Origin of the sequence: Streptomyces sp. NPDC050161 (assembly GCF_044460025.1) — a bacterium.
Classification (GTDB): Bacteria; Actinomycetota; Actinomycetes; order Streptomycetales; family Streptomycetaceae; genus Streptomyces.
Genome location: NZ_JBITJM010000002.1, coordinates 225,187 through 455,872, shown reverse-complemented (window position 1 = coordinate 455,872; position 230,686 = coordinate 225,187). Strand labels below are relative to the sequence as shown.

The 230,686-nt window shown below is 71.7% G+C and carries 176 protein-coding genes, 3 tRNA genes and 1 pseudogene (2 of these 180 running past the window's edge); 81 read left to right on the top strand and 99 right to left on the bottom strand.

Going from position 1 to position 230,686, the window contains the following annotated elements; genetic code table 11:
• The 3 genes from ACIBK8_RS05155 to proB form a co-directional block, all read right to left on the bottom strand.
• Window positions 1–171, bottom strand: the 5' end (the start) of a protein-coding gene (locus ACIBK8_RS05155; protein WP_399040162.1) for a glutamate-5-semialdehyde dehydrogenase. Its footprint begins 1,098 nt before the window's first position; the window shows 171 of its 1,269 coding nt (coding positions 1–171); its start codon is at window positions 169–171; its stop codon lies beyond the left edge, outside the window.
• A 236-nt stretch (window positions 172–407) separates the two neighbouring features.
• A complete protein-coding gene (locus tag ACIBK8_RS05150; protein WP_399040161.1) occupies window positions 408–905 on the bottom strand; it encodes a hypothetical protein in 498 nt (165 codons plus the stop codon).
• A 235-nt stretch (window positions 906–1,140) separates the two neighbouring features.
• Window positions 1,141–2,220: a glutamate 5-kinase gene (proB, locus tag ACIBK8_RS05145; protein ID WP_399040295.1), complete on the bottom strand. Its 1,080-nt coding sequence runs from the start codon at window positions 2,218–2,220 to the stop codon at window positions 1,141–1,143.
• Window positions 2,221–2,722: 502 nt separating this feature from the next.
• Here proB and ACIBK8_RS05140 point away from each other — a divergent pair.
• From ACIBK8_RS05140 to ACIBK8_RS05120, 5 genes are all read left to right on the top strand, one after another.
• Complete coding sequence (locus ACIBK8_RS05140; RefSeq protein WP_399040160.1) at window positions 2,723–4,795, top strand: hypothetical protein; 2,073 nt, start codon at window positions 2,723–2,725, stop codon at window positions 4,793–4,795.
• A 201-nt stretch (window positions 4,796–4,996) separates the two neighbouring features.
• Complete coding sequence (locus ACIBK8_RS05135) at window positions 4,997–5,737, top strand: FadR/GntR family transcriptional regulator (RefSeq protein WP_399040159.1); 741 nt, start codon at window positions 4,997–4,999, stop codon at window positions 5,735–5,737.
• 184 nt (window positions 5,738–5,921) lie between these two features.
• The gene (locus ACIBK8_RS05130) at window positions 5,922–6,689 is read left to right on the top strand and encodes a (Fe-S)-binding protein (protein ID WP_399040158.1); all 768 of its coding nucleotides are present in this window, start codon (window positions 5,922–5,924) and stop codon (window positions 6,687–6,689) included.
• Entirely contained in the window at window positions 6,686–8,239 is a 1,554-nt protein-coding gene (locus ACIBK8_RS05125) for a lactate utilization protein B (RefSeq protein WP_399040157.1), read from the top strand. The genes ACIBK8_RS05130 and ACIBK8_RS05125 overlap by 4 nt, the downstream gene beginning before the upstream one ends.
• Complete coding sequence (locus ACIBK8_RS05120; protein WP_399040155.1) at window positions 8,236–8,877, top strand: lactate utilization protein C; 642 nt, start codon at window positions 8,236–8,238, stop codon at window positions 8,875–8,877. The genes ACIBK8_RS05125 and ACIBK8_RS05120 overlap by 4 nt, the downstream gene beginning before the upstream one ends.
• A gap of 69 nt (window positions 8,878–8,946) precedes the next feature.
• On the opposite strand, the gene obgE is transcribed toward ACIBK8_RS05120, so the two are convergent.
• The 9 genes from obgE to ACIBK8_RS05075 form a co-directional block, all read right to left on the bottom strand.
• A complete protein-coding gene (obgE, locus tag ACIBK8_RS05115) occupies window positions 8,947–10,383 on the bottom strand; it encodes a GTPase ObgE (RefSeq protein WP_399040154.1) in 1,437 nt (478 codons plus the stop codon).
• 135 nt (window positions 10,384–10,518) lie between these two features.
• Window positions 10,519–10,776 carry a 50S ribosomal protein L27 gene (gene rpmA, locus ACIBK8_RS05110; protein ID WP_227044930.1) on the bottom strand — a complete coding sequence of 86 codons (258 nt, stop codon included), beginning with the start codon at window positions 10,774–10,776 and terminating at the stop codon, window positions 10,519–10,521.
• A gap of 14 nt (window positions 10,777–10,790) precedes the next feature.
• The gene (gene rplU, locus ACIBK8_RS05105) at window positions 10,791–11,111 is read right to left on the bottom strand and encodes a 50S ribosomal protein L21 (protein WP_393680275.1); all 321 of its coding nucleotides are present in this window, start codon (window positions 11,109–11,111) and stop codon (window positions 10,791–10,793) included.
• Between the two features lie 236 nt (window positions 11,112–11,347).
• Complete coding sequence (locus ACIBK8_RS05100) at window positions 11,348–15,115, bottom strand: ribonuclease E/G (protein ID WP_399040153.1); 3,768 nt, start codon at window positions 15,113–15,115, stop codon at window positions 11,348–11,350.
• A 219-nt stretch (window positions 15,116–15,334) separates the two neighbouring features.
• A complete protein-coding gene (locus ACIBK8_RS05095; protein WP_399040152.1) occupies window positions 15,335–16,138 on the bottom strand; it encodes a TIGR03936 family radical SAM-associated protein in 804 nt (267 codons plus the stop codon).
• A 249-nt stretch (window positions 16,139–16,387) separates the two neighbouring features.
• On the bottom strand, window positions 16,388–17,155 hold the full coding sequence (locus tag ACIBK8_RS05090; protein WP_399040151.1) for a hypothetical protein: 768 nt from the start codon (window positions 17,153–17,155) through the stop codon (window positions 16,388–16,390).
• A 42-nt stretch (window positions 17,156–17,197) separates the two neighbouring features.
• Window positions 17,198–17,761 (bottom strand): GNAT family N-acetyltransferase, encoded by a 564-nt coding sequence (locus tag ACIBK8_RS05085; protein ID WP_399040150.1) that lies wholly within the window; start codon window positions 17,759–17,761, stop codon window positions 17,198–17,200.
• A 100-nt stretch (window positions 17,762–17,861) separates the two neighbouring features.
• Window positions 17,862–19,784, bottom strand: coding sequence for a TIGR03960 family B12-binding radical SAM protein (locus tag ACIBK8_RS05080; protein ID WP_399040147.1), 1,923 nt, complete (start codon window positions 19,782–19,784; stop codon window positions 17,862–17,864).
• 119 nt (window positions 19,785–19,903) lie between these two features.
• Window positions 19,904–21,451: a CHAD domain-containing protein gene (locus tag ACIBK8_RS05075; protein WP_399040146.1), complete on the bottom strand. Its 1,548-nt coding sequence runs from the start codon at window positions 21,449–21,451 to the stop codon at window positions 19,904–19,906.
• A gap of 199 nt (window positions 21,452–21,650) precedes the next feature.
• Between ACIBK8_RS05075 and ACIBK8_RS05070 the strand changes: the two genes are divergently transcribed.
• On the top strand, window positions 21,651–22,115 hold the full coding sequence (locus ACIBK8_RS05070) for an ATP-binding protein (protein WP_399040145.1): 465 nt from the start codon (window positions 21,651–21,653) through the stop codon (window positions 22,113–22,115).
• Window positions 22,116–22,168: 53 nt separating this feature from the next.
• On the opposite strand, the gene rodA is transcribed toward ACIBK8_RS05070, so the two are convergent.
• The 9 genes from rodA to ACIBK8_RS05025 form a co-directional block, all read right to left on the bottom strand.
• Entirely contained in the window at window positions 22,169–23,350 is a 1,182-nt protein-coding gene (rodA, locus tag ACIBK8_RS05065; protein WP_399040294.1) for a rod shape-determining protein RodA, read from the bottom strand.
• Window positions 23,351–23,379: 29 nt separating this feature from the next.
• Window positions 23,380–25,521, bottom strand: coding sequence for a penicillin-binding protein 2 (mrdA, locus tag ACIBK8_RS05060; protein ID WP_399040144.1), 2,142 nt, complete (start codon window positions 25,519–25,521; stop codon window positions 23,380–23,382).
• A 40-nt stretch (window positions 25,522–25,561) separates the two neighbouring features.
• Complete coding sequence (gene mreD / locus ACIBK8_RS05055) at window positions 25,562–26,284, bottom strand: rod shape-determining protein MreD (protein ID WP_399040143.1); 723 nt, start codon at window positions 26,282–26,284, stop codon at window positions 25,562–25,564.
• 3 nt (window positions 26,285–26,287) lie between these two features.
• Complete coding sequence (gene mreC, locus ACIBK8_RS05050; RefSeq protein ID WP_399040142.1) at window positions 26,288–27,220, bottom strand: rod shape-determining protein MreC; 933 nt, start codon at window positions 27,218–27,220, stop codon at window positions 26,288–26,290.
• A 239-nt stretch (window positions 27,221–27,459) separates the two neighbouring features.
• Window positions 27,460–28,479, bottom strand: a complete 1,020-nt coding sequence (locus ACIBK8_RS05045) for a rod shape-determining protein (RefSeq protein ID WP_227045210.1) — start codon at window positions 28,477–28,479, stop codon at window positions 27,460–27,462.
• Between the two features lie 293 nt (window positions 28,480–28,772).
• The gene (gene ndk / locus ACIBK8_RS05040) at window positions 28,773–29,186 is read right to left on the bottom strand and encodes a nucleoside-diphosphate kinase (protein ID WP_399040140.1); all 414 of its coding nucleotides are present in this window, start codon (window positions 29,184–29,186) and stop codon (window positions 28,773–28,775) included.
• A 128-nt stretch (window positions 29,187–29,314) separates the two neighbouring features.
• Window positions 29,315–29,662 carry a DUF4233 domain-containing protein gene (locus tag ACIBK8_RS05035; protein ID WP_393689547.1) on the bottom strand — a complete coding sequence of 116 codons (348 nt, stop codon included), beginning with the start codon at window positions 29,660–29,662 and terminating at the stop codon, window positions 29,315–29,317.
• Window positions 29,663–29,664: 2 nt separating this feature from the next.
• Window positions 29,665–31,179: a bifunctional folylpolyglutamate synthase/dihydrofolate synthase gene (locus ACIBK8_RS05030; protein ID WP_399040138.1), complete on the bottom strand. Its 1,515-nt coding sequence runs from the start codon at window positions 31,177–31,179 to the stop codon at window positions 29,665–29,667.
• Window positions 31,180–31,303: 124 nt separating this feature from the next.
• Window positions 31,304–32,752 carry a peptidoglycan D,D-transpeptidase FtsI family protein gene (locus ACIBK8_RS05025; protein WP_399040136.1) on the bottom strand — a complete coding sequence of 483 codons (1,449 nt, stop codon included), beginning with the start codon at window positions 32,750–32,752 and terminating at the stop codon, window positions 31,304–31,306.
• Between the two features lie 226 nt (window positions 32,753–32,978).
• On the opposite strand from ACIBK8_RS05025, the gene ACIBK8_RS05020 reads away from it, so the two are divergent.
• Window positions 32,979–34,181 carry a hypothetical protein gene (locus ACIBK8_RS05020; protein ID WP_399040293.1) on the top strand — a complete coding sequence of 401 codons (1,203 nt, stop codon included), beginning with the start codon at window positions 32,979–32,981 and terminating at the stop codon, window positions 34,179–34,181.
• On the opposite strand, the gene ACIBK8_RS05015 is transcribed toward ACIBK8_RS05020, so the two are convergent.
• A complete protein-coding gene (locus ACIBK8_RS05015; RefSeq protein ID WP_399040135.1) occupies window positions 34,147–36,765 on the bottom strand; it encodes a valine--tRNA ligase in 2,619 nt (872 codons plus the stop codon). The genes ACIBK8_RS05020 and ACIBK8_RS05015 overlap by 35 nt on opposite strands.
• Window positions 36,766–36,904: 139 nt before the next feature.
• Between ACIBK8_RS05015 and ACIBK8_RS05010 the strand changes: the two genes are divergently transcribed.
• Window positions 36,905–37,858: a hypothetical protein gene (locus ACIBK8_RS05010; protein WP_399040134.1), complete on the top strand. Its 954-nt coding sequence runs from the start codon at window positions 36,905–36,907 to the stop codon at window positions 37,856–37,858.
• Between the two features lie 76 nt (window positions 37,859–37,934).
• Here ACIBK8_RS05010 and clpX read toward each other — a convergent pair whose 3' ends face one another.
• The 5 genes from clpX to ACIBK8_RS04985 form a co-directional block, all read right to left on the bottom strand.
• Window positions 37,935–39,218 carry an ATP-dependent Clp protease ATP-binding subunit ClpX gene (gene clpX / locus ACIBK8_RS05005; protein WP_227044897.1) on the bottom strand — a complete coding sequence of 428 codons (1,284 nt, stop codon included), beginning with the start codon at window positions 39,216–39,218 and terminating at the stop codon, window positions 37,935–37,937.
• Window positions 39,219–39,378: 160 nt separating this feature from the next.
• Window positions 39,379–40,056 carry an ATP-dependent Clp protease proteolytic subunit gene (locus tag ACIBK8_RS05000; protein WP_399040292.1) on the bottom strand — a complete coding sequence of 226 codons (678 nt, stop codon included), beginning with the start codon at window positions 40,054–40,056 and terminating at the stop codon, window positions 39,379–39,381.
• A gap of 63 nt (window positions 40,057–40,119) precedes the next feature.
• Window positions 40,120–40,722, bottom strand: coding sequence for an ATP-dependent Clp protease proteolytic subunit (locus ACIBK8_RS04995; protein ID WP_227045204.1), 603 nt, complete (start codon window positions 40,720–40,722; stop codon window positions 40,120–40,122).
• Window positions 40,723–41,005: 283 nt separating this feature from the next.
• On the bottom strand, window positions 41,006–42,394 hold the full coding sequence (gene tig / locus ACIBK8_RS04990) for a trigger factor (RefSeq protein ID WP_393689557.1): 1,389 nt from the start codon (window positions 42,392–42,394) through the stop codon (window positions 41,006–41,008).
• Between the two features lie 218 nt (window positions 42,395–42,612).
• A tRNA-Pro gene (locus ACIBK8_RS04985) sits at window positions 42,613–42,689 on the bottom strand.
• A gap of 137 nt (window positions 42,690–42,826) precedes the next feature.
• Here ACIBK8_RS04985 and ACIBK8_RS04980 point away from each other — a divergent pair.
• Window positions 42,827–42,897: transfer RNA gene (locus ACIBK8_RS04980), tRNA-Gly, on the top strand.
• A gap of 165 nt (window positions 42,898–43,062) precedes the next feature.
• Window positions 43,063–43,449: an arsenate reductase family protein gene (locus ACIBK8_RS04975; protein ID WP_399040133.1), complete on the top strand. Its 387-nt coding sequence runs from the start codon at window positions 43,063–43,065 to the stop codon at window positions 43,447–43,449.
• A gap of 70 nt (window positions 43,450–43,519) precedes the next feature.
• On the opposite strand, the gene ACIBK8_RS04970 is transcribed toward ACIBK8_RS04975, so the two are convergent.
• Window positions 43,520–43,714 (bottom strand): hypothetical protein, encoded by a 195-nt coding sequence (locus tag ACIBK8_RS04970; protein WP_030283919.1) that lies wholly within the window; start codon window positions 43,712–43,714, stop codon window positions 43,520–43,522.
• Window positions 43,715–44,401: 687 nt separating this feature from the next.
• Here ACIBK8_RS04970 and ACIBK8_RS04965 point away from each other — a divergent pair.
• Both ACIBK8_RS04965 and ACIBK8_RS04960 read left to right on the top strand, forming a co-directional pair.
• Window positions 44,402–45,571, top strand: coding sequence for an acyltransferase family protein (locus ACIBK8_RS04965; protein ID WP_399040132.1), 1,170 nt, complete (start codon window positions 44,402–44,404; stop codon window positions 45,569–45,571).
• A 54-nt stretch (window positions 45,572–45,625) separates the two neighbouring features.
• Complete coding sequence (locus tag ACIBK8_RS04960; RefSeq protein ID WP_399040131.1) at window positions 45,626–46,165, top strand: AAA family ATPase; 540 nt, start codon at window positions 45,626–45,628, stop codon at window positions 46,163–46,165.
• Window positions 46,166–46,255: 90 nt separating this feature from the next.
• Here the strand turns inward: ACIBK8_RS04960 and ACIBK8_RS04955 are convergent, their stop codons facing one another.
• On the bottom strand, window positions 46,256–47,401 hold the full coding sequence (locus ACIBK8_RS04955) for a PP2C family protein-serine/threonine phosphatase (protein WP_399040130.1): 1,146 nt from the start codon (window positions 47,399–47,401) through the stop codon (window positions 46,256–46,258).
• Between the two features lie 127 nt (window positions 47,402–47,528).
• On the opposite strand from ACIBK8_RS04955, the gene ACIBK8_RS04950 reads away from it, so the two are divergent.
• Window positions 47,529–48,758 (top strand): GNAT family N-acetyltransferase, encoded by a 1,230-nt coding sequence (locus ACIBK8_RS04950; protein WP_399040129.1) that lies wholly within the window; start codon window positions 47,529–47,531, stop codon window positions 48,756–48,758.
• A gap of 93 nt (window positions 48,759–48,851) precedes the next feature.
• On the opposite strand, the gene ACIBK8_RS04945 is transcribed toward ACIBK8_RS04950, so the two are convergent.
• A complete protein-coding gene (locus ACIBK8_RS04945; RefSeq protein ID WP_399040127.1) occupies window positions 48,852–49,676 on the bottom strand; it encodes an Fpg/Nei family DNA glycosylase in 825 nt (274 codons plus the stop codon).
• 73 nt (window positions 49,677–49,749) lie between these two features.
• Window positions 49,750–50,235 (bottom strand): ribose-5-phosphate isomerase, encoded by a 486-nt coding sequence (locus ACIBK8_RS04940; protein ID WP_393689573.1) that lies wholly within the window; start codon window positions 50,233–50,235, stop codon window positions 49,750–49,752.
• A gap of 190 nt (window positions 50,236–50,425) precedes the next feature.
• Here ACIBK8_RS04940 and ACIBK8_RS04935 point away from each other — a divergent pair, with 190 nt between their 5' ends.
• Window positions 50,426–51,904 (top strand): amino acid permease, encoded by a 1,479-nt coding sequence (locus ACIBK8_RS04935; protein WP_399040124.1) that lies wholly within the window; start codon window positions 50,426–50,428, stop codon window positions 51,902–51,904.
• A gap of 121 nt (window positions 51,905–52,025) precedes the next feature.
• On the opposite strand, the gene ACIBK8_RS04930 is transcribed toward ACIBK8_RS04935, so the two are convergent.
• The gene (locus ACIBK8_RS04930) at window positions 52,026–52,622 is read right to left on the bottom strand and encodes a biotin transporter BioY (protein ID WP_393689576.1); all 597 of its coding nucleotides are present in this window, start codon (window positions 52,620–52,622) and stop codon (window positions 52,026–52,028) included.
• A 323-nt stretch (window positions 52,623–52,945) separates the two neighbouring features.
• Here ACIBK8_RS04930 and ACIBK8_RS04925 point away from each other — a divergent pair, with 323 nt between their 5' ends.
• The 3 genes from ACIBK8_RS04925 to ACIBK8_RS04915 all read left to right on the top strand — a co-directional run bounded on the left by ACIBK8_RS04925 (window position 52,946) and on the right by ACIBK8_RS04915 (window position 56,938).
• On the top strand, window positions 52,946–54,355 hold the full coding sequence (locus tag ACIBK8_RS04925; protein ID WP_399040123.1) for an amino acid permease: 1,410 nt from the start codon (window positions 52,946–52,948) through the stop codon (window positions 54,353–54,355).
• 287 nt (window positions 54,356–54,642) lie between these two features.
• Window positions 54,643–56,091, top strand: a complete 1,449-nt coding sequence (locus ACIBK8_RS04920) for an amino acid permease (RefSeq protein WP_399040121.1) — start codon at window positions 54,643–54,645, stop codon at window positions 56,089–56,091.
• 205 nt (window positions 56,092–56,296) lie between these two features.
• Window positions 56,297–56,938 carry a superoxide dismutase gene (locus ACIBK8_RS04915; RefSeq protein WP_393689581.1) on the top strand — a complete coding sequence of 214 codons (642 nt, stop codon included), beginning with the start codon at window positions 56,297–56,299 and terminating at the stop codon, window positions 56,936–56,938.
• 122 nt (window positions 56,939–57,060) lie between these two features.
• On the opposite strand, the gene ACIBK8_RS04910 is transcribed toward ACIBK8_RS04915, so the two are convergent.
• Window positions 57,061–57,705: a DsbA family protein gene (locus ACIBK8_RS04910; protein ID WP_399040119.1), complete on the bottom strand. Its 645-nt coding sequence runs from the start codon at window positions 57,703–57,705 to the stop codon at window positions 57,061–57,063.
• Window positions 57,706–57,824: 119 nt separating this feature from the next.
• On the opposite strand from ACIBK8_RS04910, the gene pepN (ACIBK8_RS04905) reads away from it, so the two are divergent.
• Together pepN (ACIBK8_RS04905) and ACIBK8_RS04900 are read left to right on the top strand one after the other, a co-directional pair.
• On the top strand, window positions 57,825–60,404 hold the full coding sequence (gene pepN, locus ACIBK8_RS04905) for an aminopeptidase N (protein WP_399040117.1): 2,580 nt from the start codon (window positions 57,825–57,827) through the stop codon (window positions 60,402–60,404).
• Window positions 60,405–60,527: 123 nt separating this feature from the next.
• Window positions 60,528–61,541 carry a hypothetical protein gene (locus ACIBK8_RS04900; protein WP_399040116.1) on the top strand — a complete coding sequence of 338 codons (1,014 nt, stop codon included), beginning with the start codon at window positions 60,528–60,530 and terminating at the stop codon, window positions 61,539–61,541.
• A gap of 6 nt (window positions 61,542–61,547) precedes the next feature.
• Here ACIBK8_RS04900 and ACIBK8_RS04895 read toward each other — a convergent pair whose 3' ends face one another.
• From ACIBK8_RS04895 to ACIBK8_RS04885, 3 genes are all read right to left on the bottom strand, one after another.
• Entirely contained in the window at window positions 61,548–62,075 is a 528-nt protein-coding gene (locus ACIBK8_RS04895) for a GNAT family N-acetyltransferase (RefSeq protein ID WP_399040115.1), read from the bottom strand.
• A gap of 76 nt (window positions 62,076–62,151) precedes the next feature.
• Complete coding sequence (locus ACIBK8_RS04890; RefSeq protein ID WP_399040114.1) at window positions 62,152–63,891, bottom strand: TIGR03767 family metallophosphoesterase; 1,740 nt, start codon at window positions 63,889–63,891, stop codon at window positions 62,152–62,154.
• Between the two features lie 256 nt (window positions 63,892–64,147).
• Window positions 64,148–65,068 carry a pyridoxamine 5'-phosphate oxidase family protein gene (locus ACIBK8_RS04885; protein WP_399040112.1) on the bottom strand — a complete coding sequence of 307 codons (921 nt, stop codon included), beginning with the start codon at window positions 65,066–65,068 and terminating at the stop codon, window positions 64,148–64,150.
• Between the two features lie 246 nt (window positions 65,069–65,314).
• Between ACIBK8_RS04885 and ACIBK8_RS04880 the strand changes: the two genes are divergently transcribed.
• Together ACIBK8_RS04880 and pepN (ACIBK8_RS04875) are read left to right on the top strand one after the other, a co-directional pair.
• Entirely contained in the window at window positions 65,315–66,346 is a 1,032-nt protein-coding gene (locus ACIBK8_RS04880; RefSeq protein WP_399040111.1) for an aspartate-semialdehyde dehydrogenase, read from the top strand.
• A 212-nt stretch (window positions 66,347–66,558) separates the two neighbouring features.
• Window positions 66,559–69,129 (top strand): aminopeptidase N, encoded by a 2,571-nt coding sequence (pepN, locus tag ACIBK8_RS04875; RefSeq protein ID WP_399040110.1) that lies wholly within the window; start codon window positions 66,559–66,561, stop codon window positions 69,127–69,129.
• Window positions 69,130–69,254: 125 nt separating this feature from the next.
• Here the strand turns inward: pepN (ACIBK8_RS04875) and alc are convergent, their stop codons facing one another.
• From alc to ACIBK8_RS04840, 7 genes are all read right to left on the bottom strand, one after another.
• Window positions 69,255–70,394, bottom strand: a complete 1,140-nt coding sequence (alc, locus tag ACIBK8_RS04870; protein ID WP_399040108.1) for an allantoicase — start codon at window positions 70,392–70,394, stop codon at window positions 69,255–69,257.
• 91 nt (window positions 70,395–70,485) lie between these two features.
• Window positions 70,486–71,430, bottom strand: a complete 945-nt coding sequence (locus tag ACIBK8_RS04865) for a LysR family transcriptional regulator (protein ID WP_399040107.1) — start codon at window positions 71,428–71,430, stop codon at window positions 70,486–70,488.
• Window positions 71,431–71,476: 46 nt separating this feature from the next.
• Window positions 71,477–72,451: an acyl-ACP desaturase gene (locus tag ACIBK8_RS04860; RefSeq protein WP_399040106.1), complete on the bottom strand. Its 975-nt coding sequence runs from the start codon at window positions 72,449–72,451 to the stop codon at window positions 71,477–71,479.
• Between the two features lie 210 nt (window positions 72,452–72,661).
• On the bottom strand, window positions 72,662–72,910 hold the full coding sequence (locus ACIBK8_RS04855) for a hypothetical protein (protein ID WP_393685266.1): 249 nt from the start codon (window positions 72,908–72,910) through the stop codon (window positions 72,662–72,664).
• Window positions 72,911–72,957: 47 nt separating this feature from the next.
• Window positions 72,958–74,760, bottom strand: coding sequence for an alpha-L-fucosidase (locus ACIBK8_RS04850; RefSeq protein ID WP_399040105.1), 1,803 nt, complete (start codon window positions 74,758–74,760; stop codon window positions 72,958–72,960).
• A 243-nt stretch (window positions 74,761–75,003) separates the two neighbouring features.
• Entirely contained in the window at window positions 75,004–75,276 is a 273-nt protein-coding gene (locus ACIBK8_RS04845) for a hypothetical protein (RefSeq protein ID WP_393685269.1), read from the bottom strand.
• A gap of 367 nt (window positions 75,277–75,643) precedes the next feature.
• A complete protein-coding gene (locus ACIBK8_RS04840; RefSeq protein ID WP_227044839.1) occupies window positions 75,644–76,180 on the bottom strand; it encodes an HNH endonuclease in 537 nt (178 codons plus the stop codon).
• A 299-nt stretch (window positions 76,181–76,479) separates the two neighbouring features.
• Between ACIBK8_RS04840 and ACIBK8_RS04835 the strand changes: the two genes are divergently transcribed.
• From ACIBK8_RS04835 to ACIBK8_RS04790, 10 genes are all read left to right on the top strand, one after another.
• On the top strand, window positions 76,480–77,565 hold the full coding sequence (locus ACIBK8_RS04835) for a mechanosensitive ion channel family protein (RefSeq protein WP_399040104.1): 1,086 nt from the start codon (window positions 76,480–76,482) through the stop codon (window positions 77,563–77,565).
• 167 nt (window positions 77,566–77,732) lie between these two features.
• On the top strand, window positions 77,733–78,563 hold the full coding sequence (locus ACIBK8_RS04830) for a helix-turn-helix domain-containing protein (RefSeq protein WP_399040102.1): 831 nt from the start codon (window positions 77,733–77,735) through the stop codon (window positions 78,561–78,563).
• A complete protein-coding gene (locus tag ACIBK8_RS04825; protein WP_399040101.1) occupies window positions 78,560–78,847 on the top strand; it encodes a DUF397 domain-containing protein in 288 nt (95 codons plus the stop codon). The genes ACIBK8_RS04830 and ACIBK8_RS04825 overlap by 4 nt, the downstream gene beginning before the upstream one ends.
• A gap of 169 nt (window positions 78,848–79,016) precedes the next feature.
• Entirely contained in the window at window positions 79,017–80,165 is a 1,149-nt protein-coding gene (locus ACIBK8_RS04820; protein WP_399040291.1) for an IS30 family transposase, read from the top strand.
• A 228-nt stretch (window positions 80,166–80,393) separates the two neighbouring features.
• On the top strand, window positions 80,394–81,560 hold the full coding sequence (locus ACIBK8_RS04815) for an ROK family protein (RefSeq protein ID WP_399040100.1): 1,167 nt from the start codon (window positions 80,394–80,396) through the stop codon (window positions 81,558–81,560).
• A gap of 107 nt (window positions 81,561–81,667) precedes the next feature.
• Window positions 81,668–83,008 (top strand): ABC transporter substrate-binding protein, encoded by a 1,341-nt coding sequence (locus tag ACIBK8_RS04810; protein ID WP_399040099.1) that lies wholly within the window; start codon window positions 81,668–81,670, stop codon window positions 83,006–83,008.
• A gap of 12 nt (window positions 83,009–83,020) precedes the next feature.
• Entirely contained in the window at window positions 83,021–83,971 is a 951-nt protein-coding gene (locus ACIBK8_RS04805; protein WP_399040098.1) for a carbohydrate ABC transporter permease, read from the top strand.
• 5 nt (window positions 83,972–83,976) lie between these two features.
• Window positions 83,977–84,882, top strand: a complete 906-nt coding sequence (locus ACIBK8_RS04800; RefSeq protein WP_399040096.1) for a carbohydrate ABC transporter permease — start codon at window positions 83,977–83,979, stop codon at window positions 84,880–84,882.
• Window positions 84,883–84,888: 6 nt separating this feature from the next.
• A complete protein-coding gene (locus ACIBK8_RS04795; RefSeq protein WP_399040095.1) occupies window positions 84,889–86,142 on the top strand; it encodes a 6-phospho-beta-glucosidase in 1,254 nt (417 codons plus the stop codon).
• Window positions 86,133–87,116: an N-acetylglucosamine kinase gene (locus ACIBK8_RS04790; RefSeq protein WP_399040094.1), complete on the top strand. Its 984-nt coding sequence runs from the start codon at window positions 86,133–86,135 to the stop codon at window positions 87,114–87,116. Before ACIBK8_RS04795 ends, ACIBK8_RS04790 begins: the two co-directional genes overlap by 10 nt.
• A gap of 63 nt (window positions 87,117–87,179) precedes the next feature.
• Here the strand turns inward: ACIBK8_RS04790 and ACIBK8_RS04785 are convergent, their stop codons facing one another.
• Window positions 87,180–87,917 carry a FadR/GntR family transcriptional regulator gene (locus ACIBK8_RS04785; protein ID WP_399040092.1) on the bottom strand — a complete coding sequence of 246 codons (738 nt, stop codon included), beginning with the start codon at window positions 87,915–87,917 and terminating at the stop codon, window positions 87,180–87,182.
• A 78-nt stretch (window positions 87,918–87,995) separates the two neighbouring features.
• On the opposite strand from ACIBK8_RS04785, the gene ACIBK8_RS04780 reads away from it, so the two are divergent.
• From ACIBK8_RS04780 to ACIBK8_RS04750, 7 genes are all read left to right on the top strand, one after another.
• The gene (locus ACIBK8_RS04780; protein ID WP_399040091.1) at window positions 87,996–89,465 is read left to right on the top strand and encodes a hypothetical protein; all 1,470 of its coding nucleotides are present in this window, start codon (window positions 87,996–87,998) and stop codon (window positions 89,463–89,465) included.
• A gap of 20 nt (window positions 89,466–89,485) precedes the next feature.
• Window positions 89,486–90,490 (top strand): glutamate ABC transporter substrate-binding protein, encoded by a 1,005-nt coding sequence (locus ACIBK8_RS04775; protein ID WP_399040090.1) that lies wholly within the window; start codon window positions 89,486–89,488, stop codon window positions 90,488–90,490.
• A 118-nt stretch (window positions 90,491–90,608) separates the two neighbouring features.
• Window positions 90,609–91,910, top strand: a complete 1,302-nt coding sequence (locus tag ACIBK8_RS04770; protein WP_399040089.1) for a hypothetical protein — start codon at window positions 90,609–90,611, stop codon at window positions 91,908–91,910.
• Window positions 91,911–91,912: 2 nt separating this feature from the next.
• Window positions 91,913–94,399, top strand: coding sequence for a tetratricopeptide repeat protein (locus tag ACIBK8_RS04765; protein ID WP_399040289.1), 2,487 nt, complete (start codon window positions 91,913–91,915; stop codon window positions 94,397–94,399).
• 1 nt (window position 94,400) lies between these two features.
• The gene (locus ACIBK8_RS04760; protein WP_399040087.1) at window positions 94,401–95,753 is read left to right on the top strand and encodes a PP2C family protein-serine/threonine phosphatase; all 1,353 of its coding nucleotides are present in this window, start codon (window positions 94,401–94,403) and stop codon (window positions 95,751–95,753) included.
• A 43-nt stretch (window positions 95,754–95,796) separates the two neighbouring features.
• Entirely contained in the window at window positions 95,797–96,195 is a 399-nt protein-coding gene (locus tag ACIBK8_RS04755; protein WP_399040086.1) for a hypothetical protein, read from the top strand.
• Window positions 96,081–97,712, top strand: coding sequence for an FHA domain-containing protein (locus ACIBK8_RS04750; RefSeq protein WP_399040085.1), 1,632 nt, complete (start codon window positions 96,081–96,083; stop codon window positions 97,710–97,712). The genes ACIBK8_RS04755 and ACIBK8_RS04750 overlap by 115 nt, the downstream gene beginning before the upstream one ends.
• Window positions 97,713–97,762: 50 nt before the next feature.
• On the opposite strand, the gene ACIBK8_RS04745 is transcribed toward ACIBK8_RS04750, so the two are convergent.
• On the bottom strand, window positions 97,763–98,785 hold the full coding sequence (locus ACIBK8_RS04745) for a methyltransferase domain-containing protein (RefSeq protein WP_399040084.1): 1,023 nt from the start codon (window positions 98,783–98,785) through the stop codon (window positions 97,763–97,765).
• A gap of 98 nt (window positions 98,786–98,883) precedes the next feature.
• Here ACIBK8_RS04745 and ACIBK8_RS04740 point away from each other — a divergent pair, with 98 nt between their 5' ends.
• The 4 genes from ACIBK8_RS04740 (at window position 98,884) to ACIBK8_RS04725 (ending at window position 106,675) form a co-directional block, all read left to right on the top strand.
• The gene (locus ACIBK8_RS04740; RefSeq protein ID WP_399040082.1) at window positions 98,884–99,288 is read left to right on the top strand and encodes a globin; all 405 of its coding nucleotides are present in this window, start codon (window positions 98,884–98,886) and stop codon (window positions 99,286–99,288) included.
• A 154-nt stretch (window positions 99,289–99,442) separates the two neighbouring features.
• Window positions 99,443–102,805 (top strand): FtsX-like permease family protein, encoded by a 3,363-nt coding sequence (locus ACIBK8_RS04735; RefSeq protein WP_399040081.1) that lies wholly within the window; start codon window positions 99,443–99,445, stop codon window positions 102,803–102,805.
• A 1-nt stretch (window position 102,806) separates the two neighbouring features.
• The gene (locus ACIBK8_RS04730) at window positions 102,807–105,596 is read left to right on the top strand and encodes an FtsX-like permease family protein (RefSeq protein WP_399040080.1); all 2,790 of its coding nucleotides are present in this window, start codon (window positions 102,807–102,809) and stop codon (window positions 105,594–105,596) included.
• Window positions 105,593–106,675 carry an ABC transporter ATP-binding protein gene (locus tag ACIBK8_RS04725; RefSeq protein ID WP_399040079.1) on the top strand — a complete coding sequence of 361 codons (1,083 nt, stop codon included), beginning with the start codon at window positions 105,593–105,595 and terminating at the stop codon, window positions 106,673–106,675. The genes ACIBK8_RS04730 and ACIBK8_RS04725 overlap by 4 nt, the downstream gene beginning before the upstream one ends.
• A gap of 70 nt (window positions 106,676–106,745) precedes the next feature.
• On the opposite strand, the gene ACIBK8_RS04720 is transcribed toward ACIBK8_RS04725, so the two are convergent.
• The 7 genes from ACIBK8_RS04720 to ACIBK8_RS04690 form a co-directional block, all read right to left on the bottom strand.
• The gene (locus tag ACIBK8_RS04720; protein ID WP_399040078.1) at window positions 106,746–107,468 is read right to left on the bottom strand and encodes a hypothetical protein; all 723 of its coding nucleotides are present in this window, start codon (window positions 107,466–107,468) and stop codon (window positions 106,746–106,748) included.
• The gene (locus ACIBK8_RS04715) at window positions 107,465–107,899 is read right to left on the bottom strand and encodes an acyl-CoA thioesterase (protein ID WP_399040077.1); all 435 of its coding nucleotides are present in this window, start codon (window positions 107,897–107,899) and stop codon (window positions 107,465–107,467) included. Before ACIBK8_RS04715 ends, ACIBK8_RS04720 begins: the two co-directional genes overlap by 4 nt.
• 5 nt (window positions 107,900–107,904) lie before the next feature.
• Window positions 107,905–109,569: an energy-dependent translational throttle protein EttA gene (ettA, locus tag ACIBK8_RS04710; protein ID WP_399040075.1), complete on the bottom strand. Its 1,665-nt coding sequence runs from the start codon at window positions 109,567–109,569 to the stop codon at window positions 107,905–107,907.
• Window positions 109,570–109,933: 364 nt separating this feature from the next.
• Window positions 109,934–111,328, bottom strand: a complete 1,395-nt coding sequence (locus ACIBK8_RS04705; protein WP_399040074.1) for an LAETG motif-containing sortase-dependent surface protein — start codon at window positions 111,326–111,328, stop codon at window positions 109,934–109,936.
• A gap of 378 nt (window positions 111,329–111,706) precedes the next feature.
• Window positions 111,707–112,288 carry a single-stranded DNA-binding protein gene (locus tag ACIBK8_RS04700; protein WP_399040073.1) on the bottom strand — a complete coding sequence of 194 codons (582 nt, stop codon included), beginning with the start codon at window positions 112,286–112,288 and terminating at the stop codon, window positions 111,707–111,709.
• 296 nt (window positions 112,289–112,584) lie between these two features.
• Complete coding sequence (locus tag ACIBK8_RS04695; protein WP_399040072.1) at window positions 112,585–114,684, bottom strand: GTPase; 2,100 nt, start codon at window positions 114,682–114,684, stop codon at window positions 112,585–112,587.
• 737 nt (window positions 114,685–115,421) lie between these two features.
• Entirely contained in the window at window positions 115,422–117,242 is a 1,821-nt protein-coding gene (locus tag ACIBK8_RS04690) for an ATP-binding protein (RefSeq protein WP_399040071.1), read from the bottom strand.
• A gap of 302 nt (window positions 117,243–117,544) precedes the next feature.
• Here ACIBK8_RS04690 and ACIBK8_RS04685 point away from each other — a divergent pair.
• Window positions 117,545–117,617 (top strand) — tRNA-Arg (locus tag ACIBK8_RS04685).
• Window positions 117,618–117,752: 135 nt separating this feature from the next.
• Window positions 117,753–118,118 (top strand): hypothetical protein, encoded by a 366-nt coding sequence (locus ACIBK8_RS04680; protein ID WP_399040070.1) that lies wholly within the window; start codon window positions 117,753–117,755, stop codon window positions 118,116–118,118.
• Window positions 118,119–120,300: 2,182 nt separating this feature from the next.
• Here the strand turns inward: ACIBK8_RS04680 and ACIBK8_RS04675 are convergent.
• The 4 genes from ACIBK8_RS04675 to ACIBK8_RS04660 form a co-directional block, all read right to left on the bottom strand.
• Window positions 120,301–120,630, bottom strand: a complete 330-nt coding sequence (locus tag ACIBK8_RS04675) for a hypothetical protein (protein WP_399040069.1) — start codon at window positions 120,628–120,630, stop codon at window positions 120,301–120,303.
• Between the two features lie 162 nt (window positions 120,631–120,792).
• Complete coding sequence (locus ACIBK8_RS04670) at window positions 120,793–122,016, bottom strand: alpha/beta fold hydrolase (RefSeq protein ID WP_399040068.1); 1,224 nt, start codon at window positions 122,014–122,016, stop codon at window positions 120,793–120,795.
• A gap of 209 nt (window positions 122,017–122,225) precedes the next feature.
• Entirely contained in the window at window positions 122,226–123,245 is a 1,020-nt protein-coding gene (locus ACIBK8_RS04665; protein ID WP_399040067.1) for an alpha/beta hydrolase, read from the bottom strand.
• On the bottom strand, window positions 123,238–123,495 hold the full coding sequence (locus ACIBK8_RS04660; RefSeq protein ID WP_399040066.1) for a hypothetical protein: 258 nt from the start codon (window positions 123,493–123,495) through the stop codon (window positions 123,238–123,240). The genes ACIBK8_RS04665 and ACIBK8_RS04660 overlap by 8 nt, the downstream gene beginning before the upstream one ends.
• A gap of 78 nt (window positions 123,496–123,573) precedes the next feature.
• On the opposite strand from ACIBK8_RS04660, the gene ACIBK8_RS04655 reads away from it, so the two are divergent.
• Window positions 123,574–124,176, top strand: coding sequence for a TetR/AcrR family transcriptional regulator (locus tag ACIBK8_RS04655; protein WP_399040065.1), 603 nt, complete (start codon window positions 123,574–123,576; stop codon window positions 124,174–124,176).
• Window positions 124,177–124,327: 151 nt separating this feature from the next.
• Here ACIBK8_RS04655 and ACIBK8_RS04650 read toward each other — a convergent pair whose 3' ends face one another.
• The 5 genes from ACIBK8_RS04650 to ACIBK8_RS04630 all read right to left on the bottom strand — a co-directional run bounded on the left by ACIBK8_RS04650 (window position 124,328) and on the right by ACIBK8_RS04630 (window position 130,692).
• Window positions 124,328–124,672, bottom strand: coding sequence for a hypothetical protein (locus tag ACIBK8_RS04650; RefSeq protein ID WP_399040064.1), 345 nt, complete (start codon window positions 124,670–124,672; stop codon window positions 124,328–124,330).
• Window positions 124,673–124,917: 245 nt separating this feature from the next.
• Window positions 124,918–126,591: an ABC transporter family substrate-binding protein gene (locus tag ACIBK8_RS04645; RefSeq protein ID WP_399040063.1), complete on the bottom strand. Its 1,674-nt coding sequence runs from the start codon at window positions 126,589–126,591 to the stop codon at window positions 124,918–124,920.
• A 78-nt stretch (window positions 126,592–126,669) separates the two neighbouring features.
• Window positions 126,670–128,757 carry a dipeptide ABC transporter ATP-binding protein gene (locus tag ACIBK8_RS04640; RefSeq protein WP_399040062.1) on the bottom strand — a complete coding sequence of 696 codons (2,088 nt, stop codon included), beginning with the start codon at window positions 128,755–128,757 and terminating at the stop codon, window positions 126,670–126,672.
• Window positions 128,754–129,656, bottom strand: coding sequence for an ABC transporter permease (locus ACIBK8_RS04635; RefSeq protein ID WP_399040288.1), 903 nt, complete (start codon window positions 129,654–129,656; stop codon window positions 128,754–128,756). Before ACIBK8_RS04635 ends, ACIBK8_RS04640 begins: the two co-directional genes overlap by 4 nt.
• Window positions 129,657–129,708: 52 nt before the next feature.
• Window positions 129,709–130,692: an ABC transporter permease gene (locus ACIBK8_RS04630; RefSeq protein ID WP_399040061.1), complete on the bottom strand. Its 984-nt coding sequence runs from the start codon at window positions 130,690–130,692 to the stop codon at window positions 129,709–129,711.
• 419 nt (window positions 130,693–131,111) lie between these two features.
• Between ACIBK8_RS04630 and ACIBK8_RS04625 the strand changes: the two genes are divergently transcribed.
• From ACIBK8_RS04625 to ACIBK8_RS04605, 5 genes are all read left to right on the top strand, one after another.
• Entirely contained in the window at window positions 131,112–131,792 is a 681-nt protein-coding gene (locus tag ACIBK8_RS04625; RefSeq protein ID WP_399040060.1) for a Crp/Fnr family transcriptional regulator, read from the top strand.
• Window positions 131,793–131,965: 173 nt separating this feature from the next.
• Entirely contained in the window at window positions 131,966–132,874 is a 909-nt protein-coding gene (locus ACIBK8_RS04620; RefSeq protein ID WP_399040059.1) for a hypothetical protein, read from the top strand.
• Entirely contained in the window at window positions 132,871–134,907 is a 2,037-nt protein-coding gene (locus ACIBK8_RS04615) for a hypothetical protein (protein ID WP_399040058.1), read from the top strand. The genes ACIBK8_RS04620 and ACIBK8_RS04615 overlap by 4 nt, the downstream gene beginning before the upstream one ends.
• Window positions 134,904–135,800: a hypothetical protein gene (locus ACIBK8_RS04610; RefSeq protein WP_399040057.1), complete on the top strand. Its 897-nt coding sequence runs from the start codon at window positions 134,904–134,906 to the stop codon at window positions 135,798–135,800. Before ACIBK8_RS04615 ends, ACIBK8_RS04610 begins: the two co-directional genes overlap by 4 nt.
• The gene (locus ACIBK8_RS04605; protein ID WP_399040056.1) at window positions 135,800–136,321 is read left to right on the top strand and encodes a Pycsar system effector family protein; all 522 of its coding nucleotides are present in this window, start codon (window positions 135,800–135,802) and stop codon (window positions 136,319–136,321) included. Before ACIBK8_RS04610 ends, ACIBK8_RS04605 begins: the two co-directional genes overlap by 1 nt.
• An 85-nt stretch (window positions 136,322–136,406) precedes the next feature.
• On the opposite strand, the gene ACIBK8_RS04600 is transcribed toward ACIBK8_RS04605, so the two are convergent.
• Both ACIBK8_RS04600 and ACIBK8_RS04595 read right to left on the bottom strand, forming a co-directional pair.
• Window positions 136,407–138,011 (bottom strand): MFS transporter, encoded by a 1,605-nt coding sequence (locus tag ACIBK8_RS04600; RefSeq protein ID WP_399040055.1) that lies wholly within the window; start codon window positions 138,009–138,011, stop codon window positions 136,407–136,409.
• Window positions 138,012–138,113: 102 nt separating this feature from the next.
• Window positions 138,114–138,551, bottom strand: coding sequence for a cupin domain-containing protein (locus ACIBK8_RS04595; RefSeq protein ID WP_393685336.1), 438 nt, complete (start codon window positions 138,549–138,551; stop codon window positions 138,114–138,116).
• Between the two features lie 775 nt (window positions 138,552–139,326).
• On the opposite strand from ACIBK8_RS04595, the gene ACIBK8_RS04590 reads away from it, so the two are divergent.
• Together ACIBK8_RS04590 and ACIBK8_RS04585 are read left to right on the top strand one after the other, a co-directional pair.
• Entirely contained in the window at window positions 139,327–140,250 is a 924-nt protein-coding gene (locus tag ACIBK8_RS04590) for a LysR substrate-binding domain-containing protein (RefSeq protein WP_399040054.1), read from the top strand.
• 463 nt (window positions 140,251–140,713) lie between these two features.
• Complete coding sequence (locus ACIBK8_RS04585; RefSeq protein WP_399040053.1) at window positions 140,714–141,085, top strand: response regulator transcription factor; 372 nt, start codon at window positions 140,714–140,716, stop codon at window positions 141,083–141,085.
• Between the two features lie 247 nt (window positions 141,086–141,332).
• Here the strand turns inward: ACIBK8_RS04585 and ACIBK8_RS04580 are convergent, their stop codons facing one another.
• The 4 genes from ACIBK8_RS04580 to ACIBK8_RS04565 all read right to left on the bottom strand — a co-directional run bounded on the left by ACIBK8_RS04580 (window position 141,333) and on the right by ACIBK8_RS04565 (window position 143,840).
• Window positions 141,333–141,560, bottom strand: a complete 228-nt coding sequence (locus ACIBK8_RS04580; RefSeq protein WP_399040287.1) for a response regulator transcription factor — start codon at window positions 141,558–141,560, stop codon at window positions 141,333–141,335.
• Window positions 141,561–142,132: 572 nt separating this feature from the next.
• Window positions 142,133–142,804 carry a transferase hexapeptide repeat family protein gene (locus ACIBK8_RS04575; protein WP_399040052.1) on the bottom strand — a complete coding sequence of 224 codons (672 nt, stop codon included), beginning with the start codon at window positions 142,802–142,804 and terminating at the stop codon, window positions 142,133–142,135.
• A 30-nt stretch (window positions 142,805–142,834) separates the two neighbouring features.
• Window positions 142,835–143,137, bottom strand: a complete 303-nt coding sequence (locus ACIBK8_RS04570) for a chorismate mutase (protein ID WP_399040050.1) — start codon at window positions 143,135–143,137, stop codon at window positions 142,835–142,837.
• Window positions 143,130–143,840: an AfsA-related hotdog domain-containing protein gene (locus ACIBK8_RS04565; RefSeq protein ID WP_399040049.1), complete on the bottom strand. Its 711-nt coding sequence runs from the start codon at window positions 143,838–143,840 to the stop codon at window positions 143,130–143,132. The genes ACIBK8_RS04570 and ACIBK8_RS04565 overlap by 8 nt, the downstream gene beginning before the upstream one ends.
• Before the next feature lie 461 nt (window positions 143,841–144,301).
• Here ACIBK8_RS04565 and ACIBK8_RS04560 point away from each other — a divergent pair, with 461 nt between their 5' ends.
• The 6 genes from ACIBK8_RS04560 (at window position 144,302) to ACIBK8_RS04535 (ending at window position 153,387) form a co-directional block, all read left to right on the top strand.
• The gene (locus tag ACIBK8_RS04560) at window positions 144,302–145,306 is read left to right on the top strand and encodes a prephenate dehydratase (protein ID WP_399040048.1); all 1,005 of its coding nucleotides are present in this window, start codon (window positions 144,302–144,304) and stop codon (window positions 145,304–145,306) included.
• A gap of 19 nt (window positions 145,307–145,325) precedes the next feature.
• A complete protein-coding gene (locus ACIBK8_RS04555; RefSeq protein WP_399040046.1) occupies window positions 145,326–146,717 on the top strand; it encodes a class II 3-deoxy-7-phosphoheptulonate synthase in 1,392 nt (463 codons plus the stop codon).
• A gap of 258 nt (window positions 146,718–146,975) precedes the next feature.
• Window positions 146,976–148,088: a selina-4(15),7(11)-diene synthase gene (locus ACIBK8_RS04550; RefSeq protein ID WP_399040045.1), complete on the top strand. Its 1,113-nt coding sequence runs from the start codon at window positions 146,976–146,978 to the stop codon at window positions 148,086–148,088.
• 120 nt (window positions 148,089–148,208) lie between these two features.
• On the top strand, window positions 148,209–149,894 hold the full coding sequence (locus ACIBK8_RS04545; RefSeq protein ID WP_399040044.1) for an SPFH domain-containing protein: 1,686 nt from the start codon (window positions 148,209–148,211) through the stop codon (window positions 149,892–149,894).
• Entirely contained in the window at window positions 149,891–151,195 is a 1,305-nt protein-coding gene (locus ACIBK8_RS04540; RefSeq protein WP_399040043.1) for an SPFH domain-containing protein, read from the top strand. Before ACIBK8_RS04545 ends, ACIBK8_RS04540 begins: the two co-directional genes overlap by 4 nt.
• 257 nt (window positions 151,196–151,452) lie before the next feature.
• Window positions 151,453–153,387: a hypothetical protein gene (locus ACIBK8_RS04535; RefSeq protein WP_399040042.1), complete on the top strand. Its 1,935-nt coding sequence runs from the start codon at window positions 151,453–151,455 to the stop codon at window positions 153,385–153,387.
• Between the two features lie 64 nt (window positions 153,388–153,451).
• On the opposite strand, the gene ACIBK8_RS04530 is transcribed toward ACIBK8_RS04535, so the two are convergent.
• The 6 genes from ACIBK8_RS04530 to ACIBK8_RS04505 all read right to left on the bottom strand — a co-directional run bounded on the left by ACIBK8_RS04530 (window position 153,452) and on the right by ACIBK8_RS04505 (window position 160,546).
• On the bottom strand, window positions 153,452–155,692 hold the full coding sequence (locus tag ACIBK8_RS04530; protein ID WP_399040041.1) for a tetratricopeptide repeat protein: 2,241 nt from the start codon (window positions 155,690–155,692) through the stop codon (window positions 153,452–153,454).
• A gap of 253 nt (window positions 155,693–155,945) precedes the next feature.
• Entirely contained in the window at window positions 155,946–156,569 is a 624-nt protein-coding gene (locus tag ACIBK8_RS04525; RefSeq protein WP_399040040.1) for a GTP-binding protein, read from the bottom strand.
• Window positions 156,550–156,912 carry a DUF742 domain-containing protein gene (locus ACIBK8_RS04520; protein ID WP_399040039.1) on the bottom strand — a complete coding sequence of 121 codons (363 nt, stop codon included), beginning with the start codon at window positions 156,910–156,912 and terminating at the stop codon, window positions 156,550–156,552. The genes ACIBK8_RS04525 and ACIBK8_RS04520 overlap by 20 nt, the downstream gene beginning before the upstream one ends.
• Before the next feature lie 58 nt (window positions 156,913–156,970).
• Complete coding sequence (locus ACIBK8_RS04515) at window positions 156,971–157,378, bottom strand: roadblock/LC7 domain-containing protein (protein ID WP_227046548.1); 408 nt, start codon at window positions 157,376–157,378, stop codon at window positions 156,971–156,973.
• A 2-nt stretch (window positions 157,379–157,380) separates the two neighbouring features.
• Window positions 157,381–159,036, bottom strand: a complete 1,656-nt coding sequence (locus ACIBK8_RS04510) for a sensor histidine kinase (RefSeq protein ID WP_399040286.1) — start codon at window positions 159,034–159,036, stop codon at window positions 157,381–157,383.
• A 211-nt stretch (window positions 159,037–159,247) separates the two neighbouring features.
• The gene (locus ACIBK8_RS04505) at window positions 159,248–160,546 is read right to left on the bottom strand and encodes an FAD-dependent oxidoreductase (RefSeq protein WP_399040285.1); all 1,299 of its coding nucleotides are present in this window, start codon (window positions 160,544–160,546) and stop codon (window positions 159,248–159,250) included.
• 169 nt (window positions 160,547–160,715) lie between these two features.
• On the opposite strand from ACIBK8_RS04505, the gene ACIBK8_RS04500 reads away from it, so the two are divergent.
• Window positions 160,716–161,612, top strand: coding sequence for a TetR/AcrR family transcriptional regulator (locus tag ACIBK8_RS04500; protein ID WP_399040038.1), 897 nt, complete (start codon window positions 160,716–160,718; stop codon window positions 161,610–161,612).
• A 29-nt stretch (window positions 161,613–161,641) separates the two neighbouring features.
• On the opposite strand, the gene ACIBK8_RS04495 is transcribed toward ACIBK8_RS04500, so the two are convergent.
• Entirely contained in the window at window positions 161,642–162,721 is a 1,080-nt protein-coding gene (locus ACIBK8_RS04495; protein ID WP_393685367.1) for a rod shape-determining protein, read from the bottom strand.
• Window positions 162,722–162,947: 226 nt separating this feature from the next.
• Window positions 162,948–165,062 carry an FUSC family protein gene (locus ACIBK8_RS04490; RefSeq protein WP_399040037.1) on the bottom strand — a complete coding sequence of 705 codons (2,115 nt, stop codon included), beginning with the start codon at window positions 165,060–165,062 and terminating at the stop codon, window positions 162,948–162,950.
• 371 nt (window positions 165,063–165,433) lie between these two features.
• On the opposite strand from ACIBK8_RS04490, the gene ACIBK8_RS04485 reads away from it, so the two are divergent.
• Both ACIBK8_RS04485 and ACIBK8_RS04480 read left to right on the top strand, forming a co-directional pair.
• Entirely contained in the window at window positions 165,434–166,465 is a 1,032-nt protein-coding gene (locus ACIBK8_RS04485) for an alpha/beta hydrolase (RefSeq protein WP_399040036.1), read from the top strand.
• 37 nt (window positions 166,466–166,502) lie between these two features.
• Entirely contained in the window at window positions 166,503–167,318 is an 816-nt protein-coding gene (locus tag ACIBK8_RS04480; protein WP_399040035.1) for a methyltransferase domain-containing protein, read from the top strand.
• Between the two features lie 37 nt (window positions 167,319–167,355).
• Here the strand turns inward: ACIBK8_RS04480 and ACIBK8_RS04475 are convergent, their stop codons facing one another.
• The 9 genes from ACIBK8_RS04475 to iolC form a co-directional block, all read right to left on the bottom strand.
• Complete coding sequence (locus ACIBK8_RS04475) at window positions 167,356–168,270, bottom strand: ABC transporter permease (protein WP_399040034.1); 915 nt, start codon at window positions 168,268–168,270, stop codon at window positions 167,356–167,358.
• A complete protein-coding gene (locus ACIBK8_RS04470) occupies window positions 168,267–170,972 on the bottom strand; it encodes an alpha/beta fold hydrolase (protein WP_399040033.1) in 2,706 nt (901 codons plus the stop codon). Before ACIBK8_RS04470 ends, ACIBK8_RS04475 begins: the two co-directional genes overlap by 4 nt.
• Before the next feature lie 172 nt (window positions 170,973–171,144).
• On the bottom strand, window positions 171,145–171,711 hold the full coding sequence (locus tag ACIBK8_RS04465) for a GNAT family N-acetyltransferase (RefSeq protein WP_399040032.1): 567 nt from the start codon (window positions 171,709–171,711) through the stop codon (window positions 171,145–171,147).
• A gap of 181 nt (window positions 171,712–171,892) precedes the next feature.
• Complete coding sequence (locus ACIBK8_RS04460) at window positions 171,893–173,071, bottom strand: hypothetical protein (RefSeq protein WP_399040030.1); 1,179 nt, start codon at window positions 173,069–173,071, stop codon at window positions 171,893–171,895.
• A 177-nt stretch (window positions 173,072–173,248) separates the two neighbouring features.
• Complete coding sequence (locus ACIBK8_RS04455; protein ID WP_399040029.1) at window positions 173,249–174,742, bottom strand: CoA-acylating methylmalonate-semialdehyde dehydrogenase; 1,494 nt, start codon at window positions 174,740–174,742, stop codon at window positions 173,249–173,251.
• Between the two features lie 40 nt (window positions 174,743–174,782).
• Window positions 174,783–176,657: a 3D-(3,5/4)-trihydroxycyclohexane-1,2-dione acylhydrolase (decyclizing) gene (iolD, locus tag ACIBK8_RS04450; RefSeq protein ID WP_399040028.1), complete on the bottom strand. Its 1,875-nt coding sequence runs from the start codon at window positions 176,655–176,657 to the stop codon at window positions 174,783–174,785.
• Entirely contained in the window at window positions 176,654–177,541 is an 888-nt protein-coding gene (iolB, locus tag ACIBK8_RS04445; protein WP_399040284.1) for a 5-deoxy-glucuronate isomerase, read from the bottom strand. The genes iolD and iolB overlap by 4 nt, the downstream gene beginning before the upstream one ends.
• A gap of 81 nt (window positions 177,542–177,622) precedes the next feature.
• The gene (locus ACIBK8_RS04440) at window positions 177,623–178,510 is read right to left on the bottom strand and encodes a deoxyribose-phosphate aldolase (protein WP_399040027.1); all 888 of its coding nucleotides are present in this window, start codon (window positions 178,508–178,510) and stop codon (window positions 177,623–177,625) included.
• A 69-nt stretch (window positions 178,511–178,579) separates the two neighbouring features.
• Window positions 178,580–179,572: a 5-dehydro-2-deoxygluconokinase gene (gene iolC / locus ACIBK8_RS04435; RefSeq protein ID WP_399040025.1), complete on the bottom strand. Its 993-nt coding sequence runs from the start codon at window positions 179,570–179,572 to the stop codon at window positions 178,580–178,582.
• 298 nt (window positions 179,573–179,870) lie between these two features.
• On the opposite strand from iolC, the gene ACIBK8_RS04430 reads away from it, so the two are divergent.
• The 6 genes from ACIBK8_RS04430 to ACIBK8_RS04405 all read left to right on the top strand — a co-directional run bounded on the left by ACIBK8_RS04430 (window position 179,871) and on the right by ACIBK8_RS04405 (window position 185,571).
• Complete coding sequence (locus ACIBK8_RS04430) at window positions 179,871–180,791, top strand: sugar phosphate isomerase/epimerase family protein (protein ID WP_399040023.1); 921 nt, start codon at window positions 179,871–179,873, stop codon at window positions 180,789–180,791.
• Between the two features lie 66 nt (window positions 180,792–180,857).
• The gene (locus ACIBK8_RS04425; protein ID WP_399040022.1) at window positions 180,858–181,877 is read left to right on the top strand and encodes a Gfo/Idh/MocA family protein; all 1,020 of its coding nucleotides are present in this window, start codon (window positions 180,858–180,860) and stop codon (window positions 181,875–181,877) included.
• Between the two features lie 155 nt (window positions 181,878–182,032).
• Window positions 182,033–183,445, top strand: a complete 1,413-nt coding sequence (locus ACIBK8_RS04420; protein WP_399040020.1) for a sugar porter family MFS transporter — start codon at window positions 182,033–182,035, stop codon at window positions 183,443–183,445.
• A 153-nt stretch (window positions 183,446–183,598) separates the two neighbouring features.
• Window positions 183,599–183,979 (top strand): peptidoglycan-binding protein, encoded by a 381-nt coding sequence (locus ACIBK8_RS04415; protein ID WP_399040019.1) that lies wholly within the window; start codon window positions 183,599–183,601, stop codon window positions 183,977–183,979.
• A gap of 310 nt (window positions 183,980–184,289) precedes the next feature.
• Entirely contained in the window at window positions 184,290–184,484 is a 195-nt protein-coding gene (locus ACIBK8_RS04410) for a helix-turn-helix transcriptional regulator (protein ID WP_399040018.1), read from the top strand.
• A 163-nt stretch (window positions 184,485–184,647) separates the two neighbouring features.
• Window positions 184,648–185,571, top strand: a complete 924-nt coding sequence (locus ACIBK8_RS04405; protein WP_399040017.1) for a 2-dehydropantoate 2-reductase — start codon at window positions 184,648–184,650, stop codon at window positions 185,569–185,571.
• 66 nt (window positions 185,572–185,637) lie between these two features.
• Here the strand turns inward: ACIBK8_RS04405 and ACIBK8_RS04400 are convergent, their stop codons facing one another.
• Complete coding sequence (locus ACIBK8_RS04400; protein WP_399040016.1) at window positions 185,638–186,675, bottom strand: LacI family DNA-binding transcriptional regulator; 1,038 nt, start codon at window positions 186,673–186,675, stop codon at window positions 185,638–185,640.
• Window positions 186,676–186,825: 150 nt separating this feature from the next.
• Here ACIBK8_RS04400 and ACIBK8_RS04395 point away from each other — a divergent pair, with 150 nt between their 5' ends.
• Window positions 186,826–187,842 (top strand): Gfo/Idh/MocA family oxidoreductase, encoded by a 1,017-nt coding sequence (locus tag ACIBK8_RS04395; protein WP_399040014.1) that lies wholly within the window; start codon window positions 186,826–186,828, stop codon window positions 187,840–187,842.
• A 513-nt stretch (window positions 187,843–188,355) separates the two neighbouring features.
• On the opposite strand, the gene ACIBK8_RS04390 is transcribed toward ACIBK8_RS04395, so the two are convergent.
• Complete coding sequence (locus tag ACIBK8_RS04390) at window positions 188,356–189,345, bottom strand: DedA family protein (protein WP_399040013.1); 990 nt, start codon at window positions 189,343–189,345, stop codon at window positions 188,356–188,358.
• Window positions 189,346–189,564: 219 nt separating this feature from the next.
• Here ACIBK8_RS04390 and ACIBK8_RS04385 point away from each other — a divergent pair, with 219 nt between their 5' ends.
• Window positions 189,565–189,858: a heavy-metal-associated domain-containing protein gene (locus ACIBK8_RS04385; protein ID WP_399040012.1), complete on the top strand. Its 294-nt coding sequence runs from the start codon at window positions 189,565–189,567 to the stop codon at window positions 189,856–189,858.
• 632 nt (window positions 189,859–190,490) lie between these two features.
• On the opposite strand, the gene ACIBK8_RS04380 is transcribed toward ACIBK8_RS04385, so the two are convergent.
• From ACIBK8_RS04380 to ACIBK8_RS04370, 3 genes are all read right to left on the bottom strand, one after another.
• Window positions 190,491–191,780, bottom strand: a complete 1,290-nt coding sequence (locus ACIBK8_RS04380; RefSeq protein WP_393685405.1) for a citrate synthase — start codon at window positions 191,778–191,780, stop codon at window positions 190,491–190,493.
• A 179-nt stretch (window positions 191,781–191,959) separates the two neighbouring features.
• A complete protein-coding gene (locus ACIBK8_RS04375) occupies window positions 191,960–194,179 on the bottom strand; it encodes an ATP-dependent RecD-like DNA helicase (protein ID WP_399040010.1) in 2,220 nt (739 codons plus the stop codon).
• Window positions 194,180–194,234: 55 nt separating this feature from the next.
• On the bottom strand, window positions 194,235–195,386 hold the full coding sequence (locus ACIBK8_RS04370; protein WP_399040009.1) for a Gfo/Idh/MocA family protein: 1,152 nt from the start codon (window positions 195,384–195,386) through the stop codon (window positions 194,235–194,237).
• A gap of 208 nt (window positions 195,387–195,594) precedes the next feature.
• Between ACIBK8_RS04370 and ACIBK8_RS04365 the strand changes: the two genes are divergently transcribed.
• Both ACIBK8_RS04365 and ACIBK8_RS04360 read left to right on the top strand, forming a co-directional pair.
• Window positions 195,595–196,470: a sugar phosphate isomerase/epimerase family protein gene (locus ACIBK8_RS04365; RefSeq protein WP_399040008.1), complete on the top strand. Its 876-nt coding sequence runs from the start codon at window positions 195,595–195,597 to the stop codon at window positions 196,468–196,470.
• A gap of 281 nt (window positions 196,471–196,751) precedes the next feature.
• Complete coding sequence (locus ACIBK8_RS04360; protein ID WP_399040007.1) at window positions 196,752–198,593, top strand: glycoside hydrolase family 3 protein; 1,842 nt, start codon at window positions 196,752–196,754, stop codon at window positions 198,591–198,593.
• 59 nt (window positions 198,594–198,652) lie between these two features.
• Here ACIBK8_RS04360 and ACIBK8_RS04355 read toward each other — a convergent pair whose 3' ends face one another.
• Together ACIBK8_RS04355 and ACIBK8_RS04350 are read right to left on the bottom strand one after the other, a co-directional pair.
• Entirely contained in the window at window positions 198,653–200,104 is a 1,452-nt protein-coding gene (locus ACIBK8_RS04355; protein WP_399040006.1) for a S28 family serine protease, read from the bottom strand.
• Between the two features lie 131 nt (window positions 200,105–200,235).
• Window positions 200,236–201,063, bottom strand: coding sequence for a helix-turn-helix domain-containing protein (locus ACIBK8_RS04350; protein ID WP_399040005.1), 828 nt, complete (start codon window positions 201,061–201,063; stop codon window positions 200,236–200,238).
• Between the two features lie 227 nt (window positions 201,064–201,290).
• Here ACIBK8_RS04350 and ACIBK8_RS04345 point away from each other — a divergent pair, with 227 nt between their 5' ends.
• Both ACIBK8_RS04345 and ACIBK8_RS04340 read left to right on the top strand, forming a co-directional pair.
• A complete protein-coding gene (locus ACIBK8_RS04345) occupies window positions 201,291–201,506 on the top strand; it encodes a hypothetical protein (RefSeq protein ID WP_399040004.1) in 216 nt (71 codons plus the stop codon).
• Window positions 201,503–201,718 carry a hypothetical protein gene (locus ACIBK8_RS04340; RefSeq protein WP_399040003.1) on the top strand — a complete coding sequence of 72 codons (216 nt, stop codon included), beginning with the start codon at window positions 201,503–201,505 and terminating at the stop codon, window positions 201,716–201,718. The genes ACIBK8_RS04345 and ACIBK8_RS04340 overlap by 4 nt, the downstream gene beginning before the upstream one ends.
• Window positions 201,719–201,728: 10 nt before the next feature.
• On the opposite strand, the gene ACIBK8_RS04335 is transcribed toward ACIBK8_RS04340, so the two are convergent.
• On the bottom strand, window positions 201,729–205,727 hold the full coding sequence (locus ACIBK8_RS04335) for an ABC transporter ATP-binding protein (protein ID WP_399040001.1): 3,999 nt from the start codon (window positions 205,725–205,727) through the stop codon (window positions 201,729–201,731).
• Window positions 205,728–206,288: 561 nt separating this feature from the next.
• The gene (locus tag ACIBK8_RS04330; protein WP_399040000.1) at window positions 206,289–209,105 is read right to left on the bottom strand and encodes a discoidin domain-containing protein; all 2,817 of its coding nucleotides are present in this window, start codon (window positions 209,103–209,105) and stop codon (window positions 206,289–206,291) included.
• Between the two features lie 210 nt (window positions 209,106–209,315).
• On the opposite strand from ACIBK8_RS04330, the gene ACIBK8_RS04325 reads away from it, so the two are divergent.
• From ACIBK8_RS04325 to ACIBK8_RS04315, 3 genes and pseudogenes are all read left to right on the top strand, one after another.
• Window positions 209,316–210,128 carry an ATP-binding cassette domain-containing protein gene (locus ACIBK8_RS04325; RefSeq protein WP_399039999.1) on the top strand — a complete coding sequence of 271 codons (813 nt, stop codon included), beginning with the start codon at window positions 209,316–209,318 and terminating at the stop codon, window positions 210,126–210,128.
• Window positions 210,100–212,385: a YhgE/Pip family protein gene (locus tag ACIBK8_RS04320; protein ID WP_399039998.1), complete on the top strand. Its 2,286-nt coding sequence runs from the start codon at window positions 210,100–210,102 to the stop codon at window positions 212,383–212,385. Before ACIBK8_RS04325 ends, ACIBK8_RS04320 begins: the two co-directional genes overlap by 29 nt.
• Window positions 212,382–213,092 (top strand): annotated as a pseudogene (locus tag ACIBK8_RS04315) (TetR/AcrR family transcriptional regulator); the annotation flags it as partial. The gene ACIBK8_RS04320 and the pseudogene ACIBK8_RS04315, both read left to right, overlap by 4 nt.
• 82 nt (window positions 213,093–213,174) lie before the next feature.
• Here the strand turns inward: ACIBK8_RS04315 and ACIBK8_RS04310 are convergent.
• Together ACIBK8_RS04310 and ACIBK8_RS04305 are read right to left on the bottom strand one after the other, a co-directional pair.
• A complete protein-coding gene (locus tag ACIBK8_RS04310) occupies window positions 213,175–214,917 on the bottom strand; it encodes a thiamine pyrophosphate-binding protein (protein ID WP_399039997.1) in 1,743 nt (580 codons plus the stop codon).
• A 56-nt stretch (window positions 214,918–214,973) separates the two neighbouring features.
• Window positions 214,974–216,566: a sodium:solute symporter gene (locus tag ACIBK8_RS04305; protein ID WP_399039996.1), complete on the bottom strand. Its 1,593-nt coding sequence runs from the start codon at window positions 216,564–216,566 to the stop codon at window positions 214,974–214,976.
• Between the two features lie 358 nt (window positions 216,567–216,924).
• Here ACIBK8_RS04305 and ACIBK8_RS04300 point away from each other — a divergent pair, with 358 nt between their 5' ends.
• The 4 genes from ACIBK8_RS04300 to ACIBK8_RS04285 all read left to right on the top strand — a co-directional run bounded on the left by ACIBK8_RS04300 (window position 216,925) and on the right by ACIBK8_RS04285 (window position 226,350).
• Window positions 216,925–218,679, top strand: a complete 1,755-nt coding sequence (locus ACIBK8_RS04300) for a helix-turn-helix domain-containing protein (protein ID WP_399039995.1) — start codon at window positions 216,925–216,927, stop codon at window positions 218,677–218,679.
• Between the two features lie 181 nt (window positions 218,680–218,860).
• The gene (locus ACIBK8_RS04295; protein WP_399039994.1) at window positions 218,861–219,157 is read left to right on the top strand and encodes a hypothetical protein; all 297 of its coding nucleotides are present in this window, start codon (window positions 218,861–218,863) and stop codon (window positions 219,155–219,157) included.
• A gap of 248 nt (window positions 219,158–219,405) precedes the next feature.
• Window positions 219,406–224,037, top strand: a complete 4,632-nt coding sequence (locus ACIBK8_RS04290; protein WP_399039993.1) for a toxin glutamine deamidase domain-containing protein — start codon at window positions 219,406–219,408, stop codon at window positions 224,035–224,037.
• A 456-nt stretch (window positions 224,038–224,493) separates the two neighbouring features.
• Entirely contained in the window at window positions 224,494–226,350 is a 1,857-nt protein-coding gene (locus ACIBK8_RS04285; protein ID WP_399039991.1) for an SUKH-4 family immunity protein, read from the top strand.
• Window positions 226,351–226,414: 64 nt separating this feature from the next.
• Here the strand turns inward: ACIBK8_RS04285 and speB are convergent, their stop codons facing one another.
• Entirely contained in the window at window positions 226,415–227,395 is a 981-nt protein-coding gene (gene speB, locus ACIBK8_RS04280; RefSeq protein WP_399039990.1) for an agmatinase, read from the bottom strand.
• Between the two features lie 187 nt (window positions 227,396–227,582).
• Here speB and ACIBK8_RS04275 point away from each other — a divergent pair, with 187 nt between their 5' ends.
• Window positions 227,583–228,377, top strand: coding sequence for a phosphatase (locus ACIBK8_RS04275; RefSeq protein ID WP_399039988.1), 795 nt, complete (start codon window positions 227,583–227,585; stop codon window positions 228,375–228,377).
• A gap of 62 nt (window positions 228,378–228,439) precedes the next feature.
• Here the strand turns inward: ACIBK8_RS04275 and ACIBK8_RS04270 are convergent, their stop codons facing one another.
• From ACIBK8_RS04270 to ACIBK8_RS04260, 3 genes are all read right to left on the bottom strand, one after another.
• Window positions 228,440–229,465, bottom strand: a complete 1,026-nt coding sequence (locus tag ACIBK8_RS04270) for a cation diffusion facilitator family transporter (RefSeq protein ID WP_399039987.1) — start codon at window positions 229,463–229,465, stop codon at window positions 228,440–228,442.
• Between the two features lie 143 nt (window positions 229,466–229,608).
• Entirely contained in the window at window positions 229,609–230,520 is a 912-nt protein-coding gene (locus tag ACIBK8_RS04265) for an acyl-CoA thioesterase (RefSeq protein ID WP_399039985.1), read from the bottom strand.
• Between the two features lie 34 nt (window positions 230,521–230,554).
• Window positions 230,555–230,686, bottom strand: partial view of an acyl-CoA dehydrogenase family protein gene (locus ACIBK8_RS04260; RefSeq protein WP_399039984.1) — the end only. The gene runs 1,026 nt beyond the window's last position; the window shows 132 of its 1,158 coding nt (coding positions 1,027–1,158); the start codon falls outside the window, past its right edge; the stop codon is at window positions 230,555–230,557.

The following is a 230,686-nucleotide window of genomic DNA, read 5'->3' as shown; positions in this document are numbered from 1 at the left end:
ATCGGCGTTGGCGTCGACGATCGTCTGCGTACGGGCGACGAGGGCGTCGGCGATGGCGAGCAGCGCGCCGTCACGGGCGGTACGCGGCAGCGGCGCCAGGACGGCGGCTGCCTCCTTGGCGCGGGTTGCGGTCTCGATGACGGGCGAGGTGGGTGATGCGCTGCTGGTCATGGGCGGCAGCCTAGCGAAACGACGGCCGGTGGCCGGGGGCGGTTCACGGAACGGGACGGCTGCGGGACGTACTCGGGACGGGTGCGGGACGGCGGGGACGGCGCAGGGGCGGGCCACAGCGCGCCGGGGAAGGCCGGCGGGACGCCCGTGGAACGGCCGCGGGAGGTCTACGGGACGCCATCGGGAGGCCCGTGGGACGCCCGTGGGCTGCCGCCCGACGAGGCGTCCCCGCCGGCTCAGTACGGATGGACCCCGACCGGTGAAGCGGGCGGCGGGCCGTAGCCCTCGGCGATGCGCTGGTGGTAGGTCTCGCGGTCGATGACCTCCAGGCCGACGATCTCCCACGGCGGCAGCTTGGCCGTGGAGCGGTGTTCGCCCCACAGCCGCAGTGCGACCGCGGCGGCGTCGTGCAGGTCCCGGGCCTCCTCCCAGTACCGGATCTCGGCGTGGTCATTGGCATAGCGGCTGGTCAGCAGGAAGGGGTGGTCGTGGGCGAGCTGTTCGAGCGCCCGCCGCACGTCCGTCAAGGGGGCCTCGGCCCCGGAGACGCTGAGCGTGATGTGCCACAACCGGGACACCTCCTGGCGCTCCGGACGCGCTGCCTCCTGTGGTGTGCCGTGCCATTGCGCGCCGGCGTCGTCCTCCGGCCGGGCGGCGGTGCTGCCCGGCCCGACGCTGGTCAGTGCGCGCTCCGCCGTCCCGCGGAGCTGTGCCCCTGGGCGCCCTCGTACCACCGGCGGCCTCCTGTGATGCGAATCGCTCCGCGCTCGGGGTGCGGAGCCGATCGGTGCGGTCGTTCCTCGGCGTGCTGCGGGCGCCGCTCATCTGCGGCGCCCCCGCAACAAAGTTGACCAGCCCGCGGGCTCTCGCGGGGGCGTTTTTACGAAGGTCCCCGCGGAAAGGCGGACCGACGGGCTCCGGCGGGCCGCCCAACCCTGTTGCCCGCAAAGCCCGTTGGGGCGTCCGGGATCAGTGGTGCAGGAGGACCAGGTCGTCCCGGTGCACGACCTCGCGCTCGTAGGCGGGGCCCAGTTCGCGGGCGAGGTCGCGGGTCGAGCGCCCTATCAAACGGGGGATTTCCCTGGCGTCGAAGTTGACGAGACCCCGGGCGACGGCCCGGCCGGTGCCGTCCCGCAGCTCGACCGGGTCGCCGGCCGAGAACTCCCCGTCGACGGAGGCGATTCCGGCGGGCAGCAGCGAGGAGTGGCGTTCGACGACGGCCTGGACCGCGCCGTCGTCGAGCACCAGCGCGCCGCGCGGGGTGGAGGCGTGCGCGAGCCAGAGCAGCCGGTCGGCGGAGCGCCGTCCGGTGCGCAGGAAGTGGGTGCCGGTCGGGCCGCCGGCCAGGGCGTCGGCGGCGTGCACGGCGGAGGTGAGGACGACGGGGACGCCGGCAGCCGCCGCGATCCTGGCGGCCTCCACCTTGGTGACCATGCCGCCGGTGCCCACACCGGCACGCCCGGCGCTGCCGATGACGATGCCTTCGAGGTCCTTGGGCCCGCTGACCTGAGGTATCCGGGAGGTGCCGGGGGTGGAGGGGTCGCCGTCGTAGAGGCCGTCGACGTCGGAGAGGAGGACGAGCAGGTCGGCGCGGACGAGGTGGGCGACGAGCGCGGCCAGCCGGTCGTTGTCGCCGAACCTGATCTCGTCGGTGGCGACGGTGTCGTTCTCGTTGACGATCGGCACGGCGCCCATGGCCAGCAGTTGGTCGAGGGTGCGGCAGGCGTTGCGGTAGTGGGCGCGGCGGCTGGTGTCGTCGCTGGTCAGCAGGACCTGGCCGACCCGGCGGCCGTAGCGCGCGAAGGAGGCGGTGTAGCGGGCGACGAGCAGGCCCTGCCCGACGCTGGCGGCGGCCTGCTGGCGGGCGAGGTCGCGGGGCCGCTTGTCGAACCCGAGGGGGGCGAGACCGGCCGCGATGGCGCCGGACGAGACCAGCACGATCTCCTTGTCCTGGTACTTGGCCAGGACGTCCACCAGGGCGTCCACCCGGTCCGCGTCCAGCCCGCCGGACGCCGTGGTCAGCGAGGAGGAGCCGACCTTCACCACGATCCGGCGGGCCTCCGCGACACCCTCCCGTCGCCCGTGCCCCTCGTCGGCCGAGGCCCCACGTGCCGCCCCTGCGTCCTGACTTGCGCCTGCCACCTGCTACCCCTGTGCTCGCCATCGTCCGCCGTACGGGCCGTCCCGTACCGCGTCCCTCTCCGCAAATCTACGGCAGGGCGCCGGCGGGCCGCGCGGGGATATCGGTCGGCGGACGGCTGCTCGCACCGGGCGACGGCCGGTGCCCTGCGGCACCGCACTTCACGTGCGCACCGTCACGTATGTCGCGTCGCGGTGATTTCCCATAAGACGGAAGTAACGCCCCGGAGGTTGCGTTCGATTGGTCCGCTTTCGCGGTGATGAGAGCCACAGCAGATTGTCACCGGAGCCAACAAGGTCATACGGTCGGGTGTCCATCGGTCCCGTTTCGCCGCCCGGCGGCGTCGCAGCGCGGGACTCGGCCGCCCCCTCGGCCTTCCCTGACCTTCTTGCTGCCAGGAGCCCTCCCCTCGTGCCTTCCCCCGGAATCGCCCCCCGCCGAGCCATGCAGCTCGTGGCGCTGCTCGCGATGATGGTCGCGTTCATCGCCCAGCTCCTCGGCGCGTTGCTGCCCGTCATTCCGCTGTTCATCGCCGCGTCCGTGGTCAACCTGGCTCTCGATCTGATCCTCCAGCACAAGCAACCGGGACTGCTCGCCGTGCTCGGCCGGATCCGGTTCGACGTCACGGTCCGCCAACTGCTGCGCGACATGCTGATACTGGTCGGCCTGCTGCACATCGACGGCATCAACCCGCTCGTCGAGCAGGCGCCGCTGACCATCGCCCTGCTGGTCTTCTACGGCACGCACTTCGTGTGCCAGGCGATCGCCGTGCTGGTCCGCAGGAGCCGCGCGCTGCCGTTCGTGACCCGGAACATCGACGCGAGCGCGCTGGGCCTGTCCGACGCGCCCCCGCGTCTCCTCTCCCGCCAGACCGGCCGGCGCCTGCTGCGCTTCTCGGTCCCCACCACCATCGGCATGATGGTGACCGCTCTCACCACGGACGCGTTCTGGGGCGGCATCGGCCTCACCGTCTCGCTGGTCCTCTCCCTCGGCGGCGGCCTCTACCTCAGCACCTGGCTGCTCCCCAAGAAGCGGGTGATCAACGAGGCGCGCGCCCTGGAGTGGCTGGACAACTGGCTGGCCGCATACCGGCCGACGGTCGGCATGTACTTCTCCGGCGGCGCCTCGTCCGCCTACCAGGCCAACATGTGGCTCTCCACCCTCGCCGACCTGGACGGCAACCCGATCATCGTGCTCCGCGAGCGCTTCATGGTGCAGAAGATCGAGGCGACGGACATCCCGATCGTCTGCATCCCCAAGGTCGCCAACCTGATGCGCCTGGAGCACACCACGCTCCAGCTCCTGCTGCACCCGGCGAACTCCGGCAAGACCTCGCAGATCCTGCGCATCCCCTCCATCAAGCACGCCTTCACCAACCACGGCGAGAGCGACAAGCTGTCCTCCTGCAACCCGTACGCGAAGGCGTACGACGAGGTGTGGGTGGCGGGACCTGCGGCCCGCGACCGCTACCAGCTCGCCGACATCGGTGTGGAGGACAAGGACGTCGTCGAGGTGGGCCGCCCGCAGCTGGCCCCGATCCGGCCGTACGAGGGCGCGCCCGCCGGCCGTATGACGACCGTGCTGTACGCCCCGACCTGGGAGGGCTGGGACGGGAACCCGGGCAACACCTCGGTGATCCTGGCCGGTGAGAACATCGTCCGCGAGCTGCTGGCCGACCCCTCGGTGCGGCTGCTGTACAAGCCGCACCCGATGACCGGTTCCGTGGACCCGCGTGCGGGCGCCGCCAACTCCCGTATCCGGGCGATGATCGCCGAGGCGAACACCAAGCGGGACGGCGCGCGCCCCGGCCCGGAGGCCGCGGCCGAACTGGTCCGCCGCCGCGACGCCCTGACCGCGCTCACCACCTCCGCGTTCCGCCCCAGCTCCGACGAACTGGAGCGGATGCGGCTCCAGGGCACGCCCCCGCAGGGCCGCGCCGCCGCGGTGGCGGATGCGGCCTCCGCCTGGGAAGAGGCGTACTGGGCGTCCTTCCCCGAGTGGGAGCACCTCGTCATCACCACCGCGCGGCCCGGCATCTTCGGCTGCTTCAACCAGGCCGACGTGCTGATCACCGACGTCTCCAGCGTGGTCTCCGACTACCTCTCCAGCGAGAAGCCGTACGCGGTCGCCAACACCTCGGGGATGACCGAGGACGACTTCCGTTCGCAGTTCCCGACGGTGCGCGCGGCGACGATCCTCACGCCGGCTGCCGAGGGGGTCGCCGACCTGCTCGACACGGTCCGCAACCCGGAGAAGGACACCCTCGCGGGCGAGCGCGCGGCCCTCAAGGAGCATCTGCTCGGCCCCTCGGACCCGCCCTCGCCGGTCCGCTTCAACCAGGCGGCGCTCGACCTCTGCGCGAAGGCCGAAGCCCGCCGGGTCCGGATGGAACACCGGCTGGCCGGGATTCCCGCCCAGCGTTCCCTGGAGGAGGCGGAGGCGGCCGAGCCGAACGGCGCCCCGGACGCTCCCGCGGCCGTCTGACCGGAGTTTTCGCACGACAGCGGGGCCCGTTCCGACGGGCCCCGCTCGCGTTTCCGACGGGCCCCGCTCGCGTTTCCGGCGGCGGCGCGGGCCCTGCACCGGCCGGGCCGCGCCCCTACGGTCGGACCATAGAATGTGAGGGACACGGCCGGGCCCCGGTGGGCGCCGGCCCGATCCGTAGAGCGAGCCAAGAGGTGTGGGATGGCGGCCGAGTGGCGCCCCGTGCGGCAGTCCCGTACGCACGAGCTGGTGCTGGAGAGCATCGAGGCGCAGGTGCTCGCCGGTGAGCTGAAGGCGGGCGACCGGCTGCCGCCCGAACGTGAACTGGCGCCCGCGCTCGGCGTCAGCAGGTCCGCGCTGCGCGAGGCGCTGCGGGTGCTGGAGACGATCGGGGTGCTGGTCGCGCACGCCGGCCGGGGCGCCGATGCCGGGGCCCGGATCGTGCGCCATCCCGATGACGCCCTCGGGCGGCTGCTGCGGCTGCACTTCGCGCTCGGCAGCTACAGCCTGGAGAACGTCCTGGAGGCCCGGGTCACCCTGGAACGCTCCAGCTTCGAGGCGGCGGCCCGCCGCGCGACGGACAAGGACCTGGCCGAGGCCGACGAGATCCTCGCCCGGCTGCGCGAACCCGGCCTGGCCGCCGCCGAGTTCAACGACCTGGACACCCGCTTCCACGTCCAGATGGCGCGCGGCTCGGGCAACGACCTGACCTCCACCCTCACCGCCGCCGTCCGCGAGTCGGTGCGCCCGCTGATCCTGCGCGCCCTGGAGGCGGCCGATGACTGGCCGGCCACCGCGGCGGCGCTCAACGACGACCACACCGAGCTGCTGCGGCTGGTGCGGGCCGGCGAGGGCACGGCCGCTGCCGACCTCGTCGAGCGGCACATCCGCGGCATCCACGGCACGCTGGTCGACGAGGCGGCGGGCGACGGGGCCGCCTGACCCCGCCCGCCCCCGCCTGATCTGTCCGGCCCGGACGGCCCGGCCCCCTCTACGGGTGCCGGGCCGTCCGCCGTTGCGCACCCCACCCCACACATCCGGGTACACCCGGCAAGAGCCGCTCTCTCGAAACCGAAAGGACCGAGAGTAGAATGGTCGGACCGTAAATTGATGGGGAGGCACTCCCATGCGTATCGGACTCTTCGCCACCTGCCTGGGGGACACCCTCTTCCCCGACGCGGTGAAGGCCACCGCCGTCCTGCTGGCCCGCCTGGGCCACGAAGTGGTGTTCCCGCCGGAGCAGACCTGCTGCGGCCAGATGCACGTCAACACCGGCTACCAACGCGAACCCGTCCCCTTGGTGCGCGGCTTCGCCGAGCAGTTCGGGGACGCGGCGATCGACGCCGTGGTCATGCCGTCCGGCTCGTGCGCCGGCTCCGTGCGCCACCAGCACGAGATCGTCGCCGAGCGGTACGGGGACCGGGCGCTGCGCGTCGCCGTCACCACCGTCAAGGCCAAGACCTACGAACTCTCCGAGTTCCTCGTCGACGTCCTGGACGTCACCGATGTCGGCGCCCACTTCCCGCACCGCGTCACCTACCACCCCACCTGCCACTCGCTGCGGATGCTGCGGGTCGGCGACAAGCCGCTGCGGCTGCTGCGCGCCGTCGACGGCATCGACCTGGTGGAACTGCCCGAAGCCGACTCCTGCTGCGGCTTCGGCGGCACCTTCGCCGTCAAGAACGCCGCGACCTCGTCGGCGATGCTGCACGACAAGATCGGCCACATCACCCATACCGGCGCCGACGTCTGCACCGCTGGCGACTCGTCCTGCCTGATGCACATCGGCGGCGGTCTGAGCCGCATCAAGGCCGGTACCCGCACCCTGCACCTCGCGCAGATCCTCGCCGCCACCCGCACCGCGCCCCACGTCCTGACGGAGGCCGTCCGATGAGCACCTTCCTCGGCATGCCCGCCACCCCGCCCCGCGCCCCGTACGGCGAGGGCAATCTGCGCGGCGACGCCGCCTTCCCCAAGGCCGCCGACGGCGAGCTGCGCAACGAGCAGCTGCGCCGCAACCTCGGCCGGGCCACCCACACCATCCGCGCCAAGCGGCTGGCCGTCACCGGTGAACTGCCGGACTGGGAGCAGCTGCGCGACGCCGGGTCGGCGATCAAGGCCGACACCATGAACCGGCTGCCCGACCTGCTGGAGGAGCTGGAACGCAAGGTCACCGAGCGCGGCGGCACCGTCCACTGGGCCCGCGACGGTGTCGAGGCCAACGCGATCGTCACCCGGCTGATCGAGGCGACAGGCAGCGACGAGGTCATCAAGGTCAAGTCGATGGCCACCCAGGAGATCGGCCTCAACGAGCACCTCGAAAGCCGCGGCATCACCCCGTACGAGACGGACCTCGCCGAGCTGATCGTGCAGCTCGCGCACGACAAGCCGTCGCACATCCTGGTCCCCGCCATCCACCGCAACCGCGACGAGATCCGGCAGATCTTCCTCAAGGAGATCCCCGGCGTCGACCCGTCGCTGGACGCGGTGCCCGCCCACCTCGCCGCCGCCGCGCGCGCCTACCTGCGCGAGAAGTTCATGACGACGAAGGTCGCCGTCTCCGGCGCCAACTTCGGCGTCGCCGAGACCGGCACCCTCGCGGTCGTCGAGTCCGAGGGCAACGGCCGGATGTGCCTGACCATGCCCGAGACGCTGATCACCGTCATGGGCATCGAGAAGGTCATCCCCCGCTACCAGGACCTGGAGGTCTTCCTCCAGCTCCTCCCCCGCTCCTCCACCGGCGAGCGGATGAACCCGTACACCTCGATGTGGACCGGCGTCACACCGGGCGACGGGCCGCAGGAGTTCCACCTGGTGCTGCTCGACAACGGCCGCACCGCCGCGCTCGCCGACAGCGTCGGCCGCGCGGCGCTGCACTGCATCCGCTGCTCGGCCTGCCTCAACGTCTGCCCGGTGTACGAACGGGCCGGCGGCCACGCCTACGGATCGACGTACCCGGGCCCGATCGGCGCGGTGCTCACCCCGCAGCTCGCCGGGATGCACGCCGCCAAGGACGACCCCAACAGCTCGCTGCCGTACGCCTCCAGCCTCTGCGGCGCCTGCTTCGACGCCTGCCCGGTGAAGATCGACATCCCGTCGCTGCTGGTCGAACTGCGCCACCAGAAGACCGAGCAGTCCGGCACCACGCCGGAGAAGCTGGCGATGAAGGCCGCGGCCGGCGTGATGAAGCGCCCGAAGCTCTACACCGCCGCGCAGAAGGCCGCGGGCCTCGGCCGGGTGCTCGGCGGCCGGGACGGCACGATCTCGCACCTGCCGCCGCCCTTCAGCGGCTGGAGCGACAGCCGGGACACCCCCGCACCGCCCCGGCAGAGCTTCCGCGCCTGGCTCGCGTCCGACGAGGGCGCCGCCACCCTGCAAGGCGCGGCGGACGAAGGGGCCCGGCAGCGGGCCGCGGCACACGACGACTCCGAGGAGCAGCGATGAGCGCATCGGCGACCGCACGAGAGACGGTGCTCGGACGCGTCCGGGACGCCCTCGCCCTGGCCCCCGCCCAGGAGGTGACCGTCCCGCGCGCCTACCGCACCGGCCGCACCCTGCCCGACGACCAGCGGCTCGCCCTGCTGACCGACCGGCTGGTCGACTACAAGGCGCACGTCCACACCTGCACCGCCGACGGCACCGCCGCCACCGTCGCCGCGGTCCTGCACGACCGCGCCGCCCGCCGGATCGGCGTCCCCCCGGGGCTCGACCCCGCCTGGCTCGCCGCGTACGAAGGCGAGGTCCAGGAGGACGCGGCGGACGTCCCCGCGCCCCGCCTCGACGCGCTGGACGGCGTGGTCACCGCCTCCGCCGTCAGCTGCGCCGAGACCGGCACGATCTTCCTCGACGGCTCGCCCGGCCAGGGCAGGCGCGCCCTCTCCCTCGTCCCCGACCTGCACGTCTGCGTCGTCGACCTGTCGACGGTCGTGGTCGGCGTCCCGGAGGCCGTCGCCCGGCTCGCTCCCGGCCGCCCGACGACGCTGATCAGCGGCCCGTCGGCGACCTCCGACATCGAGCTGGAGCGGGTCGAGGGTGTGCACGGCCCGCGCACCCTGGACGTGGTGATCCGCACCGACGCCTGACCTGCGCCCGCCGCACAACGGGACGGCCCCCGGGAGGAGTTCACCTCCCGGGGGCCGTCCCGTGCCACATCAGAACGGGCGGAAGCCGTCGTACTCCTCGTCGGCCTCGTCGCGCGCCGCGTCCCGGTCCCTGCGGCGCTGGGCGGCGGGCCGCGGCGCCTCCATGCGGTGGTCCTCGCCGCGCCGGCCGAGCATCTCCGCGCCGGCCGCCATCGTCGGCTCCCAGTCGAAGACCACGGCGTTGTCCTCGGGGCCGATCGCCACGCCGTCGCCGGTCCGCGCGCCGGCCTTGAGCAGCGCGTCCTCGATGCCGAGGCGGTTGAGCCGGTCGGCGAGGTAGCCGACGGCCTCGTCGTTGCTGAAGTCGGTCTGCCGCACCCAGCGCTCCGGCTTCTCGCCGCGCACGCGGTAGAGGCCCTCGGCCTCCTCGGTGACCGTGAAGCCGGTGTCGTCCACGGCCTGCGGGCGGATCACGATGCGGGTGGCCTCCTGCACCGGCTTGGCGGCACGGGCCGCGGCCACGATCTCGGCCAGCGCGAAGGACAGCTCCTTCAGGCCCATGCGTGCGACGGCCGAGACCTCGAAGACGCGGTAGCCGCGCTCCTCCAGGTCACCGCGGATCATGTCGGCGAGGTCCTTGCCGTCGGGGATGTCGACCTTGTTCAGGACGACCACCCGCGGCCGGTTCTCCAGGCCGCCGTACTGCGCCAGCTCGGCCTCGATGGTGTCGAGGTCGGAGAGCGGGTCGCGCTCGGACTCCAGCGTCGCGGTGTCCAGCACGTGCACCAGCACCTCGCAGCGCTCGACGTGCCGCAGGAACTCCAGGCCCAGGCCCTTGCCCTGGCTGGCACCCGGGATCAGGCCCGGCACGTCGGCGATGGTGTAGACGGTCGAACCCGCCGTCACCACGCCGAGGTTGGGCACCAGGGTCGTGAACGGGTAGTCGGCGATCTTCGGCTTGGCCGCGGAGAGCACCGAGATCAGCGACGACTTGCCCGCGCTCGGGTAGCCGACCAGCGCGACGTCCGCGACGGTCTTCAGCTCCAGGACGATGTCCCTGGCCTCGCCGGGCTCACCGAGCAGCGCGAAACCGGGCGCCTTGCGGCGGGCGGAGGCCAGCGCGGCGTTGCCGAGCCCGCCCCGGCCGCCCTGCCCCGCGATGAAGGTGGTGCCCTGGCCGACGAGGTCGGCGAGCACATTGCCCTGACGGTCCAGGATGACGGTGCCGTCGGGAACCGGCAGGACCAGGTCCTGGCCGTTCTTGCCCGAACGGTGGTCACCCGCGCCCGGCTGGCCGTTGGTGGCCTTGCGGTGCGGGTGGTGGTGGTAGTCGAGAAGTGTGGTGACGTCCTGGTCGACGACGAGGATCACATCGCCGCCGCGTCCGCCGTTGCCGCCGTCGGGTCCGCCGAGCGGCTTGAACTTCTCCCGCATCACGGAGGCCACGCCGTGGCCTCCGTTACCCGCGGCGACGTGCAGCTCGACGCGGTCCACGAAGGTGGTCATGGTGGGGTCCTCCAGATAACTACGGGAATGTCTCTGTATTAACACGCCGAGGGCGGACCGGCCTTCCCGCTCTCACGGGAAAAGGCGGTCCGCCCTCGGAGTGGTGCTACTGCTGAGCTGTCGCCCGGTAGCTGATTACTCGCCGGCCGGAACGATGTTCACGACCTTGCGACCACGGTGGGTGCCGAACTGCACCGCGCCCGCAGCCAGGGCGAACAGGGTGTCGTCGCCGCCGCGGCCGACACCGGTGCCCGGGTGGAAGTGGGTGCCGCGCTGGCGGACCAGGATCTCACCGGCGTTGACGGCCTGACCGCCGAAGCGCTTCACGCCGAGCCGCTGAGCATTGGAATCGCGACCGTTCCGAGTGGACGATGCGCCCTTCTTGTGTGCCATGTCTCCTCAGTCCCTTACTTCGCCGGAGCGTCGATGCCGGTGATCTTCAGCGCCGTGTGGAGCTGGCGGTGGCCGATCCGCTTCTTGTAACCGGTCTTGTTCTTGTACTTCTGGATCCGGATCTTGTTGCCCTTGTGGTGGTCCACAACCTCGGTCTGGACCTTCACGCCGGCCAGGACCCAGGGGTCGCTGGTGACCGAGTCGCCGTCGACGACGAGCAGCGTCGAGAGCTCGACGGTGTCGCCGACCTTGCTGGTCGAAAGGCGGTCAACTTCGATGACGTCGCCGACAGCAACCTTCTGCTGACGGCCGCCGGTGCGCACGATCGCGTACACGCGGAACTCTCTCTCGCTAGGTTTCGATCCTCTGATGCCAGCCGCTCACACGGGCTAGGGAAAGGCCCGTGGAATCCGAGTGGACGAGCGGCCTCCCTCGGCGAACCGAGAGGTGTTTGCTCAGGGGTTTGGTGTCACAGACACCGACGGTCAAGGTTACGGGGCCTTGACCAGGGGGTCAAACCGGCCCCGGGTCACCCGACCCGGGGCGCGGTTTGCCCGGCACCCTGAGGTGCTCAGTCCTCCGCGGCGGCGGAAACCGACGGCAGCGCGGGCTGCTCGGCGGCAGCGGTCTTCTTGGCCGCCGCCTTCGTCGTCTTCTTGGCCGTGGTCTTCTTGGCCGTCGTCGTCTTCTTCGCGGCGGTCTTCTTGGCGGTGGTGGTCTTCTTCGCCGCCGTCTTCTTGGCCGTCGCCGTCTTCGCCGCGGTCTTCTTCGCCGCGGTCTTGGTGGCGGCGCTCTTGGCTGCCGTCTTGCGGACCGCCTTCTTCGCCGTCTTCTTCGCGGGCTGTGCCGCCTCATCGGAGGCGGCCTCGGCGCCCTCTGCGGGCACCTCGGCAGCCGGCTCAGGCGCGGGCTCAGCGGCCTGCTCCGGGGCGCTCACCACGACCGTCCCCGCGTCGGCGACCTGCGGCGAGCCCGCGGGAGCGGTCGCCTTACGGGTCGCACGGCGACGCGGACGGGCCGGTGCGGGCTCCGCCGCTGCGGGCACCTCGACGGGCTCAGGCTCCGGCTCCGGGGCCTGCTCGGCCACCGGCTCGGCGGCCGGCACCACGATCGCCGCGGCCTCGGCCGCCTTCGGCGCGCCCGCGGGAGCGGACGCCTTCCGGCTCGCACGGCGACGGCCACGGACCCGTCCGGCGGCTGCCTCGGCCTCCGCCGGGCTGCCGAACCACTCGTCGGCGTCGGCCACCGCGGGCTGCAGCTCCGCCTCGGTCACCGGCGCGGGCTCCAGCTCCTGCGCCTCCTCGGCGGCCGGCTCGGCCACCGGCTGCTCGACGGCCGGCTCGTGGTGCTCGTGCCGCTCGCCGTTGCCGCCCTTGCCCTTCTTCTTGCGCTTGCCGCCGCCACCGACGGAGGTCGGCTGGTCCATGTGGACGATGACGCCACGGCCGTTGCAGTGCACGCAGGGCTCGGAGAACGACTCCAGCAGGCCCTGGCCGACCCGCTTACGGGTCATCTGCACCAGACCCAGCGAGGTCACCTCGGCCACCTGGTGCTTCGTACGGTCCCGGCCCAGGCACTCCAGCATCCGCCGCAGCACGAGGTCCCGGTTGGACTCCAGCACCATGTCGATGAAGTCGATGACGACGATGCCGCCGAGGTCCCGCAGCCGCAGCTGCCGCACGATCTCCTCGGCCGCCTCCAGGTTGTTCCTGGTGACGGTCTCCTCAAGATTGCCGCCCTGACCGGTGAACTTCCCGGTGTTGACGTCGATCACGACCATCGCTTCGGTCTTGTCGATCACCAGCGAACCGCCGCTGGGCAGCCAGACCTTGCGGTCGAGCGCCTTCATCAGCTGCTCGTCGATGCGGTACGTCGCGAAGACGTCGACGTCCGAAGTCCACTTCTGCAGACGGTCGGTGAGGTCGGGCGCGACGTGCGCGACATAGCCGTGGATGGTCTCCCAGGCGTCATCGCCGCTGACGATGACCTTGGAGAAGTCCTCGTTGAAGATGTCGCGGACGACCCGGACGGTCATGTCCGGCTCGCCGTAGAGCAGCGTCGGCGCGCTGGAGCTGCCGCTCTTGGCCTTCTTCTGGATCTCTTCCCACTGCGCCTGGAGCCGCTGGACGTCGCGCGCCAGCTCGTCCTCGCTCGCGCCCTCGGCCGCGGTGCGCACGATGACACCCGCGTCCTCGGGGACGATCTTCTTGAGGATCTGCTTCAGCCGGGCCCGCTCGGTGTCCGGGAGCTTGCGGCTGATGCCCGTCATCGAGCCCTCGGGCACGTAGACGAGGTAGCGGCCGGGCAGCGAGACCTGGCTGGTGAGCCGGGCGCCCTTGTGGCCGATCGGGTCCTTGGTGACCTGCACCAGCACCGACTGGCCCGACTTCAGCGCGGTCTCGATGCGGCGCGGCCCGTTGGCCATGCCCAGCGCCTCGAAGTTGACCTCACCCGCGTACAGGACGGCGTTGCGGCCCTTGCCGATGTCGACGAAGGCGGCCTCCATCGACGGCAGGACGTTCTGCACCTTGCCGAGGTAGACGTTGCCGACGTACGACGTCGACTGCTCCTTGTTGACGAAGTGCTCGACGAGGACGTCGTCCTCCAGCACGCCGATCTGGGTGCGCTCGCCGCTCTGGCGGACCACCATGACCCGCTCGACGGCCTCGCGGCGCGCCAGGAACTCCGCCTCGGTGATGATCGGCACCCGGCGGCGGCCCTGCTCGCGCCCCTCACGGCGGCGCTGCTTCTTGGCCTCCAGACGCGTCGAGCCCTTGATCGACTGCACCTCGTCGGCGCTGGTCGACTCGTCCTTCTTGCGCGGCTCGCGGACCTTGACGACGGTGCGCTCGGGGTCGTCACCGTTCGCGGCGCCCTCGGCCTCACCGGCGTCACCGCTGCGACGACGGCGGCGACGGCGACGGCGACTGCTGCTGGACCCGCCACCGGTGTGGTCGTCGTCCTCACCGCCCTGCTCATCGGCGGCGGCCTCTTCCTCGGCCTCGGCCTCGGCCTCCGCGGTCTCCCGCGGCTCGGCGGTACGGCCGTCGGCGGCCTGCTCGTCCGCGTCGGCGGACTCACCGCGGCGACGGCGGCGGCCACCACGGCGGCGGCGGCGCGAGGGACGGTCGCCCGACTCCTCGTCGGGGCCGTTCTCGCGCTGCTCGACCTCCTCCTCGGGCTCCTCTTCCTCGACGACGGCCACGGCCTCCGGCTCGGCCGGCGCCGGGGCGGCGGCCACCGGCTCGGGCTCGGGGCGCTCGCCACGGCGGCGGCGCTTGCGGGATACGGCCTGCGGCTGCTCCTCGCGGGGCTGCTCGGACTCGGCCGCCTCCGCCTCCTGACGCGCCGCGGCGGCGGCAGCGGCAGCGCTCTCCGGGGTCTGGAACATCGGCTCGGTGAACACCGGCGCCTGGAAGACGGCTGTCGGCGGACGCTGCGCGCGGCGGCGGCCACGGGCGGGCGCCTCCTTCACGGGCTGCTCCTCGGCGGCCGGTGCCTCAGCGACGGGCTCGGCGGCCCGCTCGCCACGGCGGCGCGCACGCCGCTTGGGTGCCTCGGGCTCCTCCTGCGCGGCGGCCGGCGCCTGCGCGCTCTCCTCCGCCTCCTGCGGCGCACCGGCCGGAGCGGTCACCTTGCGGGTCGCGCGACGGCGACCGCGTACGGGCTTGGCCTCTTCGGCGGGCGCCGGGCTCTCCTCGGCCTCCTGCCGGGGCGCGGGCTCGTCCGCGGGCACGACGGCCACGGCCTCGTCGGCGGCACCACGCGGCGCACCGGCCGGAGCGGTGGCCTTACGGGTGGCACGGCGACGGGGTCGGGCGGGCGCCTCATCGGCGACGGCGGGCTCCGCCGCGGGCGCCTCGACGGCCTCCGCCTCGGGCTCCGCGGCCGGAGCCTCGACGGCGGCCGGGGTCTCGGCGGCGGTCTGCGGCGCACCGGCGGGCGCGGTGGCCTTACGGGTCGCACGGCGGCGGGTACGGGCGCGCGGCGCCTCGTCATCGGCCGGTGCGGCGTCCGCGGCCGGGGCCTGCTCCGCGGCGCTCTGCGGGGGGCCGGCCGGTGCCGACACCTTGCGGGTGGCGCGGCGGCGCGGACGGGCCGGAGCCGCGTCGTCGCCTGAGCTGACGGCTGCCGCGGTGGCCGCCTCCTGCGGTGCTGCGGCCTCGGCATCGGCGCTCACGGCCGTGACCGTACCGGCGTTGCCGGTCGGCGGGCCCGCGGGCCGGGATGCCGCACGGCGCCTGCGGCGCGGCGGCAGGGTGTCGCTGGGGGAATTGTTGTCGTCGGCACCACGGTCCGCGGACTGCGTGGATTCGGTGGGCTCAATGGGCTCGAGCATGCGGGCGGTTCTCCCGTCACGCTCCCGGGCGCCGGGCCTGATTCCGGCCGCGGACCGCGTAATGTGCGCGGTTCCGCAGTCCGGGGCGCGGGCGCCGCACGGGAGCTGTCGTCTCGCTCGCCGGGCCCGTAGGTCGGGGACCGGCGAAAGTCTCCTGGTCAGTGCGTCTGCCGCACCGGGGTGGCTCCCTGGTTGATCGGCGACGCGACGACGGCGCTCCTACGCAGTACCTTCCCCGGAATTCGCCGGGGAGGCCCCACTCGGCGCCTTCGCGGCACTCTGCCCGGCGGCCGTGGGTGGGGCGGCCGTGGCAGCGTCGCGGTCGGGCGCTAGCGGGTCAGTCACCGCGCCGGTCTCCTCATCGAGCAGCCCCTGCGCCAGCCTGGTCACCGCTGCGGGGACCGGCGGCGCCAGGTCGGCCGTAGCTCGGAGGCCGGACAGGACGTCGTCGGGTCGAACGGCAGGTGTCAAATGCCGAACAACCAGCCGCAGTATCGCACAGGCTTTGCCGTCGGGCCTATCGCACTCATCTGCGGAAGCTTCCAGACGGGCCACCGCGGCACGCGCGTCGAAGGCCCGCATGCCGTTCTTCGTACGGCGCTCGACCTGCACCTCACCCGCGGCGAGGAACGCCTCGACGGCCTGTTCCGCCGCCGCCGGGTCGACGCCTTCGAGCCGCATCTCCCACACCGAGGCCTGCAACCGGTCGGCCAGCCCGCTGGTCCGCGCCTCGACGGCGTCGGTCACATCGAGCCCGGCCGGAAGCGAAGCGTCCAGCAGTTCGCGCACCTTCTGCGGATCGCGGTGCTGGGCGAGCTGGATCTCCAGGTATTCGGCCTCGCTGCCGGTACCCGTCGGGGCGGCGTTGGCGTACGACACCTTGGGGTGCGGCGAGAAGCCCGCCGAATAGGCCATGGGGATCTCGGCGCGGCGCAGCGCCCGCTCGAAAGCGCGCTGGAAGTCGCGGTGGCTGGTGAACCGGAGGCGGCCGCGCTTGGTGTAGCGCAGACGAATGCGCTGCACCGCCGGTGCGGGCGGCGGGCCTTCGGGCTGTCGCTTGCCCAGTGCTACTTCTCCTTGTATCAAGCGGCCGGTGTGGCCACCCCCGCGGTGCGGGGAACGTTCGGACCGGCGCTTTCACCGCGCCGTCCGGCCCGGGTCACCGCCGCCTCGGCGGAGACGGTTCACAACCGGACCGTCTCCCAGAGTACGCGTCCTGTGGCACTGCGGTTCCCGCCGGTCCCACCACCCCGGCGGTACCCGCGGCAGGACCTACGCCCCGAAGAGCGCCCTGCCGACCTCCCGGGCCGCATCGCGGGCCGCCCGCAGGGGCGGGCCGCACACCGCCCGGATCGCGTGGCCCACCGGAGTGCACACCCAGCGGTAGGTCCAGCGCAGCGGCGCGACGACCAGCCACCGCCACAGCGTCGCCAGGATGCGGCCGACCGCCCGCGCCACCCGCCCGGCGATCCGCCAGCAGGACGCGAGCACCGATCCGACGGCGCGCAGGACCGGCCACAGCACGTACTCCCACAGCGCGACGGCCGGGATCACCACGAGCCAGCGGAACAGCGCGGCCAGCGCGTGCCCGAGGGGCGTCAGGATCCACCGGTAGGCCCACTGCGCGGGCACCACGAGCAGATAGCGCACGAGGAACGCGACCGGCACGACGACGAGGTGGTGCACCAGCCAGGCGATCGCCCTGCCCACCGGGGTGAGGATCCACCGGTGGATCCAGAGCGCCGGCACCACCAGCAGGTACCGCACCAGGAACGCCACCGGCACCACGATCAGGTAGTGCGCCAGCCAGGCGATCGCCCGTCCCACGGGTGCCAGGATCCACCGGTGGATCCAGCGCGCCACCGGCGCGATCACGGCCCGGCCGATCCAGCACAGCGCTTCCCACAGCAGGCGCAGCGGCACCAGCACGATCAGCAACGGAATCTTGATCAGCTGGGCGAGGCAGCAGCCGTCCCCGCCCGCCGGCGGCCCCTGACGGCCCGCCACCGGCCCTCGCGTGTGGTCGCCCCCGTATGCCATGCGCTGCTCCCCCGGCCCTTCACTTCTTGACGATCACGTTTCTCACCTGCGCGGACGCTCCTCCGGGCGGCCCGTGGGCACCCAGTAGCGGAGCTTGGCCCCGCGGCGGTCGTCGAACACGCCGCCGCACGACTCGATGACCTTACGGGAGGGCACGTTGTCCGCATCGCAGGTGACCAGCACCTGGTCGAGGCCGCGCGCGCGGGCCGGCGGCAGTGCGGCGGCGAGCATCGCGGTGGCGTGCCCGCGGCGGCGGGCGGTGGGGCGTACGTCGTAGCCGATGTGGCCGCCGTACTCGAACAGGAAGTCGTTGAGCCGGTGGCGCAGGCCGAGGCGTCCCAGGTAGGTGTCGCCTTCGACGTACCAGAAGGTGTCGCAGGGGACGTACCCGAGCGCCACGGCGGTCTTCTCCTCGGTCATGGAGCGCAGCCAGGCGGTGTATTCGGCGAAGACGGCGGGGTCGTGCCACCGGTCGGCGTACGCCCGGATCTCCCTGGCCACCGCCGAGCCGTCGTCGTCCCCGCCTCTGCCCTCGGCGCGGAACTCCGCCATGGCCTGGAGGAAGGACGCCTGTACGCGGACCGTGGGTGCGATGAGCTGCGGCATCGCACCAGTGTGTCCGCACAGACGTCGGCCCGGCCACCGCATTGACGGTGGCCGGGCCGAACTGCCGTTACCCAAGGGCTACTTGGCCCTCACGAGGGGATCACTTCACCGACAGCGGCAGCAGCTTCTTGCCGGTCGGGCCGATCTGGATCTCGGTGTCCATCTGCGGGCACACGCCGCAGTCGAAGCACGGGGTCCAGCGGCAGTCCTCGACCTCGGTCTCGTCGAGTGCGTCCTGCCAGTCCTCCCAGAGCCAGTCCTTGTCGAGACCGGAGTCGAGGTGGTCCCAGGGCAGGACCTCCTCGTACGTGCGCTCGCGGGTGGTGTACCAGGCGACGTCGACGCCGAAGCCGGGCAGTGTCTCCTCGGCCGCCTTCATCCAGCGGTCGTAGGAGAAGTGCTCGCGCCAGCCGTCGAAACGGCCGCCGCCCTCGTAGACGGCGCGGATGACCGAGCCGACGCGGCGGTCACCGCGGGAGAGCAGGCCCTCGACGATGCCGGGCTTGCCGTCGTGGTAGCGGAAGCCGATGGAGCGGCCGTACTTCTTGTCGCCGCGGATCTTGTCGCGCAGCTTGGTCAGCCGGGCGTCGGTCTCCTCGGCGGAGAGCTGCGGGGCCCACTGGAACGGCGTGTGCGGCTTGGGGACGAAGCCGCCGATGGAGACCGTGCAGCGGATGTCGTTCTGCCCGGACGCCTTGCGGCCCTCGGCGATGACGTTGACCGCCATGTCGCCGATCTGGAGGACGTCTTCGTCGGTCTCGGTGGGCAGGCCGCACATGAAGTACAGCTTCACCTGCCGCCAGCCGTTGCCGTAGGCGGTGGAGACGGTCCTGATCAGGTCCTCTTCCGAGACCATCTTGTTGATGACCTTGCGGATGCGCTCCGAGCCGCCCTCGGGGGCGAAGGTCAGTCCCGAGCGACGGCCGTTGCGCGTCAGCTCGTTGGCAAGATCGATGTTGAAGGCGTCGACGCGGGTCGACGGCAGCGACAGACCGATCTTGTCCTCTTCGTACCGGTCGGCGAGGCCCTTCGCCACCTCGCCGATCTCGGTGTGGTCCGCGGAGGACAGCGACAACAGGCCGACCTCCTCGAATCCCGTGGCCTTCAGCCCCTTGTCCACCATCTCGCCGATGCCGGTGATGCTTCGCTCCCGTACGGGACGCGTGATCATGCCTGCCTGGCAGAAACGGCAGCCGCGGGTGCAGCCACGGAAGATTTCGACCGACATCCGTTCGTGGACGGTCTCGGCCAGGGGGACGAGCGGCTGCTTGGGGTAGGGCCACTCGTCCAGGTCCATGACGGTGTGCTTGGACACCCGCCACGGGACGCCGGAGCGGTTCGGCACGACGCGCGAGATCCGCCCGTCGGCGAGGTACTCCACGTCGTAGAACTTGGGGACGTAGACGCTGCCGGTCTTCGCGAGGCGGAACAGCAGCTCGTCACGGCCGCCGGGACGGCCCTCGGCCTTCCAGGCGCGGATGATGTCGGTGATCTCCAGCACCGCCTGCTCGCCGTCACCGACGACCGCGCAGTCCAGGAAGTCCGCGATCGGCTCCGGATTGAAGGCCGCGTGGCCGCCCGCGAGGATCAGCGGGTGATCCTCCGTACGGTCCTTGGCCTCGATCGGGATGCCGGACAGGTCGAGGGCGGTGAGGAGGTTGGTGTACCCCAGCTCGGTGGAGAAGGAGACGCCGAGCACGTCGAAGGCGCTGACCGGGCGGTGCGCGTCGACGGTGAACTGCGGCACGTCGTGCTCGCGCATCAGCGCTTCGAGGTCGGGCCACACGCTGTACGTGCGCTCGGCGAGCACGCCTTCACGCTCGTTGAGGACCTCGTAAAGGATCATGACGCCCTGGTTGGGGAGACCGACCTCGTACGCGTCCGGGTACATGAGCGACCAGCGGACATCGCAGTCGTCCCACTCCTTGACCGTGGAGTTCAGCTCGCCGCCGACGTATTGAATCGGCTTCTGGACATGCGGGAGGAGGGCCTCCAGGCGAGGGAAGACCGACTCGACAGGCATCGCGGGATCTTTCGTCGACGGGCAGGGGTGACCCTCAAGCCTAACGTGCCCGCGGGGGCGTCCCTGACGTGTGCCCGGGGTGATCGGCGGTGCGCTCCGGGTCACCGCGGACGGCGCCGTCAGCCCGTCAGGCCCAGGCGGCGGGCGGCCCGCGCGGCCTTCGCCCACCGGGCGGGCAGCTCCCGCTCGCGGTCCGCGGCCACCGCCTCCTCGCGGCCGTGGAGCACCCCGAACGTGAATCCGCTCTCCCCCGCTTCCTGCGCCGCCGCGGCCAGTTCACGCAGCGCCTCGCGGGCCATCACGCTGTCGTGGTGGTCGCCCAGCAGCTGCTGCAGGGTGGCGATCCGGCGGGCGAAGCGCCCGGCACGTCCGCCCAGGGCCGGGCGTGCCGCCTCCGCCGCGTACCGCGCCCGCTTGGCGGCCTTGCGCGCCGCGTGCAGCGCCAGATCCCGCTGCTCCCCGGCCGGCGCGGCGGGCGAGGCGGCCATCCGGCGGGCCAGCCGCCCGAAGTCCTTGCGGACGGCCTTCGTCAGCACCTTGCGCGGTGCCTTGCCGGCCGCCTTGCGCAGCGGCGGGTCGGCGAGCAGCCCGTCCAGGGTGTCCAGGAGCGCCAGGTAGCGCTGCCCGTCGAGTACCGCGACGACCCGCCGCCGCGCGCCGCTCCGGCGGGCACGCGACCACGCGTCGACCCGGTCGCGCACCGGCCCGGCGCACGGCGGTCCGCCCGGCGCCGCCAGCCCGTCCCGGATCCGCGCGGCGAGCACCTCGCGGTCCCGGTCGGCACCCAACTCCCCTGCCAGCCACCGCAGTTCGACGCCGACCGGTTCGGTCACCGTCCGGTCGAGCACCGCACGGTAGGAGCGGAACGTGCTGCGCAGGCGGCGCGTCGCGACCCGCATCCGGTGCACCGCGTCGGGCAGTTCGCGCCGCACCGCGGGATCCAGCGCGACGATCTCCCGCACCTGCTCGCGCGCGTAGGCCAGCACGACGTCACCTGCGGTCGGAGGGGCGGCGGACCGGCCGCCCTTCCGCCGCTCCGCTCCGGGCGACTCCCCCTGACGCGCCCCGAGGCCGGTACCCGCCAGGGCGCGGGCGAGCTTGGACGGGGCGTCGCCGCGCCGGATTCCGCCGTCGGCCAGGCAGGCGTCCACCGCGTCCAGCAGCCCTGGACCTGCGCCGGCCGCCGCCTCCACCTCGATCTCGGTCCAGGCGACGGCCTCGCCCGCCCCGCCGGGCCGCTCCGCGCGCACCGTGTCCACCGCGACCTCCGCCAGCACCACGCCGTCACCGTCGATGAGCTGCCGCCGCACGCGCCGGGTCCGCAGCCGCACGACGGGCACCAGTACGGCGCCGCGCACCCGCGAGCGGACGAGCCCGGCCAGCTCGCGGGGCAGCTGGACGGCGGGCGGCGCCTGGATCTCGTCGCGTACGTATGGCCCCACCGGCAGCTTCAGGTGCCAGCCGGGGTCGTGGCCGCCGGTGCGCCGCCGCAGCGTGATGCCGTGTGCGGCCAGGCACAGGGCGGCGGTGTCGTAGTAGGTGGCGTCGAGGCTCTCCGGCTCCTTCTCGACGACGGCGGCGACCCCGTGCACCGCGGTCAGGTCGGGGAGTCCGGTGCGATCCGTGGCCGCGTACTTCCGCTCGATTTCTCGCACGGTGTCCGCCATGCATCGAATCTAGCCAGATGTGCCGATACCCGCCAGAGGTCGCCCGGGGCGTACGCCAGGGGCGGCCACCCCCGAGGGATGACGCGTCCAGGAGAGCGAATGGCACGCACGGCACACGGTGAATTACGCTGTGTTACCAGTCACCCACGCAGGGTGGTCTTTCGGCGCTCACTCGACCCCTCCGGGGAGGGAGACACCCGTGCATCCACGCACCGCAGCCGCCGACCGGACACCCGTCCGCGTCTCGGCCGGCGCCCGCCCGCATCTGCTGCTCGCACCGAGCGCCCCCGCCACGGCGAAACTCGCCCGCGATTTCGTCCGCGCCACGCTGCGCCGCACCGGCCCGGCACCGCTCCTGGACACCGCGGTGCTGCTCACCTCGGAGGCGGTCACCCGCTCACTCCTCGTCCCCGGCTCCGACGGCCTGCTGCTGCGCGTCCTGACCTGCGCCCACGGCGTACGGATCAGCGTGCACGGCGAGCCGGGCAGAACCGTTCCTCGTCCGGCCGCGGCCGTCTCACCGGTGTGGCTGTCCGCCGCCGAAGACCGCCCGACGGACCTCGGCCCGCTGCTGTTCGGCCGCCTCGCCGACGCCTGGGGCACCACCGCGCCCCGGGACGCCTCGCCGACCACCCGGCTGTGGTTCGAGCTGCACACCCATTGAGACGGGCCCGGACCCGATAGCGGATCCGGGCCCGAGCCCGAGCGGATGCGGCGTCAGCGCGAGGCCGACACCGGCCGTTGCACGCGGATCGACTGCAACAGCCCTATGGCGATCCAGACGGCGAACATCGACGTACCGCCGTAGGACACGAACGGCAGCGGCAGGCCGGTGACCGGCATGATCCCGAGGGTCATCCCGATGTTCTCGAAAGCCTGGAAGGAGAACCACGCGATGATGCCGGCGGCGACGATCGTGCCGTACAGCTCGCCCGTCTCCCTGGCGATCCGGCAGGCGCGCCACAGGACCACGCCGAGCAGGACGATGATCAGGCCCGCGCCCAGGAAGCCCAGCTCCTCGCCGGCGACCGTGAAGATGAAGTCGGTCTGCTGCTCGGGGACGAACTGCCCGGTGGTCTGGCTGCCGTGGAAGAGGCCGGAGCCGGTGAGCCCGCCGCCGCCGATGGCGATCCTCGCCTGGTTGGTGTTGTAGCCGACACCCGCCGGGTCGAGGCTCGGGTTGGCGAAGGCGGCGAAGCGGGCGATCTGGTACTCGTCGAGCAGCTGGAGCTGCCAGATGGCGAGGCAGCCGACGACGCCGGTGCCCAGGAGGCCGAGGATCCAGCGGTTGGACGCGCCGGACGAGAGCAGCACGCCGAGGATGATGGCGCCCAGCACCATGACCGAGCCGAGGTCCGGCATCAGCATGATGACGGCGACGGGGACGGCCGCGAGACCGAGCGCCTGGACGACGGTGCGGTGGTCGGGGTGCGGGCGGTCCCCCGCGTCGACCCTGGCCGCCAGGATCATCGCCATCCCGAGCGCGATGGTGATCTTGGCGAATTCGGCGGGCTGGAGCGAGAAGCCGCCGGGGATCGCCAGCCAGGAGCGCGAGCCGTTGATGGTGGAGCCGAGCGGCGTCAGGACGAGCAGCGCCAGCACCACCGACAGGCCGTAGAGGACCGGGATCGCGCCGCGCAGCGTGCGGTGGCCGAGCCAGATGGTGCCGGCCGCGAGGGCGATGCCGATGCCGGTGTTCAGCAGGTGCCGCAGGAAGAAGTAGTACTGGTCACCGTGGTTCAGCTCGGTGCGGTTGCGGGTCGCGGAGAACACCAGGACCGCGCCGATCAGTGACAGCGCCACGCACGACAGCAGCAGTATCCAGTCCAGCTTGCGGACCACCGAGTCGCGCGCGGTGATCTTTCCCCAGGTGCCGAGTTCGGGCGTGTAGCGGCGGATGCTGAACGTCCGGGATGTGGGACTCGTCGTCACTGCTCTTCCCTCCCCGCCTCGTCCGGCAGCGTCTGCGCCACCGGCTTGATGGGCTGGGCCTGGATCGTGCCGTCGCGCTCGATCTTGGGGAGCCCGGCCTGCGGGACGGGCAGCAGGGCGGCCTTCTTGTCGATCCCGCCCTTGTCGTCGACGCCGTAGAGCGCGTTGTAGATCTTGCGCACCGCCGGGCCCGATGCGCCGGATCCCGTACCACCCTGGGAGATGGTCATGACGACGGTGTAGTCCTTGGTGTACGTCGCGAACCAGGAGGTCGTCTGCTTGCCGTAGACCTCCGCGGTACCGGTCTTGGCGTGCATCGGGATCTTGTCCTGCGGCCAGCCCTGGAAGCGCCAGGCCGCGGTGCCGCGGGTGGCCACACCCGCGAGCGCCGAGTCGATCTGCTGGAGCGTCTTGGGGGTGTCGGGGAGCTTGCCGTGCGCCTTCGGCGCGATCTTCTGGATGCTCTTGCCGTCGGGGCTGATGACGGCCTTGCCGATGGTCGGGTCGTGGAGGGTGCCGCCGTTGGCGATGGCCCCGTAGATCGTCGCCATCTGGATCGGGGTGACGAGGGTGTCGCCCTGGCCGATGGAGTAGTTGACGGAGTCACCGGCGCGCATCTTCATGCCGGACTCGCAGTTCTCCTTGGCGATCTTGGAGACGTAGTCGTCGCCGTGCTCACCCTGCGCGCACCAGCCGTCCTTGTTGGCCTCCCAGTAGTTCTTCTTCCAGCTGCGGTCCGGCACCCGGCCGCTGACCTCGTCGGGGAGGTCGATGCCGGTCTTCTTGCCGAGGCCGAACTGGTGGGCGGTCTTGTAGAACCAGTCGGCGGCGTTGCTCTTGGGCTTGTTGCCGCCGTCCTTCTGCCACTGCTGGTAGGCGAGGCCGTAGAAGACCGTGTCGCAGGAGACCTCGAGCGCCCGGCCGAGGCTGATCGGGCCGAAGTTCTCGGACTCGAAGTTCTTGAAGGTCTGGCCGCCGATGTTCATGGCACTGGTGCAGGGATAGTGGCCGTTGAACGGGTAGCCGGCGTTGACGGCCGCCGAGGTCGAGATGACCTTGAAGATGGAGCCGGGGGCCGACTGACCCTGCGTCGCGCGGTTGAGCAGCGGGTAGTTGGAGTCCTTGCCGGTCAGGTGGGCGTAGTCCTTGCCGCTGATCCCGCCGACCCAGGCGTTGGGGTCGTAGGCCGGGCTGGAGGCCATCGCCACCACCCTGCCGGTCTTCGCCTCCATGACGACCGCGGCCCCGGAGTCGGCCTTGTAGTTACGGCCGGTGATCTTGTCGAACTCCTTGCGGGAGTCCTTCATCGCCTGGTCGAGTTCCTTCTCCGTGACGGCCTGCACCCGGGCGTCGATGCTGGTGACGACGTTGGAGCCCGGTACGGCCGGGTCGTTCTCGGCCTTGCCGATGACCCGGCCGAGGTTGTCGACCTCGTAGCGGGTGACACCGGCCTTGCCGCGCAGCGCGCTGTCGTAGGTCCGCTCCAGACCCGAGCGGCCGATCTGGTCGGAGCGCAGCAGCGGCGAGTTGCTGTTCTCGGCCTTCTTGATCTCCTCGTCGGTGACCGGCGAGAGGTAGCCGAGCACCTGGGCGGTCCTGGCGTCGCCGGGGGCGGCGTAGCGGCGGACGGCGGTGGGTTCGGCGCTGATGCCGGGGAAGTCCTCGGTCCGCTCGCGGATCTGGAGTGCCTGCTGGGTGGTGGCCTCGTCCGTGATCGGGATGGGCTGGTACGGGGAGCCGTTCCAGCAGGGCTGCGGGGTCTTGGCGTCGCAGAGCCTGACCTTGTTGCGGATCTCCTGCTCGGACATGCCCAGGACCTTCGAGAGGCGGCCCAGGACGGCCTTCCCGTCGTCCTTCATCTTCAGCAGTTCGGTACGGCTGGCCGAGACGACCAGGCGGGTCTGGTTGTCGGCGAGCGGCACCCCGCGGGCGTCGAGGATGGCGCCGCGGGTGGCGGGGTCGACGACCTGCTGGACGTGGTTGCTCTTCGCCTCGTTCGCGTACTCATCGCCGTTGCGGATCTGGAGGTACCAGAGCCGGCCGCCCAGGGTGAGCAGCAGCGAGAAGACCAGGATCTGGATCGCGACGAGCCGGACCGTGACGCGGGAGGTCCGGCCGGTCTCAGGAATGTTGCTCATCGCCCCTCCTGCTTGCCTCGGCCGTGCGGCAGTCGGTCGCTCACAGCCGCTTGACCCCCTTGATGCGCGCGGCCTTGTTCCGGGCCGATCTGCCCAGCACGCCGCCCCGGCCGCCCATCCGGGACTGCTTCGGCGCCCGGCCCGCCTTCATGCTGTTGCGGCTCGCCTTGAAGCCGGTGCCGGTGGTCAGCCAGCCGTACGCGGCCTCCCGCCCGGCGACCGATGTGCCGGACGTGCCCGACCCGTCGCCGGTCAGCGGTTCGCCTTCCGTGCGGCGGGCCAGGGCCATCACGACGGGGACGGTGAACGGCGCGAGCAGCAGGTCGTAGACGGTGGCGCTGAGGACCAGGCCGCCGACGCCGACGTGCCGGGCCGCGGTGTCGCCGACGAGGGCGCCGACACCCGCGTAGAGCAGCGTCGAGCCGATCGCGGCCCCGAGCACCGCCAGCAGCGGGACGGTCGCCGAGCGGTGCCTGCCGTGTTCGGGGCGGGTCAGGCCGACGGCGTAGCCGACGATGCAGAGCACCAGGGCGTAGCGGCCGATGGCGTGGTCGGACGGGGGCGCCAGGTCCGCGACGAGTCCGGCGGCGAAGCCGACCAGGGCGCCGCCGACATGGCCGTAGACCAGGGCCAGGCCGACGACCACCAGGAGGAGCAAGTCCGGTACGGCGCCGGGCAGTTGGAGCCTGGCGAGAATGCTGACCTGGATGACCAGGGCGACGACCACCAGCGGGGTCGCGAGCAGGATCCGGTTGATGCGCATCGGTCAGCTCCTGGGAGAGACGCTCGCGGAGGGCGTGGCGGTGACGGTGACCGTCGGCGTCGGCTTGGGCTTCGCCGGCTTGGGCGGCAGGACGGTGTCGCGCGGGTCATCCCTCGGCGGCTGGACGACCACGCCGACGACGTCGAGCTGGGAGAAGGTGACGTAGGGGCGGACCTGGACGGTGCGGGTCAGGTCGCCGTTGGACGGCTCGACCTTGACGATCCGGCCGACCGGCACGCCGGGCACGAACGGCTTGTCCTGGCTGGAGCCGAAGGTGACCAGCCGGTCGCCCTTCTTCACGGGCGCCTTGCCGTTGAGGAGCTGGACGCGCAGCGCGCGCCCGCCCTGGCCGGTGGCGAAGCCGATCTCGTTGGTCTTCTCCATGCGGGTGCCGACGGTGAAGTCCGGGTCGTTGGCGAGCAGGATGGTGGCGGTCGACGCGCCGACGGTGGTGACCCGCCCGACAAGACCGTCGCCGTTGAGCACGGTCATGTCGCGGGCGATGCCGTCGCGGCTGCCGGCGTCGATGGTGACCGTCCAGGAGAAGCCCTGGGTGGCGCCGATGGCGATGACCTGGGCGCCTTTGATGCCGTACTGGCCGGTGCCGGCGGTCTTGAGCATCTTGTCCAGCTCGGCGGCGCGGTTGCGGTTGCGGTCGGACGAGCCGAGCTTCGCCTTCAGGGCGGCGTTCTCCTGCTCCAGCGCGCTGATCCTGGTGTGCCGCTCGCCGGAGTCGCGGACGGCCCCTATGGCGTTGCCCACCGGGTTGACGGCGCCGGCGACGCCGCTCTCGACCGGGCCGAAGACGGAAGCTGCGGTCTGGCGGGCACCGTCGAGCGGGGACTGTTCGCCGCCGCGGATGTCCACCGTGATCAACGCGAACGCGATCGCGACCAGCAGCACAAGTAGCAGCCGGCTCTCTCGTGTGTCCCTCACGTGCGGCGGCCGTGTCCTTCCTCGTAGGACCGGCCGGCTGCGGGCCCGCGCCGGTCTCGTTCGGGAGTTGAGCGTTGTGCCTGTGTACGCGGTGACTGGTGGTGAAGAGTCAGCTCACCGGTTTTTTCGAGGTGTTGTGCCTGTATATCAGCGATCCGCCGCGCGCAGCGGCGGACACCTGTAGGGTGCCTGCCCGCCGCGGACGTAGCAGGATGTCCGCGGCGGCAGGCGCCGCCCGGCTACCTGCGTGGCTGGGAGTCGAGGACCTGCTGGAGCGCCTCGAACTCCTCGACGCACTTGCCGGAGCCGAGCGCGACGGAGTCGAGCGGGTCCTCGGCGATGTGGATGGGCATGCCGGTCTCGCGGCGCAGCCGCTCGTCGAGGCCGCGGAGCAGGGCGCCGCCTCCGGTGAGCACGATGCCGCGGTCCATGACGTCGCCTGACAGCTCCGGCGGGCACTTGTCGAGCGTCGTCTTGACCGCGTCGACAATGGAGTTGACCGGTTCCTCGATGGCCTTGCGGACCTCGGCGGCGGAGATCACGACGGTCTTCGGCAGGCCGGAGACCAGGTCACGGCCGCGGATCTCGGTGTGCTCGTCCTGTTCGAGGTCGTGCGCGGAACCGATGGTGATCTTGATGCTCTCGGCGGTGCGCTCGCCCAGCAGAAGGCTGTACTCCTTCTTGATGTGCTGGATGATCGCGTTGTCGAGTTCGTCGCCCGCGACGCGGATCGACTGGGCCGTGACGATGCCGCCGAGCGAGATGACGGCGACCTCGGTGGTACCGCCGCCGATGTCGACGACCATGTTGCCGGTGGCCTCGTGCACCGGGAGCCCGGACCCGATCGCGGCGGCCATCGGCTCCTCGATGATGTGCACCTGCCGCGCGCCGGCCTGCGTCGACGCCTCGATGACGGCGCGGCGTTCGACGCCGGTGATGCCGGAGGGGACGCAGACGACCACCCGCGGGCGGGCCAGATAGCGCCGCTTGTGGATCTTCAGGATGAAGTAGCGGAGCATCCGCTCGGTGATTTCGAAGTCGGCGATGACGCCGTCCTTCAGGGGACGTACGGCGACGATGTTGCCGGGCGTCCGCCCGATCATCTTCTTCGCCTCGGCGCCCACGGCGAGGATGCCGCCGGTGTTGGTGTTGATGGCCACGACCGAGGGCTCGTTGAGGACGATCCCGCGGCCCCTGACGTACACCAGCGTGTTGGCGGTCCCGAGGTCGACAGCCATGTCACGGCCGATGAACGACATGTTGTTCCCCATGAGGATACGTCTGGCCTTCCCAACTGGAGCGAATGCTTACTGGAGGTCGGCAGGAGGTGATGCGCTGTGCGGCGCGGAAGCTTCCATCGTAGTTCGTAGTGCTGCCCACTCGAACACGGTGGGCGGTACTTCCGCCATTGTCAGCGGTACACGCACCCGGCCCCATCAATGGTGACGTCGTGTCGCGGTGATGCGTTCCCCCGAACATCCCGCATATGCCGAGGGGCGACCGATCTTTAACGGTCGCCCCTGGTCACGAGGGGGATACAGGTGATGATGTATCAAGAAAGTCCGGGAAAGAAAATCTTGATCTCCCGTTCGGCGGACTCTTCGGAATCCGAGGCATGGATCAGATTCTCCCGGGTGATCGTGCCGAAGTCCCCACGAATGGACCCGCTCGGTGCGGTAATCGGGTCGGTGGGACCGGCCAGCGCGCGCACGCCCTCGATCACCCGCTCCCCCTCGACGATGAGGGCGACGACCGGGCCGGAGGCCATGAACGTCATCAGCGGCTCGTAGAAAGGCTTGCCCTCGTGCTCGGCGTAGTGCTGCTCCAGCACCTCGCGGTCCAGGGTGCGCAGCTCCAGGGCGCCGAGGTTCCAGCCGGCCTTCTTCTCGATCCGGCCGATGATCTCGCCCACCAGGCCGCGCCTGACGGCGTCGGGCTTGAGAAGAACGAGGGTGCGCTGGCTCATGGATTCGGCTCCTTGCAAACAATCGACTGCGGTGAGCCGAGGCTACAGGGAGCGGCGACAGGGGTGTCGCCCGGTCCTCGTACGGGCGACACCCCTGCGAAGCGCTCCGGCGGCGCAGACGACAGGGCTTACGCCGCCTCCGCCTCCGCCATCGCCGCCCAGCGGGCCTTCGCCTCGTCGATCTTGCGGCCGAAATGGACCGATGCCCACCACAGGGCGGCGAACACCGCGCCCAGGAAGAACATCGTCGGGACGACGAAGCCGCTGGCGATCAGGGCGACCTGGAGCGCCCAGCCGAGCTGGATGCCCCCGGGGCGGGTCAGCAGGCCGCACAGCAGCAGGCTCAGCAGCATGGCGATGCCGCTGACGGTCCAGATCGTGGCCGTCGACAGGTCGCTCATCTGCATCGCGACCAGACCCGCGAAGCCGATCACGAAGAACTCGCCGATCAGGGTGCTCGCACACAGGGTGCGCATGGTCAGTTCCTCCCCAGGAGCAGCCGGGCCTCGCCGACCGTGATCACGGAGCCGGTGACCAGGACACCCGCTCCGGAGTACTCGCCCTCTTCCTCGGCGAGGGTGATCGCCGCCTCCAGGGCGTCGTCCAGCCGCGGTTCGACCTGGACCCGCTCGCTGCCGAACACCTCGACGGCGACGGCCGCCAACTCATCGGGATCCATGGCGCGCTGGCTGGAGTTACGCGTTACCACGACCTCGGCGAAGATCGGCTCGAACGCCTCCAGCAGGCCCTTGACGTCCTTGTCGTCACTGGCGCCGACGACACCCACCAGACGGCTGAAGCCGAACGCCTCGGTGACGCCATCCGCCGCCGCCCGCGCGCCCGCGGGGTTGTGCGCGGCGTCCAGCACGACGGTGGGGCTGCGCCGCACGACCTCCATCCGGCCCGGCGAAGCGACCGCGGCGAAGGCCGAGCGGATGGTGTCGATGTCGAGGCTGCGGGCGTGCTCGGAGCCGATGCCGAAGAACGCCTCGACCGCGGCGAGCGCCACCGCGGCGTTGTGCGCCTGATGGGCGCCGTACAGCGGGAGGAAGATCTCCGGGTACTCGCCGCCGAGCCCCCGCAGGGTCAGCATCTGGCCGCCGACGGCGACCTCGCGGCTGAGCACCCCGAACTCCATGCCCTCACGGGCGACCGTGGCGTCCACCTCGACCGCGTGCTTGAGCATCACCGACGCGGCGTCGACCGGCTGCTGGGCCAGCACGACCGTCGCGTCCTTCTTGATGATCCCGGACTTCTCCACGGCGATCTGCTCGGGCGTCTCGCCCAGCCGGTCGGTGTGGTCGAGCGAGATCGGGGTGACCACGGCGACGTCGGCGTCGATGACGTTCGTCGCGTCCCAGGTGCCGCCCATGCCGACCTCGACGACGGCGATGTCCACCGGCGCATCGGCGAACGCGGCGTACGCCATCGCCGTCAGCACCTCGAAGAACGACAGGCGGAACTCCTGCTGAGCGTCGACCATCTCGATGTACGGCGCGATGTCGCGGTACGTCTCGATGAAGCGCTCGGCGGAGATCGGGCTGCCGTCCAGGCTGATCCGCTCGGTGACGGACTGGACGTGCGGGCTGGTGTACCGGCCGGTGCGCAGGTCGAAGGCGCCGAGCAGGGCCTCGATCATCCGGGCGGTGCTGGTCTTGCCGTTCGTTCCGGTGATGTGGATGGCCGGGTAGGCGCGCTGCGGGGAGCCGAGGATGTCGAGCAGCGCCTCGATGCGCTGCACCGACGGGTCGAGCTTGGTCTCACCCCAGCGGCCTGCCAGTTCGTCCTCGACCGCGCGCAGCGCACGGTCGACCTCGGGGTCGGCAGGACGGACCGGGACGCCGTCTCCCTGCGGGGGTCCTGCCTGCGCGCGCAGGGTCCGGCTGCCGGCCTCGATCACCGCGAGGTCCGGGTCGCGCTGGGTCTCGGCCTCGACCATGTCGTCGAAGGCGTCGGTCGGGTCGGGGTCGTCGTTCTGGGGGCGCTCGCTCACGCCGTCCAGTCTACGAGGCACCCCTGACAACGGTCGCGCCCACACCGGCACCCGGGCACCGCCCCGCGGCTGCCCGGGGCGGGCCCGCGGGAACGGGTGCCCGGCCCGCCCCGGCAGGCGGGCGCTACGCCAGCGCCGCCTTCATCATCGCGCGGGCGATCGGGGCGGCGAGGCCGTTGCCCGAGACCTCGTTGCGGGCGGCGTGACCGTCCTCGACCAGCACGGCCACCGCCACCTGGCGGCCCTTGGCGTCCTGCGCGTACGAGACGAACCACGCGTAGGGCGTACCGCTGTTGTCGACGCCGTGCTGGGCGGTGCCGGTCTTGCCGCCGACGGTCAGCCCGTCGATCTTCGCGTTGCTGCCGGTGCCCTTCTCGACGACCGTCCGCATCGCCGACTGCAGCTGCTCGGCGGTGCGGGACGACATCGCCTTGCCGTACGTCTTGGGCTCCGTCTTCTCCAGGGTGTTGCCGCCGCCGTCGGTGACCTTGTCCACCATCTGCGGGGTCTTCAGCTCGCCGCCGTTGGAGATCGCCGCGGTGATCATCGCCATCTGCATCGGGGTGGCCTGGTCGTTGAACTGCCCGATGCCGGAGAGCGCGGTCTGCGCCTCGTCCATGTCCTTGGGGTAGACGCTCTTGTCGGCCCGCACCGGGGTGTCGACCTTGGCGTCGTTGAAGCCGAACTTCTCGGCCTGCGCCCTGACCTTGTCCTTGCCCAGGTCGACGGCCATCTTTCCGAAGACGGTGTTGCAGGAGTACTGGAGGGCGGTGCGGATGTCCGCGTTCTCGCAGGGTGCCGACGCGCTCTCGTTGGTGAGCTTCGTGGTGGTGTGCGGCAGCGTGTACGGGTCGGGGCTCTTGGTCGGCTCGTCCACCGAGGAGTACAGGCCGTCCTCCAGCGCGGCGGCGGCCACCACCAGCTTGAAGGTGGAGCCCGGCGGCAGCGGCTGGCGCAGCGCGCGGTTCACGTCCGGCTGCCGCTCGTCCTCGCTCATCTTCTGCCACGCCTTGCGGTCCGAGCTGCCGGACCCGGCGAACTTGCCGGGGTCGTACGAGGGCGTGCTGACCATCCCGAGGACGTGTCCTGTGGCCGGGTCGAGGGCGACGGCGGCGCCCGTCTTGTCGCCGAGCGCCTCGTAGCCCGCCTTCTGGACGGAGGAGTCGATGGTGGTCGCGACGTCGCCGCCCTTGGCCCGCTCGTGCGACAGCGCGTCCAGGGGGCTCTGGAGCCGGCTGTCGGAGCCGTCGAGCAGGTCGCCGTAGAGGCTCTCCAGCCGGTTGCTGCCGAAGATCTGCGACGAGAAGCCGGTGACCGGCGCGTAGAGCTTGCCGTCCGTGTAGGTGCGCTTGTACTTGAGGTTGGCCGAGGTCGCGACGGAGCCGGTGACCGGACGTCCGTCGACGAGGATGTTGCCCATCGGCGCCGCGTACTTCCCGATGGCGACCCGGGGGTTGTGCGGATCCGCCTTGTATTCGTTCGCCTTGGCGCCCTGGAGCCAGGTGGCCCAGGCCACCAGCGCGAGTATCAGGGTGAGGCAGAAGACCGAGACCCGGCGCAGTGGTTTGTTCATGATCGGGCGCGGCTCCTCGCTCGGTACGTGCGCTTTCTCCGGAAACTCCGGCACGCGGCCCCAGGGTTCCTCGGATTGATGAGAGCGCGATGAGAATGCCCGTTCAGCCCTTGAGGCAACGTTTGGCCGCTTTCCCTCCTCTTCGTCGGCGGGCTCTGTAACGCTCCATTCGGTGTGATCGAACGGAAAGCAGGAGCTGAGTACGGTGCCGGCAATTGGTCAGCGGATGCATTTGGTGCTGCTCACCGGCTGGACGGTGGTGTGGTTCGCCGTGGTGGAGCCGCACGGCGGCTTTTCCTGGCACTATCTGCGGGCCGGCGGCGAGCTGATCTACCAGGGCGCGGCCGGCGACGGCACCGGCGGGCTCAATCTCTACGCCCACCATCCGGAGCTCCAGATGGGCCCGGTCAGCTTCCTGGTGGCCGGCCTGTTCAACCCGTTCCCCGAGGCCACCGGGCAGTTCCTGGCGGCGGCGCTGATGTCGCTGCTCGGCCTGGTCATCACGGTGCTGGCCGGCCGCAGCGCCGCGTGGCACTTCCTGGGCACCGGCACCAACCACCAGCGGCTGCGGCAGCGGGTACTGATCGCCGGACTCGCGTTCATCCCGATGTGGATCGAGGTTGCCGTACGTTTCGGCCATCTCGACGACGTACTGGCGCTGTTCTTCACCGCACTCGCGGTACGGTCCCTGACCCGCGGCAACGCCGCGATGACCGGCGCCTGTCTGGCCCTGGCCATGGATTCCAAACCCACCGCGCTGGCCTTCGCGCCGCTGCTGCTGGCGCTGCCCCGGCAGCAGTGGCTGCGGGCCGGGCTGTGGTGTGCGGGCCTGGTGGCCGTCGCCTGGCTGCCGTTCTTCATCGGCGACTCGCAGTCCTTCGCCGCCGCTACCTTCACCATCCCCAACCACCCGGCGTCCGCGCTGCGTTGGCTGGGTGTCGGCGACCCGGAGACCCCCGGCTGGGACCGTCCCGCGCAGGCCGCGCTGGGTCTTGCGCTGGGCGTCCTCGCGGTCTGGCGCGGGCGCTGGGCCGCCGTGGTCCTGCTCGGCGCCAACGCCCGGATCGTCCTCGACCCGAGCGTCTACACGTACTACACCGCGTCCGTACTGCTCGGCACCCTGCTCTGGGACGTCATCGGCCAGCGGTGGCTGGTGCCGTGGTGGAGCTGGCTGGCGCTGCTCACCCTCTACGGCAGCGTCTTCCTCGTCCCCGACGACGCGGCGCGCGGGCTGATCCGGCTGGGCTTCGTGGCCGTGTCGACCGCGTACGTCCTGCTGTGGCCGGTCCGCGAGCGGGGGCGGCGGGGACGGCGCAGGCCCCCCGCCCGTACGGACGAGGGGCCTGCGGTGCCGCACGATTCCGCCGGGGCCGACCCGGCGGATCCGGGACGGGCTACGCCGTGGGCAGCGCCGCCAGCTGGGCGCTGATCCGGACGATGTCCGCTTCGGCGGTCTCCAGCCGGCCGCGGATCTTGTCCACGACCTTCTCGGGCGCCTTGGCGAGGAACGCTTCGTTGCCGAGCTTGCCGAGGGCCTGCGCCTTCTCCTTCTCGGCCGCTGACAGGTCCTTCGTCAGCCGCTTCCGCTCCGCCTCGACGTCGATCGCGCCGGAGAGGTCGAGCGCGACCGTGGCGCCCGCGACCGGCAGCGACGCGGTGGTGCTGAAGTCGTCGGCGGCCGGCTGGAGGCGCAGCAGCGAGCGCATCGCGGCTTCGTGCGCGGCCAGCGCCGTGCCGGACAGGTCGAGCCGGGCCGGGACCTTCTGGCCGGGCTGGAGACCCTGGTCGGAGCGGAACCTGCGGACCTCGGTGACGACCTGCTGGACCAGGGCGATCTCCTGCTCGGCCGCCGCGTCCCGGAAGCCGGAGTCGGCCGGCCACTCGGCGACGACGACCGAATCGCGGCCGGTCAGCGTCGTCCACAGGGTCTCGGTGACGAACGGCACGACCGGGTGCAGCAGCCGCAGCGTGACGTCCAGGACCTCGCCCAGCACCCGGCGGGAGACCTCGGCCGCCGGGCCGCCGGCGAAGAACGTGGTCTTCGACAGCTCGACGTACCAGTCGAAGACCTCGTCCCAGGCGAAGTGGTAGAGGGTGTCGGAGAGCTTGGCGAACTGGAAGTCGTCGTAGAGCGCGTTGACTTCGGCGACGGTGGCGTTGAGCCGGGAGAGGATCCAGCGGTCCGTCGCCGACAGCTCGGACGCCTCGGGCAGCGGGCCCTCGGTGGTCGCGCCGTTCATCATCGCGAACCGGGTGGCGTTCCAGATCTTGTTGGCGAAGTTCCGGGACGCCTGGACCCAGTCCTCGCCGATCGGGACGTCGGCGCCGGGGTTGGCGCCGCGGGCCAGGGTGAAGCGGACGGCGTCGGAGCCGTACGCGTCCATCCAGTCCAGCGGGTCCACGGCGTTCGGGTTCGACTTCGACATCTTCTTGCCGAACTCGTCCCGCACCAGGCCGGTGAGGGCCACGGTCTTGAAGGGGATCTCGTCCATGGAGTACAGGCCGAACATCATCATCCGGACGACCCAGAAGAAGATGATGTCGTGCCCGGTGACCAGGACGTCCGTCGGGTAGAACTTCGCGAGGTCCGGGGTGCGTTCGGGCCAGCCGAGGGTGGAGAAGGGCCACAGGCCGGAGGAGAACCAGGTGTCGAGGACGTCCTCGTCCTGCGTCCAGCCCTCGCCGGACGGCGGCTCCTCGTCGGGGCCGACGCAGACGACCTCGCCGTCGGGGCCGTACCAGACGGGGATGCGGTGGCCCCACCACAACTGCCGCGAGATGCACCAGTCGTTGAGGTTGTCGACCCAGTCGAAGTACCGCTTCTCCATGTCCTTCGGGTGCAGCGCGACCCGCTCGTCGCGGACCGCGTCACCGGCGGCCTTGGCCAGGGTGTCGACCTTGACCCACCACTGGAGCGACAGGCGCGGCTCGACGGTCGTCTTGCAGCGCGAGCAGTGGCCCACGGAGTGGACGTAGGGGCGCTTCTCCGCGACGACGCGGCCCTGTTCCCGCAGGGCGGCGACGATCGCCGAGCGCGCCTCGAAGCGGTCCAGGCCCTCGAAGGGCCCTGAGGCGGTGATGACGCCCCGCTCGTCCATGACCGTCAGCGTGTCGAGACCGTGCCGCTGGCCGATCGCGAAGTCGTTCGGGTCGTGGGCGGGGGTGACCTTCACGGCGCCGGTGCCGAACTCCGGGTCGACGTGCGCGTCGGCGACGACCGGGATCGTGCGGTTGGTCAGCGGCAGCTTGATGCGCTTGCCGATGAGGTGCGCGTACCGCTCGTCCTCCGGGTGGACCGCGACGGCGGTGTCGCCGAGCATCGTCTCGACGCGGGTGGTGGCCACGACCACCGTCTCGTCGCCCTCGCCGTACTGGAGCGAGACCAGCTCGCCGTCGTCGTCCTGGTAGTCCACCTCGATGTCCGAGATGGCGGTCAGGCAGCGCGGGCACCAGTTGATGATGCGCTCGGCGCGGTAGATCAGTTCGTCGTCGTAGAGGTTCTTGAAGATCGTCTGGACGGCGCGGGACAGGCCCTCGTCCATGGTGAACCGCTCGCGGGACCAGTCGAGGCCGGCGCCGAGGCGGCGCAGCTGGCCGAGGATCCGGCCGCCGTACTCGTCCTTCCACTGCCAGACCCGCTCGGTGAACGCCTCGCGCCCGAGGTCGTAGCGGGACTTGCCCTCCTCGGCGAGCTGCTGCTCGACCTTGTTCTGGGTCGCGATGCCCGCGTGGTCCATGCCGGGCAGCCACAGCGTCTCGAAGCCCTGCATGCGCTTGCGGCGCGTCAGGGCGTCCATCAGGGTCACCTGGAACGCGTGGCCCAGGTGGAGGGCGCCGGTGACGTTCGGCGGCGGGATGACGATCGTGTACGGGGGCTTCTCGCTCTTCGCGTCGGCGGTGAAGTAGCCCCGCTCTACCCAGCGCTCGTACAGCGGCCCCTCTACGTCGGCCGGCGTGTACTGAGTCGGCAGTTCGGGGGCACTGTGGTTGCTCTGCTGAGTGTTCTCGGTCACGACGCACAGTGTACGGGCGCGGATGTCGCGGTCTCGAACCGGTTTCGCCCCCGGAGCAGCGGTTGTCGGTGGCGTCGTACAGGATGTGCGGAGCGTATAAACATCAACTGCCGCCAGTTGTCACGAGGGGAACCGCTTCATGAGCTACAACCAGCCGTCGCCAGGCCCGTACGGCCAGCAGCCGCAGCAGCCGCAGCAGCCGGGACCGTACGGCCAGCCGCAGCAGCCGCAGGCCCCGCAGCCGGGCTACGGCTACCCGCAGCAGGGCGGCCAGGTGCCCCCGCAGGGTTACGGCTACCCGCAGCAGGGTGCCCCTCAGCAGGGCTACGGCTACCCCCAGCAGGGCGCGCCCTACGGCCAGCAGCCGCAGGCCCCGTACGGCCAGCAGACTCCGTACGGCGCGATCCCGCAGGGCCCGCCGGAGTCCGGCGGCAGCGGCAAGAAGGTCGGCCTCATCATCGGCGCGGTGGCCGTGGTCGCGGCGATCGGCGTGGGCGCCTACTTCGCGTTCGGCTCGGGCGGCGGCAGCGTCCCGCCCTACACGATCGTGCTCCAGGACAAGCTCCTCAACGGCGAGTACAGCAAGGCCCCCGGCTCCGAATCCTCCGACGCCCAGGACTTCTCCAGCGACAAGGACCTCAAGGCGATGGGGATCAGCAACGGCAAGGCGGTGCAGGGGTCCTACGTCAACGCCAGCAAGCTGAAGATGGCGGTCGTCGGCGTCTACGGCGAGGTGTCCGACCCGGAGACCGCGGTGGACGCCACGTTCGCCAAGCTCGACGAGACCCAGAAGAAGAGCGCGGCCCGCGGGAGCGCCAAGATCGAGACGGTCACGCCGATCACGAAGTACTCGCCCGACGACTTCGACGGCGCCGTGATGAAGTGCAGGACCCAGAAGGCCACCGCGTCGGTCAGCGGCATCACCGCGTCCTCCACGGTCTCCGTGTGCATCTGGGGCGACAGCAGTGCCGTGGGCATCGTGCAGTCCCAGGCCATGCCCGACCCGTCGGGCAGCGGCCCGCAGTCGCTCGGCTCCGAGGCGCTGTCCCAGAAGACGGCGGCGGTCCGCACCGAGGTCCGCAAGGAGAAGTAGCACCGCGTGTGCATACGCGAACCGCCCGGCAGCACATCGGCTGCCGGGCGGTTCTTCGTCTGTGCGCCGTACCGAGCTACGCGCTCTTCTCGTGCGGCTCGCCCGACTCGCCGCGGCTGCGCGGGACGAGGGTCGGGTTGACGTTGGAGTGGACGACGTCCTCGGTGATGACGACGCGGGCCACATCCTTGCGGGAGGGGACCTCGTACATCACGGACTGGAGGACTTCCTCCATGATGGCGCGCAGGCCACGGGCGCCGGTGCCGCGCAGGATCGCCTGGTCGGCGATGGCCTCCAGGGCCGGGCGGTCGAAGTCCAGCTCCACGCCGTCGAGTTCGAAGAGCCGCTTGTACTGCTTGACGAGCGCGTTCCGCGGCTCGACCAGGATCTGCAGCAGGGTCTCGCGGTCGAGGTTGTGGACCGAGGTGAGGACGGGCAGCCGGCCGATGAACTCGGGGATCATCCCGAACTTCACCAGGTCTTCCGGCATGACGTCCTGGAGCTGGTCCTTGGACTCGATCTCGCGCTTGGAGCGGATCGTGGCGCCGAAACCGATGCCCTTGGCGCCTGACCTGGCCTCGATGATCTTGTCGAGTCCGGCGAACGCGCCGCCCACGATGAACAGCACGTTCGTCGTGTCGATCTGGATGAATTCCTGGTGCGGGTGCTTGCGCCCGCCCTGCGGCGGTACGGAGGCGGTGGTGCCCTCCAGGATCTTCAGCAGAGCCTGCTGGACACCCTCGCCTGAGACATCGCGGGTGATCGACGGGTTTTCGCTCTTTCGGGCGACCTTGTCGATCTCGTCGATGTAGATGATCCCCGTCTCGGCCTTCTTGACGTCGAAGTCCGCGGCCTGGATCAGCTTGAGCAGGATGTTCTCGACGTCCTCGCCGACGTAGCCGGCTTCCGTCAGCGCCGTCGCGTCGGCGAAGGCGAACGGGACGTTCAGCATCCGGGCGAGGGTCTGCGCGAGCAGCGTCTTGCCGGATCCCGTGGGGCCGAGCAGCAGGATGTTGGACTTGGCCAGCTCGATGCCCTCGTCGCCGCGGCCACCGCCGTTCTCGCCCGCCTGCACCCGCTTGTAGTGGTTGTAGACGGCGACCGAGAGCGCCTTCTTGGCCGGGTCCTGGCCGACGACGTAGCCGTTGAGGAACTCATAGATCTCCCGCGGCTTGGGGAGTTCCTCCCAGCGCACCTCGGAGGTCTCGGCCAGCTCCTCCTCGATGATTTCGTTGCAGAGGTCGATGCACTCGTCGCAGATGTACACACCAGGTCCCGCGATGAGCTTCTTCACCTGCTTCTGACTCTTTCCGCAGAACGAGCACTTGAGCAGGTCGCCGCCGTCACCGATGCGTGCCACGAGGTGCTTCCCCTTCGCCTGGGATCCGCATTGCTCCTACGGACCCGGGTGCTTGCCTATCGACGGTACCTTGCCGGGCCCCCCGTACGGGCCCCCCTTGGACCGACTGAAGTTCAGTCGGTCCAAGGGGGCACAGACCCGGCTCGCTTCGCGAGGACCGCTAGCCGATCGAGACCGACGACTTGCGCGTCGACACGATCTGGTCGACCAGACCGTACGCCAGGGACTCCTCGGCGGTCAGGATCTTGTCGCGTTCGATATCGTCGCGGATCTTCTCGATCGGCGTGGAGGAGTGCTTGGCCAGCAGGTCTTCCAGCTGCGAGCGCATCCGGAGGATTTCGTTGGCGGCGATCTCCAGGTCGGAGACCTGGCCGCGGCCGGTCTCGCTGTACGGCTGGTGGATCAGCACACGGGCGTTGGGCAGCGCCATCCGCTTGCCGGGGGTGCCGGCCGCGAGCAGCACGGCGGCGGCGGAGGCCGCCTGGCCCATGCAGACCGTCTGGATGTCGGGCTTCACGAACTGCATCGTGTCGTAGATCGCGGTCAGCGCCGTGAAGGAGCCGCCGGGCGAGTTGATGTAGATCGAGATGTCACGGTCCGGGTCCATCGACTCCAGGCACAGCAGCTGCGCCATGACGTCGTTGGCCGACGCGTCGTCGATCTGCACGCCGAGGAAGATCACCCGCTCCTCGAAGAGCTTCGCGTACGGGTCGTACTCGCGCACGCCCTGCGAGGTGCGCTCGACGAAGCGCGGAACGATGTAGCGGGACTCGGCGCGAGGACCGGAAAACTCGGACTCCGCGCCCTGGTACAGGCCGCTGCCGGGGAAGTTGTTCATCTGGGTGTTCACCGTCCTGGTGGCGATCAAGGGGCTGGGGTGGCTGGGCGAGTGGTACGGGGCTCAGGCCCCGGTGCCGCCCCCGCCCGGAACGCCTGCGGCGGAGGTCATGACGTCGTCGATGAGGCCGTACTCCTTGGCCTCGTCCGCGGAGAACCAGCGGTCGCGGTCGGAGTCGTGGGTGATCCGCTCGACGGTCTGACCGGTGTGGAAGGCGGTCAGCTCCGCCATCCGCTTCTTGGTGTGCAGCAGCCGCTCGGCGTGGATCTTGATGTCCGACGCGGAACCCGCCAGGCCGGCGGAGGGCTGGTGGATGAGGATCTCGGCGTTGGGCAGCGCGAAACGCTTGCCCGGGGTGCCAGCGCTCAGCAGGAACTGGCCCATCGAAGCGGCCAGGCCCATGGCGATCGTCACCACATCGTTCTTGATGTACTGCATGGTGTCGTAGATCGCCAGGCCGGCCGAGATCGAGCCGCCCGGGGAGTTGATGTAGAGGAAGATGTCCTTGTCCGGGTCCGCGGCCAGGAGAAGCAGCTGCGCGGTGATCTTGTTGGCGATGTCGTCGTCGACCGGCTGGCCGAGGAAGATGATCCGCTCGCCGAGCAGCCGGTTGTAGACCTGGTCGCCGAGGCCACCGAAGGTCGGCTCAGCGGCGGCGGAAGGCATCGGGATCGTCACGTGTCCACCTGCTCGTTGTCGGACGGTACGAGACCGTCTCAGCGTCGTCTGCCGGGGCCTGGGGATCTGCGCCGTGTCGTTGCCCCGGCGCGTTCAGCAACTCCCCTGCCCTCGTATCTACGGACCCTAACGCGCAGGTCGGACAACGCCATCCCGCTTTGAGAACTGTTCGCTGTGAGCGCAGGCTCACGGGCCGGTACCACCACGGGCCCGAACACGCAGACGTGCGCGTTCGGGCCCGTGGTCAGGGAGTGCGGGAGCGAGCCTGGGCTCAGCCCTCGTTCTTCTGCTCGGCCTCGGCCACCTCGGTGCCCTCGGCCTCGGCGACGACGGTCTCGGCCGTCTCGTCCTCGTCGTCGAGGTCCAGGACCTCGCCGTTGGTGTCCTTGACCGTGGCGGCCTCGACGACCACCGCGAGCGCCTTGCCGCGGGCGACCTCGCCGACGAGCATCGGCACCTGGCCACCCTCGACGACGGCCTGCGCGAACTGGTCGGGGGACATGCCGGAGGACTGCGCGCGGCGCATGAGGTGCTCGGTGAGCTCCTCCTGGCTGACGTTCAGCTTCTCCTTGTTGACCAGCTCATCCAGGATGAACTGGGTCTTGATGCCCTTCTCCGCCTGCTCCTTGGTCTCGGCGTCGAACTCTTCCTCGGTCTTGCCCTGGATCTCCAGGTACTTGGCGAGGTCGAGGCCCATCTGGCCGAGCTGGTGGTTCACCAGGTTGTGCTTGCGGGTCTCGATCTCGTCCGCGAGCAGCTTCTCGGGGATCGGCACCTCGACGAGCTTGAGCAGCTCGTCCAGGACCTTCTCCTGAGCCTGGGTGGCCTGGTCGTACTTCTTCATCTGCGCGAGGCGCTTGCTGCTGTCGGCACGCAGCTCTTCGAGCGTGTCGAACTCGCTGGCCAGCTGCGCGAACTCGTCGTCCAGCTCGGGCAGTTCGCGGGCCGCGACGGCGGTGACGGCGACGGTGACCTCGGCCTCCTTGCCCTGGGCCGAGCCGCCCTTGAGCTCGGAGGTGAAGGTGGCGCTGCCGCCGGCCTCGACACCCTTGACGGCCTCGTCGATGCCGTCCAGCAGCTCGCCGGAGCCGACGGTGTAGCTGACGCCCTGGGCGACGCCGTCCTCCAGGACCTCGCCGTCCACCTTGGCTTCGAGGTCCAGCGTCAGGACGTCGCCGTCCTGGGCCGCGCGCTCGACCGGGGTGGTCGATGCGAAGCGCTCACGCAGCTGCTCGACGGACTTGTCGATGTCCTCGTCCGACACCTCGGTGGCGTCGACCTCGACCTCGATACCGGAGTAGTCCGGGATCTCCAGGGCGGGGCGGATGTCGACCTCGGCGGTGAAGGCCAGCAGTTCGCCGTCCTTCAGCTCGGTGATGTCGACCTCGGGCTGGCCGAGGACGTTCAGCTCACCCTCGTTGACCGCCTCGGTGTAGAACTTCGGGAGCGCGTCGTTGACGGCCTCCTCCAGCACGGCGCCACGGCCGAACCGCTGGTCGATGACGCGGGCAGGGATCTTGCCCTTGCGGAAGCCCTTCACCGTGACCTGCTGGTTGATCTTCTTGTACGCCGCGTCGAGGCTGTCCTTGAGCTCCTCGAAGGGCACCTCGACAGTGAGCCGAACCCGGGTCGGGTTCAGGGTCTCCACGGCGCTCTTCACGGTTCGGTCTCCTTGGGGCTGACTTCTGGGGTTCTGCTTGAGATCTTCCGGTACCCGATGATGCGGGCCCCGGTCGATCGCGCCCGGTACAGAGACACACGGGCACGCAGCTTGCATAGTAACCGCAAGCAGGATGGCAGCCATAACGTGATCTTGCGCGGCCGTCCGGCGGCGGCCGGCTCCCGGGGAGCCGGCCCTGCGAACGTACGCGGTACTACTGGTCGGGGTGGCCGGATTCGAACCGACGACCTTCCGCTCCCAAAGCGGACGCGCTACCAAGCTGCGCCACACCCCGTCGGTGCGACACGTAGGGTACATGGCCGATGGTGCTCCGGCTGCCAGTTATCGGGCCGCCGGTATCCGGTGTGCGGGAGGCCGCCCCGACCCGCTACGATGCACTGCGTGCCGAGATCCGAGCGATCTGTGGCGCTTGCGGGCGTAGCTCAATGGTAGAGCCCCAGTCTTCCAAACTGGCTACGCGGGTTCGATTCCCGTCGCCCGCTCTCACGAAGGGAACCCCAGGCCGGACGGTCTGGGGTTCTTCGTTTTTCCTGGGCTCTCCTGGGCTCTCCGGGATTTTCCGGGGCACGGGCGGGAGGCCGTCGGCCGTCACGTCACGGTGTGCGCGGGACTGCCCGGGGCCGGCCGGGCTCATTAGGGTGACCGGCATGGAGATCTGGATCAACCCCGCGTGTTCCAAGTGCCGTTCCGCCGTGGAGCTGCTCGACGGCGCAGGCGCGCAGTACACCGTGCGCCGCTACCTGGAGGAGCCGCCGAGCGCGGCGGAACTCCGCGCCGTACTGGGGCGCCTGGGGCTCGAACCGTGGGACATCACGCGGACGCAGGAGGCCGAGGCGAAGGAGCTGGGACTCGGGGCGTGGGAGCGCTCGGATGCCGGGCGGGAGCGGTGGATCGAGGCGCTGGCCGCGCATCCCCGGCTGATCCAGCGGCCGATCATCACCGCGGACGACGGATCGGCGGTGGTCGGCCGCAGCGGCGATGCCGTGCGGGACGCGCTGGCCAGGGGTGCGGGCGACGGGCCGGCCGAGGGCTGACATCCGGCCGGGGCCGGGCCGCGAGCGGGTCCGGTCCCGGAGGCCGGCTGACGGCTTCGGGGTGCGGGCCCTAGAAGGTGATGTGGTTGATGGTGTCCGCGAGGGAGTTGAAGAACCGGTTTATCGAGGGCGCCATGCCGGTGGAGGCCAGGAAGAAGCCGAAGAGGATGGCGACGATCGCCGGACCCGGCTTGATCGTTTTCCCGCGGATCAGCACGATCAGCACGATCCCCAACAGCAGCACCACTGACAGCGAAAGAGCCACAACTGATCACACCCTCGGTCGGAACGCCTCACCGGCCCGGGAAGCGTGCAACCGCGCACCCCCCGCTGGCACCATCGTGCCACCAAGTGACTTCCCACTGCATACGGGTGACGAATCATCGGCCAACGCTTTGCCCGCTTCATGCCGTTGACGGATGAAGCGGACGAACGAAGCGGGCGGGCGGCGGGTTCGGCGGGGTGCGACAAGGTGCCAGCAAGAGGGCAGTGCGACGGCCGGACGGGCACCGTACGGCGCGGCCGGGGCGGAAGGAACGCCGGCAACCACGGTGCGGATAAAACGGCCTGATCATTTCGCTGCGCATGGCTGGTAAGTGACGTACCGCGCGGCGCCGTTCAGGCTGCGCATCCGGCCACTCCGCCCGGTACGGGCGGCGGCGCATTCCCGTTCCGTGGCGTGGATCACGGCCACGGCGGCATTCCGGGTCGCGGACACAGCAGCTGGGAAGTGGACATTCCCTCCGGGGCACCCGCAGGGCATATGACCCGTTTAAGCCGGACGAAGTGGCGCAAAAGGGCGCTCCTGGCGTCGAGTTACCCACGCCGGAGGCGGGTGTTTCCGTGAGTAATACGAATCGATCATGATTCAACCGTGCGGAGTTTCCCTGCGATACCTGGGGAAATAGCGAATAACCGGAAGACGGTTTTACGCATTCGACGGTTCACCACTATGGTGCCTCAAATGTTTCACGCTGCCCCGAACCCTCGACGTGAACTCCCTGCGGCCAGGGAGCCGGCGGGCACGGACCGGGCGGTGCGCACGGCGCAACCGACGGGCGTGCCGGAAGCCGCACCGAAGCCCGCACCGACCGCAGGCCGGGACGCCTTCTTCGACAACGCGAAGTACCTGGCCATCGTCCTGGTGGCGATGGGGCACGCGTGGGAGCCGCTGACCGACGGCAGTCGCGCCGCCGAGGCGCTCTACATGGCCGTCTACGCCTTCCACATGCCGGCGTTCATCATCATCTCCGGCTATTTCTCGCGCAGTTTCGACATGCGCAAGGACCGCCTCCAGCGGCTCGTCACCGGCGTCGCCGTCCCGTACATCCTCTTCGAGGTGGCGTACACCTTCTTCAAGCGATGGGCCGACGACACTCCGGACCAGCCGATCAGCCTGCTCGACCCCTGGTTCCTGACGTGGTTCCTGGTGGCCCTGTTCATCTGGCGGCTGACCACACCGCTGTGGAAGATCGTGCGCTGGCCCGTCCCGCTGGCGCTGACCATCGCCGTGCTGGCGTCCGTGTCACCGGAGATCGGCGACGATCTGGACCTCCAACGGGTGCTGCAGTTCCTGCCGTTCTTCGTGCTGGGTCTGTGTCTGCGGCCCGAGCACTTCCGGATGGTGCGGCGGCGCGCGGTGCGCATCGCCGCGGTGCCGGTCTTCGCGGCCACGTTGGTCATCGCGTACTGGGCCGCGCCCCGGATGACGTCCGCGTGGTTCTACCACCGGGACAGTGCGCAGGAACTGGGCACCACCTGGTGGGCCGGTGCGGTGATGACCCTCGCGCTCTTCGGCTGCTCGCTGGTGCTGGTGGCGTGCTTCTACTCCTGGGTGCCCACGCGGCACAGGTGGTTCACGGTGCTGGGCGCCGGCACGCTGTACGGCTATCTGCTGCACGGTTTCCTCGCCAAGGGCGCCCGGTTCTGGGGCTGGTTCGACCACCCCTGGGTGCACACCCCGCTCGGCGAGATCGCGGTCACCGTGATCGCCGGTGCCGTGGTGACGGCGCTGTGCACCCCACCGGTCCGTAAGGTCTTCCGCTTCGCGATGGAGCCGACGATGGCCTGGGCCTTCCGCAAGGACCCGGTGGAGGCGGCCGGGCGGCGGACCGCCTCGTAGCCGGCCGCCGATATCGGATCGCGCCCGGCGGTCGCCCGCTGCCACGCTTCCGTCATGGACAACGCAGAGGTGCTGCTCATCGGCGGACGTGCCGGTGTCGGCAAGACGACGGTGGGCTGGGAGGTTTCGGCGTGCCTGCGCGCCGGGACGGTGGCCCACGCGGTCATCGAGGGCGACTTCATGGGCCAGGCGCATCCGGCGCCGGACGGCGATCCGCACCGTGCGGAGATCACCGAGAGCAATCTGACGGCGGTGTGGGCGAACTTCGCCCGGCGCGGGTACCGCCGCCTGATCTATACGAACACCGCGAGCGTGCTGCCCGAGACGGCCGGGATGTTCGAGCGGGCCATGGGGGCTGACGTGCGGATCGTGCGGGTCCTGCTCACCGCGTCGGACGCCACCGCGGAGGAACGGCTGACCGGCCGGGAGCGCGGTTCGGAACTGGAGCGGGAACTGCGCAACAGCGCCCGCAAGGCGCGCATCCTGGATGAGCGGGCGCCCGCTGACACCGTGCGGGTGGTGACGGACGGGCGGTCCGTCACGGACATCGCGCGGGAGGTCGTGGCGGCCACCGGCTGGGCGGCGGGCGCTTGAACTGCCGGTGCTGGGGCTGCCTGTGCTCGCCCGGCGCTCCGGGAGGCCGACGCGGCGCACTGGCCGCGGCTCCACCTCCGGTGAACGGCCCTATGCGTCCCGGCAGATGAGCAGCAGCGCCCGGTCGTCGTTGACGTCCTTGGCGACCGCCTCGATCAGATGCCAGGCGGCACCGGTGAAGCCGCCCGCGACATAGCGGTCGGCCTCGCCGGTCAGCCGGTCGATGCCCTCGGTGAGGTCCCGGTCGGCGGACTCGACCAGGCCGTCGGTGAACATCATCAGCACGTCGCCGGGGCGCAGCCGGCCCTTGACCGGGTCGAACTGCGCCCCGTCGTAGACCCCGAGGAGCGGGCCCGTCCCCGTCTTCTCCTCCCAGCGGCCGGTGCCTGCGCTGAGCTGGAGGGCGGGGAGGTGTCCCGCGGAGAGCAGTTCGTAGTCGCCCGACTCCAGGTCGAGGACGAGGTGGATGGAGGTGGCGAAGCCCTCGTCCCAGTCCTGGCGCAGCAGGTAGCCGTTGGCCGCGGGCAGGAAGCCGTGCGGCGGCAGTGAGCCGAGCAGGCCGCCGAACGCGCCGGAGAGCAGCAGTGAGCGGGAGGCCGCGTCCATGCCTTTGCCGGAGACGTCGGTCAGCACGACTTCCAGGATGTTGCCGCCCTGGGTGCGGGAGGCCACGACGAAGTCGCCGGAGAAGGACTGCCCGCCGGCCGGGCGCAGCGCCATCTCACGGTGCCAGCCCTGCGGGAGCCGGGGCAGTTTGCTCTGCACCCGGATCCGTTCGCGCAGGTCGAAGAGCATGGTGCCGCCGCGCCGCCAGGGCACACCGACCCGGCTGCGGAACTGCGCGATCAGCAGCCCGAAGAGCCCGACGGCGGCGACCACCAGGACCGTGCCGGGGGTGATCCGGTCGGGCCCCTCGTCGTAAGGGCCAAAGAGGACGGCCTCGACGATCAGGGCGGCGGCCGACGTGCCGTACAGGGCGAGGAGGTTGGCGGGCCGCAGCAGCAGTCCGCCGGCGATCACCGGCAGGACCAGGGCGGTCGGGCCGACCCACTGCGGGTGCCAGAGGGTGGCCGCGGCGATGGCGGGGACGGAGATCAGCAGCGCGACCAGCGCGAGCCAGTCGGAGCCGTCGCCGCGGAAGTAGTCGACCCCGGTCTTGCGCACGCCGATGCGGGCCCGGTGCAGCGCCTTGTGCAGCCGGGCCGTCACGGGTTCTGCTCCCGGGCGGCGTGCCATTGCTCTGGGACCTTATCCACCCGTTCGGCGGCGCGTCGATTCGTCGGACCTCACCAAGGGCGAATGCCGGGAAATGCCGTTCGAAATACGGTCGCGCGGCCGGAGAGCGTCCTGCTAGGGATGGCTTATGACGACAGAGTTGCGGATGTTGCGACCGGAGGAATGGGACGGCTGGTTCGGGAAGGTGGAGCTGGCCTTCGGGGGCGTCGGGGAGGCCCCGGAGGAGCGGGCTCTGTGGCAGGAGCTGACCGAGGCGGAGCGCTCGATCGCCGCCTGGGACGAGGGCGAGATCGTCGGGACGGCCGGCGCCTTCTCGTTCGGGCTGACCGTGCCGGGCGGCGCTTCGGTGCCGGCGGCCGGGGTGACGATGGTCAGTGTGCAGCCGACGCACCGCAGGCGCGGGGTGCTGCGCTCGATGATGCGGCGGCAGTTGGACGACGTACGGGAGCGCGGCGAGGCGCTGGCCGTGCTGACGGCGTCGGAGGGGTCGATCTACGGGCGGTTCGGCTACGGCGCGGCGACGCTGGAGATGCGTCTGGATGTCGACACGCTGCGGCTGGCGCCCCCGGACGTGCCGGGCGCGGACGGCGTGCGGCTGCGGCTGGCCGATCCGGTGAAGGCGCTGGCGGACTGCGAGCGGGTGTACGCGCGGACGGTGGCCGCCAGGCCCGGGATGCTCGCCAGGCAGCCGGGCTGGGAGCGTCTTGCGGTCCTCGATCCGGAGCGCGACCGGAACGGGAAGGGCAGGCTCCAGTGTGTGCTGGCCGAGGTGGACGGCGAGGTCAGGGGCTACGCGCGGTACGCCGTCGAGCCGCGCTGGAACAGCGAGGGGGCGCACGGCGCGGTACAGCTGCAGCACATCGCCGCCCCCGACCCCGAGGTGTACGCCGCGCTGTGGCGCTACCTGTTCGGGATCGACCTGACCTCGTCGGTGGCGGCGCACACCCTCCCGGTGGACGATCCGGTGCTGCATCTCGTCGCGGACATGCGGCGGTGCGGCATCCGGCTCCGGGACGATGCGTACGTCCGGACGGTGGAGGTCGGCGCCGCGCTGGCGGCGCGGACGTATCAGCGCCCGGTGGACGCGGTGCTTGAGGTCTCCGACGCGTTCTGCCCGTGGAACGAGGGCCGCTGGCGGCTGACAGGCGACGAGCGGGGCGCGGTCTGCGAGCGGACCACGGACGCGCCCGATCTGGCCCTGTCCGCACGGGAGTTGGGCTCGGCGTATCTGGGCGGGTTCACGCTGTCGGAGCTGGCGGCGGCGGGCCGGGTGCGGGAGCTGCGGCCCGGCGCGCTGCGGGCGGCGTCGGTGGCGTTCGCTTCGGACGTCGCGCCGTGGCTGCCGCACGGGTTCTGACGTGGTGCGGCCGGCGCCGTGGGACGCGGGCGGGCTCAGAGTGCCTGTCGTGTGGATCAGTTCGCGAGCCCGGCCTGATCCGCACGGCGGGCCCTAACCGCGTCCGGCGGTGGCCGGCTGGCAGGTGGGGCACCAGAAGAGGTTGCGGGCGGCGAGTCCCGCCGTTCTGATCTCGCTGCCGCAGAGGTGGCAGTGCTGGTGGGCGCGGCGGTAGACGTACACCTCGCCGCCGTGGTCGTCGACCCGCGGCGGGCGGCCCATCGCCTCGGGCAGGTGCTCGGGGCGCACGGTGTCGATCCGGTTGTGCCGTACTCCCTCGCCCATCAGGTACACCAGGTCGGCCCAGACGGCGTCCCAGGCGGCGCGGGTGAGGTCGCGGCCCGGGAGGTAGGGGTCGATGCCGTGCCGGAAGAGGACCTCGGCGCGGTAGACGTTGCCGACACCGGCGATGATCTTCTGGTCGAGCAGCAGCGCGGCGATCGTCGTGCGGCTGCGGGTGATCCGGCGCCAGGCGCGCTCCCCGTCGTCGGCGGGGCGCAGCGGGTCGGGCCCGAGCCGGTCGTGTATCGCCTGCTTCTCGGCGTCGGTGATCAGGGCGCAGGTGGTGGGGCCGCGCAGGTCGGCGTGGTGGGCCTGGTTGGCCAGGCGCAGCCGGACGGTGTCGGTGGGCGGCGGCGCGGGGGCGGTGCCGAAGCCGAGCTTGCCGAAGAGGCCGAGGTGGATGTGGATCCAGCCGACCGGGCCGAAGCCGAGGAAGAGGTGCTTGCCGTGCGCCTCGGCGGTCTCCAGGATCTGTCCGTCGACGAGCGCGGCGCCGTCGGCGAACTTCCCCTGCGGGCTGCCGGCCCGCACCGGGCCGCCCTCGAAGCGGTCGAGGTGGTCCAGCGCGAGGCGGTGGATCGTGTGCCCCTCGGGCATCGGGGTGTCCTCCGGTGAGCGCGCCCGCTCCCCCGGTGGCCGGGGAAGCGGGCGGATGGCGGTGGGGGTTGACTCAGCCCTGCGGGTGGTGGGCCGGGATGGGGGGCAGTTCGCCGGTGGTCTCGTAGGCGGAGAGCATGTCGATGCGGCGGGTGTGCCGCTCCTCGCCCGAGTACGGGGTGGCGAGGAAGATCTCGATGAACTTCGTCGCCTCCTCGACCGTGTGCATCCGGCCGCCGACGGAAATGACGTTGGCGTTGTTGTGCTCGCGGCCGAGCTTGGCGGTCTCCTCGCTCCAGGCCAGTGCGGCCCGTACGCCCTTGACCTTGTTGGCGGCGATCTGCTCGCCGTTGCCCGAGCCGCCGATCACGATGCCGAGACCGTCCGGGTCGGCGGCCGTCTTCTCCGCGGCACGGAGGCAGAACGGCGGGTAGTCGTCCTGGGCGTCGTAGAGGTGCGGACCGCAGTCGACGGGCTCGTGGCCCTGGGCCTTGAGCCACTCGACGAGGTGGTTCTTGAGGTCAAAACCTGCATGGTCGGAGCCGAGATACACGCGCATGGCATGAGTGTGGCACGAGGAATGCGACAGTGTGGCGCCGGGGCTTCGTACAAATGACAGGGGAGTTTCAGCCAGTCTTCATACAGCTGAACAGGAACGACAACGATCCGGATTCGGATCTTCCTAAGCAGTCGCCCCCGCGGGTCTAATGCGGGGACTCGAAACCGAGAACCACTGAAGGACGGTGCATATGGGCACGCACCCGCCTACCACGGACGGGCTTCAGGCAGGACTCAAGAATCGACATCTGTCGATGATCGCCATCGGCGGTGTCATCGGCGCAGGCTTGTTCGTCGGCTCCGGCGCCGGTATCCACGCCGCAGGACCCGGCATCCTGCTTTCTTACGCACTGACCGGATTGCTGGTCGTGCTCGTCATGCGGATGCTGGGTGAGATGGCCGCGGCCTCCCCCACTTCCGGTTCATTCTCCGCGTACGCGGACAAGGCGCTCGGCCGCTGGGCCGGGTTCACCATCGGCTGGCTGTACTGGTTCTTCTGGTCGGTCGTGCTGGCCGTCGAGGCGACCGCAGCCGCCGCCATTCTCACCAACTGGGTGCCGGCCGTCCCGCAGTGGGCCTGGGCTCTGCTGGTGATGATGGTCCTGACCGGCACGAACCTGATCTCGGTCGGCTCGTTCGGCGAGTTCGAGTTCTGGTTCGCCGGCATCAAGGTCGTCGCGATCGTCGTCTTCATCGTCGTCGGCGCGCTGGCGATCTTCGGACTGCCGCCGGGCGACGAGGCGGTCGGTCTGTCGAATCTGACCGGGCACGGCGGGTTCCTGCCGAACGGACCAGGGGCGATCCTCTCCGGCATGCTGCTGGTGGTCTTCTCCTTCATGGGCAGCGAGATCGTCACCCTGGCGGCCAGCGAGTCGCCGAACCCGGTGAAGGCGGTCCGCAAGGCCGTCAACAGCGTCATCTGGCGGATCGCGATCTTCTACCTCGGCTCGATCGCGGTCATCGTGACGCTGCTGCCGTGGAACGACCCGAAGCTGGACGCCAGCCCGTACGTCGCGGTGCTGGAGTCGCTGAAGATTCCGTACGCCGGGACCGTGATGGACGTCGTGGTGCTGACCGCGGTGCTGTCCTGTCTGAATTCGGGTCTTTACACCGCTTCCCGGATGGCTTTCTCGCTGGGTGAGCGCGGGGACGCCCCGAAGTCCTTCGCCAAGGTGAACAAGGGCGGTGTGCCGGCCGTCGCGATCTGGGCTTCGGTCGCCTTCGGCTTCATCGCGACGATCTTCAGCTACACGTCGAAGGACACCATCTTCCAGTTCCTGCTGAACTCGTCGGGCGCGGTCGCCCTGTTCGTGTGGCTCGTCATCTGCTTCTCGCAGCTGAAGATGCGCAAGGTCATCGAGCGGGACATGCCGGAGCGGCTGACGGTGCGGATGTGGCTGTACCCCTGGCTGACGTACGCGACGATCGGGCTGATCCTGTTCGTCGTGGGCTACATGTTCTACGACCCGGACGGCCGCAAGCAGATGGTGCTGTCCGTCGTCGCCGCCGTGGTCGTGCTGGCCGTCGGCCTGATCCTGGACCGGCGCCGACCGCGGGAGAGCGCGGTATCGGCCGGCGGCGGTGCGGAGATCGGACCCCAGGGCGGCGCGCCTGCCGCGGAGGCCGTACCCGCAGTGGACACGGAGGCCAAGGCCGCCGACCGGGCATGACCGTCGCGGTGCGCCGCGCACGGCGCACCGCGACGCAAACACAGCAGTAACGGGCCGGGCCCCGCAGTCACCGAGTGGTGAGTGCGGGGCCCGGCCCGTTGCGTGCGCGGGACGGCGCCTGTCAGCCGCGGCGGCCGGCCAGCTTCCACGCGGCGGGCAGCGCGCCCATCGCGAGGGCGGCCTTGAGCGCGTCGCCGATGAGGAACGGGACCATGCCGGCGGCCAGCGCCTGCCCGAAGGACATGCCCGTGCTGAGCGCGAGGTAGGGGACGCCGACGCCGTAGACCAGCGCGAGGCCGGCCACCATCGTGCCGGCCGTGCGCAGCGCACCACGGTCGCCGCCGCGACGGGCCAGCGCGCCCACGACGGTGGCGGCCAGCAGCATGCCCAGGACGTAGCCGAAGGTGGCGCCGCCAGGACCCGACTTGGCCTCGGCGAACCACGGCATGCCGGCCATGCCCACCAGCGCGTACAGCGCCATGGACGCGAAGCCGCGGCGCGCGCCGAGCGAGGCGCCGACGAGGAGGGCGGCGAAGGTCTGCCCGGTCACCGGGACCGGGGAGCCGGGGACCGGGACGGCGATCTGCGCCGCGACACCGGTGAGCACGGCGCCGCCCGCCACCAGCGCGGCGTCACGGACGCGGGCGCGGGAGGCGGTGGCGGCGGGCAGGAGATCGGCGAGGACCGCACCGGGACGAGTGAGAGCGGCAGTGCTCATCAGGACTCCGCGAAGTGTGAGAGGGATCCGGGACAGGACAGGACCCGATGGACGTTAGTCCAGCGGGCCACCGGCGATCATCGTGTGTCGGTGACAAAGCGGCACCGGCCCGCTTGGAGCTTCCGGACATCGTCCAGAGGGCCGGGCCCGGCCGGTCCCGGTGACGTCTTCGCAGGTCGCGTGATGCTCGTCACGACGTGGGCGCCGATTGTCCGGACGTTTTGTGGTAGTCGCGTGCTTGCGGGGAAACTGAGGTGCAGCTGTCAGGACCCCGCGGCGTCCCGCGGGGTTTGTGCCGAATCACCTTGCGAGAGTACGAGCCCATGCATGACGCACCGACCGCCGCCGGGAAGCCCCCTCTCGGCGACGGAGCCGGCGAGCGAGAACCGCTGTCAGCGGGGCTCAAGCAGCGCCACCTGACCATGCTCGGCCTGGGCGGGGTGATCGGCGCAGGACTGTTCGTGGGGTCGGGCGCGGGCATCGCGGTGGCCGGGCCCGGCATCGTGCTGTCGTATCTGATCGCCGGTGCGCTGGCGATGCTGATCATGCGGATGCTCGGTGAGATGTCGGCGGCGATGCCGGCGTCCGGCGCGTTCTCGGTGCACGCGGAGCGGGCGCTGGGCCGCTGGGCGGGGTTCAGCGTCGGCTGGCTGTACTGGTTCCTGCTGGTCGTGGTGCTGGCCGTGGAGGCGACCGGCGCGGCGCAGATCGCCAACGGCTGGCTGCCCGCGGTGCCGCAGTGGGGCTGGGTGCTGATCTTCATGGTCGTCTTCACGGCGGCCAACCTCGCGTCGGTGAAGAACTTCGGTGAGTTCGAGTTCTGGTTCGCGACGCTCAAGGTCACCGCGATCGTGCTGTTCCTCGTGCTCAGTCTGCTGGCGGTGTTCGGCGTGCTGCCCGACACCGAACCGATCGGCCTGACCAACCTCACCGGGCAGGGCGGCTTCCTGCCGCACGGCTGGTCCGGTGTGGTCTCCGGCGTGCTGGCCGTGGTCTTCGCGTTCGGCGGCCTGGAGGTGGTCACCATCGCGGCGGCCGAGTCGGACGACCCGGCGCGTGCGGTGGGCCGTGCGGTGCGCAGCGCGGTGTGGCGCATCCTCTTCTTCTACGTCGGCTCGATGCTGGTGATCGTCACGCTGCTGCCGTGGTCGTCGATGGAGCCGGGCAAGAGCCCCTACGTCGCGGTGCTGGATCACATCGGGATCCCCGGTGCCGGCCAGATCATGAACATCGTGGTGTTCGTCGCGCTGCTGTCGGCGCTGAACGCGAACCTCTACGGCTCGTCGCGGATGGTGTTCTCGCTCGCCGAGCGGGGTGAGGCGCCGCGGGCGCTGCTGAAGGTGTCGGGCGGCGGGGTGCCGCGCCGGGCCGTGCTGGCCTCGGTGGCGTTCGGCTTCGTCTCGGTGCTGCTGAATCTGAAGTGGCCGGATTCGGTCTTCCTCTACATGCTCAACGCGGTCGGCGCGGTGCTGCTGTTCGTGTGGGGGCTGATCGCGGTCTCGCAGCTGCGGCTGCGCCCGCGTATCGAGCGGGAAGCGCCGCAGACGCTCACCCTGCGGATGTGGGCCTTCCCCTGGCTGACCTGGGCGGCGCTGGCCGCGATGGCGGCGGTGCTGGTGCTGATGCTGACCGATGACGCGGCCCGTCCGCAGCTGCTGTGGTCGGCGGGGGCCACCGCGGCGGTACTGGCCGTCGCCGGGGTGCGGGAGCTGCGGGGGCGGGCGAGCCGGTAGGCGCGGCTTGTCGTGGCATATCACGATGAGCCGGATACGCACGGTCACGATCGCGTCTGAATAGCGAACATTCGATGCACGCCTGTTGCCCTCAGCGGACACCGCCACTCAAACTGAGCGCGCTTCGCCGAGGACCCTCGGTGTTCGCGGCGTCGGCGGGGGCTTGACGACCTGCCGTTGCGGTAGGGGGTCCAGGGGGCCGCGCGGCGGCGGATCCGTACCGGTCGCAGCCCCTGGGAGCACGCACCAACGCCCGCTCCGCTCTCACCTACTGGGACAGGTACGACATGAATCGGACACCCTCGTCCGCCTCGCCCGCGCGCGAGCAGGCCGACGCGGTCCCGGACAGCGACGGCGGCGCCCCGCTGTCCAACGGCCTCAAGCAGCGTCATCTGTCGATGATCGCCCTGGGCGGCGTGATCGGCGCCGGACTGTTCGTCGGCTCCCGCGAAGGCATCGCCGCCGCGGGCCCCTCGATCGTGCTCGCCTACGCGGTGTCCGGCGGCCTGGTGATGCTCGTGATGCGGATGCTCGGTGAGATGGCCGCGGCCAACCCGGCGTCCGGCTCCTTCTCCGTGCACGCGGGACGCTCGATCGGCTCCTGGGCCGGCTTCACGGCCGGCTGGATGTTCACCGCGCTGCTGTGCGTGGCGGTGGCGGCCGAGGCGATCGGCGCCGCCGACGTCATGACCCAGTGGTTCCCCGGCACCGAGCCGTGGATGTGGGTCCTGCTGTTCATGCTGGTCTTCTGCGGGGCGAACCTCGCGGCGGTCAGCAACTTCGGCGAGTTCGAGTTCTGGTTCGCGACGCTCAAGGTCGCCGCGATCGGCATCTTCCTGATCCTGGGCCTGCTCGCCATCTTCGGCGTCCTGCCGGGCACCGAAGCGCCGGGCGCCTCGCACCTCACCGGTGACGGCGGCTTCCTGCCCAAGGGTGCCGACGGCCTGATGGCCGGCCTGCTGGCCTCGGTGTTCGCGTACGGCGGCCTGGAGACGGTGACCATCGCGGCGGCCGAGTCCAAGAACCCGGTCCGCGGCGTGGCCGGCGCGGTGCGCACCGCGATGTGGCGGATCGCCCTCTTCTACGTCGGCTCGATGGCGGTCATCGTCACCGTCATCCCCTGGAACGACCCCTCGATCGCCAAGAGCGGTCCGTACGTCGCGGTCCTCGACTACCTGAAGATCCCGGCGGCCGGCCAGATCATGAACGTCGTCATCCTGGTGGCGCTGCTGTCCGCGATGAACGCCAACATCTACGGCTCGTCGCGGATGGCGTACTCGCTGACCGTGCGCGGCCAGGGGCCGAAGTTCCTGGGCAAGGTCGGCGGCGGGGTGCCGCGCCGCGCGGTGGTCCTGTGCTCCGCGTTCGGCTTCCTCGCCGTGCTGTTCAGTTTCTGGTGGCCCACCACCGTCTTCCAGTGGCTGCTCAACATGGTCGGCGCGGCGGTCCTGGTGGTCTGGGGCTTCATCGCCGTCGCCCAGCTGCGGATGCGCCGCCGGCTTGAGCAGGAGGCGCCGGAGAAGCTGGTCGTCAAGATGTGGGCCTTCCCGTATCTGACGTGGGTGGCGCTGGCCGGTGTCCTGGTGGTGCTGCTGCTGATGCTGCGGGACGAGAACCAGCGCATCCAGCTGCTGTTCACCGGCGGGTTCGCGGTGGTGCTCGCGGTGATCGGGCTGCTGCGGGCGCGGGCGGGGAAGACGCGGGAGACGTCGTCGGAGCCGCCTGCCGCCGGATAGCCGCGACCGCTTGACGCACTGCCACACGAGGCGGGGCGGGACCTCCATCCGAGGTCCCGCCCCGCCTCGGTCTTTGGGACCGGACAGGTTGCCCTTACCAGATCCGTGATCACTTCTGCTGGTAGCGTGGCGACCGTTCCTGCACATCTATTGCAATAAAGATCTGTTGCAATAGGACGGCGTAAGCAGTTGGAGAGGCTCGGGCATGGCGACCTACACACTTCCGGAACTTCCGTACGACTACTCGGCGCTGGCCCCGGTCATCAGCCCCGAGATCATCGAACTGCACCACGACAAGCACCACGCCGCGTACGTCAAGGGCGCGAACGACACCCTTGAGCAGCTCGCCGAGGCGCGCGACAAGGAGCAGTGGGGCGGCATCAACGGCCTGGAGAAGAACCTCGCCTTCCACCTCTCCGGCCACATCCTCCACAGCATCTACTGGCACAACATGAGCGGTGACGGCGGCGGCGAGCCGGACGCGAAGGACGGCGTGGGCGAGCTGGCCGACGCCATCGCGGAGAGCTTCGGCTCGTACGCCGGCTTCAAGGCGCAGCTGACGAAGGCCGCGGCCACCACGCAGGGCTCCGGCTGGGGCGTCCTCGCCTACGAGCCGGTCACCGGCCGCCTGATCGTCGAGCAGATCTACGACCACCAGGGCAACGTCGGGCAGGGCTCCGTGCCGATCCTGGTCTTCGACGCCTGGGAGCACGCCTTCTACCTCCAGTACAAGAACCAGAAGGTCGACTTCATCGAGGCCATGTGGCAGGTCGTCAACTGGCAGGACGTGGCCAAGCGGTACGCGTCCGCCAAGGAGCGGGCGAACAACCTGCTGCTGGCGCCGTAACGGCGCACCGCGCGTCCTGCCTCGTGATCGTCTTCTCAACCTTCATGCGGCAGGCGGAATAACGGCAAGGCCCCACGAGGACGTGACTCGTGGGGCCTTGCCCCTGTGCGGGGACCGCGGCGTCAGTCGAAGACCGGTCCTGCCGTCCGGGTCCGCTTGATCTCGTAGAAGCCGGGGATGGACGCGACCATCAAAGTGCCGTCCCAGAGCTTCGCGGCTTCCTCGCCCTTGGGGGCCGGGGTGACGACGGGGCCGAAGAAGGCGATCTGCTCGCCGTCGGCGCCGGGGACCGCGATGACCGGGGTGCCGACCTCCTGGCCGACCAGGTCGATGCCCTCCTTGTGGGAGGCGCGCAGCTGCTTGTCGTACGCGTCGGTGTCCGCGGCTTCGATGAGGGAGGCGGGCAGCCCCGCGTCCTGAAGGGCCGCCACGATCGCGTCGCGGCTCTGGCCGAGGCCCTGGTTGTGGATACGGGTGCCGAGCGCGGTGTACAGCGGGCCGAGCACCTCGCTGCCGTACTGCTGCTCCGCTGCGATGCACACCCGGACCGGGGCCCAGGAGCTGCCGCCGGGGCGGATCCGCTCGCGGTAGCTCTCCGGCATCTCGTCGATCCGGTTCTCGTTGAGCACCGCCAGGCTCATGACGTGCCAGCGGACCTCGACCGGGCGGACCTTCTCCACCTCCAGCATCCAGCGGGAGGTCATCCAGGCCCAGGGGCACACCGGGTCGAACCAGAAGTCGGCGGGGGTCTTCGCGGATTCGGACACGTGATCTCCTCGGTGAAGGTGCGTAACGGCTTCAACAGATCGGCGAACGCTTCAACACAGGGCCGCCGTGCCATGATTCCCGTGTTCGATATTCGAGACGAGGGCGAAGGAGTCACGTCGTGCCAGGTGAGAATCTGTCCCGGGACGAGGCGCGCGAACGGGGCCGGCTGCTGAGCGTCGACGGCTACGACGTGTCGCTGGACGTCAGGTCCGCGGTGCGGGCCGAGGACACGTTCCGGTCCCTGACGACCATCAGGTTCCGGTGCAGCGAGCCGGGCGCGAGCAGCTTCGCCGACCTGCTGGCGCCTTCGGTGACGTCCGTGACGCTCAACGGCCGGGTCCTCGACCCGTCGGCGGTGTTCGACGGGACGCGGATCGCGCTGGACGGGCTGGCCGCCGAGAACACCCTGGTCGTCGACGCGCAGTGCGCCTACAGCCGTACCGGAGAGGGCCTGCACCGGTTCATCGACCCGGAGGACGGCGAGGTCTACCTCTACACCCAGTACGAGCCTGCCGACGCGCGGCGAGTCTTCACCACCTTCGAACAGCCGGACCTGAAGGCCCCGTTCACCTTCGACGTGACGGCGCCGGAGAGCTGGGTGGTGCTCAGCAACGGCGCGGAGGAGGGCCGGCCCTCGGCGGGCAAGCACCGGTTCGCGACCACGCAGCCGATCTCCACGTACATCACCGCGGTGGTGGCCGGGCCCTACCACTACGTCGCCGACACCTACCGGCGGACGTTCGACGACGGCAGCGAGCTGGAGATTCCGCTGGGCGCGCTGTGCCGCAAGGGCCTCGCCCGGCACTTCGACGCCGACGACGTCTTCACCGTCACCAAGCAGGGCCTGGACTTCTTCCACGACCACTTCGACTACCCGTACCCGTTCGGGAAGTACGACCAGGCGTTCGTGCCGGAGTACAACCTCGGCGCGATGGAGAACCCGGGCTGCGTGACGTTCCGGGAGGAATTCATCTTCCGGGGGAAGGTGACCGAGGCGGCGTACGAGCACCGGGCCAACGTCATCCTGCACGAGATGGCGCACATGTGGTTCGGCGACCTGGTCACCATGCAGTGGTGGGACGACCTGTGGCTCAAGGAGTCGTTCGCGGACTTCATGGGCTCGCTCTCGATGGTGGAGGCGACCCGCTTCCGCGACGGCTGGATCACCTTCGCCAACCGCCGCAAGTCCTGGGCCTACCGCGCCGACCAGCTGCCGTCGACGCACCCGGTGACGGCGGACATCCGTGACCTGGAGGACGCCAAGCTCAACTTCGACGGCATCACCTACGCCAAGGGCGCGTCGGTGCTCAAGCAGCTCGTGGCGTACGCCGGGCGGGACGCCTTCCTGGAGGGCGCGCGCCGGTACTTCAAGCGGCACGCCTACGGCAACACCCGGCTGTCCGACCTGCTGTCGGTGCTGGAGGAGACCTCAGGGCGCGACATGGCCGCCTGGTCGCGCGCCTGGCTGGAGACCGCGGGTGTCAACGCGCTGACCCCGCAGGCCACCTACGACGCGCAGGACCGGATCACCGAGCTGAGCATCCTCCAGGAAGCGCCCGCCTCGCACCCGGAGCTGCGCCCGCACCGGGTCGCGGTGGGCCTCTACCGGCGGCAGGACGCCGACGGCACGCTGGTGCGCTACGCGCGGGCCGAGGTGGACGTGACCGGTCCGCGGACGATGGTGCCGGAACTGGCAGGCACCGAGCGGCCCGAGCTGATCCTCGTCAACGACGACGACCTGACGTACTGCAAGACCCGGTTCGACGAGGGATCGCTGGCCACGCTGCGCGCCCGGCTCGGCGAGCTGACCGACCCGCTGGCCCGCGCGCTGTGCTGGGCGGCGCTGTGGGGCCTGACCCGGGACGGGCTGATGCCGGCCCGTGACTACCTGGACCTGGTGCTGCGGTTCGCCGGCCAGGAGACCGACATCGGCGTCCTCCAGTCGCTGCACACCCAGGCACAGCACGCGCTGGACCTGTACACAGCACCGGAGCACCGGGACACCGCGGCCCGCGCCCTGGCCGAGGGCGCGCTCCGCGAGCTGCGGCAGGCCGAACCCGGCAGCGGCCACCAGCTGGCCTGGGCACGCCACTTCGCCGCCGTCGCCTCGACCGCCGCCGACCTCCAGCTGCTCCAGGGCCTGCTGGACGGCACCGCGAAGATCGACGGCCTCGACGTGGACCAGGAGCTGCGCTGGACGTTCCTCCAGCCGCTGGTCGCGCACGACGCCGACGACACGGGGGTCGTCGACGCCGAGCTGGCGCGCGACGACACCGCGTCCGGCAAGCGGCACCAGGTCCGCTGCCTGGCCTCCCGCCCGTCGGCCGACGTCAAGGCGCGGGCCTGGGCGGACGTGGTGGAGTCCGACACGCTGTCCAACGCGCTGGTGGAGGCGACGATCAGCGGGTTCGCGCAGCCGGGCCAGCGGGAGCTGCTGGCGCCTTACGGGGCGCGGTACTTCGAGGCGATCGAGCGGGTGTGGCAGGAGCGCTCGATCGAGATCGGGATGGTCGTGGTGCGCGGCCTCTTCCCGTCCTGGCAGGTGACGCAGGAGACGCTGGACGCGGCGGACGACTGGCTGACCGGGCACGCCGGTGCGGCGCCCGCGCTGCGCCGGATCGTGTCGGAACAGCGGGACGACCTGGCGCGTGCGCTGCGCGCACGGACCTGTGACGCGGCGGCCGGCGAGCGGCGGTGACCCGGGCCGTACCTGTCCCTTTCGGCAACCGAACACCCGTACTCAAGTACAGGGATGTCCTGGTCCTGCCACGGGTGTGTAACAACGGTTAGCAGGCGGGGCGGGGGCGGGAAAGTGCGGGACATGAACCACGACAGCCCGCTCTCCCCGCTCCCCCTCGCCGACACCCCGTGCCGGGTGCTGACCACGCGCCAGCTGCGTGAGCGGGGCGTATCGGCCGCCGATGCCGACGAGCACTGCCGGCCTGGCGGCCCCTGGCAGCAGGTCCTGCCCGGCGTCCATCTGCTGCACCCCGGGCCGCCGACCGCCGAGGAACGGCTGCTCGCCGTGCTGCTGTACGCGGCGCAGCGCGGGCCTTCGGTGCCCTGCCAGGGCGGCGGGGAGCGCCCCGCGCCCGAGGTGATGGTCACCGGTTTCGCGGCGCTCGCCCTGCACGGCCTGACGGCCGCTCCCCCGCTGTCGGCCCTGGAGCGCATCGATGTGCTGGTGGCCGCCACCCGGCGGCTGCGCTCGGCCGGCTTCGCCCGGGTCGTACGGTCCGCCGGACTGCCGGTCCCCGAGGAGATCACCGGACTGCCGGTGGCGCCGCTCCCGCGGGCGCTGGCGGACGCCGTGGCGCAGCTGTCCGACGCGGCGTCGGTCCGGCGGCTGCTGGCCTGCGCGGTGCGCGACGGGCACGGTGCGGCGGGCGCGGTGCTCGCCGAGCTGGAGCGGGCGGGTCTGACGGCCGAGCCGCAGGTGGCGGACGCGGTGGACGTGCTGCTCGCCGAGGGCAGGGCGGTGGCCGAGCGGCAGCTCTACGCGATGGTGGCGGACCACGGTCTGCCGGATCCGGTGTGGAACGTCGACCTGCGGATGCCGGGCGGCCCGCACCTGGGCAGCGTGGACGCGTACTGGCCCGAGCACTCGGTGGCCCTGGAGATCGAGAGCGTGGCGCCGCACCGGGACGACGACCTGCCGGACCCGGCCCCTGACCGCACCCGCGCGCACCTGGAGCGGCTGGGCATCACGGTCGTCCGCTGCGCACCGCACACGCTGCACGAGACCCCGCGGGACCAGGCCGTGGTGGTGCGGACGGCGCTGATGGCGGCGGCCGACCGGGAGCCGGGGGCCTATGTGGTGGTGCTGCCCCGCTAGACCGTGTCACGTCTGGATGCGGTAGACCACGTTCCGGCGCAGCGGTCCTGCGGGGGCTTCGGGGTCGTCGAAGTCGTCGGCGGGATCCCGGGTCATGCCGAGCCGCTGCATCACCGCTCGGGAGCGGAGGTTGGTGGCGGTGGTGATGGCGAGGATTTCGGAGAGTCCGAGGGTCTCGAAGCCGAAGTCCAGGGCGGCGCGGCCGGCCTCGGTGGCGTAGCCGTGGCCCCAGGCCCGGCGGGCCAGCCGCCAGCCGGCTTCCACTCCGGTGAACGGCAGCCCTTCGTCCACCCGGTCGAGGCCGGCGAAACCGATGAACTCTCCGGTGGCGCGCACTTCGACGGCCCACCACCCGTAGCCGCGTGCCGCGAAGTCGGCCTGGAAGCGCGCCACCGAGGCGTCGCTCTGCTCCCGTGTGAGGAGGTCGCCGAGGTGGGCGCGGACATCGGGGTCGGCGTTCAGCGCCGCCCAGGGCGCGAGGTCGGCCGGCCGCCAGTGGCGGAGTACGAGGCGTTCGGTGTGCAGTTCGGGCATGCCACAAGCCAACGCGGAATCGGGCCGGGTTGTCGATGCCTTTTCCCGTCGGCCGCCCGGCCTGCGGCGGGACGGATCAGCCGCGCCTGAGCAGCAGTTCCACGTTGCGGTCGGCGGGGTTGCCCGCCAGGTCCGTGCGGGCCCCGGGGGTGTTGCAGGACAGCTCGCGGTAGAGGGCGGCCAGGCCGGTCTGGGAGAGGTCGGCGAAGTCGGTCCTGGCCGGTGCGGCCGACTCGATCAGGGTGGTGAACAGGGACAGGGTGCCGTCGTGGTTGTCCGTCAGCTCGATGACGCGGGCGAGTTGCGGGAAGTCGATGTGCGAGGCGGTGGAGATCTCCCAGAAGCCGGGGTGCGGGACGATCGCGTTCTTGTGGGTGTGCCCGTTGATCCAGGCCACGACGGAGGGGTGGGCGGAGAGCAGGTCGATCAGCTCGGCGCCGGTGTGCCGCCGTTCGTCCGGGCGGGACGGGTCGGGGCGGGTGTTGTCCATGCTCGTGCCGGTGTGGTGGCTGAAGACCATGACGTGCGCGTTCGCGTGTCGCTCGTTGTCCCGCAACGTCCGCTTCAGCCAGGCGAGTTGGCCGTCGCCGATGGATCCGGTGTAGTGGCCGGCCGGGTCGGTGGTGTCCAGGCTGATGCCGAGGACGTCGTCGGAGATCCGGAAGGCGTAGTACAGCCGGTCGTCGTCGAGGTGGGCGGCGGTGTAGCCGTGGCCGTGCGGCCCGGGGCCGGTGCGTGCCGGGTCGAGGTGGGCGGCGAGGTACTCGGCGCGGGTGAAGGGCGCGCGCCGCTCGTCGGGGGTGACCTGCCTGGCCTTCTTCGCCTGCGACGCCAGCAGCGCCTTGAAGTCGGTGCCCTTGGGGTCGAGGCCCTTCCTGACGGCCTTCCAGACCTGCGCGGCGCGGTCGGCGGGCAGCGTCTCCAGTTTGCGTTCGCCGGTGGCGATGCCGGTGAAGAAGGGGTCGCCGGGTGCGTAGCAGCCGCCGGGCAGCGAGTCGTGGTTGCCGACGGTGGAATACCAGGGCATCCGCAGTCCGGGGCTGTGCAGGGTGCGGATGGCGGCGTCGAGGAAGCCGTGCAGGTGCGGGAAGCCGCGCTGCTTGTCGGCGTCGCGCAGTGCGCGGTCCGGCTGCCAGTAGAGGGTCAGGCCGCTGTCCTGGACGCCTTCGTAGCGGCGCGGGTCACCGGAGTTGGGGGTGATCCGGCCGCCGCTCATGGCGGTGAGGAACCAGTCGAGTTCGAGGCGGGAGTTGTTGTCGGTGTTGTCGCCCGTGGTCATCACGAACGACAGCGGGGCGCCGGTCGCGGGGCCGCCGGGCAGCGCGTTGACCCGCTCGATCAGCGAGACCACCCCGGCGACGGACAGCGCCTCCTGGGGCCGCCAGGCGCTCGCGGTCTCGGAGCGCAGGTACTCGTAGCGCAGCGGGCTCTGCACGTCGACCAGGTGCAGGTCGGTGAACTGGACGAAGGAGGCGAGCGCGGTGCGCCGGTCCTCGCGGCCCCGATGCGCGCCGGCCAGGTCGGAGCGGACCAGACGCGGCCAGGCCGGGCCTTCGGCGAGCCTGCGGTAGCCCGTACCGCGCGGGGTGGCGACACCCGCGAGGGTGGTCCCCCGGGTGTACGGGACGCCGGGGACGGCGGGTGCGTCGACGGGTACGGGCGCGGCGGGTGCCGGGCCCGGCGCCGGTGCGGCGGCGGCGGGCCGGTCGCCGCCGCCGAAGGCGAGGCCGAGGCCGGCGGCGGCCCCGGCGGCTCCGGTGGCGGCGAGGAAGGCACGGCGGTCGAGAGCGGAGGCGGCGGACCGTATACGGGACATGCGCGAACTCCCCGAGTGCGTACGCGAAGGCGGCCGGCAGCACAACTGCCGTGTCACTGGGGATCGTTGGCAGCGGGGATGACCTGGACGTGAACACCACCGCAACGCCGGTGGCCCATCACCGCACAGGGATCACGCCGCCGCCGGGCGGTCACGGGGTGCTGCGCCGATGGGCGGGCGCGGGTCACCGGGAGTTCATCTGCCGGGGTAGCAGGGTGCGTGCCGGGGGGCGGGGCGCACCGCCGCCCGACGCGTACTACCCGCCGGAGCGGGCGGGCGGCACCGGTTCGCTCCAGCGCAGCGGGCTGCCCGCGTCGGTCGCCACCACCGCCGTCACGTCGAAGTCGACGACCCGCCGGGCGCCGGGGAAGGCCGCCACCCGTGCGGCCGACCAGTCGGTGCGGGCCAGGCCGGTCAGCTGGAGCAGGTCGCCGGTGGCCCAGTCGGCGAACAGCAGCCCGGCCTGCGGGCGCAGCTCCAGATTGCCCAGCGCGGCGAACATCGCGTTCCCCGGCCGGTCGGGCCAGGTCAGCCGGGTGGGCGAGGTGGCGGTGACGAAGCCGGACGGGCCGCCGCGGTGGCCCGCGTCGGCGGCGCCCGCGGGGTCGGCGGTGGCGAGGTAGAAGGTATCGGCCGCGGCGACCGTGCGCCGCTGCGCCTCGGTCAGCGCCGTGCCCCGCCATGTGCGGGCCGTACGGGCACCGGGCGCGTCGGGGGCCGCGGGCGGCAGCGGCCTGCGGGGGCGCAGCCGGGCCGGGCAGTTGGGGAAGACCTGTCCGGTGGCGAGGGCGAGGCCGCGCGGGGTGGGCCTGGCCGTTCCGTTGAGCCGCAGCCTGCGGCGGGTGCGCACGTCCAGGGCGAGGGTGCCGAGCGGCAGCGGTCCTGCGGCGAACGCGGCGGCGAGCGGGTCGCCTTCGGGCGGGCGGGCCGCGACGGACAGGGTGTGCGGCCCGGTGGCGCGCAGGAAGCCGGGCGGGCCGGTGAGCTGGGAGCACCACAGCCGGTCCGCGCCGTCGGCCGCGGCGATCACCAGCTGGGTCTGGAGGCCGAGGAAGACGGCGGCGATCTCGCCGATGCCGCTGCCGATGGAGCGTCCGATGCGGTCGGCCCGCTCGGTCTCCCCGGCCCGGCGCTGCACCGCCCGCTCCCCCTCGTGGTAAGGACCGCTCACCGTCATGGCTCTCCTCGCCCCGTCGCCGCCGCGGCCTCGGCTTTCGCCGCCCGCCCCCGAAAACGTAGGAGCCCTCCGGACACCGGTCAAGCGGCGTCCCACCGTCCCCGGCGACCGCCCCGAGCTGCGGTCATGCCGTCCGCAGAGGGGAATGGATTGGACAAAGCGACGTGCTTCACACACATGATGGGTGCGCTTCTGAGCAGGTGTTCCCAGGAAGCACCCATGTCAGGATGAGGAAGAAGGAGTCCCATGAGGATCGGAATCGTCGGAGCCACCGGACAGGTCGGCGGCGTGATGCGGGGCATTCTCGCCGAGCGGAACTTCCCGGTCGAGCAGCTGCGCCTGTTCGCTTCGGCCCGGTCCGCCGGCCGCACGCTGCCCTGGCAGGACACCGAGATCACGATCGAGGACGCGGCCACCGCCGACTTCTCAGGGCTTGACATCGTGCTGTTCTCGGCCGGTGGCTCGACCTCCAAGGCGCTGGCGCCGAAGGTCGCCGCCGCGGGCCCCGTCGTGATCGACAACTCCTCCGCCTGGCGCCGCGACCCCGAGGTCCCGCTGGTCGTCTCCGAGGTGAACCCCGCGGCGATCACCGAGCGCCCCAAGGGCATCATCGCCAACCCGAACTGCACGACGATGGCGGCGATGCCGGTCCTGCGTCCGCTGCACGACGCGGCCGGTCTGGTCTCGCTGGTCGTCTCCACCTACCAGGCGGTGTCGGGCAGCGGTCTGGCCGGCGTCGATGAGCTGGACGGGCAGGCCCGCAAGGCCATCGAGCAGGACGCCACCAAGCTGACGCACGACGGCGCGGCCGTGGAGTTCCCCGAGCCCGACAAGTACGTCCGCCCGATCGCGTTCAACGTGCTGCCGATGGCCGGCTCGATCGTCGACGACGGTCTGAACGAGACCGACGAGGAGCAAAAGCTCCGCCACGAGAGCCGCAAGATCCTCGGCATCCCCGGCCTGAAGGTCTCCGGCACCTGCGTGCGGGTACCGGTCTTCACCGGTCACTCGCTCCAGATCAACGCCCGCTTCGCGCGCCCGCTCGACGCCGCCCGCGCCCAGGAACTGCTGGCCGGCGCCCCCGGCGTCACCCTCTCCGACGTGCCGACCCCGCTCCAGGCGGCGGGCCAGGACGCCTCGTTCGTGGGCCGCATCCGCGAGGACGAGACGGCCGAGAACGGTCTCGCGCTGTTCGTCTCCAACGACAACCTCCGCAAGGGCGCGGCACTGAACGCCGTCCAGATCGCGGAGCTGGTCGCGGCGGAGCTGCGGGGCTGATCCGCACCGCACCCCGGCACAGGGCGGGCGGGACCGGTACCCACCGGCCCCGCCCGCCCTGCCGTAGGAAGCCCTCAGAGCGCCAGATGGCGGCGCAGCGCCACGTCGATCTCCGCCATGCGCCACCGCGTATATCACTCCTCGCTCCCCCGGGGCCGCGTGGAAGGATGGCGTAACGCCGCATACAAGGACGCTTACGAGGAGATGATCCGGTGCCTGGCACGAACCTGACCCGCGACGAGGCGCAGCAGCGGGCGCGGCTGCTGACCGTGGACGCGTACGAGATCGACCTCGACCTCTCCGGCGCGCAGGAGGGCGGCACCTACCGGTCCGCGACCACGGTGCGCTTCGACTCCGCCGATGCGGGTGCCGACACCTTCATCGACCTGGTGGCGCCGGCCGTGCACGAGGTGCAGCTCAACGGTGTGGCGCTGGATCCGGCCGAGGTGTTCCAGGACTCGCGGATCGCGCTGTCCGGCCTGCGGGCGGGCCGCAACGAGCTGCGGGTCATCGCGGACTGCGCCTACACCAACACCGGTGAGGGACTGCACCGCTTCGTCGACCCGGTCGATGAACAGGCGTATCTCTACACCCAGTTCGAGGTGCCGGACGCCCGCCGGGTGTTCGCCAGCTTCGAGCAGCCCGACCTGAAGGCGACGTTCGAGTTCACCGTGAAGGCGCCGGACGGCTGGACGGTGATCTCCAACTCGCCGACGCCGGAACCGAGCGACAACATCTGGCACTTCGCGCCGACGCCGCGGATCTCGACGTACGTCACGGCGCTGATCGTCGGCCCGTACCACAGCGTGCACAGCAGCTGGGAGGGCACGGACAGGCGGTCGGTGCCGCTGGGGATCTACTGCCGTCCCTCGCTGGCCGAGCACCTGGACGCGGAGGAGATCTTCGCGGTCACCCGGCAGGGCTTCGACTGGTTCCAGGAGAAGTTCGACTACGCCTACCCGTTCGAGAAGTACGACCAGCTCTTCGTGCCGGAGTTCAACGCCGGTGCGATGGAGAACGCGGGCGCGGTGACCATCCGCGACCAGTACGTCTTCCGCTCGAAGGTGACGGACGCGGCGTACGAGACGCGCGCCGAGACCATCCTGCACGAGCTGGCGCACATGTGGTTCGGCGACCTGGTCACCATGGAGTGGTGGAACGACCTGTGGCTGAACGAGTCGTTCGCCACCTACACCTCGATCGCCTGCCAGGCGTACGCGCCGGGCAGCAAGTGGCCGCACTCCTGGACCACGTTCGCCAACTCCATGAAGACCTGGGCGTACCGGCAGGACCAGCTGCCGTCGACGCACCCGATCATGGCGGAGATCCGTGACCTGGACGACGTGCTGGTCAACTTCGACGGGATCACCTACGCCAAGGGCGCGTCGGTGCTCAAGCAGCTGGTGGCCTACGTCGGGACGGACGCCTTCTTCCAGGGCGTCCAGGCGTACTTCAAGGCGCACGCGTACGGGAACACCCGGCTGAGCGACCTGCTGGGCGCGCTGGAGGAGACCAGCGGCCGTGACCTGAAGACCTGGTCGAAGAAGTGGCTCCAGACCGCGGGCATCAACATCCTGCGCCCGGAGATCGAGGTCGACGCGGCGGGCCACGTCACCTCGTTCGCGGTCCGCCAGGAGGCGCCCGCGCTGCCCGCCGGCGCGACGGGCGAGCCGGTGCTGCGCCCGCACCGCATCGCGATCGGCTGCTACGACCTCCAGGACGGCAAGCTCGTCCGCACCGACCGCATCGAGCTGGACGTGGACGGCGAGCTGACCGAGGTGCCGTTCCCGAAGGACACCGCGCGGCCCGCGGTGATCCTGCTGAACGACGACGACCTGTCGTACGCCAAGGTCCGCCTCGACGAGGAGTCGCTGAAGGCCGTCACCGCGCACCTCGGCGACTTCACCGAGTCGCTGCCGCGCGCCCTGTCCTGGGCGTCCGCGTGGGACATGACGCGCGACGGTGAGCTGGCCACCCGCGACTACCTGTCGCTGGTGCTGTCCGGCATCGGCAAGGAGTCGGACATCGGTGTGGTGCAGTCGCTGCACCGCCAGGTGCGGTCGGCGCTCGAACTGTTCGCGGCGCCGGACTGGCGCGCGACCGGCCTGGCGCTGTGGACCGACGCGGCGCTCGAACACCTGCGGGCCGCGGCCCCGGGCAGCGACCACCAGCTGGCGTGGGCCCGCGCGTTCGCCTCCGCGGCCCGTACCGGCGAGCAGCTCGACGTGCTCCAGGGGCTGCTGGACGGCAGCGAGTCGGTGCCGGGTCTCGTGATCGACACGGATCTGCGCTGGTCGCTGCTCCAGCGGCTCGCGGCCACCGGCCGGGCGGACGAGAAGGCCATCGACGCCGAGCTGGAGCGGGACCGCACGTCGGCGGGCGAGCTGCACGCGGCCACGGCGCGGGCGGCGCGGCCGACGGCGGAGGCGAAGGCCGAGGCGTGGGCGTCCGTCGTGACCTCGGACACGCTGCCCAACGCCGTGCAGGAGGCGGTCATCGGCGGCTTCGTGCAGACCGACCAGCGGGAGCTGCTGGCGCCTTACGCCGCGCGGTACTTCGACGTGGTCAAGAGCGTCTGGGACACGCGCAGCCACGAGATGGCGCAGCAGATCGCGGTGGGCCTGTACCCGGCGGTGCAGGTCGTGCAGGAGACGCTGGACGCGACGGACGCGTGGCTGGCGGCGGCGGAGCCGAGTGCGGCGCTGCGGCGGCTGGTCACCGAGTCGCGTGCGGGCATCGAGCGGGCGCTGAAGGCGCAGGCGGCGGACGCGGCGGCCGGCTGACGTCCGGCGGGTCCGTGAACGCGGGGGCGCCCGTGGCCGGTTGGCCGCGGGCGCCCTTGCGTGTGCGGTGAGGCCGCCCGGCGGGCGGGCGTCGGGCGCGCCGCCCGCCGGGCGAGTCGGTGGACCTAGCCGAGCGCGGTGAAGCGGCGGCCGAGCGCGGTGCGGCCCGCCGCGGTGAGGCTGCCGTGCACCCGCATCCGGGCGAGGCCGCCGTCGGGGAAGACGTCGAGCCTGATGTGGGTGGCGGTGACGGCGCCGGGCAGCGTGAAGCGGTGCGGGGTGTCGGGCTGGAGCCTGGTGCGGGGCAGGATCTCGAACCACGCGTCGGCGTCGTCCGGGGTGCCGTCGCAGCCGTACAGGGCGGCCCAGCCGGCGGAGTTGCCCTTGAGGTAGGCGGTGTCGATCTCGACGGCGCGGATCTCGCCCTGGGCGGCGAGGCGGAAGCGGACCCAGTCGTGGGTGCCCTTGACCCGGCGGCGGCGGTTCTCCCAGCCGTCGTCCATCTTGCGGGACAGACCGGGCTGGATGATCTGGGTGGGCGAGGAGTAGAAGCGGTCGGACGCGTCCTCGACGGCGCCGCCGTGCATCACGGACGCCAGGTCGAAGGTGCCGAGCACGTCGAGCCACGCCGGGTCGGCGACGACCTCGCCGTGCACCCGCAGCCGGGCTATGCCGCCGTCGGGGTGCTGCTTGAGGCGCAGGTGCGTGAAGCGGCGCTCGGCGGTGATCTCGAAGCCGTTGGCGGCGTGGCCGCGTACCGGCGTGCGCGGGACGATCTCCTCCCACTTCACGTCGTCGGCGAGCAGCTCATCGGGGCCTGGGCTGCCGGGCAGCGCGGTGGCCTCGACGGTGATCTGCTGCGGGTAGTTGCCGCGGAAGTGGGCGGTGTCGACGATGAGGCCGCGGATGACGCCGGGGGCGGCGAGGCGGATCAGCGCCCAGTCGTGTGCGTCGTCGGTGGGGAAGGGGTGCGCGCCGTCGGCGCCGCGGCGGCGACGGGTCTCCCAGCCGTCCATGATCTTGCCCTTGTGGCCGAAGTGCTCGGGGTCGAAGACCGCGGGGCCCGGCTTCAGCAGGTTCTCGCGCTCGGCGAAGAACTCGTCGTTCGCGGCGATCACCCCGGCGCCGAAGCGACGGTCGGCGAGGTCGACGAGCGAGGTGAAGGGGAAGTCCCCGCCGCGGTAGTCGGCGTACGGGTCGCCGCCGCCGTACGGGGCGGCGTCGTTGGCGTGCGGATCGGTGGAGTCGGCCGGGGTGGTGGTCATTTCTGCCTCTCGACGTGACCTGCGTGCTGGGGCCGTTCCACCGTCGCAGCCCCGACTCGACAGGTCCATCGAAAGTTCTTGAGGTGGATGTTCAGCTGGACTGAACGGTCTCGGCGGCCTGCCGGAGCGCGGCCAGTACCCGGGCCAGTCCTGGCGCCTCTTCGGAGCCGCGCCGCGCGGCGGCCACCACATGGCGGCGCGGCTGGTCGGCGTGCAGCACCCGCAGTACGACCCGGGCGCCGCCGCGCTCCCCCCGGCCGAGCGCGGCGCCGATCCCGCCCGCCATCGCCATCCGCGGCACCAGCGCGACCCCCATGCCCGCCGCGACCATCGCCAGGATCGCGCTCCAGTCGGCCGCCGCGTGCGCCTGCTCGGGGACGAATCCGGCGCTCTCGCAGGCGGTGGTGGTGATGTGGGACCACGGGCCGCTGCTGCCGAAGATCCAGGATTCGCCGGACAGGTCGGCGAGCCGCAGGCCGGGCTCGGCGGCCAGCGGGTGACCGGCCGGCAGCGCCACGTCCAGCGGGTCGGCGAGCAGCGAGATCCGGCTGAACCTGGGGTCGCGCGGCGTCGGGGCGTGCGCGGCGAGCGACAGCGCCAGGTCGACGCTGCCCTCGGCCAGCAGCTCGTACGCCGCCTCCGCCTCGGCCTCCCGCACCACGACGGAAAGGCCGGGAAGGCTGCGGCGCAGCTCCTGCACGGCGGGGACGACCAGCGCGGGGATCGCGGTGGAGAACGCGCCGACCCTGACCCGGCCCGCCTCGCCCCTGAGGTAGCCGAGCAGTTCGGCGTCGGCCCGCTCCAACTGCGCGAAGACCGCGTCGGCGTGGCGCAGCACCAGGTGCGCGGCGTCGGTGAGCCTGACCCGCCGCCCGTGGGCCTCCAGGAGCGGCACGCCGAGCGCCTTGGCGAGCCCGGTCAGCTGCTGCGAGACCGCCGATGGCGTCATGTGCAACGCCTCGGCGGTCGCGGTGACCGTGCCCAACTCGTGGAGCGTGCGCAGGATGCGCAGCTTTTTGATGTCCCAGTCGGCCATACGGGCAGCGTACGCACCCGGTGGCGGCCTCACCGACGGCCGCCGGTCAGCTCCGGGCGGCGCGACGCGCGAGCAGTGCGGCCCGCCGCTCGTCGAACTTGCGCGCCTGGTCGTCCAGGCCGCCCATGAAGAGCCCCAGCTCCTCCTGGGCCGCGAGCCCGGCCGGGCCGAGCCCGCCGATCTCCAGCACCTTGAGGTAGCGCAGCACCGGCTGGAGCACGTCGTCGTGGTGGATCCGCAGGTTGTAGATCCCGCCGATGGCCATCCGCGCCGCGGCCCGCTCGAAGCCCGGCATGCCGTGGCCCGGCATCCGGAAGCCGGTGACGACGTCGCGTACCGCGCACATGGTCTGGTCGGGCGCCAGCTCGAAGGCCGCGCCCAGGAGGTTGCGGTAGAAGACCATGTGGAGGTTCTCGTCGGTGGCGATCCGGGACAGCATCCGGTCGCAGACCGGGTCGCCGGAGTGGTGGCCGGTGTTGCGGTGCGAGATCCGGGTGGCCAGCTCCTGGAAGGCGACGTACGCGACGGAGTGCAGCATGCTGTGGCTGTTGTCGGACTCGAACCCTTCCGACATGTGCGCCATGCGGAAGCGCTCCAGCTCGACGGGGTCGACCGCGCGGCTGGTGAGGAGGTAGTCGCGCATCACGATGCCGTGCCTGCCCTCCTCCGCGGTCCAGCGGTGCACCCAGGTGCCCCAGGCGCCGTCGCGGCCGAAGAGGCTGGCGATCTCGTGGTGGTAGCTGGGGAGGTTGTCCTCGGTGAGGAGGTTGACCACGAGAGCGGTGCGGCCGATGTCGGAGACCTTGGACTGCTCGGGCGCCCAGGCTTCGCCGCCCATGACGCCGTCGAAGTTACGGCCGTCGCTCCACGGCACGTACTCGTGGGGCATCCATTCCTTGGCGACCTTCAGGTGCCGGTTCAGTTCCTTCTCGACGACCTCTTCGAGCGCGTAGAGCAGATGGGCGTCACTCCATGCGGTCTGGCCGCGCTCTGCGTCGAGCCGGGCGGTGGCGATGGTCACGGGGGGTACTCCAGGGGACGACGATGACCTACGGGACCGTAAGTAGGACCTACGGATCCGTAGGTTACGGCATCGTAGGTTAGAGCGGGTTAAACATCCCGACCCCACAAAACCCCTGATAGCGCCCGCTTTTCCGGCAGAAACGACAAAAGGCGCCTACCGGTTCGTTCGAACCGATAGGCGCCCTGAAGGCGTCACATGTGCCCGGTGTCAGCCCTCGGACTTGGTCTGCTTGCGGGACTTGTCGCCCGCCATGACCAGCCCGGCGATGACCAGGAAAAGAACGATGGGCGCAGCGACATAGAGGCCGAGCGTCTGGATCACGCTCAGACCCGGACCCGGGTCGTCACCATCGTCGCGGGTGAGCGCAAACGCGGGGGACGACATCAGCAGCATCAGCGCGGTGCCGGCCGTGATGGTTCCGGCGCGCAGGGCATTCTTCTTGACCTTGTTGCTCACGAGGTCAACGTATCCGACGCCCCGCCGGGCCGCGCGCCCGGGGTCCGTCAACGCCCCCTCGCTCCGGCCGCCGTGCGGCTCAGGTGCAGCGAAGGCGGCGCCACGTACGGGCGCCCGCGGGCGGCGAGCACGGTGACCCGGACGGCGTCGGCCGTCACCGGGCGGGGCAGCGCGAGGATCCGCCGGTGCCCGATGGTGGTGCCTTCCGCGACCTGCCGCCAGACCCCGTCCCGCCGCGCCTGGACGGCGAACCGTTCCACCCGCTGCCCGTGCCGGGTGTCCTCGGCGACGGCGATCCGGTCGAAGGTGCACGGCCGGGCGGCGGCGCAGGCGCTGTGCCCGTAGGTCGCGCGGACGGCCGCGCCGAAGGCGGTGAGCGAGGCGACGTCCTCCGGGGCGATCCGGCCGTCCTTGGCGGGCGGGACGTTCAGCAGCAGCGAGGCGTTGCGGCCCACGCTCTTCTCGTACAGGTCCATCAACTGCGCCGGGGTCTTGGGCCGTTCGCCGGGGTGGTGGAACCAGCCGGGGCGCAGCGAGACGTCGGCCTCGGCCGGGTACCACTGGAGGTATTCGGTGGTGGGCGCGAGGAGCTTGGCGCGGGAGCCGATGTCGGGGTCGGTGGAGTCGTTCGGCAGCCCGCCTGCCATGACGGTCCACGGGTCCTGGGCCGACGGGGTCACGCTCCACTCCGTCTCCCGCGCGATCCCCTTCTCGTTGCCGACCCAGCGGGCGCCCTGCGGGCCCGCGAAGACGACGGTGCCAGGGGAGAGTTGGTGGATCATCCGGAACCACTGCGCGGCGTCGTAGGGCTGGGTGATGCCGGAGTCGGTCCACGGGTTCGCGCCGTCCAGCCACAGTTCGTCGATCGGGCCGTACTGGGTGAACAGCTCGTAGACCTGGTTGAGGTAGTACGCGTCGTAGTCGTCCGCGCGGACGTGGAAGACGGGCAGCTCGCCGCTGCGGACGGCGGCGGCGCGGTCGTCGCCGGGTACGAGGGTGGGGATGGTGCGTGCGGTGGCCCTGCTGCCGTTGCCGAAGCGGCCGAGACCGCGCGGCGCCCGGCCCCCGTCGGCCAGCGCCACCTGCTCCGGCAGGCTGAGCGGCTTGCCCTCCTGCTGCTTCTCGCGGATCTCATCGACCCAGCGCGCGTGCCAGGCGTGCGGGAGTTCGGCGCCGTCGGACGGCGAGAGGTAGATGCCGACCTTGAGCCCCGCCTTGCGGGCCGCCTTGACGTACGCGCCGACGACGTCGGGCCTTCCGGGGCTGGCCTCGACGGTGTGCGGGCTGTAGCGGCTCGGGTAGAGCACGAATCCGTCGTGGTGCTTGGCAGTGAGCATGACCTGCTCGGCGCCTGCCGCCTTGTACTCCCGCATCCACTGGCCGACGTCGATGCGGGACGGCGCGAAGAGCTTCTCGTCCTCGGCGCCCGAGCCCCACTCGCGGCCGGTGAAGGTGTTCATGCCGAAGTGCGTGAAGGCGGTGACCTCCCGCTCCTGCCAGGCGAGTTGCCCCTTGGTGGGGACGATGTGCGCGGCCTTGTCGATGATCCGGGCGGGGCTGTCGCAGGGCGCGACGGCCATCTGGGACGCGGGCCGCACCGGGCCTTCGCACGGGCCGGTACGCCCCCGCGCCGGGGCCGCGTCCGGCGACTGGGCGGACGCCGGGAACTGAGCGGGGGCGAGGACCGCGACGGCGGCGAGGGCGAAGGCGCCGAGGACGCGCCGGGGCCTGCGGAACCTGCGGGGTGCAGGGGTTGCGGGGGCTGCGGGAAGCGTCGGGGGCGGACCCGATACGTCGGATGCCTCGCCGGATGCGTCCGGTCCGGCGCTCGGTCTCGTACGGCGTGCCATGGTGCCCTCCAACTCCCCGGACCGGTAATGGTCGGATCTCTGGACGGTGACCACGGCATGATGCCGGACGGTGCGGCGGACCGGAAGGGTGCGCGTCGCCGCCGCACCGGCGGATACGAGGAGCGTGGCGGCGGGCGCAGCACAGGCGCGGGGGCCTGGCGTCACACGGGGCCCGGCGCGGGTGCACGCGAAGGCGGCACGCCGGGCGGCCGGACGGGCCGCGCGGGCCACACAAGCCGTGGGTCAGACCTGCATGGACTCCGTGCCCAGACCGGCGGCGGTGGGCTCGCTGGTCAGCGGCAGCTCGGCGGAGATGGGCACCTCGCTGGTCAGCGGGGCGGCGTCGGCGAGCGGGGGCTCGCTGGTCAGGGGCGGCTCGACGAAGCTGAAGGACCCGGAGCCGTCCATGCCGGAGTCGGGGTCGGAGACCCCGTCGAACAGATCGGGCTCCAGCGGCCCGCCGTCCTCCGGTTTGGAGGACAGAGCGTCGAGGAGCAACTGAGCGGATGCGGCCACGAGGGCCTCCCGTTCATCGGTAGTGGGACACGTCTGCCCTACCCATTGGACCCGGGCGCAGACGTAATCTCCCACCAAGCGTGACCCACATCACATTAGCTCGACACCGGCGATTTCGCTGCCCGGCCCCGTGACCGACGCACAGAGTACCGGCAAAACGGACATCGGACGGCAAGTCCTGCGGGATCTCGCCCACCACTCCCCCGCCCGCCGCGCACCCGAAAAGCACCCCGGGGCCGACCACTTGACAAGCCGCGGAAACGCGGGACGGGGGCGGGTCGCCCCTTGCGGAGCGGCCCACCCCCGTCTCGGCGGTGACCTGCGGATACCCGTCCGGATACACGTCCGGATACGCGAAAGCCCGGATCTAAGCCGATACGGCGTTGATCCGGGCCAGGGCGTCATCCGCGCCGTACGGCTGCAAGTACGGCAACCAGCGCGGATCCCGGTGCCCCGTGCCGATGATCCGCCACGCGAGGCCGGACGGCGGGGCGGGTTGATGCCTCAGCCGCCAGCCGATCTCGGCGACGTGGCGATCGGCCTTGACGTGGTTGCAGCGTCGGCAGGCGGCGACGACGTTCTCCCAGGTGTGCTGGCCGCCGCGGCTTCGAGGGATGACGTGGTCGACGCTGGTTGCGACGCCACCGCAGTACATACAGCGCCCGCCGTCACGGGCGAAGAGCGCCCGGCGGGTCAGCGGAACGGGGCCGCGAAAGGGCACCCGCACAAACCGCTTCAGGCGGACCACACTCGGAGCCGGAATGACATGGGTCGCGCTGTGCATCAGGGCGCCGGACTCCTCAAGGCTGACAGCCTTCTCATTGAGTACGAGGATGAGCGCGCGGCGGAGCGGTACGACGCCGAGCGGCTCGTACGACGCGTTGAGGACCAGGACGTGCGGCACGGGTGCCTCCTTGTACGCCGGCGGCGCGTGGCTCGCGCCGGGACGATCTCCCCACAGTGTCCCCCGGTGCCTGGTCGTGGCGCCACCATGACCGGGTAACGGCCTTGAGGTGTTTTCCACCACACCCCTTCACCTCCCGCCACATGGTGTTACTTCCCCCTCTTTCAGGCCGTCATGGGACCACCCGACTCGAACAGGGGCGCGAGTCACACCCGTTGCCCCGTTAGTGTGGTGGGTCTGCCCGGCCCCGGGGGCACCGCCACGGTCCGGGCCGATCTCCCGACACGGAAGGTTCTGCTGTGTACTGGTCCGCCTCGCCGGTCGCCGCCGCGCCGTACAGCGCCGCAACTCCCGGCCCCACCGGCCCGACCTCGCTCGACGACGCCACGGAGAAGGCCACCAACGCGGCCGGCTGGGTGCAGGACAACTGGGGGACGTGGCTCACGTCCGGGCTCCAGATCGTGCTGATCATCGTGATCGCGGTGGTGCTCCGGCATGTGATACGCCGCACCATCACCCGCCTCATCGACCGCATGAACCGCACCGCGACCGCCGCCCAGGGCACCGCGCTCGGCGGCCTCCTGGTGAACGCCGAGCGGCGCCGCCAGCGGTCCGAGGCGATCGGTTCGGTGCTGCGCAGCGTCGCCTCCTTCGTCATCATGGGGACGGCCGCGCTGACCGTGCTGTCCGTACTCAAGATCAACCTGGCGCCGCTGCTGGCGAGCGCGGGTGTGGCGGGTGTGGCCATCGGCTTCGGCGCCCGCAACCTCGTCACGGACTTCCTCTCCGGCGTCTTCATGATCCTGGAGGACCAGTACGGCGTCGGGGACGAGATCGACGCCGGGGTGGCCACCGGCACGGTCATCGAGGTCGGCCTGCGGGTGACCAAGCTGCGCGGCCCCAACGGCGCCATCTGGTACATCCGCAACGGCGAGGTCAAGCGGATCGGGAACCTCAGCCAGGGCTGGTCCACCGCCCACGTCGACGTGCAGCTCGCCGCCGACCAGGACCTGGACCGCGCCCGCGAGATCATCACCGCGACCGGCGAGGAGATGTCCAAGGCCGAGCCGTGGAACGAGCAGCTGTGGGAGCCGGTCGAGGTACTCGGCCTGAGCGAGGTGCACCTCGACACGGTCACCATCAGCGTCTCGGGCAAGACCATGCCGGGCAAGGCACCCGGCATCGAGCGGGAGCTGCGCTGGCGGATCAAGCGGGCACTGGACGGCGCCGACATCCGCCTCGCCCCGCGCCCGGCCCCCGAGGAAGAGCCCGAGGAAATCCCCGACCCGGCCGCCTCGATGTCCGCCCCGTCCGCGCTCAACAATCCGCTCTCGCCGCAGTCGAAGGCGTCGGAACCGATAGCGCCGCCGCAGTTGGGGAAATAGCCGGGGAATCGGGAAGAGCCGGAAAGGGCCCTCGCGTCACGGAGTTCGTGGCGTGGGGGCCTTTTCGTGTGTCCGGTCCCTGTTCGCATGCGCAGCGTGCCCGTACGGAACTAGGCTCCGCGACGAGCGGCACACCGCAACTGCCGTACGGAGAAAGGGAGTAGGCCATGGCCAAAGGTCCACGGAGCAGCCAACAACAGGCCGCCTGGGAGTTCTTCGGCACGGAGCTGAAGCGGCGGAGAGAGAATGCGGGCCTCACCCAGGACGGCCTGGGGCTCCTGGTATTCGTCTCCGGCGGCTACATCGGCCAGTTCGAGCAGGCGATTCGCCGTCCGCAGTTGGATGTGGCGATCCGTATCGACGAAGTCCTACAAACCGAGGGCTTTTTCGAACGGACCTGGCGCAAGCTGATCGACGACAAGCGGTTTGCGGATTATTTTGCGCAGATGGCGGAGTTGGAGACGCTGGCCACCAAGATCTGCGAGTTCGCACCCACCGTGGTTCCGGGGCTCTTGCAAACCGCCGCGTACGCGCGAGCCGTCACGATCGCGGCGAACCCGTTCGTCACCGACGAGTACGTGAAGGCGATGGTGACGGCGCGGCTGGAGCGGGCGACCATACTGCAGGACGCTGCACGGCCCGAGTATTGGGTGGTCCTGCACGAGAACACGATTCGTACGCCAGCTGGCGGGCGTGCCGCGATGGCAGAGCAGTTGGAGCACATCGCCACGCTGGTGCGGGAACGCAACGTCGTGGTGGTGGTGCTCCCGCACGCGGCAGGAGCCCATGCGTCCATGAGCGGGATGCTGACTCTCCTGGAGTTCGACGATGCGCCGCCAACTGCCTATACAGAGACCTCGTTTTCGGGAACGCTGCTGGATGATCCGGCTGTGGTGAAGCGGGCCCAGCGTGCCTACGATCTGCTCAGGGTCGCCGCACTATCGCCGGAGGCGTCCCTGGCTCTGATCGAATCGGCGGCGGAGGACTACAGACGATGAACCAGAACGAGCTGAGCACCGCGCGCTGGCGCAAGAGCAGCTACAGCAACGGCGAAGGCGGCAGCTGCATCGAGGTGGCCCACGACTTCCCTGGCGCGGCGTCCTGGCGCAAGAGCAGCTACAGCAACGGTGAAGGCGGCGAGTGCATCGAGGTCGCCGACGGCCACCCCGGCATCGTCCCCGTCCGCGACAGCAAGAACCCCGCAGGTCCCGCGCTCGTCTTCGCCGCCGCCGGCTGGTCGGCGTTCGTGACGGTCGTCAAGGGGGACGGGTTCATGAGCTGAGCCCACCCGGACAGGCCCGAAGGCCCGCGCGCCACGTACCCCGCTTCTGTTCTAGTGGTTGTCGCAACACCCCAGTTCAGGGGATGCGATGGACTTCAAGATCCGGGAGATCCGGACGGCCCAGGGGCCGAAGAAGCTGTTGCGTGAGCGGGAGACATACTTCCGGCTCATGCAGCAGGGCTTCAGTAACGAGCAGGCGTGCCGGATCGTCGGCGTCAACTCCAAGACCGGGCGCCGGTGGCGCAACGGTCGCAGAGCGGACAGCAAGCAGAAGGCGGTACCTCCGGTTCGGCCGGTGGTGCCGCCTTCTGGCACGTCCCGCTGCCTGCGGGTTGACGAGCGGATCTACATCGCCGACCGGCTGCGGGAGAAGGCATCGGTTCGCGCGATAGCCGCTGGGTTGGGCCGCAGTCCGTCCACGGTGAGCCGGGAGGTCCGCCGCAACCGCACCGACGGCACCCGCGGCACGTGGGACTACCGCCCGCACGCTGCCCAAGCTCGCGCCGATGCTCGCAGGCCCCGGCCGAAGCCCGGGAAGATGGCTGAGAATCCGGAGCTGCGCGACTTCATCCAAAACCGCCTCGACAGGCGATGGAGCCCGGAGCAGATCTGTCAGGCTCTACCCGCCCGCTTTCCTGACCGGCCGGAGATGCACGTGGTCCACGAGACGGTCTACCAGGCCCTCTACGTCCAGGGCCGCGGTGAGCTCCGCCGTGAACTGGCCGGCGCTTTGCGCACCGGTCGTGTCCGGCGCAAGCCCCGCCGTCTGGCCCAGCAGCGCCAACCCCGTTTCCGTGACCCGATGGTCATGATCAGCGACCGGCCCGCCGAGGTGGAGGACCGGGCGGTGCCCGGCCACTGGGAAGGCGACCTGATCATCGGCAAGGACGGCGCCTCCGCGATCGGCACCCTCGTTGAACGCTCCACCCGCTACGTGATGCTGCTGCACCTGCCCACCGGCCGGGGCACCGAGCTGGTCCGCGACGCCCTGGTCGAGACTGTCCAGAGCCTGCCGGCCCACCTGAAGCGATCCCTGACCTGGGACCAGGGCTCGGAGATGGGCCGGCACCGCGAGTTCACCGTCGCGACCAGCATCCCGGTCTACTTCTGCGACCCGGCCAGCCCCTGGCAGCGCGGCTCGAACGAGAACACCAACGGCCTGCTCAGGCAGTACTTCCCCAAGGGCACCGACCTGACGGTCCACACCCGCGACCACCTCGACGCCGTCGCCACCGAACTCAACGGCCGCCCACGCAAAACGCTCGGCTGGGAAACCCCAGCCGAGCGCCTCGCTAAGCTCCTGGCACCAGCCAGTTGATCAATGTGTTGCAACGACCCCTGGAATTCGCCCCGTGGCGCGCGGGCCTTTTGTGGGGGGCGCACGCGCAAACTCGCCCCGCCGAAACCATTGACGGCTCACCGGCCCACGACCTACCTTCCTGTCACCGATTGGAAAGTTTCCTAACAGACGGTGCGGCGGTCCGGGAGGAACGCCGGGAACGGGGCGTGGGCGGTCATGGCAGGAGCGGGGCAGGGAGTGCAGGGGATGCCCGGGACGCCCCGGGTGTTGCGGGCCATGAACGACCGGGCCGCCCTCGATCTCCTCGTCTCGCAGGGGCCGTTGACCCGCACCCAGGTCGGCGAGCTGACCGGCCTTTCGAAGCCGACCGCCTCGCAGTTGCTGGCCCGCCTTGAGGCCGTCGGCCTTGTGCGTACGACCGGGAACGTGACCGGGCGGCCGGGGCCGAACGCCCAGCTGTACGAGGTCAATCCGTGCGTGGCACAGGTCGCCGCGCTCGCCGTGGATCAGGAGGGGATCACGGCGGCCGTGGCCGACATCGCCGGGGAGGTGCGCGGCCGGGCGCGGGTCGGTACGGACGCGGTGGCCGAGAACGTGCCGCACCGGACCGCGCAACTGGTCGCGGCGGCCGTCGACGGCGCGCTCGCCGAGGCAGGTCTCGGGCGGGAGGCGCTGCACGGCGCGGTGATCGGCACGCCGGGCGCGCTGGATCCGCAGACCGGAGTGCTGCGCTACGCGCCCCACCTGCCGGGCTGGCAGTCCCGGGCGCTCCAGGAGGAGCTGGCCGAGGTACTGGGCACGCCGATCGTGATCGAGAACGACGTGAATCTGGCGGCCGTCGCCGAGCAGCACGACGGCGCCGCGCAGGACTTCGACGACTTCGTGCTGCTGTGGGCCGACGAGGGGGTCGGCGCCGCCATCGTGCTGGGCGGCCAGCTGCTGCGCGGCGCCACCGGCGGCGCGGGTGAGATCGGCTACATGCCGCTGCCCGGCGCGCCGCTGGCCCGCGGCGGCGACCGCAGCGCGGCGCAGCCGGACGGCGGCGGCGGCTTCCAGCGGCTGATCGGCTCACCGAGCGTGGTGGAACTGGCGCGGCAGTACGGGTCCGCCGACGTGCGCACCGTCGATGAGGCGCTGCGCCACGACGAGGTACGGGCCGAGGTGGCGCGCCGGCTCGCCACCGGCATCGCCGCGGTGGTGGCCGTCGTCGACCCGCGCCTTGTCGTACTGTCGGGCGAGGTCGCGCAGGCGGGCGGGGAAGCGCTGCGGCAACTGGTCGAGGAGGAGTTCACCGGGCTCGTGCTGCCGCGGCCCGAGCTGCGCATCAGCAACCTTGACGGAAATCCGATCCTCACGGGCGCGCTGCGGACGGCGCTCGCCGCCGCCCGCGATGTCGTCTTCGACACGGCTTGACGGCCGCTGCCCCCGTACGTGCCCGCCCGCGTTCCGGGCCGGGCGCGCCCCCACGCCTCTGCTCGTGCGCACCACGCCAACTCCCCCTGCCGTAAAGGAAGTACGCCATGCCGCTGCCGCGCATGCGCATCTGCCTGTCCGTGGCGCTGGCCGCCGCCGGGCTGCTGGTCTCGGGCTGCGCCAATCCGAGCGTCGGCAGCGACCGTGACGATCCGACGAAGCCGGTCACGCTGAAGTTCTGGCACGGCTGGTCGGATCCGGCCGAGGTGAAAGCGATCAATGACAGCATCGCCCGCTTCGAGAAACTTCACCCCAACATCACGGTGAAGGCCATCGGTAATGTCACCGACGAGACGATGAACCAGTCGCTGCGGGCCGGCGGGGACGACGCGCCCGACGTGGTGTCGTCATTCACCACCAACAATGTCGGGCAGTACTGCTCGTCGGGTATGTGGGCTGATCTCGACCCGTTCATGAAGAAGACGGGTGTGAAGAAGGAGAAGGTCTTCCCGAAGACGTTTCTCGACTACACGCAGTACGAGGGAAGGCAGTGCGCGCTGCCGCTGCTGGCCGACTCCTTCGGCCTGTACTACAACAAGGACGCTTTCCAGGAAGCCGGTATCAAGCGGCCACCGCGGACGATGTCGGAATTCCAGCGGGACGCGGTCAAGCTGACCGAGCGGCACGCGGACGGCTCGTACAAGCGGGTCGGCTTCATGCCCAACTTCCGTCTGTACGAGAACAGTCCGGACCGTTTCTTCGCACAGTGGGGCCCGAAGTACTTCGACAGCAAGGGCAAGGCGGTGCTGGCCAAGGACCCGCACAGCAAGCAGTTCTACGAGACCCAGCTCGCGCTGATCAAGGCGCAGGGCGGCTATGCGGCCCTTGAGAAGTTCCGTTCCCGCTTCGGTGAGGAAATGTCGTCGCAGAGCGCGTTTATGACGCAGCGGGTGGCGATGCACCTCGACGGGGAGTGGCGCAATCTGATGCTCAAGGACGACAAGGCGAAATTCCACTGGGGGACGGCGCCGATGCCGGTACCCGACGACCAGGCGGACACGTACGGGCGCGGCTATCTCACCGGCACGGTCGCCGGCATCGCGCACAGCAGCAAGCACCAGAACGCGGCCTGGGAATTCGTGAAGTTCCTGACGGTGAACACCGATCAGGTGGTGCATTTCGCCAACGACATCCACAACGTCCCGTCGACGTTCGCGGCGCTCAAGTCACCGAAGCTGGGCGCCGATCCGGCGTTCCGCACCTTCATCGACATCGCGCAGAACCCGCACAGCACCGCGATGCCGTCCTCCAACAACGGCGGCCAGTACATCACCACCCTTCAGGACTTCTCGTACGACGTGGAGGCGGGCAAGGTACCCGACCTCGACAAGGGACTGCGCAGGCTGGACGCGCAGATAGACGCCGACAATCTCCAGTCCGAGAACTGACGGAGCACCGCCATGGCTCTCACTCCCGCGCCCGCGCTGCGCCGCAAGCACCTCCGCGAACGGCTGCGCACACTCGGCTTCCTCTCCCCCTGGCTGGTCGGCTTCACGGTCTTCTTCGGCTATCCGCTGATCGCCACGGTCTATTTCTCGTTCATGCATTACAACCAGATCGAGCAGCCCGACTTCGTGGGGCTCAAGAACTGGAAATACGTGCTGACGCAGATGCCGCTCTTCGGGCCCGCGCTGTGGAACACGCTGTGGCTGGTCGTGGTGATGGTCGCACTGCGGGTGGTCTTCGGGCTCGGCATCGGCCTACTGATCACCAAGATCAAGTCGGGGGTCGGGTTCTTCCGCACGGCCTTCTACCTGCCGTATCTGGCCCCGCCGGTCGCCGCGACCGTCGCCTTCGTCTTCCTGCTCAACCCGGGCACCGGGCCGGTCAACGAGATCCTGGGTGCCATCGGCATCCACGCGCCCTCGTGGTTCAACGACCCCGGCTGGGCCAAACCGTCGCTGGTCCTGCTCTCGCTGTGGGGCATCGGCGACCTGATGGTGATCTTCATGGCGGCGCTGCTCGACGTGCCCAAGGAGCAGTACGAGGCCGCCGAGCTGGACGGGGCGGGCGCCTGGGGGAAGTTCCGGTACGTCACCTGGCCGGCCATCACACCCATCGTGATGTTCGCCGTGGTCACCGGCGTCGTGCAGACCATGCAGTACTACACGCAGGCGCTGGTCGCGGGGAAGCTCGCCTCCGGCATCACCTTCGGCCCCGGCACGGTGATCCAGCCCGGCTACCCGGACCACTCCACCCTCACCGTCCCCCAACTCGTCTACTCGCTGGGCTTCCAGAACTTCAACACCGGCGCGGCGTGCGTGCTCTCACTCGTGCTCTTCGTCATCGCGATGGCCGTCACCACCCTGCTGATGCGCAAGCGCGCCGGGCTGCTTGCGGCGGAGGACTGATCGACATGACCACCACGACCCTGCGCCCCGGCACCGCGCCCGCCCCCGCCGTGGCCGGCGACCGCGGTCCCGCCCTGCGCGCCCGGCGCAAGCGGCTGCTGCACTGGATCGCCGTGCACGCCGTGGCCGTCGCCGCCGCGCTCTTCTTCGTGCTGCCGTTCGTCTTCGTCTTCCTGACGTCCGTGATGAGCGACGGCCAGGCGATGAGCGGCGAGCTGTGGCCGCACGAATGGAACTGGTCCAACTACGCGACGGTCTTCCACACCCCCGGCTTCCTGGACTGGTGGAAGAACTCCCTGATGTACGCGGGCCTCGGCACGCTGTTCACGGTCTGCTCGGCGGTCCCGGTGGCGTACGCGCTGGCCAGGTTCCGTTTCCGTGGCCGCCGTACGGCGATGATCCTGGTGATCTCCACGATGATGCTGCCGCCGCAGGTCATCGTGATCCCGATGTACCTGGTGTGGGCCCAGCAGCTGCACCTGTCGGGGTCGCTGTGGCCGCTGATCATCCCGATGGCGTTCGGCGACGCGTACTCGATCTTCCTGCTGCGGCAGTTCCTGCTGACCATTCCGCAGGAATACATCGAGTCGGCGAAGGTGGACGGCTGCGGGGAAGTGCGCACCCTGCTGAAAATCATCGTCCCGATGGCCAAGCCGGGCATCGCGGCCGTCGCGCTCTTCCAGTTCTTCTACTGCTGGAACGACTACTTCGGGCCGCAGATCTACGCGGCGCAGAATCCCGGCGCCTGGACGCTTTCCTACGGGCTCGAATCGTTCAAGAGCGCGCACAGCGTCGACTGGAATCTGACCATGGCGGCGACGCTGCTGGTCATGGCGCCGGTCATCATCGTTTTCTTTTTCGCTCAGAAGGTCTTCGTCGAAGGCGTCACTCTCACCGGAGTAAAGGGCTGATTCATCGTGAAGCTCGCAGTGGTCGGCGGAGGTTCGACCTACACCCCCGAACTCATCGACGGATTCGCGCGGTTGCGTGATGTTCTGCCGGTGGAAGAACTGGTCCTCATCGACCCGGCGGCCGACCGGCTCGAACTGGTCGGCGGCCTCGCCCGGCGGATCTTCGCCAAGCAGGGCCACCCGGGCCGCATTTCGTGGACACCTGACCTGGACGCGGGGGTGGACGGCGCGGACGCGGTCCTGCTCCAGCTGCGGGTCGGCGGGCAGGCGGCCCGCAACCAGGACGAGACCTGGCCGCTGGAGTGCGGCTGCGTCGGCCAGGAGACGACCGGCGCGGGCGGCCTCGCCAAGGCGCTGCGCACCGTCCCCGTCGCACTGGACATCGCCGAGCGGGTGCGCCGCCGCAACCCCGACGCCTGGATCGTGGACTTCACCAACCCGGTCGGGATCGTCACCCGGGCGCTGCTCACCCACGGCCACAAGGCCGTCGGCCTGTGCAACGTCGCCATCGGCTTCCAGCGCAAGTTCGCCCGGCTGCTCGGCGTACGGCCCGAGCAGGTCGAGCTTGAACACGTCGGGCTCAACCACCTGACGTGGGAGCGTGCGGTGCGGGTCGACGGCGAGGACGTGCTGCCCCGGCTGCTCGCCGAGCACGGCGACGCGGTCGCCGAAGACCTGCACATGCCGCGCGCGCTGGTGGACCGGCTCGGCGTCGTGCCCTCGTACTACCTGCGCTACTACTACCAGCACGACGAGGTCGTACGGGAGCTGCGCAGCAAGCCGTCGCGGGCGGCCGAGGTCGCGGCCATCGAGAAGCAGCTGCTCGACATGTACGGCGACCCGGCGCTGGACGAGAAGCCGGAGCTGCTGAGCAAGCGCGGCGGGGCGTTCTACTCGGAGGCGGCGGTGGCGCTGACGTCCTCGCTGCTGCGCAACACCGGCGACGTGCAGGTGGTCAACACCCTGAACAACGGGACGCTGCCGTTCCTGCCCGACGACGCGGTGATCGAGGTGCCGGCCAGGGTGGACGGCTCCGGTGCCACGCCGCTGCCGGTACGGCCGCTGGAGCCGCTGTACTCCGGGCTGATCGCGAACGTCACGGCCTATGAACACCTGGCGCTCCAGGCCGCGTTGAAGGGCGGCAGGGACCGGGTCTTCGAGGCGCTGCTCGCCCACCCGCTCGTCGGCCAGATCGCGTACGCGGACCAGCTGACCGACGACCTGATCGCACACAACCGGGAGCACCTCACGTGGGCCTGACCGGCACGGCGCTCGCCATCGACGCGGGCAACAGCAAGACCGACGTGGCCCTGGTGGGCGCGGACGGCAGCCTGCTCGGCACGGCGCGCGGCGGCGGCTTCCAGCCGCAGACGGTGGGCACGGGCGGGGCGGTCGACGTGCTGGCGCCCCTGGTCGCCTCGGCGCTGGCGCAGGCCGGCGCCGAGGGTCCGGTCGGCCACGTCACGGCCTACCTCGCCAACGCCGACCTGCCGGTCGAGGAGGCCGCGCTCGCCGCGGAGATCGGCGACCGGGGGTGGGCGCGGTCGGTGACCGTCGGCAACGACACCTTCGCGCTGCTGCGGGCCGGTCTGCCGGACACCGGGGAGCCGCCGGTGGGCGCCGCCGTGGTGTGCGGGGCCGGCATCAACGCGGTGGGTCTCGGCCGGGCCGGGGCGACCGCGCGGTTCCCCTCCGTCGGCCGGCTCTCCGGCGACTGGGGCGGCGGCGGCTTCCTCGCCGACGAGGCCCTCTGGTACGCGGCACGGGCCGAGGACGGCCGCGGCGAGCCGAGCGAGCTGGCACGGGCGCTGCCCGCCCACTTCGGGCTTGCCACGATGCTGGAGCTGATCGAGGCGATCCACCTGCGCGGCATCCCCGGCCGGCGGCGGCACGAGCTGACGCCGCTGCTGTTCGACGTGGCCGATGCGGGCGACCCGGTGGCGCGGGCGATCATCGCCCGGCAGGCCGATGAGGTGGCGCTGATGGCCTCGGTCGTGCTGGAGCGGCTCGACCTGATCGGCGAGGAGACCCGGGTGGTGCTCGGCGGCGGGGTGCTGGCGGCCCGGCATCCGCTGCTGCACGACCGGATCGTGCGGCTGCTCGCGGAGCGCGCGCCGAAGGCGGTGGCACACGTCGTCACCGCACCCCCGGTCCTGGGCGCCGCGCTGCACGTGCTGGACCGGGCGGGGGCTCCGGCCGATGCCTATGCGCGGCTGCGGGGTTCCTGGGCGTAGCGCCCTGGGGCGTGGGCGGTCCGGCCCGCGCCCCGGGGCCTGTCGGCCGTCAGTCGTCTGCCGTCAGTCGTCCAACGGCAGGGCGAGATCGCGGACATGGCCCGCGAGCAGTTGGACGGCGGCGTCCACCGCCGCCTGCGGGTCCTGGGCGCGGATCGCTTCGGTGAGCCGGGAGTGCGGGTCGGTGCGGGCGGCGGTGGCGGTGTCCAGGCAGGCGGCGCGGCGCAGTTCTTCGCGCAGTGCGGCGCTGAGCGAGCGGTAGATGTCGGCGAGCACCGGATTGGCGCCCGCCTCGGCGACCAGGATGTGGAATTCGGCGTCGGCCGCGGTGAAGGCGTCACCGTCACGGGCGGCGAGCGCGGCGCCACGGCGGGCCAACGCGTCCTCGATACCGGCGAGTTGGGCTTCCGTACGGTGCTTCGCCGCCTGCCGGGCGGCGACCACGTCGAGGCCCTGGCGGACCTGGGTGACGTGGGTGAGTTCGGCGCGCTCCAGGCGGCGGCGGAGCGCGAGTGCGCTGTCGTCGTCGGAGATCACGAACGTGCCGTCGCCCTGCCGGGGCTCCAGCAGCCCCGCGTGCACCAGGGAGCGGACGGCCTCGCGCACCGATGCCCGGCTGACGCCGAGGGTCTCGGACAGCGCGCTCTCCGGCGGGATCCGGCTGCCGACCGGCCAGCCGCCGGACACGATCTGCCCGCGGATCTCGTCGGTCGCGGACTCGACCAGCGACACCTTGCCCCTGCCGACCGTCCGCACCCGGACCTCCCCTTGCCCCCGTGACGCGTCCCGCGCCGTGGTCATCCGATGTCCGGCAATTCCTGCGGCAACTCTACGTCCGGTCGCACAAGATCAGGTCAATACCGGTGTGCCCGCCGGTGCATGCGGACATACTGCTGCCCGTGTCCCCGTACCGGGGGCGGGCCCGTCGTCAGCGCACCAGGGGGAGGTCGTGTGCCGTCCGTGACGTCCGTGCCGCAGGCGCGGCCCGGCAGCGCACCGCCGCCTGCCGGGCGCCGTACGGCCTGGGCCGACGGCGTCGACGAGCTGCGCGCCGCCGCGCGGACCGAGCCCGGCAGGCTGCGGGCGATCGGCGCCGTACTGGCCCTGCTTGTCCTGCTGTTCGGGGCGGTCACGGCCTGGCAGGTCAGCGACCGCGCGGGCGCCGCACGCGACGTCGCCGAGCGCAGCCAGCCGCTCAGCGCGGACGCCGCCGACCTCTACCGTTCCCTGGCGGACGCCGACACGACGGCCGCGAGCGGCTTCCTGGCCGGCGGCGACGAGCCGCGCGAGACCCGCGCGCGCTACGCGGCCGACCTCGCCACCGCGTCGGACCTGCTGGTCAAGGCGGCCGGATCGACGCAGCTGACGGACGCGGCAGGGCGGCACGTCAACACACTCAACCGGCTGCTGCCCCGCTACACCGGCCTGATCGAGACGGCCCGCGCCGACAACCGGCAGGGCCTGCCGCTGGGCGGCGCCTACCTGCGCTACGCCAACGAACGGATGCGCGGGGAACTCCTCCCGGCGGCCCGCGCCTGGTACGACAGCGAGACCGGGCGGCTGGCCGCCGACCACGCCGCGGCGACGGCCTGGCCGTGGGCCTCGCTCGCCGCGGGAGCCGCCGCGCTCGGCGCGCTCGGCTGGGCGCAGCGGCGCAGCTACCTGCGGACCAACCGGGTGTTCAACCGCGGCCTGGTGACGGCCACCACCGCGTGCGTGGTGCTGCTGGTGTGGCTGGTGGGGGGCCACACGATGGCGCGCACCGGACTCGGTGAGGCGTTCGGCAACAGCGCCCGTTCGCTGCGGGTGCTCAACGAAGCGCGGATCGACACCCTCAGGGCACGCGGCGACGAGAATCTGACGCTGGTGGCCAGGGGCGCGCGGCTCACCGGCGACCAACAGGACTTCTACGAGGCCGGGTTCCGCTCCGGCATGAAGGATCTGGCGGGCGGCGGCGCGCAGGGCCCCGCGGCGTCCGGCAGCGCGCTGGGTACCGCGCTGGCGCTGGCCGACGACGAGGCGGGGCGGCGGCCGGTGCGCCGGGCGGTGGCGCAGCTGCGCGAGTGGCAGCGGCGGCACGCACAGGCGCGTGCCGCGGACGACAAGGGCGACTACGACCAGGCGCTGCGCCGGGTGATCGGCACGGACCGGCCGACCCGGGAGTCCTTCGACCGGGTCGACGTGGCGCTGCGGGACGCGGTGGCGCACGAGCAGGACAGGTTCCGGCAGGCGGCCGGTGCCGGGCGCGGCGCGTTCGGCGGCCTGGCGGCGGGGGCCTGCGCCCTGGCCGTCGTGGGCGCGGCGGGCGCGGTGCTCGGCATCGGGCGCCGGCTGTCGGAGTACCGGTGAGGGGGCAGGGTGCGGACCCCATGACGCGGCGGGCGCGTGGTCTGCGGGGCCTGCGGGCCGCGCTGTCGCCGGTCGTCGCAGGTGTCGGGGCGGTGGCGGTGGCCGCGGCGGTGCTGGTGCCGGCGCCGGGCGGCGGCCCGGCGGACGCGCCTGCCGGGCCGGCGCACCGGGCGTCCGCGCCCGGCCCGGCGCGGGTGCCGTCGGCAGCGGCGCGGTGCACGAAGGACACCGCGGCGCGCAGCCTGCGGCCCTCGTCCGACGACGGGCCTGCCGTGCGGCGGATCAAGAAGAAGGGCCAACTGGTCGTCGGGGTCGACCAGAACACCTACCGCTGGGGGTTCCGCGACCCGGACAGCGGCGAGCTGGAGGGCTTCGACATCGACCTGGCGCGGGCGCTGGCCAGGGACATCCTGGGCCCGCACCCGAAGGTGGTCTTCCTGGCGGTGCCGACCAACCAGCGGATCCCCGCGCTGCGGCACCGCCGGGTCGACATGGTGGTGCGCACGATGACGATCAACTGCGCGCGCAAGCGCCAAGTGGCGTTCTCCACCGCGTACTTCCAGGCCGGGCAGCAGGTGCTGGCGCCGAAGGACTCACCGGTCACGGCGTATGACGACTCGCTGCGCGGCAAGCGGGTCTGCACGGCCGCCGGGTCGACGGGCGAGACGGAGCTGGCGCGCTGGCCGCACGGCGCGAAGGTGCTGCTGGTGCCCAGCCAGCTCGACTGCCTGGTGCGGCTCCAGCTCGGCGAGGCGGACGCGGTGGTCACCGACAGCGCGCTGGCCGCTGCGCAGGCGGCGCAGGATCCGACGGTGGAGCTGAAGGGGAGGCCGTTCACGGACGAGGCGTACGGCGTCGCGATGAACAGCGGCGACACGGATCTGGTGCGGCGGGTGAACAAGGTGCTGGACGACTACCGCGGCGGCAAGGGCGCCGACAGCCCCTGGATGCGGGCCTATCACACCTGGCTCGAAGCCGACATGCCCGGCATATCGGGACCACCGACGCCGGAATACACCGACTGACCGCCCCACGGAAGCCCAGGTGGCGGCAGTATGGAGGAAACCCGGAAGGGGCAGCACCCGAGAGGCGGCCGAAGCGCACCAACCACCGCGCACCGTACGCAGTTTGGAGAGGTGATCGATGGGGGTCTCTGGACCCTTCCCCGGTTCTGCGGGGAGGCCGGAAGGCCAGGCCCTGGACCGCGACGAGGCCGACCGCGCGCTGGCGCGGCTCGGCGCCGAGTACGACGCGATCGAGTCCTCGCTGCTGGCACTTCAGGACCACGCAGGGCGCCGCCTCCTGGAGGGCGCCGACCTGACCGGTGTCACCAAAGAACGGTGGGCGGCCACCGAGCGGTCCATCGCCGTGCTGTGGTCGCACTTCGACGCGTACACGGCGGCACTGACCCGCGCCCGTGAGGTGCGGGCGCGCCGCCGCTGGTCGTCACCGGCCGATCTGGAGGAGCTGACCGCGCTGCTGGACGGCGCGGGCGCGGAGGTCACGGACGGCGAAGCGGAGGCCGGGACCGTGCAGCGGTGCACCCTGCGGGAGCTGGTCGAGCGGATGAACGGCCGCTACGCGCGGGCGCTCGACGTCATCGTCGCCGCCGACTCCGTGTGGTCCGCGCTGCCCGCCCGGATCGACCTGCTCGCGGCGGAGTTGCAGCGGACCCGCTCGCTGGCGCACTCGGTGGGTGTCAGGCCGGGCGAGCATCCGTCGGGCGACGATCTGGAGGACATCACCGAGGAGTTGGGGCGGCTGCGCGCGGAGGTGATCGCGGACCCGCTGGCGTTCTGGGTCTCGTCGTCGACCGGCAGTTCGGCGCCGGGCGGCGGGCGCCCCGACACCGAGCGCTACGACCGTGCGGCCCGCGCCCTTGAGGACGTACGCCGGGAGATCGAGGCGGTGCTCGACGTACGGCAGGACGCCGAGCAGCGGCTGATGCAGCTGCGGGACGTGCTGTCCCGGGCCGACCGCACGCTGACCGAGGCCAGGCAGGCGCGCGGCGAGGTGCTGGCGAAGATCGCCGCGTCCGAGGTGCCCGCGGTCAGCAGCCCGTCGGCGGCGCTGCACGAGCAGCTGGCCGCCGCCGTCGACTACCGCAGGCGCGCGCAGTGGCACCGCCTCTCGCCGCTCCTGGAACTCCTGGAGGAGCGCGCCGAGGACGAACTGCTGCGGGCCCGCGAGTCGTTGACCGCGGTCACCGCGCCGCTCGCGGTCCGCGCCGAGCTGCGCGGCCGGCTGGACGCGTACAAGGCGAAGGTCGCCCGGCACGGCCTGGCCGACGACCCGCTGCTGGCCGAGCGCTACGACGCGGCCCGCCGGATGCTGTGGAGCGCACCGTGCGACCTGCGGGCGGCCGGAGCGGCGGTGCTGCGCTATCAGCAGATGGCGACGGAGGCGATGGCCCCGGACCAGTGGGACCGCGAGGGGGGAGCGTGACGCTGCGGGCGGCTGCCGCATGCCAGCGACGGGGGTGCGCTGGCCGCTACGCGGACGCGGGCGGCGAACGGTACTGCGACGTCTGCGGCCGGGCGCCGGTGGTCTCGCCCCTCGGCCTGCTCGCCGCACCGCCGACGCGTCTCACCGACCGCACCGCCCCGGCCGCCGCCGGCACCGCCGCGACCCGCCTCGCGGCCGGCCGGGACCGCCACGCCGCAGGTCACGGCCCTGCCCGCGCCCTGCCATCGGTGCCCGCCGCCGGCGGCAGCGGCACCGGCTCCGGATCGGCGCGCGGCCGGCTGGGCGCCGGTCTCGTGACGGTGCCTGACGTGCCACGGCCCGACCCGCAGGCAGCCGTGCTCGACGGCCCCGAGGTGCCCGAACGGAAGCGGTTCTGCAGCCGCAGCGACTGCGGTGCGCCGGTGGGCAGGGCCCGCGGCGGCGTGGCGGGCACCACCGAAGGGTTCTGCGCGGCGTGCGGCCACCCGTACAGCTTCGTGCCCAAGCTGCGGGCCGGTGACGTGGTGCACGGCCAGTACGAGGTGGCCGGCTGTCTGGCGCACGGCGGCCTCGGCTGGATCTACCTGGCCGTCGACCGCGCGGTGTCCGACCGCTGGGTGGTGCTCAAGGGCCTGCTGGACACCGGCGACGAAGAGGCGCTGGCGGTCGCGGTGTCCGAGCGCCGCTTCCTCGCCGAGATCGAGCACGCCAACATCGTGCGGATCTACAACTTCGTCGAGCACCTGGACCCGGCGACGGGCAGCCGGGACGGCTACCTCGTCATGGAGTACGTCGGCGGCACCTCGCTCAAGGACCTCGCCAATGCCCGGCGCACACCCCAGGGACGACGCGACCCGCTGCCCGTCGAGCAGGCGTGCGCCTACGGCATCGAGGCCCTGGAGGCGCTCGGCCACCTCCACAGCCGCCAGCTCCTCTACTGCGACTTCAAGGTCGACAACGCCATCCAGCAGGGCGACCAGCTCAAGCTCATCGACATGGGCGCGGTGCGCCGGATGGACGACGAGGAGAGCCCGATCTACGGCACGATCGGCTACCAGGCGCCCGAAGTCGCCGCACTCGGCCCGTCCGTCGCCTCCGACCTCTACACCGTCGCCCGCACCCTCGCCGTGCTCACCTTCGACTTCCAGGGCTACACGAACGTCTTCGCCGACTCGCTGCCCGACCCGGAGCACATCGAGGTCTTCCGGAACCACGAGTCCTTCTACCGGCTCCTGGTGCGAGCCACCGACCCGGACCGCGACCGCAGGTTCGGCTCGGCCGACGAGATGGCGGCGCAGCTGACGGGCGTCCTGCGCGAGGCGGTGGCGCTGCGGTCCGGTACGCCGCGGCCCGCGCTGTCGCAGCTCTTCGGCCCGGAACTGCGGGTGGTCGACACCACGTTGCCCGCGACGGCTGACGGCGGCGGCTCGCGGCTCGGGGCGCGCGGGCGGGCGCGGCGCCGGGCAGCCGGGCGTGCCGCGGCCGGGCTCGCGGGCACGCCAGATCCCGGCGCGGACACGGGCCCCGGGCTGCGTCCGGTGGACGTGCCCGCCGCGGTGCTCGCCCTGCCGGTGCCGCAGGTGGACCCGACCGACCCGAACGCCGGATTCCTGGCCGGTCTGGTGGCCGCGGCCCCCGCCGAGCTGGCCGCCGCGCTGCCCTCCGCACCGGCCGAATCGCGCGAACTGCGGCTGCGCGCCCTGCGGGCCCGCCTGGAGGACGGCGACGGCACGGCGGCGCTCAAGGCGCTGGCCGCCCTGGACGAGGAGGACGGCGCAGGACACCGGCCCTGCGACTGGCGGCTGGTGTGGCACCGCGGCCTGGTGACGCTGGCCACCGGTGACCTGAAGGGCGCCGCCGCGGCCTTCGACGCCGTCTACGACACCTTTCCCGGCGAGCCCGCGCCGAAGCTCGCGCTGGCGCTGTGCGCCGCCCAACTGGGACAGCAGGACACCGCCGACGCGTACTACCGGCTGGTGTGGGCGACCGACCGCAGCTTCGTCAGCGCGGCGTTCGGGCTGGCCAGGGTGCGGCTGGAGGCGGGTGACCTGGAGGGTGCGGTGGCCGCCCTGGAGTCCGTCCCCGAGACCTCCATCCACTACACGGCGGCCCGGATCGCGGCGGTCCGCGCCCGGCTGCGGCGGCGGGCCGCGCACGGGGCCCGCCCGGCGGAACTGCGGGCCGCGGCCGAACAGGTCGAGCACCTCGCGGACTTCGGCCTGGACGACCGGCGCCGCGAGCAACTAACCACCGAGGTACTGGGATGTGCCCTGGACTGGGTACTCTCCGGGAGCCACGGTGCCCGGCCGGACGGCGGGCGAACCCCGCCCGAGCAGCCGGTGCTGCTCGGCAGCACGCTGGACGAACGCGGGCTGCGGTTCGGTCTGGAACGGTCGTACCGCCTGCTCGCGCGGATGGCGCAGCGTGGCGAGGAAAGGATCGAGCTGGTGGAACGGGCCAACCGCTTCCGCCCCAGGACGTGGGTGTGACATGGGTGTGACTGGGCCGTCCAGGTGTCCGAGCTGCGGTACGCCGCTCGACCGGGGGGACGGATTCTGTGGACGCTGCGGCGCCGGACCCGCGGCTGCCGCCGCCCCCGGCGGCCTCCCGGCGGACGGCGCGGGCCGCCCGACCGGGTACGGGCCGCCGCCCCCGGCCGCGTACCCGCCGCCGCTTCCCGACCCGTACGCGCTGCCGCCGCACGCCGCCCCGTGGCAGCCGGACCTGACGGCGCCGCAGGGAGCGCAGGCCGCCGCGGACGGCCCGCACGAGGAAGACGTGCCGGGCGCCGTCCCGCCGCCGCAGGCGCCGCCCGCGGACGGGGGCCCCGCCGCTCCCCCGGCGCCGGCCGCCCCCGCCGATCCCCGCGTCGCCGGGTACGAGGCCGTCGCGGACGCCGCCGGGCAGCCGCAGACACCGGCCCGCGGCACCCGGGTGTGCGCGCTGTGCGGGGCCGCCGCCGTGGGCACCGACGGGTACTGCACCCGGTGCGGTCAGGCCCAGCCGCGCGAACGCGACCATCTGGAGCGGGAGTTGGCGGGCGCGGCGGCGGTCAGCGACCGCGGGCACCGCCACCACCGCAACGAGGACTTCTTCGCCCTGACCGCCACCGCGCTGCCGGACGGCGCTCCCGCGGCGGTCGCCGTGGTCTGCGACGGTGTCTCGTCGGCGACTCGTCCCGACGAGGCGTCCGAGGCGGCGTCCGGTGCCGCCAGCGACTCCCTGCTGGCTTCGCTGCCGCGCGGCGTCCATCCGCAGCAGGCCCTGCACGAGGCGATCGTGACGGCGGCGGCTGCGGTCAACGCCCTCGCGGACCAGGACGAGCCCGGCCGGCAGGAACACCGTCGGCAGAACGCCCCGGCCTGCACGCTCGTCGGCGCGGTGGTCGGCGGCGGCCTGCTGACCGTCGGCTGGGTCGGCGACAGCCGCGCCTACTGGATCCCCGACGACCGCACGGTGCCCCCGGCCCGGCTCACCGAGGACGACTCCTGGGCGGCGCAGATGGTCGCCAACAATCTGATGTCCGAGGCCGAGGCGATGGCGGACGAACGCGCGCACGCCATCACCGGCTGGCTGGGCGCCGACGCGTACGAGGTCGAGCCGCACACCCAGCACTTCCAGCCGGACGGCCCCGGCGTGGTGGTGGTGTGCACGGACGGCCTGTGGAACTACGCGGAGACCGCCGAGCAGTTGGCCGCCGTGCTGCCGACGGACACCCGGGACCGGCCGCTGGACAGCGCCAGGACGCTGGTCACGCACGCGCTCGACGGCGGCGGCCACGACAACGTCACGGTGGCGGTCGTGCCGTTCCCGCTGCCCGCGGAAGGTCGGATTCCGGCCTGAACAGGACGGGTGGAACCGGCGCATTCCGGCCACCGGAGACGGGATGCCCGCAAGCCGGGGTGACCTGGGAGGAACGGCCGTGGAGGCGGGGCCGGGCGGCACCGCCGGGGCAGGGGTCCGTTGCGGGGAGACTGCGAAACTGCTTGCGAAGGTGGTGGGCGTCGCCGGTACCGCGACCGGTACTGTGCGACGGAAAGCGGCGGTCGCCGCGGCGTACGGGACACCCCGTGGCGCACTCGGCGACCACCGTCCGCGTCACGAAACGACCAACGAGCAATGCCACCGGAATCAACGCCGGACCAACGGTACGGAGGGGGAAGAACCGACATGCCGACCTGCCCGAACGGACACCAGTCGGTGGCCGAAGACTGGTGCGAGGTGTGCGGCCAGCGCATGGCGGGTGCTGTCCCCCCGCCGCCCTCCCTGCCTGCGGGGTTCCTGAACGCGCCGCCCAGCCAGCCCCCCGGCCAGCCGGGCCCGCCGCCCGGACAGGGTGGCCCGCCGCCCGGTCCCCCGCCCGGCCAGATGGGTCCGCCGCCCGGCCAGCCAGGACCGCCCCCCGGACAGATGGGCCCGCCGCCCGGCGGCCCCGGTCCCCAGGGCGATCAGGGCGGTTACGGCTTCCCGCCGCCCGCTCCGGCGCCAGGACCCGGCACCCAGGGCGATCAGGGTGGCTACGGCTTCCCGCCGCCCGCCCCCGGCCCGGGACAGCCTCCAGGACCCGGTCCGCAGGGCGGTCCCGGCACCCAGGGCGGCCAGGGCGGTTACGGCTTCCCGCCGCCCGCTCCGGCGCCAGGACCCGGCCCGCAGGGCGATCAGGGTGGCTACGGCTTCCCGCCGCCGGCCCCCGGTCCCGGCTTCGGTCCCGGTCCCGAGCAGGGCGGGCAGCCCGAGCGGTGCCCGCAGTGCGGTACGCCGCGTGCGGCGATGGCACCGTTCTGTGAGGAATGCCGCTTCAACTTCCTCACCCACTCCGCGGCCTCGTCCTACGCCCCGCCCGCCGGGCAGGCAGGGCCCCCGCCCGGTGGCCCAGGACCCCAGGGCGGCTACGGCTTCCCGCCGCCGGCCCCCGGCCCGGGACAGCCCCCAGGTCCCGGCGACACCGGCGAGCAGCCCGGTGGCTTCGGGTTCCCGCCGCCGCACCCCCAGCCGCCCCAGCAGCAGGGCCCGCCGCCCGGCATGCCGGGCCCCGGCGGCTACCCGGGCATGCCAGGGCCGCCCCCCGGCATGCCAGTACCCGGTGGGCAGCCCGGTCCCGGTGGTCACCCCGGTCCGCCCGCGCCGCCGCAGCAGCAGCCGGGCGACGACTGGACGCTGAACCCGCCGAACGCCCAGGCGGCACCGCCGCAGGCGCCCGCGCAGCCGGGACCGCAGGCACCGTTCGAGCAGCAGCAGCCCGCGCCGTTCGAGCCGCCGCCGTTCCCGCCGCAGCAGCAGGGACCGTTCGAGCCGCAGCAGCAGACGCCGCCCCCGCACCAGCCCGACCAGCAGTGGAACGGCGGCCCCGGCCAGGGGCCCGCCGCGCCGCCGCAGGGCCCGGCGCCGGTCGTCGGCGCGGGCTGGGTGGTGGCCATCGCGCCGGACCGCGAATACTTCATGGCGATGATGGGCCGCAGCGGTCCGGAGGCCGCGGGGCTCAACCTCCCCGCGTACACCCCCGAGCAGGTGCTTCCGCTGGCCGGCGAGCAGCTCGCCATCGGCCGCCGGCGCAACAGCACGGGCGAGTCCCCGGACGTCGACCTGGGCCGTTCGCCGGAGGACCCCGGTGTCTCGCACCAGCACGCGCTGGTGGTGCAGCAGCCGGACGGCAGCTGGGCCGTGGTCGACCAGAACTCGACCAACGGCACGACGCTGAACCTCGCCGAGGAGCCGATCCAGCCGTATGTGCCGGTCGCGCTGCACGAGGGTGACCGAGTGCACGTCGGTGCCTGGACGACGCTGACCGTCCGCCGCGGCTAGCCCCTGGCAGACCGCCGCGCGGCCCGAACGGGGCGTGACCCGCCACAGGGTCACGCCCCGTTCGGCGCTCCGCCCGTCTGCCACACGTACGGGCCGTCCGGCGAGTCCAGCCAGGCCCACTGGCGGTCGCCTTCCACCGTCACGCCGTAGCGCTCGCGTGTGGGCCGCCGCTCGCGCCGCCACAGCTCGTACGCCTCCCGCGGCGGCAGGCTGCCGGCGGCGAGCGACAGCAGGAACCGGAAGCGGTCGTCGGCCAGCGCGTGGCGCGGCACCCCCCGGCCCGTGACGCCGGGCCCCGCCGCGTCGCCGCCCGCCGACGCGTCGGTGGTGCGCAGCGGCACGAAGAAGACGGGCGTGGCCAGGAAGCGGCCCTCCGCCCGGCCGCCGTCCCGCGCCACCCGCAGCGCGATGAGGCCGGTGGCCATGGGCGCGAGGATCTTGGCGCCCGCCGCGCACTGGCGGGGCCAGGCGACCGGTACGGAGCCCAGCGAGCAGGTCGCGATGATCCGGTCGAACGGGGCGCGCCGCGGGCAGCCGAGCGCGCCGTCGCCGGTCACCACAGCGGGCCGGTATCCGGCCGCCGCCAGCCGCTCGCGGGCCACGGATGTGATCTCCTCCTCCAGATCGATGGTGGTCACCGCGCGGTCGCCGAGCCGGTGGGACAGGAGCGCGGCGTTGTAGCCGCTGCCGGTGCCGATCTCCAGGACCCGGCAGCCGTCCTCGACGTCGAGCGCGTCGAGCATCAGCGCCATCAGGGACGGCTGGCTGCTGGAGGAGACCAGCGCGCCGTCCTCGCCGATCCGGGTCGCCAGCGGTCCGTCGCGGTAGACGCCGCGCAGCCAGCGGCCACGGCGGCGCGGGTCGGGGTCGTCGGCCGCCACCAGCTCGTAGCCGCCGGCCATCGGCTCGTAGAAGGACGGGACGAACACGTCCCGCGGAACCTCGTCGAACGCCGCCCGCCAGCGCGGGTCGGTGAGGCCGCCGCCGAGCGCGATCATCCGGACGAGCCGGGTCCGCGCCGCCGCGGTCTCCGGCCCCGCCGCCCGCCCGTGCCCCGGATGCAGCGTGCCCATGTGTCCACTGTCCCTCCGTCCGGCGCCGGTGGCGGCCCGGGGACGGCGGTCGCCCTACATCAGAAGTCCTCGGTCGGCACGTCTGACACCATGGACGGGTGAACGAGAATCCGCGCGGCGCGCTTCAGGAGCAGACCTTCTACGAACAGGTCGGCGGCGAGGACACCTTCCGCCGCCTGGTGCACCGCTTCTACCAGGGGGTCGCCGATGACCCGCTGCTGCGGCCGATGTACCCGGAAGAGGATCTGGGCCCGGCCGAGGAGCGGCTCGCGCTCTTCCTGATGCAGTACTGGGGCGGCCCCCGTACGTACAGCGAGGGCCGTGGCCACCCGCGGCTGCGGATGCGGCACGCGCCGTTCACCGTGGACCGCGCCGCGCACGACGCGTGGCTGCGGCACATGCGTGACGCGGTGGACTCGCTCGGGCTCGCCCCTGAACACGCGACGCAGTTGTGGAACTACCTCACGTACGCCGCGGCCACCATGGTCAACAGCGACGGCTGACGGTTGCGTCACACCGGGCCAGGACCGGCCCCGCGATGACCCCGCCCGCCCTCGTCACGATCCGGTGAAGACCGCCGGCGAACCGCTTACCCCGCGTACGCCCCTCTGACAGCATTCGAACAGTTTTCGGTGCTGACCGGCGCCAGGGGGGTCCGTGTCCGGCTTCATCTTTCTGCGCCTGCGCGCACATCGCCTGCTGTCGGCCGCCGCCCTGCTGTCCGTGCTGCTGACCACGACGGTCCTGACGACGCTCGGCGCCTACGCCGATGCCATCGGGGACGCCGGACTGCGGCAGGCCCTGGCGACCCGTTCCGCGCCGGCCGCCGCACTCCGGGTGACGGCCCAACTCCCCAACGGCGCGGCCGACTTGTCGGCCGCCACCGACCGCGCGGTGCGCCAGGGCGCCCAACGGGCCTTCGGCGGGCTGCCGTTCACGGTGCGCACGCTGACCCGCTCCGGCCCGTACGCGCTGCCCCGCGCGCTCCAGCGGCCGGACGCGCGCAAGGGCGAGCCCGACCTCACCCACCTCGCCGCGCTCGACCGCTCGCGGGTCACGCTCACCGCGGGATGCTGGCCCGCAGCGGCCGGGAAGGGGCCGCTCCAGGTGGCCCTGCCGCAGGCCGCCGCCGACCGGCTCAAGGTGGCGCCCGGACGCCAACTCACCCTCGACAGACGGCTTTCGGGCCCCGCCCGCCCCACCGTCCGGGTCACCGGCGTCTACCGGCCGAAGGACCGCGCCGACCCGTACTGGCAGCTCGACGAACTCGGCGGACGCGGGGTGCGCAGCGCCGGCTTCACCACGTACGGGCCGCTGCTCACCGGGCCAGGGGCGTTCCGCGACGGCCCGCTGGTGCCGGACTCCGGCGGCTGGCTGGCCACCGCCGACTTCCGCACCCTGACGGCCGGTCGGCTGGACGCGCTGGCCGGTGCGGCGGGCCCTGCGGTCAAGGCACTGATGGCCGACCCGGCGTTCGGCGGCCGGGCGAGCGCCGCCACCGGCCTGCCCGACGCGCTGCGCGAGGTGCAGCGGGCGCTGCTGGTCAACCGCTCGACGATCCTGATCGTCGCGCTCCAGCTGATCCTGCTCGCCGGTTACGCGCTGCTGCTGGTGGCGCGGATGCTGAGCACCGAACGGGCCGGTGAGAGCGCCCTGTTGCGGGCCCGCGGCGGCGCCCGCCGCACTGTGGCGTGGCTCGCGTTCGCGGAAGCGCTGCTGCTCGCCCTGCCCGCCGCGGTCGGGGCGCCGCTGCTGACGGGCCCGCTGCTGCGGCTGCCGGCCGCAGGCGGCGGGCTGCCGCTCGACACCCGGCCGACCCTCACCACCTGGCTGACCGGCGGCGCCGTGGCGCTCGGCTGCGCCCTCGCGGTCGCCGCGCCCGCCCTGCTGGGCTCCGGGGCCCACCGGGTGAGACCGCGGGCGCGGGCGCTGCCCGGCGTGCTGCGGGCCGGTGCGGACCTGGGGCTGCTGGTGATCGCCGTGGCGGCGTACGCGCAGTTGCGGCGGCAGACGGCGGGCGGCGGCAGCGGGGTGCTGACCGGCGGGGCGTCGGGCGCGCCTGCCATCGATCCGGTGCTGGTGGCGGCGCCCGCGCTGGCGCTGCTGGCCGGGACGGTCCTGACGCTGCGGCTGCTGCCGCTCGCCGCCCGGCTCGCCGAGCGCGCGGCGGCCGGCGGCCGGGGGCTGGCCGCCGCGCTGGCCGGCTGGCAGATCAGCCGCCGGCCCCACCGTGGCGCGGGCCCGGTGCTGCTGCTGGTGCTGGCCACCGCGCTCGGCATGTTGGCGATCGGCCAGGGCGCGTCGTGGGACCGTTCGCAGGACGACCAGGCGGGCTTCCGCGCGGGCGCCGCGGTGCGCGTCCTGGCGGGCAGGACACCGCAGTTGGGGCAGAGCGGTGCGTACGAGGAAGTGCCGGGTGTGGCCGCCGCGCTGCCCACGGCGCAGGCCACGCTGAGCCTGTCGGGCGGCCGGGCCTCGTCGCTGCTGGCGCTTGACACCCCGCGCGCCACGGGGACGCTGCTGCTCCGCGGCGACCTGGTGGGCGGCGGCGCCGACGAGGCTCCCGGGCGGGCCGCGGACGCGATGCTGCGGTCGCTGGCTCCGGCGGAGCACACGGCGCCCGGCATCGCGCTGCCGGACGGCACCGTCCGGCTGCGGCTGACCGTCACCCTGCGGTCGCTGCGGTCCCTTCCGGTGCGTGCGGGACCGGAGTTCACCGAGGACGGGGCCGGTCCGCCGCACGATACGGGCCCGGTGCCCGCGCGGCTCACCGCGCTGGTGACCGACCGGCACGGCATGCCGTACCCGCTGCCGCTCGACCGGATCGCGGCCGACGGCGCGCCGCACACGGTGAGCGCGGACCTCGCGTCGGCCGCGGGCGCGCCGGCCGGCCGCGTCGCCGGGCCGCTGCGGCTGACCGGCCTGGTCGCGGACCTGGACCAGCCGGAGGTCGCGCACCGGCAGCGGCTGACCGTCGGCGCGGCGCGGGCCCTGCTGCCCGGCGGCGCGGAACGTCAACTCCGGGCGCCCGCCGGTCTTTCGTGGTCGGCGCGGGTCGGCGCGAAGAGCACCTTCGCGGGCGAGCCCTTCGGTCCCCAGGCGGGCCGCCCGGCCGTTCCGCCGGGCGGGCTGCTGACCCAGACGTACGACACCGGCGTCCGCCCGGCGGGCAGTTACGGCGCGGCCCGCACCACGCTGCGCGTCGACGCGGCCCACCCCGCGCGCGGCCCGCTGCGGGCCGTCGCGACGGACGGGTATCTGCGCGACAGCGGCTCGAAGACCGGCTCCGTCATCGAGATCCCGGTCAACGGCCAACCGCTGAAGGCGCGGATCGTGCGGGCGGTCCGTGCGCTGCCAGGACCCGCCGACCAGCAGTCGGCGGGCGCCGGGCTGCTGGTCGACCTCGGCGCGGTCAACGAAGCGCTCGGCGACCAGGATGCCGCGCCGCTGGCCGCCACCGAGTGGTGGATCAGGCCACGGCCCGGCGCGGCGGGGCAGGCGGTGGCGGCACTGCGGGAGCGCGCGGACACCGATCCGGGGCAGGTGGTGGCGCGCGACGAGATCGCCGGCCGGCTGCACGAGGACCCGCTGGGCCTGGGCCCGCAGGCCGCGCTGGCCGCGGCGGCCGTGGTGGCGGCGCTGCTGGCGGCGGTCGGCTTCGCGGTGAGCGCGGCCGGTTCGCTGCGCGAACGCGCCAGGGAGTTCGCGGTCCTGCGGGCCCTGGGCGCGCCCAGGCCGCGGTTGGCCCGGGTGGTCGCGGCGGAACAGGGCGTGCTGATCGCGCTGTCGCTGGCCGTCGGTACGGCGCTGGGCGCCGCGCTGACCCACGCGGTGGTGCCGCTGGTGGTGCTGACCGCGCGGGCGACGCGGCCGGTGCCAGGGGTGCTGGTGGAACTGCCGCCCGGACAGGTCGCGTTGCTGCTCGCCTCGGTCGCCGCGGTGCCGCTGCTGGTCACCGCCGCGGTGGGCCTGCGGCGCGGCGACCCCGTCCAGGCCCTGCGCAGCCGAGGAGCCGTGTGAGATGAGCCGTCCCGACCACGAGGACCGGTGCCGGGCGCCGGGGAGCGCCGCCGCGCGGCCCGGCCGGTTCCGTCACCGCCTGCGCGCCGCGTCCGGCGCGCTCCGGGCGGGGCGGCACGGGCCCACGCTGGGTCTCGGTGTCCTGGTGCTGGTCACCGCGTTCCTCGCCGCGGCGTTCCCGCGCGCGGTGGACGCGTACGAGACCCGAGGCGCGCGGCAGGCGCTGACGTCGGTCGTCGCCGAGCAGCGGACGTTGCAGATCTCGCTCGCGCGCGACGACGTGTCCGGCGCCCCCGGTGCCGCGTTCGCCGCCCGGGAGACCGACCGCCAGGACCGGGCGATCCGCGGCCGGTTCACCGACCCGCTGCGCGTCGCCGCCGGCCGTTCCGTGCACGGCGTGCGCACCACCACGCCGCTCGCCGCCCGGGACTCCTGGCTGCCCCGGCCCGACGGTGAGCCGCCCCGCTTCACGGTCGCCGCCGCGTCAGGTCTTGCGGCGCACAGCACCCGCGTCACGGGCCGGCTGCCCCGGGCCGCGGCGCCCGGAGCCCGCACCCTCCAGGCCGCGGTCAGCACGGCGAGCGCCCGCACCCTCGGCCTGCGCGTCGGCAGCACCCTGCACCTCGACGGCCTGACGGTACGGATCTGCGGCCTGTTCACCCCGCGCGCCCCCGAGGACGCGTACTGGTCCGTGGACGCTCCGCTGGCCACGCCGAGCCGGGCCACGACGGACGGCCCCCCGCCGCTGCGGTACTGGCAGGCGGGCCTGCTGCTGCACCCCGGCGACGGCCCCCGGCTCGCGTCCGCCGCCCCCGGCAAGCCCGAGAAGTACTGGTGGTACGAGCTGGACGGGCGGGCCCTGACCGCGCGTCAGGCGCCCGCCCTGCGGGACCTGCTGCTCTCCGTCGAACACGGCGCAGGACTCGCCCGGATCCGTTCCGTCGCGGGCGAGGGTGCGGTCACCGACACACCGGCCGACGGCCTCATCGACGCCTTCGAGCGGACCCGCGCCACGGTCGCCCCGGTGATCGCGGTCGCCGCGTTCGGCGTCGGCACCGTCGCCGCCGTGGTGCTGCTGATGACCGGCGCGCTGACCGCCGCCGGACGCCGTTCCGAACTCGCGCTGCTGCGGGCCCGCGGCGCCTCCCTCGCCGGGCTGACCGGGCGGCTGGCGGCGGCCACGGCGGCGGCTGCGCTGCCCGGCGCCGCGGTCGGCGGAGGTCTTGCGCTGCTCCTGGTGCCCGGCGAGCGGACCGCCGTCCCCGTGCTCGCCGCGGCCTGCGTCGGTGTGGTGGGCACCCTGGCGCTGCCGCTGCGGGCCGCCGTCGCGCACCGCCGCCCGCGCCCGGCGGGCCGGGAGGACCTGGCCGCCGCCCGTCCTTCCCGGCGCTGTACGGTCGCCGAACTGACCGTCGTGGTGCTGGCGGCCGTCGCGGTGCTCGCGCTGCGCAGCCGCGGCACCGCGTCCGGCGGGGTGGACGCCCTGGCGAGCGCGGCGCCGGTGCTGATCGGGGTGATCGCCGCGCTGGTGCTGCTCCGGCTCTACCCGCTGCCGCTGCGGCTCGCCGTGCGGCCTGCGGCCCGTACGGCGGGGCTGCTCGGCTTCCTGTCGCTGGCCCGCGCTGGCCGCGCCCCGGCCACCGCCGGACTGCCGCTGCTGGCGCTGCTGGTGGCGCTGACCACCGCGTCGTTCGGCGGTTCGGTGCTGGCGGGGGTGGCGCACGGCAGGGACCGCGCGGCGCTCGCCGCGGTCGGCGCCGAGGCACGGATCTCCGGCGACGCTCCGCTGCCGAAGGCGCTGGCCGCCGCCGTGGCGAAGGTGCCGGGTGTCACCGGCGCGGTGCCCGTACAGCTCGGCATCCAGGCCGCGGCGGACAGCGGGCCGCCGCTGACCTTGGTGATCGCGGACGCCGACCGCTACGCCGGGCTCTCCCGCGCCACCGGCCTCGGCGCCTTCCCCGCGGGACTCCTGGACGACCCCGGTGGCAGCGGGCCGCTGCCCGCCCTGGTGTCCCCCGGCGTCGTCACCCGCTTCGGGCACTCCCCCATGACCCTGCAACCGGAAGCGGGCCAGATCACGGTCCGCCCGGTGGCGGTACGCGCCGACACCCCGGCGCTGCCCGGCGGCGACTTCATCGTGCTCGACGTGGCGGGAGTGGCCAGGCTGCACCCGGACAGCGTCACCGACAAGGCGCTGGGGCCCACCCTGCTGCTGGCGTCCGGCAGTTCGCCCGACCCCGGTGCGCTGCGCGCCGCGGTCCGCGCGCACACCCCGGCGGGCGCGTCCGTCCACACCACCCTGCGCGCCGAGGCGCGGGCCGGGCTCGCCGATCCGCCGCTCCAGGAGGGCGCGCAGCGGCTGTACACGGCCGCGGTCGGCGCGGGCGCCGGATTCGCGCTGCTCGCGCTGCTGCTGTCGCTGCTCCAGGCCGCGCCGGAGCGTGCCCAACTCCTGGGGAGACTACGGACGTTGGGGCTGACCGCGCGGCAGGGGCGGCGGCTGATGGTCCTGGAGGCGCTGCCGCAGGCGCTGTTGGCGGCGCTGGGCGGCGCGCTGGTCGGCGTGGCCGCGATCCGCCTGCTGGGTCCTGGCACCGACCTCGCCCCGCTCGCCTTCCCCGGCGCGTCGGGCGACGAGGCGGGCACCGTACACCTGCGCACCGACCCCGCGTCCCTGCTGCTGCCGTCGGTGGCGGTGGTGGTCCTGGCCCTGGCCGTGGCACTGACCCAGGCGTGGCTGAGCGGACGACGGCACGCGAGCACCGAGTGGAGAGCGGGAGACACCCGATGACCCGGACCGAACGCACCGCACCGGAACCGGCGGAACCGGACGAGCCGAACGAACCAGGTGAACCGGGTGACCCGGGTGAACCGGCCGCGGCCCCGCCGTCCCCCGGCCCCGCGAGCCTCGCCGAGCTGGAGCGGCGGGCCGCGTCCCGGCGCGGCAGGCCCGCCTACGGTCACGACGCGCTGATCGCCTGCGACCGCCTGGTGCGGGTCTTCGCCACCGACGGGGTGGAGGTGCAGGCGCTCCAGGGCCTCGATCTGCTGGTCGCGGAAGGCGAGTTGATGGCCCTGGTGGGGGCGTCGGGCAGCGGCAAGTCGACGCTGATGAACATCCTGGCCGGGCTCGACGTGCCGACCGCGGGCGCCGCCCGGGTCGCCGGCCGTGACCTGCTGACGATGGGCGCCGCGGCCCGCCTCGACTACCGCCGCGACGTCGTCGGCTTCGTCTGGCAGCAGACCACCCGCAACCTCCTGCCGTACCTCACCGCCCTCCAGAACGTCACGCTGCCGATGCGGCTGCGCGGCGGGCTGCGGCGGGCGGAGCGGACGCGGCGGGCCGAGCGGCTGCTGTCGATGCTCGCCATCGGCCACTGCCGCGACCGCCGCCCGCACCAGCTCTCCGGCGGCGAGGCGCAGCGCACCGCCATCGCCGTCGCCCTGGCCAACACCCCGTCGGTCCTGCTGGCCGACGAGCCGACCGGCGAACTGGACTCGCACACCGCCGAGCAGGTCTTCTCCGCGTTCCGCACCGCCAACGAGGAACTGGGCACCACGATCGTGATCGTCACCCACGACCAGGCGGTGGCGTCCGAGGTACGGCGCACCGTCGCCATCCGCGACGGCCGCACCTCGTCCGAGGTGCTGCGCCGCACCGAACGGGACGCGTCGACCGGCCAGGAGTCGCTGGTCGCCCAGGAGTACGCGATGCTCGACCGCGCCGGACGGCTGCAACTGCCCGCCGACTACACCGGCAGCCTGGGCATGGAACACCGGGTGCTGCTGGAGCTGGAGAGCGACCACATCGGCGTCTGGTCCGACCGCACGGCCGACGGCGCGGCACGGGCACGGGACGACGGCGCATAGCGGAGTTCCGGCAGGTCGCCGTGGCGTCGTGGCCTCGTGGCGCCCCACCGGGCACGCCCGGGACCGCCGCTCAGGTCGGTGTGACCGTCAGCCCCGACAGTCCGGTCAGCTCCGCCGGACCCGCCGCGCGGACCGCGATCGAGCCGTAGGCGGTGCTCAGCCGCAGCCAGCCGCCCGCGGCCAGCAGGGTGGGCGGCTGCGCGGCGGGCGCGGTCAGTACCCCGCCGCCGGACCCGGCCGCGACCTGCGCCGGGCGCAGGAAGCCCAGCGACTGGGCGGCGTGCACGGCGCGCAGCGGGAGGTGGGTGTCGCCGAGGGTGCGCGACCAGATCTCCCTGCCGATACGGTCCCGGGCCGCGCGGGTGCGCTCCTGGGGGGCCAACGCCTCGTCCCGGGCGCGGAATTCGGCGACGGCCGCGGCCACCGCGCGGACCAGGGCATCGGGCGCGGGCAGCCCCGGCACCCGTCGCCAGCCGCCGCGCGGCGGCAGCACACCGGCCCACGGCGGTCCTGTGACGGCGGCGGGCACCGTCAGCGTGTCCGCCGCTTCCTGGATCCCTTCGAGGAGTTCCCCCGCGGAGACGGTGGCGTCCAGGGCAGGGCGCTGCCCTTCGGCGAGCCGGGCGGTGCGGATCGCCAGCACCTCGAACGACGGCGGCCGGCCGAACACGGCCAGCACACCGTCACCGGCCTGGAGGCGTACCGCCGCGGCCTTGTCGTAGTGGATCAGCCGGGCCAGGAAGGCGGCGAGGTCCGCCGCCTCCCCCGCGTCGGCCAGACGCAGCACCGTCATCGAGCGACGGCCCCCTTCGCCTGCGCGGCGTCGTCCAGGTATTCCTTCAGGTACGCCTTCTCCTCCGCGGTGAGGCGGCGCGGGCGCTCCTCGGCGAAGTCGTAGGGGACGACGACGGTCGTGGCGCGGAGGTAGAGCGTGTCCTCGTCCTTGACCTCGTAGCCGACGGTCATCGACGCGGCACTGATCTTCGTGACCCACAGCTCGATGGTCACCGGGGCGTGCCGGTGCACCAACGGGCGTACGTAGTCGATCTCGTGGCGGGCCACGACGGACCCGCCGGTGAACGACACACTGCCGCCCCCCGGCGCCAGCCGGGCCATGAAGTCGATCCGCGCCTCTTCGAGGTAGCGGACGAAGACCGCGTTGTTGACATGGCCGAAGGCATCCATGTCGGACCAGCGCAGGGGGCAGGAGTAGTGGTGTCGCACGCGGCTCAGCCCCGGGTCAGCTTCTTGTACGTCGCACGGTGCGGGCGGGCCGCGTCCGCGCCGAGGCGCTCGACCTTGTTCTTCTCGTACGACTCGAAGTTGCCCTCGAACCAGAACCACTTGGATTCGCCCTCGTACGCCAGGATGTGCGTGGCGACGCGGTCCAGGAACCAGCGGTCGTGGGAGACGACCACGGCGCAGCCGGGGAAGTCGAGGAGCGCGTTCTCCAGCGACGACAGGGTCTCGACGTCGAGGTCGTTGGTCGGTTCGTCGAGGAGCAGGAGGTTGCCGCCCTGCTTGAGGGTGAGCGCGAGGTTGAGGCGGTTGCGCTCACCGCCGGACAGCACCCCGGCGGGCTTCTGCTGGTCCGGGCCCTTGAAGCCGAACGCGGAGACGTACGCCCGCGACGGCATCTCGACCTGACCGACGTTGATGTAGTCCAGCTCGTCGGAGACCACGGCCCACAGGGTCTTCTTGGGGTCGATGTTCTCGCGGCTCTGGTCGACGTAGGAGATCTTGACGGTGTCGCCGACCTTGATCGAACCGCCGTCGGGCGACTCCAGGCCCTGGATCATCTTGAACAGCGTGGTCTTGCCCGCGCCGTTCGGGCCGATGACGCCGACGATGCCGTTGCGGGGCAGCGTGAACGACAGGTCGTCGATCAGCACCTTCTCGCCGAACGCCTTCGAGAGGTTCTCGACCTCGACGACGATGTTGCCCAGGCGCGGGCCCGGCGGGATCTGGATCTCCTCGAAGTCCAGCTTCCGCATCTTGTCGGCCTCGGCGGCCATCTCCTCGTAACGCGCCAGACGCGACTTGGACTTGGCCTGCCGCCCCTTGGCGTTCGAGCGGACCCACTCCAGCTCGTCCTTCAGACGCTTCGCCCGCTTGGCGTCCTTCTGGCCCTCGACCTTGAGACGGGCCTGCTTGGTCTCCAGGTACTTGGAGTAGTTGCCCTCGTAGCCGTGGGCGCGACCGCGGTCCAGCTCCATGATCCAGCCGGCGACGTTGTCGAGGAAGTACCGGTCGTGGGTGACGGCGACGACGGTGCCGGGGTACTTCGCGAGGTGCTGCTCAAGCCACTGCACGGACTCGGCGTCCAGGTGGTTGGTGGGCTCGTCGAGGAGCAGCAGGTCGGGCGCCTCAAGGAGCAGCTTGCACAGCGCGACGCGGCGGCGCTCACCACCGGAGAGGTTGGTGACCGGCCAGTCGCCGGGCGGGCAGCCCAGCGCGTCCATGGCCTGCTCCAGCTGGGTGTCCAGGTCCCACGCGTTGGCGTGGTCGAGGTCCTCCTGGAGCTTGCCCATCTCCTCCATCAGCGCGTCGGAGTAGTCGGTCGCCATCAGCTCGGCGACCTCGTTGAAGCGGTGCAGCTTGCCCATGATCTCGGCGGCGCCGTCCTGGACGTTCTGCAGCACCGTCTTGGACTCGTCGAGCGGCGGCTCCTGGAGGAGCATGCCGACGGTGTAGCCAGGGGAGAGGAACGCGTCACCGTTCGACGGCTGCTCAAGACCGGCCATGATCTTCAGCACCGTGGACTTACCGGCGCCGTTGGGGCCCACAACACCGATCTTCGCGCCCGGCAGGAAGCTCAGCGTCACGTCATCGAGGATGACCTTGTCGCCGTGCGCCTTGCGCGTCTTGCGCATCGTGTAGATGTACTCAGCCAAGAGAAACCGTCCGGCAGTCTGGATCTATCAGGTCTGTATGCGGCTCCGCCGCGTGGGCCATGGTGCGGCGTGGCCGCGCGAGGGCAGATACACCCATCTTGCCGTACGGCCGTGCCCTGAAGAAAACGAGTAGCCGAGACCACCGCCCCGGGACCTCCCCCCACCCGCCACAACCGCCCCTCCCCGGCCCTTCAGCCCCGGTGCCCACCTGCGCCTTCCCGACGGGTCCGCCGCCCCCCCCCACCCGGCACTCCCAGGCCGTTGCCCCGCCGCACCGCACCGCACTCCGCCACGCCACACACGCCGGCGGCCCCGGAGCGCTCCTGCGCTCCGGGGCCGCCGGTGTGGTCTCAGCGCCCGCTCACTACGCGGTGCCGGACTTCTTCTTACGGAGGAAGAAGACCGAGCCGCCGCCGACCAGGACCAGCACGACCGCGATGCCCGCGATCACCGGCGTGGCACTGCTGGAACCGGTCTCGGCGAGGTCACCGCCGCCGGTCTCGCCACCGTTGGTGCCGCCGACCGAGGCCGGGCTCGGCTGCGGGGTGGGCTTGCCGCCACCGGAACCCGCGGTCTTGCAGTCCAGGACGCCGGAGAAGGTCTTCTCGAAACCGCCCTCGCCCTTGACCGCGATCTTGTACGGCTGGTCCTCGCCGACCGGCACCGTCACGGTCCGCGACGCACCCGGCGCGACCTCGTACTTCTTGCCCGAGAGCGCGAAGCGGAACACCTCGTCGCCCTTGTTGGACGCCGTGACGTCCACGCCGCCCTTGGAGCAGTTCTTCTCGGCGGTGACCGCCGGGATGGCGCCCTGCTTCTTCCACGAGGCGGTCGCGGCGGCCGAGACGGTGGACTCGCTGGAGCCGGCCAGGATCTGGGTCTGGCTCTTGGCGTGCTCGCCGATGCCGGTGAAGGCACGGCCGACCGGGACCTTGGTCGCGGCCTGGGCGGTCAGCGAGGTGGTGCCGTCGGCCGCGCCCGCGGGCACGTCGAAGAACAGCTGGCTGCCTTCGGCGGCGCTGGTGACGGGCTTGCCGTCCTTGCCGACGACCTTGACGCCGGACGGCACGTCCGCGGCCGGGGCGACCGTGACGCTGTCCGCGTTGGTGTGCACGGTGACCGGACCGAGGCGGTTGCCGGACTTACCGGAGACGGCCGGCGGGGTCAGCGTCAGCGACGCCTTCGGCTCGGAGAGGTTCTGCGCGCTCTTCTGGAGGTAGTCGGCGAGCTTCTCGGCCGCCGGGTCGACCGCGTCAACCTTGGCGTGGTCGGAGAAGCGCCAGATCGCGACCTGGGTTCCGGCCGCCGCGGTCTTCTCGGTGAGGTGCCCGGCGTCGGCCTTCTTGGCCAGCGCCTCCAGGTCGTTCACCTGCGGGTAGGAGTTCTGCAGGATCCAACGGATCTTGCCGGCGTCCGCGTTGTTGTGCAGCGACGACGCGCTCCACGGCACTTCCTGGTACTTCGCCTGCTGCTGCGTCGGGTTGTGGATGTCGATGCAGTACGTCTGCAGCGTGCCGCCGTTGTCGACCGACATCTCGAAAAGGCCGGCGCCGAGGGGCTGGTCCCCACCCTGGCCGTGCACGACCGCCTGGTCGTAAACCTTCAGGCCGCCGAGCGTGGCGGTGGCACCGCCGTGCGCGGAGGTCGTGTCATCCGCCGCGGCAGGCCCCGCGGTGGCTATCGCGCCCGCGGCGACCAGGCCCGAGGCCATGACCGCTGCGGCAAGGCGGGCTGCGCCCCGCCCCTTCTTCGAAAGCATGAATTTCCCCTCTGGGCGAGGCGGTCGAGTGGGGAGGAGCCTCGCCGGAAAGATCCCAAAGAACTCAACAGCTGAACACATCAGCCCCCGTGAGTACTCGTCGGATCCTAGAGAGCGGGCGCATGACGGTCCCCAGGATTGGCTTCCCGCACTCGATCCGAATCGCAATCGTTACCGACTGCCGTACGAATGACCTGGCATTATCGACAAATCGCCGGGACTTTTCAGGGCACTGCCACCTTCTCCGGCAAACCGCCGGGACACACCTGGCCACTTGAGGCCCCGACTGCGGTAAATCGCCTCGCCCGCCCCGTGCCACACCTCGCCTAACGCGATCTCTCCCCCCTCCCGCATTTCCCATAAGCCCCGCCTCCCCGGTCAACTGCCGTGCGCTATCCCAGGAAGTGGAGAATTCAACCGGTGCCCGCCCTGCACCCCCGCCCCCTCCACCACATCGCCATCGCCATCTCCCGAAGAACCGGCCGCGCCCGCCTCCGCACTCTCGCCCGCACCCGTTTCCGGGACGACGGCAGAGCCTGACACCCGCCCGCCCGGGGCCTGTTGGACCGGCACCTGCTCCGTGCGCGCTCGCGGCGACCGCCGGAAGGCGGCGGTACCCCGGGAAAGGTCATGACCGATCGCCAACGCATCGACCTCCGCCGCGAACCAGCGCGCCCCACCGCGCTCCGGCGGCTGCTCCCCCTCCCTCAGCCGCAACCTCCCCTGCACCAAAAGCGGTTCACCCACCGCCACCGATGCCGCGACATTGTCGGCGAGCGCCCGCCACGCCCTGACCGTATAAAAGCTCGTCTCGCCGTCCGTCCAGCGTTCCCGCGCCTTGTCCCACCGCCGCGAAGTCGCCGCGAGCCGGAATCGCGCCACCGCCATCCCCGCCGCGGTCTGCCGATGCTCCACCGCCGTCGCGGCATTCCCCACCAAAGTCACCAACGTGTCGTTCATCGCGCCCACTTCCCCCGTCCGCGCCGCGTCGTACGGCGCCCGTCATCCGCTGTCACCCACCGCTCTCGCCGTGCGCTGATCTCATGCTGCACGCATTCCGCAATCCCCGCTCCGGGCTGTGGACGACCACCCGACTGTGGATAACCCGGTCACCCGGACGAGGGCCTGACGGCGGCGAAGAGGCTGCGTAATCCCCCCAACAAGCAGACGCCAAGGGGCACATCGCGACGAGGAGATACCTAATGGAGAACGCGGCCGAGCCTCCGGAAGGCTCGGCCGCGCCCATACCCGCGTACTCAGGCCCCCGACGCCACCGCGTACTGCTGACGCACCTCGCGGTATCGCAGCAGTTCGGCGGCGACCGGTTCGAGCACCCGCGCCCGCCCGCACCCCGCAGCCGTCTCCCGCAGCCTGCGCTCGGTCTCCTGGCCGTGCCGCCGGGCGGGACCGCGCGCCGCCACCCCGCACAGCCACGTCAGAGCGGGCCCGCCCACCGAGCCGACGACCGCAGGCACCAGCGCCGCCACCCACGCTTCCGCATCCGCCAGCCCCGTGAGCACCCCCAGCAGCCACAGCAGACCCACGACCTGAAGAACGAACATCAGGCCCTGCAACGCCCCCGCCACCATCCACCACCGAGGCCGCGCCTTCGGCCCGTCCCGCAGCGCCGCCTCCGCATCCGCCGCCACCTCGTCCAACGCCACCGGCAGCCCCTCCGCGCCCCGCCCCGCCGCCTCCCGCACGGCCTGCGCCCACGACTCCGGCAGCCCACGAGCCGCCTCACCCGCTACCGACCGCACCGCCTGTTCCACAACAGGCCGCGCCGCCGCCCGCCCTCCCAAGTCCCGCGCCGTACCCGCCCCGGCACCCGTCCCATCCCCCCGTACCGCCCCGCCCCGCGCCTTCCACCCCGAACGCACACCGAACGCCGTTCCAGCCGTTCCAGCCGTTCCAGCCGTTCCAGCCGTTCCAGCCGTTCCAGCCGTTCCAGGATTGCCCGGGGTTCCCGGACTGCCCGGGATTCCCGGCGTTCCACCGCCGCCCGGCGTCCCGCGCTTCCCGGGCTTCCTCCGCAGGCCACCCGCCCTCACGACCACCGATCGGAGGCTCGCAACCGTCCCAGGCCGCCCCCCGACCTCCACACCGACCGTCCCGTCGGCCATCCCATCCGCCGTCCCATCAACCGTCCCACCCTCCGTCCCATCGACCGTTCCACCCGCCGTCCCATCGGTCATCCCGTCAGCCGTTCCGCCCGGCCTCCCGCCCGCGCCATCCCGCCGTTCCCCGCGCGTCCACGGAGCCGGGCCCCGGCTTCGCAGCCGCGTCCACGGGGAGCCGCAGGCGCGGTCCGCGTGCCGCAGCCAGTCGCGTTCCGCCGCACGTCCCATCGCCACCGCACCGACCGCTTCGGCCAGCCGGTCGTCGAACTCCTCGCGGGCGCACTCCGTCAGCCCGAACCGCCGCTCCGCCACGTACGCGGGACGCAGCCGTTCGGCAGTCGCGTCCACATCCGCGGCCAGCCGTCGCTCCGCAGCCCCCCGGTCGGCCACGAACTGGCCCAGCGTGTCCCGCAGTTCACCCATCCCCGCCCCCGTCGCAGCGGAGAGCGCGAGCACCTGCGCCCCCGGCTCACCGTGTTCGCCGAGCGCAAGACCGTCCTCGTCCAGGAGCCGGCGCAGATCGTCCACCACTTGGTCGGCGGCGTCACCGGGCAGCCGGTCCACCTGGTTGAGCACCACGAACGTCACCTCGGCATAGCCGGCCAGCGGTCGCAGATAGCGCTCGTGCAACACCGCGTCCGCGTACTTCTCCGGGTCCACCACCCAGATCACCGCGTCCACCAACTTCAGCAGCCGGTCCACCTGTTCGCGATGGCCGGTCTCCGCCGAATCGTGGTCGGGCAGATCCAGCAGTACGAGCCCCCGCAACCCGTCACCACCCGCACCACCCTGCCCGCCCTCACCCGCTTCCCCGGCCGCCTCCCCGGGGACATGGCGGCGGCGCGGCGGGACACCCAACCGGTTCAGCAGCCCCTCGGCACCCGGGCCGCCCGGCCAGACGCAGGCCACCGGCTCGCAGGTCGTCGGCCGGCGCGCGCCGACCTGCGAACGGTTCGCCCCGGCGAGCGCGTTGAACAGCGAGGACTTGCCGCTGCCGGTGGCTCCGGCGAGGGCGACGACCGTGTGCGCCGCGGACAGCCGGCTCCGCTCGTCGGCGGCATCCAGGACCCGGCCCGCCTCCTCAAGCGTCTCGCCGCCCAGCCGGGTCCTGGACAGCGCGATCAGCTCCCGCAGCGCGTCCAGCCGCCGCAGCAGCACATCCCCAGGAATGCACCGTTCCCCGCCCGGCACCCGTACGTCTCCGCCGGCCTTGTCCTCCGCAACCGCCGAGCCCATCGCACGCCACCCATCCGACCGCACGTCCCTCTGGGCCCCTACCCGCCCCGCGCCCCGCACCGCCTCCTCGCCCACGGGACGCACCGCACCACGCCCCACGACACCCCGCTCCACGTCCTCATCCACGGGACGCACGGCGCCACGCCCCACGACGCCCCACGCCACCTCCACAACTGGCCCTCCACCCACGCCGTCCATCCCGCCGAGCGCTTCCGCCACCGCTTCCGCATCCGCATCTGCATCCGCATCTGCCGCAGGCTCCACCTGGGCCTCGCGCCGCCGCCCGCCCGGCCGCGGAAACGCACCGGCCCGCACCCGTCGCGCGATCAGCCCGTCGTCCCACCGCGCGCCCCGCAGAAAGCCACGCCCGCCCGTCCCCGCACCCGTCGGCTCCGGAACGCCCCCTTCCTCCGCCTCACCTCCTGGCTCCGCCACGCCCTCGTCCGGAACCAGGTCATCCACCCTCTCGCCACATGCCCGGCACGCCCCGCACATCCCGGAGACCCCACACACCCCACACGCCGAGCCCACAGCCGAAGTCCCCTCCCCCACACCGCTCTCCGAAGCCCCCGGGCCACCCGCCCCCTCAGCACTCTCACCGAGGCCATCAGTGCTCTTGGACCACGGCCCCCTCTCCCACCACTCAGAACTCCTCTGACTCCTCTGCCCCCCGGGGCACTCAGGACTCTCCGGACCTTCCGGACCCTCCATCCCCTCCGGACGTCCCGTGCACCCGCTCACCACGACACCTTCTCCCTCTGCAGTACGGACAGTGCGGCGATCAGTTCGGCCTGCTGTTCCGGCGGCACGGAAAGCTGGTCGAGCGGTGCCAGCCGACGCTCGCGCTCGGCGTCGAGCGCGCGTTCCAAGTGCCTGGTCAGCAGCCTGTTGCCCCGGTCGCACAGCCGCAGCGCGCTCTGCGCCCCGAGGAGTTCGGCGAGACTCTCGCCCGCCGTACGCGCCCGCCGCCCGCCGAGCAGTGCGGTGGCCAGCAGCGCCGCCGGCTCCTCCGGCACCACGGCCCCCGGACGGTCTGCGGCGAGTCCGCCGGACGCCTCGCGGGTCTCCTCGTCCGCCAGTTCCTCCAGGCAGCGACGCCAATGCCGTACGACGACTCCGAGCCGCGCTGCCGCACCCGCGGTGCCGGCCGCGGCCGTCGGCGACACGTCCGCGGCGGCCGGGTCACGGCGCCAGGCATCGGCGACCCGTTCGTCGGCCTGCTCCACCGCGCAGTACAGCAGGGCCGTGAGCCCATGGGTCAGCGCGTCCAGCAGCTCATCGGGGCGGCCACCGAGTGCGTGATCGCGCCAGTGGGCACGCGCGTCCCCGGACAACACCTCGCCCGCCGCGACCTCCTCACGGACCCGCTCAGCGGCCTCCTCGTACGCCCCATCGACCCGGCCGGCCAGCCGCAGCGCCGCGGCATGCTGGGCCGCGGCCTCGCCCGCGAGCGCCGGCAGCCGGCTGCGCAGCGAGGCGATCACGCCGGCCGCGGTGCGGTCCGCGGCGGCGGACCGGGCGAGCGGGTCCTGGGCATGCCGCGCCAGCCAGTCGCGCAGGGCGGCGACCGCGGTGGCGGGCAGCAGCCCGCTGCCGCCGCCGGCCGACTCGGGCAGCTCGGGGATGGTGAAGCGCGGCACATGGCCGAGGCCGGCGTCCTGGAGGAGCGCCGCGTAGCGCCCCGAGATGTCGGCGGCGATCTGGTGCGGCACCCGGTCGAGCACGGTCACCAGAGTGACGTCGTACTCCTTGGCCGTACGCAGCAGATGCCAGGGCACCGCGTCGGCGTACCGGGCGGCCGTGGTGACGAGCACCCAGACGTCGGCGGCGCAGATCAGTTCGGCCGCGAGTTCACGGTTGCCCGCCACCAGGGAGTCGATGTCGGGGGCGTCCAGGAGGGCCAGCCCGCTGGGCAACGCCGGGTCGGTCTCGATCCGCAACGTAGGCATCCCGGACTCCCCAGAGGCCCCTTCCGCCCCCCGCCCCTCCCCATCACCCTCCCGGTAGCCGCCATACGCCTCATGTACCTCGTACGACTCATACGCCGCGTATGGCGCGTAGCCACCAGCGCCCCCGTCCGCGTAGCCACCACCGCCCCCGTCCCCGCCCCCGGCTCCATACGCCTCGCCTCGCCGGTGGCCCCGCCCGCCCGGCGCCTCCGGACGGCCGCCGTCCTGTTCCGGCACCCAGATGCGCGCCAGTTGGGGCAGCACCCGCCGGCCGGCGAACCACTGGCGGTCGTCGGGGTGACAGACCAGCACCGGCGTCCGCGTCGTCGGACGCAGCACCCCGGCTTCCGACACCCGCCGCCCCACCAGCGAATTGACCAGCGTCGACTTGCCGGCCCCGGTGGAACCGCCGATGACGGCGAGCAGCGGGGCCTGCGGCGCGCGTAGCCGGGGCATCACATAGTCGTCCAGCTGCGCGAGCAGCTCGGCCCTGCTGCGGCGGGCGCACGCCGCGCCTCCTAGAGGCAGCGGAAAGCGTGCGGCGTCAACGCGGTCTCGCAGTACGGACAGCGCGTCGATGAGCCGGGGTCGTACATCCAAGGTCGCCACATGTGCAGAATGCCCAATTTCGTTGGGTTTTTGAAGCGTATACCCCTGTGTGCGCGCCGTAAAAAACGGTACAGAACGGGACGACTGTCACGTGAGACGATCGAGACAAGTGGGGCACAGGCATAACGACTGCACAACACCCGCTGCGTGAGTGGCCAAAACCGGTGCAGGATTCGTACCCGCCTGCGATTATCAGGATCGCTTCACGGAATCTCCACAACGTGCCACGGAGGTGAAGCAACCGGGACGAGGCACCCGGACCCCTATCCTTGTCCGCGGTCCGTGATCCACGTCCACCACCGGCCCCCGTAGCTCAGTGGATAGAGCAGGTGCCTTCTAAGCACTTGGCCGCAGGTTCGAGTCCTGCCGGGGGCGCTCTTCTCGGGTGACCTGGGGAAACGCCCCCAGGGAGTTGTCAGGCTCACCGTTGACACGGTGTTGGTCAAGGTGCCTGGCGGACTGAACCTTCCCCACCGGGCCCTTGATCAGCACCCCTGACAAGGGAACGCCATGGCCGCCAAGACAGCCACCCGGGCTCTGAAGAGCCCACTCCGGGTCCACTCCCGCGCCGCCGGACGGGCCGGAGCAGCAGCGACCGCCCCTCCCTCGAATTCCTGGGCTGCCGACCGGGACGCGACGCTCAGCGACTACGTCCTCCACCTCCGGACGACGAACAACAAGCACGGGCGCCCCTTCCAAGAGAAGACGGTCAACTCGTACAGGAAGGCCGCCCTCGTGCTCTGCCGTTGGATGACAGCGGAGGCGGTGGAGGGCGATTTCACAGCGTGCGAGACGGCGACATTGAACCGCTTCTTCCGCTGGTACTACGAAGCCCACGATGTGCCGAAGAGCCCTGACCCCTACCTACTCACGTGAGTAGGTTGAACGATGTGGACCCATACCGCCCCGCCTGAGCGAGCTTGCAACCTCGTTCGACCACCCCGAAGAGCGGGTTACTGATGGGCGACTCAGGCGCCCCCACGGGCGGTATGGGCAGAGCCCGCCCCCGGGATCGAACCGGGAACTCTGCCGGTTACCCCGGATCTCCCGTTGCCGGGCCGGTACGGCGCACCTCTGCCAGTTGGGTCAGGCGGGCAAGCCCGGGGCTCAGAACCCAGGTGGAGAACCACACCGGGGAGCCGCACAGGCAGTAGGCGAGGGGGTCTCAGTCCGCCGAATGGCGCGTAGCCGGAAGGGTGCGCGGTATCCCGCCCTCACCCTGTATCTAGTGAGTGGATTGCCTGAGCGGGGTCCGGAGTTGGCCGGTCGGGTGCGGGATCTTGGCGGCCCCGGTGACGAAGTGACGGAGTGGCGGGCGGGCCGGGGTTACTTGCACAGAAGAGATATTTGGACTCCGTAGGGTGGATTGGATCTCTTCGCCACTTCAGCACTTCGCCACTGGCGATCACTGGGTATCCGATTTCCTGACCCTCCATAGTGGACTTATCGGGGCAATCTGCGCCCGCCCCAGCGCCGACTTCAGTCATACCCATGCCAGATTTGGTGGACTTGAGCCGTCGGCCCGGGACGCGTGGAAACAAGGACAGTGGTACTGCGGGCACGGGCAACACCCTGCGCAGAGAGGGGATTCAGCGCTGCACGCTAGACTCTCAATCACGACGCGTGAGCACAGGGAGGGAAATGAAGAGTCAGTACACGGACATTTCCCCAGCTTTGCCAGCGAAACCCCGGATCACGAACACTAGGCTCCCCACCTCACGAATGAGCCTTTTGCAACACGTCGCCATAATTGAACGTGGGTTGCGTGGCGATCTTTCCAGTCCGCACCCTGGTGCGGAGGAATGCGCATTCGATCCCTCGCTCGCACTCTGCCTCTATCGCAGCGGTGTATCACTGTGCGACGAGGGGAGCAATGCTCGCACCCTCATCAAATCGGCTGCCGAGAACCTGCGCTCCGCACATACGACTACCGAACGACGCCTCGCAGTAGCAGAGTTCCTTTCCGCTCTGGGTGAACTGGTCGCGTGCCTCCTGCGCTTCCTAGTGCGTGCTCTAATCCTCCTGCTATCACGATTGCTGGGCAGGGTGGGCACCGATGACACACCCGTATGGAAACCTGACCCCATCGAAGTATCACCACAGGTCACGCCCAGAGGCCCCAACTCCGCCTTCCCCGTGATGACTTACCGGGGCGGGAAGCAAAGCAGTCGTGCGCTGGGGAGCGCCGTACTGGCTGCCTAAGTGACCCGCCGGCCAATTCAGGTCGGAAGGCTCAAAGTCATGTTCAATTTGCCGGACTCGGTGCCGTGGGGCGTCGTGGTGGTCGTTGCCGTCCTCTCATCCTTCGTTCTCCTGGTTCGCGCCGTTTGGCCCCAGAAGTCCGATGGGCGCACAATATTGTTGCTGGAGTTGATGCGCAGTCGGGCCCAGCGGCGCCGACAGGAAGAAGACCGGAGGAGCTGAGCGGTAGCGCCCCCGGAGGCACCTCAAAGGCGGTTTCGTGGATGCCTCGGAGCTTGTGGTGGCAGGGGTGGGGCGGCTGGAGCTCAGGCCGGGCCACAGTCGCCGACTGGCTGCGCAGGTCAAGGCGGGGCAGATGGGTGTGATCCCGGCGGAAGGGCGCGTGCTTGTTGTGCTGGGGTGGCGATGGTGACGGACATCGCTTTGCGGGCAGGGGGGGAGTCGCTTCCGCGTTCGTTAGCGGAGCGCTCCTGTCTGCAGTACGCAGCGGCCGGGGGACGCTCCATCCCGGGGGGGGACGGCGCATCGAGGAGAGCCACGCCCACGCGTATACGCACGCAACAAGACGGCCATGGGCATCGCGCCGAGAGGTCCATCTGTCTCTCGTCTTGAAGGGCACTCCCCCACCGTGCGACGCCTTCAGCCGCCGCACCACCCGCGCTTCGAGGAGAAGAGTTAGGAGAAGAGTTACGCCTCGGAGTGTTGTCGGTGAAGCTCTTTCTCATCTGGCTCGCAGGTGCGAAATGGGAAGGTAAATCGGGGTGTTGACGTGACGAAGCCCCTCGTCGTTGGTGGTGGTTCAACTCATCACACCAGCGACGGAGGGGCTTCGTTGGTTCCTTTGCCCGGTCGGGCCTCAACGCACATTTCTGGCGATGATGTGCACCCTGACCCTCAGAGGCGTGTGCCATGCGACCTCGCCACGCACGGCCACGGTGTTGTTGTCCTGCGGCACTACGTTGTGGAGGGTCATGACCGCATCCCCCAATTGGGGCCTGTCCTGGGCGTCAAGCTCAGCGATGGATCCCACTACCTCGCTGAAGCGGTTGACGCCTTGCGCACTCAGCAGAGTGGTGAACACCCCCTGCTTATTGGAAAGGTGGTACGCGTAGGCCACAAATTCAGTGACCGCGAGGGGAGACTCGGCCACGGGTTGGGCCACAGCGTCATTCGCCGGATCAGGCATTGATTTCGTTCCTCCTGGCCAACAATCGGATGGGGCGCCTTTGGTATACCCGTCGGCAGGTAGGGACGAGGCATCTCTTCGTCTGATCGGCCTATGGAGAATGGGGTTTCTGCAGAGTTGGTCGGGGGCCGGCCGTACGTGGTGCGTGGTCGGCGACCAGCGTCAGCAGGTGCTCGGGGCGGCTTTGCCGGAGAAGCGGTCTGCGAGCCAGGGGGCGCCTTCGGCGCTCGTTCCCGCTGTGGCGGCGATGTGGCCGGGGATGTAGTTGCTGGTGAACTTCACCGTCGCGCCCCGGCGGCACCAGTCGGCGGCCAGGCTTTCGCCGACCCGGTGGGGGATCACGTCGTCGAGGACACTGTGGGACAGCAGAATGGGCATCGCGGGCTTGCGGTTGCCGAGCTTCTGTTCGGCCACGATCGCCTTCCACGGAGCGCGCTTGAGGCGCTCCGTCAGTGGGCGTCCGTCCACGGTCAGCAAGCGGGATCCCAGGAAGGGGTACTTGCCGATGGCCTGCGTCGTGCACTGGTTGTCCCGCAGGTCGTCTGTCACCTGCTTGCCGCGGGAGTTCAGGTACGGGCCGGTGTCGATGCCGTATCCGGCGGCGAGTCCGGAGAAGGCGTAGTTGAAGAACGCGGAGTAGGCCGAGCCGTCGAGGCTGTCGGCCACCTTGTCCATGTCCGCCGGGGGTGCCCCGACGACGGCGCCCTTGATCTTCAGCTCCGGCGCGTAGGTGCGGGCGAGTTCGGCCGCGGACGCTGCCGCTCCGCCGCCCTGGGAATAGCCGTAGAGGGCGACCGGGCCGGAGTCGGGGAGGTTCGCGGTTTCCAGGCGCTGGGCTGCCCGGATGGAGTCCAGCACCGCGCGGCCCTGCACCTCGCGGTTCATGTAGGTGTGGACTCCGGGGGTGCCGAGCCCCTGGTAGTCGGTCACCACGACGGCATAGCCCTTGTCGAGAAGGCCCTTGATGGGCAGCGCCTCGTACTCGGTGCCCTCGGCCAACTGGCGGGAGGGAGCGCACTTGTCCGCCAGTCCCTGGGTGCCGGGCGCGAAGGCGATGATCGGCCGTGGGGCGTGCCGGTGGGTCCTGGGGGTGAGCACGGTGCCGGTGACCGCGATGGGCTTCCCGGCGCGGTCGGTGGTGCGGTACATGATCCGGATGGCGCTCGCGTTGACCTTGATCGCCTTGAGGGAATCAAGGTAGAACGCGGACGGCTCCGAGCGGATCACGTCGCCGTTGTGCGCGGGCAGCCTCGCCGGCGGTTCGTAGAAGAACGGCCGGCCGGCGGCGGCTGCCGCGGAGGATTGCAGGGTGAGGGGAACAACAGCGGTGGCCGCGGCGATGAATGTTGCGACGGCACGCCTGCCCAGGGCACGGCGACTCAGCACGGGGGCTCCTCGGTGGTCGATGGAAAGGAAGAGCTCCACTGGCTACCCGAGTCGTGGCGGCCGGATGAAGAGATTGCTTGTCGTATGACCCGGATGGGGTACGAAGTGAGGGGCGGGAAAGGCTCTGTACGAGCGCAGTTGACCGGTCTGTTGCCGCTCGGCCTTGCGCAGGTGGTACGCCTTGGCCGCCCGTGATCGCGCCCGTCGGGTCAGGCCAGCTTCGCGAGGACGGCGGCCAAGGGGGCCGGGTCGAGAGGGCCCAGGTGCGGGGCCGGCAGGGAGTGGACGTCGAAGCGGTTGTGGGGAGTTGCCGTGTCGGCCTCCTTGATCATCCGGTTTTGGAGGGCGAGCGGGAGGCTGCGGTCGCGGGTGAAGCGGATGTAGCTGCGGGGGATGCGGCCCCAGGTCTCCGGGTGGCCACGGGCGTCGTCACGGATGAGCGAGGCCGATTCGTCCGGCTCGAAGGTGTTGAGCGCGTTGCGGAAGGCCGCGTCGTCGTAGTCCGCGGCGAAGACGGCCTTCGCCTTGGCGACGAAGTCGGCGTCCGCGGAACGCCAGTTGTTGCGGAGGACTCCGGTCCGCTCGGGGCTGCCCACGCTCGGAATCGTGGGGAGCAGCGTCGCTCTGCCCTCCGGGACCAGGAAGCAGTCGAGGATGGTGCGCATCCGGACGCAGCAGAACGCCGACAGGTACACCAGCCGCGCTATCGCATCCGGCACGTGGTTGCCCACCCGGGTGATCGTGGCACCGCCCATGCTGTGGCCGACCAGGACGACCGGTCCCTGCCGGGCCATGCGGCGCACGACGCCCGCGACGTGGCGGGCGTTGTCCTCCAGGGTTGTCCCGGACAGGACCGGTGAGGGGGCGGTCGCGAACGCCGCCAGGTCCTGTGGCGCCTGGTAGGAGAGCGGGAAGTTTCCCTGCGCTCCGTGGCCGGGGAGATCCACGGCCAGGGCGCGGTGGCCCGCCAGGGTGAGTGCGGCGATCAGGGGGGCGAAGGCGTAGGCGTTGCTGTTGGCGCCGTGCACGAGGAGGAAGGCCGGCCGGTCCCGGGCGGTGTCCCCCTCGTGCCCGGCGTACGCGCTGAGCGCGGCTCCCGCCGCGGCGCCCGCCCCCACCCCGGCGATGGCCGTCCCTGCCCGCAACAGGCCCCGCCGGCCGACCGCGCGGGCCGGGGCGCGCCCGGGTGAACTCCCGCCCGGTGATGCGGTGTTCGTCGGCTCAGGCATGCGTACGCCGTTCCGTGCCGCGCATGGCCAGCGCCCAGCCGAGTAGTGCCGCGCCGACGGTGCCGATGGCCAGGTCGGTCCAGTGCGGCAGCCCTGCCCCTCTGAGCAGGGCTGCCACGCCGAAGCTGGTGCTCCACAGCGCCTCGCTGAGGGCGGATCCGAAGCCCTGCACGAACAGAATCACGCCCACCAGCAAGCGGGCACGCTGCCAACTGGTGTCGTTCCGCCGCCTCGTACGCCTCACGGTCATGCCGATTCCTCCGGTCGTCGAGCCCAAGGGATTTGATACGTGCGTATCAATATGAACGTATCATATAGGCTTGGCGGCATGCCGAAACAGGTGGATTACGACAGTCGACGGCGTCAGGTCGTGGCGGCGGCCTTCGCGCTCGTCAGTGAGCGCGGGCTGGAGGGGGTGACCATGCGCGACGTCGCCACTCGGGCCGGCGTCTCGGTGGGCGCCGTGCAGCGGTGCTTCTCCGGCAAGGAGGAGATGGTGGTCTCCGTCGTGGAGGAGATGAACCAGCGGGTCAGCGCACGCGTACAAGGCCGGATCGCCGGCTCCGTCACCCCGGGGGCGGCGGCGACGATGCTTGAGCACACGCTCGCCGGCATCGTGCCGCACGACGAACAGAGCCTGGCGGAGACCCGGGTCTGGCTCGCCTTCACCGCACACGCGTCCGTCACGCCCGGCCTGGCGGCCGTCCAGCGCAAGCAGTACGAGGGCCTCACGGAACTCGTCGCACTGCTGCTCCGCACGGCGCAGGAGGCCGGCGATGTCCGCCCCACCGCCGATGCCGACCAGGAGGCGGACGCCCTGATCGCCTTCACCGACGGGCTCGGCATGCAGGTCGCGGTGGGGCGGCACACCCCGGATTCGGCGCAGGCGGCACTCGGCCGCCGGCTCGCCGCGCTCCGGGCCCCGGAGTGAACACAGGGCACGTCCGCCGGCCCGGGTGACCGATTCGCTGCGGCGCTTCAACTCGAAAGGGAAAAGGGGCCGTTGATGGCGAGTTACTCGCCATGGGGCGCTGGGGCGTGTCCGGTGGGGCCGTCACCCAGCCTGGCGGACGGCCGCGGGGTCAGGGAGTGGAGCAAATCACGTGGGACTCGGCTTGTTTGAAGATGTTGCTGGGGTTGGTGACCGTGACTTGCCAGTTGTCGGGCTGCGCGAAGGAAGACAGCACGGTGATTCCCGGGGAGTTGTTGAATCCGCCGCCCGTCGGTACGGTGCCGGGATCACACGGCACGTTGACACTTACCGTCTGACCTGGGCCGATGTTCCTTTGGATGGAATGCCGGACGAACGGTGCCTTCACGGCGGCGTCGGCGGCTGACTGCGTCACCGCGAGCCCCAGCCCTCCGGCGAGGACGGTGGCAGCTGCCAGAGCAAGGGGAATGCGTCTCATTTCGGCCTCCAGGCTCATGCGAGAAAGGCGTGCACTCTTCGTGCTGCCCATCTCTTGCTGTGGCAAAGCGAGCCCTCACCTCTACGGGTCACTATGTGTCCAACGGTTCGAGTATCGGCCCGTCGGACCGGCGCCGGGTGTATTGATCACGAGCGAGCGCCGTTCATGGTTATTGATACCGGCCAGGTTTTTTTGATGCCGATGGCACCCGGTGTGGCGGAGAAAGCCGGGCGTCTCCGCCACACCGGATGCCTGAGGGTGTCTTACTTCTGCCAGCCGACGGTTTCCGGGAGGGGGGTGTGGAAGATGGTCGCGCCGACGTTGGCGAGGCCCTTTTTCACGCCGTAGGTGGAGGGGCCGCTGTAGAGCGGCAGGAAGGCGTACTGCTGGAGGGCCTTGCGTTCGACCTTGTTGACCGCTGTGGCCTGCTTGCCGAGGTCGGCGATCTGGGTGGTGGCGCGGATTTCCTTGTCCAGGGCCGGGGTGCCGGAGCCGGTGATGTTGGCGTCGCGGTCCGAGCAGTAGAAGTCGCACAGGTAGCGGGCGCCGAAGGGGTCCATGGAGCGGTTGCCCGAGAGGAAGAGGTCGAACCTGCGGTCGCTGATGATTTTGGCGAAGTCCGCGTCGTCGCCCTTCTTGATGACGAGGTGGATTCCGGCGGGCTTCAGCATGGCGGCGAAGGCGCCCGCGGTGGCCTTGCCCAGCGGGTCGTCGCCGAGGAGTGTGTAGCCGACTTCGAGCTTCTTGCCGTTCTTGACGCGGATGCCGTCCACCCCGGGCTTCCAACCCGCCGCGTCGAGCGTCTTCTTGGCTTCGTCGGGCGCGTATTTCAGCACGGCCGAGACATTGTCCTCGTAGCCCTTCTGGAAGCTGAACAGTACGGCCGATCCGGGCAGCGGTTCCTTGTAGTCGAGCCCCTGGAACTGGATTCGCGCGATCTGCGGGCGGTCGATGCTCTCCACGATGGCCTTGCGGACGGCCGTTTCCGAAAGGACCGAGGATTTCGTGTTGAAGTGCAGCGAGTATTCAAAGGGGCTGCCGCCGCTGCGGATTTCCGTGCCCTTGAGTCCCTTGATCTGCTTGAGGCTCTCCGCGTCGACGGCGGACGTGTAGTCGAGCTGGCCGTTCTTGAAGGCGTTGACCCCCGCTGTCGCCTCCAGGTTGACGTAGACGCGCTTGTCGAGCTTGCCCTTCTTGCCCCACCACTTCGGGTTGCGGACGAAGGTGATGTTGCCCGAGTGCGTGTCCCACGTGCCGACCGTGTACGGGCCTGCGCCCCACTCCGGGTGGGCCTTCTTGACGTACGCCTTGTTGAAGTTGTCGACCGTGGCGGCATTGGGGTGCAGGAAGGTGGTGAACAGGGTCGGCCAGGAGGCGTTGACGCCCTTGAAGGTGATGACGGCCTGCTTGGCGCTGTCGCCCTGCTCGACCGAGGTGATCCGGTCGTAGCCGTCCGTGGACGAGGCGGCGAAGTCCTTGTCGGAGCCGTTGTTGGCCTTCCACGTGGCTTTGATCGCCTTCCAGTCGATCGGTGTGCCGTCGTTGAAGGTGGCCTTCGGGTTGATCGTCAGGGTGACCTTCTGGTTGCCGCCGTCGACGGTGACCTTCACGTCCTTGTAGTAGTCGGGGTTGTACTGCACATCGCCGGTGGGTGAGTACGTGATCGCGTCGGCGTTGTACCAGCCCCAGACCCGGGACGCGGTCAAGGTGGCATTGACGTTGAAGGGGTTGCCCTGCTCGTCGAAGGTCCCGACCGTGGTGTAGGTGCCACCGTCCTTGACCTTGTCGTACGGCTGGGGGTTGTAGTCGACGGCGGCCGACGCGGCCTTGGGGTTCTTGCCCGGCCCCGCCGCGTCCTCCCCTGAGGACTGGCACGCGGTGGCGGCGACGGAGATGGCGGCGACGAGGGCAACGGGCAGGACCAGCCGTGCGCGCATGGCGAAAGGGTTCCTTCGGGTTCGGTGGAGCGGAAAGGGAAGCGGCCTGGTGGCGCCCCGGAAGGGCCGGGGGCGGTGTCAGACCACGTGACAGGCGTACTGGTGGCCGGGCTGTCCTGCCACGTCGGACGGCGCGGGGCGTTCCGTACGGCAGCGCCGGCGCACCTTCTCGTCGGCGAGGCGGTAGAGGGGGCAGCGGTCCACGAAGACGCATCCCTCGGGGACGCGGGTGGCGCTCGGCTGCTCGCCCTCCAGCACGACGCGTTCCCGGGCGCGTTCGCGCTGCGGATCGGGCACCGGGATCGCGGACAGCAGCGCCCGGGTGTACGGGTGCTTCGGGTCGGAGAAGAGCGTTTCGGTGTCGCCGGTCTCGACGATGTGACCCAGGTACATCACCGCGATGCGGTCGGAGATGTACCGCACCACGGCCAGGTCGTGGGCGACGACGAGGTAGGCGAGGGCGAGTTCGCGCTTGAGCCGCGCCAGGAGGTTGATCACCCCGGCCTGCACCGACACGTCGAGGGCCGACAGCGGCTCGTCGAGTACGAGGAGTTTCGGCTCCGTCGCCAGGGCGCGGGCGATGCCGACCCGCTGACGCTGGCCGCCGGAGAGCGCGGCCGGGAAACGGTCGCTCACCGCTTCGTCCAGGCCGACCAGCGCCAGCAGTTCACCGATGCGGGAGCGGATCGACTCGCGGCCTTGCCCGATGGCCTGCAGGGGTTCGGCGAGCAGCTGGAAGACCGGCAGCCGCGGGTCCAGGGCGCCCAGCGGGTCCTGCATGACGATCTGTACGTCCCGCCGCAACTCCCGTATCCGGGCGGCCGAACCGGCCGCGCCGACATCGGTGCCGGCGATCTCGATCCGCCCGCCCTCGGGCTGCTTGAGCCGGAGGATCTCCAGCAGCGTCGTGGTCTTGCCGCTGCCCGACTCGCCGACCAGGCCCAGGGTCTCGCCGGCCCGCAGCGCGAAGCTGACCCGGTTGACGGCGTGCAGCGTCCCGACCCGGCGCTTGAGCACGGCGCCCTTGGTGACGGGGAAGGTCTTGACGAGGTCGTCGACGCGGAGCACCACATCGCCGGCCGGGGCGCGGTCGGCGTGCGGATCCAACGCGTCGCCTGCCGCGGTCCCGGCGGGGTCGAGCGATCCGTCGGCGATCTCGTCGGCGCGCAGGCAGGCCACGTCCCCGTGTCCTGGCAGGGCGCGCAGCTCGGGTTCGGCGGTGCGGCACGCGTCGACGGCGACGGCGCACCGGCTCGCGAAGGGGCAGCCGGCCGGGAGGCCCACGAGGGCGGGCGGCTCGCCGCCGATCGGGACCAGCGGCCGGTGGACCCCGCTGTCCACGGTCGGCACGGCGGCGAGCAGCCGCGCGGTGTACGGCATGACCGGCCGGCGGAACAGTTCGTCGACCCCCGCCCGCTCCACGAAGCGGCCCGCGTACATGACGGCGATGTCGTCCGCGTGGCCGGCGACGACCCCGAGGTCGTGGGTGATGAGGACGAGTCCGGCGCCCGTCTCCTGCTGCGCCAGTCGCAGGACGTCGAGGATCTGGGCCTGCACGGTGACGTCGAGTGCGGTGGTGGGCTCGTCGGCGACGAGAACGGACGGCTTGTTGGCGATGGCCAGGGCGATGACGACGCGCTGGCGCATGCCGCCGGAGAACTCGTGCGGGAAGGACCTGGCCCGGTTGCGCGGGTCGGGGATGCCGACGAGATCGAGCAGTTCGACGGCCTGTTCCCAGGCTGCTCGCTTCGTCAGGTCCTGGTGGATCCGCAGGGTGTCGGAGAGCAGCCGGCCCACGGAGAAGATCGGTGTGAGCGCGGACAGCGGGTCCTGGAAGACCATGCCGATGGCCTTGCCGCGCACGTCGGACAGCGCCTTGTCGCCGAGGCCGACCAGGTCACGTCCGCCGAGCAGGACCTGCCCCGTCAGATCGGCGGACGGCGGCAGCAGCCCCATGATGCCCATCGCGGTGGCCGACTTGCCCGAGCCTGACTCGCCGACGACGCCGAGGGTGCGGCCCGGCAGGAGGTCGAAGCTGACGCCGCGCACCGCCTCGACGGGCCCGGACTCGGAGGGGAAGGAGATCCGCAGGTCCCGCACCGAGAGCACGGGAGTGGTGGTCCCGGTCGGCAGTGGCGTCCCGGGGAGGGTCGTCGCAGATGTCATCGTCGGCCTCCAGCCGCGCCGGTCACGGATGTGGGGTCCAGGGCGTCACGCAGTCCGTCGCCGATGAAGGTCATCGACACGGTGAGCAGGACGACCAGGCCCGCGGGGAAGGCGAAGAGCCAGGGGGCGCTCGTGACGGTGCTCGCGCCGTCCGCGAGCATCGTGCCGAGGGAGACGTCCGGTGTCTGAACGCCGAATCCGAGGAAGGAGAGGGCGGTTTCGCTCAGTACGGTCGCGACGACACCGAGCGTCAGGTTGACGATCAGGAGCGAGCCGAGGTTGGGGATGAGGTGCCGCAGGATGATCCGCAGCGGGCCGACGCCCATGAACTCGGCGGCCGTCACGTAATCCCGTTCGCGCAGTGAGGTCGAGACGGACCAGATCACCCGGGCCGTGGACATCCAGCCGAAGACCGTCAGGACGACGATGAGGATCCGCCAGTCGCCGGCGAGGCGGTGGGACACCAGGGCGAGTATGAGGAACGAGGGGACGACCAGCAGGAAGTGGATGACGGCGAGCGTCACCCGCTCGATCCGGCCGCCGAAGTACGCGGCGCCGGAGCCGATGACCGCGGCGACGACGATGGTCAGGACGGAGACACTCACGGCGATCACCAGGGAGCGCTGGAGTCCGTGCACCGCGGAGGCATAGACGTCGTTGCCGCCCTGATTGGTGCCGAACCAGTGGGTGGCGCTGGGCGGTTGGGTGAGCGCGGCGAAGTCCGCGTCGGAGTAGGTGTACGGGGAGAACAGGCCGCCGAACGTACTGAACAGCACCAGCAGGACGAAGATCACCACACCGGCGACGGCGAGGCGGTTGCGCAGGAATCGCCGCAGGTAGAGCCGTCCGAGGCCGAGGTTCCTGCCGCTCTTGCGCGCGAGGGGCGCCGCTTGGGGCACCGGGTCGGCCGCCGCACCGGACGGGGCACCGGTGGTCACATCTGTCGCCACGTCAGCTCACTCTCACTCTCGGGTCGAGGAAGACCGTGGCGATGTCCGCGAGGATCGCGCCGATCGCGGTCAGTGCGGCGGCGAAGGCGGCTGTGGCGACCGTGCCGTGCACGTCGTTCTTGCTGATGGTCTGGATGAAGTAGCGGCCCATGCCGTTCCAGCCGAAGATCGTCTCGGTGATGACGGCGCCGGTGAAGAGGGCCGGGACGCTGAACGCCACGGACGTCGCCGTCGGGATGAGCGAGGTCCGCAGGGCGTGCCTGCGGATCGCCTGGGCCCGGGTGAGCCCGGTGGCGCGGGCGGTGCGTACGAAGTCGGCGTTGATCGTGTCGAGCAGCAGGGAGCGCTGCGTCAGGTGATATCCGACGTACCCCATCAGGGTCAGGGTCAGGGTCGGCAGGATCAGGTGCAGGAAGCGGTCGCCGATCGTCGGGAGCAGTCCTTCGACGTTCGGGGAGTTCTCCCCTGCGACGTAGAGGAAGTGCAGCCCGGCGTGCTGGTTCAGCCAGATGGCGACGAAGACCACGGCGAGCGCGGCGACGGACGTCGGGATGTTGAACACCGCGATGGAGACGGCCTGGGAGACCCGGTCGGCCCAGCCGTATTGCCGCGACGCCGTGTACACACCGAGCGTGACGCCGATGACCACGGACAGGATCGTCGCGATGACGACCAACTCCGCGCTGACCAGGGACCGGTAGCCGATCTCCCCGTTGACGGAGACGCCGGTGGGGGACTTCCCCCAGTCGAAGTCGACGACCACGGAGGTGAGCCAGTCCCACCAGCGCCGCACCACCGGCACGTGCGGGTCCAGGTTGTACGGCGCGAGGGCACGGGCGATCTGGGCCTCGCTCCGGGCGGGCCGCAGCTCCTTGAAGTTCGACCGCGGGTCCAGGAACCAACTGGCCAGAAAATACGTGGCGTTCGTCGCCACCACGATCATCAGGAGCCACCCCGTCGCCTTGCGCATCACATAGCGCACCACGCGCGGCACCTCCTCCGCCCATGCACGAGGCGCGCCGATGAGGCGCCGGGTCTGAGGGACGTATGCATGTGCCAAGGAGCTTTCTGACGAGACGGAACATGAGCACAGACGTGCGAGCGTCAGTCTGGTCCGGACCTTGGCGCCGACACCAGGTCTTGATCGTTTCTGCCACGAGGCTGAAATGTCGCTGTAGCAAACGGTGAGTTCCCGCCGATCTCGGACAATGCGTTCTTACGGCGGCGAGAGGGGGAGAAACCCCTTCCCTCCCCTTGGGTGGGAACTCGTGGGCGGCGGCCGTTCTCGGCCAACGTCGCCCGGCTCGCGGTGGAAGCGGCCGGGACGGCGTAGGGATCATGGCGGTGGGCGAGGCTTACGGGGCGGGCGGGGCCGCGTACAAGGGCGGACGGGGAAGGCGACAAGTGCTGTCGGACGAGGCATGGCGCGCATTGCGGGGCCAGGGGGCGACGCGCACCTTCCGCGAACGCAGCGTGATGCTGCGGCAGGGCTCGGCGGGGACGCATCTGCTCGCCCTCACCGACGGTCTCGCCAAGGTCGTGTGCCGGGAACCGGGCGGCATCGTGACCTGGCTGGCCTTCCGGGGGCCAGGCGACCTGCTGGGTGAGGTGTCCGTCTTCCACGGCACCCCGCGCACGGCGGAGGTCGTCGCGCTCACCCCCTGCACGGCTGTCGTGCTGGAGGCGGAGCGGTTCCGCCGGTTCGTCGAACAGCGCGGACTCGTCATGGACTTGATGCGCCAGGCCCTGTCCCGGCTGCGGGAGTCCGACGCGCACCGCACGGAACTGCTGACCCTCCCCTTGGTCGTCCGGCTGGCGCGGGCGCTGCTGCGGCTGGCCGAACTCACCGCGCCCGGAGCCGAATCGGCCGCCGTGCGGTTGACCGGCCTGAGCCAGGAAGAGCTGGCCCAGGCCATCGGGGTGACCCGCAACGCGGTCATCACCGGGCTGCAACGGCTGCGGGAGTCCGGCGCGGTCGAGACGGCCCGCAGGGTCATCGTCATCAAGGACGTACCGGCGCTCCGCGACTGGGCGACGGGCGCACCGAAGGACGGGCCCGGGTCTCCCTTCCCGGCGTCCGGCTGAAGGAGCGCGCCCGCGCCGGGAGCGGTGACCCTCGCCTGCCCGCGTCCGCGCTGTGACGTGGGACACCCGTGAAGTGCCCTGCGCTGTGCAGTGGGACGGGCGGAGGCGGCGGAACCTCGAATCAGCCGGATACCGGCTTCGTCACCGTCCCCCAGCCCGCGAGGAGATCACTCATGCCCACGCCCGTTCCCGCCCCGTACACCGAGAGCCGGCCGCTTCCTCCCTACCGTGCCCTGTTCGCCGTCGACGCGAAGGACTTCACCGGTCTTCCCGCCGTGCAGCACGGCCCGGTGAGCCAGTTGATCCCGGAACTCGTCGACCAGGCGCTGGAGCGGGCCGGGCTCCACGAGCTGCGCGACGCCAAGCGGTTTCCGGCCAACACCGGGGACGGCGTGGTGTTCGGCTTCGATCCGGCGGTGCTGCCCTTCGTCCTGTGGCCGTTCCTCGGCGTGCTGGACGACATTCTCGGCGCGTACAACCGGCAGTGCGTGGGCCCCCGCATCCGGCTCCGGGCCAGCGTCCACGTCGGACCGCTGCCGGACGCGGACGAGCCCGGCGACGGCAACGGCACCGCCCGCAACGACACACACCGGCTGCTGGACTCCCGGCCGGTCAAGGCCATCCTGGCGGCGGCGAGCGAGCAGGTCACCCACCTCGCGGCGGTCATCTCCCAGCGCGTCTACGAGGACGTCGTGCTCGGCGCCTACACCGGACTGCACCCCGACCGCTGCGTGGAAGTTCCGGCCACCGTGGAGGGGAAGAACTTCTCGCAGCGGGCCTGGCTGTACGTCCCGTCGCCGTCCGGGAACCTCCTTCAGGCCGGTGTGCGACCGCGCGAGGAATCAGCCACGCAGGCCGAGGCGTCCGCCGATGGGCGAGAGGAACCGGTGGCGCGGCCCGGCACGCACTACAGCGGCAACACGCAGCACGTGAACGAGGGCGCCGCCGTGATGGGGAGCGTCGGCCGGGACGTCACGTACACCGGCGGCTCCACCACGTACCACGGCACCAATCAGCACTGGGGCGGCGGCGACAACGTGGCGGGCGACAAGCGGGTCGGTGGATCCGGAGACCAGCGGTGAGCGGCGGCGCTGACCCCACACCCGGCCCGCAGGGACCGGACGCCGACGGTCGTCCCGATCCGCAGCACTCCTACCGCGACAACCAGCAGCGGGTGGATCGGGGCATGGCGGTCATGGGCGGGATCGGCGGCGACGCCAACCTGTTCTTCGGTATCGACGAGGACGTTGCGGAGCGCATCGTCAAACCCCGCCTGCGGGAAGGCCCTTACCCCGCGGGCGACGTCCTCGGCCGCTTGCGCGGGTTCGTCGAACCACCGGCCTACGCGCAGTGCCGCAAGGTGCTCGACGGCCACATCCTGCTGCTGCGGGCCGGCGGCGGCACGGGCGCGAGCACCGCCGCGTTCGCCCTGCTCGCGGAGCGGTACGGAGCCGACGGCATCACAGGACTTGACTCGCCCGACGACCTCTCACGCTGGCGCCCCACGGAGGGACGCGGCTATCTCCTCCAGGGGCTGTCGCCGACGGCCGCCGCCTCGCTCGGCGAAGTCGCGCTCACCGCGCTGGCCGCGCTGCTGCGCCGGGCGGGCGCCCATCTGATCGTCACCGTACGGGCGGAGACGGCGCTTCCCGGCGACACGGTGCCCTGGCAGGTCGTGCACCGCCCGCCGCCGCCGGCCGAGGTGGCGGCGAAGCGTCTGGACACCATGGCCGACGCGGGCGAACTCACCGCCGGGCAGGTCACCGACGCGCTGGGGCACCTCGCCTCCGCGGACTTCACCGGCTATCTGCACGCCCACCCGCTTCCGGGGGACGGCGTCGAAGTGGCGAAAGGGCTGCGTGACCTCGTCATGTCGGGGAGGCCCGCCGCATCCGTGCTCGACGAGCTGCGGACCGGCGCCCCCGCGGCGGCCCACAAAGCCCTGGCGGAGTCGAGCCACCGGGCCGACCGCCTCTCCCTGATGGCGGCCATCTCGCTGCTGCCCGAACAGGACCGCACGGTCATCGAGGAGTTCAGCGCGATCCTGCGCCCGCACATCGACGAGCGCGGCGGTGCGCACGCATCGGGCACGGGGGGATCGCAGACGGGGCGCGACGTCCTCGGGCCGGCTTTCGAGGACCGGCTGGAGGCCGTCGGCGCACGTCTCCTGGCGCGCCGTTTCGGGGCGGCGCCCCGCTATCCGGTCCAGCCGGTCGTCTTCTCCGGCCGGCACCGTTCGGACGCGCTGCTCCGCTGCCTGTGGCTGGAGTACGAAGGCATGGCGAACCTGCTGTGGAAGACCTTGGACGAGGTTCCCCACCACTTCGGCATCGAACTGGCGGCAGGCCAGGCGATCGGGAAGGTACTTGCCCACGCGACCGGTCCCGGCACGCTGCGGCAGCTCCAGCCTTTCGCCGCGTCGGACAGGCGCTGGCGCCGACGGCTGGTGGCCTACGCGCTCGGCGAGCTGGTCCAGTACCCCGCGCTCACCGGCGCGGTACGGGACCAGTTGCGGCAATGGAGCCGGTCCGTCTTCGTCCCCCTCCGCTGCACCGTGGCCGAGACCTGCGCCGGCAGCTACGGTCTGGCCCGGCCCGCCGCCGCCCTGAAACTCCTGGACGACGCGCTCGACGGGCGGGACGCGGAACTGGCGGGCACCTTGCGTACCGCGGTGTCCTTCGCGCTCAGCACGCTTCTCTCCGAGGACGCCAACCACGTCCTCGTCCTCGACCGCCTGCGGGAGTGGCAGGAGGCCGACCCGGGCACGCAACGTCACGCCCTGGCCGTTCACTTCATCGAATCGATGAGCCTGACGACCTTCCCGAAGCCCGGGGCGCCGGGCGTACGGCGCGTGCGGCTCGCCGACTTCCTTACGGAACACCCCGAGCGGGCCTTCGACCTCGTGGTCACCGCCCTGGACGACCCCGCCACCCACGAAGCGACGGCGACCGGCCTGTCCCTGATCGAGAGCGACCAGGGCCTACGGCACCGGACCGCCTTCCCCCAGTTCCTCGCCCGGCTCTCCGCTTCGGCCCGGAGCCACCGCGGCGTCCTGCGGTTCGTACTGCGCCGCCATCGCGCCCGTACCGCCCCGACAGAAGGGTTCGCCTCATGACCGAGCCGCTCATCACCGCTCTGAACTCCTCACCGACCTGGCAGCTGCTCCGCCTGCGCCTCGGTGCCCCGGAGGACCGGGCCCTGGTGTTCCTCGCGCACAACGGGGACGACGGCATGGTGCCGCCCCAGGACGGCGACTACTGGGGCTATCCACGGCCGACGGCGCGTGCGGTGCGCCAAGGGGACTTCTTCGACGTCGTGTGGGTCTCGCTCACCGAACGCCGCATGTCGGTCGACATCCCCCGCCGGCCACCGAAAACCGCCGCCCGCTACGGGGTCGCCTGGAAGATCACCAACCCGGTCGTCGCGGCCAGGAACCGGATCACCGAAGAACAGGCCCAGCGCCTGGTCGCCGACCACATCAGCGGGCACGCCACCTTGCCCGGCGCCGCCGACCCGCTGCGGAAGCCGCCGCCCCACCTGGGTACGACCGAGGTCGAACCGCCCGGCCGGCTACAGGTGATCGACGGGTCCGGCCTCACGTACTGGTTCCTCGACCCGCCGGCCGCGCTTCTGCCCACGCCGGACCCGGCCCTTCCGCCGGGCTTCGGCGAGGCCCACCGTGAGGCGTACCGCTTCTACCGTGAGGTCGTCGCGGGCGGTCCCGTCGGTCTGGCGGCCCTCTGGTTGCTGCACCGGCCGGAAGAGGCGAGGGACGTGCTCGACTGGACGGTGACCCACCGCTCTCTCCTCGACGACAAGAACAGCTGGGAACACACCCTCGCGGCGACGCTCCGGTCGCTGACGCCGGAGGACCGTGGGTTCGTCGGCGTCAACCTCGCGCGCGTGCTCAGCGACGTGGGGGTTCCGCAGGGTGATGAGGTGCTGCACCGGATCGGCCGCACCGACGCGCCGGGGGACGGAGCCGGTCCGTACGGGGACCACCCGTGATGCCTCGCCTGCCCTTCGCCCGCCGCCCGGCGCAGGAGGGCGAGCCGGAGGACGTGGTGGCGCTGTCGCGTGAGCTGATCGCCCAGAACCACGTCGAGATAGGCCGGGCGGACGGCAAGGCCGCTGTCCTGCTCACCGTCGGAGGGGCACTGCTCGGGCTCCTCCTGGTGCACCGTCCGCCCAGCACGTTCCGGTCCCACCCGCTGTGGTGGACGGCTACGGTGACGACGACCACGGCCCTGCTGTTCCTCCTGGCAGCGCTGCTGCCCCGCCGCGGGCCGAGGCGCAGGGAGAACTCTCGCGTCCTGTCCTACTACGAGGACGTGGTCAGGGCGGAGAAGCGGGCGGAACTGTCGTCCGGGCTGCTGTTGAGCAGTTCCGATCCGCATCCCCGCCTGTTCCGCGCGCTGACGGTGACCAGCCGCATCGCCCGCACCAAGAACAGATGCGTGCACGGCGCCGTCCTCCTGCTGCTGCCCGCGGTCACCGCGGTGAGCGCGGCGCTGCTGTCCGGCGGCTGAGGCGCTGCGGGCCAACTGGCCGGTGGTGACGGCCCGGTCCGGATCGGCCGCGTTCTTGGCGGGCGGGGCGGCTGGTCAGGGGGCGTCAGTCCTGCGCCGGGGCAGGCGCAGGGGCCTCGGAATCGTCGGTGGTCGCGTCGGCGGTCGCCTCGGCCGTGGCCGGCTTCTTTCGGTACCACATGACCACCAGGACCGACGTCACCAGGACCGCCCCGGCGATCACCAGGAAGCCGTTGTCCATGGCGTCGGTGAACGCGCGGATGACCTGGGCGTGTTCGGTGGGTCCTACCTGTTCGGCGGCGGCGAGCGCGCTGGCGGTGGAGTGGCGTACGGAGTCGCCCTTGGCCAGTACCGACTGCGGCAGGTGGCCGGAGAGCTGGAAGCTGAGGATGGTGCCGATCACGGCGACGCCGATCGCGCTGCCGAGTTCGCGGGTGGAGCTGTTGATCCCGGAGCCGAGGCCCGAACGGCTCGCCGGCAGCGAGGAGATGATGCCGATGGACAGCGGCGGCACCGCCATGCCCGTGCTGACCGCGAAGACCAGCAGGTAGACGACGTACAGCCAGTACGGGGTCTGCGGTGTGGCCAGTGCGAGCAGTACCAGCCCGCCCGCGGTGCCGAGCAGGCCGACCGTGACGACGGGCGTGGAGCCGAAGCGGTGGGTCAGTTTCAGGCTGTTGCGGGAGGTGGTGAACGTGCCGAGCGACAGCGGCAGCACGCCCAGGCCGGCCAGCAGCGGCGAGAAGCCCTTGGCGTACTGGAGGTACTGCGCGTTGACGTAGAACAGCGCGAAGACCGCGACGAAGGACATCATGATGCCCAGCGCGCCGGCCCGCAGCCGCGGTTCGGCGAAGACCCTGGGGTCCATCAGCGGGTGCGGATGGCGCAGCTCGTAGCGGACGAAGACGGCGAACAGCACCACCGCGGCGAGGAGGGCCACCATCACCGGGACGGAGGTCCAGCCCCGTTCGGGCGCCTCGATGACGCCGTAGAGCAGCCCGACGAAGGCGGCTGCCAGCAGGACGGAGCCGCCCGGGTCCAGCGGGCTGTCCTGGGTGGCGGTGCGCGGCGAGACCTTGGCCGTCAGCAGCAGCAGGAGCAGCGCGATGGGGACGACCGTGAGGAACAGCCCCTGCCACGGCAGGAATTGGAGCACCAGACCACTGATCGCGTTGCCGATGATCCCGCCGAGTCCGCTCATGGCGGTCCAGGTGGCGATGGCCACGGGCTTGCGCTCATCGGCGAGCACGCCGAGGAGCAGGGACAGCGTGTTCGGCAGCACGAAGGCCGCGCCCGCTCCGGTCACCGCACGGGCCAGCAGCAGGATGGTGATGTTCGGGGCCGCGGCGGACAGCAGGCAGCCCGCGGCGAACAGGCCGAGCCCCACCATCAGCGTGCCCTTGCGGCCACGGCGGTCCCCGATGGCGCCGGCCGGAATCAGCAGGCAGGCGAAGACGATGGCGTAGGCGTCGACCACCCAGAGCATCTCGGTCGACGAGGGCTGGAGAGCGCTGGCCGACAGCTTGGGGACCGCCATGTTGATGGCGCTGATCATGCCGAAGACCAAGATGACGCAGGCGCACATCACGGTCATCAACGCCCGGTGCCCGCTCGGTCGTTCGGCGGCTTGGGCAGCACCATCGGCGCCGCCGCCGATGGCCCTGTCCGTGGCGCCCTGCCTGGTGGTCACACGGTCCTCCTGTGAACGTCGATCGGGACACATCCAGGCTCGCGGGCGAGCGCGCGTAAGTACAGTTACAAAATTCTCACTTGGCTTAAGCAGCGCTTGAAGCTACTTGATGCCCTTGGTGAACTTCGGCTCGTCCACGTCCACCACGATGTTGTCCGGCACCCGGCTCACCAGCACGATCAGCCCGGAGGTCTCGCTCCGGTTGGCCTCCACGTGCACCAGCTCGGGCGGTACGTAGACGAAGTCCCCCTCTTCCAGGTCGAGGTGGTATTCAAGGCTGTCGCCGTAGTGCATACGGGCCTGGCCCTGAAGTACGTATCCGGCGGTTTCCGCAATACCGTGATGGTGAACAGAGGTGGCGACACCGGGCGGCGTGTAGACCTTGCCGAGCCAGATGTTCTGCGCCCCTGCCGACTTCTGGTAAATGCCGCCCATGCGCTGGACTTCCGGAGACTCATCGGCATCCGGCGACATGTCCCAGCCTCGGACGACCTGAATTCCTCGAAGCTTCGGGTTCTTCGCCTCGTCCCGCTCAACCACCGAATTCTCCATTCTGTGGGGTTCCCGCGTACACGCGCTCCGCGGAGCGCAGACCGGCTTTCGATCTCAGCTTCTGCCGCCAACTCCGGGGGCGACAGTCGTCCGTTGGACGTAATCCTTATGGTCGATTGTCAGCGCCGTTGATCTTCATCAATGCTGGATACAACGACTACCCGGACCGGCCGGTAACCGGCTGGTCAGCGCACTCGCACGACCGGTTCAGGCCGGCGCCACGCAGCTCCGAGTGCAGCGCCGGAGCCCCTCCACCGATCAATCTCCGCCATCCCGCCCAGCTTCCCGACACCCGCCGCCATCGCCGCCGTCTCCCCGCAGGACACCCGAGCCGCCATCGGGCCGACGGCATCCACGACGCCATGGAAGGGAGTGCCGCCCCCCAACTCCCTGGCCAGGACCCCGACATGGCCTTGGCTGATTCGTACGCACCGCGGCCGGTTGGCATCTTCTATCGTGGGGCTGAGTTTCCTCGTCCGTCCGGACAACGGCCAGAAGCGGCGCACCCGAGCCGCGGTGTCTGCTCAACCGGCTGCGAAGAGGCGGAATGTGCGGTATTTGGAGCCGGACTGACGAACAGTCGCTCTGACGGGGCGGCACGAGGGAGTGGACGGGATGTCTCGCAGCGGGACCGGGCACATATCGGGAAGTTCACTCGGGGTACGGGTCGGCCCCGGTTCGAGCCCGTTTTGGCCGACGGACGGAGCGGCGCCCTCTTGCCCGGCCGGCGACACCGCCCGCCGTTCCGAATAGGCTTGGCGACATGCTGGACTTCCGACGACTCCACGTCCTGCACACGGTTGCCGAAGCCGGCTCCATGACCAAAGCCGCCGAAATTCTCGCATTCACACCCTCGGCCGTTTCCCAGCAGATCAGCGCCTTGGAACGGCAGGCGGGAACGCCGTTGGTGGTACGGCTGCGCCGCGGGATCCAACTCACCGAAGCGGGACGGTTGTTGGCGGACCACACCTCGGCGCTACTGGACAGGCTCGACACCGCGCAACGCGAACTCGACGACCTGGTGCACCTGCGGGCCGGCCGGCTGCGCATGGCGACCTTCCCCACCGCGAGCGCCCGCCTGCTCCCCGAGGCCATCGCCACCTTCCGGCGCACGCACCCCGACGTCGAGCTGACCCTGCGCAGCCACCCGTCCGCCCGCAGCCTCGAACTGCTGCGGTCGGGGAGCATCGACCTCGCCGTCGTCTTCACCTACGCGTTCGCCGACGTCATCGACCTGCACGATCTGCACACCGTCCCGCTGGTCCGCGACGCCATGCACATCGTGCTCCCCGCGGATCACCGGCTCGCCGGCGCGCCCACGGTGGACGTCGCGGATTTACGCGGCGAATCCTGGATCCAGAACCACGATCCCCTGTGTTCCCGCATGCTCACGCACATCTGCGGACTGGCCGGCTTCACTCCCCGCGTGGTATTCGACAGCGACGATTTCACGACCGTCAGCCGGCTTGTCGAGGCCGGCCTCGGCATGGCCGTCGTGCCCGACATGGCCACCGATCAGATGACCAGCGGAGTGGTTCTCAAGCCTCTGCAACAGCAATTCTCGCGGCAGATCTACGCGGTGACCGCCGAGAAGGCGAATCCGGCGACCCTGGGAATGCTCGGCATACTGACCCGGACGCACCGCGCCCCACGCGCGCGGCGGGAGCCGGTCGCCGTCAGCGGTTAGACCTCGCGGGCCGGTGCGGCACAACTGCCTTCCTTCACCGGTGAGTTCACGCTTGGTCACCTCCGTGCCGACCGCCCGCCGGACCATGTGCCGCTACTCGCGGTCCTGTTCGCCGAGGTAGCGGAACTGAGCATCCCGGTTCGGGCGTCCTACCTCGGGGGCACGAAGCTCCGCACCGGAGATGCGACGGCATGACGGATGGCACCGTTTCGACGCACCCGGGACCGCGGGCCGATGCAGACCTTGGCATACGAGATCGCTCATGAAAACGAGGGAACTGGGGACGGCCGGCACATAAGAAGTTCAGCAGCGGGAATCCAACGGCCGGGGTACGCCGTGTGTCAGCAATGTTTCCTGCACCTTTCCTGGATCCGCGGTACCGGGATAACCGGGCGCGAGAGGCAACACGAAGATCATTGACAGTGAATGAGCGGCTTGCTAGCGTATGCAAAGGGGTTCGAAAATGAGTTCTCAGCTGCCGGACGAGTGGGAGGACGAGCCCCACGCGACGCCTGGCGACGACCGCGATCCGCCCTCCGGGGAATGGGATTCAGCGGATCAGCCGGTTGCGGACAGGTCGGATCGCCTGCAGCTGACGCCCCGGGAAACCGGGGTGATGCAGAGCATCGCCATCGGTTTATCCAACCGAGCCATAGGGCGCGCGCTAGGAATTTCGGAGCGTACCGTCAAGGTGCATATCCGGTCCATATTCATCAAAATGAATGTCTCAAGCCGCACCCAAGCCGCAGTTGTCGCGCTCCAGAACGGCCATATCTCCTTGCCCGAGCCGAACCCGGATCCCGATCCGGACCCGGATACGACGCGCCCGCTGTAGAAGTGAACCGCGGCGGGCAGTGGCCGGCCGGCCCGGGAGCGGCGCCGCCCCGCAGGGCGGCGCACGGGGCGGACATCGCCGGAATTCCAGCGTTCAGTCGCCCTTAACTCCGGGCGACAATCCGTCACTGGACTTACGGAGCACCACCGGCCAGCATGGATTCATGACCTTCGCGGCGTCTCACCTCTCCCGGACCGGCGGAATGCCCGCACCCCGCCGGGTCGATCCGCACGGTCGGCGGGGCCGGTCAGGCCAGGGACACCACGCCCAGTCGCAGCCCGGCCATGGCCGCCTCGGTGCGGGACGCCACACGGAGTTTCGCGAATATGGACCGGATGTGCGCCTTGACGGTGTGCTCGGAGATTTTCAGATCCCGCCCTATGCATCGATTCGATTTTCCTTGTATAATCGCGGCCAGGACTTGGACCTCACGCCCTGTCAGGTCTTTCCTGCTGCGGCCGTGACTCTTTGTCATCGGTAAGCCGTGCACACCGTTCAATGGCTCCCCGGCCCCCTTTCGGACCGAGCGGCCTCCATCGCCTCCTACGGTCAACTCATTTGCCGCGGTTTTGACGAAACGCTGAAGTTTCACTGTCGGGGCAGATGCCTCGTTAGTGGGCATGACATCCGTCATCTCCTGGGAACTATTACCGCAAGTCATGCTTGACACGTAAAGCCGACCACGCCGTCGGAGTCAGCTCCGAACGAACCACAGTTCTTCCCGGTAATTACTTGTGCAAGGCACAAATATACCCTGCCTCGACCGGCCATGGCGGTTCATTCGATAATGGTTACAATTCTTTGGGGATCGTGAAGCGAGGCGAAACGTGCGGGAATCGCCGGTGCAATCCGCTGCCTTGTCGGTACGTCACCGGAAAACACGGCGGTGCGCTCGCAAACGGGCTGTCGGGATGATGTGCCGCGCAACGCACTCTTGGACCACCCGTCGGCATTCTGACAGGCGGCCCAAGAGGGCATACCGGGCACCCGGCTGAGAGTCGGAAGAGGTGTCGGATGCCCGGTGAAGCGGAATTCAGATTCTGCCGTTCAGTTCTTCTCCCCGCTCGTGGCAGCCGATGACGTCCCGGCACGGTGCTGCTGGAGGGGCACATGCGCCGGGGTGCCGCCGGTGACCACCGCGTCGAACACCTGACGGTCGCCGGTGCCGGATTCCGCCGCGGTCCACTCCCGCGCCTCCGTCTCACGGAGGGTCTGCCGTGAGCGGTCGGCGAGTTCCTGGTAGAGCCGTGTCCCGTTGGCCTTCCAGGACAGCTCTTGTTCGGTGAGTTCACGCTGCACGCGCGCCGGGCTGCCGACCGCCAGGTGCCGTGCGGTCACCTGGTCTCCGGATTTCACGAAGCTGTTGGCGCCCACGAACGCCAGCTCACCGATCGTGGCGCCGTCCATGATCACGGACTTCATGCCGATGAGCGCTCCGCGCCCGATACGGCAGCCGTGGAGCACCGAGCCGTGTCCGACGTGCCCGTCCTCTTCCACCACGGTGGATGTCCCCGGGAAGCAGTGCACCACGCAGCCGTCCTGGATGTTGGCGCCCGCCTCGATCCTGATTTCCCCGAAGTCACCACGCAGGCTGGCCAGCGGCGCGATGTAGCAGCCCGGCCCCACGGACACATTGCCGATGAGCACCGCGTCGGGGTGGATGAAAGCGGTCGGGTGCACTCGCGGGGCGATGCCGTCGATCTCATAGAAGCGGGCCAACGCGCTGTTCCTCTCGTCCGTTGTCCGATATCAGGCGGCCGAAGGCCCGGTCTGCGGCAGCTTTCCCCGGCACAGCGAAAGGACCGCCGACGCCACCTGCCGGCCCTCGTCCGCCAGGACGTCACCGTAGCGGGCGAGGACAATTTCCTCGCGCGAGTGGTCGATTCCGGGTCCGCCGCTGCCCTTGCGTATCCGCTGGATCTCGCTCGATGTGCGGCGCCGCTCGGCCAGCAAAGCGATGATCCGGCCGTCGAGTTCATCGATGGCTTCCCGGTGACGGCGAATCTCCGCCGCCGCGTCCGGCGCGGTCACCGCCACGTCGCTTTCACGCATCGGCGGTTCCCGTGGCAAAAGCAGCCGCCTGCTTGGCCCGCCGGATTTCCTTGCCGTCGACCACACCGGGGGCGAATGCCGCCAGGTCGACCGTGGTCGTGGCGGCGGGCCGGCCGGCCTGTTCGATCGTCACGGTGACCTGCATGGGAATCCTGGTGGATTCCGACGCGTCGACGCTGTCCACCCGCAGCCTGACCTTGGCCGCGACCGGGAAAAGGAAATTCCCGAACTTGGTGCTCATCTCGTTGATGACGATGTAGTAGCGCTGCTGCGGCCACTTGGTCAGGAAATGGTCCTCGATGACGGCGAGGAACATCTGCCGGCTGGCCTCGACCGCCACCATTCCCTGGACGTGCACCCGGTCCTGGACGTCAACGAGCAGTTCGTTGTGGTCGTGCAGCCGCAGATCCGCGGTGAACTCCTCGGCGCTGAGCCGTTCCAGGGCGGAGATGAGCACGTTGTCCTGGCGCGCCTTGTGGACGTGCTGACGTCCGACCAACTCGGTCTCGCCACTGGTCAGTTCCACGTCTATCTTGAGCCCGCGGCGCTCGGCGGCGTCCCGCAGATAGGCCACGGAGTAGTCGTCAATTCCCTGACCTGCGTGGACGTTCAGCGCCTCGCCGGTGCCGTCGTGGTCGCCGTGGTCCAGGGCATGGACGAGCTCGGAGAATGTCGTGGCACCCACGGCACGCGCGAAGTCCACGAATCGGTCTCCGACAACAAGCAGAGAGCTGGCTGTCTCGACTGTCATGCTTCCTCCAGGTTGTACCTGATTGCTATCGGACGGCCGTGATGCGTCCGGAACCGTGCAGCGCGGAGCGGCAGGCACCGGAATGAGTAGCTCCAGCATCTAGGTCAGGCCCGGCGCACGGTAGTTGGCCTTAAGGCGTACAACGGTCCGTCTAATACTTCCGGGCTAAGGCTCACCGGGTCGGCACCGCCCTGCCGCCGGTCACGGATCGGCGAACCGGCGTAGTTCCCGGGACGTAGGTGATTGCCTACACGCCCATCAGTCGACTGTTGAGACCTCTTGCGCTTCCGCACTCTGGAAAAGGCGTCGATTCACCGTAACCGCCTGTCGGGCAGCGCGCCCCGGTGGCGAAAGAACCAGGCCACACGTCTTTTCTCCCCCCATTTTCCGTGTCGAGAGGCGGAGTTTCCCTGATGGCTCCAACCACCGCGGGTAGGCATGCTTCGGCATCCGTCGCCATCCCGCCCCTTGGCGGTGTCCTGCACGAGGGCCGCGTTTCCCGCAACTCCGGGCCACTGCTCGGCATTTCCTACCTCGGGCCCGAAGGAACGTTCACCGAAATCGCGGCCCGCAGCATCTCGGATTCCGGTGCCTGTCTGCTGCCGAAGGCATCGGCGGCCCAGGCCCTGGACGCGGTGCGCCACCAGGAGGCGGACGCGGCCGTGGTGCCGCTGGACAACACGGTCAGCGGTCCGGTCCCCGGCACGATCGACGCGCTGACCGGCGGCGCGGCGCTGACGATACGTCAGGAAGTGCGGTTGTCCGTGGTCTTCTCGCTCCTGGCGCGGGCGGGCACGGCCGCGGAGGACATCCGCACCGTCGCGGGCCATCCCCATGCCCGTCCGCAGGTGCGCCGATGGCTGGCGGACCGGCTGCCGTGGGCGCGCTGGGTACCGGTGGCGTCCAACGCCGCGGGTGCCCAGCAGGTGAGCGAGGGACGGTACGACGCGGCCGTCGCGCCGCACACCGCGGCCCGCGCCTACGCGCTGACCAGCCTCGCCCAGGGCATCCAGGACCACGAGGGCGCCAGCACCCGCTTCGTCCTCGTCGCCGGATCGCCCGGCCGGCCGCAGCCCGCCGCCGCCCACCGCACCACCTTGCTCGGCCGCGTCGCGGGCGACCCCGACACCGTCAGGGAACGCATCGAGGACGTCTTCGGCGGCGCCGGGAGCCGTCCGCTCCTCCCCCACCGCACCCACGTCACCGCCGGGTCCGACGGACCGGCTGCGGTGCTCATCGACTGCGCCGGGCACACGGCGGACCCCCTGGTGCGCACCGTCACCGCCGAACTCATCGACCGGCTCCCCGAGTTGCGTTCACTGGGTTCCCATCCCGTCTCCGACACCCCTCGGGCCACCGGTCCCACGGACACCCCGAGCCTCGCGCGCCTCCTCCACCCGTCCCCGAACCACGTCTGAATGCGGGGTCAACCACTTCATGGACACCTTCAACAGCCCTGACACCCGAGCGCCCTGGCGGGCCCTGCCGGCCGTCCAGCAGCCGGAATGGCCGGACCCCGACGCGCTGCGTGACGCGCTCACGCAGCTGTCCGCCCTGCCGCCGCTGGTCAGGCCGCCGGAATGCGACGCGCTCCGTTCCCGGCTCGCGGACGTGGCGAAGGGCGATGCCTTCCTCCTCCAGGGCGGCGACTGCGCCGAGACCTTCGCCGGTGCGGGGGCGCAGGCCGTCACCGACAAGCTGGAGACGCTGGCCCAGATGGCCCTGGTCATCGCGTACGGCTCCTCGTCGCCCGTCGTCACCGTGGGGCGGATCGCCGGGCAGTACGCGAAGCCGCGGAGCAGCCCGACGGAGACGAGGAACGGGGTGACGCTCCCCTCCTACCGGGGCGACTGCGTCAACAGCACCGCGTTCACCGCCGAGGCCCGCACCCCGGACCCGCGGCGGCTCGGCCTGATGTACCAGCACTCGGCCGCGACTCTCAACCTGGTGCGCAGCCTCACCGCCGCCGGATACCCCGAACCGGCGCAGGTCCAGTCGAGGAACCGGGAGTTCGCGCTGCGTTCACCGATCGGCGAGCGGTACGAGCGGCTGGTCGGCGAGGTGGAAACGGCGCTCGCCCTGGCGCACGCCTACGGCTGGGAGCGGCCCGCGCGCGCCGCCTCGCCGTTCTTCGTCAGCCACGAGGCGCTGCTCCTCGACTACGAGCAGGCGCTGACCCGGGTGGACCCGGCCACCGGGCAGGGGTACGCGGGCTCCGGGCACATGGTGTGGATCGGCGAGCGCACCCGCCGGGCGGACGGCGCGCACGTCGAGTACGCCGCCGGGATCCGCAACCCCATCGGCGTCAAGCTCGGCCCCACCGCGCGCCCCGAAGAGGCCCTGGCGCTGATCGACCGGCTCGATCCGCACCGCGAGCCGGGTCGTCTCACGTTCATCGTCCGGATGGGCAGCGACCGCGTCCGCGAGGCCCTGCCCCCGCTCGTCGAGGCGGTACGCGACAGCGGAGCCCTGGTGGCGTGGGTGTGCGACCCGATGCACGGCAACACCTACACCGCTCCCGACGGGCACAAGACCCGTCACGTCGACACCATCGCCGACGAGGTGGCCGGCTTCTTCGAGGTGCACCGCGGCCTGGGCACGCATCCCGGTGGCGTCCATCTGGAACTCACCGGCGAGCCGGTCACCGAATGCGTGGGCGGCGGTGACGGCATCGGGCCCGACGATCTCGCATCGCGGTACGAGACCGCCTGCGACCCGCGGCTGAACCGTGGCCAGTCCATGGATCTGGCGTTCCTCATCGCCGAGATGTACGGCCGGGAGGAGCGGGCAGGAGCCACCGCCGCGGGGGCCGCTTCGTCCAGGGGGTAGGCGGCGTCACCGGCCGTTCGGGCAGCGCCTGTTGGTGGTGCCGGCCGCCGGTGAACAGCTCTTCGATGGTGCCGCAGGCGCCGCCGCCGACCCCTGCCGCGGCGGCGTCTTCGCGGGCATCCGCAGGTGAAGGGCCTATTGGTTCGGCCGTGGGCAGTGCGTACTATGCGCGTTAGTTGATCACTACAGGAATGCCGCGGCATTCCTGGTGACCGACACGCCGGCGCCGGGCCGGGACTGCCGCACGAGGACTGAGAGGTGATCGCAGTGGAGGCACTGCGCGTTCCGCCGACGTATGCGCCGATCCCGGCCGCCATCCATCCGCAGCACGAAGCCATCGAGGCGCGGACCACGGCCTGGGCGCACCGGCTGGACATCGGCTCCCCCGGACTGCGCAGCCGGCTGGTGACCCACAGCATCGGCACCTTCGCCTCCCGGATCCTCCCCGAGGGCCGGGAGGAAGTCGTCGGCCTCCTCGCCGACTTCGTGCTCTGGCTGTTCGCCGTCGACGACGGCTACTGCGAGGAGGGCGAACTCGGCCGGCGGCCCGGCGACCTGATCGCCGCCACGCACCGCCTGCTGCGGATCGCCCAGCTGCCCGACGCCCCCATGCTCACCGACGACCCGCTGGCCAGGGGGCTGCGCGACCTCCAGTCGCGAATGACGCTCTACGGGACACCGGCGCAGGTGGCGCGCTGGATAGACGCGCTGCGCGAATACGTCTTCAGCGTGTCCTGGGAGGCCCACTACCGCGTCGAGGGCCGCGTCCCCGAGGTGAACGACTACACCCTGATGCGTCTGTACAACGGGGCGACCACCGTCGTGATGCCCCTCCTGGAGATGGGGTACGGCTACGAACTCCAGCCGCACGAGCGCGATGACGCACTGGTCCGCGCGGCGGCCGACATGGCGTCCTTCATCATCGTGTGGGACAACGACATCTTCTCCCACCACAAGGAAAGCCGTTCCGACGACGCCTACTACCTCAACATCCTCAGGGTCCTCCAGGATGAGGAAGGGCTAAGCCCGCAGCAGGCGCTGACCTGCGCGATCGGCCAGCGGGACCGCGTCATGACGCTGTTCCTGCGGCTGCGCGCCCACCTCGAAAAGCAGGCCAGCCCGCAACTGCGCCAGTACCTGCGCAGCCTCAGCGCCTACATCCGCGGCGCCCAGGACTGGGGCATCACCTCGCTGCGCTACACCACGCCGGACGACCCCGCCGGCCTGCCGACCACCCTCAGCGATGCGCCCAGCGACGACAGTCCCGAGCCGCTGGACATCCCCGTCATCGCGCCCTGGTGGAACCTGCTCCCCGACCCGGCGCCGCACCGGGCCGCCCGCACTGCCGAGCACGCCGTACTGACGGTCTGACGAAGCCCCCACGGATCTCGCGCCCCACCCGCCCCACGCCGCCCACGGGCCATGCGATGGGATGGAGGGGGCTGGCTGTACGCGCAGCCCGCATGCACAGTGCGAGAACAAGGGGGATTTGTGGCAGGTAGTCAGAGTGCGCGGAGAATCGCGCGGGCGGTATCCGGCGGCACGGATCTGCGTGGCGCCGCTGAGGACGAACTGCGGCGCCGGAGCGGGCTCGACGCGGGCCGTGCGACGGATGAGGCCGCCGCGGCAGGCGCGGCCGGTGCGGCGAAGCGTTCCGGTGAGGCCGGGGAGGCGCACGGCGAGGGCATGGACCCCGCCGACTTCCCCGCCGCCCGGGAGCAGGGCGGCAGCATCGACACCGTGATGACGCAGCAGACCGTGCCGCTTGACGAGGCGCGGGAGGCGCTCAACCGCAGCGAGCAGCGGCGCGAGGACGGGCGGCAGGTCCATGCGATCTGCCCGATGGTCATTCCGCGGGGCCGCTCGTTCCTGAGCATGCTGCCGGTGTTGCTGCTCCTGGTGATCGGCGTGGTCGCGAGCGTGGTCGTCGGGGTGGCCGGCGGCAATGTGGTCACCGACCCGCTCTTCGGCATCCACTACTGGGTGCTGTCGGTGGCGGCCGTCGCCTTCGTGTGGTGGCGGCAGGGCATGGTGATGGTGCCGGACGGCTGCCAGGCGCTGATCACCCGCTTCGGGAAGCTGGAGCAGGTGGTCGGTCCCGGCCGGGTGATCCTGCTGAACCCGTGGAAGCGGGTGTCGTACATCATCAACACGACGCGCGAGTACCCGTTCAACGCCCCGGTGCGCGAGGCGCCGACCAAGGGCGGGGTGAAGGCGTCCATCGACCTGTTCATCCAGTTCCGGATCAGCGACCCGGTGGAGTTCGTCTACACGCTGGGCGCGGTGCGCGGCTTCGAGGAGAAGCTGAGCAACGCGGTCAGCGAGACCATCCGCAGCCTCATCTACGAGCAGGAGGCCGCGGGGATCTACGACATGGTGGGCGAGGACACCGGCCGGCTGCTTGAGCAGCTGAACCAGCAGTTCCGGCCCGCGGTGGAGCTGACCAACGCCAACATCACCCACGCCGAACCGTCCGACCGCGGCTACCGCATGGACCTGGCGGCACCGGAAATGGTGCGGGTCGCCAAGGACGCGTACACCCATGAGTACGCGCTGCACCTGCGCAAGGAGCAGGACGAGGGCGATCTGACCAAGGAGTTGGCGTCCCGCCAGGAGACGCTCTCCGCGATCATGGCGGACATCGCGCAGTACCAGGCGCAGATGGACACCGCCGAGGAGCGCGAGACCAACCGCGCCGAGGCGCTGGCCCGGCAGCGGTACGTGCAGGCCGAGTCGGAGGCGAAGGCCAACGCGGCGCTGCTGGAGGCGCAGGCGCTGGACATCCGCGCGGTGACGGCGGCCGAGGCCCCGGAAATCCTGGAGTACCGCTACCAGCAGCAGGTCCTGGACACGTTGGAAGAGGTCGCCGACCACCTGCCGCGGCTGGTGCGGATCGGCGGTTCGTCCCAGGCCGACGGCGCCGCGGGCGTCGACTTCCTGGCGCTCGCCAGGGAGTTGGTCGGCGAGCGGGGCACCGAGCTGTTCTCGGCCGAGGACATGGCCGCCGTGCGCGCACGGCTCGCCGACGTCTCCGGCCGGATCGCGGGGCGTGAACAGGAGATCGCCGCGCTCCTGGAGGCGGAACGGCCGACCGTGCCCGCCGCCGCGGACGCAGCGGCCGGGTCCGGGCACACCGCACCCGAGGACACCGACGCAGCCGAGGGGGACGCGCAGTGAGCACGACACGTCAGCACAGGTCGGTCATCTCCGAGGAGGTGGCACCCTGGAGCGAGATCCGGCAGCTGCTGCGCGGCGGTGAGGCCGGCAAGCTGATCCCGGTGATCATTCCCCGCCATCGGCGCAGGCTGTGGTGGATGCTGCTGCTGTGGCTCGGGGTGTTCGCGCTGCTGACCGGCGTGATGCTGACGCTCCGGGACGACGGCGGCATCACCGGCGTCGCCTACGGCGTCCTCGCCACGATCGGCTACGTCTGCGGCGCCGTCCTGATCCTGGCCGGTCTGCTGTGGTGGTGGCGTTCCTCCATCGCCGAGATCGAACAGGGCACCAACGGCATCCTCACCCGCTACGGCGCGGTGACCCGCACCCTGGACCCCGGCCGGCACTACCTGTGGCACCCCTGGTCGCGGGTGGACTTCGTGGTGGACACCGCCACCGAAATCCCGTACTCGGCGCCGGTGGTGGCCTGCCCCACCCGGGAGAACGTGCCGCTCCGCTCGATCGAGTTCTTCCTGAAGTTCCGGATCACCGACGCGGTGCTGTTCGTCCGCGCCATCGGAGCGGGCAACTTCGACCTGGTGCTCTCCAGCGCGGTGCAGGACGCCATCCGCCAGCGCGGCCGGCAGGTGCGTACCGAAAGCGCCTACGACCTGCGCGGCTCGGACGTCGCCGACATGCAGGAGCTGCTCAACCGCCAGCTCTCCCGCTACGGCGTGCGCATCACCGGCTCGAACATCCCCGATGTCCAGCTGCCCGCCCAGTACCAGCAGCACCTGGCGACCCGGGAACGGGTGGCCAAGGAGCGGACCGCGTACGAGCAGGAGTGGGGGCTGACGCGCAAGCGGCGCATCGACAGCCTCCAGATGGACATCGAGCGGGCCAAGAAGGTGCGGGACGCGCGCATCGTCGAGGTGAAGGCCGCCCTGAACAAGGCCCGCGAGGCGGTCGCCCAGCTCCTGGAGGAGCAGGAGACCAACGCGCAGAAGGTCCGCTTCGAGATCGAGACCCGTGGCCGCAGCGGGCTGATCTCCGCCCAGAACGAGGCCCGCGCGCAGCAGCGCCTCGCGCAGGCGTACCGCGACAACCGCGCGGTGCTCCAGTACGAACTGGCCCGGCGGCGCCTGGAGGTCGGCGCGCACCTCGCGGGCAAGGCACCCCAGCCGGTCGTCGTCCGCACGGACGGCGCGGGCGCGGGCACCGACACCTCGGCGCTCTCCACCCTGCTCACCGCCCAACTGCTGCCGCGCCTGACGGCCCTGCCGTCGCTGGAAACACCGCGGCACCCGGACGGCGACGCGTAGGCGACAGCCGGCCTGCCCCGGCGGGCGCGCGACTTCTTGCGCGCGTCCGCCGGGGGCGGTGTGCGTGCGTCGGCGCGATGTGCGCGCGCCCGCCGGGGGCGGTGGGGGGGTGGCTGCCTCCTTTCCTCCCCGCCCCCGGGTGGCGGTCCGTCAGCACGATGCGTGGCTGCCTGGCCCGCGCGGATATCGTGGCGGGCCGTGCGCAGGGCGGCGCGGCGGGACGAGTGATCGACGGCAGAGGACAGAGGGGCGGCCAGGTGAGCGAGGGCGCGGGCGGTTGGATACGGGTGCCCGTGGGAGGCGAGTCGGGCCGGTGGGACACCCGGGGATCCGTCCGGCGGGTGCTGTTCGTGGTGCACAACGTGACCTCGGCGACCCGGCTGCTCGACGTCCTGCCGCTGTTCCGTGGCGACTGGCGGCTCCAGATGCTCGCGACGTGCACCGGATCCTCCCCCTTCCAGGCCGGCATACAGGAGCTGCTGGCGCGGGTGGGGGTGCCGGTACTTCCGTGGGCGCAGGCGCTGCGTACGCCGGTCGACCTCGCGATCTCGGCCAGCTTCGGCGGTGAACTCCACGCTCTTTACGGCAAATTGGTCGTTTTGTCGCATGGGGTTGGCTACAATAAAACGCTGGCGAGGCCCGGAGGCCCGGAGGCCCGGAGGCCCGGAGGCCCGGAGGCCCGGAGGCCCGGAGGCCCGGAGGCCCGGAGGCCCGGAGGCCCGGAGGGTGCGGGTGGCGGGGCGGATCCGGTTTTCGGGATGTCGGGCGAGTGGCTGCTCGTCGACGGCGCCCCGATCGCGGACGCGATGGTGCTCTCACACCCCGAGCAGGCGGCACGGCTGCGCGCCGCCTGCCCGCCGGCCGCCCACACCGCCGCACTCGCCGGAGACCCGTGCTTCGACCGCCTGTTGGCCGCCCGCAGCCGCCGCGAGCGGTTCCGCCGCGCCCTCGGGGTCCGCAGCGGCCAGCGGCTCGTCGTGCTCAACTCGACCTGGAACCCCGAGTCGCTCTTCGGTGACGGCGGCGGGGAAGACCTGCTCCCCTCCCTCCTCCCCCGGCTGACCGGCGAACTGCCCGCCGACGACTTCCGCCTCGCCGCCGTGCTCCACCCCAACATCTGGCTCGGGCACGGACCGGGCCAGGTCAGGGCCTGGCTGGACCGGGCGCGGCGCGGCGGCCTGGCCCTGCTGGATCCGCTGGAGGGCTGGCGCCAGGCACTGCTCGCGGCGGACCTGGTCATCGGCGACCACGGGTCGGTCACCTACTACGCCGCCGCGCTCGGCACCCCCGTCCTCCTGGGAGCCGCGCCCCTCGACGGCCTCGACCCGACATCGCCGGTGGCGGACTTCGTCCGTACGGCGCCCCGGCTCGACCCGCGCCGCCCACTGCGCCGCCAACTGGAAGCGGCCATCGCCGGACACCGCCCGCTCCCCGGCCCCGCGGAACTCACCACGTCCGTACCGGACAAGTCGGCCGACCTGCTGCGCGCACTCTTCTACGAGCTGATCGGCATCGCCGAACCCGACTGGCCCGCCCTGCTCGACCCACTCCCCCTCCCGCCGTACGAACCCCCGCAACACACCACACCCCTGCACGTGTTGACGCTGCTCACCGGGGAGCGCGAGGTCACGATCCGCCGCTTCGCCGAGCCCTCGCACGAGCCGGATGAGGCGTTGGACGGCGCGGTGGGGGACGTAGCGGGGGACGCGGTGGAAGGCATGACGGAGGGGGCGGTCGAGGGCGACGGTGCGGCGAGCGGAGGGCGCGCGGGCCGGTGCGGCCGACGGGTCGAGGAGGCGCACACGGCCGTGCACGAGGACGCCACGGACCGGGAAGCGGTCGCCACCGCGGACGTGATCTTCCGCTACGGGACGGCCGACGACCCGCGGCTGGGGCCGCCGGAGGTCTGGGGCACGGAGGTGCTGGCCCAGTGGCCCAACTGCGCGCTCGCCGCGTACATCAGCGAGCCCGGCGTGTGCACCGTCCGCACCCGCGCGGGCGACGTCCTCCGGCTCACCGCCGAGCCCTCGGCCGCCGACCCGGCCGCCCACGCCTCCGCCCTCCACGCCGCGCTGGCAGCAGGCACCCCGCTACCGGACCTGACCGCACACGGCCTGACGGTACGCACGGCCCGCGCCACCCACGCGGTGCAGGTCACGGACCTCCGCCCACCGCCGCGCACGCCCCGCTGAGCCACGGGTCCGTGCGGCAGAAGGCCGTACGACACGGGCACGGGACCGGCCGACACCCGACCGCTCACTCCGGCCCGTCGGCAAGGCCCTCCCGCAGCTCCCGGAGGCGTATGAGGTGGAACTCCGCGTGCTCGCCCGCCAGCAGGCCGGCCGCCTCCTCGAAGAGGGGCAGCGCCTCGGCGGGGCGGCCCGCTTCGAGGTGGGTCTCGGCGAGGTCGGTGAGGGCGCGGGCGGTGTTGTAGTCCTCGGCGGTGTCGCGGAAGTACCGCAGTGCCCGCTCCAGACGGGCGACAGCGGCGTCCCGGTCGCCGAGCCCGCGCAGCGCCCGGCCGCGGTGCCGCTCCAGGAGGGCGCGGGCCCGCGGGACGTCCTTGGCCCCCTCGCCGCCTTCCGGGATGGCGACGAGCAGCCCGTCGGCCTCATCGAAGAGGTCGTACGCCTCCTGGTGACGCCACTGCCGCAGGCGCAGCAGGCCCAGCGTCTCCAGGGCGGTGGCACGGCCGAGGCGGTGGCCGGCCCGCTGCGATGCCTCGGCCGCGGCCCGCAGCGCGGTTTCGGCCTCGGCGTACCGGTCGGGGCCCAACTCCTGGAGCGCGAGGGCCAGTTGGGTGTGCATCCGGCTGACGACGCGGGCCGCGAACGATGATCCGGCGGCGGAGCCGGCGGCATCGCCCGGGGCTGCCGCGCCGGTGGCGGACTCCGCCTCCAGGAACCGGGCCGCGCGCACCCCCGCCCGCAGGGCCGGCAGGACCTCTTCGTGGCGTCCGGCCTTCAACTGCACGCCCCACAGGGCCTCGCACAGCTGCCAGACGCTGTCGGGGTCACCGTACTCATCGGCGGCCAGCACCGCGGCCACGAGGTTGGGGAGTTCGGCGTCGAGTGCGGCCAGCGCCTCACCGGCGTTCGCGTACGGGCCGGGCTCCAGCTGCGTGTACCGGGGGCCGAGCTGCCAGCGCTGCGGCAGCACCGTGCGGTCGGCTCGGACCGCGAACCGCAGGGCCCAGCTCACGACGCGGGCGACGGCGGCCGAGCAGCCGGCGGGGCGGTCCTGGTGCGCGGCGGCCTCTTCGGCGTGCTGCCGGACGAGGGGACGGTAGTGGTGCCGGCCGGAGTTCGCGGTCTCCAGGAGTCGGCAGGCGGCGAGGTCGGCCAGCAGGGGCCCGGCCTCGGCTTCGGTGATGCCTGCCGCAGCCGCCGCCTGCGCGGATCCGATGGCAGGCCAGGGCCACAGGGCCAGGAGGCGGTACAGCCGGGCGGCGTCGGTCGGCAGACCGCGGTAGAGGTCGTCGGCGGCGGTGCGTACCGGGTTGTCGCCGTCGCGCAGGGCGGGCTCCTGCCGGTGTGCGGGGCGGTCGCCGGTCGCGTCGGGGTCGGCCTGGCGCGGGTGGTGGGAGGGGTCGGCCAGGAAGGTGGCCGCGGTGCGCAGCGCGAACGGGGAGCCGCCGCACCGGGAGAGCACCTCCTGGAGGACCGACTCGTCCGCCGTCGGGCGGCGGGTGCCGGTGAGCCTGCCGAGCAGCGCCAGCGCGTCCTTCCTGGCCAGCGGCCCGACCGGGACCGGTACGGCATCCAGGCCGCTCAGCGGGCGGCGCGCGACGACGAGCGTGAACACACCGGGCGCCGAGGTCAGCAGCGGACGGATCTGTGCGGCCGACCGGGCGTGGTCGAGGACGACGAGCAGCCTGCGCTCGGCGACGATGCTGCGGTAGAGGTCGGCGCAGTCATCGGCGGCCGGCGGCACGTCCGTGACCCCGAGTTTCCGCAGGAAGCGGCGGAGTACGGCGGGGCCGTCGAGGGTGCCGGCGCCGGGGCCGTTGCGCAGGTCCAGGTAGAGCTGCCCGTCGGGGAAGCGGTGCCCGTTGGTACTGCCCCAGTGCACCGCCACGGCGCTGGTGCCGATACCGCTCTGGCCGTACACCAGGGCGACGCGCGGCAGGCCGTCGGCCTTGCGGGCCGCTTCCCTGGTGAGCTGCTTGAGCGGCTCCTGCCGGTCGGTGAAGAACCGTACGGTGGTGGGCAGCTGGCGGGGTATCGCGATCTCTCCTGCCACTCGCCCGGGGGCGGTGCGGAAGAGCGTGGCGAGGGCGCGGGCGTGCTCCGGATTCTGTCGCGCGCCGTCGGCCAGGATCGCCGCCAGTTCGCCGCGCGCCTCTACGCCGGCCGGTGCCGGGACCTCGCGGCCCGCGACCCGGCGGGCCAGCACGCCGATCGTCTCCCAGGCACGTTTGCCCGCTTCGGTGGCCATGGACATGGTCACCGTGCTGAGCAGGCCCATGACCGCTGTCGTCGATGTGGGGTCCAGCATGTCGTAACTCCCCCTGTACGCCGCCCCGTAACGGTTCGGACGGTTCTGCCGTCCCGTCCGCCCTTGAGATCAACGGTAGCGGCAGTCCCCGCCCGACGGGCCGGGGACCACCCCCGAATCAACCCTGAGAATCCCCGGGCCGCCGCCCCGCCCGTCACATCGGGCGCGGCGGCCCCTCCCCGCACACGGAGCGTGCGGGCCTCCGCTCAGCGTCCGGCCGGCGCCTCGCCCCGGCCGGCGCTGTCCCGCCGGGTCACGCTCCGGCGAGGGTGTGGAGGTAGTGCATCAGCGTCATCAGAACGTCGCGGCTGGAGGTGCGGAGCCGCGCGTCGCAGTCGATGATCGGCACGTTCAGCGGCAGGTCGAGGGCGGCGCGCACCTCGTCGACGGGGTGTACCGGCGCGTCCGGGAAGGAGTTGATGGCGACGACGAACGGGACACCGCGCTCCTCCAGGCGTCCGATGACGTCGAAGCTGACCTCCAGACGCCGGGTGTCGATCAGCACCACGGCGCCCAGGGCTCCGTCGAACAGGCCGTTCCACAGGAACCAGAAACGCTGCTGCCCGGGGGTGCCGAAGAGGTAGAGGACCAGTTCGTCGTTGAGGCTGATCCGGCCGAAGTCCATCGCCACGGTGGTCGAGGTCTTGCGCTCGATGCCGACCGTGTCGTCGACGCCGACGCCTGCCTGCGTCATCGTCTCTTCCGTGGTCAGCGGGCGAATCTCGCTGACGGAGCCGACCAGGGTCGTCTTGCCGACGCCGAAGCCGCCGACGATCACCACCTTGACCGCGGCTGCGGCGGTCTCGGGAAGTTCGTCCTCGGTCCGAGGGCCATCGGCAGGGTGCTCGGCCAGCGTCTCAGAGCTTTTGAAGTCCATGGATCACCGCCTCAATCAGGGCACGGTCGGGAAGTTGAGCGGGGGGTACAGGCGCACGCGCCACCACCTGGCTGTCGGACAGCAGGTCGCCGAGCAGCACGGTGAGCACGCTGATCGGCAGGCCCATGTAGGCCGACAGTTCCGCCACGGAAAGCGGTGAATGGCACAGCCGCATGATCGTGGCGTGCTCCGGCTGCATTCCCGGCCGGGGGCCGGTCTTGGACACGATCAGCGTGACCAGGTCGAGTGAGGCGGACTTCCCGGAGACGCCACTGCGCCCCCCGGTGATCACATAAAGCCTCTCGGGACTCTCGTCCTCCCAGCCCTGGTCCGCATCGCTCACGTCGGTGCCCCGCTTCGTCCGGCGCACCGCTCCGCGTCATCATGCTCGACGCACCCGCTCATACGGCCTGCCCGTCGTGGCGCGGTGGGCTGCTGAGGTGCTCACCGATCCGGGCCACCAGATCCCGCATGCGCTGCCCGATCAGGCCCGCGTCCACGCCCTCATCGGCCAGCACCGCCAGATAAGCCCCGGCGCCCGCGGCCATCAAGTAGAAGAAGCCGCCGTCCAGTTCGATGACGACCATCCGCATCCGCCCGTCGCTGTGCGGGAACTCCGCGGAGACCGCACCCGCCAGGCTCTGCAGCCCCGCGCAGGCCGCTGCCAGCCGGTCCGCGGTGTCCGTTTCGGTGCCGTACTGGGCCATCCGCAGGCCGTCCGACGACAACACGATGACGTGACGGGTCTGCGGAACGCTCTCCGCGAGGTCCTTGAGCATCCAGTCCATGTTGGGCCGGTGCTGAATCATGGCTACTCACTCTTTTCCGACGACTCGTCACTCTCACGGGCTGCACCGGCCGTCCCGGAGGCGCCGGCGGGCGCGGACGTCTGGCTCTCGCCGGACAGCCCGCTCTGGAACGCCGCCAGCCACATACCGGGCTGCACGGGAGGTGCGTCGTCCGGAGCGGGGGCGGGGGAAGCGGTGACCGGTGCCGGGGCGGCCGGGGCAGCAGGGGCTGCCGGGGGCGCCACGGGGGCGGTGGCCCGGGTCTTGCGCCGTCGCTGCGGCAGCCCGTTGGCACTCCGCTCGGTCACGGGCGGGAGGTCGTCCATGAAGTCGTCCCGGGTGTCTTCCTCCCGCGGTGCGGCGGGGGCAGCCGGCACGGCCGGAGCCGGTACGGGGGCGGGCGCAGGGCGGACGGCCGCGGGCGGGGCGGCTTGGGCGGGGCGGGCAGCCGCCGGAGCGGGGGTGCGCTCCGTACGGGCGGTCAGGGGGCCCGAGGAGGCGCCGATGCCGTGGGCACGGCCCGTCGCCGGGGCGGTGGTGATCAGGTCCTGCGGCACGATCAGTACCGCGCGCACGCCGCCGTACGCCGAAGTGCGCAGTGAGACCTGGAAGTTGTAGACCTGCGCGAGCCGGCCGACCACGGCGAGGCCGAGCCGGGGGGTCTCCCCCAGGTCGTTGACGTCGATGCCCTGCTGGGCCTGCTCCAGCATCCGTTCGGCGCGCTTGCGCGCCTCCTCGCTCATGCTGACGCCGCCGTCCTCGATCTCGACGGCGATGCCGGACTGCACCTCGACCGCGGTCAGGTGCACCCGGGTCTGCGGCGGGGAGTAGCGGGTGGCGTTGTCCAGCAGTTCGGCGAGGGCATGGATCAGCGGCTCGACGGCGGGACCGACGACGGCGACCTCCGAGACGGAGTGCAGCTCGACGCGCTGGTAGTCGATGATCCGCGACATGGCGCCACGCAGCACGCTGAACAGCGGCACCGCGCGGCTCCACTGGCGGCCGGGGCGGGCGCCACCGAGGACGGCGATCGAGTCGGCGAGGCGCCCGATGAGGGCAGTGCCGTGGTCCAGCCGCAGCAAGTCGCCGAAGACGTCCGGCGTGTGGCCGTGCCGGTCCTCCATCTCGCGGAGTTCCTGGGCCTGTTGGTGAACGATCGCCTGCACGCGTCGGGCGATGTTCACGAACGCCCGCTGGGCGGAGTCGCGGAGGTCTTCCTCGGCGACGACCGCGTCCAGCATGGACCGCAGGACGGCCTCGTGGGCGGCGGTGAACTCGGGGGTGAGCCCCGCCTCCTGCGCGTGCCGGTTGAGCTGCTCGCGCATGGAGGCCAGGACGTCCTCGGGGAACTCTCCGTGCCCGAGCCTGGCGACCACCTCGGGCAGCAGCTCGGTGGACAGCCGGATACTCTCCGACTCCTGCCGGGCCAGCACCGCCTGCTGTGCCTCGCCCCGCTCGCGCAGCTCGGCGATGACCCGCCCGCGGCGGGCCAGTTCGCCCGTTACCAGCGCCACCGCCGCCGTGGCGACCACGCCGATCCAGATGACCGGTGTACTCGCCTGCGAGGGGACCGTCGCCGTGGCGACACCAGCGACCACGGCGGTCACCGCGGCAGGCACGAACCACGCGAGAACCGAGGCGGGACGCGATCCCTCGGGCGACGATCCTTCTCGAACCATCTGCACCCTCAAAACCCTCAAACATTGAAAGACCGGGACGACTTCCGGGCCGCGACGCAACGGACAGCACTGCCACAGAGGTCTGCTGTGCCAACACCTCCGGAGGGGCCGGGCCGCAAGTAGCATAACCGTGTTTGATCAAAGCCTGATGTCAGGTCACCACTCCCTGGACGTAGGGGAATCGTTAGTTCCATTCATCTGCGACGGACCGTCATATCCGCCCCGGCCGTCCGGGGTTCGCCGCGGCCGTGCGGAAGGCGGCTGGCGACTGCGGGTAGTCCGGCAGGCTGATGCCCGCGGACATCTCCCGGCCGGTGTCCAGCATGGCCGCCAGCCGGACCGGGTCGTTGAGCAGGGCGTTGCGTGCGTCGATCGCCTCCTGGTCGGCCGGCGCCAGGAAGGCGCCGACCTCGCGGCCACCCTCCTGACAGCGGGTGGCGTAGGGCCGCAGCAGCCGTTCGTAGCGCGCGAAGGCGAGGCGGTGGTCCCCGTCCGCCGACGCCAGTTCGCCGGCGAGGAGGTACGCGCCGACGAGCGCCGTGCCGGTCCCCATCCCGCCCAGCGTCGCGCCGTGTGCCGCGTCACCGATGAGCACCGTCCGCCCGCGGGACCAACTCGGCACATCGACCCGGCTGATGGCGTCGAAGTACAGCCCTTCGGCGTCCGGCAGTGTCGCCATCAGCTCCGGCGTACGCCAGCCCGCCCCGGCGTACGCGGCGGCGATCAGCTTCTTCTGGGCCGCGGTGTCGCCGCGGTCGTAGCACGTTTCCGCGGCGGCGAAGACGCAGAACGCCTCGCCCGCGTAACCGTCCTCCCCTGCGCGCCGGGGTACGCGGCCCACGCTCACCATCCGGCCGGGCTCGGAGTACCCCGCCGACCGCCCGGCGAGATCCGGGCGGGCGCTCGCCGGCAGGTCCCAGCCTGCGACGTAGTGGCCGAGGTGGCTGACGTGGTCCCGCTCCGGGCCGAAGGCGAGCCGCCGCACGGTGGAGTGCATGCCGTCCGCGCCGACCATCAGGTCGAAGGTGCGGGGCGCGCTCCGCTCGAAGGTGACGCGCACGCCGTCGGCGGTCTCGTCGAGTGCGGTGACGGAGTCGCCGAAGACGTACTCGGTGGCCGCGGGTGCGGCGGGCGGGCCCTCCGGGTGGGACGCTCGCCCGTCCCGGCCGTGCAGGCTGTGCTCATACAGGATGCGGGACAGTTCCGAGCGCAGTATCTCGACCTCGCCGCCCGCGAACTCCGGTGGCATGGCAGCCAGTTGACCGCCTTGCGCGTCGACGAAGCGGAGTGGGCTGCCGCCCGTGTCGCGGCTCCGGATCCCGTCGAGGAGTCCCATGCGCTCCAGGACCTGGAGGTGGACCGCGCCGCGGAAGTCGACGGCGAAGCCGCCGCCGCGCAGGGCGGGCGCCACCTCGACCACCGTCGGGCGGCAGCCGTAGCGCGCGAGCCAGTACGCCAGCGCCGGGCCGGCCACGCTGGCCCCCGAGATCAGCACCCGCAGCTCCGGCATCCCGCCCCGCGTCCCGCCCGTGGCCCGCTCCGTCGCCTTTTTCCGTGCAGCCGCCATCGCCGTCACACCCCCGTCGTCATCGTTCGCTCACGAACTCATCCACCGACGAGAAAACTGTATCCGCCGGACACGATTCTGTATACCACGGACACAGTTTTAAAATACGGAGGTGGCTGGAGACGAGCGGAGCGCAGGGGACGGCAAGAGCAGCGTGTTCGGGGACCAGGCGGGCAGCGCCGCTCTGCTGTGGGGTGAACGCGGGCGGCCGAGCCGCGGGCCCAAGCCGGCGCTGAGTCTGGAGCGGATCACCCGGACCGCGATCGCGCTCGCCGACCTCGGCGGCCTGGGCGCGGTCTCCATGCAACGGGTGGCCGGTGAGCTGGACTTCACCAAGATGTCCTTGTACCGCTACGTGCCGGGCAAGACCGAGCTGGTCGCGTTGATGATCGACACCGCGATGGGCGAACCGCCGGCCGTTGCCCCGGATGCCGCGCCGCCCGCCGGGGCCGACGCGCCGCCCACCGGCGCCGCGTCCGACGGCCCGGCACCGGACACGCTCCCCTGGCGCCCCGCACTCCGCGCCTGGGCCACGGAGCTGTCGGCGGTCTTCCACCGCCACCCCTGGCTCCTGGAGGCGGCCGTCGGGCCGCGCGTCATGGGGCCGCACGAACTCAGCTGGACCGAACGCGCGCTGGCCGCGCTCGCGCGCACCGGGCTCAGCGGGAGCGAGCAGCTCGACGCCGTGGTCCTGGTGACCGGCCACGTCCGGGGCATCGCGCAGATCGCGGCGTCCATGGGGGTCGGCAGCGCCCGAGCCACCGGCCCCGAGCAGGTCTTGAGCGCGGCGCTGAACGAACTGCTGGTCGGCCGCTCGGACCGCTTTCCCGCGCTTGCCTCGGCCGTCGCGTCCGGCGCCGCGGAGAACGGGCGTGATCAGGCTCTGGAATTCGGCCTGGAACGGATCCTCGACGGCCTGGAATCGCTGATCATCCGCCGCGCGGCCGACGCGTCCGCCGACGCCGCGCGAAAGGCCGGACCCGACGGCGGGGACGCCACAGCCACATAACGCCCCCGCCCCGGCTCACGGCTCACGGCTCACAACCGCACCGTCCTGCGCGGCTGTTCCTTCGCGCCGGACAACAGCCCTTGGAGCGAGGCGAATTCGTCCACGCACTTGCCGGTGCCGTTGACCACGCAGTCCAGCGGCTCGTCGGCGACCAGCACCGGCACCCCCATCTCCTGCCGCAGCCGCAGGTCCAGGCCGCGCAGCAGGGCGCCGCCACCGGTCAGCGCGATGCCCCGCTCGATGATGTCGCCTGACAGCTCCGGCGGGCACTCGTCGAGGGTGCGGTGCACCGCGCGGACGATCGCGTCGACCGGTTCGGCCAGTGCCTCGCGGATCTCCTCCTCGGTGATCTCTTGGACGCGCGGCAGCCCGCCGACGTGGTCGCGGCCACGGACGGTGTACGACGTGGGGCGCTCGGGCTCGCCCTCCTCGTCGGTCGGCACGGGGGTCCAGGCCGCCGAACCGATGGCGATCTTGATGTCCTCCGCGGTGCGCTCCCCGATGGACAGCGAGTGCTTCTTCTTGACGTACGAGGTGATCGCGGCGTCCAGAGCGTCTCCGGCGACGCGTACCGACTGGGCGGTGACGATGCCGCCCATGGAGACGACGGCGACCTCGGTCGTGCCGCCGCCGATGTCCACCACCATGCAGCCCACCGGATCGGCGACCGGCAGCCCGGCGCCGATCGCCGCGGCCATCGGCTCCTCGATGAGGTGGACTTCGCGGGCCCCGGCGCCGCGCGCGGAGTCGATGACGGCCCGTCGTTCCACACCGGTGATGCCGGACGGGACGCAGATGACCACCCGCGGCTTGGAGAAGCGGCGGGTGGGCAGCGCCTTCTTCATGAGGGCCCGCAGCATCTGTTCGGCGGCGTGGAAATCGGCGATGACACCCTCCCGCAGGGGGCGCATGGCGGTGATGCCCGAGGGGGTGCGGCCGATCGTGCGCTTGGCCTCCACGCCGACGGCGATCACGTCGCCCGCCGCGTTGACGGCGACGACGGACGGCTCGTTCAGCACCACTCCCTTGCCGCGGGAGTACACCAGGGTGTTGGCGGTGCCGAGGTCGATGCCTATGTCGTACGTACCGGACGAAGTGCTGGGCGCCATGGTGGGTTCGCTTGCTCTTTCTCACTGGATGACAGGCCCCGGGGTGAGCGGGGTCCTCGGACATCGCGGCCCAGACAGCACCAAGGCTTCACCAAAGGCGTCAATTACGGGCAATTATCAAGACTACTGGGAGCCCTGAATGGTTCCTGCGGGACGGTGCGGAGCGAGAAAATCCCGTGCGGGAATCCGCCGGGACCGGCCGCCGCGGCGCGGGACACCCGGTCCCTCACCGGCTGCTGCTGCCCAGTTTCCCGCGTGCCGCGCGGTTGCGGCCACCGGGTCCGCGTGACAGGGCCTGGGCGAGGTCGTCGAGGGCGTCCAGGAGCAGGTCGGCGCCGCGCAGCGCGACGCCCTGGCTCTCGTCCTCCGCGTCCCAGCGTTCCCAGACGGCGCGCAGCTCGCTCCAGTCCAGTTGCTCCCTGTTGCGCACCGCGGCGGTGGCCTTCTCCAGGGAGTCGCGGAATTCGTAGGCGAACGCGGTGGCGCCCGGGTCCTGCGCGGCGTCCTTCCCCGGGAGGTGGGCCTCCAGGATCATCGCGACCCGGCCCATGGTGGCGAGCGCGGTGCTGGCCACGCCCGCCGCGGTACGCGAGAGGCCACGGTGGCGCACGGGTTCCTTCTCGGCCCGGCCCTCGGTCTCCTCCCAGGCGGCACGGGCGGCACGGGAGTCCAGGAGGGCGTCGCGGACCTGGCGGGGACGGCGTTCGGCGGGCCGCCCGTAGAGGTCGAAAACGGCCAGCGCGTAGCGTCCGTTGGCCTCCAGCCATTCGGCGAGGCGGTCGCGCAGCTTGGGGGTTTCCCAGGCCGGGAACAGGGCGTAGGCCAGCATCGCGAGCAGCCCGCCGACGAGGGTGAGCACCACCCGTTCCAGGACGGTCTGTTCCCATCCCGCGCCGGCGATGCCGAGCAGGAAGACGACGTACGCCGCCACGCAGGCCGAGGTCACCGAGACGCCGGTGCGCATCAGCAGGTACATCAGCAGTACGCAGACCACCGCGAGGGCCGCGGAGACATACGCGTGCGGATGGAACAGCGCCATCACGCCGCCGCCGACGGCGACGCCGACGAGGGTGCCGCTGAAACGTGCGACGCCGCGCGAATAGGTCTGGGCGAAGTCGGGGCGCATCACCATGACGGCGGCGAGCGGCGCCCAGTAGCCGTGGCCGAACGGGAGCGCGGTGCCCAGCAGATAGCCGGCCGCGGCGACCGCGCTGACCCGCAGTGCGTGCCGGAGGAAGCGGGAGGACCAGCGCAGCTCGCGGTGCAGGGAGCGCCATGCGACCGGCACGAGGTGGGGCACGCTGGGGCGCAGGAGGTGGCCGCGTTCGGCTTCGGTGGTGGGGCGGGTGGCCTCGACCGGCTCGTCGGTGCGTTCGACGGCGTCGGCGAGCAGCGAGATCAGGCGGTAGGCGGAACGGCGGGCCGCGCCCTTGAGCACCGGTCCGGAAGCGGGGACTTCGAGGGTGGCCATCGCCTCGGGCGAGATCCGGACCGGGCGGTCGTGCCGGATGGCGTGTGCGACGGCGTCCAGGACGGTGGCGGCGGCGCCCAGCAGGTCGCGGGCGCGGTCGCGTTCGGGCCCTTCCACGGGGGCGCCGACGACCGGGTCGGCGAGGGAGGCGAGGACGGGTCTGAGCTGTTCGGCGAGGCCGCGGGGGCCGTGCAGCTGGACCGGGCGGCGCTTGGCCTGACGTGGCGTCACCGCCGAGGCGAGCCGTGCGTCCATGAGGGGCTGGGGGTCGAACGGGGCCACCGGGTCGTGCCGCAGCCTGCGCGCGTAGTCCGCCTCGGCGGCCAGTGCGTCGGCGAGCGCGTCCCGTTGCACTCCCCAGGGGCGCACGGGGAAGACGAGGATCAAGGTGGCCTGGACGAGGCCGCCGAAGGCGATCAGGGCGGCGTGCTCCAGGGCGCCGAGCACGGAGGTCGGCAGGGTGACCGTGACCAGCATGATCGACACGGTCTGGGTGCCGACCAGGCCGGAGACCGGGCCGATGGACCAGGCCATCCCGGACAGGAACGTCCAGCCGGTCAGCAGGAGGAGGAAGGCGACGATGTGGGAGGCGGCCAGGTAGCCGAGGAAGGTGGAGACGGCCAGGCCGCCGGCGACGGCGAGTGCCAGGACGGGGCGCGGGCGCCAGCTGCGCTGGAAGGTGACGATTCCGGAGGCGAAGGCTCCGAAGGCGGACGAGACCGCGAGGGTGGGGTTGCCGCGCCACAGGCACAGCCCGATGACGAGGGCGACGCCGACCGAGCCGCGTACCGCGATCAGCGGGGTGAGCTTGGTCCGCTCGATGGTCAGCCCGGAGCGGGCGGTCTGCTTCAGCGCACGCGACCAGGTCATACCGAGAGAATACGGGCCGGTATGCCGGGAACCGGAACCTCCGGTACCAGGGTTTTTCCCTGTTCGCGGCCGGTGCGGCACCGGGTCGCCCGCGCCGTCCGCCGGCCTCCGCGCGCGACGGTCCCCCGACGGCGGATGCCTTGGGGCGAAGCGGCCGTACCGGGGTGGCCGGGCGCCCGCCACACCGGAAAAATGCTGGTAAACCGCTCTTCTGCGGCACGTAAATCCCCCAGGTCACCGGCGACATGCCGGGGAACGGCACACAGGGTGCGAGCAATTCGACGCCCCGGAAGGGAAACCCGCGGCCCGTGCGGCCCCCTCTTGCCGGGCGGCCGGGGCTCCTCCCGGCCGCCCGGCAAGGAGAAGGCCCCGTGCGCAAAACCCTGTTCGCCCCTGTGGTGGCATTGATCACTCTCACCGTTCTCGTCGCGACGTCCGGCTGCGACGCGGGACGGTCCCGGGCGGCCCCGGTGCGGTTCGGTGTGGCGCACGCGGACGCCGGTACCGGCACGGCGCACCAGGGCACGCGGCCGGGCCACTCCTCCCTGGTGCGGATGCCCACGCATCCGATCTCCTTCCAGGAGCAGCGCAAGGTTCCCGGCGCGGGGCAGGACACCCCCATAGGCGTGACCACCTTCCACGGCCCGAAGTCGGGCTTCACCGGGAAGGTGTGGGTGTGGGCGCCGCCGGAGTACTACGAGAAGCGGAACGCGCACAAGGGCTTCCCGGTGATGGAGGCGCTGCCCGGCGCGTACGGATATCCCCTCAACTACTGGATAGGCGGCGACCTGAAGCTGGAGGAGAATCTCGCGCAGTGGTCGCAGAAGGGCACGAGCCTGCCGTTCATCGTCGTGATGCCGGTGCTCAATCCCAATGACAAGCAGTACTACGACGGCAGCGACATCCCGGGACAGCCGAAGATCGGCACCTGGCTGAGCCAGGACGTGCCCGACCTCGTGCGGCAGAACTTCCGGACCCTGGACACCCGGAACGCCTGGGCGATCATGGGCTCGTCGTCGGGCGGTTTCGCGGCGCTCAAGAACGTCCTCCAGCACCCGGGCACCTTCAAGGTGGCCATACCCAACGGGCCCGACATCGTGCCCGACTCCCCCCTGTGGGCCGGGCACGCGAAGGAGGAGCGGGAGAACAATCCCGAGGTGCTGGCCCGGCGGCTCATCGCGCGCGGCGGCCCGCCGGTGTACCTGGCGTTCCAGGACGGTTCCCGGGAGGCCACCGTGCTGCCCAAGGTGCGGAAGTTCATCCAGCGGTACGGGCACGGTCCCGTGCACACCCGGCTCCAGGTCGTGCCGGGCGGCACGCACAGCGCCCAGACCTACATCCAGGGGTTCGGCGAGGGGACGATGCGCTGGGTCAGCTCCCTCATGCAGGGGCCGACGGCCTGAGCCGGTCCGTGCCATGGCCGGCTGCGATGATCGGGCCATGGCACGGGACACACGGAGCACCCAGGGCGAGGGGTACCTTCTCGACAATCGCCAGGCCGAGGCGGGCAAGCGGTTCGCCGCGCTGTCGGCGCTCTTCGACCCGTCGACGTTCCGGCACTTCGGGACGGTCGGGGTCGGCGAGGGATGGCGGTGCTGGGAGGTCGGGGCCGGCGGGCCCACGGTGCCGTCCTGGCTGGCCGAGCGCGTCGGCCCGGCCGGGTACGTGGTGGCCACCGACATCGACACCTCCTGGATGCGTCAGGCGGTGGGTTTCGAGGCGCTGCGCCACGACGTGGCGGCCGAGCCGCCCCCGGCCGGCGGCCCGTTCGACCTGATCCACGCCCGGCTCGTGCTGGTCCACGTCGCCGACCGCGCCAAGGCCCTGCGGTCGATGACCGAGGCCCTGCGCCCCGGCGGGTGGCTGGTCCTGGAGGACGCCGACCCGGCGTTGCAGCCGCTGATCTGCCCCGATGAGTACGGGCCCCAGCAGGAGCTGGCCAACAGGCTGCGCCGCGGCTTCCGCGCACTCCTGAAGGAGCGTGGCGCGGACCTGGCGTACGGGCGCAAGCTGCCCCGGCTGCTGCGCGAGGCCGGGCTGGCCGACGTCCGGGCCGACGCCTACTTCCCGATCGCCTCGCCCGCGTGCACCGTGCTGGAGGAGGCCACCGTCCGCCAGGTCCGCGACAAGCTCGTCGCCGCGGGGCTCGCCACGGACGAGGAGATCGACCGCCACCTGGCCACCGTCGCGGCGGGCGGTCTCGACCTGGCCACCTCGCCGATGATCTCCGCCTGGGGCCGCCGCCCGGTGGCCTGAACTGGCATGGGGACCAGGGACCGAGTCGACGGCAGGGCTACGACACCACGTCCTTGCGGGCGAAGCCGCGGAACGCGAGCGCGCACAGCACCAGCGCATACGCCACCGAGACCGACGATCCCTGGATCATCCCCGCCCACTCCACCCGCGGCTGGAGGGTGTCGGCCCAGGAGAACTGCCAGTGCGCGGGCAGCACATCGCGCCAGTGGCCGAGCGCGGTGACCTGGTCGAGGACGTTGCCGATGATCGTCAGGCCGACCGCGCCGCCGACCGCGCCCAGCGGGGCGTCGGTCACCGTCGACAGCCAGAACGCCAGCGCCGCCGTCACCAACTGGCTGACGAAGAGATACGCCACCACGATCGCCAGCCGCGGCACCGCCGTCCCCGCGGACAGCGCGCCCCCGGTGGGGAGTTCGAGCGGCCCCCAGCCGTACGCGGCGGTGCCCACGCCGAGGGCGACCAGCGGGAGCAGCACCATCGCCGCGGCGCTGAAGATCAGCCCCACGGTGAGCTTGCTCAGCAGCAGCCTGGCCCGTGGCACCGGCGCCGCCAGGAGGTAGCGCAGCGAGGACCAGCTCGCCTCCGACGCCACCGTGTCGCCGCAGAACAGCGCCACCGGGACGACGAGCAGGAAACCGGCCGACACGAACAGCACCGTGGCGGCGAAGTTGGCGCCGGACGCGGTGGCGGTGGCCATCAGGGTGACCCGGCCGTTCCCGCGGCTCGCCGGGTCGCCGCCGATCGCGAACGCGGCGACCAGGACGAAGGGCAGCAGGGTGAGGAGCGCGGCGATCACCAGCGTGCGGCGCCGTTTGAGCTGGCGCCGCGCCTCGACGCGCAGCGGGAGGGTGCGGCGGGCGCGGTAGCCGGGCGCGGCGGGTGCCGCCGCTTCCGTGTGCCGCGGCGCCGCTACGGGCGCCCGCTCCGGCTCCGGTGACGTGCGTGCGGTCATCGGTCACCTCCGATCAGGGTGAGGAAGGCGTCCTCCAGGCGACGGTGCGGGCCGACGCGGTGCACCGGGACCTCCAACCGCAGGAGTTCGGCGAGCAGTTGGGGGGTGCCGGCCGGGTCGGTGAGCCGGACCAGCAGGCCCTCGTCGGCGCGGACGGCGCTGTCGACCCCGGGCAGCGCGCCGACCTTCTCGACCAGCGCGTCCGACAGGGCGGCGGGCGCCGCGACGCCGACCAGCAGGGTGTCGCCCGAGCCGGTGATCTCGGCGACCCGGCCCGCCTGGACGAGCCGCCCGCGGTCCATGACGACCAGGTGCGTACAGCTCTGTTCGACCTCGGAGAGGAGATGGCTGGAGACGATGACGGTGCGTCCGGCGGCTGCGTAGCGGATCATCACGTCGCGCATCTCGCGGATCTGCGGCGGGTCGAGCCCGTTGGTGGGCTCGTCGAGGATGAGCAGATCGGGCAGGCCCAGCATGGCCTGGGCGAGGGCCAGGCGCTGTCGCATGCCCTGCGAGTAGGTGCGGACGGCCCGTTGGAGCGCGTCGCCGAGGCCGGCGATCTCCAGGGCCTCTTCGATGTGCGCGTCGGCCGCGGGACGGCCGGTCGCCTGCCAGTACAGGTCGAGGTTGGCGCGCCCCGACAGGTGCGGCAGGAACCCGGCGCCCTCGACGAAGGCGCCGACCCGGGAGAGGACCGGCGCGCCCGGCCTGATCGCGTGCCCGAAGACCCGCACCTCGCCCTCGTCCGGCCGGATCAGGCCCATCAGCATGCGCAACGTGGTGGTCTTGCCCGCGCCGTTGGGCCCGAGCAGCCCCAGCACCTGTCCCTGCTCGACGCGGAACGAGAGGTCCCGCACCGCGTACCGGTCGGCCGACCCGGCGTACTTCTTGCTCAGCCCGACGATCTCCAGCGGGACGTCGGCCAGCGCCGGGTCGGGGGCCGGTGCCGCGGTCCGCCGCCGCGCGGTGAGCAGCAGCAGCGCCGCGACGACCGCGGCCACCGCGGGCAGGCCCCAGGTCCAGGCAGGCAGCGGGGCCGCGGCGCTGCGCACACCGGGCGCGGTCGGCACCTCCAGCACGCCGCCGTTCTCCGGCGTGACGGTGTACGTGGCGGGCGCGGCGGGCGAGGCGTACGCGAGGTCGGTCGCCGAGAGCACCAGCCGCATCCGGTGCCCGGCCGCGAACTCGTGGTCGACGGCGGGCAGTCGGACCTCGACCCGTCTGCCGTCACCGGCGCCTTCGATGCGGTACGGCGTGACGAGCTGGGACGGCAGCACCTGCTTGGTGCCGTCCGGCGCCACGTCGTAGACCTTGGCGAAGAACACCGCGTCGGGGGTGCTCGACCTGATCCGGACGGTGGTCTTCGGGCTGCCCGTGACGTGCACCGGCGTGGTCAGCGGCGCCGAGTCGAACCGGGCGTACTGGCCGGGGAAATCCAGCGAGAGTCCGCCGGCGCCCAGGGAGGAGAGGTTGCCCAGGGCGCCCACACCAGGCACCGCGGAGATGGCGGGCGGGCCGGCGCCCGCCGGGTTGCCGAAGCGCTGCTCGCGGCCGGTGAGCCGGATCCGGTGCGGGTCGTTGTCCAGCCCGGCGTAGCGGTCCCCGCTCGCGCCGCTGAGCCGCAGCGCGCCATTGGTGGAGTCCACTCCGCCGTTGCGGCTGATCCGGAAGGCGGGGCCGGTGTCCGCGCCCTTGTCGCCCTTGAGGTACCGGTCGAACCAGACCCGGGTCCTGGTGGCGAGGCGGCCGGTCTCGCGGTCGCCGCCGTCGTGGCCGCCCGCGATCCAGTCGACGTCCACCGGGGCGCCGTTGCCGCGGATCGTCTTCTCCATGGCGTCGGCCTGGTCCAGCGGGAACAGCGAATCGGTCTGGCCCTGCATGATCAGCGTGGGCACCTTGATGCGGTCGCCGACGGCCGAAGGGCTGCGCTCCTCCAGCAGCTTGCGGGCGGCGGCGTCCGGCTTCCCCGAGACGGCCACCCGCTGGTACATCGCGCACAGGTCCGCCTCGAACCTGCCGCAGCCGCCGGCCGCCGCGGGGCCGCGTCCCGGCGGGCCACCGGGGGCGCCGGCGGATCCGGTGGTGAAGAAGATCCCGGTCCACAGCTTCTTGAAGACGCCGTTCGGGAACAGCGCGTCGGCGAGGTTCCAGTAGGTGATCTGCGGGGCGATGGCGTCCACCCGTGGGTCGTGCCCGGCCGCGAGCAGCGCGATGGCGCCGCCGTACGAGCCGCCCGCCACCCCCACCCGGGGGTCGCCCGCCTTGTCGAGGAGTACGTCGGGCCGCTTCGCCAGCCAGTCGATCATCCGGCTGACGTCGGCGACCTCGCGGTCCGGGTCGTTCAGGCCGATCTTGCCGGTGGACTTCCCGAAACCGCGCGCCGACCAGGTGAGCACCGCGTAGCCGTCCCGCGCCAGTTGCTCGGCCTGCGGGCGGACGGAGTCCTTGCTGCCGCCGAATCCGTGGCCGAGCAGGACGGCGGGGCGGCGCTCGCCCGCGGCGCCGGGAGCGGTGAAGTAGGAGGTGTCTATCCGCACCGTTTTCTTGCTGCCCGGCGTCTCGGGCATCGTCAGCGCCCGGTCCGCGCGGTGGACGGCGGGTGCGGCGTCCGAGGCGGTGGCCGCCCACGTTCCGCCGCCGACGAGCAGGGCCAGGGCGCCGGCCGCGGCGTACAGCCGCCGTCCGCGCAGTCGGAGATCCATGGCTGAATCCTAGGGACGACCACTGACAGCCGGACCGCCCCGGGGTCGGAACCCCGTGGCCTCCGGGGGCAGTAGCGGCGCAGCGGCCCGTACCGCGTCGGTGGTACGGGCCGCTGCCGCGGGCGCCGGGCGGCCTGCGCGGTGCGTCCGGTGCGTCCGGTGCGCCCGCCGGTCAGTCCTGCGGCGCAGGCGCGGTGGTGATCCGGAAGCGGGCCGTGCCTGTGTCACCGTCGCCGCAGTACCGGAGTCCGGCCTTCCGCAGTACACGTACGGAGGCCGGGTTCGCCGGATCCACCTCCGCGAACACGGTGTGCACACCCGGCGCGGTGAGGCCGAATCCGGCCAGGGCGCGGGTGGCTTCGGTGGCGTAGCCACGGCACCGGCGCGAGGGCACGACGCCGTAGCCGATTTCCAGACGGCCGCCGCCGTGCGGGAACAGACCGATCGAGCCGACCACCAGGCCGCTCGTCCGCTCGGCGATCAGCCGGTGGCCGTAGGTGCCCCGTGCGTCGGGGTGGGCGGTGAGGAATCCGGCGATGACGCGGTCGCCGTCGGCGGGGAAGTCCGCCGCCCAGTGCGGGTGGCGGGCCCCGGCGGATACAGCGGTGATCTCGGCGGCCGGCCACGGGCGGAGCGTGAGCCGTTCGGTGATCAGGTCGTCGCCGCGGAGCGCGTAGGGCTCGTTCGGCGGTGTGGAACTTCTGTGCGGGGACGGGTCGTTGGGAATGCGGAAAGACACGTGACACTCCTGGTCGTGAAGGACGACCGGGCCGCGTGGCGCGCGAGGCGGATGCTCAGGCGGCGGCTCGGGCGAGGGCAGGCTGATGGCGGGCCTGGCGGGCCATAGTCATCAACCTCCCTCGCCGCACAGCTGTGGTGGCGCGTGCCGCACCGTGCCCCAGGTTACCGGCGGGGCGTGCTCAGTACTGCGGCGGGCCGAAGCCGCCCGGCGCCGACGGAGGGCCCGGCACCGGCGGAGGGCCCTGCGGCCCCGGCGGAGTGCCCGGCGGCATCGGCGGGACGCCGGCCGATGGGGCGGGCGGCAGGGGTCCTGGCTGCGGCGGGAAGGGCTGCTGCCAGCTGCCCTGCGGCGGGGCCTGGGGGCCGGGCGGCACGAAGCCGGGGCCGGCGAACTGGAGGGCGGGGGCGGGCGGTTGCCAGCCGGGGGCGACCGGTTCGCCCTTGCCCATCAGCGCGAACAGCGCGATCGAACCGAGCAGGTCGAGCATCCACTGCACGGTGTTGAGGATGCTCAGGCCCGGCGCGGCGTCGCTGATGCGGAAGAGGGCGCCGCTGTCCGCCAGCGCGATGACCGTCAGGACCGCGTTCAGCAGCAGGACGGTGGCGAGCCCCATCGCCAGGCCGCGGGCCGCCCCGCCGCGCATCAGGCTGGTGAGGGCGCCGACGCCGGTCAGCACCAGGATGACCAGTGCGTACCAGCCGGGCGCCAGGGCGGTCAGTGAGGTGAGGACGCCCTTGCCGAGGTAGAGCACGACGAACGCGTCGGGGTTGCCGCCCTCGACCAGCATGGTGATCTGCCAGATCACCGAGCAGAGCGCCATGGCGCCGAGCACCAGGCCGGACACCGCCCCAGCGGCCTTGACGGGGCGCAGCGGCGGGGCGCTGGGGGTGGGGCGCGGCCAGGAGCGCATCCCGCAGAGCAGCACGACGCCGGCGACGAAGGCCAGCAGGAACAGCGGCAGGCTGCCGAGGAAGACCGCTTCGAAGGGGTCGGCCCCCATGTCGGCCTTCAGGAACCAGCGGTTGGTGCTGGTGTGGTTGCCGGTGCTGATCATCGTCTGCACGGCGGTGGCGAAGGTGAAGGTGGTGGCGACGGCCAGCAGGCCGCCCGCCGCCCGGCGTCCGGCGAAGGCCGCGATCGCCGCGCTCAACTGCACGACGGCGAGCCCGCATTGCGTGGAGTTGCTGACCATGTTGACCCCGGCGACACCCCGGCCGGTCCAGGCGTCCCACACCCCCACGGCGCCGAACTCACCGATGTCGTGGCACAGCCAGAACGCGGTGTAGAGGAAGAAAAGCAGGCAGAACGCTCCGCCGGTGATGCGTGCGCCCTTGGCCAGCGCCGTACTTCGTGGCATTGCGCCCCCCGATGGTGGTGATGTGTACACGGCGGGTAACCGTAGCAATCGCGCCACCGGCCGTTGTCCCCGGACAGGCCCAGCCCCCTGCCGGGGGGGGGACGGCAGGGGGCGGGCACGCGGGGCGGGCCCCCGGGGAAGCGCCGGGGGACGCTTACCCGGGGTGCCGCGCCGAGGTCAGTGGTTGCTGGGGAAGCCGAGGTTGATGCCGCCGTCGGACGGGTCGGGCCAGCGGGTGGTGACGACCTTGCCTCGGGTGTAGAAGTGCACGCCGTCGTTGCCGTAGATGTGGTGGTCGCCGAAGAGGGAGTCCTTCCAGCCACCGAAGGAGTGGTAGCCGACCGGGACCGGGATCGGGACGTTCACGCCGACCATGCCGGCCTGGACCTCCAGCTGGAAGCGGCGGGCCGCGCCGCCGTCCCGGGTGAAGATGGCGGTGCCGTTGCCCCACGGCGAGGAGTTCATCAGCGCGATGGCCTCGTCGTAGGTCGCCACCCGCACGACCGAAAGGACCGGGCCGAAGATCTCGTCGCGGTAGGCGTCCATCTCCGGGGTGACGTGGTCGAGCAGCGAGACGCCGATCCAGTGGCCGTCCTCGAAGCCCTCGACGGTGAAGCCCGTGCCGTCGATGACGACGTCGGCTCCCTGGGCGGCGGCGCCCGCCACGTACGAGGCGACCTTGTCGCGGTGCACCTTGGTGATCAGCGGGCCCATCTCGGACGCCGGGTCGTTGCCGGGGCCGATGCGCAGCTTGCCGGCCCGCTCCTTGATCTTGCCGATCAGCGGGTCGGCGGTGTCGCCGACGGCGACGACGACGGAGATCGCCATGCAGCGCTCGCCCGCCGAGCCGTACGCGGCGTTGATGGCGGCGTCAGCGGCGAGTTCGAGGTCGGCGTCCGGCAGCACCATCATGTGGTTCTTGGCGCCGCCCAGCGCCTGTACCCGCTTGCCGTTGGCGGTGCCCGTGGTGTGGATGTAGCGGGCGATGGGGGTGGAGCCGACGAAGGAGACGGCGGCGACGTCCGGGTGTTCCAGGATGCGGTCCACCGCGACCTTGTCGCCGTTGACGACGTTCAGCACGCCGTCGGGCAGGCCCGCGTCGGCCGCCAGCTCGGCGAGCTTGAGCGCCGCGCTCGGCACCTTCTCGCTGGGCTTGAGGACGAAGGTGTTACCGCAGGCGATGGCGAGCGGGAACATCCACATCGGCACCATGGCGGGGAAGTTGAACGGCGTGATGCCGGCGACCACGCCGAGGGACTGGCGGATCGAGGAGACGTCCACACGGGTGGACACCTGGGTGGACAGCTCGCCCTTGAGCTTCTCCGGGATGCCGCAGGCCAGCTCGATGATCTCCAGGCCGCGGGCGACCTCGCCGAGCGCGTCGGAGTGCACCTTGCCGTGCTCGGCGGTGATCAGTTCGGCGATCTCGTCGCGGTGCGCGTCGACCAGCTCGCGGTAGCGGAACAGCACCGAGGTGCGCTTGGCGAGTGAGCTGGTGCCCCAGGTGCGGAACGCTTCCTCGGCGGCGGCGACGGCGGCGTCCACCTCCTCGACGGACGCGAAGGGGACCTGCTTCTCCTGCGCACCGGTGGCCGGGTTGTAGACCGGGCCGAAGTTGCCGGAAACGCCCTCGACGGGCTTGCCGCCGATCCAGTGGCTGAGGGTCTTCATGCGGGGGGCCTTTCTGGGTGGTGACGACATCGAGCTGAGATCACAGGTGACGGCGGCGGTCCACGGCGTGCCGTTCGTACGCCGCGCGAGCCGCTACCGCCGCCGGACGCGTCGCGGTCTCGGCAACAGGAACATCCCACCAGGCTTGCGCCTCCGGCGCGCCCGGCACTGTGTCGGCCGTTTCGGTCTCGACATAGACACATGTGGGATGGTTCGCGCCACGTGCATCGGCGAGCGCGGCGCGCAGCTCCCCGACGGTGCCCGCGCGGATGACGTGCAGTCCCAGGGACGCGGCGTTGGCGGCGAGGTCCACGGGCAGCGGGGCGCCGGTGTAGGTGCCGTCCCCGGCGCGGAAGCGGTAGTCCGTGCCGAACCGTTCGCCGCCGGTCTCCTGGGAGAGCCCGCCGATGGAGGCGTAGCCGTGGTTCTGGACGAGGACGAGCGTGAAGGGGATGCCCTCCTGGACCGCGGTGACGATTTCGGTGGGGTTCATCAGGTAGGTGCCGTCGCCGACCAGGGCCCATACGGGGCGCCCCGGGGCGGCGATGCCGACGCCGATGGCGGCCGGGATCTCGTAGCCCATGCAGGAGTAGCCGTATTCGACGTGGTACTGCCTGCGGGACCGGGCGCGCCAGAGTTTGTGCAGGTCACCGGGGAGTGAACCGGCGGCGTTGATGAGCACGTCGGTGTCGTCGACGACGGCGTCGAGGGCGCCGAGCACCTGGGTCTGCGAGGGGCGGGCCGACTCGTCCCCGGCGGCGTAGGCCGCGTCGACCCGGCGTTCCCAGTCGGCCTTCGTGGCGCCGTAACCGGCCTCGTACGCCGGGTCGACGCGGTGGTCCTTCAGCTCGCGGGTGAGCGCTTCCAGGCCGGCGCGGGCGTCGGCGACGAGGGAGGCGGCGCCGAGCTTGTGTGCGTCGAAGGAGGCGATGTTGAGGTTGACGAAGCGCACGCCGGGGGCGGCGAAGAGGGTCGCGGACGCGGTGGTGAAGTCGGAGTACCGGGTGCCGACGCCGATGACGAGGTCGGCCTCGCGGGCAAGCCCGTCGGCGGTGGCGGTGCCGGTGTGGCCGATGCCGCCGACGTCCGCCGGGTGGTCGTGGCGCAGCGATCCCTTGCCCGCCTGGGTGGCGGCGACGGGGATGCCGGTGGTGTCGGCGAAGGCCCGCAGGGCGTCCTCCGCCTCGCTGTGGTGGACGCCGCCGCCGGCGATCAGCAGCGGTCTGCGGGCGGCGCGGATCGCGTCCGCCGCCGCGGCCAGGGCGTCGGCGTCGGGGGCGGGGCGGGCGACCCGCCAGACCCGGTCGGCGAAGAACTCATCGGGCCAGTCGTACGCCTCGGTCTGCACGTCCTGGGGCAGGGCGAGGGTGACCGCGCCGGTCTCCACCGGGTCGGCGAGCACCCGCATGGCCTGGAGGGCGGCCGGGATCAGCGCTTCGGGGCGGGTGACGCGGTCGAAGTAGCGGGAGACCGGGCGCAGTGCGTCGTTGACCGACAGGTCGCCCGCGTACGGGACTTCGAGCTGCTGGAGCACCGGTTCGGCGGGCCGGGTGGCGAAGGTGTCGCCGGGCAGCAGCAGCACGGGGATGCGGTTGACGGTGGCGAGCGCGGCGCCGGTGACGAGGTTGGTGGCGCCGGGGCCGATGGAGGTGGTGACGGCCTGGGCGCGGAGCCGGTCGGACTGGCGGGCGTAGCCGACGGCGGCGTGCACCATGGCCTGTTCGTTGCGGCCCTGGAGGTAGGGCAGGTCCTCGCGTGACTCCAGGAGCGCCTGGCCGATGCCGGCGACGTTGCCGTGGCCGAAGATGCCCCAGCAGGCGTTGATCAGTCGCTGCCGGCGGCCGTCCCGCTCGGTGTACTGGTGGGCGAGGAACTGCACCAGGGCCTGTGCGACGGTGAGGCGTCGGGTGGTCATCGGGCTTCTCCTGCGGGCGCGGTGTAGAGGGGGAGGCGGGTGTCGACGGGCTGTGCAGGCCAGGTGGCGCGGATCCAGCCGTGGTCGGGGTGGTCGCAGATCAGCCACTCACGGGTCTCACCCGGGCCCGCCATGACGTTGAGGTAGTACATGGTGTGGCCGGGGGCGGCGATGGACGGGCCGTGCCAGCCGTCCGGGATGAGGACCGCGTCGCCGCTGCGGACCTCGGCGAGTACGTCGGTGCCGCGGCCCTGCCCGGAGGGGGTGACGCGTTGGTAGCCGACGCCTTCCGTGCCGTGCGCGGGCTCGATCTCGAAGTAGTAGATCTCCTCCAGTTCGGACTCCTCACCGGGGCGGCACGCGTCGTGCTTGTGCGGCGGGTAGGACGACCAGTTGCCGCCCGGGGTGAGGACCTCGACCGCGATGAGCTTGTCGCACTCGAAGGTGCCCGCGGCGCCGAAGTTGTTGACCTGGCGGGAGCAGTTGCCGGTGCCGCGCAGTTCCACGGGGACGTCGGACGCGGCGCCGTAACGGGCCGGCAGGCGGCGCTCGCAGCGGGCACCGGTGAGCGCGAACCGGCCGCCGGCGGCGCTCGCGATCCGCACCTCGGCGTCGCGCGGGACGTACGCGAAGTCCGTGACGCCGCTGAACACGCCCGCCCGCCCGGCCAGTTCGAAACTCTCGCCGCCGTCGGTGGCGACCGTGCAGCCGCCGGAGAGCGGCAGCACGATCCATTCGCTGCCGCCGGTGGCGAAGGTGTGCCGGCCGCCGGGCGGCAGATCGAGGATGCGCAGCGAGGAGTATCCCCAGCCGGCCTTCTCCGGCGTGATGTCCAGCGCGTACCCGCCCGCACCCCCCTGACCTGCCCTGACGTGGAAGTCCATGGCGTCGGCTGACGCCTCGCGTTCCCCGGTTTCTGCGAACTCAGCACTCATGACAACAAGTCTCCTACTCACCACTGACAGTTACAGGAGTCCGACGGCGGTGTCGACGGCCGCCGCGACGTCACCGTCCGCCGGGTAGAGCAGCGACCGGCCGACGACCAGCCCCTGCACGGTCGGCAGCCGCAGCGCCTTGCGCCACTTCTCGTACGCGGCCTCCTGGTCGGCGACGGTGCTGCCGATGTCGCCGCCGAGCAGCACGGTCGGCAGGGTGGTGGCCTCGCAGACCCGGGCCATCGCGTCCGGGTCGTCGGTGACCGGCAGCTTGAGCCAGGTGTAGGCGGAGGTGCCGCCGAGTCCGGAGGCGATGGCGACGGAGCGGGTGACGCCTTCGGGGCTGAGGTCGTTGCGGACCGCGCCGTCGATCCTGCGGGAGAGGAACGGCTCGACGAAGACCGGCAGTTGCCGGGCGGCCATCGCGTCGATGGCGCGGGCGGTGGACTCCAGCGTGGTGAGCGAACCGGGGTCGCCGTAGTCGACGCGGAGCAGGAGCTTGCCCGCGTCGAAGCGGAGCCGGGCGATGTCATCGGGCCGGTATCCGGTGAACCGGTCGTCCATCTCGAAGGAGGCGCCCGCGATGCCGCCGCGGTTCATGGAGCCCATGACGACCTTGCCTTCCAGGGCGCCGACGAGGAGCAGGTCCTCCAGGATGTCGGCGGTGGCGAGCACGCCGTCCACACCGGGCCGCGACAGCGCGAGGACGAGGCGTTCGAGCAGGTCGGTGCGGTTGGCCATGGCGAGTTTCCGGTCGCCGACGGCGAGCGCGCCGCGGGCCGGGTGGTCGGCCGCGACGATCATGAGCCGTCCGCTGTCGCCGATGAGCGGGCGGCGGGCGCGCCGGGCCGCGGCCTCCGCGACGGCTCCGGGATGCCGGGCCCGGAGCGCCGGGAGGTCACTGATCCGAGGGGTCACGGTCGACTCACCTTCTTGTCGTGCACAGGGGCGAGGGGCAGGACGGGGTCTCCACCGGGCGGGCGGGTGTCACCGGCCGGCGAGGAAGGCGTCGACCTCACCGGCGGTGGGCATGGCGGACGAGCAGGCGAGCCGGGAGGCGACGAGCGCGCCGGCCGCGTTGGCGTGGCGCATCATCGGCTCCAGGTCCAGGCCGCCGAGCAGGCCGTGGCAGAGCGAGCCGCCGAAGGCGTCGCCCGCGCCGAGGCCGTTGACGACCTCCACGGGGGTGGGCGGCACCTCGACGCTGCGGCCGTCGCGGTGCACGGCGAGTACGCCCTTGGGCCCCTGCTTGATGACGGCCAGTTCGACGCCCATGCCGAGCAACGCCCGTGCGCAGGCCCGGGGTTCGCGCAGCCCGGTGGCGACCTCGGCCTCGTCGAGGTTGCCGACGGCGACGGTGGCGTGCGCGAGCGCCGCCTCGTAGTACGGACGGGCCGCCGCCATGGCCGTGGCGCCGCTCGCGCCGCCGTCGCCGGACGCGCCGCCATCGCCGCCCCAGAACATCGGCCGCCAGTCGAGGTCGAAGACGGTGGGTCCTGCCTTGGCGCGGACCTCCAGGGCGGCGAGGGTGGCGCTGCGGCTGGGTTCTTCGCACAGGCCGGTGCCGGTGATCCAGAAGATCCGGGCGGTGCGCAGCGCGCCGCGGTCCAGCTCTTCGGGGTGGATGACCAGGTCGGGGGCCTTGGGGCGGCGGTAGAAGTAGAGCGGGAAGTCGTCCGGGGGGAAGATCTCGCAGAACGTCACCGGCGTCGGCAGGCCGTCCACCGGGGTGACCCACCGGTCGTCCACGCCGAACTCCCCGAGCGCCTGGTGGATGTAGTCGCCGAACGGGTCGCACCCGGTGCGGCTGATGACGGCGCAGCGGCGGCCGAGCCGGGCGGCGGCGACCGCGACGTTGGTGGCCGAGCCGCCGAGGAACTTCCCGAAGGTCTCCACCTGCGCGAGCGGCACGCCCGTCTGGAGCGGATAGATGTCCACCCCGATGCGGCCCATCGTGATCAGGTCGTACGGCTCGGTCATACGGGCCCCTTCGGTCGGCCGGCGCGGCGGTTCGGCGGATTCGGTTCTGAGCACAGGTCCTCTGAGCACAGGTCTAACGGGGCAGTTCAGACGCTGTCAATAGTTTGTCCTTACATTCGGACGTCCAGAATGGACGAAGGTGCACCCCATTCCGCACATCCTCGGAACGGGAAAGTCCTTAAGTCCTTATGTCAGGACGAAGTCTTGACACTCCCCGGGGCGCCATGAAGGCTGTGCCCCACAACCGCCACCCCAGCGCCTCCCGGTCACCGCCGACCGGCGAGAGGAGAGCCGCCGCATGTCCGCACCCCGTGCCGCCTCGCCCGTTCTGGACCGCATCCGGGTGGGTTCCGCGCCCGACTCCTGGGGCGTCTGGTTCCCCGACGACGCACAGCAGGTCCCCTGGGAACGCTTCCTCGACGAGGTCTCCGAAGCGGGCTACGAATGGATCGAACTCGGCCCGTACGGCTACCTCCCCACCGACCCCGCCGTGCTCCACCAGGAGGTCGCCCGCCGCGACCTGAAGGTCTCGGCCGGCACGGTCTTCACCTCGCTGCACCACGGCCCCGGCGTCTGGGACAAGACCTGGGCGCACGTGTCCAAAGTCGCCACGCTCACCCGGGCGATGGGCGCGGGGCACCTCGTCGTCATCCCGTCCTTCTGGCGGGACGACAAGACCGCCGAGGAACTGGAGCCGCGCGAACTGACCACCGGGCAGTGGCAGAACCTGACCACCGGCATGGAACGCCTGGGCAGGCGGGTCCGCGACGAGTTCGGGCTCGACATCGTCGTCCACCCGCACGCCGACACCCACATCGACACCGAGGAACACGTCACGCGCTTCCTCGACGGCACCGACTCCGGCCTGGTCAGCCTCTGTCTGGACACCGGCCACTACTCCTACTGCGGCGGCGACAACGTCAAGCTGATCCGCACCTACGGCGAGCGGATCGGCTACCTCCACCTCAAGCAGGTCGACCCCGAGATCCTCGCCGACGTCACCGCCAAGGGCACCCCCTTCGGCCCCGCCGTCCAGCAGGGCGTGATGTGCGAGCCGCCCCTGGGCGTGCCCGCGCTGCCGCCCGTCCTGGAGGCGGCGCAGGAGCTGGACGTCGACCTCTTCGCCATCGTCGAGCAGGACATGTACCCCTGCCCGCCCGACCGGCCGCTCCCGATCGCCCGGCGCACCCGCCGCTTCCTGCGCTCCTGCGGCGCCTGAGCCGGAGACGGCCACAGCACGCAGCAGCACCTCACACCCCGTAGCAGGCAAGGACTTGAGGACGACATGACTTCACACGGAACGCTGGGCGTGGCCGTCATCGGCACCGGCCGGATGGGCTCCGACCACGTACGCCGGATCAACGACGTGATCAGCGGCGCGCGGGTGGCCGCGGTGGCCGACATCGACGCCGCCAGGGCCGAGCGGCTGGCCGGCGGCATCGCCGGGTGCACCCCGTACACCGACCCGGCAGCGGCCATGGACGACCCCGCGGTGGACGCCGTCCTCATCGCCTCGCCGGGGCCCGCGCACGAGGCGACGCTGCTCGCCGCGTTCGCCCGCGACCTGCCGGTGCTGTGCGAGAAGCCGCTCACCCCCGACCCGGCGTCCGCGCTGCGCGTCCTGGCCGCCGAGCAGGAGCTGGGCCACCGCCGCGTCCAGGTCGGCTTCATGCGCCGCTACGACGCCGACTACCTGGCCCTCAAGTCCCTTGTGCAGCAAGGGGTGCACGGCCGCCCGCTGATGCTCCACAACAAGCACCGCAACATGGACACGCCGCCCGGCTTCACCGACGCCATGACGATCCACGACTCGGTGGTGCACGAGATCGACGTGACCCGCTGGCTGCTGGACGAGGAGATCACCGCCGTCCGAGTACTGCGCCCCACACCCACCGGGAACGCGCCCGAAGGACTCAGCGACCCCCAGCTGATCCTCTTCGAGACGGCGGCCGGCCAGGTCGTGGACACCGAACTCTTCGTCAACTGCGGCTTCGGCTACCAGGTTTCCTGCGAGGCGGTCTGCGAAACGGGCACCGCCAGGATCGGCGACGACCGCGGCGTGTTCGTCAACGCCGCCGGCCACTGGGGCGGCGCCATCACCCCCGGCTTCGTCGAGCGCTTCGAGGAGGCGTACGACCGGCAGGTGCAGCGCTGGGTGGACGCCACCCGGCGCGGCGAGGTCGAGGGCCCCAGTTGCTGGGACGGGTACGCGGCTGCCGCGGTGTGCGAGGCCGGCGTCCTGGCGCAGCGGTCCGGGGAACGCGTCGCCGTCGAACTGGCCGAGCGGCCCGCGCTCTACAGCTGACCCCGCCCCTCCCCCGGGTTCCGCACCACCGAGGCACCCGGCGCCCCACCCGAAAGGCTCCCCCGTCATGCACCTTGCCCTCGATCGGACCGAGAAGGCGCCGCACCTCATACGCGCCGCCGTCAACCGCTACGTCACGGCGAACCGGAGCTGACGTGGCCGCTCCGACGTCCCGGACGGCACCCGCCGGACCGCGGGAGAGCGCCACCGCCCGCGCCGCCACACGCTTCATCGTCGGCATCGCCGCCATCGCCGCGCTCGGCGGCGCCCTGTTCGGCTACGACACCGGGGTGGTGTCCGGCGCGCTGCCCTTCATGGAGGGCCATTTCGGCCTGTCCTCCCTGGGCGAAGGGGTCATCACCAGCGCCCTGTTGATCGGTGCGGCGTTCGGCTCACTGGCCGGCGGGCGGATGGCGGACTCGCTGGGCCGCCGCACCTCCCTGTTGTGGGCGGGCGCGGTGTTCATCGGCGGGGCGCTGGCCGTCGCGCTCGCGCCGACGGTCCCGTTCATGGTGGTGGCGCGTTTCGTGCTGGGGCTCGCCGTCGGCAGCGCGTCGGTCATCACCCCGCTGTACCTCTCCGAGATCGCGCCGCCGCACATCCGCGGGCGGCTGGTGTCCTTCAACTCGCTGATGATCGTGAGCGGTCAGCTGCTCGCCTATCTGATCAACGCCGTGCTGGCGCAGTGGGAGGCGTGGCGCTGGATGCTCGGCATGGCCGCGCTGCCCGCCGTGGCGCTGTTCGCCGGTCTTTTCTTCCTGCCCGACACGCCCCGCTGGTACATCAGCAGGGGCCGGCCGGACGACGCGGCGCGGGTGCTGCGCCGCACGCTGCCCGCCGGGGAGGTCGCCGCCGAGCTGGCGCGCATCGACCGGGCGCGCAACCTGGAGGCGGACGCCCGGCGAAGCGCCTGGCAGGAGCTGCGTACGCCGTGGGTGCGGCGGCTGCTGCTGGTCGGTATCGGTCTCGCGGTCGTCCAGCAGATCACCGGCGTCAACGCCGTCATCTACTTCGCGCCCAAGATCCTCGCGTCGACGGGGCTCGGTACCGGCGCCGCGATCACCGCCACCATCGCCGTCGGCGCGGTCTCCGTGGTCGCCACGGCGATCGGGATGTCGCTCATCGACCGGGTGGGCCGCCGCCCGCTGCTGCTCACCGGACTGGCCGGGATGACGGTGTCGCTGGCCCTGCTGGGCGCGGCCTTCCTGCTGCCGCACGGTGTCGCGGTCAGTGTGCTGGTGCTCGCCCTGATGGTGCTCTACATGGGCTTCATGCAGGGGACGCTGAACACCGGGGTGTGGCTGCTGCTCGCCGAGATGTTCCCGCTCAAGGTCCGCGGCCTGGCCATGGGCGCGGCGGTTTTTGTGATGTGGCTGGTCAACTTCGCGGTGGCGCTGGCCTTTCCGGTGCTGCTCGACGCGGTCGGCGCCAGTGCCACCTTCTGGTTCTTCGGCGTGATGTGCGTGCTGTCGCTGCTGTTCTGCAAGCGGTACGCGCCGGAGACCAAGGGGCTGGCCCTGGAGGACCTGGAACAGGAGCTGCGCAGGGCGGCGGCCACTACCCCCTGAGGCGCCATGCGCCATGGCCCGTACGGGAGTTGGCGTACGTCACCTGGCGTACCGGAAATGGCGGCCGGGCGGGTGCGGCGGGCGGAACCGCGGCAGGTCCGGCGTGCGTGGATACGGGTGGAATCACATCCAACGGGGGAAACGGTGGAAATCGTGAATGCCATCTCGGTGAAGGCCACCACACTGCGTCATGCCGTCCGCCGCTCGGCCGTCCTGGCCGTGTCCGCGGGCCTGATGACGGCCGGGCTGCTGGCCGTCCCGGCGTCCGCGGCCGGGCCCGCGGACGGTCCGGCCGGGCCGATGGCGGCCTGCGCCTACTACAGCGGGAACGCGCTGACCGTGCACGGCCAGCGCAACGACCGGGTCAGGCAGGTCCAGTGCCTGCTGGCCAACCGCAAGTACCTGCCCTGGAGCAGCCTGACCGGCTACTTCGGCGACAAGACGCTGGCGGCCGTCAAGAAGTTCCAGAAGGCGAAGCACCTGACCGCCGACGGGAAGGTCGGCAAGAAGACCTGGAAGGCGCTCTCCTCCTGATCCCCGGGCGCCGCGCCCGCGACGGTGGCGGGTCGTCCCTCCCGGGGCGGCCCGCCCTCGCACGTCCGGGCACCGCGGGCCCGCCGACACCCCTTCGCGTCGTGTCACATCTTCGTCACCGCCGTACCGCCCATGTCACAACTGTCACGATTGCACGGGGTTTGCGTCACAGGCGCTCAACAGCCGCGGCCCGCCGGTCACTCGGTGTCGTTGTCCGGGGAAAGGGTGATTGATCACCCACGTCGTATGCGGCAGTCCGTCGGCTCGCACCGGGCCGGCCCCGCGTACCGTTCAGGGAGGTGCCGCAGAGATGACCGACCCGAAGCTCTGGTCGTACAAGGAGATCGCCGCACACATCCGGGTGCAGCCCGACACCGTGCGCTCGTACCGCAAGAACGGCCTGCTGCCCGATCCGGACCTGGTGGAGGGCGGCAGACCCTACTGGCTCGCCGACACGGTCAGAGCCTGGGCGGCCCGCAGGCCAGGACATCGCGGAGGGCGTTAGGGCGCTTCTGATGGATCTCCGCGGAGGTCCGTCAGGAGCGCCCTGGCCACGACCGTCCTGCGGCCCCGCGTCCCACCGGCGCGGGGCCTTCACCATGCCTGCGGGCGGCGGGGGTTGGCAGGGCACGGCTGCCGTGGGCGGACCGGCCGCCTACGCTCTCCGCATGGCGAAGACACCTCACCCCTCCGACCGGAGCGCGGTCATCGGCGCGGGCGGGATCGGCGGCTACGTCGCCGCGCTCGCACACCGCGCCGGGCTCGACGTCACGCTGTGCGTGCGGACACCGGTCGACGGCATCAGCGTCACCGGCGACGGCGGCACCTGGCACGCCGCGGTCCCCGCCCTCACCGACCCCGGCCTGGCGGCACCCGTCGACTGGGTGCTGCTGACCACCAAGGCGCAGGACACGGCGGGCGCCGAGCCCTGGCTGCGGCGGCTGTGCGGCCCCGGCACCACCGTCGTCGTCCTGCAGAACGGCGTCGGCCACCGCGAGCGGGTCGCCCCGTACGTCCCCGAGGGCACCGGCGTCCTGCCCGCGATCTGCTACATCTCGGCGGAACGTACCGCTCCAGGACGGATCACCCACCACATCGCCAGCGAACTGCACATACCCGAAGGCCCGTTGGCGCAGCGCTTCGGGGAACTGCTGGCGGACAGCGGCCTCAACGTCACACCGGTCGCCGACTTCACCACGGCCGCCTGGCGGAAGATGCTCACCAACCTGGCGGCCAACCCGATCACGGCGCTGCTCCAGCAGCGGATGGGTGTCTTCCGCGACCCCGACATGGCGGCGCTCACCCGCGACCTGCTGACCGAGGCGGCGACGGTGGCCCGCGCCGAAGGCGCTCTGCTCGGCGATTCCGATGTGGAAGGGACGCTGGAGATCTATGGGATGGTGCCGCCTGACGGTGGCTCGTCGATGCTCTACGACCGGCTGGCGGGGCGCCCGTTGGAGCACGAGTACCTGACGGGCGCGGTGGTCGCGGGCGGCGAACGGCACGGCATCGCCACGCCGTTGAACCGGATGCTGCTGACCCTGCTCCGCGCCGTCGACCGGGAGCTGCGGGCCCAGCCGGCCGACGGCTGACGCCTCCCGACCGGCCTCGGCGGGCGCGGGCGACGGCATCGAAGGGGCCGGTGCGCTCCCCGGCGCTCAGCGCGGCGGTGCGGTGGTGCCGCGGATCTCCAGGGACGGCGCGACGAGTTGGCGCTCGGCGGCCCGTTCGGGGTGCGCCATCCGGTCCAGCAGGCAGCGCCCGGCGCGGCGTCCCATGTCGCCGCTGGTGTTGTTGACGGTGCTCAGCCACAGGTGCCGGATGCGGGAGAGGTAGGTGTTGTCGCAGCCGATGAGGGAGAGGTCGCCGGGAACGTCGAGGCCCAGTTCCTGCGCCGCCGACAGGGCGCCCACCGCGCAGATGTCGTTGAACGCGAAGACGGCGGTGGGGCGCGGCCCTTCGGCCGGCCCGCCAAGCAGTCGCACCGCGGCGCGGTAGCCGCCCCCCTCGGTGGGCTCGCCCGGCTCGACCACCGCGCCGTCCGCGAGACCTGCATCGGCCATCGCCGCCTCGAAGCCGCGCCGCCGCAGCGCGCCGACGCTGCCCCGGCCCGCGATGTGGGCGATGCGGCGGTGGCCGATGCCGATGAGGTGGGCGGTGGCGAGGCGGGCGCCCCGCTCGTCGTCGTTCGCGAGGGTGTCCACCCGTGGCAGCCGCGGCTCGTGGGTGCCGGCGACGACGACCGGCAGGCGGGCCGCGGCGGCGGCGAGCGCGTCGGGGTCGGGCAGCGTGCCGACCGCGACCAGGCCGTCGACCCGCAGCTCCAGGAAGGCGCGGGTGAGGTCCTCGCCGGTGCGCTGCCCGAGCCGCGCGTCGGCCATCAGCATCCGCAGGCCGTGTGCGTGCAGTACGGAGTTGAGGCCGTCCAGGACCTCGGCGAACCACGGGTTGCGCAGGTCGTTGATGAGCACGCCGACGGTGTGCGTGCGGCGGGCGACCAGGCTGCGGGCGGCGGCGTTCGGGCGGTAGCCCAGCTCGTCGATGGCCGCCAGGACGGCCTGCCGTTTGGCGTCGCTGACCCGGGGCGACCCCTGGAGCACCAGCGAGACCAGCGACTTCGAGACACCCGCGCGCTCGGCGACACCCCGGATCGTCGGGGGCCGCTCCCCGCCCGACCCTTCCTTGGACCGTTCCATGCACGAAATCCTGCCACCCGCCCCGAGCGGCGTCAACGCACCTGGCACACAAGGGTTGACATGCGGAGACCCAGACATGCAGGGTGCGGACAAGCAGGCGTTGGACCGTTCCAATCATTCAGTTCCCCCTCCCCTGGAAAGGACCGAGGCATGAAGATCGGACTCATCGGCACCGGGCGCATCGGCGCGTTCCACGCCGAGACCCTCCGCGGCGTCCCCGGCGTCACCGATCTCGTCGTCGCCGACGCGGACACCGCCCGCGCCACCTCACTCGCCGCCACCCTCGGCATCCGGGCGGCCGGCAGCATCGACGACCTCTACGCCGGCGGGCTCGACGGCGTGGTGATCACCGCGGCCACCAGTGCCCACGCCCCACTGATCCATCAGGCGCTGGACGCCGGGGTGCCGGTCTTCTGCGAGAAGCCGGTGGCCCTGGACGTCGCCGGCACCCGCGGCGTGGTCGCACGCGCGCAGGACGGCGACGTGCCCGTCCAGATCGGCTTCCAGCGCCGCTTCGACGCCGGATACCGCGCCGCCCGCGAGGCGCTGCGCTCCGGCGAACTGGGCTGGCTGCACACCCTGCGCGCCTGCACCAGCGACCGGACACCACCGCCGGCCGGCTACATCCCCACATCCGGCGGCCTGTTCCGCGACTGCAGCATCCACGACTTCGACATCCTGCGCTGGCTCACCGGCCGCGAGGTGGTCTCGGTCTACGCCCAAGGGGCCAACCGCGGCGCGGACTTCTTCGCCGCCGGCGGCGACGTCGACACCTGCGCGGCACTGCTGCGCTTCGACGACGACACCCTGGCCACCGTCACCGCGACCCGCTACAACGGCGCCGGGCACGACGTCAGGCTGGAGGTCTGCGGCTCCGAAGGGGCACGGTTCGTGGGCCTCGACGACCGGGCACCGCTACCGTCGGCCGAACCCCAACTCTCCTGGCAGCAGGCCGACATCCCCTACGCCACCTTCATGGAGCGATTCCGCGCCGCGTACGTGACCGAGCTGGGGGTATTCGCCGACGTCGCGGCGGGCCTGACACCGAGCCCCTGTTCACCCGCCGAGGCCCTGGAGGCGCTCTACGTGGCGGAGGCGTGCGAACGGTCACGCAGGACCGGCCAGCCGGTCGCCCTCGCGGACATCCGGGGCGCGGCGGACGCGTGAGCCGTCCTGGCGCGTGACGGGAGCGAACGCCGGTGCGCCGTGCCGTCGATGGGAGGCACGGCGCAGAGCGAGCTCTCCGATCTTGGTCAACATCGGTGCACGCGTGGGGTGTTCGGCGAGTGCCCGCTCCAGGAGGTCAACCGGAATACGGCCGGAGCGGCAACCGTTGGCATCGGCATGCATGACGACGCCCCCGCTTTACCCCCCGTCGAAACCCCCGAGACCGCCGGCCCACCGGAGCCGACCGGACGGGACCGGCTGTCGAAGTGGACGCCGGTCATTGTCGGCATCCTCACGATCATCGCGAGCTTCGGCGCCTCTTACTACAGCGCCACGATCGCGGCCAACGCGACGCTGACCAACGACCGCGAGAAGCGAGCGCAGGAAACCGACTGGAAGGTGCGCCGGGAACAGTCGGACGCCTACGGCTCCCTCCAGGAGTCGGTGAGCGACCTACGGGGCCGCCTGCAGCGCCTGGAGGCGAACGACGGCCCCGGGCGCGCGAAGCTGCGCTCAGGCACCGCGGAGCTGGTACGCAAGGCCGAAGTCGCCGACGCCCGGCTTCAGACAAGTCCCCATGGCCGCCTGCGGTACTGGGCCCACGAAGTGGGCTGGATGTCCCGCTATGCCGCTGAGTGCCTGGACAGCAAAACCCACACGGCACAGGTCCCCGGCTCCGGCGGGAAGCCGGAAACCACGACATGCACGAAGATCGCGGACTCGCTCACGGAACGGCTCGACAAGCTCCGCGCCGTGGTCCCGGGCGCGTTCAACCCGAAGTAGCGCCCAAAGAGCGACTACGGCCTGTCGCCTGCGCCCGTGGTCTTCCGGTCCACCGCCACCCCCGGCCCCGTCCTCACCGGCCGCGCCGCCGCTCCCGCGCCCGTTGCCGCCGTGGCCCCCGGTCGCGCCGCCCGTCCGGTGGCCGCCGCCCTCGCCACCCCCGGGGAGCCGGGCGGCGCGACGGCGGGCCGTCCACTCCACGGCGGTGGCGAGGGCGGCGACGGTGCAGGAGACGCCGATGCCGATGCCGGCCGCGTGGAGCCGGTTGTCCGCTGCGGCGCTGCCGAGGTAGCCGAGGCCGACGGAGTAGGTCGCCCACACCACCTCGGAAATGCCGGTGCCGAGTGCGTACTTGCGCAGCGGGAAGTGGAGTACGCCGGAGGCCACGGCGCCGATGATGCGACCGCTGGGCAGGAAGCGCACCGCGATGACGAACGGGATGCCGTAGCGCTCGATCCGCCGGGACGTCCATTCCAAGAGGGCGCGGCGGCGGGCGCGGCGCAGCATCCAGGCGCGCGCCGGGCCGCCGAACCGCCGGGCGACGAGGTACATCAGGACGTCTCCCAGGGCGGCGCTGCCGGCCACGATCAGCAGGACGAGCGGGAGGTGGAGGTCGCCGTGGGAGGCGAGCACGCCGGCGGTGACGAGCAGGGCCGAGTTGGGGACCAGGGGTGGCAGCGTGGTGAGCGCGAGCAGCCCGTAGAGGGCCAGTACGTTCATCCGGCCCGCCTCCTCGGATCCGCCCCGAGCCCATACTCACCAGGCTGACGCGTGGCCCTGCGGGCGGCAACGCGTACGCGGTGCGGCAGAGCGCGCCGAAGCTTGGATTGATACCCCCTAGGGGTATAACGTGAGGCACGTCGGCCGCACCCGCCACCTCCGGCGCCGTACGGCACTTCGGCATCCCACGGAACGCATCGGCACCACGAGGAGATTCCCATGACCGCCGCATCGACGAACGGTTCCTGCTGCACCCCCGAAGGCTCCTGCCAGTCCGGCCCCGTCGCGACGGATGAGGCCGGGGTCACGGCGACCTACCAGGTCACCGGCATGACCTGCGGCCACTGCGAAGGCGCGGTGAAGTCCGAGATCTCGGAGATCGCCGGCGTCAGCTCGGTCGAGGCGGTGGCCGCCACCGGCCTGGTGACCGTGGCGTCCAAGGCCCCGCTCGACGACACTGCCGTGCGCGAGGCAGTCGACGAGGCGGGCTACGAACTGGTGGGCCGGGCCTGACGGTCACCCCCGGCCCGGCGCGTGCGCGCGGGGCCGGGCAGCGGAGGGGGCGGGCGGCCCGGTGTGACAGCGTGTGGCCGCCCGCCCCCTCCGGCATTCGCATCAGGCGGCGCGGCCGGATCCCGACCCCCGGCATTCACAAAACTCTCACAAGCGGCACAACACCCATACGTGAGGCCCGCGATTTTCAACTCGCGCCCCTTGACCGCATTCGCCCCTATATGGCAAGAGACCCAGATCACAGGGTTCTGAACGTAACCATTGAGGGGGGTCGAGAGTCTAACCGGGCGTGCAGGCACCCCGGCGGGGCCTGCACGGCAACAGCCGTGCTGATCTTGGGGGATCATGCCCGGCTACGCGTGGCCGGGGCGACGCGCCCGGGGAGCTTTGAGCGGCCCTCCCGAATGTGCGCGTCCCGGCAGATCGCGGTGCACCCGGAACGCCCGGACGGATCCCGTGGGGGGAATCCGACCCGGGACATGGGAAGCGCCCCGTGCTCTGGACCCGTGGGGGGATCTGGAGGCGGGGCGCTTTCGTTTCTGCCGCCGCGGCACCGCCCGCGAACGCGGTCCGGCCCCCGCCCGGTGGGGGCGAGGGCCGGAGCCGGTGTCAGCGTGCGCGGCGCGGAGCCGTCAGCGCTGCTCGACCGGGATGAAGTCGCGCTCGACGGTGCCGGTGTAGATCTGCCGCGGGCGGCCGATGCGGGAGCCGGGCTCCTTGATCATCTCGTGCCACTGGGCGATCCAGCCGGGAAGCCGGCCGAGCGCGAAGAGCACGGTGAACATCTCGGTGGGGAAGCCCATGGCCCGGTAGATCAGGCCGGTGTAGAAGTCGACGTTCGGGTAGAGCTTGCGCTCGACGAAGTAGTCGTCGGAGAGCGCGTGCTCCTCCAGCTTGAGGGCGATGTCCAGCAGCTCGTCGGACTTGCCGAGCGCCGAGAGGACGTCGTGCGCCGCCGCCTTGATGATCTTCGCCCGGGGGTCGAAGTTCTTGTAGACGCGGTGCCCGAAGCCCATGAGCTTCACGCCGTCTTCCTTGTTCTTCACCTTGCGGATGAAGGAGTCGACGTCGCCGCCGTCCCGCTGGATGCCTTCCAGCATCTCCAGCACGGACTGGTTCGCGCCGCCGTGCAGCGGGCCCCACAGGGCGTTGATGCCGGCCGAGATTGAGGCGAAGAGGTTCGCCTGCGAGGAGCCGACCAGACGCACGGTGGAGGTCGAACAGTTCTGCTCGTGGTCCGCGTGCAGGATCAGCAGCTTGTCCAGGGCACCCACGACGACCGGGTCGAGCTCGTACTCGGCGGCCGGCACCGAGAAGGTCATCCGCAGGAAGTTCTCGACGTACCCGAGGTCGTTGCTCGGGTAGACGACGGGGTGGCCGACCGACTTCTTGAAGGCGTACGCCGCGATCGTCGGCAGCTTGGCCAGCAGCCGGATCGTGGAGATGTGCCGCTGCTGCTCGTCGAACGGGTTGTGGCTGTCCTGGTAGAACGTCGACAGCGCGCTGACGACCGACGACAGCATGGCCATCGGGTGGGCGTCCCGGGGGAAGCCGTCGTAGAAGCGCTTGACGTCCTCGTGCAGCAGGGTGTGGTACGTGATGTCCTGCTGGAAGTTCGACAGCTGGTCGACGGTGGGCAGCTCACCGTTGATCAGCAGGTAGGCGGTCTCGACGAACGTGCTGCGCTCTGCAAGCTGCTCGATCGGGTAGCCGCGGTAGCGCAGAATCCCCTGCTCACCGTCCAGATAGGTGATCGCGGATTTATACGCAGCGGTGTTGCCGTAACCGGAATCCAGGGTCACCAGACCGGTCTGGGCGCGCAGCTTCGAGATGTCGAAGCCCTTGTCGCCGACGCTGCTGTCGACGATCGGGTAGCTGTATTCGCCGTCCCCGTAACGCAGTACTACAGAGTTGTCGCTCACGTCATCCCTCACCGACGTTGTGCCTCTTCTTCGAGGTGCCCTGACTGCCTATACCTTCCCCCATTTGGACCTTGGATGTGCACTCGGGGTCGGCCATAGGGCCTCCAGGCGGCACTCAGTGCCGCCTGACTGACCCATCCTGCTCCCCTTCGCCCCGATAAGGGAAGTCGGCCGCGCCCTCACAGCGCCCCCGCGAGCCGGTGATCCAGCGCGGTGCACCGCCGACCGGCGGAAACGGTGCGTACGGCCTGCCCCAGCGCTCTGCGGGAACCCACCAGCACCACCAAGCGTTTTGCCCGGGTCACGGCCGTATACAACAGGTTGCGCTGCAACATCATCCAGGCGCCCGTGGTGACCGGAATCACCACCGCCGGGTACTCGCTGCCCTGCGATCGATGGATCGTCACCGCATAGGCGTGCGCCAGTTCGTCCAGCTCGTCGAAGTCGTAGGGGACCTCCTCGTCCTCGTCGGTGCGCACCGTCAGGGTCTGCTCGTCGGTGTTCAGCGCGGTGACCACGCCGACCGTGCCGTTGAACACGCCGTTGAGGCCCTTTTCGTAGTTGTTTCTGATCTGGGTGACCTTGTCGCCGACGCGGAAGACCCGGCCGCCGAAGCGGCGCTCGGGCAGGTCGGGGCGGGCGGGGGTGACCGCCTGCTGGAGCAGGCCGTTCAGCGCGCCCGCACCGGCCGGTCCGCGGTGCATCGGCGCCAGCACCTGGACGTCCCGCCGCGGGTCCAGGCCGAACTTCGCCGGGATCCTGCGGGCCGCCACCTCGACGGTCAGCCGCCCCGCCTCCTCGGTGTCCTCCTCGGCGAACAGGAAGAAGTCCGGCAGGCCCTGTGTCAGTGGCGGCACCCCGGAGTTGATGCGGTGCGCGTTCGTCACCACCCCGGACTGCTGCGCCTGCCGGAAGATCCTGGTCAGCCGGACGGCGGGCACCGGGCCCGTCTCGGCGAGCAGATCCCGCAGCACCTCGCCCGCGCCGACCGAAGGCAGCTGGTCGACGTCCCCCACCAGCAGCAGGTGAGCCCCCGGCGGCACCGCCTTGACCAGCTTGTTGGCGAGCAGCAGATCCAGCATCGACGCCTCGTCGACCACCACCAGATCGGCGTCCAGAGGCCGCTCGGCGTCGTACGCGGCGTCCCCGCCCGGCTTCAGCTCCAGCAGCCGGTGGACCGTGGAAGCCTCCGCGCCGGTCAGCTCGGACAGCCGCTTCGCGGCCCGCCCGGTGGGGGCCGCGAGCACCACCTTGGCCTTCTTGGCGCGGGCCAGCTCGACCACGGAGCGGACCGTGAAGGACTTGCCGCAGCCGGGGCCTCCGGTGAGCACCGCCACCTTCCGGGTCAGCGCGAGCCGCACCGCGTCCTGCTGCTCGGGCGCCAGCTCGGCGCCCGTACGCCGCGCCAGCCAGGCCAGCGCCCGGTCCCAGGCGACGTCCCGGAACGCGGGCATCCGGTCCTCGTCCGTCCGCAGCAGCCGGGTCAGCCGGCCGGCCAGCGAGATCTCGGCTCGGTGGAAGGGCACCAGATAGACGGCGGTGACCGGCTCCCCGCCCTCGCCGTCCGGCACCTTCTCGCGCACCACGCCTTCCGGGTCGGCCGCCAGCTCGGCCAGGCAGTCGATGACCAGGCCGGTGTCGACCTGGAGCAACTTCACGGCGTCCGCGATCAGTTGCTTCTCGGGGAGGAAGCAGTGCCCCTGGTCGGTGGACTGCGACAGGGCGTACTGGAGGCCGGCCTTGACCCGCTCCGGGCTGTCGTGCGGAATCCCGACCGACTGGGCGATGCGGTCCGCCGTCAGGAAGCCGATGCCCCACACGTCGGCCGCCAGGCGGTAGGGCTCCTCGCGGACCACGGAGAGGGATGTGTCGCCGTACTTCTTGTAGATGCGCACCGCGATGGAGGTCGAGACGCCGATGCCCTGGAGGAAGATCATGACCTCCTTGATGGCCTTCTGCTCCTCCCACGCGGCGCCGATCAGCCGCGTCCGCTTCGGGCCGAGGCCCGGCACCTCGACCAGGCGCTCCGGCCGCTGCTCGATGACGTCGAGGGTCTCCAGGCCGAAGTGCTCGGTGATCCGGTCGGCGATGCGCGGGCCGATGCCCTTGATCAGGCCGGAGCCGAGATAGCGGCGGATGCCCTGGATCGTGGCGGGCAGGACGGTGGTGTAGTTCTCGACCGTGAACTGCTTGCCGTACTGCGGGTGGGAGCCCCAGCGCCCCTCCAGGCGCAACGACTCGCCCGGCTGCGCGCCGAGCAGCGCCCCGACGACGGTCAGCAGGTCGCCGGCGCCGCGTCCGGTGTCGACGCGCGCGACCGTGTAGCCGCTCTCCTCATTGGCGTAGGTGATCCGCTCCAGGACCCCTTCGACCACTGCCGGCTTGACCGTGCTGTCCATGCTCCGAACGGTACCGCCGGGGTACGACAACGCCGCCGGGACCGGGCAGCGGCCGTCACCCGCCGCCCTCCGTGACCTCCAGCCTGCGGCCCAACCGTGCGGAGCGCACGCCCAGTTCGGCGAGGTGGACGCCGCGTGCGCCGGCCGCCAGGTCCCAGCGCCAGGGCTCGTCGCAGACCACGTGCCGCAGGAAGAGTTCCCACTGCATCTTGAAGGCGTTGCCGTCATCGGCGTCGGCGGGCACCTCCTGCCACTGCGCGCGGAAGCGGTCGGCCGACGGCACATCGGGGTTCCAGACCGGCCGGGGCGTGGTGGCGCGGTGCTGGATCCGGCAGCCGCGCAGCCCGGCGACGGCCGACCCCTCGGTGCCGTCCACCTGGAACTCCACCAGTTCGTCGCGGTGCACCCGGACCGCCCAGGAGGAGTTGATCTGCGCGACGATGCCGCCGGCCAGCTCGAAGACCGCGTAGGCGGCGTCGTCGGCCGTCGCCTCGTAGGGCACGCCGTTCTCGTCCCAGCGGCGCGGGATGTGCGTGCTCAGGTGTGCCTGGACGCTGGTGACCGGGCCGAACAGCTCGCGCAGCACGTACTCCCAGTGCGGGAACATGTCGGCCGCGATGCCGCCGCCGTCCTCGGCCCGGTAGTTCCAGGAGGGGCGCTGGGACGGCAGGCCGCCGCCGTCGAAGACCCAGTAGCCGAACTCGCCCCGTACGGACAGGATGCGGCCGAAGAAGCCGTCCGTCACCAGGCGGCGGAGCTTGCGCAGTCCCGGCAGGAAGAGCTTGTCCTGGACGACGCCGTTCTTGACACCCGCCGCCTCGGCCAGCCGTGCCAGTTCCCGCGCGCCGGCGGCGTCGCCCGCGGTGGGCTTCTCGACGTACACGTGCTTCCCGGCGGCGACGGCCTTGCGCACCGCCGCCTCGCGGGCCGCCGTGACCTGCGCGTCGAAGTAGATCCCCACGGAGCCGTCGGAGAGCACGGTGTCCAGGTCGCAGCTCCAGTGGTCGATGCCGTAGCGGTCGGCCAGTATCCGCAGCTTGTCGGCCGACCGGCCGACGAGGACCGGTTCGGGCCTGATCACCGTCCCGTCGGCGGCGGTCAGGCCGCCCTCGTCGCGCAGGGCGAGGACGGAGCGTGCCAGGTGCTGGGTGTGCCCCATGCGCCCGGTCACGCCGTTCATGGCGATGCGTACGGTCGTGTGTGTCACGGTCCGGCCCCTTACGCGTGCGGCGGCAACGGCGGTGGTGCGGCGCGCTGGTGAACCGAAGGTAGCGGTGCGCCGCCCGGACGGAAACAGCCCGCACCGCGGCGCGCCGCCACCGTGTGGGGCGGGCCCGCGCGGCGTACGGTGGCGCCCGGCTCCGGGGCACGTTCCCCGGTGCGCCCCTGTGTGACCTCGCGGACGGGAGGAACCCATGAGCCGGACGAGCCGGGATGCCGGTGCGGTGCGCTACGCGTTCTCGACCCTGGGGGTGCCCGGCATGCCGGTGCCCGAGGTGCTGCGGCTCGCGGTGGACACCGGATACCAGGGGGTGGAGCTGCGGGCGCACCCGGAGGAGCCGGTGCACCCGGGGACGCGTGCGGCCGAACGGGCAGCGGTGCGCGGGCAGTTCGCCGACGCGGGGGTCACGGTGCTGGCCGTCGCCGGGTACGCCCGCGTCGCCGAGGAGCAGGACGCGGCGGGCGAGCGGGATCTGGCGGTCCGGCTGCGGGAACTGGTGGAACTCGCCGCCGACCTGGGCGCGCCGTTCGTACGGGTCTTCCCCGGGGGCGGCGACCGGCCGGCCGCCGATGCCGACGCGGACGCCGCCCGCAGGCTCGCCGCGCTGGCCCCGTTCGCCGCCGGGCTCGGGGTCCGCGTCCTGTTGGAGACGCACGATTCGCACCGCACCGGGGCGGCCGCCGCCCGGGTGCTCGGCCTGGTGGGGCACCGGTCCGTCGGCGCGCTCTGGGACGTGCTGCACACCGGGCTCGGCGGCGAGGAACCGGCCGCGAGTCACGCGGCGCTCGCCCCGTACCTGGGCTATGTGCAGGTCAAGGACGTCGCGTCGGCCGAGGACCTGACACCACTCGCGCTCGGCGCCGGGACGCTGCCGCTGGCCGGCTGCCTGGCCGCGCTGGGCAGCGGTACGGGCACGGTGGACGCGACGGTCGAGGAGGCCGGCGCCGGGCGCTGGCTGTGCTGGGAGTACGAGAAGCGGTGGTATCCGCAGGCGGCGCCACTGCCGGGACTGCTGGCCGCCGGCCGCCGCCACCTCCAGGGACTGCCGGCCGCGCGGCCCGCCCCCTGAGCCGTCCCCCGCCCGCCCCTGATGCGCCATCAGGGCTCTTCCCCAGCCGCCCCTGATCTGCCACCCCGGCTCTCCCCCAGCCGCCCCCGACCTGCCGTCCGGGCTCTTCCCTGCCCGCCCCCGAGCCGCCGTCGGGGTCCGGCCCGCACATTCCCCGGTGGTCCGCAACCGCCCGGCGCCACCGCCCGCCGGGTCATTGACCGGATCTCACTTTCGGGTTATCCGTTTGTCCTTGGACGTTTCCTCCACTTCGCCGGGGCAGCCCTCCGGAAGGAGCGCACATGCACTCCAGACGTACCGTCCTGACCACCGCCGCAGCGGCAGCCGCCGCCTGCGCCGCGTCCGGTCCCGCGCAGGCCGCGGAGCAGGCCGCCGTCCGCCCGCCGTCCGCATCCGATGACCGCGGCGGCACGGCTGCGCGGGACCGGCTGCGGCGCCTCATCTCCGGCATGACACCGGAGGAGAAGGCCGGGCAGCTCTTCGTGATGCGGGTCTACGGGCACTCCGCGACCGACCCCGACCCGGCCGACGCGGAGGCCAACCGCAAGGAGATCGGCGTCGCCAACGCCGCGGAGCTGATCGCCAGGTTCCACGTCGGCGGCATCATCTACTTCACCTGGGCGCACAACACCCGCGATCCGCACCAGATCGCCGAGCTGTCCAACGGCATCCAGCGGGCCGGTGCGGCCCAGCGGGTGCCGGTGCCGCTGCTGATCTCCACGGACCAGGAGCACGGCGCCGTGGCACGGATCGGCGCGCCCGCCACCCTCCTGCCCGGGGCGATGGCCCTCGGCGCATCCGGCTCGCGCGACGACAGCTGGACGGCCGGCCGGATCAGCGGCGCCGAGCTGTACGCGATGGGAATCCGGCAGGACTACGCGCCGGACGCGGACGTCAACGTCAACCCGGCCAACCCGGTCATCGGCGTCCGTTCCTTCGGCTCCGATCCGCAGGCAGCGGCAAGGAAGGTGGCCGCCGCCGTGCGCGGCTACCAGAGCGCCGGGGTCGCGGCCTGCGCCAAGCACTTCCCCGGGCACGGCGACACCGACACCGACAGCCACGTCGGACTGCCGTACATCCACCACACCGCCGAGGAGTGGGAGCGGCTCGACGCCCCGCCGTTCCGGGCCGCCATCGCCGCCGGCATCGACTCGATCATGACGGCGCACATCGTCGTCCCGGCCTTCGACCCGTCCGAGGACCCGGCCACCCTCTCGCACCCCATCCTCACCGGCATCCTCCGCGAACGCCTGGGCTACGACGGCGTGGTGGTGACCGACTCGCTCGGCATGCAGGGCGTGCGGGAGAAGTACGGCGACGACCGGGTGCCGGTCCTCGCCCTCAAGGCAGGTGTCGACCAGTTGCTCAACCCGCCGGACCTGGCCGTCGCGCACGCCGCCGTCGTGCGGGCCATGAAGGACGGCGAACTGGCCGATGACGACATCGACACCAAGCTGCTGCGCATCCTGCTGCTCAAGGAGCGCCGCGGCCTGTTCGCCGATCCGTACACCTCGCGGCGGGCCGTCGACCGCGTGGTCGGCATCCGTCGGCATCTGGACACCGCGGACCGGATCGCGGACCGCACCACCACGCTGCTGCGCAACGACGGCGGGCTGCTGCCGCTCTCCCGCCGCCGCGAGCGCCGGGTGCTGGTGGCGGGGGTGGACGCCGCCGCGCCGACCGGAACCGGCGGGCCGCCCACCGATGTCCTGGCGCGCGAGCTGACCGGCCTCGGCTTCACCGCGACCGCGCTGCCGACGGGCCCGAAACCGTCCCGGGAGCTGATCGACCGCGCGGTGGCGGCGCTGGACGAGCACGACGCGGTGGTGGTCGCCACGTACGACGTGACGGCTGACTCCCCGCAACGCGCCCTGGTCGCCGCGCTGCTGGCGACCGGGAAGCCGGTGGTGCAGCTGGCGGTCCGCGGCCCGTACGACATCGCGCAGCTGGACGGGGTCCGTGCGGGGCTCGCGAGTTACGGCTGGACGGACGTCGAACTGCGGGCCGCCGCCCGGGTGATCGCGGGACGGCGGAATCCGGAGGGTTGCCTTCCGGTTCCGGTGATGCGGGCCGACGCCCCGGACACCGCGCTCTACCCCGTCGGGCACGGACTGGCGTACTGACCCCGGCACCACAACGGCGCGCTCCGGGCCAGGAGCGCGCCGTTGTTGCGGTCAGGAGGTCACGGGCGCAGCGCCGGCATCCGACGGCTCTCGCGCCGGTCCAGCTTCTTGTCGTACGGCGCCTGCGGCGTCACCTCGCCTGCTCCGACGCCTGCCCAGTCGAGGAGTGCGGCGGTGGCCATCGTCCGGTCCGCGTCCTTCAGGAGGCTGATGTCCGAGCCATGGTTGCCGCCGGGGACCGTGAAGACGTACGCGTCCTTCGTGCCCTTGCCCGGCTCGAAGTGCTCCGAACTCCACGGGTCGAACTCGCCGTTGACGAACATCATCCGCTCGGCGTGGTGGCGCACCCAGCGGTCGATGTCCGGCATGGCGCGCTTGTCGAAGCGCATCGGGATGTCCCGCGGCACGAACGTGCGGGAGCTGTTGATGCCCGGGTACTTGAGCAGCCCCTTCAGGTGCGGGTAGCGGTATCCGGGCTCGCCCATCTGCGTTCCGGCCTGGTAGTAGTACGGCGTGTACGACTCCACACCCTGGTCGGTGTAGCTCGCAAAGCCGCCGACCTCGTCCATCCACGTCCACAGGTCGTCGGTGGAGACACCGGGCTTCGGCACGTCGGCGCAGGCGGTGGCGGCGGGCTGGTACTGCCAGAAGCCGAACTCCAGGTCGGTGACCATGACTTCGTAGGCGCGGTCCACGGTGCCGAAGAGGCCGAAGGTGCGCTTCTCCTTCGCCGCCCACCGCGCGAACCGCTCGTCCATCTCGTCGCGCCGCTTCAGCGCCTCGCGGGTGATGGCGTGCAGGGCGCTTCGGCATTCGGCGGTCCCGACGGTCCGGAAGAACCGGTCGTACGCGGAGTCCTCGTCGTTGTCGACGTCGTTCGGCGCGACGTAGGCGACGGTGCCGTTCATGTCCTGCGGGTGGAAGCGGCGGTAGTACGTCGCCGTCATGCCGCCCTTGCTGCCGCCGGTGGCGATCCAGTTCTTGCGGTAGATGCGGTGCAGCGCCTGGTAGATGCGGTGCTGGTCGTCGGCCGCCTGCCGGATGGTCAGCTTCCGCCAGTCAGCGGGCTGCGGCCTCGACGGGGTGAAGTAGCGGTATTCCAGGGAGACCTGGTTGCCGTCGATGAGGCGGGTCGGTTCGCTGCGGGACGGCGTGGTGCTGACGTTGTAGCCCGAGGTGAAGAAGACCGTCGGGCGGTCCACCGACTTGTGGAGCAGGGTCAGCCGCTGCTGGAAGGTGCCCTTGGAGGGGTGGCGGTGGTCGATCGGCTGCGTGTAGTTCAGGACGAAGTAGCGGTACCCGTCGACCGGTTTCTCCGCTATGAGGCTCATGCCGGGTATCGCGCGTATCCGGTCCTCGATGTCCGCGGACGCCGGGCCGGCGGTGGTGGCCGCCGCTGTGGCGCTGGGTATCGGCCCGGCGGCGGTGGCCGCGCCCGCCGTGCCGGTTCCCGCGCCTGCCGTGCCGATGAGCACGGCGAGCGACAACAGCCCTCTGAGCGTTCTTCGCATACTCACTCCCCTGGGGTCGCAAAGGTCGCGCCGAACCTATCGGGGCCTTTCGCTGCCCCACCAGCCCCTTTCGTCCTCACGTTCGACGATTGAGGTGTGCGCCTGGTGGCTTGCGCGCCCCTCGGGGCGGCTCAACCGGCCGTGGGACGCGCCAGGTAGGAGCCGAGGCGGGGCAGCGCTCCCCACAACTGGTCGAAGTAGCCGGAGAAGTACGACATGAAGGTGGGGTCCTCCACGCTGAAGCCGTTCAGCTTCTCCTGGGCGCCGCCGGAGAAGGCCAGGAAGACCACGTTGTCGTCGATCAGCGCCATGTTGAGGCCGTCCGCGTCCGCGCCCCATCGCAACACCCTGGCCTGGTAGTTCTTGATGCCGCAGGTGTCGTCGTGATGCCGGCGCGCCCAGTCGAGCATCTCCGGCAGCGGCGACCCGGCGGGCTCCGGTACGCCGATGACGCGCTGCACGTAGCGGCCGTCGGAGCCCTCCCGCGCCCAGTCCAGGATGGCGTCGAAGTACTCGGCCGACGCCGGGGTCGTGTAGTGCGTGGGCGGCTCACAGCGGGTGTAGGTGACGCGGACGGACGCACGGGCGCTGCGGACGCGTTCGGCGGCTGCGCCGTAGAACTCCGGGTTGGTGCGGTACCAGTGCGCGGACAGCATGGCCTCGCCGACGACCTGCCGCGCCGTACCGCCGTGCTGCAACGCGTCCAGCGCGTCGGCGGTGCGGCGCCACAGCGGGCGCAGCCGCTCCGGCCGACCGCCGCAGGCCCGCACGAACGCCTCGGTCGCCTCCCAGTCGGGGAAGCGGTGCGCGTTGACGTAGGCGGAGACCGCGCTGCGCGAACAGCGCATCTTCTCGGCGATCGCCCCGTCCGTGGGGTTGTCGCACTCGCGTTTCACCCGCCGCAGTTCCGCGGCGAAATCGGCCAGCGGGCCCGGAGCCCGATCGGTACGGCTGGTCATGCTTCTCCCGCGCTGTCCGCCGGTGGTGACACCAGACGTTCGTGAGTGACCGTCATTGTCCGCGAAATACACGGGAGTTCGCCAGTGTCCGGGACCGGCACGGTGCTGCCCGGGAAGGTCTACGCGCGTCTCCGTCCCGTGGTACGGCCCTCTCCCGCTGCGCACACTGCCTTTGTGACCACCTGCGACTGCCCCCGCCCCGGGGGCGGAGGAGAGCGAGGAGCCTCATGTCCTTCCAGCTGAACGTCGCCCTGTCCCTCGCGGCACTGGCCTTCCTGGCCGTGCTCGCGACGGGCTTCGTCCTCGTCCTGCACCCCGACGCGGCCGGCGGGCTGCCGCAGGGTGCGGAGTGGCTGCTGCCGCTGGCCGCGGCCGTGGCCGTCCGGCCGGGCCGCGGGCCCGCCACCGGCGGTGCGCCGGGTGCCGTGCGGGGTGCCAGGTGACCGCCGCCGGCGCCTGTCCGTCCTGCGGAACGGACACCGCTACGGCCCTCGCCTACACCTCACCAGGGGTGCACTGCGGAGGCCAACTGATCGTCCTGCACTGGCAGTTGTGCGGCGCCTGCGGGCGGTCCGCGCTGCGGCGGGTGGACCGCACGGGCGAGCTGCCGGACTGTGTGCCCGGCAGCCGTCCGGCGAGTCCGGTGTGCCGCTGACCGCGGCGCCTCACACCTTGGCCGGCGCCTCCTCGCCCGTGAAACTGCGCCACAGGGCGGCGTAACGGCCGCCGCGGGCGAGGAGTTCGGTGTGCGTGCCGTCCTCGGCGACCCTGCCGTGGTCCATCACCACGACCCGGTCGGCGCGGGCCGCGGTGGTCAGGCGGTGCGCGACGACCAGGGTCGTCCGGCGGCCCACGAGACGGTCGGTGGCCTGGTTGACGACGGCTTCGGACGCGAGGTCGAGGGCAGCGGTGGCCTCGTCGAGCAACAGCACGTCCGGGTCGACCAGTTCGGCGCGGGCCAGTGCGAGCAGCTGGCGCTGGCCCGCGGAGAGGTTGCGGCCACGCTCGGCGACTTCGTGGAGGTAGCCGCCGTCCAGGGTGGCGACCATCGCGTGCGCGCCCACCGCCCGCGCCGCGGCCTCCACCTCGGCGTCGGTGGCGTCCGGGCGTCCGTAGGCGATGGCGTCCCGGACCGTTCCGGCGAACAGGTAGGACTCCTGGGGGACGACGCCGAGGCAATGGCGGTAGCCGGTCAGGTCCAGCTCCCGCAGGTCGGTGCCGTCGGCGCGGACCGCGCCCGACGTCGGGTCGTAGAACCGGGCGACCAGCTTGACCAGCGTGGACTTGCCAGCGCCCGTCTCCCCCACGAAGGCGACCGTCTGGCCCGCGGGTATGACCAGGTCGACGCCGGTCAGGGCCTGTTCGGACGCCTCGCCCTGATTGCCGTAGTGGAAGTGGACGTCGTCGAAGGTGATCTCGCCGCGCAGGGCCGGCACCGGGCGCGGCTGCTCGGGCGCCGGGGTGGTGGTCGGCTCGCGCAGCAGTTCCTGGATGCGGCCGAGCGAGACGGATGCCTGCTGGTATCCGTCGAAGACCTGGGAGAGCTGCTGCACCGGGGAGAAGAACAGGTCGATGTAGAGGAGGTACGCGACCAGCGCGCCCGCACTGAGCGTGCCGGCGCCGACCCGCCCCGCGCCCACGATGAGCACCATCGCGGCGGCGACGGACGACAGCAGCTGCACGAACGGGAAGTAGAGCGATATCAGGAACTGGCCGCGGACCCGCGCCTGCCGGTAGGCGTGGCTGCGGTCCGCGAACCGGGCGGCGCCGAGGCCCTCACGGCGGAACGCCTGCACGATGCGCAGCCCCGCGACGCTCTCCTGGAGGTCGCCGTTGACGACGCTGATCCGCTCGCGCGCCAGCTCGTACGCCTTGACGCTCTGCTTGCGGAAGAAGTACGTGCCGATGATCAGCGGCGGCAGCGTGGCGAAGACGACCAGCGCCAGCTGCACGTCGATGACCAGCAGCGCGACGAGGATGCCGAAGAAGGTGAGCAGGGAGACGACGGCGGTGACCAGGCCGGTCTGGAGGAACGTCGACAGGGCGTCCACGTCCGTGGTCATCCGCGTCATGATCTTGCCGGTCAGCTCGCGCTCGTAGTAGTCCAGGCCGAGGCGCTGGAGCTGCGCGAAGATCTTGACGCGCAGCGAGTACAGGACCCGCTCGCCGGTGCGTCCGGTCATCCTGTTGGAGCCGATCTGCGCGGCCCACTGGGCGAGGACGACGAAGAGGGCGATGGCCGCCGCGGTCCACACCCCGGCCAGCACTCCGCGGCGTACGCCCTCGTCGATGCCCTGCCGGATCAGGATCGGTACGAGGAGGCCGCCCAGCGCGTCCACGGCCACCAGCGCCAGGGCGATGCCCAGCGGCCTGCCGAAGCCGTGCAGCAGGCGGCGCAGCCCGTAGGAACGCTCGGAGCGCGCGGCCCGCTGCTCGTCGATGTCCGGGGTGTCGGTGGCCGGCGGGAGGGCCGCGACCTGGGCGAGCAGCTCGGGGGTGGCGGGCATCCCGGCCATCGCGGCGCCCATGCCGGGGCCCGCGGCAGCGGCGGCCTGCGCCGTGCCCGCCGCGACCGCCGCGGCCTCTTCGTCGCGGCGGACCCACAGCTCGGGGGTGATCCCCGCCGTCCCGGCACGGGCCCCGTCGGGGTCGGTACGCGGGGCGTCGGGTTCGGTGTGCGGGGCGTCAGGGTCGGTGCGTAGGACGTCAGGGTCGGTGTCCGGGGCGGGCTCGGGGATCTCCGGGGCGAGGGTGAGGAGGCCGGACGCCGCGTACTCGCCGCCGAACGCGCCGGACACCGCCTCGCCCGCCGGGTCGTGGGCGACGCCGCCCAGTTCGTCCGGGTCGGTCAGCAGCCTGCGGTAGAGCGCGCAGCGGCCGGCCAGCTCGTCCTGGGTGCCGATGTCGACCAGCCGGCCGCCGTCCAGGACGGCGACCCGGTCGGCGAGCGCCAGGGTCGACGCGCGGTGCGCGATGAGCAGGGTCGTGCGGCCGGCCATCACGCCGCGCAGCGCCTCGTGGATCTCGTGCTCGACGCGGGCGTCGACCGCCGATGTCGCGTCGTCCAGGACCAGCAGCCTGGGGTCGGTGAGGATCGCGCGGGCCAGGGCGACGCGCTGGCGCTGGCCGCCGGAGAGCGTCATGCCCTGCTCGCCGACCTTGGTGTCGTACCCCTCGGGCAGTTCGCTGATGAAGCCGTCGGCCTGGGCGGCGCGGGCGGCGGTGCGGATCTGCTCGTCGGTGGCCTCGGGGTGGCCGTAGGCGATGTTGTCGCGCACCGAGTCGGAGAACAGGAAGCTGCTCTCGGGGACCAGGCCGATGACGGCGCGCAGCGATTCCAGGGAGAGGTCGCGTACGTCGTGGCCGCCGACCAGCACCCGGCCCGCGGAGACGTCGTAGAAGCGGGGCAGCAGCAGCGAGACGGTGGACTTGCCGCTGCCGGAGCTGCCGACGACGGCCACGGTCTCACCAGGGGCGATGCGCAGCGAGAAGCCGTCCAGGACGGGCCGGGCGGGGGCGCTCTCCTGCCCGGCCGCTCCGCTCTCCGCTCCGGCCTGCTCGGCGCCGGGGGCCTCGCCCGCGGCCCGCGTCCCGTCGGCGGTCGCCTGGCCGTATCCGAAGGTCACCGCGTCGAATTCGACGCTCGCCGGGGCGTCGGCGGGGAGCGCGTGCGCGTCCTCGCGTTCCACGATCACCGGCTCGGTGTCGATCAGTTCGTAGACCCGCTCGACGCCGGCCCGTGCCTGCTGGCCGATGGTGAGCATCATGGCCAGCATCCGGACCGGGCCGACCAGCTGGGCGAGGTAGGTGGAGAAGGCCACGAAGGTGCCGAGGGTGACCTGCCCCCGGGTGGCCATCCAGCCGCCCAGGGCGAGCATCGCGACCTGGCCGAGGGCCGGGACGGCCTGGAGGGCGGGGGTGTAGACGGAGTTGAGGCGTACGGTGCGCAGCCGCCCGGCGAACAGCCTGCGGCTGACCTCCCTGAGCTTGCCGGTCTCCTGCTCCTCCTGCCCGAAGCCCTTGACGACCCGGACGCCGGAGACCGCGCCGTCCACGACGCCGGCCACCGCGGCGGCCTGGCCCTGCGCGTACCAGGTGGCGGGGAAGAGCCGGTCGCGGCTGCGCTTGGCGATGAACCACAGGGCCGGGGCGACCGCCAGCGCGACGACGGTGAGCAGCGGGGAGAGGATCACCATGACGACCAGGGAGACCACGAACAGCAGGACGTTCCCGATCATCATGGGTGTCATGAACAGCAGCCCTTGTATGAGCTGAAGGTCGCTGGTGGCGCGGCCGATGACCTGGCCGGTGCTCAGCTCGTCCTGCCGTCGGCCGTCCAGCCGGGCGATCGAGCCGAACATGCGGGTGCGCAGGCTGTGCTGCACGTCGAGGGCGAGCCGGCCGCCGTAGTAGCGCCGTACGTAGGTGAGGGCGTAGACGACGACGGCGGCGACGATCATGAGTGTCGCCCAGGGGGCGAGCGGGCGGTCGTGGCTGACGATCACGTCGTCGATGATCAGCTTCGGTACGAGCGGGACGAGCGCCATCACGGCCATACCGCCGAGCGAGGAGCCGAGCGCCAGCAGCACGTCCCTGCGGTAGTGCAGACAGTCGCGGAGCAACCGCCGCGTCCAGCCCTGTCGTGCCGTATCCGTCCCCGTCACCCGATGCCTCCCGCACCTCGACCCTTGATCGAAGACTCCAACACCGCGACGTGTGTTTTTCATCCCGTCGTAACAATTCAAGGGGTCGGATGGGGGTGCCGTCAGGGAGGCGTCGGGGGCCGCGTCGGGGGTGGCGTCAGGGCGGCGCAAGCGGTGCCGCCGGGGCGAGCGGTGGGCGACCACCGGGTGACGCCCCTGCCCCGGCCTCAGGGGCGGATTCGGGTGGTCTCGGGGAGATCCCTGACGAGACCGGAGCCCGCGACCGTCACGCTGAGTGACATGACATTACAGACCTGCCGCCGCCTCGCGGTGGCACTCGCCGGAGCAGCCGCCGTCGCGCTGCTCGCGGGAACACCCGCATCCGCCGCCGCGGCACCGCGCCGCATCGCGACGGCCTCCCCTTCCTTACGCGGGGACGAGCGGCCCCCGACCAACGGTCCCGAGCGCAGCGCCGGACGGCCGGGGCATCCGCCGGACGTCGCGGCGGGCAACGGCCGGGGGCGGCCGGGGCTGTGGACACCCCGGCCGCCCCCGCCACCGCACTCCCGGCAGCGAGGCGGGTCAGCGCCCGCTTCCGGTGGCCTTGTCGACCGTCAGCTCCGAGATCCCCGGATGCTTCTTCGGAGTGCCGTCGGCCGCCGGTGTCCCGTCGCCGTGCACCACGACGCGTACGTAGCGGGCCGGCGTCCGCCCGGCGTAGCCGGTCCCGGTCCAGTGCCTGCCGTCCCGCGAGACCTGCACGACATAGGACTTCGGCGCGGTCGCGTTCCAGTGCGGGGTGACCTGGCCGACGCGGAGGACGCGGCCGAGGTCGACGGTGAGCGTGCCGGTGGCGGCGTCGGGCACCCAGGCGGTGGCCGTGTTGCCGTCCACCGCGGCGGCTGCGTACATGCCCGGCTCTTCGGACGTGGCCTTCGCCGGGGCGCAGCGGGCGGCGTTCGACGTCGGCGTCAGGTCGGGACGACGGGTCTTGAGGACCACCGGCATGCTCGCGCTCACCACCCTGTCGCCCTCCGGCGCCTCGATCCGCATCGGCTCGCCCGCCGTGAGACGCACGGTGGTGTGGTCCGCGCCGATCGCCACGTCGTACGTCCTGCCCTGCCAGTGCAGCCCGCGCAGGGTGACGCCTTCGGACAGCTGCGGCGGCAGCGTCGGGTCGAGATGCACGCTGTCCTCGCGCAGCCGCAGGCCCGTCAGACCGTGGGTGAAGGTCTGGAGGAAGCCGCCCTTGCCGGTGAGGAAGTCCTGGGCGGGCTTCCCGGCGTGCGGGTCCTCGGCACCCGCCTTGTCGCCCCGCGCCTCGGAGAACTGCGCGAAGGGGCCGCGCACGAACGGCTTGATGGAGCGCAGGAGATAGGTGTAGGCCGAGCAGCCGGGCTCACCGATGCCGGCCGCGTCGATGGCGTGCACCGAGTCGGTCATGGCCGGGCCGTCGGGGTCGGTGCGGGCGGCGTAGTAGTCGAGGGTGGCGGCAGCCCGCTCCTGGGGCATCGGCCACTCCAGCGGGTACATCAGCAGCACGGTGTCGGCCTGCTTGATGGTGGTGCCCCGGTAGCCGTCGTACTGCTGGAAGACCTTGTTCTTCGCGTCGTAGGGGATGCGGAGCTTGTCGGCGATGGTCTTCCAGGAAGCGGGGGCGCGCTCGCCGAGGATCTCGGCGACGCGGGCGGCGTGCCGCAGCGCGGTGGCGGCGCCGGCGTTGGTGAAGACGCCGTCGTCCACGCCGTTGCTGTACTCATCGGGCCCGGCGACGTTCTTGACGGAGTAGCTGCCGTCGGCGTTGCGGGTGGCCCGGGAGGCCCAGAACTCGGCGATGCCCTTGAGCACCGGCCAGCCGCGCGCCTTCAGCCAGGCGGTGTCCTTGGTGGCGAGGTAGTACTGCCAGGTGGCGAGGGAGATGTCGCCCATCAGGTGGTTCTGGGTCTTGCAGTGCGGCGGATCCCAGCTGTGGCACTCGTTCCACAGGTCGCCCTTGCTGCCGCTGGTCCAGGCGTAGAACAGCCCGTCGTAGCCGAGCTTCTCGGCGTTGGCGCGGGCCCCGGCGCGGGTCTTGTAGCGGTAGTCGACGATCGACCTGGCGAGCGCGGGGTGGGTCGCCAGCAGCCCTGGATACATCCAGGTCTCGGCGTCCCAGAAGACCTCACCGGCGTAGTTGTCGCTGGTCAGTCCGGTCGGGCCGATGCTGTTGCGGCTGCCGGCGCGGGTGCTGGACAGCAGCCCGTACTGCGCCGATCGCACCCACGACTGGAGGTCGGGCCGCCCGTTGACCTCGATGTCGCTGCGCCACAGCCTCTGCCAGGCGGCGGTGTGCCGGGCGAAGAGCGTGTCCCAGCCGCGGCCCGCGGCCCGCCGGGAGGCGGCGTCCGCGGCGGCCCGCGGGGTGCGGGAGGTGAGGGCGGTGTCCACACCGACGTACTTGGTCAGCCGGTACGAGCGGCCACTGCGGACGGGGAAGGCCACCTTCTGCCGGTTGGTCAGGCCGGACGCCTGCTTCGGCTGCCGGACGGGGCGGGGGTGCACCCCGTGCCCCGGACGCAGGGTCGAGGCGACGGCGCCCTCGGTCTTCGTGCCGTCGGTGCGGAAGGCGACGTCCATGGTGCCGCCGCCGGATCGTGCCGGGGTGCCGGCGGCCTTCATCCGGCGGGCGCCGCGTCCGTCGAGTACGTCGGTGACCGTGGCGGTGCCGCTCCAGTGGGGCGTCATCCGCAGCCGTACGGCGCCGGTGTGCGCGTCGGTGCGGTCGGCAAGTATGTCGTAGACCAGGTCGGTGGCGCGGCCGTCGGCGGCGGTCCAGGTCAGGGAGGTGCGGACGAATCCGCAGCGCAGGTGGAGTGTCTGGCGGTAGCGGGAGATCCGTCCGGGGGCGGTCGCCGAGGAGAAGGTCTCGGCGTGTGCGCCACCGGTGGCGACGTCGAGGGTGGTCCAGGTGGGTATCGCGGCGATGGCCTGCCGGCCTTCGACGTTCTCGGGGCCCTTGGCGTAGAGCCCCGAGACGAACGAGCCGTCGTACTCCGGGGTCTTCAGCGGCCAGCCGGTCTCCCCTCCGGGTGCGGCGTAGCCGGTGCCGTTGGGCGGTACCCGCTGGCCGAGGTAGCCGTTGCCGACGAAGGCGTGATGGCTGTCGTCGGGGTCGATGCGGGTGGAAGTCGCCGTCCAGCCGCCGCCCTTGGCGCACGGTGCGTTCGCGGCGGGTGGTGGTTGCGGGGCGCTTCCCGGGTCCGTCGCGGCGTGCGCCGAGGCGGGGGACAGGGCGGCGACCAGCGCTCCCGCGAGGAGCGGGGCGACCAGCCGGTGCGGCCGGGGGTTCCGGCGGCGGGCGGGCCGGCCGCCGGGGTGCTGGGCCGGCGGCTCCGCAGGGTGGTGTGCCGAGTGAGTCATCGCTCTCCGTCGTCCGTGCGCGGCCCGCACCGCGGCTGCCCCGGCACGGACTTGCTCTGGAACCTCGCGGTGTCGCCGCGATGTCAGGGCGAGATTAGGCCGGGATGCCGCCGGACGCAGCAGCTCCGCCAGACCTGGTGCCTCCGATTGCCAACAGGGCCATCCATACGGCAAACTTTTAGACTGACCAGTCAGAACAAAGGAGGGGCAGTGGACACCACCCGTCAGGGGGCGGCGGTCATCGCCAGGGGAATCGGAGTCGAGGGCCCACGCGGATGGGCCTTCAGAGGTGTCGACATCTCCGCGGAACCGGGCGAACTGATCGCCGTACAGGGCCCTTCGGGCTCCGGCCGCACCTGCCTCCTGCTCGCGCTCACCGGCCGGATGCGGATCTCCGAAGGCCACGCCACGGTCGCCGGCTTCCCGCTGCCGAAGCGGATGGGCACGGTGCGCAGCCGCACCGCGATCGCCCATGTGCCCGGTGTCGCCGACCTCGAACCGGCCCTCACCGTCGCCGAACACCTCAAGGAGGCCGCCCTGTTGGGCCGCCGCCTCAAGGGTTCACCGCTCGCGCTCCCCTGGAGCCGGGGCCACAAGGAAGCCCGCCGGGCCCGGATCGAGACCGCGCTCGCGACCGTGGGGCTCGACCCCGAGACCCTGCCCAAGGGGCTGCGCACCGCCGTCCGTGACCTCGAACGGATCGAAGCGCTGCGGCTGTCCGTCGCACTCGGCGTGCTGCACGACCCGCATCTGCTCGCCGTCGACGACGTCGACCTCAAGCTCTCCGCGGACGAACGCGACCTGGCCTGGCAGCTGTTGCGCGACCTCGCGCGGGCCGGCATCACCGTCGTGGCCGCGGGCAGTGACGCCCCCGCCGATGCGCTGATCGTCCGCACGACGGCCCAGGACGCTCCCGCGCGCGCAGCGGCCACCGACCCCACGACCGCCGCCGGCCCGCACGGCCCGGCCGACACCCACGAGGAGGACACAGCGGATGCGTTCGCCGAAACTGGCCGCGCTTGAGCTGAGGCGCTTCGGCCGGGGCAAGCTCCCCCGGCTCGGCATCATCGCCCTCACGCTGATCCCCCTGCTCTACGGAGCCCTCTACCTGTGGTCCTTCTGGGATCCCTACAGTCGGCTCGACAAGATCCCGGTCGCGCTCGTCAACGACGACAAGGGTGCGACGGCCGACGGCAAGCACCTGGACGCGGGCACCCAGCTCGCCAAGAGCGTCCGGGACAGCAACACCTTCGACTGGCAGGAGGTCAGCTCGTCCGAGGCGGCCAAGGGCGTCGAGGACGGCACGTACTACCTCTCGCTGACCGTGCCGTCGGACTTCAGCAAGCGCATCGCCTCCAGCGGCGGTGACGACCCGCAGACCGGCGCGCTCCAGGTCCGTACGAACGACGCCAACAGCTACATCGTCGGCTCGATCTCCAAGACGGTCTTCTCGGAGATCCGCGCCAAGACGTCGGCGAAGTCCTCCCGGCAGTTCCTCGACAAGATCTTCGTGTCCTTCTCCGACCTGCACGACCAGACGGAGAAGGCGGCGGACGGCGCCGGCAGGCTGGACGACGGACTCGGCGACGCCAAGAAGGGCGCGGGCAAGCTCGCCAACGGCCTCGGCACCGCCAAGGACAGCACCGGCAAGCTGTCGGGCGGCCTCGGCAAGCTGAACGACGGCTCGGGCAAGGTCAGCGACGGCGCTGACACCCTGCACGACAAGGCGGGGCAGCTCAGCAAGGGCGCCGGCGACCTGCACAGCGGCGTCGGCGAGGCGCAGGCCAAGGCCCGTGCGCTCAGCAAGGGCGCGGGCCAGGTCGCGGACGGCACGCAGGAGTTGGTCACCAAGGTCCAGGGCCTGGCCAAGAAGGACCTGCCCTACCTCAAGAAGCACAGCAAGGAGATCGCCGACGGCGCCCAGTTCGTCGCCGACCTCACCCAGGCCCTCGACCACGACCTGGGTACCCTGCGCGGCAACTCCTCGCAGTCGCTGGCCAAGGCCCGCAAGGCCGCCGATGACGCGGCAGCCCTCTACCAGAAGAACTGCGGCGGTACCGCCACCGACTCCAGCTGCGCGGAGCAGAAGGGTGTCGCGGCCGGTACGGCGGCGGCCGTCGATGCCATCGAGAAGGTCGACAATGCCCTCTCCCGCATCGACCTGGACTCCTCCCGCGACAAGCTGCGCGAGATACACCAGGGCGCGGTGATGGTCGCCGAGCAGGTCCCGGCCATCGCGAAGAACGCCGACGGGCAGATAGCGCAGCTCAACAAGCTGAACGCCGGTGCCCACCAGGTGGCCGACGGCGCCGACCAGTTCGTCACCGGACTCGGCGCGCTCGCCGACGGCAGCGGCAAGATCGCCGACGGCAGCGGCAAGCTGGCGGGCGGCGCGGGCGACCTCGCCGACGGCGCAGGCCAGGTCCACCGCGGCATCGGCGACGCCAAGGACGGCACCGACCAGCTCGGCAGCGGCCTCGGCAAGCTGGAGGACGGCGCGGTCTCCCTCAACGGCGGCATCTACAAGCTCAAGGACGGCTCCAACCAGCTGGCCGACGGCCTGAACAGCGGCGTCGCCAAGATCCCGGACTACGACAAGAAGGACCGGGACGCGCGTACCGACGTCATGTCCGACCCGGTCGAGCTGGCCTCCAAGGCGATGCACAAGGCGCCCAACTACGGTACGGGGCTCGCCCCTTACTTCATCCCGCTCTCCCTCTGGGTCGGCGCGATGGTCGCCTTCATGCTGTTCCAGCCGCTGAGCAAGCGTGCCCTGGCCGCCGGCGCACCCGGCTGGCGGATAGCCATCGGCTCCTGGCTGCCGGCCTTCGCGATCGGCGTCACCCAGGTGCTGGCGCTGATGGCGGTGCTCCACTGGGGCCTCGGCCTGGAAATGGCCCGAGCGGGCGCCACGGTCGGCTACCTGCTGCTGGCCACCGCCTGCTTCACCGCCATCATCCAGCTGCTGAGCGCGGTATTCGGCCCGGCGGGCCGGGTGCTCACCCTGGTCATCCTGATGCTCCAGCTGACCTCGGCGGGCGGCACGTACCCGGTGCAGACCAGCCCCGGCTTCTTCGCCGCCATCCACCCGTTCCTGCCGATGAGTTACGTCGTCGACGGCCTGCGGCGGCTCATCACCGGCGGCGATCTGGCCATCGTCTGGCAGGGCAGCGTCGTCCTGGCGGTCTTCGCCGTCGGCGCGCTGGCGCTCACCGCGCTGACGGCGCGCGGCCGGCAGGTCGTCCGGATGAAGGACCTGCATCCGGAACTCAGCCTGTGACGACCGACCTCACGGGCGGCCGGGGCGGTGCCACGATCGGCACCGCCCCGGCGGCCGGGCCCGGCGATCCGGCCGGCCCCCGTCACGGCACCACCACCGAGGCCGGACCCCGCGCCACCCGGCGTGCGGGCACCCGCCGCAAGCTCTTCGACGCCGCGGTCACCCTCATCGCCGAACAGGGCTTCTCCGCCACGACCGTGGACGAGATCGCCGACCGCGCCGGTGTCGCGAAGGGCACCGTCTACTACAACTTCACCAGCAAGAACGACCTCTTCGAAGAACTCCTGCGGGACGGCATCGACCTGCTCGCCGCATCCCTGCGGCACGCCGCCGACACCACGTCACGGCGCGGCGGCACCCGGATCGACGCGCTGGACGCGATGGTCAGGGCCGGCCTCGACTTCATCGCGGGATCCCCGTCCCTCACCCAGCTCTACGTCGCCGAGCTCTGGCGCACCAACCGCACCTGGCGCGCCACCTTGAAGTCGGTGCGTGGCCGGGCGCTCGCCGTCGTCGAATCCGTCCTGCGGGACGGCGTCGACGCCGGTGAACTCAGCGACGACATCGACATCCCGCTGACCGCGTCCGCCCTCTTCGGCATGGTCCTGGTGGCCGCCCTGGACTGGCAGGCGTTCCAGCCGCACCGCTCCGTCGGCGACGTCCACGCCTCCCTGTCCCGGCTGTTGCAGGGGCGGGTGGGCGGAGCAGCGGCGACCGGCCCCCGTACGGCCCCGGCCGACCCCTGTACGGCCCCGGCCGCCTCCCTGGCCCCGGCCGACTCCCCATCCCCTACCGCTCCGTCGTCCCCCGAGGCTCTTCCGCATCCGGCGACCGCTCCGTAAGAGCCGTCGGCGTGCCAGAAGCCGACGTCAGATGCGTCGGCGCGAACATCCGCAGCCGGGCCGGGAGGACGACGACCCGGGGCCCGGGTGCGGCGAGCGCCGCCGCCAGGTCCGTACGCAGCCGTTCCGGGCTCGTACGGACCGCCGGGACGCCGAAGGACTCGGCGAGCGCGACGAAGTCCGGGCGGGCCAGTTCAGTGGCGGTGGCCTCGCCGAACGCGTCCGTCATGTACGCGCGCAGGATGCCGTAGCCGCCGTCGTCCACGATCAGCCAGGTGACCGGCAGGTCGTACTGGCGGGCGGTGGCGAGTTCGGCGACCGAGTACATCGCGCCGCCGTCCCCCGACACCGCGAGCACCGGCCGCGCGGGGTCCGCGACGGCGGCGCCGAGCGCGGCGGGGAATCCGTAGCCCAGGCCGCCCGCGCCCTGCGCCGAGTGCAGCGCGTTCGTCCGGCGCGGATCGAAGGCGGACCAGGCCCAGTACGCCAGGATCGTCATGTCCCAGCAGCTGACCGCGTCATCGGGCAGTGCGTCCCGCACGGCGGCCAGCACCCGCTGTTCCAGGCCGAGTTGCTGCCCGTCGATCCGCTCCTGGACCCGCGCCAGCAGACCGGCGACGGCCTCCTCCGCCGGCCACTCCCCCGCCCCGTACGCCTGCCCCCGCCGCTCCCGTACCGCGTCCACCAGCGCACCCAGGGCGAGCCCGGCGTCGGCGTGGATGCCCAGCGCCGCGTGGTTGGCCTCCAGCTTTCCGAGGTCCGCCTCGATCTGCACGACGCCGCCGCGCGGCCGGAACGTGTGGTAATTCGACGAGAGTTCGCCGAGACCCGAGCCGACGACCAGGAGCGTGTCCGCGTCCTCCAGGAAGTCGGTGGTGTAGCGGTCCTCCATCCAGGAGCGCAGCGACAGCGGGTGCTCCCAGGGGAAGGCGCCCTTCCCTCCGAACGTCGAGGCCACCGGCGCCCCCAACAGCTCGGCGAGCGCCAGCAGTTCCGCCTCGGCCCCGGCCCGTACGACACCTCCGCCGGCCAGGATCACCGGCCGCCGTGCCCGGGTCAGCCGCTCCGCCGCCTCCACGATCACCTCAGGGCGCGGCGCCGCCTCCTTCGGACGGACCGGCAGTCCGGCCACCGGCGGGACGTCGGCCGGATCCAGCAGCACGTCCTGCGGAATCTCCAGCCACACCGGCCCGTGCGGGACGCTCAGCGCGGACTCCCACGCGGCGGCCACCGCCGACGGGATCTGCGCGGCGGTCCGCACCGTGTGCACGGACTTGACCACGCCGCGGAACACGGCGCTCTGGTCGGTCAGTTCGTGCAGATAGCCGTGCCGGCCGCCGCCGAGACCGGCCCGCGGCACCTGGCTGCCGATCGCCAGCACGGCCGCCGACCCGGCCGCCGCCTCCTGGAGCGCCGCCAGCGTCATCAGCGCCCCCGGCCCGGTGGAGACCAGGAGCGGGGCGACCCCGCGCGTGGTCCTGGCGTAGGCGTCCGCGGCGAAGCCCGCGTTGTTCTCCACCCGCAGCCCGACATAGCGCAGCGCGGAGCGGCGCAGCGCGTCGAAGACCCCGAGCGCGTGCTGCCCCGGGAGGCCGAAGACGGTTTCGGCGCCCAGCGCGGCCAGCGACTCCACCACCAGGTCGCCGCCGGTACGCCGGTGCTGGTGCGGTGCGGGAGGGGTGGTGCTCATGAGTACGTGTGCCCTTCGTCGGAGGGGAGAGGTGGGTGGGGGTGAAGGGAGGCCGGTCAGGCCCGTTCCGAGGGCGGGGTGGTGCCGGCGCCGGGAGCCGACGGGACCGCAGCCGCCTCCGCACGCCCGGGTGCGCCGGCTCCGGCCGCCACCGCCTGCCGTTCCGGCGCCCCGGCGGCCTCCGGCGTACCCGCCAGCCGGGCGCGCCAGGCGGCCAGCACCGCCGCGTCCGTCGGCTCACCGGCCAGGCTGACCACGACGTACGCCAGCAGCGAGGCCGAAAGCCCGTAACAGATCGGCTCGTTGGCGAGCACGCCGAGCGCGGCCATCGAGCCGATCACCGTCAACCCGCCGGCGGCCACCGCCGCGAGCGCGCCCGCCGCGGTCCCGCGCTTCCAGAGCAACCCGCCCAGAATGGGCACCAGCAGGCCGCCGACCAGCACGTTGTAGGCGAGCGTCAGCGCCTCGACGACGTCGTTGAGCGCACAGGCGAGGCCGATGACCGCGACCCCCATCAGCAGGATGAAGACCCGGTTGCCCCGGACCTCGTCGTGCGCCCCCTCCGCGCTCCGGCCGTCACCGGATCCGGTGCCGTCGCCCGGCGCCCGCCCGCGTCCCACGCCGCGCCGCAGCCGCGCCCAGATGTCGTTGTTGGCCACCGTCGCGCAGGCGATCAGCGCACCCGATGACGTCGACATCACCGCGGACAGCGCCGCCGCCAGCACCAGCCCCCGCACGCCGACCGGCAGCGCGTCCCGCACGATCGTGGCGAAGGCGTCGTCCGGGCTTCCCAGGTGCGGGTGGAGCACCTTGGCCGCCGTGCCGATGACCGCTCCGGCCAGCGCGTAGAGCAGGCAGTACGTACCGGCCGCGGTCCCGCCCAGGCGCGCCACCCGGTCGCCGCGCGCGGTGAACACCCGCTGCCAGATGTCCTGCCCGATCAGCATGCCGAACGAATAGATCAGCACGTATGTGAAGACGGTGCCGCCTCCGATGCCCAGCGGCGCGAAGTAGTCGCCGGGCAACTGCGCCTTCATCGCGGCGAACCCGCCCGCCTTGACGACCGCGACGGGCAGCAGGATCAGCAGCACACCGATCGTCTTGACGACGAACTGCACCATGTCGGTGAGCGTGATCGACCACATGCCGCCGAGCGTGGAGTACCCGACGACGATCACGCCGCCGAGGACGATCGACACCGTACGGTCCAGCCCGAACAGCACGTCGAAGATGGTCGCGTAGGCAATCGTCGAGGTCACGGCCAGCATCAGGGTGTACGCCCACATGACGACGCCGGAGATGACCCCGGCCACGCCGCCGTACCGCAGATCGAGCATCTCGGAGACCGTGTAGACCTTGAGCCTGGCGATGCGGGCGGAGAAGAACAGGCTCAGCGCCAGCAGCCCCAGGCCGATGGTGAACACCATCCACGCGCCGGACAGGCCGTGTTGGTACCCGAGTCCGACGCCGCCGATGGTGGACGCGCCACCGAGCACGATCGCCGCCATGGTGCCCGAGTACATCGCGGGCCCGAGGCGCCGCCCGGCGACCAGGAAGTCGCTCTTGGACTTGGCGCGACGCATCCCCCACCAGCCCATGGCCAGCATTCCCGCCAAATAGAGGACGATCACCGCATAGTCGACAGCCATGGGCCATACCTTCCAGCTGCGCCGAGGAGAGGAGAGGGCGGGGCCGTGAGGAAGTGGGGTCGGCGCCTCACCCAGGGGGTTGACCCTAGGAGGCGGGAAGCCAACCCTGAAGTGTACGTTTCCTCCACTCACCGCCCACCGAGTGGAGGGTCCGCACATGACACCGTCCCGGCTGTCCCGGCCGTCCCCCGGAACCCGGCCCCCGTCCGCCCTCGCGACGGAGGACGGTCCCGCTCCTTCCGCTCCTGCTTCCCCCTCCACGACGGAAGACGGTCCCGTCCCTTCCACCCCCGCTTCCTCCTCCACGACGGAAGACAGTCCCCCTCCCTCCGTCCCCGCTTCTCCCTCCACACCACCCGTGCCACTGGCCGCACTCCTCGCCCGTACGGACCTGGGCCTGCGCCAGATCGCCGGGCCCCGCGAAGGGGTGGCCATCCACTGGGTCCACACCTCGGAGATGGCCGACCCGGTGCCATATCTCCTGGGCGGGGAACTGCTGTTGACGGCCGGGGTGCATCTGGGGGGAGGGGTGGGCGCCGAGCGACGGACGGGTCCGGCGGGTGAGGCGGGGCGGGATTCGCCTCCGGCGCCTCCGGCGTCTCCGCTGTCCGCACCCCCGTCGCCCGACGCGCCCCCTCCGCCCGCTCCGCCTCCTCCGCCCCCTCTGGACGCCTACCTCGACTGGTACGCCGCGCGAACCGTCGCCGCCGGTGCCGCCGCCCTCGGCTTCGGCATCGCGCCGGTGCACGACACCGTCCCCCAGGCCCTGGTGGCGGCCTGCGACCGGCACGGGCTGCCGCTGATCGAAGTCCCGTCCTGCACCCCGTTCACCGCCGTCGAGAGCGCCGTCTGGCAGGCCGTCACGGAGGCCAGACACCGCGAACTGACCCGGCTCAACGACGCCCAGCGCGCGCTCGCCGCAGCCGCCACCCGCACCGACCCGGCGCCCGCCGTGCTCCGGGCGCTGGCCCGCCATGTGCACGGCTGGGCCGCCCTGCTCACCCCGGACGGCACCGAGCACGCCTCCGCCGGACCCCGCCCCGCCGCCCCCGGCCTGGCCGCCGCCGCCCGGCTGTCAGGCGTCGTCCGGCCCGGCGGCCCGTCCTCGGCCACCGACACCCTCCCGGCCACCACGGCACCCCACGACCACACCTCCAGCACCGGCCCCACCCCCGTCCCCGGCACCCACCTCACCGCCTACGCCCTCACCACCCGCAGCCCCAACGGATCCAACGGCCCCAACAGTCCCGAAGGCCCCGACACCGGCGGCGCCCCCGCCCTCGTCGTGGCGTCGGCCCCGCACACCCCGGCGGCACACACCATCGCCGGCACGGCCGCCGTACTCCTGTCCCTGATCACCGCCCCGTCGGCGCCCCGCGCGCCCGGCCCGACCGCGCACTCCACCGCGCTGACCCAACTGCTCATCGGCGCGCCCCTGGCCGACGTCGGACCGCTCCTCGGCGCTCCCCTCTGGACCGTCGTCCACGCCGAGCCCCGCCGCGGCACACCCGACTCCCCCGCAGCCCTCGCCACCGCCCTGGGCACCCACCTGACCGCTCCGGCCCCCGCCTCCCCCGGCACACCCCCGGCCCTACGCGCCCTGCTCCCCGCCGATCGGGAGGTCACCGCGCACCCCGGCTGGACACTCGGCGTCAGCGCACCCGCGACGGTCACGGAGTTGCCGGCCGCCGACCGCCATGCCGCCGCCGCCCTACGCCGCGCCGCCGCCCGCCGCATCCCCCTCGTACGTCACCGTCCCCCGTCTCCCCACGGCATCACCGCTCTCGTCTCCCCCACGGACGCCCAGCAGCACGCCCGCGCCCTTCTCGCCCCACTGGCCGACTCCCCTCCCCTCCTCAGCACCCTGCACAACTGGCTCTCACAGCACGGCAATTGGGAGGCCACGGCGACCACTCTCGGCATCCATCGCAACACCGTTCGCCAGCGCATCACCCGTATCGCCGCCCTCCTCGACACGGACCTGGACGACCCCGACGTACGCATGGAACTCTGGTTCGCCCTCCGCGCCCTGGACCGCGCCACCACCGCCCCCGGCCCGGCTACCGAGCCGCCGCCCCCTGGCGCCGGCGCCTCATCGGTGACGGCACTGTGACAGTCGGGCCTTGAACACAACCCGACTCCCGCGACTAGAATTTGCGAAATGCTGTGCTGATCATGACGACCTATTGGGAACGGGGGGAACGATGGCCGGAGACGGACTACAGGCCGACATACCTTCACTGAAGGCCGGCGGCAAGGACTTCGACAGCATCGGAACGCGCTACCAATCAGCCGTGGACAAGCTTCAGTCGGCACTCACCGGGCTGGAGGGCAAGGACACTCCGCCGTGGGGCGATGACGAGGTCGGCGAGAAGTTCGGCGTCGTGTACGAGGGGCTGCGCGACGGCATGTACGAGTCGATGGGTCACCTGGCGGCCAAACTCCAGGAAGTCGGCGGCGCGCTGACGGCCATGGGCGCCAACCACGAGGCCGGCGAGGACTTCACCGACTCGTTGATGAAGCAGCACGTCGACAACGCGGAGGCCGAAGGCCAGAAGGTCGCCGCTCTCAAGGCGCCCAACACTGCCTGAGCCGCGGGGGCACGGGGCACACGGGGCGCGCAGGGGCCGCCGCGCGTCACACGCCCCGCGGCACCTGCCACACCCGCACCACCGGCACCGCTGGCACCACCGGCACCACCGGCACCACCGGCCCGGTGACCGTCACTCTCAGCATCTCCGTCTTCGTCTCCGCCACGGCTCCATCTGCGCCACGCCTTCCGTCTTCATCTTCATCTTCGTCTCGTCATCGCTTCGCTGTCCTACGGGGGATTGCTGCCATGTCACTCATGCTGCCGGACTGGGCCGAGTGGGTTCTCGAAATGCTCGGCTTCGACTGGCCGACGGGCGACGAAGACAAAATGATGGAGTCCGCCAACCAGTGGCGGGAGTTCGCTTCGACGATCGAACAGCTCCAGTCGGAGGGCGTGACCGCGGCCGGCAACGTCCTCTCGGCGAACTCCGGCGACAGCATCGACGGCTTCAGCAAGACCTGGGACAAGTTCGCGGGCAACGGCGGCGGCTACCTCAACGACGCGCGCACGGCGGCCGAGTTGATCGCCTTCGCGCTGGACGCCGGTGCGGCGATCATCATCGGGATGAAAGTCGCGGTGATCGCCCAATTGGCGATCCTCGCGGCGGAGATCATCGCGGCCCAAGCGGCGGCCCCGTTCACCTTGGGGCTATCCGAGATCGGTGCGGCGGGCGCCACCCAGGCCACCCGTATGATCGTGCGCCGCCTCCTCAAGGAGGCCAGAGAGGCGCTGGTCGAGGCGATCGTCGAGACGCTGAAGGAGCCGGCCGTCTCCGCCCTCCAGGCGATGATCTCCGACGCCATCGCCCAGGGCATGAACATGCACTTCGGTGCCCAGAACGGCTTCGACGTCGGCCGCAGCGTCAAGACCGGCGCTGAGGAGGGTGTCAACGCCCTCAAGAACTCCGGCCAGACCTTCACCGAGGCACTGCGCGACGGCGCGGGCGGCAAGGCCGGCCACCATGCCCGCCACGGCCTGGACTCGGCCGCGGGCCACAACAGCGGCGACGGGGGCGGAGAGGGAAGCGGGAGCGGGAGCGGGACGGGCGACGGATCGGGGGCGGGCTCCGGGTCCGGGGCCGGGTCCGGCTCCGGGTCCGGCGGCGACGGCTCGGGGGCCGGATCGGGGTCGGGCTCGGGTTCCGGCTCAGGGTCGGGCTCAGGGGCGGGCGGCGACGGTTCCGGCTCGGGCAGCGGTAGCGGCGACGGTTCGGGGGCCGGCGGCGACGGCTCCGGCGGCTCCGGAGCGGGCAACCGCGGCTCCGACGGCGCCCCTTCGCACTCCCCCCGCGCCTCCGACAACGCGGGCCCAGGACCGGAAGGCACCGGTCCGAACCCCGGCTCGGGGCCGGGCAGCGACCCGTCCACCACCCCGGACAGTGCCCCCTCCTCCCGGGACGACTCCGGTCAGGGAGCCGACCCGCGCCGCGATACGCCGCAACCCCAGCCTCTCCCGCCCCCGGACCAACGCTCCCCGTTCGACCACGGCTTCCAGGGCGGCAGCCACGACCCGTACGGGTCCACCCCCGACGCGAACCCCAGCCCCGACTCGGTCGGCACCCACCCCACCCCCGGCAGTCCCCCCGACTCCCTGCGGACCGACCCCGAATCGATCGGCACCCACCCCACCCCCGGCAGCCCGCCCGACTCCCTCCGCACCGACCCCGACTCCGTCGGCACCCACCCGACCCCCGACAACACCCCGGACTCCGCACGTCCGGACCGTCACAACACCCCGGACCAGGACTCCTTCAGCACCAGGCCGACCCCGGGACCGTCCTTCCACCCGGACTCCGCCCCCGCTCCGGCCCCCGACAACAGCCCGCCCACCCCGGACGGCCCCTCGCACCCGGACTCCGCCCAGTCACCCCCACCCCCCGTGTCCCCGACACCCGACGCGATGCCCGGCAACCCACCCGTCGCCGACACCCCCACTTCCCCCACCGCCCCCGCCGACAACGGCAGCAACAACGGGGACGATTCACAGAGTTCTGGCAGCGGTCGCGGCGGCGCCCCGCACATGAGCGTGCCGTCCCAGAGCGGCGCCGGCGCTCCGGTGCAGCACTCGCCGTCGCACGGCCCGCCGATCCAGCAGCGCGACCCGGCCCCGGGCAACCCGATGCCGACCGTGGACGAGAGCGACACCACCGTCCACACCCAGTCCGCTGACACCATGACCGCGCCGCCGCCCACCCAGCAGGCGGCGGACCAGAGTGCCGCCTCGCAGTCGTCCACGCCCCAACAGCCCGCGCAGAACGGCCCGCAGACCCCGGGCCCGATGATGGGCGCGCCCACCACCATGCCCCCGCAGGGCGGCGCCCCCTCCGCCCCGCACGCGACGCCCCCGCGCGGCGGAACCCCGCCCACCGGTTCGCCGTCCACCGGCACCCCGCCGTCCCGCCCCAACCGCAGGCCCGACGGCACCCAGCCGATCCACGACATCAGCCAGCAGCGCACACCGGAACGTCCGGCCTACAACCCGCGCCTGGACGGCCCCCGCAACGAACCGACGTCCCGCCCGCACGACCCCCGCCTGGACGGCCCACGCCCCAACACCCCCCAGCAGAACCGGAATCCGAACACCCCCCGCCCCGACGCGACGCGCCCGGACACCGCTCCCCCGCCCCACCAGAACCAGCCCCAACCCTCGCCCCCCACCCGTCCGGACACTCCCCGCCCGGACACCCCTCGCCCTGACGCCACCCGCCCCGAAGGCACACCCCGCCCGGAGGGCCCCCGCCCCGACACCGGTCGCCCTGAGGGCACCCCGCCCCACCCCGACCCCAGGAGCCCGGAGGCCACACCCCACCCGGACAGCGACCACACCCCCCACCCCGACGGGAGCAGCAACCACCCCGACGGGAGCAGCAACCACCCCGACGGGAACAACCACCCCACCCAGGAAACCCACCCCGACTCCAACCCCGACACCCCCCACAGTCCCGACCCCAACCCCGACTCCCACTCCCACTCCGACTCCCACCCCACCCCCGCCTCCGACACCCGCAACCGCGAGCGTCCCGGCGGTCTCGACGGGCCGACGGACGCGCATCAGCAGCAGGTCGAGAACTCGATCTCCCGGGACGAGAACGGCACCCCGCAGCGGCACCCGGACCCGGACGACGGCCACTGGGTCGACAGCATCAACGACCCCGGCCCCGACGCCCCCGGCCGCAGCAACAACTGTGTCGACGCCGCCCTGGCCGCCACCGACACCTTCGCGGGCAACCCCACCGCCGCGGCCCACCGCACGCCCGACACCCACCTCGACGGCACGCCGTCCGACCGCGGCGAGAACAACGGCCGCGACCGCATCGAGAACACCCTCGGCGCCCGCTTCAACGACTACGGCAACGGCCGCGACGCCTTCAACCGCCTGGAAAACGACCTCCGCAACTCCGGCCACGGCTCCCAGGCCGTGATCATCACCCAGGACAGCAACGGCCGCGCGCACGCCTGGAACGTCGTCAACCACAAGGGCAAGATCACCTACGTCGACGCCCAGACCGGCCAACGCAGCAACAAGCCCCTCCACAACGGCGACAACGGCGTCCACGCCATCCCCCTCGACGCCAACCGACGGCCCGTCGGCCCGACCCCCGCACCGGGCGGTACGCAGAACGCCAACGCGCAGGGCAACCACGGCAACCGGCCCGACGCGTCCCACCGGAACGCCCCTGACACCCCCGCCGGTGGCCGACGCCCACCCGCGACCCCCGCCGGAGCCGACCCGCACGACGCGAAGGACGCGAACAGCGGTCCCCAGCACCCGAGGGACGAGGAGGACCGGACATCGCATGCGCGGCTCGGTCCTGCCCAGGACATCCACTCGACGCATCACGACATGTATCCGATGCCGGACCAGCAGAACCTGCGACAGACGAACGATGTCCGGCAGGTCGAGATGGAGCACGTCTATCAACAGTTGGAGACGTGGACCCAGCCGCACCCGCCCAAGAACAACATCCCGCTCGCAGATGTCCTGCGTATGTGCGAACCCCAGAAGGACGAGCAGGGCAACGTTCGTCTGCGGCCCAACGGAGAACCCGAGCGGATTCTCCTCGACCGTGATGCCCTCAGCACCGCCCTCCCGGGATTCGAGGACATGCATCCCGGTGAAAGGGGCGCCGTGGTCGCAGCCCTCGGCCGATTCAGTGTCGCCTTCCACGCGGCCCACGCCGTGGGCGCCAGCCCGGAGCCATCCCACTATCCCTACGCACCGTCCGATGCCGACGGGGCTCGGGGGACCGACGATGAGGGAAACCCGCTCCCCAAGGGCGCGGCCGAACCGAAAAATCCTTCCGTGGAGGCACACAAGAACGCACGATGGCCGGCTGCCAACCGTGATGATGCTCTACTCAAGGAAGAGATCGTGCGGGCGTTCAATGATTCGGGCCTTTCCGGAGCGCTGAAGGCATCGGGCGAACACCGCCCGGACTTCACCGGAAGGAATTACGCGGCCGTGGAAGTCTACGATCCTGTCGAAAAAAAGGTGAAGTACGTCGTCGACAGCTCCTACAAGGCCGACAAGCAATTCACCGGACAGCACTCCGAAACACACATACTCGACTCGCTGGACCGACTGAACAGTCGTCGGCCGGATGGGCAGAAATATGAACCGCTGAGCCTCTACACGGACCGTGAGCCATGCGGTAAGGGGTCGGGGTACGCAAACTGCTCCCAACAGTTGTCCCAGAGAATCCCCGGCGTCGACGTATTTTACGCAACGGGGTACCGCAAGGAAGCAGAACTCGAACCCGGCGCAATCTCTGACTTGGATCGCAAAAAAGAGAACAACATTGATTTTGCCCGAAATATGTCCAGACTCGGCAGGGCCTGGAGTATGGTGATGGACGGTGGCGGTTTGCGGCGCCCGTAGACCGGCCAGGGGCTGCGGCGCATCCCATGCACCACACTCACTCACAACATGCGATATCTGCGGCACAGGCAAGGAGACATGGAAAGCACTAATGGCCACGGAGCCGCGGAAGCATTGACATCCTGGATTTCCGATCCAGGGGCCAGAGGGATCATCCGATACCTCGACGGCCCTTCCCTGTCCGGGAAGAGCAGACTGCTGGAGCGCCTGCGGGACAGTCACGAGGAAGCAGTTCTTGTCGACGCCTCGGGCCTCACGGGTCACCAACTCGTGGAGGAATTGGTCAGAACTCTCGCCCTCCCGAGTCCGCCTTTCGTCTACGACGTGTCCGATGTCGCTTACACCTTGAGGAGTCAACGCGAAAACCGCCTCCTTTTGCTGGCCAACACCCAATGGGCCGGTGCCAGCCGTTCCGGAGGCGAGGCGCAGTACGTCCGGGACAATGTCTTGAGTGCGTTGGCGTCCGATTCCAACGCCAAGAACATCCACATCATCGCCGAAACGGACACCTCGATCGCCCGCCTCTATGAGGGTGCCCCCGTGGTGCGGCTGGAGCCGTCGGTCAACCAGGAAACCCACCCATCCACGATCATCGACGGTCTCCCCTCCCAGCACCGCACGGCGCTGGAATGCCTGGCACTGGCCGAGACCAAGAAAGTCACGCTCACCGAATGGAGCGCCCTGTGCGACCTGTGGGGGCACCCCACGGACTCCCGCACACTGCGGCACATCACCGCCGAGCAGCAGCAGTTGCTGACCCTCCTCCCGGATAGTGGCGATTCCGGAGGCGGAGAGCAGGCCGAGAGCACCGGAAACGACGAGCACACGTACGTGGCATTCGTCGCGGAATCCACCGCCCAGGCACTGCGCCAGGGAATTCCCGACGACGCGTCCCAGACCTTCCACACGGAAATCGTCCGGCGGTTCTTCTCCCACCGGACGGACGGAGACACGGGGCATCTGACGTCCTACTGGTACCGCGCACTGGCCCCGCACGCGGCAGCCGCCGGACAGCTCGCACACGTACTGGATGACCCCGCCGCCCTGGGCCAGTGCGAGCGGAATTCCCTCCTCGAAGCGCTGCCCACCGGCTTCCCCGACGGGGTGCCGCCGGACAGTCGCGCGGCTTCCCTTCACTACCTGGACGAGCGGGGTATCGCGCCGTCCTCCCACGCGGAGTGGGTCGCGTGGCTGCATCACACCGCGGTCACCTGGGGAGACACCGCCGCGGCTGACACGCTCGCCTCGGCTTTCGCGCCGCTTCCCTGGCGCACGGTGTGGTCCCACTGGAATCCGCCCGGCCGCTTCGATCCGCCCGAGGTCTGGACCGGGCCGATCGAAGCCCTGCGCCCCGCCGAGCGTGCCGGATACGTCATCAGCACCGGCGAGGACGGCGTGGAGCGGACCTGGGAAGCGGCCACCGGCCGCCCCGTCGGCCCGCCGGAATCCGCCGACGCTCCGCAGACCGGGACACCTGACACCCCCGCCGGCTGGGAAGTGGAACACGACCAGAGGTTCTGGCACAGCCTCCACCTGCGACGGACGGGCGGGAACGGCGAGACCGGAGTGCTGCGCCTGCCCAACGTGGAAGCGTCACTCGCGGTCGGCGAGTTGGTGGTGCTCGGCGGGGCCCGCGGCCTCTACGCGATCGAGATCGCGCCGGATCTGCTGCCCCAGGAAGATCTGCCCTACGCCCTCCTCGCCCACCAGCCGCACGGCCATGTCGTCCCGCGCGCGTTCGACGAGGAACAGTGCCGTCCCACAGCGGAGCGGTGGGCGGCGCTGTTCGGCACGGCTGCCGTGCGCCGGATCGCCGAAGCCGATCTGCCGAGCGGTCTGACGCATCCCGGGAGCCGGGCCTTCCTCTCGACGGTCGGGTTCCCCGCGGTGGAGGACTTCTACTCCCTCTACACGGTGAACGTCGCCCAGGACGGGCTCGCCCTCGTCACCGAGCCCGTACCGCGATCCCCGAAAAGCCCCGTCCCCGAGGGCCCGCTCTACCGGCTCGGCACCTGGATCGGCGGCATCCTGTGCCTGGACGGCAGCACCGGCCGGATGTTCCGGCTGACCACTCCGGAGGCCATCGACGCCAACGAGCCCAGCGTGACCCCGGTCGGCACCGACCTGGCCGCGTTCACCTCGATGCTCATGCTGCACTGGGGCCACATGCTCGCCTACACCCAGTCCGGCGGCATCGACGCCGGGGACAACCTGGCCGAACTCGACAAGTGGCTACGGGAAGTCGACCCGGAGCCCGCGGCGGCACGCGCCTGGCAACACGTCCTGGACCCGGACAACTTCTACACCCTGTGACGGCACGGGCCGGGGGCCGCGGACACTTCGTCCGCTGCCCCCGGCGACCGCACACCGCCATCACTCACCCCCGCTCCCCCGCGATCTGCCGGGCCATGATCGTCGTCAGTTCGTACGCCGTGTGCGAGGCGGCCACCGACGTCATCTCTGCGTGGTCGTAGGCGGGGGCGACCTCGACCAGGTCGGCGGAGACCAGGTGGCAGGAGGACAGGCCCCGCAGGATTTCCAGGAGTTCGCGGCTGGTGAGGCCGCCTGCCTCGGGGGTGCCGGTGCCGGGGGCGTGGGCCGGGTCCAGGACGTCGATGTCGACGGAGATGTAGAGGGGGCGGTCGCCGATGCGCTGGCGGAGCTGGTCGGCGACCTCGTCGACGCCGCGGCGCATGACGTCGGCCGACGTGACGATGCCGAAGCCCAGCTTCTCGTCGTCGTCGAGGTCCTTCTTGCCGTAGAGCGGGCCGCGGGTGCCGACGTGGGAGAGCGCGGAGGTGTCGAGGATGCCTTCCTCGACGGCGCGGCGGAAGGGGGTGCCGTGGGTGTACTCGGCGCCGAAGTACGTGTCCCAGGTGTCCAGATGGGCGTCGAAGTGGAGCAGGGCGACCGGGCCGTGCTTCTTGGCGACGGAGCGGAGGAGGGGGAGGGCGATGGTGTGGTCGCCGCCGAGGGTCATCATGCGGGCGCCAGTGGCGAGCAGGTCGTCGGCCGCCGCCTCGATCGTCTCGACGGCCTCGTTGATGTGGAACGGGTTGGCGGCGACGTCGCCGGCGTCCGCGACCTGGGCGAGGGCGAAGGGGGACGCGTCCTGGGCCGGGTTGTAGGGGCGCAGCAGGCGCGATGCCTCGCGGATGGCGTTGCCGCCGAAGCGGGCGCCGGGGCGGTAGGAGACGCCGGTGTCGAAGGGGACGCCGACCACCGCGACGTCGGCCCGGCCGCCGACCTCGTCGAGGCGGGGCAGCCGGGCGAAGGTCGCGGGCCCGGCGTAGCGCGGGATGCGGGAGGAGTCGACGGGGCCCACGGGCTCGGGGAATGCGCTGGATGCGGTGGTCATGAGGCTGAGGGTAGGGACGGCCCGGGGCCCGGGACATCGACGTTTGTGTGAGGCCGGGAGGTGGCGTTCGACGAAACGGCCAGGGGCGGGGTGGCCGCCCACGGTGACCTGGGGCGCGGCGCGGCGGTGTGCGTCCGCTCCGCGGTGTTCCGGCGCCCCGGCCTGGCCGTACGGGCACAATGGCGCTATGCCCATAGCCTCCGCAGACACGCCCACGCGCGCCGAACTCGTCGACCATCTCGTGCGGACCCGGATCGCCGGTGACGTGGCCACCCCCCGGGAGAACAACCTCTCCCACTACCGCAGACTCGCCAACGGCGACCGCCACTACTGGTTCGGCCTGGAGCTGGGCGACCGCTGGACGGACGAGCAGGACGTGCTGGCCGTGATGGCCGAGCGCTGCGGCGTCATCGACGATCCGCACCACCGCACCGGCCAGGACACCATCGACCCCGAGCTGACGGTGGACGCGCTGGACCGTGCGGCGGCGGTGCTGCACAAGGCGGCGGCCGACCGGCAGCGGGTGCTCTTCGCGACCGGCCACCCGGGCGGGCTGCTGGACGTGCACCGCGCCACGGCCGATGCGCTGCGGGCGCAGGGCTGCGAGATCGTCGTGATTCCGGACGGGCTGCAGGCGGACGACGGGATGGTGTTCCAGTTCGGCGACGTGGCGATGCTGGAGCGCGGGGCGACGCTGTGGCACACCCACTCGCCCGAGCCGATGACGGCGGTACTCGACGGTCTTGAGCGGGACGGCAGGCCGCTGCCCGATCTGGTGATGGCCGACCACGGCTGGGCGGGCTGTGCGGGCCAGCGCGGCATCGAGGCGGTGGGTTTCGCCGACTGCAACGACCCGGCGCTGTTCCTCGCCGAGTCCGAGGGCACGGTGCGGGTGACGATCCCGCTGGACGATCACGTGCTGAGCCCGCGCCACTACGACCCGCTGACCGCGTACCTGCTGACGGCGGCCGGCCTGCGCTGAGGACGGCCGGGCGGCGATCAGGGCCTGCCCCCCCCCGGGCCCGCGTCCGCCCGTCCCTGCCGCTACCGTCCGTGCTGCCCGGCCCCCGGCGTCGGGTCGAGGAACACCCGGCGGATGGCGGGGAAGCGGGCGCGCAGCCGCGCTTCGGCGTCCTCGCAGGCCCACTCGATCTGTGCGGCGGTGGAGAGGTCCCGGAAGTCGATCTTCGCGGCGACCAGCACCTCACGCGGCCCCTGGACCAGGGTGACCAGCTCCAGCACGTCCACGATCTCCGGCACCGCGCGCAGCTCCGCGCGCACCGTTTCCCGCATCGGCCGGGGCAGCGGTCGCCCGATCAGGAGCTGGGCGTTGCTGCGCCCCAGCACCCAGGCGACGTACACCAGCAGCAGGCCGATGCAGACGGACGCGATGCCGTCCCAGACGCCTGATCCGGTGAGCTGGCCGCCGAGCAGGCCGCCCGCCGCGAGGACAAGGCCGACGAGGGCGGCCGAGTCCTCCATGACGACGGCCTTCACCGCGGTGTCGGGAGTGTGCCGCATGTAGTGGCGCAGCGGGACGCGGAAGCGGGACGCCTCGCCGGCGGCCTGGCGTACGCCCTTGAGGAGGGAGGCGCCCTCCAGGAGGAAGGCGAGCGCCAGGATGACGTAGGAGAGCAGCGGATCGCCGGGCCGCTCGCCGTGGGTGAGGGTGTGGACGCCGTCGTAGACCGCGAAGACCGCGCCGCCGACGAAGGTGGCGACGGATGCCAGCAGCGCCCAGACGTAGCGTTCGCCGCCGTAGCCCAGCGGGTGGTCCTCGTCGGCCGGCTTGCGGCTCCTGGTGAGCGCGGTCAGCAGGAGGAGCTCGGTGACGGTGTCGGCGACCGAGTGGGCCGCCTCGGAGAGCATCGCGCTGGAGCCGCTGACGGCGCCGCCGACCGCTTTGGCGGCGGCGATGCCGAGGTTGGCGGCGGCGGCGATGAGGACGGTGCCGATGCTCTCGTCCGGGGGCGGGGGGTCGGCGTCGAGGCCGGGGCCCGGTGGGGCACCGGCGTCCGGATTCCGGTCCCGGCCGGAGCCGGGTTCCCGCCCGTGCGCTGCGTGGTCCATGGTTCAGCAGTATTCCCCGCGGGTGCCGGATCACCGGGCGGGAGCGGGACGGGCGCGCCCCGGGACGCCTCGGGGTGCTCCGGGACGCCCGCAGCATCCCAGGCATCCCCGGCCACCTCGCCACCACGCCCCGAGGCGCCCGCTCAGTCCCGCGGTACCCGGATCACGCCCTCCTGGATCACCGTGACGGCCAGCTGTCCGTCAGCGGTGAAGATGCGGCCCTTGCCGAGGCCACGGCCGCCCTGGGCGGTCGGTGACTCCTGGTCGTAGAGCAGCCATTCGTCGGCGCGCAGCGGGCGGTGGAACCACATCGCGTGGTCGAGGCTGGCGCCGACCACGTCGCCCACCGCCCAGCCGCCGCGGCCGTGCGCGAGCAGCACCGAGTCCAGCAGGGTCATGTCGGAGACGTAGGTGACCAGGCAGATGTCGAGCAGGGGGCGGGCGGGACCGGCGCCGCCGTCCGCGTCCTGCACCGCCCCGTCCAGCGACCCGTTCGTGCGGAACCACACCTGGGAGCGGGGTTCGCGGATCTCGCCGACGGTGCCGTACGGGGGCGCGTCGACGTAGCGCAGGTCGACGGCGGCGCGGGAGTCCAGCAGCCGCCTGGTGACGCCGGGGTCGACGAAGCGGTCCGCGTAGCGGGGCAGCATCTCGGCGGCGGTGGGCAGGGTCAGCGGGTCGGGGGCCTTCGGCATCAACTCCTGGTGTTCCAGGCCCTCTTCGGGGATCTGGAAGGAGGCGGAGAGATGGAAGATCGGCTGGCCGTGCTGGACGGCGACGACCCTGCGGGTGGTGAAGGAACGGCCGTCACGGATCCGGTCGACGGTGTAGACGATCGGCGCTCCGGGGTCGCCCGGCCGCAGGAAGTAGGCGTGCAGCGAGTGCGGCGGCCTGGCAGCGGGCACCGTACGCCCCGCCGCGACCAGCGCCTGTGCGGCGACCTGGCCGCCGAAGACCCGGGGGACGACGGAGGCCCGGCTCCGGCCTCGGAAGATGTCCTGCTCGATCGGCTCCAGGTCGAGCAGATCGAGCAGGGACCGCAGGGCGTCGTTCACGTGCGCGGCGCTTCCGTGCCGGGGCTGCGGCGGTTCACAGCCCCATCGACTTGGCGACGATGGAGCGCATGACCTCGCTGGTGCCGCCGTAGATGCGGGTGACGCGGGTGTCGGCGTAGAGGCGGGAGATCGGGTACTCCTGCATGTAGCCGTAACCGCCGTGCAG

Bases quoted from the DNA above. Each gene is read 5' to 3' on its own strand.
- ACIBK8_RS04925 (WP_399040123.1), top strand. From the start codon at position 52,946: ATGCATGACGCACCGACCGCCGCCGGGAAGCCCCCTCTCGGCGACGGA.
- ACIBK8_RS04810 (WP_399040099.1), top strand. From the start codon at position 81,668: ATGCCGCTGCCGCGCATGCGCATCTGCCTGTCCGTGGCGCTGGCCGCC.
- ACIBK8_RS04320 (WP_399039998.1), top strand. From the start codon at position 210,100: ATGCGTTCGCCGAAACTGGCCGCGCTTGAGCTGAGGCGCTTCGGCCGG.
- iolC (WP_399040025.1), bottom strand. From the start codon at position 179,572: ATGACCGAGCCGTACGACCTGATCACGATGGGCCGCATCGGGGTGGAC.
- ACIBK8_RS04655 (WP_399040065.1), top strand. From the start codon at position 123,574: ATGCCGAAACAGGTGGATTACGACAGTCGACGGCGTCAGGTCGTGGCG.
- ACIBK8_RS04930 (WP_393689576.1), bottom strand. From the start codon at position 52,622: ATGAGCACTGCCGCTCTCACTCGTCCCGGTGCGGTCCTCGCCGATCTC.
- ACIBK8_RS04940 (WP_393689573.1), bottom strand. From the start codon at position 50,235: ATGCGCGTGTATCTCGGCTCCGACCATGCAGGTTTTGACCTCAAGAAC.
- ACIBK8_RS04705 (WP_399040074.1), bottom strand. From the start codon at position 111,328: ATGCTTTCGAAGAAGGGGCGGGGCGCAGCCCGCCTTGCCGCAGCGGTC.
- ACIBK8_RS04555 (WP_399040046.1), top strand. From the start codon at position 145,326: ATGGACACCTTCAACAGCCCTGACACCCGAGCGCCCTGGCGGGCCCTG.
- ACIBK8_RS05035 (WP_393689547.1), bottom strand. From the start codon at position 29,662: ATGCGCACCCTGTGTGCGAGCACCCTGATCGGCGAGTTCTTCGTGATC.
- ACIBK8_RS04950 (WP_399040129.1), top strand. From the start codon at position 47,529: ATGACGACAGAGTTGCGGATGTTGCGACCGGAGGAATGGGACGGCTGG.
- ACIBK8_RS04510 (WP_399040286.1), bottom strand. From the start codon at position 159,036: ATGGTTCGAGAAGGATCGTCGCCCGAGGGATCGCGTCCCGCCTCGGTT.
- ACIBK8_RS04395 (WP_399040014.1), top strand. From the start codon at position 186,826: ATGAAGATCGGACTCATCGGCACCGGGCGCATCGGCGCGTTCCACGCC.
- ACIBK8_RS04745 (WP_399040084.1), bottom strand. From the start codon at position 98,785: ATGGGCACGCTGCATCCGGGGCACGGGCGGGCGGCGGGGCCGGAGACC.
- speB (WP_399039990.1), bottom strand. From the start codon at position 227,395: ATGACCACCGCATCCAGCGCATTCCCCGAGCCCGTGGGCCCCGTCGAC.
- ACIBK8_RS04800 (WP_399040096.1), top strand. From the start codon at position 83,977: ATGACCACCACGACCCTGCGCCCCGGCACCGCGCCCGCCCCCGCCGTG.
- ACIBK8_RS04645 (WP_399040063.1), bottom strand. From the start codon at position 126,591: ATGCGCGCACGGCTGGTCCTGCCCGTTGCCCTCGTCGCCGCCATCTCC.
- ACIBK8_RS04525 (WP_399040040.1), bottom strand. From the start codon at position 156,569: ATGGACTTCAAAAGCTCTGAGACGCTGGCCGAGCACCCTGCCGATGGC.
- ACIBK8_RS04730 (WP_399040080.1), top strand. From the start codon at position 102,807: ATGAGCCGTCCCGACCACGAGGACCGGTGCCGGGCGCCGGGGAGCGCC.
- ACIBK8_RS04475 (WP_399040034.1), bottom strand. From the start codon at position 168,270: ATGACCGCACGCACGTCACCGGAGCCGGAGCGGGCGCCCGTAGCGGCG.
- ACIBK8_RS04675 (WP_399040069.1), bottom strand. From the start codon at position 120,630: ATGCCTGATCCGGCGAATGACGCTGTGGCCCAACCCGTGGCCGAGTCT.
- ACIBK8_RS04770 (WP_399040089.1), top strand. From the start codon at position 90,609: ATGGGGGTCTCTGGACCCTTCCCCGGTTCTGCGGGGAGGCCGGAAGGC.
- ACIBK8_RS04975 (WP_399040133.1), top strand. From the start codon at position 43,063: ATGGAGATCTGGATCAACCCCGCGTGTTCCAAGTGCCGTTCCGCCGTG.
- ACIBK8_RS04290 (WP_399039993.1), top strand. From the start codon at position 219,406: ATGTCACTCATGCTGCCGGACTGGGCCGAGTGGGTTCTCGAAATGCTC.
- ACIBK8_RS04365 (WP_399040008.1), top strand. From the start codon at position 195,595: ATGAGCCGGACGAGCCGGGATGCCGGTGCGGTGCGCTACGCGTTCTCG.
- ACIBK8_RS04350 (WP_399040005.1), bottom strand. From the start codon at position 201,063: ATGACCAGCCGTACCGATCGGGCTCCGGGCCCGCTGGCCGATTTCGCC.
- ACIBK8_RS05020 (WP_399040293.1), top strand. From the start codon at position 32,979: ATGCATTTGGTGCTGCTCACCGGCTGGACGGTGGTGTGGTTCGCCGTG.
- ACIBK8_RS04460 (WP_399040030.1), bottom strand. From the start codon at position 173,071: ATGCCACGAAGTACGGCGCTGGCCAAGGGCGCACGCATCACCGGCGGA.
- ACIBK8_RS04430 (WP_399040023.1), top strand. From the start codon at position 179,871: ATGTCCGCACCCCGTGCCGCCTCGCCCGTTCTGGACCGCATCCGGGTG.
- ACIBK8_RS05135 (WP_399040159.1), top strand. From the start codon at position 4,997: ATGGCGGCCGAGTGGCGCCCCGTGCGGCAGTCCCGTACGCACGAGCTG.
- ACIBK8_RS04580 (WP_399040287.1), bottom strand. From the start codon at position 141,560: ATGACAAAGAGTCACGGCCGCAGCAGGAAAGACCTGACAGGGCGTGAG.
- ACIBK8_RS04390 (WP_399040013.1), bottom strand. From the start codon at position 189,345: ATGAACGTACTGGCCCTCTACGGGCTGCTCGCGCTCACCACGCTGCCA.
- ACIBK8_RS04815 (WP_399040100.1), top strand. From the start codon at position 80,394: ATGCCCGGGACGCCCCGGGTGTTGCGGGCCATGAACGACCGGGCCGCC.
- ACIBK8_RS04640 (WP_399040062.1), bottom strand. From the start codon at position 128,757: ATGACATCTGCGACGACCCTCCCCGGGACGCCACTGCCGACCGGGACC.
- ACIBK8_RS04305 (WP_399039996.1), bottom strand. From the start codon at position 216,566: ATGGCTGTCGACTATGCGGTGATCGTCCTCTATTTGGCGGGAATGCTG.
- ACIBK8_RS05085 (WP_399040150.1), bottom strand. From the start codon at position 17,761: ATGCCGCAGCTCATCGCACCCACGGTCCGCGTACAGGCGTCCTTCCTC.
- ACIBK8_RS04995 (WP_227045204.1), bottom strand. From the start codon at position 40,722: ATGCCTTCCGCCGCCGCTGAGCCGACCTTCGGTGGCCTCGGCGACCAG.
- ACIBK8_RS05045 (WP_227045210.1), bottom strand. From the start codon at position 28,479: ATGTCGTTCATCGGCCGTGACATGGCTGTCGACCTCGGGACCGCCAAC.
- rpmA (WP_227044930.1), bottom strand. From the start codon at position 10,776: ATGGCACACAAGAAGGGCGCATCGTCCACTCGGAACGGTCGCGATTCC.
- mreD (WP_399040143.1), bottom strand. From the start codon at position 26,284: ATGCGCATCAACCGGATCCTGCTCGCGACCCCGCTGGTGGTCGTCGCC.
- ACIBK8_RS04695 (WP_399040072.1), bottom strand. From the start codon at position 114,684: ATGGGCTCGGCGGTTGCGGAGGACAAGGCCGGCGGAGACGTACGGGTG.
- ACIBK8_RS05130 (WP_399040158.1), top strand. From the start codon at position 5,922: ATGCGTATCGGACTCTTCGCCACCTGCCTGGGGGACACCCTCTTCCCC.
- ACIBK8_RS04605 (WP_399040056.1), top strand. From the start codon at position 135,800: ATGCCTCGCCTGCCCTTCGCCCGCCGCCCGGCGCAGGAGGGCGAGCCG.
- ACIBK8_RS05125 (WP_399040157.1), top strand. From the start codon at position 6,686: ATGAGCACCTTCCTCGGCATGCCCGCCACCCCGCCCCGCGCCCCGTAC.
- ACIBK8_RS04955 (WP_399040130.1), bottom strand. From the start codon at position 47,401: ATGGCACGCCGCCCGGGAGCAGAACCCGTGACGGCCCGGCTGCACAAG.
- ACIBK8_RS04880 (WP_399040111.1), top strand. From the start codon at position 65,315: ATGAGGATCGGAATCGTCGGAGCCACCGGACAGGTCGGCGGCGTGATG.
- alc (WP_399040108.1), bottom strand. From the start codon at position 70,394: ATGACCACCACCCCGGCCGACTCCACCGATCCGCACGCCAACGACGCC.
- ACIBK8_RS04570 (WP_399040050.1), bottom strand. From the start codon at position 143,137: ATGCGTGAAAGCGACGTGGCGGTGACCGCGCCGGACGCGGCGGCGGAG.
- ACIBK8_RS05075 (WP_399040146.1), bottom strand. From the start codon at position 21,451: ATGGCGGACACCGTGCGAGAAATCGAGCGGAAGTACGCGGCCACGGAT.
- ACIBK8_RS04330 (WP_399040000.1), bottom strand. From the start codon at position 209,105: ATGACTCACTCGGCACACCACCCTGCGGAGCCGCCGGCCCAGCACCCC.
- ndk (WP_399040140.1), bottom strand. From the start codon at position 29,186: ATGAGCCAGCGCACCCTCGTTCTTCTCAAGCCCGACGCCGTCAGGCGC.
- ACIBK8_RS05120 (WP_399040155.1), top strand. From the start codon at position 8,236: ATGAGCGCATCGGCGACCGCACGAGAGACGGTGCTCGGACGCGTCCGG.
- ACIBK8_RS04270 (WP_399039987.1), bottom strand. From the start codon at position 229,465: ATGGACCACGCAGCGCACGGGCGGGAACCCGGCTCCGGCCGGGACCGG.
- ACIBK8_RS04310 (WP_399039997.1), bottom strand. From the start codon at position 214,917: ATGAGCACCACCCCTCCCGCACCGCACCAGCACCGGCGTACCGGCGGC.
- ACIBK8_RS04585 (WP_399040053.1), top strand. From the start codon at position 140,714: ATGAGTTCTCAGCTGCCGGACGAGTGGGAGGACGAGCCCCACGCGACG.
- ACIBK8_RS04620 (WP_399040059.1), top strand. From the start codon at position 131,966: ATGCCCACGCCCGTTCCCGCCCCGTACACCGAGAGCCGGCCGCTTCCT.
- ACIBK8_RS04900 (WP_399040116.1), top strand. From the start codon at position 60,528: ATGAACCACGACAGCCCGCTCTCCCCGCTCCCCCTCGCCGACACCCCG.
- ACIBK8_RS04470 (WP_399040033.1), bottom strand. From the start codon at position 170,972: ATGGATCTCCGACTGCGCGGACGGCGGCTGTACGCCGCGGCCGGCGCC.
- ACIBK8_RS04385 (WP_399040012.1), top strand. From the start codon at position 189,565: ATGACCGCCGCATCGACGAACGGTTCCTGCTGCACCCCCGAAGGCTCC.
- ACIBK8_RS04775 (WP_399040090.1), top strand. From the start codon at position 89,486: ATGACGCGGCGGGCGCGTGGTCTGCGGGGCCTGCGGGCCGCGCTGTCG.
- ACIBK8_RS04720 (WP_399040078.1), bottom strand. From the start codon at position 107,468: ATGACGGTGCTGCGTCTGGCCGACGCGGGGGAGGCGGCGGACCTCGCC.
- ACIBK8_RS04610 (WP_399040057.1), top strand. From the start codon at position 134,904: ATGACCGAGCCGCTCATCACCGCTCTGAACTCCTCACCGACCTGGCAG.
- ACIBK8_RS04275 (WP_399039988.1), top strand. From the start codon at position 227,583: ATGCCCATAGCCTCCGCAGACACGCCCACGCGCGCCGAACTCGTCGAC.
- iolD (WP_399040028.1), bottom strand. From the start codon at position 176,657: ATGACCACCCGACGCCTCACCGTCGCACAGGCCCTGGTGCAGTTCCTC.
- ACIBK8_RS04935 (WP_399040124.1), top strand. From the start codon at position 50,426: ATGGGCACGCACCCGCCTACCACGGACGGGCTTCAGGCAGGACTCAAG.
- ACIBK8_RS04425 (WP_399040022.1), top strand. From the start codon at position 180,858: ATGACTTCACACGGAACGCTGGGCGTGGCCGTCATCGGCACCGGCCGG.
- ACIBK8_RS04890 (WP_399040114.1), bottom strand. From the start codon at position 63,891: ATGTCCCGTATACGGTCCGCCGCCTCCGCTCTCGACCGCCGTGCCTTC.
- ACIBK8_RS04480 (WP_399040035.1), top strand. From the start codon at position 166,503: ATGGCACGGGACACACGGAGCACCCAGGGCGAGGGGTACCTTCTCGAC.
- ACIBK8_RS04750 (WP_399040085.1), top strand. From the start codon at position 96,081: ATGCCGACCTGCCCGAACGGACACCAGTCGGTGGCCGAAGACTGGTGC.
- ACIBK8_RS04920 (WP_399040121.1), top strand. From the start codon at position 54,643: ATGAATCGGACACCCTCGTCCGCCTCGCCCGCGCGCGAGCAGGCCGAC.
- ACIBK8_RS04965 (WP_399040132.1), top strand. From the start codon at position 44,402: ATGGTGCCTCAAATGTTTCACGCTGCCCCGAACCCTCGACGTGAACTC.
- ACIBK8_RS04590 (WP_399040054.1), top strand. From the start codon at position 139,327: ATGCTGGACTTCCGACGACTCCACGTCCTGCACACGGTTGCCGAAGCC.
- ACIBK8_RS04680 (WP_399040070.1), top strand. From the start codon at position 117,753: ATGGCCGCCAAGACAGCCACCCGGGCTCTGAAGAGCCCACTCCGGGTC.
- ACIBK8_RS04780 (WP_399040091.1), top strand. From the start codon at position 87,996: ATGCGGACATACTGCTGCCCGTGTCCCCGTACCGGGGGCGGGCCCGTC.
- ACIBK8_RS05010 (WP_399040134.1), top strand. From the start codon at position 36,905: ATGAGCTACAACCAGCCGTCGCCAGGCCCGTACGGCCAGCAGCCGCAG.
- ACIBK8_RS04805 (WP_399040098.1), top strand. From the start codon at position 83,021: ATGGCTCTCACTCCCGCGCCCGCGCTGCGCCGCAAGCACCTCCGCGAA.
- ACIBK8_RS04360 (WP_399040007.1), top strand. From the start codon at position 196,752: ATGCACTCCAGACGTACCGTCCTGACCACCGCCGCAGCGGCAGCCGCC.
- ACIBK8_RS04850 (WP_399040105.1), bottom strand. From the start codon at position 74,760: ATGGCACGCCGTACGAGACCGAGCGCCGGACCGGACGCATCCGGCGAG.
- ACIBK8_RS05025 (WP_399040136.1), bottom strand. From the start codon at position 32,752: ATGAACAAACCACTGCGCCGGGTCTCGGTCTTCTGCCTCACCCTGATA.
- ACIBK8_RS04355 (WP_399040006.1), bottom strand. From the start codon at position 200,104: ATGCGAAGAACGCTCAGAGGGCTGTTGTCGCTCGCCGTGCTCATCGGC.
- ACIBK8_RS04945 (WP_399040127.1), bottom strand. From the start codon at position 49,676: ATGCCCGAGGGGCACACGATCCACCGCCTCGCGCTGGACCACCTCGAC.
- ACIBK8_RS04490 (WP_399040037.1), bottom strand. From the start codon at position 165,062: ATGACCTGGTCGCGTGCGCTGAAGCAGACCGCCCGCTCCGGGCTGACC.
- ACIBK8_RS04505 (WP_399040285.1), bottom strand. From the start codon at position 160,546: ATGCCGGAGCTGCGGGTGCTGATCTCGGGGGCCAGCGTGGCCGGCCCG.
- ACIBK8_RS04530 (WP_399040041.1), bottom strand. From the start codon at position 155,692: ATGCTGGACCCCACATCGACGACAGCGGTCATGGGCCTGCTCAGCACG.
- ACIBK8_RS04915 (WP_393689581.1), top strand. From the start codon at position 56,297: ATGGCGACCTACACACTTCCGGAACTTCCGTACGACTACTCGGCGCTG.
- ACIBK8_RS05000 (WP_399040292.1), bottom strand. From the start codon at position 40,056: ATGAACAACTTCCCCGGCAGCGGCCTGTACCAGGGCGCGGAGTCCGAG.
- ACIBK8_RS05090 (WP_399040151.1), bottom strand. From the start codon at position 17,155: ATGGCATACGGGGGCGACCACACGCGAGGGCCGGTGGCGGGCCGTCAG.
- iolB (WP_399040284.1), bottom strand. From the start codon at position 177,541: ATGGACTTCCACGTCAGGGCAGGTCAGGGGGGTGCGGGCGGGTACGCG.
- ACIBK8_RS05100 (WP_399040153.1), bottom strand. From the start codon at position 15,115: ATGCTCGAGCCCATTGAGCCCACCGAATCCACGCAGTCCGCGGACCGT.
- ACIBK8_RS04495 (WP_393685367.1), bottom strand. From the start codon at position 162,721: ATGGCGCCCAGCACTTCGTCCGGTACGTACGACATAGGCATCGACCTC.
- ACIBK8_RS04895 (WP_399040115.1), bottom strand. From the start codon at position 62,075: ATGCCCGAACTGCACACCGAACGCCTCGTACTCCGCCACTGGCGGCCG.
- ACIBK8_RS04560 (WP_399040048.1), top strand. From the start codon at position 144,302: ATGGCTCCAACCACCGCGGGTAGGCATGCTTCGGCATCCGTCGCCATC.
- ACIBK8_RS04960 (WP_399040131.1), top strand. From the start codon at position 45,626: ATGGACAACGCAGAGGTGCTGCTCATCGGCGGACGTGCCGGTGTCGGC.
- obgE (WP_399040154.1), bottom strand. From the start codon at position 10,383: ATGACCACCTTCGTGGACCGCGTCGAGCTGCACGTCGCCGCGGGTAAC.
- ACIBK8_RS04825 (WP_399040101.1), top strand. From the start codon at position 78,560: ATGAACCAGAACGAGCTGAGCACCGCGCGCTGGCGCAAGAGCAGCTAC.
- ACIBK8_RS04650 (WP_399040064.1), bottom strand. From the start codon at position 124,672: ATGAGCCTGGAGGCCGAAATGAGACGCATTCCCCTTGCTCTGGCAGCT.
- ACIBK8_RS04785 (WP_399040092.1), bottom strand. From the start codon at position 87,917: ATGACCACGGCGCGGGACGCGTCACGGGGGCAAGGGGAGGTCCGGGTG.
- ACIBK8_RS04865 (WP_399040107.1), bottom strand. From the start codon at position 71,430: ATGGCCGACTGGGACATCAAAAAGCTGCGCATCCTGCGCACGCTCCAC.
- ACIBK8_RS05080 (WP_399040147.1), bottom strand. From the start codon at position 19,784: ATGCCTGTCGAGTCGGTCTTCCCTCGCCTGGAGGCCCTCCTCCCGCAT.
- ACIBK8_RS04660 (WP_399040066.1), bottom strand. From the start codon at position 123,495: ATGACCGTGAGGCGTACGAGGCGGCGGAACGACACCAGTTGGCAGCGT.
- ACIBK8_RS04665 (WP_399040067.1), bottom strand. From the start codon at position 123,245: ATGCCTGAGCCGACGAACACCGCATCACCGGGCGGGAGTTCACCCGGG.
- ACIBK8_RS04405 (WP_399040017.1), top strand. From the start codon at position 184,648: ATGGCGAAGACACCTCACCCCTCCGACCGGAGCGCGGTCATCGGCGCG.
- ACIBK8_RS04375 (WP_399040010.1), bottom strand. From the start codon at position 194,179: ATGGACAGCACGGTCAAGCCGGCAGTGGTCGAAGGGGTCCTGGAGCGG.
- ACIBK8_RS04885 (WP_399040112.1), bottom strand. From the start codon at position 65,068: ATGACGGTGAGCGGTCCTTACCACGAGGGGGAGCGGGCGGTGCAGCGC.
- ACIBK8_RS04410 (WP_399040018.1), top strand. From the start codon at position 184,290: ATGACCGACCCGAAGCTCTGGTCGTACAAGGAGATCGCCGCACACATC.
- ACIBK8_RS04455 (WP_399040029.1), bottom strand. From the start codon at position 174,742: ATGAAGACCCTCAGCCACTGGATCGGCGGCAAGCCCGTCGAGGGCGTT.
- ACIBK8_RS04725 (WP_399040079.1), top strand. From the start codon at position 105,593: ATGACCCGGACCGAACGCACCGCACCGGAACCGGCGGAACCGGACGAG.
- ACIBK8_RS04820 (WP_399040291.1), top strand. From the start codon at position 79,017: ATGCAGCAGGGCTTCAGTAACGAGCAGGCGTGCCGGATCGTCGGCGTC.
- ACIBK8_RS04830 (WP_399040102.1), top strand. From the start codon at position 77,733: ATGGCCAAAGGTCCACGGAGCAGCCAACAACAGGCCGCCTGGGAGTTC.
- ACIBK8_RS04700 (WP_399040073.1), bottom strand. From the start codon at position 112,288: ATGAACGACACGTTGGTGACTTTGGTGGGGAATGCCGCGACGGCGGTG.
- ACIBK8_RS04400 (WP_399040016.1), bottom strand. From the start codon at position 186,675: ATGGAACGGTCCAAGGAAGGGTCGGGCGGGGAGCGGCCCCCGACGATC.
- ACIBK8_RS04345 (WP_399040004.1), top strand. From the start codon at position 201,291: ATGTCCTTCCAGCTGAACGTCGCCCTGTCCCTCGCGGCACTGGCCTTC.
- ACIBK8_RS04760 (WP_399040087.1), top strand. From the start codon at position 94,401: ATGGGTGTGACTGGGCCGTCCAGGTGTCCGAGCTGCGGTACGCCGCTC.
- ACIBK8_RS04755 (WP_399040086.1), top strand. From the start codon at position 95,797: ATGCCCGCAAGCCGGGGTGACCTGGGAGGAACGGCCGTGGAGGCGGGG.
- mrdA (WP_399040144.1), bottom strand. From the start codon at position 25,521: ATGAGCAACATTCCTGAGACCGGCCGGACCTCCCGCGTCACGGTCCGG.
- ACIBK8_RS04515 (WP_227046548.1), bottom strand. From the start codon at position 157,378: ATGATTCAGCACCGGCCCAACATGGACTGGATGCTCAAGGACCTCGCG.